The organism is Segatella copri, assembly GCF_026015465.1.
Classification (GTDB): domain Bacteria; phylum Bacteroidota; class Bacteroidia; order Bacteroidales; family Bacteroidaceae; genus Prevotella; species Prevotella copri_E.
On record NZ_JAPDUQ010000001.1, the window covers coordinates 173015 to 403700 of the forward strand.

Annotated in this window: 171 protein-coding genes, 5 tRNA genes, 1 pseudogene and 1 riboswitch (2 of these 178 cut by a window edge); of the genes and pseudogenes, 82 read left to right on the forward strand and 95 right to left on the reverse strand. The window is 44.9% G+C overall.

Annotated features, from left to right (window positions below; translation table 11 throughout):
- On the reverse strand, positions 1 to 47 hold the 5' end (the start) of the coding sequence (locus ONT08_RS00790; protein WP_264958764.1) for a LysM peptidoglycan-binding domain-containing protein. 1348 nt of this gene lie to the left of the window's left edge; 47 of the gene's 1395 nt are visible here — the first part of the coding sequence; its start codon is at positions 45 to 47; its stop codon lies beyond the left edge, outside the window.
- A gap of 239 nt (positions 48 to 286) precedes the next feature.
- Here ONT08_RS00790 and ONT08_RS00795 point away from each other — a divergent pair.
- The 4 genes and pseudogenes from ONT08_RS00795 to ONT08_RS00810 all read left to right on the forward strand — a co-directional run.
- A pseudogene (locus ONT08_RS00795) lies at positions 287 to 595 on the forward strand (T9SS C-terminal target domain-containing protein); the annotation flags it as partial.
- A gap of 27 nt (positions 596 to 622) precedes the next feature.
- Positions 623 to 3463 carry an excinuclease ABC subunit UvrA gene (gene uvrA, locus ONT08_RS00800; RefSeq protein WP_264958765.1) on the forward strand — a complete coding sequence of 947 codons (2841 nt, stop codon included), beginning with the start codon at positions 623 to 625 and terminating at the stop codon, positions 3461 to 3463.
- A gap of 112 nt (positions 3464 to 3575) precedes the next feature.
- Entirely contained in the window at positions 3576 to 3779 is a 204-nt protein-coding gene (locus ONT08_RS00805; RefSeq protein WP_153088411.1) for a hypothetical protein, read from the forward strand.
- Positions 3780 to 4001: 222 nt separating this feature from the next.
- Entirely contained in the window at positions 4002 to 4127 is a 126-nt protein-coding gene (locus ONT08_RS00810; protein ID WP_254973483.1) for a hypothetical protein, read from the forward strand.
- 101 nt (positions 4128 to 4228) lie between these two features.
- On the opposite strand, the gene ONT08_RS00815 is transcribed toward ONT08_RS00810, so the two are convergent.
- The 9 genes from ONT08_RS00815 to ONT08_RS00855 form a co-directional block, all read right to left on the reverse strand.
- Positions 4229 to 6481 carry a hypothetical protein gene (locus ONT08_RS00815; protein ID WP_264958768.1) on the reverse strand — a complete coding sequence of 751 codons (2253 nt, stop codon included), beginning with the start codon at positions 6479 to 6481 and terminating at the stop codon, positions 4229 to 4231.
- A 21-nt stretch (positions 6482 to 6502) separates the two neighbouring features.
- On the reverse strand, positions 6503 to 7102 hold the full coding sequence (locus ONT08_RS00820) for a glycoside hydrolase family 15 (RefSeq protein WP_264958771.1): 600 nt from the start codon (positions 7100 to 7102) through the stop codon (positions 6503 to 6505).
- 14 nt (positions 7103 to 7116) lie between these two features.
- Positions 7117 to 9246: an AAA family ATPase gene (locus ONT08_RS00825; protein WP_264958773.1), complete on the reverse strand. Its 2130-nt coding sequence runs from the start codon at positions 9244 to 9246 to the stop codon at positions 7117 to 7119.
- A complete protein-coding gene (locus ONT08_RS00830; RefSeq protein WP_022328753.1) occupies positions 9243 to 9479 on the reverse strand; it encodes a hypothetical protein in 237 nt (78 codons plus the stop codon). Before ONT08_RS00830 ends, ONT08_RS00825 begins: the two co-directional genes overlap by 4 nt.
- Entirely contained in the window at positions 9476 to 11716 is a 2241-nt protein-coding gene (locus ONT08_RS00835) for a DEAD/DEAH box helicase family protein (protein ID WP_264958777.1), read from the reverse strand. Before ONT08_RS00835 ends, ONT08_RS00830 begins: the two co-directional genes overlap by 4 nt.
- 35 nt (positions 11717 to 11751) lie before the next feature.
- Positions 11752 to 12852 (reverse strand): phosphoadenosine phosphosulfate reductase, encoded by a 1101-nt coding sequence (locus tag ONT08_RS00840; protein ID WP_117727068.1) that lies wholly within the window; start codon positions 12850 to 12852, stop codon positions 11752 to 11754.
- A gap of 28 nt (positions 12853 to 12880) precedes the next feature.
- The gene (locus tag ONT08_RS00845) at positions 12881 to 16102 is read right to left on the reverse strand and encodes a hypothetical protein (RefSeq protein WP_264958780.1); all 3222 of its coding nucleotides are present in this window, start codon (positions 16100 to 16102) and stop codon (positions 12881 to 12883) included.
- Positions 16089 to 16952, reverse strand: coding sequence for a DUF4007 family protein (locus ONT08_RS00850; protein WP_264958782.1), 864 nt, complete (start codon positions 16950 to 16952; stop codon positions 16089 to 16091). Before ONT08_RS00850 ends, ONT08_RS00845 begins: the two co-directional genes overlap by 14 nt.
- Before the next feature lie 412 nt (positions 16953 to 17364).
- Positions 17365 to 18921: an IS1182 family transposase gene (locus ONT08_RS00855; RefSeq protein ID WP_118200255.1), complete on the reverse strand. Its 1557-nt coding sequence runs from the start codon at positions 18919 to 18921 to the stop codon at positions 17365 to 17367.
- 457 nt (positions 18922 to 19378) lie between these two features.
- On the opposite strand from ONT08_RS00855, the gene ONT08_RS00860 reads away from it, so the two are divergent.
- The 3 genes from ONT08_RS00860 (at position 19379) to ONT08_RS00870 (ending at position 22518) form a co-directional block, all read left to right on the forward strand.
- Complete coding sequence (locus ONT08_RS00860; RefSeq protein WP_264958784.1) at positions 19379 to 19912, forward strand: hypothetical protein; 534 nt, start codon at positions 19379 to 19381, stop codon at positions 19910 to 19912.
- Positions 19913 to 20619: 707 nt separating this feature from the next.
- Entirely contained in the window at positions 20620 to 21903 is a 1284-nt protein-coding gene (locus tag ONT08_RS00865) for an AAA family ATPase (RefSeq protein ID WP_264958786.1), read from the forward strand.
- 3 nt (positions 21904 to 21906) lie between these two features.
- Complete coding sequence (locus ONT08_RS00870) at positions 21907 to 22518, forward strand: RloB family protein (protein ID WP_118199961.1); 612 nt, start codon at positions 21907 to 21909, stop codon at positions 22516 to 22518.
- Between the two features lie 216 nt (positions 22519 to 22734).
- Here the strand turns inward: ONT08_RS00870 and ONT08_RS00875 are convergent, their stop codons facing one another.
- The 19 genes from ONT08_RS00875 to ONT08_RS00965 all read right to left on the reverse strand — a co-directional run bounded on the left by ONT08_RS00875 (position 22735) and on the right by ONT08_RS00965 (position 43083).
- Positions 22735 to 23628, reverse strand: a complete 894-nt coding sequence (locus ONT08_RS00875) for a YitT family protein (RefSeq protein WP_117587070.1) — start codon at positions 23626 to 23628, stop codon at positions 22735 to 22737.
- 41 nt (positions 23629 to 23669) lie between these two features.
- Positions 23670 to 23855: a DUF4250 domain-containing protein gene (locus ONT08_RS00880; RefSeq protein ID WP_117587069.1), complete on the reverse strand. Its 186-nt coding sequence runs from the start codon at positions 23853 to 23855 to the stop codon at positions 23670 to 23672.
- A gap of 152 nt (positions 23856 to 24007) precedes the next feature.
- Positions 24008 to 25459 (reverse strand): NADH-quinone oxidoreductase subunit N, encoded by a 1452-nt coding sequence (locus tag ONT08_RS00885; RefSeq protein ID WP_118081960.1) that lies wholly within the window; start codon positions 25457 to 25459, stop codon positions 24008 to 24010.
- 15 nt (positions 25460 to 25474) lie between these two features.
- On the reverse strand, positions 25475 to 26974 hold the full coding sequence (locus ONT08_RS00890; RefSeq protein ID WP_153092130.1) for a complex I subunit 4 family protein: 1500 nt from the start codon (positions 26972 to 26974) through the stop codon (positions 25475 to 25477).
- 33 nt (positions 26975 to 27007) lie between these two features.
- The gene (gene nuoL, locus ONT08_RS00895; RefSeq protein ID WP_119250124.1) at positions 27008 to 28963 is read right to left on the reverse strand and encodes an NADH-quinone oxidoreductase subunit L; all 1956 of its coding nucleotides are present in this window, start codon (positions 28961 to 28963) and stop codon (positions 27008 to 27010) included.
- A 6-nt stretch (positions 28964 to 28969) separates the two neighbouring features.
- A complete protein-coding gene (gene nuoK / locus ONT08_RS00900; protein ID WP_006846356.1) occupies positions 28970 to 29278 on the reverse strand; it encodes an NADH-quinone oxidoreductase subunit NuoK in 309 nt (102 codons plus the stop codon).
- A complete protein-coding gene (locus tag ONT08_RS00905; protein WP_264958791.1) occupies positions 29275 to 29802 on the reverse strand; it encodes an NADH-quinone oxidoreductase subunit J family protein in 528 nt (175 codons plus the stop codon). The genes nuoK and ONT08_RS00905 overlap by 4 nt, the downstream gene beginning before the upstream one ends.
- Positions 29803 to 29817: 15 nt before the next feature.
- Positions 29818 to 30348: a NuoI/complex I 23 kDa subunit family protein gene (locus ONT08_RS00910; protein ID WP_006846358.1), complete on the reverse strand. Its 531-nt coding sequence runs from the start codon at positions 30346 to 30348 to the stop codon at positions 29818 to 29820.
- 34 nt (positions 30349 to 30382) lie between these two features.
- The gene (gene nuoH / locus ONT08_RS00915; RefSeq protein ID WP_118199957.1) at positions 30383 to 31468 is read right to left on the reverse strand and encodes an NADH-quinone oxidoreductase subunit NuoH; all 1086 of its coding nucleotides are present in this window, start codon (positions 31466 to 31468) and stop codon (positions 30383 to 30385) included.
- Positions 31469 to 31470: 2 nt separating this feature from the next.
- On the reverse strand, positions 31471 to 33042 hold the full coding sequence (locus ONT08_RS00920) for an NADH-quinone oxidoreductase subunit C (protein WP_264958793.1): 1572 nt from the start codon (positions 33040 to 33042) through the stop codon (positions 31471 to 31473).
- A gap of 19 nt (positions 33043 to 33061) precedes the next feature.
- Positions 33062 to 33787, reverse strand: coding sequence for an NADH-quinone oxidoreductase subunit B (locus tag ONT08_RS00925; protein WP_119236368.1), 726 nt, complete (start codon positions 33785 to 33787; stop codon positions 33062 to 33064).
- Positions 33778 to 34128: an NADH-quinone oxidoreductase subunit A gene (locus ONT08_RS00930; RefSeq protein ID WP_006846362.1), complete on the reverse strand. Its 351-nt coding sequence runs from the start codon at positions 34126 to 34128 to the stop codon at positions 33778 to 33780. The genes ONT08_RS00925 and ONT08_RS00930 overlap by 10 nt, the downstream gene beginning before the upstream one ends.
- A 1121-nt stretch (positions 34129 to 35249) precedes the next feature.
- Entirely contained in the window at positions 35250 to 35876 is a 627-nt protein-coding gene (locus ONT08_RS00935) for a deoxynucleoside kinase (protein ID WP_117587062.1), read from the reverse strand.
- A 26-nt stretch (positions 35877 to 35902) separates the two neighbouring features.
- Complete coding sequence (locus tag ONT08_RS00940) at positions 35903 to 36520, reverse strand: deoxynucleoside kinase (protein ID WP_118154008.1); 618 nt, start codon at positions 36518 to 36520, stop codon at positions 35903 to 35905.
- 162 nt (positions 36521 to 36682) lie between these two features.
- Positions 36683 to 37864, reverse strand: a complete 1182-nt coding sequence (locus ONT08_RS00945; protein ID WP_264958796.1) for an AGE family epimerase/isomerase — start codon at positions 37862 to 37864, stop codon at positions 36683 to 36685.
- Positions 37865 to 37905: 41 nt separating this feature from the next.
- Positions 37906 to 39249, reverse strand: a complete 1344-nt coding sequence (locus ONT08_RS00950) for an MFS transporter (protein WP_118139177.1) — start codon at positions 39247 to 39249, stop codon at positions 37906 to 37908.
- Between the two features lie 174 nt (positions 39250 to 39423).
- Positions 39424 to 40596, reverse strand: coding sequence for a glycoside hydrolase family 130 protein (locus tag ONT08_RS00955; protein WP_264958798.1), 1173 nt, complete (start codon positions 40594 to 40596; stop codon positions 39424 to 39426).
- Positions 40597 to 40625: 29 nt separating this feature from the next.
- Positions 40626 to 41789 (reverse strand): glycoside hydrolase family 26 protein, encoded by a 1164-nt coding sequence (locus tag ONT08_RS00960; protein ID WP_264958800.1) that lies wholly within the window; start codon positions 41787 to 41789, stop codon positions 40626 to 40628.
- 4 nt (positions 41790 to 41793) lie between these two features.
- Complete coding sequence (locus ONT08_RS00965) at positions 41794 to 43083, reverse strand: acetylxylan esterase (protein ID WP_264959552.1); 1290 nt, start codon at positions 43081 to 43083, stop codon at positions 41794 to 41796.
- A 416-nt stretch (positions 43084 to 43499) separates the two neighbouring features.
- On the opposite strand from ONT08_RS00965, the gene ONT08_RS00970 reads away from it, so the two are divergent.
- The 8 genes from ONT08_RS00970 to ONT08_RS01005 all read left to right on the forward strand — a co-directional run bounded on the left by ONT08_RS00970 (position 43500) and on the right by ONT08_RS01005 (position 57390).
- Positions 43500 to 44477, forward strand: coding sequence for an IS982 family transposase (locus ONT08_RS00970; RefSeq protein ID WP_118201933.1), 978 nt, complete (start codon positions 43500 to 43502; stop codon positions 44475 to 44477).
- Positions 44478 to 44899: 422 nt separating this feature from the next.
- Positions 44900 to 48187: a SusC/RagA family TonB-linked outer membrane protein gene (locus tag ONT08_RS00975; RefSeq protein WP_264958803.1), complete on the forward strand. Its 3288-nt coding sequence runs from the start codon at positions 44900 to 44902 to the stop codon at positions 48185 to 48187.
- A gap of 18 nt (positions 48188 to 48205) precedes the next feature.
- A complete protein-coding gene (locus ONT08_RS00980; RefSeq protein WP_264958805.1) occupies positions 48206 to 49966 on the forward strand; it encodes a RagB/SusD family nutrient uptake outer membrane protein in 1761 nt (586 codons plus the stop codon).
- Between the two features lie 20 nt (positions 49967 to 49986).
- The gene (locus tag ONT08_RS00985; RefSeq protein WP_264958807.1) at positions 49987 to 51360 is read left to right on the forward strand and encodes a glycan-binding surface protein; all 1374 of its coding nucleotides are present in this window, start codon (positions 49987 to 49989) and stop codon (positions 51358 to 51360) included.
- Between the two features lie 19 nt (positions 51361 to 51379).
- The gene (locus tag ONT08_RS00990; RefSeq protein ID WP_264958810.1) at positions 51380 to 53395 is read left to right on the forward strand and encodes an IPT/TIG domain-containing protein; all 2016 of its coding nucleotides are present in this window, start codon (positions 51380 to 51382) and stop codon (positions 53393 to 53395) included.
- A gap of 114 nt (positions 53396 to 53509) precedes the next feature.
- Positions 53510 to 53965, forward strand: a complete 456-nt coding sequence (locus tag ONT08_RS00995; RefSeq protein ID WP_264958812.1) for a T9SS C-terminal target domain-containing protein — start codon at positions 53510 to 53512, stop codon at positions 53963 to 53965.
- Positions 53962 to 56319 (forward strand): cellulase family glycosylhydrolase, encoded by a 2358-nt coding sequence (locus ONT08_RS01000; protein ID WP_264958814.1) that lies wholly within the window; start codon positions 53962 to 53964, stop codon positions 56317 to 56319. The genes ONT08_RS00995 and ONT08_RS01000 overlap by 4 nt, the downstream gene beginning before the upstream one ends.
- Positions 56320 to 56325: 6 nt before the next feature.
- Complete coding sequence (locus tag ONT08_RS01005) at positions 56326 to 57390, forward strand: hypothetical protein (RefSeq protein WP_264958816.1); 1065 nt, start codon at positions 56326 to 56328, stop codon at positions 57388 to 57390.
- An 88-nt stretch (positions 57391 to 57478) separates the two neighbouring features.
- Here the strand turns inward: ONT08_RS01005 and ONT08_RS01010 are convergent, their stop codons facing one another.
- From ONT08_RS01010 to ONT08_RS01075, 14 genes are all read right to left on the reverse strand, one after another.
- Positions 57479 to 57628 carry a hypothetical protein gene (locus ONT08_RS01010; RefSeq protein ID WP_264958818.1) on the reverse strand — a complete coding sequence of 50 codons (150 nt, stop codon included), beginning with the start codon at positions 57626 to 57628 and terminating at the stop codon, positions 57479 to 57481.
- A gap of 151 nt (positions 57629 to 57779) precedes the next feature.
- Positions 57780 to 57995 carry a hypothetical protein gene (locus ONT08_RS01015; protein WP_264958820.1) on the reverse strand — a complete coding sequence of 72 codons (216 nt, stop codon included), beginning with the start codon at positions 57993 to 57995 and terminating at the stop codon, positions 57780 to 57782.
- Positions 57996 to 58114: 119 nt separating this feature from the next.
- The gene (locus ONT08_RS01020) at positions 58115 to 58354 is read right to left on the reverse strand and encodes a hypothetical protein (RefSeq protein ID WP_264958822.1); all 240 of its coding nucleotides are present in this window, start codon (positions 58352 to 58354) and stop codon (positions 58115 to 58117) included.
- Between the two features lie 926 nt (positions 58355 to 59280).
- Positions 59281 to 60648 carry an ATP-binding protein gene (locus tag ONT08_RS01025; RefSeq protein ID WP_119236697.1) on the reverse strand — a complete coding sequence of 456 codons (1368 nt, stop codon included), beginning with the start codon at positions 60646 to 60648 and terminating at the stop codon, positions 59281 to 59283.
- Between the two features lie 387 nt (positions 60649 to 61035).
- Positions 61036 to 61989: an IS3 family transposase gene (locus ONT08_RS01030; protein WP_117695121.1), complete on the reverse strand. Its 954-nt coding sequence runs from the start codon at positions 61987 to 61989 to the stop codon at positions 61036 to 61038.
- Between the two features lie 5 nt (positions 61990 to 61994).
- Positions 61995 to 62342, reverse strand: coding sequence for a helix-turn-helix domain-containing protein (locus ONT08_RS01035; protein ID WP_117695123.1), 348 nt, complete (start codon positions 62340 to 62342; stop codon positions 61995 to 61997).
- 284 nt (positions 62343 to 62626) lie between these two features.
- Positions 62627 to 63913: a glycoside hydrolase 5 family protein gene (locus tag ONT08_RS01040; protein WP_264958825.1), complete on the reverse strand. Its 1287-nt coding sequence runs from the start codon at positions 63911 to 63913 to the stop codon at positions 62627 to 62629.
- 141 nt (positions 63914 to 64054) lie between these two features.
- Positions 64055 to 65368: a glycoside hydrolase family 5 protein gene (locus ONT08_RS01045; protein ID WP_264958827.1), complete on the reverse strand. Its 1314-nt coding sequence runs from the start codon at positions 65366 to 65368 to the stop codon at positions 64055 to 64057.
- A 198-nt stretch (positions 65369 to 65566) separates the two neighbouring features.
- A complete protein-coding gene (locus ONT08_RS01050) occupies positions 65567 to 67039 on the reverse strand; it encodes a cellulase family glycosylhydrolase (protein WP_264958829.1) in 1473 nt (490 codons plus the stop codon).
- A 97-nt stretch (positions 67040 to 67136) separates the two neighbouring features.
- Positions 67137 to 69800 carry a hypothetical protein gene (locus ONT08_RS01055; protein WP_264958831.1) on the reverse strand — a complete coding sequence of 888 codons (2664 nt, stop codon included), beginning with the start codon at positions 69798 to 69800 and terminating at the stop codon, positions 67137 to 67139.
- 18 nt (positions 69801 to 69818) lie between these two features.
- A complete protein-coding gene (locus ONT08_RS01060; RefSeq protein WP_264958833.1) occupies positions 69819 to 71852 on the reverse strand; it encodes a hypothetical protein in 2034 nt (677 codons plus the stop codon).
- A gap of 48 nt (positions 71853 to 71900) precedes the next feature.
- Positions 71901 to 73577, reverse strand: a complete 1677-nt coding sequence (locus ONT08_RS01065) for a RagB/SusD family nutrient uptake outer membrane protein (protein ID WP_264958835.1) — start codon at positions 73575 to 73577, stop codon at positions 71901 to 71903.
- Positions 73578 to 73596: 19 nt separating this feature from the next.
- Positions 73597 to 76761, reverse strand: coding sequence for a SusC/RagA family TonB-linked outer membrane protein (locus tag ONT08_RS01070; RefSeq protein ID WP_264958836.1), 3165 nt, complete (start codon positions 76759 to 76761; stop codon positions 73597 to 73599).
- Positions 76762 to 77051: 290 nt separating this feature from the next.
- A complete protein-coding gene (locus ONT08_RS01075) occupies positions 77052 to 78002 on the reverse strand; it encodes an ATPase (protein WP_118065655.1) in 951 nt (316 codons plus the stop codon).
- A 176-nt stretch (positions 78003 to 78178) separates the two neighbouring features.
- Between ONT08_RS01075 and ONT08_RS01080 the strand changes: the two genes are divergently transcribed.
- The 5 genes from ONT08_RS01080 to ONT08_RS01100 all read left to right on the forward strand — a co-directional run bounded on the left by ONT08_RS01080 (position 78179) and on the right by ONT08_RS01100 (position 84485).
- On the forward strand, positions 78179 to 80539 hold the full coding sequence (locus ONT08_RS01080) for a mechanosensitive ion channel family protein (protein WP_264958838.1): 2361 nt from the start codon (positions 78179 to 78181) through the stop codon (positions 80537 to 80539).
- A gap of 75 nt (positions 80540 to 80614) precedes the next feature.
- Complete coding sequence (gene kdsA, locus ONT08_RS01085; protein WP_117586126.1) at positions 80615 to 81367, forward strand: 3-deoxy-8-phosphooctulonate synthase; 753 nt, start codon at positions 80615 to 80617, stop codon at positions 81365 to 81367.
- Positions 81368 to 81503: 136 nt separating this feature from the next.
- Complete coding sequence (locus ONT08_RS01090) at positions 81504 to 82484, forward strand: KpsF/GutQ family sugar-phosphate isomerase (protein ID WP_118085624.1); 981 nt, start codon at positions 81504 to 81506, stop codon at positions 82482 to 82484.
- 51 nt (positions 82485 to 82535) lie between these two features.
- Positions 82536 to 83801 (forward strand): phospholipase D-like domain-containing protein, encoded by a 1266-nt coding sequence (locus ONT08_RS01095; protein ID WP_040552494.1) that lies wholly within the window; start codon positions 82536 to 82538, stop codon positions 83799 to 83801.
- A 54-nt stretch (positions 83802 to 83855) separates the two neighbouring features.
- Positions 83856 to 84485: a response regulator transcription factor gene (locus ONT08_RS01100; RefSeq protein ID WP_264958841.1), complete on the forward strand. Its 630-nt coding sequence runs from the start codon at positions 83856 to 83858 to the stop codon at positions 84483 to 84485.
- A gap of 132 nt (positions 84486 to 84617) precedes the next feature.
- On the opposite strand, the gene ONT08_RS01105 is transcribed toward ONT08_RS01100, so the two are convergent.
- A complete protein-coding gene (locus ONT08_RS01105; protein WP_264958843.1) occupies positions 84618 to 85574 on the reverse strand; it encodes a LuxR C-terminal-related transcriptional regulator in 957 nt (318 codons plus the stop codon).
- A gap of 357 nt (positions 85575 to 85931) precedes the next feature.
- On the opposite strand from ONT08_RS01105, the gene ONT08_RS01110 reads away from it, so the two are divergent.
- The 4 genes from ONT08_RS01110 (at position 85932) to ccsA (ending at position 92972) form a co-directional block, all read left to right on the forward strand.
- Positions 85932 to 87227 (forward strand): hypothetical protein, encoded by a 1296-nt coding sequence (locus tag ONT08_RS01110; protein WP_264958845.1) that lies wholly within the window; start codon positions 85932 to 85934, stop codon positions 87225 to 87227.
- A 66-nt stretch (positions 87228 to 87293) separates the two neighbouring features.
- Positions 87294 to 88622 (forward strand): imelysin family protein, encoded by a 1329-nt coding sequence (locus ONT08_RS01115; RefSeq protein ID WP_264958847.1) that lies wholly within the window; start codon positions 87294 to 87296, stop codon positions 88620 to 88622.
- A gap of 116 nt (positions 88623 to 88738) precedes the next feature.
- Positions 88739 to 90541 (forward strand): di-heme oxidoredictase family protein, encoded by a 1803-nt coding sequence (locus ONT08_RS01120; RefSeq protein ID WP_264958849.1) that lies wholly within the window; start codon positions 88739 to 88741, stop codon positions 90539 to 90541.
- A gap of 166 nt (positions 90542 to 90707) precedes the next feature.
- Positions 90708 to 92972, forward strand: a complete 2265-nt coding sequence (ccsA, locus tag ONT08_RS01125) for a cytochrome c biogenesis protein CcsA (RefSeq protein ID WP_254972897.1) — start codon at positions 90708 to 90710, stop codon at positions 92970 to 92972.
- Positions 92973 to 93083: 111 nt separating this feature from the next.
- Here ccsA and ONT08_RS01130 read toward each other — a convergent pair whose 3' ends face one another.
- From ONT08_RS01130 to ONT08_RS01150, 5 genes are all read right to left on the reverse strand, one after another.
- Positions 93084 to 93782 carry a tRNA 2-thiocytidine biosynthesis TtcA family protein gene (locus tag ONT08_RS01130; protein WP_264958852.1) on the reverse strand — a complete coding sequence of 233 codons (699 nt, stop codon included), beginning with the start codon at positions 93780 to 93782 and terminating at the stop codon, positions 93084 to 93086.
- Positions 93783 to 93899: 117 nt separating this feature from the next.
- Positions 93900 to 95435, reverse strand: a complete 1536-nt coding sequence (rny, locus tag ONT08_RS01135) for a ribonuclease Y (RefSeq protein WP_117586134.1) — start codon at positions 95433 to 95435, stop codon at positions 93900 to 93902.
- A 28-nt stretch (positions 95436 to 95463) separates the two neighbouring features.
- Positions 95464 to 95763 (reverse strand): cell division protein ZapA, encoded by a 300-nt coding sequence (locus ONT08_RS01140; protein WP_022120985.1) that lies wholly within the window; start codon positions 95761 to 95763, stop codon positions 95464 to 95466.
- An 11-nt stretch (positions 95764 to 95774) separates the two neighbouring features.
- The gene (locus ONT08_RS01145; RefSeq protein WP_118200124.1) at positions 95775 to 96068 is read right to left on the reverse strand and encodes a hypothetical protein; all 294 of its coding nucleotides are present in this window, start codon (positions 96066 to 96068) and stop codon (positions 95775 to 95777) included.
- 89 nt (positions 96069 to 96157) lie between these two features.
- Complete coding sequence (locus tag ONT08_RS01150; protein WP_006846432.1) at positions 96158 to 96808, reverse strand: hypothetical protein; 651 nt, start codon at positions 96806 to 96808, stop codon at positions 96158 to 96160.
- Between the two features lie 226 nt (positions 96809 to 97034).
- Between ONT08_RS01150 and rfbA the strand changes: the two genes are divergently transcribed.
- The 3 genes from rfbA (at position 97035) to ONT08_RS01165 (ending at position 101031) form a co-directional block, all read left to right on the forward strand.
- Positions 97035 to 97910, forward strand: a complete 876-nt coding sequence (rfbA, locus tag ONT08_RS01155) for a glucose-1-phosphate thymidylyltransferase RfbA (RefSeq protein ID WP_117586136.1) — start codon at positions 97035 to 97037, stop codon at positions 97908 to 97910.
- A 65-nt stretch (positions 97911 to 97975) separates the two neighbouring features.
- A complete protein-coding gene (locus ONT08_RS01160; protein ID WP_117586137.1) occupies positions 97976 to 100519 on the forward strand; it encodes a GumC family protein in 2544 nt (847 codons plus the stop codon).
- A gap of 83 nt (positions 100520 to 100602) precedes the next feature.
- Entirely contained in the window at positions 100603 to 101031 is a 429-nt protein-coding gene (locus ONT08_RS01165; protein WP_118065617.1) for a BT0820 family HAD-type phosphatase, read from the forward strand.
- Positions 101032 to 101163: 132 nt separating this feature from the next.
- Here ONT08_RS01165 and ONT08_RS01170 read toward each other — a convergent pair whose 3' ends face one another.
- The 4 genes from ONT08_RS01170 to ONT08_RS01185 all read right to left on the reverse strand — a co-directional run bounded on the left by ONT08_RS01170 (position 101164) and on the right by ONT08_RS01185 (position 106766).
- On the reverse strand, positions 101164 to 103314 hold the full coding sequence (locus ONT08_RS01170; RefSeq protein WP_264958855.1) for a peptidylprolyl isomerase: 2151 nt from the start codon (positions 103312 to 103314) through the stop codon (positions 101164 to 101166).
- Between the two features lie 173 nt (positions 103315 to 103487).
- The gene (locus tag ONT08_RS01175; RefSeq protein WP_264958857.1) at positions 103488 to 104759 is read right to left on the reverse strand and encodes a hemolysin family protein; all 1272 of its coding nucleotides are present in this window, start codon (positions 104757 to 104759) and stop codon (positions 103488 to 103490) included.
- Between the two features lie 19 nt (positions 104760 to 104778).
- A complete protein-coding gene (gene lptC, locus ONT08_RS01180; RefSeq protein WP_181985837.1) occupies positions 104779 to 105444 on the reverse strand; it encodes an LPS export ABC transporter periplasmic protein LptC in 666 nt (221 codons plus the stop codon).
- Positions 105445 to 105485: 41 nt separating this feature from the next.
- Positions 105486 to 106766, reverse strand: coding sequence for a hypothetical protein (locus ONT08_RS01185; protein ID WP_117727114.1), 1281 nt, complete (start codon positions 106764 to 106766; stop codon positions 105486 to 105488).
- Positions 106767 to 106931: 165 nt separating this feature from the next.
- Between ONT08_RS01185 and ONT08_RS01190 the strand changes: the two genes are divergently transcribed.
- The 4 genes from ONT08_RS01190 (at position 106932) to feoB (ending at position 114920) form a co-directional block, all read left to right on the forward strand.
- Complete coding sequence (locus ONT08_RS01190) at positions 106932 to 108209, forward strand: Lnb N-terminal periplasmic domain-containing protein (protein WP_254972889.1); 1278 nt, start codon at positions 106932 to 106934, stop codon at positions 108207 to 108209.
- Between the two features lie 67 nt (positions 108210 to 108276).
- On the forward strand, positions 108277 to 108636 hold the full coding sequence (locus ONT08_RS01195) for a hypothetical protein (protein WP_254972887.1): 360 nt from the start codon (positions 108277 to 108279) through the stop codon (positions 108634 to 108636).
- A gap of 169 nt (positions 108637 to 108805) precedes the next feature.
- The gene (gene secA, locus ONT08_RS01200; protein WP_264958861.1) at positions 108806 to 112144 is read left to right on the forward strand and encodes a preprotein translocase subunit SecA; all 3339 of its coding nucleotides are present in this window, start codon (positions 108806 to 108808) and stop codon (positions 112142 to 112144) included.
- A gap of 244 nt (positions 112145 to 112388) precedes the next feature.
- Positions 112389 to 114920, forward strand: a complete 2532-nt coding sequence (gene feoB, locus ONT08_RS01205) for a ferrous iron transport protein B (protein WP_264958863.1) — start codon at positions 112389 to 112391, stop codon at positions 114918 to 114920.
- A 276-nt stretch (positions 114921 to 115196) separates the two neighbouring features.
- On the opposite strand, the gene ONT08_RS01210 is transcribed toward feoB, so the two are convergent.
- The gene (locus ONT08_RS01210; protein WP_264958865.1) at positions 115197 to 116357 is read right to left on the reverse strand and encodes an MFS transporter; all 1161 of its coding nucleotides are present in this window, start codon (positions 116355 to 116357) and stop codon (positions 115197 to 115199) included.
- 171 nt (positions 116358 to 116528) lie between these two features.
- On the opposite strand from ONT08_RS01210, the gene ONT08_RS01215 reads away from it, so the two are divergent.
- Entirely contained in the window at positions 116529 to 117395 is an 867-nt protein-coding gene (locus ONT08_RS01215; RefSeq protein WP_264958867.1) for an SGNH/GDSL hydrolase family protein, read from the forward strand.
- Between the two features lie 168 nt (positions 117396 to 117563).
- On the opposite strand, the gene ONT08_RS01220 is transcribed toward ONT08_RS01215, so the two are convergent.
- The 6 genes from ONT08_RS01220 to ONT08_RS01245 form a co-directional block, all read right to left on the reverse strand.
- On the reverse strand, positions 117564 to 120809 hold the full coding sequence (locus ONT08_RS01220) for a type I restriction endonuclease subunit R (protein ID WP_264958869.1): 3246 nt from the start codon (positions 120807 to 120809) through the stop codon (positions 117564 to 117566).
- A gap of 81 nt (positions 120810 to 120890) precedes the next feature.
- On the reverse strand, positions 120891 to 122099 hold the full coding sequence (locus ONT08_RS01225; RefSeq protein WP_264958871.1) for a restriction endonuclease subunit S: 1209 nt from the start codon (positions 122097 to 122099) through the stop codon (positions 120891 to 120893).
- 3 nt (positions 122100 to 122102) lie between these two features.
- Positions 122103 to 123785: a type I restriction-modification system subunit M gene (locus tag ONT08_RS01230; protein ID WP_264958873.1), complete on the reverse strand. Its 1683-nt coding sequence runs from the start codon at positions 123783 to 123785 to the stop codon at positions 122103 to 122105.
- 647 nt (positions 123786 to 124432) lie between these two features.
- The gene (locus ONT08_RS01235; protein ID WP_301331950.1) at positions 124433 to 124867 is read right to left on the reverse strand and encodes a DUF3990 domain-containing protein; all 435 of its coding nucleotides are present in this window, start codon (positions 124865 to 124867) and stop codon (positions 124433 to 124435) included.
- Complete coding sequence (locus tag ONT08_RS01240) at positions 124864 to 125082, reverse strand: DUF3791 domain-containing protein (RefSeq protein ID WP_117586164.1); 219 nt, start codon at positions 125080 to 125082, stop codon at positions 124864 to 124866. The genes ONT08_RS01235 and ONT08_RS01240 overlap by 4 nt, the downstream gene beginning before the upstream one ends.
- 5 nt (positions 125083 to 125087) lie before the next feature.
- Positions 125088 to 125330 (reverse strand): hypothetical protein, encoded by a 243-nt coding sequence (locus ONT08_RS01245; RefSeq protein WP_117586144.1) that lies wholly within the window; start codon positions 125328 to 125330, stop codon positions 125088 to 125090.
- 155 nt (positions 125331 to 125485) lie between these two features.
- Between ONT08_RS01245 and ONT08_RS01250 the strand changes: the two genes are divergently transcribed.
- Positions 125486 to 126340 (forward strand): TIGR02452 family protein, encoded by an 855-nt coding sequence (locus ONT08_RS01250; protein ID WP_264958876.1) that lies wholly within the window; start codon positions 125486 to 125488, stop codon positions 126338 to 126340.
- 70 nt (positions 126341 to 126410) lie between these two features.
- On the opposite strand, the gene ONT08_RS01255 is transcribed toward ONT08_RS01250, so the two are convergent.
- Complete coding sequence (locus ONT08_RS01255) at positions 126411 to 126692, reverse strand: hypothetical protein (RefSeq protein ID WP_117586146.1); 282 nt, start codon at positions 126690 to 126692, stop codon at positions 126411 to 126413.
- Positions 126692 to 126803, reverse strand: a riboswitch (SAM-I-IV-variant riboswitch). Its footprint overlaps the gene before it by 1 nt.
- Positions 126804 to 127052: 249 nt before the next feature.
- Here ONT08_RS01255 and ONT08_RS01260 point away from each other — a divergent pair.
- A complete protein-coding gene (locus ONT08_RS01260) occupies positions 127053 to 127466 on the forward strand; it encodes a secondary thiamine-phosphate synthase enzyme YjbQ (RefSeq protein ID WP_006846346.1) in 414 nt (137 codons plus the stop codon).
- 52 nt (positions 127467 to 127518) lie between these two features.
- Here ONT08_RS01260 and ONT08_RS01265 read toward each other — a convergent pair whose 3' ends face one another.
- Positions 127519 to 128844 (reverse strand): MFS transporter, encoded by a 1326-nt coding sequence (locus tag ONT08_RS01265; protein ID WP_119228742.1) that lies wholly within the window; start codon positions 128842 to 128844, stop codon positions 127519 to 127521.
- Positions 128845 to 128853: 9 nt separating this feature from the next.
- On the reverse strand, positions 128854 to 132636 hold the full coding sequence (locus ONT08_RS01270; RefSeq protein WP_264958878.1) for a DUF4922 domain-containing protein: 3783 nt from the start codon (positions 132634 to 132636) through the stop codon (positions 128854 to 128856).
- 136 nt (positions 132637 to 132772) lie between these two features.
- On the opposite strand from ONT08_RS01270, the gene rlmN reads away from it, so the two are divergent.
- The 9 genes from rlmN to ONT08_RS01315 all read left to right on the forward strand — a co-directional run bounded on the left by rlmN (position 132773) and on the right by ONT08_RS01315 (position 139523).
- Entirely contained in the window at positions 132773 to 133840 is a 1068-nt protein-coding gene (gene rlmN, locus ONT08_RS01275) for a 23S rRNA (adenine(2503)-C(2))-methyltransferase RlmN (RefSeq protein ID WP_022121005.1), read from the forward strand.
- A 16-nt stretch (positions 133841 to 133856) separates the two neighbouring features.
- On the forward strand, positions 133857 to 134792 hold the full coding sequence (locus ONT08_RS01280; protein ID WP_264958880.1) for a DUF4837 family protein: 936 nt from the start codon (positions 133857 to 133859) through the stop codon (positions 134790 to 134792).
- A gap of 8 nt (positions 134793 to 134800) precedes the next feature.
- On the forward strand, positions 134801 to 135898 hold the full coding sequence (locus ONT08_RS01285) for a PdxA family dehydrogenase (protein ID WP_254972864.1): 1098 nt from the start codon (positions 134801 to 134803) through the stop codon (positions 135896 to 135898).
- Positions 135899 to 136059: 161 nt separating this feature from the next.
- The gene (locus ONT08_RS01290; protein WP_119236360.1) at positions 136060 to 137424 is read left to right on the forward strand and encodes a sigma-54 interaction domain-containing protein; all 1365 of its coding nucleotides are present in this window, start codon (positions 136060 to 136062) and stop codon (positions 137422 to 137424) included.
- Entirely contained in the window at positions 137421 to 137942 is a 522-nt protein-coding gene (locus ONT08_RS01295) for an LptE family protein (RefSeq protein ID WP_264958883.1), read from the forward strand. Before ONT08_RS01290 ends, ONT08_RS01295 begins: the two co-directional genes overlap by 4 nt.
- 105 nt (positions 137943 to 138047) lie before the next feature.
- Complete coding sequence (locus ONT08_RS01300) at positions 138048 to 138827, forward strand: hypothetical protein (protein WP_022121009.1); 780 nt, start codon at positions 138048 to 138050, stop codon at positions 138825 to 138827.
- 36 nt (positions 138828 to 138863) lie between these two features.
- A complete protein-coding gene (gene secG / locus ONT08_RS01305; protein WP_006846337.1) occupies positions 138864 to 139259 on the forward strand; it encodes a preprotein translocase subunit SecG in 396 nt (131 codons plus the stop codon).
- A 78-nt stretch (positions 139260 to 139337) separates the two neighbouring features.
- Positions 139338 to 139413: transfer RNA gene (locus ONT08_RS01310), tRNA-His, on the forward strand.
- A gap of 34 nt (positions 139414 to 139447) precedes the next feature.
- A tRNA-His gene (locus ONT08_RS01315) sits at positions 139448 to 139523 on the forward strand.
- A 186-nt stretch (positions 139524 to 139709) separates the two neighbouring features.
- Here ONT08_RS01315 and ONT08_RS01320 read toward each other — a convergent pair.
- The 6 genes from ONT08_RS01320 to ONT08_RS01345 all read right to left on the reverse strand — a co-directional run bounded on the left by ONT08_RS01320 (position 139710) and on the right by ONT08_RS01345 (position 146267).
- The gene (locus tag ONT08_RS01320; RefSeq protein WP_117586152.1) at positions 139710 to 140282 is read right to left on the reverse strand and encodes an L-threonylcarbamoyladenylate synthase; all 573 of its coding nucleotides are present in this window, start codon (positions 140280 to 140282) and stop codon (positions 139710 to 139712) included.
- Between the two features lie 37 nt (positions 140283 to 140319).
- Positions 140320 to 141414 carry a methionyl-tRNA formyltransferase gene (gene fmt, locus ONT08_RS01325; protein WP_264958886.1) on the reverse strand — a complete coding sequence of 365 codons (1095 nt, stop codon included), beginning with the start codon at positions 141412 to 141414 and terminating at the stop codon, positions 140320 to 140322.
- An 80-nt stretch (positions 141415 to 141494) separates the two neighbouring features.
- Positions 141495 to 143309, reverse strand: coding sequence for a chloride channel protein (locus ONT08_RS01330; RefSeq protein WP_418331769.1), 1815 nt, complete (start codon positions 143307 to 143309; stop codon positions 141495 to 141497).
- Positions 143310 to 143324: 15 nt separating this feature from the next.
- Positions 143325 to 144911: a peptide chain release factor 3 gene (locus ONT08_RS01335; protein WP_264958888.1), complete on the reverse strand. Its 1587-nt coding sequence runs from the start codon at positions 144909 to 144911 to the stop codon at positions 143325 to 143327.
- A gap of 58 nt (positions 144912 to 144969) precedes the next feature.
- Positions 144970 to 145524: a DUF4924 family protein gene (locus tag ONT08_RS01340; protein WP_117586154.1), complete on the reverse strand. Its 555-nt coding sequence runs from the start codon at positions 145522 to 145524 to the stop codon at positions 144970 to 144972.
- 65 nt (positions 145525 to 145589) lie between these two features.
- Positions 145590 to 146267, reverse strand: a complete 678-nt coding sequence (locus ONT08_RS01345) for a LysE family translocator (RefSeq protein WP_117586155.1) — start codon at positions 146265 to 146267, stop codon at positions 145590 to 145592.
- A 310-nt stretch (positions 146268 to 146577) separates the two neighbouring features.
- Between ONT08_RS01345 and ONT08_RS01350 the strand changes: the two genes are divergently transcribed.
- Complete coding sequence (locus ONT08_RS01350; RefSeq protein ID WP_006846330.1) at positions 146578 to 147558, forward strand: ROK family protein; 981 nt, start codon at positions 146578 to 146580, stop codon at positions 147556 to 147558.
- Positions 147559 to 147775: 217 nt separating this feature from the next.
- Here the strand turns inward: ONT08_RS01350 and ONT08_RS01355 are convergent, their stop codons facing one another.
- From ONT08_RS01355 to trpD, 7 genes are all read right to left on the reverse strand, one after another.
- Complete coding sequence (locus tag ONT08_RS01355; protein WP_118085613.1) at positions 147776 to 148342, reverse strand: anthranilate synthase component II; 567 nt, start codon at positions 148340 to 148342, stop codon at positions 147776 to 147778.
- Between the two features lie 81 nt (positions 148343 to 148423).
- Positions 148424 to 149860, reverse strand: a complete 1437-nt coding sequence (locus ONT08_RS01360; RefSeq protein WP_264958893.1) for an anthranilate synthase component I family protein — start codon at positions 149858 to 149860, stop codon at positions 148424 to 148426.
- Positions 149861 to 149977: 117 nt separating this feature from the next.
- On the reverse strand, positions 149978 to 151177 hold the full coding sequence (trpB, locus tag ONT08_RS01365) for a tryptophan synthase subunit beta (protein ID WP_006846327.1): 1200 nt from the start codon (positions 151175 to 151177) through the stop codon (positions 149978 to 149980).
- 77 nt (positions 151178 to 151254) lie between these two features.
- Positions 151255 to 152031, reverse strand: a complete 777-nt coding sequence (trpA, locus tag ONT08_RS01370; RefSeq protein ID WP_264958895.1) for a tryptophan synthase subunit alpha — start codon at positions 152029 to 152031, stop codon at positions 151255 to 151257.
- 35 nt (positions 152032 to 152066) lie between these two features.
- Positions 152067 to 152687, reverse strand: coding sequence for a phosphoribosylanthranilate isomerase (locus ONT08_RS01375; protein WP_264958897.1), 621 nt, complete (start codon positions 152685 to 152687; stop codon positions 152067 to 152069).
- An 8-nt stretch (positions 152688 to 152695) separates the two neighbouring features.
- Positions 152696 to 153505, reverse strand: coding sequence for an indole-3-glycerol phosphate synthase TrpC (trpC, locus tag ONT08_RS01380; RefSeq protein ID WP_264958899.1), 810 nt, complete (start codon positions 153503 to 153505; stop codon positions 152696 to 152698).
- Positions 153506 to 153643: 138 nt separating this feature from the next.
- Positions 153644 to 154648: an anthranilate phosphoribosyltransferase gene (trpD, locus tag ONT08_RS01385; protein WP_181985836.1), complete on the reverse strand. Its 1005-nt coding sequence runs from the start codon at positions 154646 to 154648 to the stop codon at positions 153644 to 153646.
- 605 nt (positions 154649 to 155253) lie between these two features.
- Here trpD and ONT08_RS01390 point away from each other — a divergent pair.
- Together ONT08_RS01390 and rpe are read left to right on the forward strand one after the other, a co-directional pair.
- Positions 155254 to 155382 (forward strand): hypothetical protein, encoded by a 129-nt coding sequence (locus ONT08_RS01390; RefSeq protein WP_022120798.1) that lies wholly within the window; start codon positions 155254 to 155256, stop codon positions 155380 to 155382.
- Positions 155383 to 155395: 13 nt separating this feature from the next.
- Positions 155396 to 156049 carry a ribulose-phosphate 3-epimerase gene (rpe, locus tag ONT08_RS01395; RefSeq protein ID WP_117588206.1) on the forward strand — a complete coding sequence of 218 codons (654 nt, stop codon included), beginning with the start codon at positions 155396 to 155398 and terminating at the stop codon, positions 156047 to 156049.
- Here the strand turns inward: rpe and ONT08_RS01400 are convergent.
- A complete protein-coding gene (locus ONT08_RS01400) occupies positions 156046 to 156642 on the reverse strand; it encodes a sigma-70 family RNA polymerase sigma factor (protein WP_118201429.1) in 597 nt (198 codons plus the stop codon). The genes rpe and ONT08_RS01400 overlap by 4 nt on opposite strands.
- A gap of 282 nt (positions 156643 to 156924) precedes the next feature.
- On the opposite strand from ONT08_RS01400, the gene ONT08_RS01405 reads away from it, so the two are divergent.
- Both ONT08_RS01405 and ONT08_RS01410 read left to right on the forward strand, forming a co-directional pair.
- Positions 156925 to 159549, forward strand: coding sequence for a glycoside hydrolase family 88 protein (locus ONT08_RS01405; RefSeq protein ID WP_264958903.1), 2625 nt, complete (start codon positions 156925 to 156927; stop codon positions 159547 to 159549).
- Between the two features lie 31 nt (positions 159550 to 159580).
- Positions 159581 to 161401 carry a pectate lyase family protein gene (locus ONT08_RS01410; protein WP_264958905.1) on the forward strand — a complete coding sequence of 607 codons (1821 nt, stop codon included), beginning with the start codon at positions 159581 to 159583 and terminating at the stop codon, positions 161399 to 161401.
- A gap of 73 nt (positions 161402 to 161474) precedes the next feature.
- On the opposite strand, the gene ONT08_RS01415 is transcribed toward ONT08_RS01410, so the two are convergent.
- Positions 161475 to 162176: a hypothetical protein gene (locus tag ONT08_RS01415; protein WP_264958906.1), complete on the reverse strand. Its 702-nt coding sequence runs from the start codon at positions 162174 to 162176 to the stop codon at positions 161475 to 161477.
- Positions 162177 to 162457: 281 nt separating this feature from the next.
- Complete coding sequence (locus ONT08_RS01420; RefSeq protein ID WP_264958908.1) at positions 162458 to 164023, reverse strand: ATP-binding protein; 1566 nt, start codon at positions 164021 to 164023, stop codon at positions 162458 to 162460.
- A gap of 453 nt (positions 164024 to 164476) precedes the next feature.
- On the opposite strand from ONT08_RS01420, the gene ONT08_RS01425 reads away from it, so the two are divergent.
- The 10 genes from ONT08_RS01425 (at position 164477) to ONT08_RS01470 (ending at position 186525) form a co-directional block, all read left to right on the forward strand.
- A complete protein-coding gene (locus ONT08_RS01425) occupies positions 164477 to 167668 on the forward strand; it encodes a pectinesterase family protein (RefSeq protein WP_264958910.1) in 3192 nt (1063 codons plus the stop codon).
- A 436-nt stretch (positions 167669 to 168104) separates the two neighbouring features.
- Positions 168105 to 171353 (forward strand): SusC/RagA family TonB-linked outer membrane protein, encoded by a 3249-nt coding sequence (locus ONT08_RS01430; protein ID WP_437183599.1) that lies wholly within the window; start codon positions 168105 to 168107, stop codon positions 171351 to 171353.
- 20 nt (positions 171354 to 171373) lie between these two features.
- The gene (locus ONT08_RS01435) at positions 171374 to 173317 is read left to right on the forward strand and encodes a RagB/SusD family nutrient uptake outer membrane protein (RefSeq protein ID WP_118201434.1); all 1944 of its coding nucleotides are present in this window, start codon (positions 171374 to 171376) and stop codon (positions 173315 to 173317) included.
- Between the two features lie 28 nt (positions 173318 to 173345).
- Positions 173346 to 175037, forward strand: a complete 1692-nt coding sequence (locus tag ONT08_RS01440) for a DUF5123 domain-containing protein (RefSeq protein WP_264958912.1) — start codon at positions 173346 to 173348, stop codon at positions 175035 to 175037.
- Positions 175038 to 175206: 169 nt separating this feature from the next.
- Positions 175207 to 176070 carry an Rpn family recombination-promoting nuclease/putative transposase gene (locus ONT08_RS01445; RefSeq protein ID WP_117587351.1) on the forward strand — a complete coding sequence of 288 codons (864 nt, stop codon included), beginning with the start codon at positions 175207 to 175209 and terminating at the stop codon, positions 176068 to 176070.
- 57 nt (positions 176071 to 176127) lie between these two features.
- On the forward strand, positions 176128 to 176445 hold the full coding sequence (locus ONT08_RS01450) for a hypothetical protein (protein ID WP_264958914.1): 318 nt from the start codon (positions 176128 to 176130) through the stop codon (positions 176443 to 176445).
- Between the two features lie 978 nt (positions 176446 to 177423).
- Complete coding sequence (locus ONT08_RS01455) at positions 177424 to 180699, forward strand: SusC/RagA family TonB-linked outer membrane protein (protein ID WP_264958916.1); 3276 nt, start codon at positions 177424 to 177426, stop codon at positions 180697 to 180699.
- 24 nt (positions 180700 to 180723) lie between these two features.
- Complete coding sequence (locus tag ONT08_RS01460) at positions 180724 to 182433, forward strand: RagB/SusD family nutrient uptake outer membrane protein (protein ID WP_264958918.1); 1710 nt, start codon at positions 180724 to 180726, stop codon at positions 182431 to 182433.
- Between the two features lie 243 nt (positions 182434 to 182676).
- On the forward strand, positions 182677 to 184713 hold the full coding sequence (locus tag ONT08_RS01465) for a glycoside hydrolase family 28 protein (RefSeq protein ID WP_264958920.1): 2037 nt from the start codon (positions 182677 to 182679) through the stop codon (positions 184711 to 184713).
- Positions 184714 to 184734: 21 nt separating this feature from the next.
- Entirely contained in the window at positions 184735 to 186525 is a 1791-nt protein-coding gene (locus ONT08_RS01470; RefSeq protein ID WP_264958922.1) for a glycoside hydrolase family 43 protein, read from the forward strand.
- A 112-nt stretch (positions 186526 to 186637) separates the two neighbouring features.
- Here ONT08_RS01470 and ONT08_RS01475 read toward each other — a convergent pair whose 3' ends face one another.
- The 3 genes from ONT08_RS01475 to ONT08_RS01485 form a co-directional block, all read right to left on the reverse strand.
- Positions 186638 to 188083 carry a glycoside hydrolase family 57 protein gene (locus ONT08_RS01475; RefSeq protein ID WP_264958924.1) on the reverse strand — a complete coding sequence of 482 codons (1446 nt, stop codon included), beginning with the start codon at positions 188081 to 188083 and terminating at the stop codon, positions 186638 to 186640.
- 85 nt (positions 188084 to 188168) lie between these two features.
- The gene (locus ONT08_RS01480; RefSeq protein WP_022121648.1) at positions 188169 to 189437 is read right to left on the reverse strand and encodes a glycosyltransferase family 4 protein; all 1269 of its coding nucleotides are present in this window, start codon (positions 189435 to 189437) and stop codon (positions 188169 to 188171) included.
- A gap of 18 nt (positions 189438 to 189455) precedes the next feature.
- Positions 189456 to 191399, reverse strand: coding sequence for an amylo-alpha-1,6-glucosidase (locus tag ONT08_RS01485; RefSeq protein WP_264958926.1), 1944 nt, complete (start codon positions 191397 to 191399; stop codon positions 189456 to 189458).
- A 212-nt stretch (positions 191400 to 191611) separates the two neighbouring features.
- On the opposite strand from ONT08_RS01485, the gene ONT08_RS01490 reads away from it, so the two are divergent.
- Positions 191612 to 192316 carry a Crp/Fnr family transcriptional regulator gene (locus ONT08_RS01490; RefSeq protein ID WP_118079039.1) on the forward strand — a complete coding sequence of 235 codons (705 nt, stop codon included), beginning with the start codon at positions 191612 to 191614 and terminating at the stop codon, positions 192314 to 192316.
- A 77-nt stretch (positions 192317 to 192393) separates the two neighbouring features.
- Here ONT08_RS01490 and ONT08_RS01495 read toward each other — a convergent pair whose 3' ends face one another.
- The 3 genes from ONT08_RS01495 to gap all read right to left on the reverse strand — a co-directional run bounded on the left by ONT08_RS01495 (position 192394) and on the right by gap (position 195566).
- Positions 192394 to 193323: a diacylglycerol/lipid kinase family protein gene (locus ONT08_RS01495; protein ID WP_022121645.1), complete on the reverse strand. Its 930-nt coding sequence runs from the start codon at positions 193321 to 193323 to the stop codon at positions 192394 to 192396.
- A gap of 109 nt (positions 193324 to 193432) precedes the next feature.
- The gene (gene miaA, locus ONT08_RS01500; protein WP_264958928.1) at positions 193433 to 194401 is read right to left on the reverse strand and encodes a tRNA (adenosine(37)-N6)-dimethylallyltransferase MiaA; all 969 of its coding nucleotides are present in this window, start codon (positions 194399 to 194401) and stop codon (positions 193433 to 193435) included.
- Between the two features lie 133 nt (positions 194402 to 194534).
- Positions 194535 to 195566 (reverse strand): type I glyceraldehyde-3-phosphate dehydrogenase, encoded by a 1032-nt coding sequence (gap, locus tag ONT08_RS01505; RefSeq protein ID WP_117662844.1) that lies wholly within the window; start codon positions 195564 to 195566, stop codon positions 194535 to 194537.
- 355 nt (positions 195567 to 195921) lie between these two features.
- Here gap and mscL point away from each other — a divergent pair, with 355 nt between their 5' ends.
- Positions 195922 to 196350, forward strand: a complete 429-nt coding sequence (mscL, locus tag ONT08_RS01510) for a large-conductance mechanosensitive channel protein MscL (protein ID WP_117588102.1) — start codon at positions 195922 to 195924, stop codon at positions 196348 to 196350.
- A gap of 44 nt (positions 196351 to 196394) precedes the next feature.
- Here the strand turns inward: mscL and guaA are convergent, their stop codons facing one another.
- The 8 genes from guaA to ONT08_RS01550 all read right to left on the reverse strand — a co-directional run bounded on the left by guaA (position 196395) and on the right by ONT08_RS01550 (position 206208).
- Positions 196395 to 198005 carry a glutamine-hydrolyzing GMP synthase gene (guaA, locus tag ONT08_RS01515; protein ID WP_264958930.1) on the reverse strand — a complete coding sequence of 537 codons (1611 nt, stop codon included), beginning with the start codon at positions 198003 to 198005 and terminating at the stop codon, positions 196395 to 196397.
- 74 nt (positions 198006 to 198079) lie between these two features.
- The gene (locus ONT08_RS01520; RefSeq protein WP_264958932.1) at positions 198080 to 198829 is read right to left on the reverse strand and encodes a nucleotidyltransferase family protein; all 750 of its coding nucleotides are present in this window, start codon (positions 198827 to 198829) and stop codon (positions 198080 to 198082) included.
- A gap of 76 nt (positions 198830 to 198905) precedes the next feature.
- Positions 198906 to 200450: a RapZ C-terminal domain-containing protein gene (locus ONT08_RS01525; RefSeq protein WP_118085972.1), complete on the reverse strand. Its 1545-nt coding sequence runs from the start codon at positions 200448 to 200450 to the stop codon at positions 198906 to 198908.
- A complete protein-coding gene (locus ONT08_RS01530; RefSeq protein ID WP_006846290.1) occupies positions 200434 to 200649 on the reverse strand; it encodes a hypothetical protein in 216 nt (71 codons plus the stop codon). The genes ONT08_RS01525 and ONT08_RS01530 overlap by 17 nt, the downstream gene beginning before the upstream one ends.
- A gap of 365 nt (positions 200650 to 201014) precedes the next feature.
- On the reverse strand, positions 201015 to 202643 hold the full coding sequence (gene groL / locus ONT08_RS01535; RefSeq protein ID WP_117692011.1) for a chaperonin GroEL: 1629 nt from the start codon (positions 202641 to 202643) through the stop codon (positions 201015 to 201017).
- 100 nt (positions 202644 to 202743) lie between these two features.
- Positions 202744 to 203016 carry a co-chaperone GroES gene (locus tag ONT08_RS01540; protein WP_006846288.1) on the reverse strand — a complete coding sequence of 91 codons (273 nt, stop codon included), beginning with the start codon at positions 203014 to 203016 and terminating at the stop codon, positions 202744 to 202746.
- Between the two features lie 150 nt (positions 203017 to 203166).
- Positions 203167 to 204510, reverse strand: coding sequence for a sugar phosphate nucleotidyltransferase (locus ONT08_RS01545; protein ID WP_117586678.1), 1344 nt, complete (start codon positions 204508 to 204510; stop codon positions 203167 to 203169).
- Positions 204511 to 204921: 411 nt separating this feature from the next.
- Positions 204922 to 206208 carry an IS1380 family transposase gene (locus tag ONT08_RS01550; RefSeq protein WP_264958933.1) on the reverse strand — a complete coding sequence of 429 codons (1287 nt, stop codon included), beginning with the start codon at positions 206206 to 206208 and terminating at the stop codon, positions 204922 to 204924.
- A 332-nt stretch (positions 206209 to 206540) separates the two neighbouring features.
- Between ONT08_RS01550 and ONT08_RS01555 the strand changes: the two genes are divergently transcribed.
- Both ONT08_RS01555 and ONT08_RS01560 read left to right on the forward strand, forming a co-directional pair.
- Positions 206541 to 207968 carry an undecaprenyl-phosphate glucose phosphotransferase gene (locus ONT08_RS01555; protein WP_264958934.1) on the forward strand — a complete coding sequence of 476 codons (1428 nt, stop codon included), beginning with the start codon at positions 206541 to 206543 and terminating at the stop codon, positions 207966 to 207968.
- A 408-nt stretch (positions 207969 to 208376) separates the two neighbouring features.
- A complete protein-coding gene (locus ONT08_RS01560; RefSeq protein ID WP_119250497.1) occupies positions 208377 to 209294 on the forward strand; it encodes an IS982 family transposase in 918 nt (305 codons plus the stop codon).
- A gap of 142 nt (positions 209295 to 209436) precedes the next feature.
- Here the strand turns inward: ONT08_RS01560 and ONT08_RS01565 are convergent, their stop codons facing one another.
- Positions 209437 to 210258, reverse strand: a complete 822-nt coding sequence (locus tag ONT08_RS01565; protein ID WP_264958936.1) for an alpha/beta hydrolase — start codon at positions 210256 to 210258, stop codon at positions 209437 to 209439.
- A gap of 253 nt (positions 210259 to 210511) precedes the next feature.
- Here ONT08_RS01565 and sppA point away from each other — a divergent pair, with 253 nt between their 5' ends.
- The 6 genes from sppA (at position 210512) to ONT08_RS01595 (ending at position 217089) form a co-directional block, all read left to right on the forward strand.
- A complete protein-coding gene (gene sppA / locus ONT08_RS01570; protein WP_117586680.1) occupies positions 210512 to 212296 on the forward strand; it encodes a signal peptide peptidase SppA in 1785 nt (594 codons plus the stop codon).
- A gap of 65 nt (positions 212297 to 212361) precedes the next feature.
- Positions 212362 to 213537 carry a tetraacyldisaccharide 4'-kinase gene (lpxK, locus tag ONT08_RS01575; protein WP_117586681.1) on the forward strand — a complete coding sequence of 392 codons (1176 nt, stop codon included), beginning with the start codon at positions 212362 to 212364 and terminating at the stop codon, positions 213535 to 213537.
- Positions 213422 to 214231 (forward strand): purine-nucleoside phosphorylase, encoded by an 810-nt coding sequence (locus tag ONT08_RS01580; RefSeq protein WP_082231209.1) that lies wholly within the window; start codon positions 213422 to 213424, stop codon positions 214229 to 214231. Before lpxK ends, ONT08_RS01580 begins: the two co-directional genes overlap by 116 nt.
- A 23-nt stretch (positions 214232 to 214254) precedes the next feature.
- Positions 214255 to 215367, forward strand: coding sequence for a thiamine-phosphate kinase (thiL, locus tag ONT08_RS01585; RefSeq protein ID WP_040552461.1), 1113 nt, complete (start codon positions 214255 to 214257; stop codon positions 215365 to 215367).
- Between the two features lie 111 nt (positions 215368 to 215478).
- Positions 215479 to 215551: transfer RNA gene (locus tag ONT08_RS01590), tRNA-Phe, on the forward strand.
- 134 nt (positions 215552 to 215685) lie between these two features.
- On the forward strand, positions 215686 to 217089 hold the full coding sequence (locus ONT08_RS01595) for a glycoside hydrolase family 28 protein (RefSeq protein ID WP_264958939.1): 1404 nt from the start codon (positions 215686 to 215688) through the stop codon (positions 217087 to 217089).
- 27 nt (positions 217090 to 217116) lie between these two features.
- Here the strand turns inward: ONT08_RS01595 and tsaA are convergent, their stop codons facing one another.
- Positions 217117 to 217797: a tRNA (N6-threonylcarbamoyladenosine(37)-N6)-methyltransferase TrmO gene (gene tsaA / locus ONT08_RS01600; protein WP_264958942.1), complete on the reverse strand. Its 681-nt coding sequence runs from the start codon at positions 217795 to 217797 to the stop codon at positions 217117 to 217119.
- 111 nt (positions 217798 to 217908) lie between these two features.
- On the opposite strand from tsaA, the gene ONT08_RS01605 reads away from it, so the two are divergent.
- The 14 genes from ONT08_RS01605 to ONT08_RS01670 all read left to right on the forward strand — a co-directional run.
- The gene (locus tag ONT08_RS01605) at positions 217909 to 218784 is read left to right on the forward strand and encodes an FAD-dependent thymidylate synthase (RefSeq protein ID WP_117586701.1); all 876 of its coding nucleotides are present in this window, start codon (positions 217909 to 217911) and stop codon (positions 218782 to 218784) included.
- 332 nt (positions 218785 to 219116) lie between these two features.
- Positions 219117 to 219201: transfer RNA gene (locus ONT08_RS01610), tRNA-Ser, on the forward strand.
- A gap of 182 nt (positions 219202 to 219383) precedes the next feature.
- Positions 219384 to 220286 carry a radical SAM/SPASM domain-containing protein gene (locus ONT08_RS01615; protein ID WP_254969566.1) on the forward strand — a complete coding sequence of 301 codons (903 nt, stop codon included), beginning with the start codon at positions 219384 to 219386 and terminating at the stop codon, positions 220284 to 220286.
- An 8-nt stretch (positions 220287 to 220294) separates the two neighbouring features.
- Positions 220295 to 221116, forward strand: a complete 822-nt coding sequence (gene thiD, locus ONT08_RS01620) for a bifunctional hydroxymethylpyrimidine kinase/phosphomethylpyrimidine kinase (protein WP_264958951.1) — start codon at positions 220295 to 220297, stop codon at positions 221114 to 221116.
- 41 nt (positions 221117 to 221157) lie between these two features.
- Positions 221158 to 221838: a thiamine phosphate synthase gene (locus tag ONT08_RS01625; RefSeq protein WP_264958953.1), complete on the forward strand. Its 681-nt coding sequence runs from the start codon at positions 221158 to 221160 to the stop codon at positions 221836 to 221838.
- Between the two features lie 106 nt (positions 221839 to 221944).
- Positions 221945 to 224518, forward strand: coding sequence for an endonuclease MutS2 (locus ONT08_RS01630; protein ID WP_118200467.1), 2574 nt, complete (start codon positions 221945 to 221947; stop codon positions 224516 to 224518).
- Between the two features lie 192 nt (positions 224519 to 224710).
- A tRNA-Thr gene (locus ONT08_RS01635) sits at positions 224711 to 224784 on the forward strand.
- Between the two features lie 208 nt (positions 224785 to 224992).
- Positions 224993 to 225616, forward strand: coding sequence for a DUF4199 domain-containing protein (locus ONT08_RS01640; RefSeq protein ID WP_264958956.1), 624 nt, complete (start codon positions 224993 to 224995; stop codon positions 225614 to 225616).
- Positions 225617 to 225638: 22 nt separating this feature from the next.
- Positions 225639 to 226610, forward strand: a complete 972-nt coding sequence (locus ONT08_RS01645; protein ID WP_118200466.1) for a glycosyltransferase family 2 protein — start codon at positions 225639 to 225641, stop codon at positions 226608 to 226610.
- Positions 226598 to 227077, forward strand: coding sequence for a DUF6452 family protein (locus ONT08_RS01650; protein WP_117586691.1), 480 nt, complete (start codon positions 226598 to 226600; stop codon positions 227075 to 227077). The genes ONT08_RS01645 and ONT08_RS01650 overlap by 13 nt, the downstream gene beginning before the upstream one ends.
- Complete coding sequence (locus ONT08_RS01655) at positions 227028 to 227723, forward strand: DUF6048 family protein (protein ID WP_367379856.1); 696 nt, start codon at positions 227028 to 227030, stop codon at positions 227721 to 227723. The genes ONT08_RS01650 and ONT08_RS01655 overlap by 50 nt, the downstream gene beginning before the upstream one ends.
- A gap of 21 nt (positions 227724 to 227744) precedes the next feature.
- The gene (locus ONT08_RS01660; protein ID WP_264958959.1) at positions 227745 to 228764 is read left to right on the forward strand and encodes an FAD:protein FMN transferase; all 1020 of its coding nucleotides are present in this window, start codon (positions 227745 to 227747) and stop codon (positions 228762 to 228764) included.
- Between the two features lie 6 nt (positions 228765 to 228770).
- Positions 228771 to 229445, forward strand: coding sequence for a Crp/Fnr family transcriptional regulator (locus ONT08_RS01665; RefSeq protein ID WP_119236282.1), 675 nt, complete (start codon positions 228771 to 228773; stop codon positions 229443 to 229445).
- A gap of 95 nt (positions 229446 to 229540) precedes the next feature.
- On the forward strand, positions 229541 to 230686 hold the 5' portion of the coding sequence (locus ONT08_RS01670; RefSeq protein WP_264958961.1) for a M3 family metallopeptidase. It continues 942 nt past the right edge of the window; the window shows 1146 of its 2088 coding nt (coding positions 1-1146); its start codon is at positions 229541 to 229543; its stop codon lies beyond the right edge, outside the window.

Here is a 230686-nt window from a genome sequence, read left to right on the forward strand (position 1 = left end):
AGCAGAAGCCCAACGAACAGCAGGAAATATCTCATTTTTTGTCTCATATCTCAAGATTTTTTTAACGATATCTTCAAATATTTCATGTTTTCATCTGCAAAAATACAAAAAATCTTGCATCTGACGCAATATCTCTCATCTTTTTATTATCTTTGCACAAATTATTTTAGAAATGAGACGAAAAATAGCATTACTTTGCATCATGTTGCCACTTTTAACGTGTCAATTACACGCTCAGGAAGTCAACGACGAGGAGGAGGACAACACTGAAGAGACAACCAAGGTCAGTTCTCTTCTCATGCCGAATGCCTTCTCTCCAAATGGCGATGGCATCAACGACATCTACAAGCCCAAGGATGGTTACCGGAATATCGAAGAGTTCCACGCCTATATATATAATAGGTGGGGACAGAAACTCTATGAATGGACCGACCCTGCCACGGGATGGGATGGCACCTACCGCGGAAAACCGGTCAAGGAGGGTGTCTACTTCTGTCTCGTCAAGGCGAAGGGGGCAGATGGCGTGGTGTATAACATCAAACGTGATGTCAACCTGCTCAGAGGTTATACCGAAGAACAGAACAGTAACTATTAGGCAAACAGCAATTAGCAGAATTGGAATATGAATTCAGAAGAAAAGATAAATGTATGGGGCGCACGGGTCCACAACCTCAAGAACATAGATGTGGAGATTCCGCGTGATTCCCTCACCGTGATTACCGGACTCTCGGGTTCGGGCAAGAGTTCACTGGCATTCGACACCATCTTTGCCGAAGGTCAGCGCAGATATATCGAAACATTCTCTGCCTATGCCCGCAACTTCCTGGGTAATATGGAACGCCCGGATGTTGATAAGATTACGGGATTGAGTCCGGTCATCAGCATCGAACAGAAAACCACCAACAAGAATCCCCGCTCTACCGTGGGCACTACCACCGAGATTTACGACTATCTCCGTCTGCTCTATGCCCGCGCCGGTACTGCCTACAGCTATCAGAGTGGCGAGGAGATGATGAAATATACCGAGGAACAGGTCATCGACATGATTCTCAGCGATTATAAGGGCAAGGCTATCTTCCTGCTCGCTCCCCTCGTACGCCAGCGCAAGGGTCATTACCGCGAGCTCTTCGAAAGTATGCGCAGAAAGGGGTATCTCTATGTGCGACTCGACGGCAACATCCTCGAAATCGTTCCCAATATGAAAACCGACCGCTACAAGAACCACAATATAGAAGCTGTGGTAGATAAACTGGTGGTGAAGGAAGAAGATGAGGAACGTATCCGCAAGAGTGTGGCAACGGCTATGAAACAGGGCGACGGCATGGTAATGGTTCTTGAGAAAGGTGCCAAGGAGGCCAAGACATACTCCAAGCGTCTCATGGCCCCTGTAACGGGTATCGCCTACCAGGATCCAGCTCCTAACATGTTCTCCTTCAACTCTCCCGAAGGTGCCTGTCCGCATTGCAAGGGTCTGGGAAAGGTGAACCAGATTGATATCAAGAAGGTAATTCCCGATGATAAACTCAGTATCCATGAAGGCGGCATCGCTCCGCTCGGCAAATACAAAAACCAGATGATTTTCTGGCAGATAGAATCATTGCTCAGCAAGTATGACCTCAACCTGAAGACACCTATCTGTGAGATTCCGGGCGATGCCATGCAGGAAATTCTCTATGGTTCGCTCGAAAACGTGAAGATTGAGAAGGAAAAGGTGCATACCTCTACCGACTATTTCTGCGCCTACGATGGCATCATCGACTACCTGCAGAAGGTGATGGAAGATGACGAAAGTGCGGCGGGCAAGAAATGGGCCGACCAGTTTATCTCTACCATCGAATGTCCTGAATGCCATGGCTTGCGACTCAAAAAGGAATCGCTCTCTTTCAAGATCTGGGATAAGAATATATCCGAAGTAGCCAGTCTTGACATCGATGAACTGCGCGATTGGCTCGAAGAAGTGGAACAGCATCTGCCTTCGATGAAAGCGAAGGTGGCTCACGAAATCATCAAGGAGTTGCGCTCACGCGTTACCTTCCTCCTCGATGTGGGACTCAATTATCTCTCGCTCAACCGCCAGTCGGCTTCTCTCTCGGGTGGCGAGAGCCAGCGCATCCGTCTGGCTACTCAGATTGGTAGCCAGCTGGTCAATGTACTCTATATCCTCGATGAGCCGAGCATCGGTCTGCACCAGCGCGACAACGAACGTCTGCTCAATAGTCTGAAGGAACTTCGCGACCTGGGCAATACCGTTATTGTGGTGGAGCACGATGAAGATATGATGCGGGCTGCCGACTGGATAGTAGATATCGGTCCGAAGGCGGGACGCAAGGGAGGTGAAGTTGTCTTCCAGGGCACACCTCAGGAGATGCTCAAGACCGATACCATCACCGCCCAGTATCTCAACGGCAAGATGGCTATTGAGGTGCCTGCCCTCCGCAGAGAAGGCAACGGCAAGCATATCACCATTCACGGAGCTACGGGCAACAACCTCAAGGGGGTGGATATTGATTTTCCACTCGGCAAACTCATTGTCGTAACGGGTGTCAGCGGCTCAGGCAAATCTACTCTCATCAACGAGACCCTCCAGCCTATCCTCTCGCAGCATTTCTACCGTTCGCTCAAGAAACCGATGCCATACGAGAGCATCGAAGGTATCGAGAATATCGACAAGGTAGTGAATGTAGACCAGAGTCCGATTGGCAGAACGCCTCGCAGCAATCCAGCTACCTACACAGGCGTGTTCAGCGATATACGCTCACTCTTCGTAGGACTTCCCGAGGCAAAGATCCGCGGTTACAAGCCGGGCAGATTCTCTTTCAATGTGAAAGGTGGAAGATGCGAGGAATGTAAGGGTAACGGATATAAGACCATCGAAATGAACTTCCTGCCGGATGTCTACGTACCTTGTGAGGTATGCCACGGCAAACGCTACAACCGCGAGACGCTGGAGGTAAGATACAAGGGAAAGAGCATCGCCGATGTTCTCGACATGACCATCAACCAGGCGGTAGATTTCTTCGAGAATGTTCCTCAGATACTGCAGAAGATCAAGGCTTTACAGAATGTAGGTCTCGGATACATCAGGTTAGGACAGAGTTCTACTACCCTCTCTGGCGGTGAAAGTCAGCGTGTAAAACTGGCTACCGAACTCTCGAAGCGTGATACGGGCAAGACGCTCTATATTCTCGATGAACCGACAACCGGTCTGCATTTCGAAGACATCCGCATCCTGATGGATGTACTCCAGAAACTGGTTGACCGTGGCAATACGGTCATCATCATCGAGCACAATCTCGATGTCATCAAACTCGCCGACTGGCTCATCGACATGGGTCCGGAAGGTGGACGAGGCGGCGGTCAGCTCCTCTTTGCCGGTACACCAGAAGAAATGGTGAAGCAGCAGAAGGGATATACCTACAAGTTCCTCGCCCCTTTACTGAAGAAATCAGGGAAACCTGAATAAATCAGGATAGGAACGAAGGCTGAGGCAGAAGAAAATAAAAAAAAACGCTCTAAAAGTTTGGATGTTACAAATATTAAGTTTATCTTTGCATAAGATATAAAACAAACAGCGTATGAAACAGGTAGAAGAACGATATGAAGCAAGCAAGATGGCATATCGGGATATCAAGAACTCTATTGATACGGCGAAAAGGGAAGGTAGAATAGAAGCTAACATAGAAACTGCTCAACGTTTGCTGGCTATGGGACTTCCAACAGAACAGGTAGCCAAAGCGACCCAGCTACCTTTGGATATGGTTCAAAATCTGAGCTACTGATAAAAGCGAAAACTAACGTTTTTCTTTTATGCTGGATACCATAACAAATAACCCCAACCTACTTTCTCAAGCGGGTTGGGGCAATTTGTTTCTGTTTAAAATGTAACGATAGCATGGTACCGATTACATCGCTACGCTTGGTAACGATACAGCGCTATCGATGACTGCTATCCATTTATCTTCACAAACATCAAAGGCCCAATCCTTGTAAAGGAGGAAGACATGGATACTTATATCAGAAACCATGAGGATGACTTCATCGGCCAAGCCGAGGAATCCTTGCCAATCAAATCCTGCAGAAGATTATTTGAATTATTCGACATAGATACCGACTGGCTGGAATTATAACATACCGCCAAAGTACATGATATATGAATGTACTTTGGCGGTACGGAATTTAAGGTTTACCCTTCGAATTAGTATCTATTCTGCGTTCTTCTTATCGGTAGTTATCGATTGAGAAAAGCAACTAAACTATCTTGCATAAAAGTTAACAAATTAGTTTGTTCAACCCTCAAATACTTTTTCCAAATAGGATTAACCTCTATAAAAGAATCAAATTTTTTGAGATGCAAAGAGTATAAGCATCTATTTACATAATTAGCAGAATGCAATACCAAATCTCGCTCATCCTTATCGTCCAACCATAATCTTAGAACATTAGCAGGAGATTCCTCAACAAGCTCATCTACTAAATCCTCAAAAATACCACTCATTGGATAGTCTTTGATAGAACTATACACTTCGAAACTTGGAGTAGTCCAACCTAGTTTTTGCTCCATATTATCCTCAGATTCATTGATCAAGAACTCAATACACTCTACCAAAGACTCGTTATTCATCTTAAGATGAGGATATTTGTCCAACAGCCTCCAAGCCTCAGCTATCATCATACATGCTATTTCATCGAAATCGAACACATAGGCATGTTGGTTAACATTCACCAAATCAACAATGGCCATCACCCAAAGATAATCGTAAGAACTGCATAACTTTGTGGTGATAAGTTCAAGTCCTCCTTTGGGCACAAAATCTTTTCCAGCATTTCGAACCTGGATTCCTTCACTGTCAACATTGCCCAATATATCAGGGAGTTGTTCTGTTGCTCTACCTATTAAATTACCATCAAAATCATACCATTTCCCATCGACACGAATTTGATTTTGCTGCATACAACTACCTTCTTTAATATCCTCAATTTGGTCCAAATAATGGGTTCTATCCAATAACGGGAACAAATCAGTTTGCATATAAGCAACTATCGTCTTCTCGCCTTTATCCCAAACTCCATTTGTACACACCATGTCCTTAACTGTGAAACAAATATCATCTTTGTAATTGAAACGATAGAGCTTACCATGCAGAATCTTTAATTTTCCATCTGTAGAATAGACACGTTCACCATTTCTGTTCAAAATAAAGCACAGCCTCTCCATGTTCTCGACATAATAATCAAGAGTTGACAAATCTAGATCAGTATTTTTAGAACCTTCAGTATTTTCACTATGTGTAAAATCATACTTTATCTTTCCTAAATTGGCGAGACGCAACTTAATTGAGTTCTGTGGTCTCCCTAGAATACTAGCAATATCCTCTATGCTTTTTCCCTTTTCATAACAAAGTAAAAGTAATTCTTCTTCATTCTCTGTCCATGGCAAATCCTTTCTTCTACAATTCACAGCAGAAGATTTGTCATCGTCAGATGATACAGAATCATCAGAAAGCGTTGAATCACCAGAAGAGTTTTCTTTTTTTACAGTATCATCTTCTATTCCATTATTCGACGAGATGAACACATTCTTTTGATGCTCATGAGCATGAAGTAGGTTGATAGCATTTTCAATACAATCTACCAAACTTAACGTAGCATCCACACCTAAAAGATTTACTTTTAAATCCAGTAAAAAGTTCTCATAAAGATACAGCAAAGAACTTGTTATATCTTCCTGCTTTACAGGATGAGCCGAGATTTTATCATATAAATCAAAGACCGTTGGACATAATGATCTAAACATTTCTCTCTCAGCCTTATGTTCCTTGAGGAAAGTATAGTATTCAATGTTTAATTGAATTTGTACATCTTCATCTAAAGCATAAAAAAGGTTCTGCTTTTCCTCATCACACGACTCTGCCACAAGATTATTTTTGGGTTCATTTTCAGATGACAAAATCTTTTTGTACTCAGCCAAAGCCTCTATAGACTTATCTATGGCATTGTCTTTACTAGTTGCCAATTCACCAATTTTCTCTTCTGTAAGAGCAGAATAGTTCTCCAATAAAGCACGCTTCAAAGAAGAACGTCCTGACGGTAAAGTCATAAGGAAAAACAGATCCTCATCAAGTTCCACGTAATCAACGCATTCCTTGATTTTACTCTCAGAAGGTCTAACTTGTCTTTCTTTCAGAAGAGTCAAGTTCTCTTCTTTGCCACGATAGGGAACAAGATGCCAAAAATCTTCATTTTGCATAGTCCAAAATGGGAAATACGCATCCACAAATAAAGAATCGTCATCAGGCAGGGTTCTTTTCCATACTTTATGAAAAGTATCTATCAGTTGCTGATTATATCTAATTTCATTAGAATAAATCTCATCCGATTCACACATTTCTATAATGGTAAGTAAAAGAACCGCCTTATGTGGAGTTTTACGGCCATATTTCTCATTCGGCTTTAAATTTTCAAAAGCCTCTACATAGTCCATATTTTCCCTTTCTATATTACTTTATAATTCTTCTGGCTCCTCTTCATCATGTTCATCATCAACCTTTTTGGAGGTTAATTGTAAAAACATATCCAAGAAGGAACGATGAGAAAAGAAATATCCCTTATCTTCCTTTAATTTATCTTCCATGACAGAGAAGCCGTAATTAGCATACTCTTCCATTGTAGTTATCAATTGAAAAACTACAGTATTTGCTTTTATATCACCTTTATCCAATGCAATCCAATCAATATCTGTCTTTGCCACGAGAGCCATAAATATATAAGAACGCAACGCAGGATAAGCTTTTCGAGTTTTCTTCGAATCTAGATTGCCCCAAAATTGCAAAGGCTGTCCCAAAACCTTCAAATCATCGGAATCTTCTGATAATGGAAGTTTCTTACCTGCATATAGACCGATAAAGAAAGCCATGATGTAAGGTTCATAACCTGCACCCAACACCTTTCCTTTTGCACCTGTATTCTCTGATGCTCCAACACCATAATCCGAGATTACTCTCATAACGGTTTGCTCATATTTCTTTTCAAATTTTGGAGTTCTACGCCCCCATATATCTATAAGTTTCTCATTTTTATCAACGAGTTCCTCTATATTATTCATATCCTCTGTCATAGTTACTTTATTTTTGTTATAACTGTTTGAATTGTTGCCAGATCCTTATCATCGAAAGGCTTTTTCTTTTCAATACGGAACACTCTACCAGAGACTTCATTTACTTTGTTCTGATCAAGAACCAAATTACCCTCATAACTTTCCTTTAAGAAGCTCTTAGTCACGATAACAACCTGCTTGTCCAAATTGCTAATCACATTGAAGAACTCCGTCTCCTTAGCATCAGTAAAGGAAGAAGTTGGAGCATCGAATATCAAAGGAAACTCCGTTTCACTTCTTTGAGTGGCTAACTTGCCTATAGCAAATAATACCGACATCAAGTAAGTTGTTCTTAAAGCGGTATTAGGATTGAAGATTCTTGTATTATCACTATTCATAAGAACAGCCTCTCCTTGTCCATTAGCCTTTTCCAAAATACGGATGGTACCCTTGAAATCATTGGTATTCAAGCTCTCTAGGAAGACATTCGCCTCATCTTCAATTGAATGAAGAAGACGTTTCTTGTTGGTTTCCTTTGCAGACTTGAATGCTTCCGATATTTGGCGAATAATGGATGCAGCCTTGGCAAATACTGCCGCAGAAGTACCTTCAGCCAACTTACCCAACGCATCCTGAGATTCCTCAAGAGTCTTACGATGTTTTGCTCTCTGTTCCTTCAGTTTTGCTATGCGATTCTCAGCACCAATCTTTTGATTCATCCAATTAGAAATATTCTCATAATTAGATAACAACTGCTCTTCAGACAAACCGTCAGTTTGAGCAAGAATACGTTTTTTCTGCTCAATCTCTACATTCAGATTTGCCTCAATCTTCTTTACCTCATCATGCAAACGATTGTTATAAGAAATAACCTCCTGAATCTTATGACGGAGTTTAGTAATCTCTGCAAGATTATCATTCAGAGAAGTATCTCTTTTTTGCAGCTCAACAATATAATTGTTCTTATAAAAAGGCTCAACTTCCTCATCTTCATTTACTTCCAAAGACTTTTGATACTCTTCTAAACGATGAAGCATAAAATTCCATGCATCACTATGCTTCTTTGCTGGACGACCACATATTTTACAAACTTCTTCATCCAACATTTCCTGCATAATTTTTTGTCCAGGAATATGAACCGGAAGTGGCACAAAGTCAGTTTGCATCTTCTTGATAGCTTTTTCTGCTCCCGCAGAAAGCAAATATGCCTTTTCCAGTTTTCTGCGTTTCAGATCCACATCATTAACCTTCTTTGAATATTCCTCTGCAATATCACCAAAGCCCATTAAAATCCACATGTCATCAAGAAGACTTGTCGTATATTCTTCCTTGATAAGAGCCTGAGTTTGAGCACGTTTTTTAGATAAAGTTTCAATTCTACGATTTACCATTATCAGCAATTTTGATGCTTCTTTACTCTGCTCGATACTCTTCAATAGATTAGAAAAATTAGAAGCTTCATCTTCTTTACGTCCAATTTCTTTCTCTATATCATCCAACATTCCCGTTTCCTGCTCAATGGTACGTCTCAATTGATTAATTTTCTCACTATTCTTACGATCTGACTTTTGGGCATTATCACGAGCCTGTTCTGCTTTTTTGGTAGCAAACTCCATAAACGAGAAATAAGCTTCAAAATCCTTAACGTCACTAAAAGTTTCTACTAACATTTTTAATGCATTTGAATTTTGAAAAACATCTAAATCACTTTCGCCTTTGAACATAGTGTATTTACGAATCTCCGAAGGCAAATCATAATCAAATTTAATGCCATCTCGAACCATTCGTTCCACTCCATTCTCCTCTATTAAAGAGAAAGAAAAATTAGACATGGTGATTTCTCCATCGAAAGATTTCGTAAAACGAAAACTCTTTTCCAAAGTCTTGACATAACCTTTATGTTCGTATGTCATTGAAACACGAACATCGTCAGACTCATCAGCCATTAGTTCCTCGCATCTTTTCTTTGAGATAAGCTTTGTGTCCATTTTACTTGTTCCGTCAGTTCGAAACAGCCACTCTAAAGCTTCAAAAAAAGTTGTCTTACCATCACCATTTGAGCCGATAATCAGATTCAATCCGTTATCAAGTTCAAAAACATTAAACTTGTAATAGCTACGGAAATTATTTATTTCAATCTTCTTTATTATCATATTATCAAGTTTTCATTTATGTAATTAAACACTGTCATGTACACTTTCTTCTGAACACTCTCATCAGTAGAACCATCAAGCTCCTTTATGATGCGAGCAACAGAAGCCACAACCACATTATCTGAATTCAAGGCTGTATATAAGTCCTCATATTCAGACTGGTCGTAATCATAGAGTTCTTGCAACTTTGTGTCATCGAGAACCATGTGAAGCATTCTTTCTTTATTTGTCATTGTATATTATCATTATTATATAAATTCAAACCATAATGTTCCATCACCTCTCTCAGTTCCAATTCTGAGTAAGAAGGATTCTCTGATAGCAATGCGAAGTTGTTCACTCTAATCAGTTCACTCTTCAGCATGGCACGCTCCATTCGATAACTACTACTATTTGGGTTAATCTCAGGAGCAACTACCAAATCATGCAACACCGCCATCTTCTTCTTAGGATGTGTTCTCAACACACGTCCTCGTCGCTGAATGAACTGACGTGGATTTCCTGTACTTGAACAAAAGATTGCCAATTCACTTCTTGGAACATCAACACCCTCATCCAAACATTTCATAGAAGTCAGCACTTGAAGTTTACCACTGGCAAATTCTTCAAGAATTTCCTCTCTATCCTTTTGCCCCGAGACAAACTTACGCACCGTTATTTTATCATCCAACTTCAATATCGACTTTGTATATAAATCTATAAGATGCTCAGAATCCTCATCTTGATTAAGCGTATCATCTTCAACTTCAAGATAATTAGGTTCATTTCCTTCAGGGACATATATCAGAGAATATTTCAAATTTCCTTTTTCTTGATACCGCTTCTTGATAATGTCCTCAAAAGCTTTAAGTTTGTTTGCAGCCTTATGAACAATTCGCTTTCTTGCCAACAAGAGCATTTTAAGTCCCTCATCCATTTTTGCAAAAGAGCAGGTATCATCATTGAAATACTTAGCTATTCTTTCAGATAACTCGACATAAGCTTCCAGTTCTTCCGTGGTCAGCCGTACTATATGTGGATAATACAGATACTTACAAAGCACACCTTTTCTGATAGCTTCTTCCATGCTATACTCATAAGTATAATGATTCTCTGCACCAAAGAATTTACGCAAGTTCCTGTTACCTTCATCATCGTATTGACGATCTGGTGTAGCCGACAAGCCTATTCTACGCAGATAAGGAATATAGGCTAATCGTTTCAACATACTACCCGAAGCCATATTATGGCATTCATCAGCAATCAACAACAACTGTTTTTTGCTGAAGCCATTCAATGTATTAAATACTTTTTCACGAGTATAAGATGCATAAGTAGATATAATCACATAAGAGGTCTCACGCTCATTTTTCAAACGATATTCCTCATTAAAATGAATCGACTCAACATCCTCTTTCCATAAAGGATTCTTAGAATAAACCTTTATGACATTCATAAAATTAAACTTATGACATTCTTGCTCCCACTGATTTACCAAAGCAATCGTTGGTACCAGAATTATCGCCTTATAGTATCCATTGCGCTTATAAATCTCCAACAAGCAATTCAGCGAGGTGATTGTCTTACCCGTTCCTGTGGCCATGGCAAACAGACCTTTCTGCTTATTATTTTTCCAGTTTTCAAAAGCCTGCTGCTGGTATTCTCTTGGACCTGATGGATATGGAAAACGTGGAGTTATCTCTTCCAGACAAATGTCCTCCCTAACCATATCTCCACCCATAATTGCCTTTTGAGCTTTTCGTTCCTGGCGAATTCTGTCCAACTTCTTTTCTACATCTAGCAGCTCTTCTATGGCCGTGTCTTGATAACATGACGATACTGCCGTCTCCAACTGGCTTGGAGACAGATACTCTATATCGCTTTCCTGCTCATTCATGATAAGCTCAAACTTTGCTCTTTGAGATTTGATTCTATTCTGAGTCATCTCATCAGGAGAATCGCTTCGGTCTATCTTGATTTCCTCTATGTTATAAAGCAAACCATTAATTGTAAAATTGGCTGAACCAGTGAACGAAGTAATGGTATCATCATCACGGAATTGCCCTGTCTTGGTATGAGCTATTCCCTTATGTTTCTTTGGCTTAATGATTTTGATTTGAATTCTATTTTGAGAAATCAGATACGCCAAGCATCTGAAAAACTGATTCTGATACTCATCAAATGTCTTTCGAAGAGACTCAAAATCAGACAGATCCATACAATCTACCACTTCACCAAAGACTCCTTTCTGGATAGCTTCCTTATCTTTTTCCGATACAATCTGGTTGATGATAAGACGCATAACCCCGCCATTTGCTATAAACGTAGCAAAGCCTTCTGCCAATACACTAATAGTGGCAGAACTGAAATAGCCAAGTTGCAGGTCGAAACTGCAACTGTTCTTCAATCCATCATTAAAGAACCTTTCTGGAGAAAACTCTTCTCCAGGTATATAGGTTCCATCCTTAGCCCATTCTACATCTTTCAACATAGACGTTCCTCCGATTATGTTCTAGTTATATAGTTCTAAATAAAACAGTTGGCACAAACATATTCATCACCGAAGAGTTCGGCAAGACTCGTGCCTTTGTTCTTATTTTTGTTTGTTTCCTGTCGCTTGATGATATCCAGTTTCACCTGGCGAATACGCTCTGGCTTGATCAAGTCTGCCAGACTTTCATTCTGAATCCAAGTATAACCATCCTTCTCAAACGACATTGCCTTTTCGTATAAGTCAGGATGCTGCTCATAGAGCCAGATCCATTCTATCTTCTGCTGGAAGAAGCAGAAATAACAGCCGCTTCGGCTTCTGCAATAGGTTCCCGTCTTACCATCCACCTCGAAAGGAATTTCCTCATAATAAGATGGTACTCCTACTCCACTATCCCTCAGCAACCTGAAGATATCTTCCTTCACAAGCACCTCGTCGTTATCTATCAAAGGGAATGAATCCAGATGACCAACAGGATAATCCGTAGTCTTCAAGTATTCAAAGACGGCATGGTTAAACATCTTCACGTCTATATCCAACAATGCATTCAGCTTTTTGGAATAGTAGAATTGCTTGGTAATCGGTTTCTTCAACACATCCATCAAGTCTTCCTTCATCAATCCCTCAGGGCACAACTTATCGTAGATGTCAATAATCTGCTCCTGGTTTTCTTTGTGCAAGAACTTATTGATGACATCCACGCTCCAGATATTTCTTCTGAAAGGGAAGACAGACTGAATATTAGGTTTAGAAGACACATAACCGTCACGGTCTTCATCACCTCGAATACCAACGTATGATACAGCATAGTCATCACCAACATATCTTTCAAACTCATCAAGTTTCATCTTCTTGGTACACCATCGAGCTTGTGGCGATGGCAGGAATCCACCTGCAGCCTTTAGGAAATGCTCAAAAGGCGTAGGCTCAGGACTGTCTTCAGCAGCCCTAAGTCTTTTGATGTTTCCCAGATAAGCACTCAATCTATCAATCAGCAATTCCGTCTCAGCCAATTCACAGCCAGTATCAGAATTATAATACTCAATCTTTAAGTTTGGGTATTTCTGCTTGAGATAGATGGCCAAAGCCGCACTGTCCTTTCCGCCAGATATTCCTAAAATATTTCTTACTTTCATTTTGCTCTATTCATTTTTAAGGAAGCGGCTACTTACCCAGCTTCTTATTCAATATTTTCAACAATGTACATACCGATACATTGTCATTTCCAATGCCATCAAGTAGCTTGTCGATGCTCTTTTCCAATTCCTCAGCCTTCTGCATCTCGCTTTCTGGCAATCTGAAAGTCTGGGAATAGATATTGCTGCCCTTCGTTGAAACCAAATCCAACGAATAAATCTCATCCGATTCATCTTCTGCCACCTTGGATATATCAGAATATTTCTCACATTCATGGAAGAGCATAAGCAAACTGTCAATCAGTTTTTCTTCTTGATCGTCGCGCAATCGCTCTAATGGCTGCTCCAATGCCGTATAGCAAATAGACTGGTACCACTCATTGCGGTGATCAAACTCAGCCATCACATGCTGATAGAATTCCTTCAGTCTATCTGTCAGGAGATATTCCTTAACATGAGCCAAACGCTTTCTGATCTCTACTACATATTCAGAATAATCGTATGACTCGATGCCCAATGTTTCCAACAAGCGACCTTCTACACGGTCTATCATATCAGAATAGCAAGAACGAAGTTCCTTGACAGCCCGATTGATGACATAACAGAACTCCTGTACCTTATCCGGATTCTGCAAAGTTTCCTTATCGTAGCCCAAAGCCTCTGGCAAATCCTCGAAGAAAGTCTTCTCCGGGTCCTTTGCCCTAGCCAGAGTATCACGGAATCTTACCGTCTGCTCATGATTGAACTTACGGGTATGCTTGGCATAATCATTCAATCTCTTGTTATAGAAGAAAAAGAATGGCTTGATGGTTTCTATGAAATCATCGCTCTTGATACTTCCCATAGCTTCAACATTCAGGAACTTACGATACTGGTTGAATATCTGCACCTTAACACCTGTCACGTCGAATGCCTTGACCAGATATTCTCCTGGATGCTTCTGCAACAACTCAAAGAACTCCATGTTGATATTTGGGATATATGCTCCATTGGTTCCATACAGAGAGAAATCCTGCTTCTTTATATATAAATAGGTGGGAATCCAGAAATCCAGGAATCCCTGCTTCAACTTATATGGTTTTGCTAACAACTTCTTAATCAGCTCAGAAATCTTACGAGGTTTGAAAGTCGTAGATTTCAGGAATTCCTCACATGCATCCCACAAAGGCATGATTCCTTCATTGGATGGCACATCAGTAAACTCTCCATTCACATGAAGCCCCGTACTCTTCAAGAGAGAATAATAAATGGTTTTCTCCGGTGGAAACTTGTCGCCAGGGAATCCTAAGTCCTGTTCATTGCTCTGATTCAGCAATGCAGCCAGGTACTTACCTTTCGCACTAGAGATAGAACCACTCAACTTATGCTTGTTGAACAATTCATTGTTCATCACTGGAGTCTGAGAATAAATCTCATCGCATACCACAGACAGCAACTGGTTGAAGTCTCTTAAGGAGCAAACCTCTCTTTCCTCGCCCTTGAAAATCCAAGTTACATCTCCATTATATGCAAACAAGCTATCACTGATAGATTTATTGAGAACCACTTTCTCATACTCCATCAGATTGTTGATTTCGTTGATAGCAACCTTATCAGATTTATCTACCAACACCTTGCTCAATATATATTTGTACTTTTCTATCAGATAGAGGTGAGACACCAACTCATCTGTATTTCTGAAACATACAAAGATGATGGCATTCTCACTCTTTTCACTTAGCTCGCAAATCTCCTCCAACACTTTCTTACGGGAAGAGAAAATCAACTGAATATATCCATCAGTATCACCGGTAGGAGTCTTATCTACTCCTTCACCCAGCACTTCATACTCAAAGTATCTTGGAGTACCTTTCTGGAAATAGCAAGCCTTGACAGGAGCCACCTTCTTAAAACAATAGTTTCTGATATCATCCACAAAGTTTACAGGACGGCTAACCACCAAACCAGCCTTGCGGATTTCATCTTCTATATTGATATCTGTGCCATCAAAAAGAATGTAGCGGAACTTATAGCTGGCATATCGGATAATCTTAAATTGCTCCAACTTCTTTAAAAGCCCCGTTGGGTTTTCTATATTCAAAGCAGTCTTGGCATACAGGGCAGTATCTTCACGGTTCATCTTAAATGAAGCATTGCCGAAAAGATTCAGTAATCCGATTGCTTTCACCAGTTTGATGGCATCTACAAGGTCTGTCTTGGTTTCCCATAGTTGACCTTCCACTCTCTCGATGGCAACCTGCATTGAACTCCATTGCATGGAGTCGGCATTCGCCTCCTTCAGGTAAGAGTAGAAATTATAGTAGATATAATCATAGCAGCACTGAAGCTGATATATCTTTCCCTCATATTCAGACAAAGAGTTACGTCCCCTTGCATTCAAGAACGAAAACAAAGAACGCTCATTCTGTCCATATCTCTGAATGGCCTGTGTAATGACGTATGCAGCAAATGGTTCCAGCGGAGCCAATGCCAGCGCAGTTGCTTCAGAAAAGATTTGAGAAACAAAGCCAGTTTTCTTTGCCAACGAAGCCAATGATTCAATCACAGAATCATCATTTTGCATGGTTCTACTGGCATCAATCTGCGTAGAAGCCAGATAGAGAAGTTGTTCTATCGGTTCTACGAATACCAACTCCTGAAAACGCCCCTTTACTTTCGTCCACTCTTCTTTCTGTACTTCATTCAACTTACGGGAGTAAGCGTTGAAATTCTGATGAAGCGTAGTCAGAAGAAGAATATTTCTGGATGGCACATTCACGAACTCAGCCAATTTCTGCATGAAGTAAAGTTCACGCTCCGGATTATTCTTGGCAGCATGCTCCAGTACCTTGCCAAACTCATCAATGAAGATAACCAGGAATTTTCCCTGGCTCTTCAGTTTGTTATACTTGGTTTTGAGTTCATCCAGAATGCTATCAGCAGTGCCATCAACAGAGAGTTTTTGACTCAATAAGACAGACAGTTCCTTATAGTCGCCAACAATTTTAAGAACTTCAAACTTCTTCTTCTCTGAAAGTTCAGAAGGATTCAACAATTCATATTGCTTACCTCCCATCAAGTCTCTTTCCAAAGCCAATAAGAAACTAGACTTACCTGTTCCATAAGAGCCAATGATGGTATAAGAATGAACTCCCGATCGGAATCCATTCACAATACCCTCTGCCACCTGACGAACATTAGGAGTTACGATATATTTGGCCTCACTAGCAAAGCCTTCCTCTATGTTTGCTGATAAACTAAACTGTCGCATTCTTATAATACTTATCTAAAACATCAATATCCTTCAAAGAAGAACCTTCCTTAAACAATAGCTGACGGATACCTGCATTATCACTATACTGGACATACTCTGAATAATGTTCACCGATAGACTGGGCCATATCGATGACCTCAGCATCTGTCATGCAGAACATCAAGCCTATTTCCTGCAATGTATCGTATGATACAGACTTATCCTTACCTTTTTCCTGAAGAATGGCATATAAGAAAATCTCCATCGGAACCCTGCGCTTACCTTCGATATTGAAGGCGAACGTCTTACCATTATCTTCAGTTCTTATCAGATCCAAATCAATCAAAAGAGAAGAATAATCCTCAAACGACTTGGCCTTATAAGGTTGGGCATAGTTCTGCAACAATACACCCACATCTTTCTTGGTGGTATTCACATTAAAGATTTTATCCTTTCCATCCTCTATCATCAGTCTTTTCACAAAGTTCACCAATTGTTCCCTCTCAAAGACCTTGCGTTCTTTTTGGAATTGCACAAAAGTAATATGATAAAGCGTTGCCTCTTTCAAACTTACCAGAAGGTAGTGAAGCAACCATAAAGTGCCCAAACTTTCAATGTACTTATCTACGCCTTCTGATTCATCGAATAAATAATCTGCTATTCTGCTTGGCTCATCCTGATTGGAAATTCCAAACACCTTGAGCCAATATCGGATAGAAGAAACCATGTTTTTTCCTACTCCCAAAGCTATTACAGCATCAGAAGCATTGAAGTTTCCTCCATCTATCATAAAGTTATATCCCTTGGTGAGCCATAAGGTTTTGCAAGGAAAAGATTCATGTCCAGAGAGTGTATATTTTTTGTACATCTATCTTCTTTAAAGCGATAGAATCCCGGTATCGTGAGTTGTGTTAGTATTCTGTTAGGCCTCTATAAAACGGAAACGTGGGATTCTCCTTGCCCATCCCACCACTCGAAGGCCTTCGCATTGCCCTAGTTGAAAGAGACGGACAATGCAGAAAGCCCACGTTATGGTATATAATGATTCCAAGTACGAACTATTAGTCATACACGATGAGGGTGTGTCATAAGTCTGTGACGCACCCTTTTTTTGTGTGTGTTTCTATATATTCTAGTTGAATCGTAGTCTTTCTTCACAAAGGGAATCTTATTATATTGTATAGAAACTTTACTTTTCTTGTTTTATCGATAACAAAACAGCCCCAAAGCCCACAAAAGGGCATAGTTATCCCTGACGATAAAACAACCAAAATTGAGTTTTATCGTTTTATACCCAAATATTTCTTCAAATTGAATCCCATTCCGAACAATCCTAGATCCATGTAAACCTTGTCCATTCCAAAATGCCTGAATCGCTTATAATGCATATCTGCCTTCATCTGCCCAAATACAGCTTCCGGCTCTATCGGTCGCTGGCTTCTGTGTTTCAAGCCCTCTTCAGACGTTAGTAGCAGGAAGGCTTCCTTTTTATATGCATTCAGTTTATGGTTGACATATATGGTTCTGTTGCCTTTGGATTTCTTGCAGAGACTTCCAAGCGGACATCCATCACATCGTTGTGCTCTATATAATGTAATGACAGACACATAGCCGGAGTCACTTTTCGTTTGCCGTTGTCCACAAGGTTCCATGTGTTGTCCCATGGGGCAGACATAATAGTCATCATCCCTGTTGTAGTAGAAGTTCGCTTGGTTGAAGGCATCCTCCTTGAAAGGCTTATGCTGTTCCTTGTGAAACCAGTTGTACTTTACATAACCCATCATTTCTTCCATCTCTAGGTACTCGTAGTTCTCCTCCGAGCCATACCCTGAGTCTGCGGTGACGCTCTTGGATTGCTTTCCATATCTTTTCTTGTACTTATCCAAAAAAGGCTTGAAGGTCAGGGTGTCTGTTGGATTGGGATAAAGGGCGAAATTCGTCCAATATTGATTCTCTGTCGCAATTTGAAGGTTATAGGCAGGCTTTGTCTGCCCATTGTTCATGGCATCTTCCTTGAGGCGCATGAAGGTCGCATCGGGATCAGTCTTGGAGTAACTGTTTCTCTCGCCCAGTATATCCAGTGATTTTTCATACTCGCACAGTTTGTCCGAGGCTTTGAACAAGTGATCTATCTGAGTATTTAGCTTTTGCTTCTCTCTTCCTGTAAGCTTTGCCTTAGGAAGGTTCTTAGCTTGCCTCTCACACAAACGTGCACTTCTCTCTACATCCTTGGCGGAAGTGGCTGGCTCGCTGTCTTCTTCCTTAATGTCACTCCCGCCATTCAGGCGAATTTGTTCTTTTATCTGAGCCAATGCAGCAGAGGTCTTTTCCAAGAGCTTAGCCCTGTTCTTTTCCACAGTCTTCTTCCATACAAACGTGTACTTGTTTGCTTTCGACTCTATCTTAGTGCCATCAACATATTGTTCCTCCAGACTAATCACGCCCTTTTCAACCAATATGGAGACGACTGCATCAAAATAAAAGTCGATGCATTTAATCATATGATTGGATCTAAAGCGGTTGATTGTTGCGAAAGATAATTGCTTACCTCCACAAATCCACATATAGCGAACATCGTATTTAAGTGCGTCCGCTATGCCACGACAGGAATAAACGCCATTGATATAGGCAAAAACAACTAAACTTAGAAGCATCTTCGGACTGTAAGGAGGAGCACCAATCCCATCATAGGTATCCATGAGAGGGTTGATGTCCATACTGCGAACAATACGATCCACCATACGAACTTTGCTGTCTTTTGGCACATAATCATCGAAAGAGTTAGGAAAAAAGCTCAATTCGTGCCGAGTTTCAGATTTTATTTGTATCTTTGCCATACTTAAAGAAGTTTTCTGCAAAGATACAAATCTTTTGCGGAAAGGCAAAGCCCGAGCTTGTGAAAGTTTGGGCTTTGTTGTAAATAAAAATGTTTTTTAAAGATTTCGTATCTGTGAAAAGGCAAAAAATAAAAAGGGGTGCGTCACAGACTTATGACACACCCTCATGTATACGACAATTCGCAGCAGGATACAATACACCCACCGTGAACATTCACCATTGTCACATCTACGTCCAACTAAAGGTAAAGTTGCGAAGTTTACGAGTAGTCGTAGACGAACGTTAGCAAACGCTCTATTTTACATAAGTCACACCCACCCGCTCAGCCCTTCGGGCTTTCTGCGGTAGAATGCAATTGCAAAAATAATAATTATTTCTGAAATACGTGCGCTAATCTTAGATTATTTTTGTATTTTTGCAGAAAATGACGTTAAACCCATAAAAATACAGTAGATTATGACTACATATCTCAGATTCTTCAATTATGATGAGGCCCTTGAATACTATTGCGGACTCATCGATAAAATGCTACAAGGCACCAACAGAAACAACCATACTCGTATCATCGCCAAACCAGCACTTATCCTATCTATCATCAAACTGATAGAAAACGGCAAGCTGGTCAACCAGTTCACTTATGAAGAGATTGCTCCTATATACCAAGGTGTTTTTGGGAAGTATTTCTTAAGGGCTCAACAGGAAAACCTTACTCCATTATTTTATCCTTATTACTTCTTGAAATCGGATAAGTTCTGGCATTTAGCTTGGACTAATGCTGAAGTAAAAACAGAATCTCCTTCAAGAGCATGGCTAGACAGAAATACCCAATATGCCTACATCGATCAAGAACTTTGGATATTACTCTCCCATCCTACTTATCGGAATAAATTTAAGAAGTATATCATAGAGAAGAAAGTTCTCAATGTTTTCAAAGAAGAAAAGAACAAGGGCGGCTTTAAGGCTTTGCTGCAATTATTGATGGTAATATAAAAACAACATGAAATGGATTATAAAGATGTCGCTAACTTAAGCTGACGACATTTTTTAATCTATTTCTTTATTTTAAAAAGCTAATCACAAGCTTACCATTTAAGTCACAAACAAACTTGAACAAGCCTGTTGAAACATGAGGGTGTGTCATAAGTTTATGATTCACCCTCTTCTTGTTATTGGATGAGATAGGATATGTTGTTAGATGAGATAGGATATGTTGTTGGATGAGATGGGATATGTTGTTGGAAGAGATAGGATATGTTGTTGGAAGAGATAGGATATGTTGTTGAGACAGTCAGTATCTTCGACCGCACAACAGCTGTTGTGCGCTTGCATAACAGCTGATATGCGCATGCACAACAGCTGTTGTGCATGCGTTGGTCAACTGTTATGCGCCAACTATTATCCAGACTTATGACACACCCTCACTTTTTCGGATTACTGGCATGTACTATCGTGCGGATATTGGTATTTTTGCAATATGAACCCTATATAACCTCCTAATAGTTGAATTGATTTGATGGCTATGGTAGCAGATTATTTTCCATCGATAATGGGATTAAGGCGATTATATGTAAACGTTTTCTCTCCTTTTCAAGCAAAATATCATATTAATCTAAAAAACTTCCGTATTTTATCCGATTTACGAAATATTTTCCGTATTTTTGTAGGCAAAATACGAAATTAGAAAAAATATTCAGAATATGATAAGAAATTTTTGGGTAAAGAATTACTTGTCGATTGGCGACAAACAGGAGCTGAACTTTGTTGCAAAGGGTTCTGCTTCCGAACTTGTGGCGGAGATGCCTGATGGTACATGCCTCTATAAATTAGGTGTGTTATATGGCTCGAATGCTTCTGGTAAATCTAACATGCTCTGGGCATTGGATGAGGTTTTCCATCTTTTGGCTTATCCAAAGGGAAACGCTAATATGAAGATTACAAGATGCATTCCTTTTGCATTGACAAAGAGTGAACCTACAGAAATGTTTGTTTCCTTTTATGCAGAGGGAATTCGTTATGACTATCAAGTGCAGTTTGACGTCAACTTGATTCTCCATGAAGAGCTTAATTATTATCCTAAAGGCTCCAAGGCTCTTTTTTACGAACGTACCTACAAGGGAGATAATCTACAGGCTGAAATCAAGTTTGGTTCAAGTCTTCGCTTGCTACAAAAAACCCAAGACAGTATTCGTGAGAATACGCTCAATAATCATAGTGTCCTGTCGGTTTGCCTTAAAAACACCTTTAAGGAAGACATAGAGCCATTGGCAAAGCTTCATTCGTACATCATGGTTCATTACCATAATGTGGATGGTGATACCGAAAGCAGAGGTGTCGTTGAGATTCTAAAGGCTGCGTATGAAGACAAAAACAAGCATCAGTTTTTCTGTCAGATGTTGAAAAAGGCTGATTTGAATATCACAGATTTTCACCCTGTGTTGGAAGACCGTTCGCTATCTCAGGATTTCCGTGAACATATTCAGCAAGAATCTATTCCGGCTTCAGTCAAGAACGAGCTGTTGCGTCCAATGGTTGAATCGGTAGTCTTTGAAAATCATTCCAAGAATGGTACTTTTGATGTCTCTCTTAAATTACAATCCAAGGGAACACTTAAGTTCATCCGTATTTTGGATTCACTATACGATTTGATAAGTGGCAACCACATCTATTACCTGGATGAGTTGGGAGAAGATTTGCATTATGATTTGCTGTTCTATTATCTCAACATTTTCCTGTTTAATTCGGACCAGTCGCAACTGTTGATTACAAGCCAAGAGACCACCTTGCTGTCGCAAGACATGATTAATGACAATCGTGGCGTGGTATGGTTCGTAGAGAAAAACAAGGAGACTGCTTCGTCGGAGTATAGTCGTGGTGATTCTTATGGCTTGCACAAGAATCTCTCTCTCTACAATTCATATCGAATTGGCAGATTAGGAGCAAAGCCTGAATTAGGTTCTATATTTGTAGATTTGGAGGGGTAAGTTATGGGCAAGCAAAGAAATACAATACTGATTTTGGGAGAAGGACCAACCGAGTTTTTCTATTTCAAGTCGCTATGTGATGAACTGAAAGGTTTAACTATCAAGCCCGACTATCCTAAGCACACCAGTCTCAAGGAGTTGGAACACAAGATTGAAGAAGGCGTTTCACTTGGTTATAACCATATCTTCTGCGTGATAGACATGGATACCAAGGATAGAGAGCCAGAACGTTCGCAATATGCTCGTTTGAAAAAGAAGTATGCTTCAACAATTGATAAGCCCCAGAAAGGAATCTTTTGCAAGGTAAAGTTCTTTGAAACTCATCTTTGCACCGAGTTGTTCTTTCTTTATTATTTCCATTATACATCAAAGATGTATACAGAACAAGAGCCTTTGTTGAGAGATTTAAACCAATGTTGCGATTATCGTAAAAAGATAGACTTCTTTATTAAAAGCAGAGGTCTCCATTCTTACTTTGAGAAGAAAGGTGGTAGTTTGTCTGTTGCTATTGACAATTCCAATCGTTCGGTTTCGGAAAAAAGTGAAGGCAATAGAGATTATACGTTCTCAGAATTGGGACGCATGATAGAAGAACTCCGAAAGCTAAGGCAATGATGTTAGCCTAGCCAACGATCACAGACCGAAGGGAATTGAAAATCGCTGGCCGAAGGGTAAAGCAAAGGTAAAAGACTAGGAGTTTCTGAACCTTCAGCCCGTACTTGAACCACATGCGGAAGTTCAGTAACAGAATATCATAACAAATATCCCCTAACCTACTATTTCTAGCAGGTTGGGGAAATTTTTCGTTATAACACAAAAAAGCACGGAATATTAAACTCCGTGCTCTTTTTTGCTTTTATATTTAATCTTGTCAAAACCTTCACCATACACACCGATAACGGCACTCTGACTGACAAAGGCATGGGGATCAATCTCGCTGATAAGACGGAAGATAGCAGGAGCCTGACGCTGCTTGGCTAACACGAAAAGCATCTTCACATCCTGACCGGAATAAAAACCGCTGGCATTCACCACCGTTACTCCCCTATCAGCATCTACATTGATGCGCTTGCCTATCTCCTCATACTTCTGGGAAATGATAAAGAACTGTACACTTCGTCTTCTGCTGTTTACCACCTGGTCGATGCAGAATGCCTGAACGCAAAGAACTACATAACCATATAACACCTTCTCCCAATCGTGAACCACCAGATAGCTGGAACTGATGATGAAAATGTCGCATATCATAATCACTCTACCTAAGGAAATGTCGCGATACTTGTTGACGATGGCTGCGATGATATCCGTACCACCCGTACTTCCACCAACCGAGAAACCGAGTCCGATTCCGCAGCCACAGAAAACGGCACCCAGGAAAGCAGCCCATAAAGGTTGGTTTTCCAAAAGATGAACATCACCTAAACGGCTGGAGAAGAAAGAGGTCAGGATAGTTACCACTATAACGGCATAAACAGTCTTGACACAGAACTTTGCTCCCAAAATCTTGAACGCACATATTAATAAGGTGGCGTTGACGATAAAATACGGAATTTGCACAGGGCAACCGGTTGCCCAATAGATAATACTGGAGATACCAGGAAGTCCGCTTGCTGTTACATTGGTTGGCAAGAGGAACACGTTCCATCCAATAGCGTAGGATATCATACCTATCGCAATCAAAACATAGTCTTGTACAGACTTCCACAAGGGTCGAGGAGGAGTCATAATTAATTTATAATTTATAGTTTATAGCTTATAGGGGGCTCTTACCAGAATTTTTTCTGCTGCTCTGACCACTCAAATCCTTGGGTAGCCATTTTTGCCTCTAAGGCAGCACGGTTCACATTGAAGTGATTACAAATCTCATCGAGTGTTTCAAACTCGTGGTCACGAAGCAGGAAGTTGATGGCGCTTACGAGCATCGGAACATCATTCATTGGTAACTTATCCATCCTTTTTATATTGATTAATTAATATTTATTATTGATTACTTGAGGCACCATGCCTCTTTCGGGGTGCAAAATTACTGCAAAATTCAGACAATACCAAAAAAATCCCAGCAATCTTTTACCGATTGCTGGGATTTTTATAAATTATTGATGATTTACGCATTCACTGCAACTGAAATCCAGTCGAAGACGAATGAGCAAATACCGAATGCTACGATACCTACGGTGCAGATTGCAAGCGCCAACTTGGTTGAGCATGCGCTCTGGAAAGTAGGAAGCGGATTATCGCTGTGCTTGATGAACATAGCCTTCACGATGAGCAGATAGTAGTACAAGCTGATAACTGTGTTTACCAACGCGATGAATACTACGCCGTATGCCCAGGCTCCCAATGTGGTGTGGATGTCGTGAGTTCCAACGGCTGCCATGAACACGAAGAACTTCGAGAACATACCGGCGAATGGAGGAATACCACCCAATGAGAACAATGCCAAGGTCATCAGGAATGCCAGACGTGGGTTGGTCTTGTACAAACCATTGTAGCTGTCCATCTGAACTGTACCGTTGTTGTGCTCCTCAATAGATGAGATGATGGTGAAGACGCTCAGGTTGGCTACTACGTAAATCAATACATAGTAAGTCAGGGCGCTCACGCTCATCGCTGAGTTACCTACCACAGCCAACATGATGTAACCTGCCTGAGAGATAGAAGAGAATGCCATGAAACGCTTCAGGTCGCTCTGACGGATGGCAAACAGGTTAGCGATAGTGATAGAAAGTACAATCACGATGTAAAGCAACACGGTCCAGTACTCTACCATTGGCTGGAACACCTTCATGAGGATAGCGCAGAGAGTAAACGCTGCAGCACCCTTAGATACTACTGACAGATAACCTGTAACGGTAGTTGGTGCACCCTGGTATGAATCGGCTGTCCAGAAGTGGAAAGGAACCAAGGAAATCTTGAAACCGAGACCACTGAAGAAGAATACCATACCGGCGATGGTCAATGGAGATGCTGAAATAACCTTTGCTACATCATCAAAGTACAAAGTACCACAAGCAGCATAAAGCAGAGAGATACCGTAGATCATCACGCCACTTGAGAAAGTAGCGGTAAGGATGAACTTAGCACCTGCCTCAGCAGAATTGTGACGGTACTTATCGAATGCTACCAAGCAAGCCATTGGCACAGATGCCATTTCGAGACCGAGGAAGAACAGGAGGAAGTGGTTGGCACTAACCATCATGTTCATACCGAGCAAGGTAGAGATAATCAGCATATAGAACTCACCCTCCTTGAAGGCTGTGTCCTTGCGGCTCAACCACTCCTTAGCCTGTACCATTACGATGAGGGTACCCAGCGCCAGGATAGTCTTCAGGACTCCGGCAGCAGGACCTGTTGTGTACATGCCACCAAATGCCTCTGTGGCTTCTGTTGGGAAGATATTGATGGCAATGTGAGCCACCATCAAGAGACATACCAGAGGATTGAACCACTTACGGTCTGCGCTCTTGGAACTGCAGAAGTCAGCAATGAAAGTGATCAACAGAACTACCATCAGGGTAGCTTCTGGAATCATATTTAAAAATTGACTGTAATTCATTTCTTCTGATATTTATTACATGATTACACTAAAGATAGGACCGACAGCGTCCATGATAATCTCCTCTGCCCAGAGTGGGAACATACCGAGACCTGCAACGCAGGCGATAAGACCTGCTACAGCGATACGCTCGTCCCAGGTTGCATCGTGGAGCTTCTCCAACTTTGGATTAGGAACCTTCTGATAAAGGATCTTACCAACACAACGCAGGATGTAAACCGCTGTTACTACGATTGATGTACATGCGATGATGGTACATACACGATGGAAGGTATCTGCATTCTGGAATGAACCTACGAAGATGGTCATCTCGGCTACGAAACCAGAGAAACCTGGCAAACCGAGGTTAGCCAAACCAGCTACTGCATAACCTACTGAAAGGAATGGAATAATCTTCATCAAACCACCCAGATAACGTACATCACGTGTACCAGCCTGATGGTAAATCATACCGATAACGGCGAAGAAGAGGGCGGTCATCAAACCGTGAGACAACATCTGGAGGATTGCACCAGTAGCAGCAGTCTCGGTCATCATACAGAGAGCGAAGAGCACCATACCACAGTGAGATACTGATGAGTAAGCGTTGATGTACTTCAAGTCGGTCTGTACACAAGCTGACAAAGCACCATATACGATAGAGATGGTAGTGAGCACGAGGAACACCTTGATCCAGAATCCGTGAGTAGCAGCTGGCAAGAGGAACATGGCGATACGGAAGCAACCGTAACCACCAAGTTTCATCAATACACCGGCATGCAACATAGATACAGCTGTAGGCGCACTTGCGTGACCGTCAGGAGACCATGTATGGAATGGGAACAGCGCACCGAGGATACCGAAACCGATAAAGAGCAATGGGAAGAACACGTTCTGTACGCTCTCAGGGATAGCGTGAGCACCATTGGTATGGTGAGCGATATCGAGGATTTCGAAGGTCTGAGCACCACTATAGAAGTAGATTCCCAGGATACCGATGATGAGGAGTGCAGAACCACCCATCAACATCAAGGTCAACTTCATGGCAGAATACTCCTTCGCACCACTACCCCATACCCCAATCAAGAGGTACATTGGGATAAGCGCTACCTCATAGAACATGAACATGGTGAACATGTCGATAGAGATGAAGAAGCCATATACACCGATGCTCAGGAGTGTGAACCAGAGGAAGTATTCCTTCTTCATTGGTTCCATCTGCCAAGAGGCAAATGTACCGGTGAACACGATGATGGAAGTCAGGAGAATCATCACTACAGAGATACCATCCACACCGAGTGAATAGTTGATGTGCAATGGTTCAAACCAAGGCACACAGTAGGTGAAGAGCATCGGAGCTTGGTCGGCTGGCATTGTCTCACGAGCTTCGAGAAATGCAAACACCAAATAGATGGAGAGACCGAGCAATACGCTGGCACCTGCTACCATCACACCACGAACCTGCTTGTCGTTGCGTGCCAACCAGAGGCCGAGCAACATCAGGAGTGGTACTATGACGAATATACTTAAATTCATTTCTTTTCTATTTACTTAATTGTGAGACATTCATTAAAGAAGAGCGAGCAGACACAGGGTCAATGCCACTGTACCGGTGAGGAACCAGATAGCATAGCTGCGTACATCGCCACTCTGCCATGGACGGATAGTCTCGCCTGCCTCCTGTGCACCCCAAGCCATGAAGTTGAAGGTACCATCGATGACACGACGGTCGAACCATGCGATTGGCTTTGAGAACAGACCGAAGACAATCTTGTGGGTGAAGAACTGCCAAGCATCGTCGATATAGAAACGGTTCAAGGCTGCCTTGTGCAACTTAGGCATCTTCTTAGCCAAAGCGTCTGCCAATGGAGTCTTCTTAGGTGCATACATGTAAGTAGCCAGACCGATACCGATGATAGCAACGATAACAGAGGTTGTTGCCACGCTCATGTCGATATGGATATCGTAGCTCTGACCTGTAGCAGATACGAAGTGACCGAATGGAATCAAACCGCAGAGGCAAGAGATGATGGCGAGGAATACCAATGGACCCCACATCACGAATGGAACCTCCTGTGGCTTGCGACGGTTCTCTGGATCCAGCTCATAGTAGCTCTGACCCCAGAAAATCACGTAGTAGAGACGGAACATGTAGAATGCTGTCATACCAGCTACCACGGTCATGAACCAGCCCATGAATGGAGAGAACTGGAAGCATGCTGAGATAATCTCATCCTTTGACCAGAAACCTGCGAATGGAGGAATACCTGCAATCGCCAAGCAACCGATGAGGAAGCAGATGTTGGTAATAGGCATATACTTGTGCAGACCGCCCATGTACTCCTTGAAGTTGCTGCCGATGATGACGATGATGGCACCAGAGCAGAGGAAGAGCAATGCCTTGAACATAGCGTGGGTAAACAGGTGGAAGATACCAGCCATGTAACCCAAACCACCGTGATGGTTATCTACTGCGAAGCAAACGCCGAGAGCTACGAGCATGTAGGCAATCTGAGAGATAGTAGAAAAAGCCAGACCACGCTTGATATCACGCTGGCAGCAAGCTACGGCTGCTGCATAGAATGCGGTGAAGGCTGCAATGTAAGCTACATAGTGCAAAGCCTCAGGAGCATACTGTACCCAGATTGGGAAGAGGCTGGCTACCTGATATACACCGGCTACAACCATGGTAGCGGCGTGGATCAACGCAGAAACAGGAGTTGGACCCTCCATCGCATCTGGCAACCAGATGTGCAATGGGAACATCGCACTCTTACCGGCACCACCGATGAACATGAGGAACAACGCTGTTGGCATTACCCAAGCTGCACCTGCCAAAGCAGAGTTGAGCTCTGGCTGAGCATTCAAGTCATAGTTGAAGGTTCCTACATAGAAGCTGTAGAACAGGATACCGATGAGGAAGAAGAGGTCAGCGAAACGGGTTACGATGAACGCCTTCTTGCTGGCATGAACTGCAGCATGCTTTGGATAGTAGAAACCGATGAGCAGGTATGAGCAAACACCCACCAACTCCCAGAACAGGTACATCTGGAAGATGTTGGTAGCTACTACCAAGCCCAACATAGACATGGTGAAGAGACTCAGGTAAGCGTAGAAACGCTGCATACCCTTCTCATATTCCTCAACCTTATAGTTCTCATCACGCTCTGCCATATAGCCGAAGCTGTAGATGTGAACCATGAAGCTGACGGTGGTAATCACGATGAGCATCAATACGGAGATTGGGCTCAGACGGAAACCGATGTTGAAGGTGAGCAACTCAGTAAACTTCAACCATGTGAAATTAAATACGGTAACAGTTGGGTACATACCTGTAGAGGCATCGCGACCCACTGCAAAGAAGTACTCGTATGCTGTATAGACAGACATGGCGAATACACAGCCCATCAATACGGTACCGATGAGTGCTGCTACCGGTCTTTTCATCTTCATACCCACAAGTCCCAGAACCAGGAAGCTCAGGAATGGCAGAAGAAGTATCAAAAATGCATAATTGTATTCCATTGTCTTTTAGAATTTCATGTTTTCAATACTGTTCACCTGGTCACTGTGATAGTTGCGGTAAACGTTGATAATAATAGCGAGTGCTACGGCTGTCTCGGCTGCTGCTACTCCGATAGAGAACAATGTGAAGAAGAAGCCTTCCAACTGTCCTGGGAAGAGGATGCGGTTGAACACAGCGAAGTTCAAATCGGCTGCATTCAATACAAGCTCGATGGAGATGAGCATGGCAACGAGGTTACGGCGTGTACAAAAGCCATAGACTCCGATGAAGAACAAGAGTGCTGAGAGCACGAAGAAATATTGTACTGGAATCATTTCTTATCCTCCTTTCTTGCGATTAAGATACCACCGATGATACATGCCAACAGGAATACAGAGATAAACTCGAATGGCAATACATAGCCATACTTGTCAGAACCTACCAGTGCAGAACCTACCTGATCCATTGGCACCTCGGTGTCGGCTACGGTTGCAGCCATATCAATAAAGTGATTCTTCAACACGATGACTGCCAAGATTACGAAACCAACGAGGCAGACGAGTGCGCGACCTACAATCTTGCTACCCTTAACATGCTCCAAAAGACCCTGGAGAGTACGCTTGGATACCAACTGGATAGCGAAGACATAAAGCATGGTGATACCACCGGCATATACAGAAATCTGAGCTGCACCCAGATAAGTATAGTCGAGCAGGAAGAACATGCCTGCTACACCGAAGAGTACGAACAACAGGAAGGTTGCCGCACGCATGATGCGCTTGGTAAACACGCACATGATGGCTGAGCCAAGGATGACTACTGCCAAGATGACGAACATAAATAAATTTGCTGTTATCATTGTCTAAAGTCCTCCTTACTTAGTCTTGGTGTTAAACTTACCGATTTCCAATGGGGCACCACCATCGATGAGGTTTGGAAGGCTGCCGCCCTTATATACCTCCTTATCAAGGTGCATTACCAACTTGTTGCGGTCGAAGACTGCATTCTCGAAATCGTTGACAAACTTGATTGCACCGAAGTTACATGCGTTGACACAGAGCTCGCAGAACATGCAGTCGCCCAAGTCGTACTGGTAATCCACCAACTTGCGCTTCTTCTTGCCTGTCTCTGGGTCCTCCACCATCTCGGTTACAATCTTGATGGTATCGTTAGGGCATGACTTCTCACACAATGTACAACCCACACACTTGTAAGCCTCGTTCTCATCACGAACAAAGACCAAGCGTCCACGGAAACGTGGAGATACGTGGAGTGTAGTCTTGCGGTTCTCAGGATACTGCTCTGTGCTCTTTGGTGTGAAGTACTCCTTCATAGTAGTCTTCATACCGATAGCGAGGGTTTTCAAACCCGCTGCAATACCGCCGAAATATGAATTGTTAGACATACTTTCTTATTATTATAATAATGTGTATTAAAGATTATCCGTGGAATCCGAATGCTACGCACACAGTCATCATGATCAAAATGATGAGTGACAATGGCATCAGATACTTCCACTCCAACTTCAGAATCTGGTCGATACGGAGACGTGGGAATGTCCAACGTACCCACATCAGGAGCCAAACCACAGCAAAGGTCTTACCGAAGAACCAGATGAAACCTGGGATGAGGTTCATCAGATTGTCGAAGCCCTCAATACCGATGTTCAATGGCGCCCAACCACCGAGGAATACGGTAGAAGCGATACCAGAAATCACGAAGAGGTTGAGGTACTCTGCCAGGTAGTAGAAACCGAAGCCCATACCAGAATACTCTGTGTGGTAACCGGCGGTCAACTCACTCTCAGCCTCAGCCAAGTCGAAAGGACCACGGTTAGCCTCTGCATTACCTGCTACGAGGAATACGAGGAAAGCCAGGATAGCTGGCACATGACCCTTGATAATCAACCAGTTCCAAGCACCTGTCTGTGCCTCTACGATACCGCTTACCTGCATGGTGCCGGTAAGAACGACTGCAGAAATCAGACAGAGACCGAGAGACATCTCGTAAGAAATCATCTGTACGGCACCACGCATGGCAGAAACCACAGAGTACTTGTTGTTAGATGCCCAACCAGCGAGGAACACACCCAGCACGCCGATAGAACTTACGGCTGTGATGAGGAATACACCTACGTTGAAGTCAAGGATATGTGCTCCCTTGTTCCATGGAAGGAATGAGAAAGTACCTACAGAGGCAATGATCACGAGGAATGGTGCCATGTAGTAGAGCAGCTTGTCGGCTCTATCAACGACGAAGATCTCCTTGATCAACATCTTGAGCACATCGGCGAATACCTGGAAGATACCCCAAGGACCTACACGCATAGGGCCGAGACGGCACTGGAAGTAGGCACACACCTTACGCTCCATGAAGATAAGTACGATAGCGATGAGGGCGTATGCTGTCAAAATGCAGATACCCACGAGCACGCACTCTATCAGAATCGACAGGAAGTCGCACAAACCCAAGGTCTGGCGAAGCAGATTGTCGATGAATGTTGTTACTATACTAAAATCAAACATAATTATCTATCAATATCAGGGATTACGAAATCGATTGCTGCACCTGTAGTGATGAGGTCGGCGATCTTCTGTCCACGAAGCATTGGGTCGAGCGCACCTGTCAAAGACAAGCCCATCGGACGCATCTTCATACGGTATGGACTCTTGTCCCCCTTTGAGTCGAGATATACACCAAACTCGCCGCTGGCACCCTCTACAGAGAAGTACCACTGTCCCTCTGGAACCTTGATGATTGGCTTCTGCTTGATGTAGTACTCACCCTCTGGAATGTTGTCAATCAACTGCTCGATGATGTCCAAGCTCTGATACAACTCCTGGATGTGTACATAGTAACGATCCATGGAATCGCAACCGGTAAGGGTGATTTCCTTCCACTCTACCTTGTCGTACATATCGTATGGATGACGCTTGCGGGTATCGTTCTTCCAACCTGATGCTCTGCCGGCAGGACCGGTTACGGCATAGTTGATACAATCCTCATAGTTCATTGGACCAACACCTTCGAGACGGTTGTGAGTAATCACGTTGTCACCGAATACGTCGAGGTATTCCTGAATCATCGGACGGAGATACTTGCAGAGGGTCTTCACGTTCTCTACGAAGTTAGGGTCGATATCTGCCTGCAGACCACCGATACGGTAGTAGTTCTGGATCAGACGGCCACCGGTTGTCTCCTCCATCACGTTCAATACGTGCTCACGGTCGCGCATGCAGTAGAGGAATGCAGTCAAGGCACCCAAGTCCTGTGCGGTACAGCCGAGATAGAGCAAGTGAGAGTCAATACGCTGCAACTCATCCATGATGGTGCGGATGTAGCGGATGCGGTCTGAGAGTTCAATACCCATAGCCTCCTCGATAACGCCAACCAGAGCGTGGCGGTGCATCATCGCAGAGAGATAGTTCAGACGGTCGGTCAATGCCAAAGTCTGAGGATAGGTCATGTTCTCCCACATCTTCTCGATACCACGGTGGATATAACCGAGGTGTGGATAGATACGCTTCACGGTCTCACCATCGATAACGGTCTGCAAGCGGAGCACACCGTGGGTAGATGGGTGGTTAGGACCGATGTTGACTACATACTCATCCTCATCGAAGCGACGCTTCTCTGTAGCAACGAGATGACCATCTTCGCTCAAGGAATACTCCATGGTGAAGTCATCCTCTGGCTCATCAGTACAAGGGAACTTGTTTGCCTCAGGACTCATATCGAAGTCCTTGCGCAATGGATAGCCCTGGAAATCGGTACGGAGGAAGAGACGACGCATGTCTGGGTGACCCAGGAACTTGATGCCCACGAAATCGAAGACTTCACGCTCCAGAAGGTCAGCAACCTTCCAAAGGTTAATAACTGTAGGAATCACATCACTGCCATCCACCTTCTTGGCGATGGTCTTTACCGAGCAGCGCTCGTTGGTCTGAGTATTCTCGAGAATATAGATACATCCGAGACCTTCCTCACCGAAGTCTTCACCGATGATGGTAACAAGGTAGTCGAAATGCTTCTCGTTCTTCAACTTCGCCATTTCAGAGGCGAAATTATCAAAACTCAATTCAATATTATTCAGTTTCATGTTCTTATACCTTATTATATTAATCAGTTAGACCTTTCTGAGGGTCGAAATCCTCAGGTACTTCAGTTACGATGATAGGCTCCTTGTGTCCGAGCTTCTCGCTGTCAGAGAGGTTTTCGTTGCTCAAGCCGCGAAGACCGCCCTTACTCATAGAGAGTTCCTTTTCATTCTGAGTCATCTTATGGTTAGCACCACCGAAGAATTTCTCAACCTTTACCTTACGCTGCAACTGCATCATACCGTAAAGGATAGCCTCAGGGCGTGGAGGACAGCCAGGGATATAGACATCCACAGGAACCAACTCGCTGATACCACGAACCACATTGTAGCTCTTCTTGAACGGACCGCCAGAGATGGCGCATCCACCTACAGCTACCACATACTTAGGCTCAGCCATTTCATCGTACAAACGTTTGAAAACAGGTGCCATCTTATTGGTAATAGTACCGGCACACATGATCAAGTCAGCCTGACGTGGAGAGTTACGGGTTACCTCGAAACCGAAACGGGAGAAGTCGTAACGTGCACAACCTACAGCCATGAACTCGATACCACAGCAAGAGGTACCGAAGGTCAAAGACCAGAGTGAGTTACTGCGTCCCCAGTTGATGGCTGCATCAAGGGAACCGACTACCACATTCGCACCACCCTCATTGAGCTCCTGCGCAATCTTTTCGAGGGTATCATTGTCCTTAAACTCGTCGTAAGGAATACTCTTGATAGAGGCTCTTTTGTTTACTTCCATTCCAATGCTCCTTTCCGCCAAGCGTATGCAAGGCCAAATACCAATACCAACAAGAAGAACCCGATGCTCACGAGAGCCATAGGTCCAAACTGCTTAACTACGACTGCCCATGGGTAAAGCAATACAGTCTCGATGTCAAACATCAGGAAAAGGATGGCGAAGAGATAGTAGCCGATATGTGATGGCAACCAGGAGCTGCCACGTGTCGGAATACCACACTCAAAAGGTTCACCCTTTACCGGATTGTATGAACGAGGACCGATCAACTTTGCGATGACATAAGCGGCCACCACCAGTGTTACAGCCGTCAGCAAAACGGTGATAAATAGTGTAAAGTTCATAAATTTGTTATAACGTTATTTTATATAAATGCTTCTAAGCGGTTGCAAAGGTAACACTTTTTTCTGAAAGAGCACATTTTTTTATGGTTTAATTTGCATCCAAAGTGAAAAAACACAAAAAACTGCCTATTTCATCAGTCAACAGACAGACTTAATGGAGGATCAGAAACAGAGAAAACGAGCATATTTTATAACAAAAAGGAACAGAATAGTAGGAATTTTTACCTAAAAAATCCATCCGTTTCTCCATTGTTTCCGGCACAACTACCATCGCCTCTCCTACCCTTCATAAGAAGGATGAGAAAGAGATTATCTATAATCTCAATGGCCAGCAAGTAGATAAGACTTCAGCCAGAGGCGGCATCTTTATCTCCCGCCAGAAAGGTAAGTTCTATAAAGCATCCGGTTCTTCCGGAGGAAGGAGATAGTTCTGCTGGCGAATTCAGATGTTTGAATAAGCAGAAGGAGATGATTGAATAAGCGTATTCAGATGTTTGAATAAGCGAAAGGATATGATTGAATAAGCGTATTCAGATGTTTGAATAAGCGAAAAGATATGATTGAATAAGCGAAAGGAGACGTTTCTTTGGGTTCAAAGAGACGTCTCTTTTAGTTTTAGAAGACTGCTTTTCAAGTTGAAAGAGACTACTTTTCGAGTTGAAGGAGACTGCTTCTCGAAGGTTGCCACTAGGCTCAGCAGACCTGCTGAGCCTAGTCAGCAGCTCTGCCGACTGCAGTCAGCAGGTCTGCCGAGCCTAGTGACAACACCTTTTAATCGTACAACTACAACCCTTATAGTCGTACAACCATACACCCTATAGTCGTACTACCATAAACCCTTTAGTTGTACAACCATAAACCTTTTAGCTGTACAACCATAAACCCTTTAGTTGTACAACCATAAACCTTTTAGTTGTACAACCATATACCTTTTAGCTGTACAACCATAAAACGCAACCCCGCCAGGCGTTCCTCCTTTGACACCTAGCGGGGTTGCGCTTTTTACCTTTATGATAAGGACTTGGGGGACTAGCGATGGAATCGCTAGGAACGGGGGGGGGCGAAAGGGGGTTAAGGTTCTTTTTACCTTTTTACCTTTTTACCTTTTTACCTTTTTACTTTTAAACCTCCTTTTCAGCAAACAGTCCGAAGAGCTCAGCATCTATCAGGTCAGTAACCTTTCGGAAGTCTTCCGGATTCTCTCCGAACTCCAGATTATCACCATCGATGATGATGAGGCGACCTTTATAATCCTTGATCCAATCCTCATAACGCTTGTTCAAACCCTGGAGGTAATCAATGCGGATGCTCTTCTCGAAATCGCGGCCACGCTTCTCGATATGCTTTACTAGCGTAGGAATGCTGCTCTTGATATATATCATCAGGTCAGGGAGTTTCACCAGACTGATCATCAGATCGAAGAGATCGGTATAGTTCTTGAAATCCCTATCGCTCATCATACCGATATCGTGAAGATTAGGCGCAAAGATACGCGCATCCTCGAAGATGGTTCTATCCTGTACGATGGTCTGCTCTGAACGTGAAATCTCCACAACATCATGGAATCGCTTGTTCAGGAAGTAAATCTGAAGATTAAACGACCAACGTTCCATATCCTTGTAATAATCAGCCAGATATGGATTATTATCTACCGGCTCGAAATTAGCTTTCCAGCCATATCTCTTGGCAAGCATCTTGGTTAATGTTGTCTTGCCGCTACCTATATTTCCTGCTATTGCTATATGCATTTTTTTACCTTTTTACTTTTTTACCTTTAAGAGAACAGCCCGAAGAGCTTGGCATCTATCTTATCTATGATTTCACCAAACTGCTTGGGATTGTGCTCAAAATCGAGATTATCAACTTCTACGATGAGCACCTTGCCTTTATACTTATTCATGATGAAATCTTCGTAAAGATTGTTGATACCTTCCAGATAATCCAGAGGCATCTTCTGCTCATAATCACGACCGCGCTTCTGGATATTCTTCACGAGGTGAGGAACGGAAGAACGGAGATATATCATCAGTTCAGGCATCTCTACCACTTCCATCATCGACTCGAAAAGCTCCATATAAGTCTCGTAGTCGCGCTGGTCCATATTGCCCATCTTCCGGTTGTTGGCCGCAAAGACATAGACACCCTCAAAGATGGTGCGGTCCTGGATAACCGTCTCTTTACTGTGTTGGATTTCCAGCAGATTCTTGAATCGCTGCTTCAGATAGAACACCTCCATATTGAGAGCCCATCGCGAGATATCCTTGTAATAGTCATCGATATAGGGGTTTTCAGCCACGGGCTCCAAGTACTGTTTCCATCCATAATGTTTAGAAAGCATCTTGGTGAGGGTTGTCTTGCCACTACCGATATTTCCTGCTATTGCTATATACATTTATTAATACGAATAATTTACAATTTATAATGAATAATGGGGCTGACGCCGCATTGGCTGCAAAAGTACAATAAAAAATCGGGATAAACAAAAAAATCCAAGCAAATATATGATTTGCTTGGATTTTTGTATTCTATTCCTGCCTTGCAGGGAATCTGTATGTTAATAGTCACGTTCGATGAGTTCGAGACACATACGGGAGTTGTGGTAAGGACATTTCCAGAAACCCGCCTTATCATCCTCCTTGTTCACCGTACCATCTTCCAGTATAGCCCAGTGCCACTCACCGTTCTTGTTATCCAGCAGATGCTTGGCTACATAGTTCCAGCAGGAGATGGCAACCAGAAGATTCTCTTCGGTACGGAAATACTGATAGAGGTCGATATGGCCGATGATGTTCTCGCACTGCACCCACCACTGGCGCTGGAGATCATACTTATCTCCATCTTTCCAATGCTCATAAACCATACTGCCATCCGGACGTAAGCCTTCATCTGCTGCATCGGCTATACGACGGATGATGCGCTCTATCTTATGCAGCAATATCTTATCGTCCAAAACCAGCGCGGTTTCGTGGAGCAGCCAGGACGCCTCAATATCATGACCATAGCTCTCGATGTTGCGCTTGCCCTCCCACTCGTCATTGAAGAAGAGATCGAGATGATAAGTCTCCTCGTTCAGAAGCTTATCGGTGAAGATATCGAGCAGATTGCGGATGCTCTTCTCCAGTTCCGGAGTCTTCCATACACGATAAAGATTGGTATATGGCTCGATGATATGCAGATGGGTATTCATCGTACGGGAACCATTCTCATCCTTATCAGAGAGACGCATGTCTGCAATCGGATTCCACTCACGGGTCAAAGCCTCGATATATCCGTTGTTCTCGACATCAAAGGCATGCTTCTCGATGTCATGATACAGAGAGATGGCGATATCCAACGCCTCCTTGTTACCTGTTGCACGGGCATACTCCGAGAAACCATAGATGGCAAAGCCGATGGCGTAAGTCTGCTTCTTGGTATCGAGCGGATTACCCTGATAGTCAACACTCCAGTAGATGCCGCCATATTCCCTGTCGAGGAAATAATCGCGCACATAATCCTTGGCACGGGTGGCAGCCTCAAGATACTCCGGCTTCTTCAAGACACGATAGGCTGCAGAAAACGCCCAGAGGATACGGGCATTCATCACTGCTCCCTTCTCGGCTACAGGATGTACCTGGTCGTTACCGTCTACACGTCCGTAAAAGCCACCATTTTCTTCATCTTTCACTTTCGTTAGCCAATAGCTGAGGATGTTGTTCTCCAGAACATCCCGCATCGTTTCTTTAAGATTTTCCATTTTTCCATTCTTTATAGTGATTATTAGTTATGTTAAAACAATTATTTGCGGATAGGGAACTTCCAGGCAAGCACCATCAGCAGGAAGGCGATGACTGCTGGGAAGAGTGAGAACAATGACCATACCATCGTAAGCACAGAGTCGGTGACACTGGCTGGGTCGATCATCGTATTACCCATCTTATCTGTTATCATGTTGGCACCTGCCCAGCCCAGGAAGAGGGCGATGAGAGAACCGGAAATGGCAGTACCAAACTTTTGGCTCATCGTACCGGAAGAGAAGATAAGACCTGTAGCAGATGTTCCGAAATGCTCGGTATGATAGTCGGCTACATCGGCATACATAGACCACATCAATGGCGAATAGATACCGATACCCATAGAGGTAAGGATAACGATGGCTATCATCACCCAGATATACGACGGATTCATCGGGATGAAGAAGAAGACAACCGAGAGAACCAGACAGAGAGTTGCAGCCCAGAAGAATGCCATGCGCTTGCTGCCTACCAGACGGGTGAACCAAGGAGATACACCACCGAAAATCATACAGGTTACTTCACCGAATGCCATGAAAACGGTATAGTTGATAATCAATCCCTCGATGGTTACATTGCCATGCAGACAGTAATCAAACATATAGCCAGCAACGGCATAGCGGAATCCGTTGAAGAAGTTGGTACACACGGCGATGGCTGTCATATAGAGCCAAGCCTTGTTGTGAACGAGGTCGGCAAACTGCTGGAAAGAGAACTTCTCAGCGCGCTTCGGCTTCAGACGTTCCTTGGTCAGGAGTCCGCAAGCCAATGTCATCACAGCTGCAATAATACCGAGCACGGCACCAATGACAGCATACTGATGAGCGGCAGAACCACCTACCATTTTCTGGAGATAAGGGAAAGAAAGCAGGGTAACGAATCCCATGGCATAAGCACCTACCATACGGAAAGAAGAGAACTGGTTCTTCTCATCATCATCCTCGGTCATCACACCGAGCAATGAGCCGTAAGGCACATTCACCATGGTATATACCGCCATCATCAGCAGATAGAGGGCGTAAGCATAGATTCGCTTGCCCACAGGACCGAAGTCTGGAGTATAGAGCAAGAGGGCGAATATCAATCCGAAAGGAATGGCACCATAGATGAGCCAAGGACGGTAGGTACCGAAACGACTCTGGGTACGGTCGGCAAGAGTACCCATCAGCGGGTCAGTAACCACATCGAACATGCGGGCTACGAGCATCAATACTGCCGCATCCGCAAACGAGAGTCCGAAGACATTTGTAAAAAACAGAGGAAAAGCGATAGACATCACCTTCCATACAATACCACCCGCAGCGGCATCACCCAATGCATAAGCTATTTTTTCTTTTAAACGAGCCATTGTTTTACTTTGAACTTTGAATTTTGAACTTTATGATTAGCAAAAACTATTGAATTCTTCATTCTTCGTTCTTCACTCTTCACTTATTAATATTAAAAAAGGGGATTCGCTCCCCATCTATATCTGATAATACGGATGAGGAGTACGAATCCCTACAATCTTAATACCTGAAACTTATTTACTTAAAGTCTGTTTATTTTTTGCTACCAAAGCCTTGATCTTCTCTACAGAGAACTGAGTACGATAATCATCCTTTGGTGTATTCATGCAGTAGTCTACCAATCGGTCGATGGTAGAAGTTGCCACATGCATGCGGGTATCAGAAGAAGCATAGTAGATGAATACCTTGCCATCCTCATCTGCAATCCAACCATTGGCAAAGACAACATTCATTACATCACCGATATACTCAGGACCCTCCGGTACGAGGAGATATCCGCCTGGTTCTGCAATCACCTTAGTAGGATCCTCAAGAGAAGTCATGTAAATATAGAGCACATAGCGGAGACCGCTGGCACAGCCACGAACACCATGAGCCAGATGCAACCAGCCCTTATCAGTCTTGATAGGATGAGGACCCTCACCGTTCTTCACCTCCTGGATGGTATGATAGTGACGGGCATTGATAATCTTCTCTTCCTTGATTTCGGCATGAGTGATATCATCAACAAGAGCCCAACCGATACCACCACCAGAACCTGTATCGATGAAACCATCCTGTGGACGGGTATAGAAAGCATACTTGCCATCAACGAATTCCGGATGGAGAACCACATTGCGCTGCTGGCTCTTGGTCTTCAAGTCAGGAAGGCGCTCCCAGTTTACCAGGTCCTTGGTACGGGCAATGGCTGCTGTAGCAGTAGCAGCACTGAGGTCGCCAGGCTGATCATCATCATGACGCTCAGCACAGAACACACCATAGATGTAGCCATCCTCATGAGCTGTGAGTCGCATATCATAGATGTTGGTAGCAGGAACCACATCCTCCGGCATGGTGATAGGCTCATCCCAGAAACGGAAGTTGTCAACACCATTAGGACTCTCGGCTACAGCAAAGAAACTCTTGCGGTCAGCACCCTCAACACGAACAACGAGAAGATACTTACCATTCCACTTGATGGCACCCGAATTGAGGGTAGCATTCATCATGATGCGCTGCATGAGATAAGGGTTGCTCTTCTCATCGAAGTCGTAACGCCACTCCAATGGTGTATGTTCTGCGGTGAGGATTGGGTTCTTATACTTTTCGTAGATACCATTTCCCCACTCTACGGGTTCATTCTTACGGCTCAGCAATTCCTCATGATGAGCACGAAGTGCTTTCACTTTGTCTTGAAATGTAGGCATAATATATCTTTTTTTACTTTTTTACCTTTTTACTTTTTTACCTTTAAAATGTCTTTGGCAAAGAGGACTTTCTTTTCCTTCTTGAATGCCTTGAAGTCCTCGACGATGGCTCCATCGCCTACTCCAGGAAGATAGGCCTCTTCCTGAGGCTTATCCCAGGCATTACGCCAGAAGAGAACATAACTCAACTGATACTTCTGAAGTACAGGCCAAAGGGTTTGGGTAAACCAATCCTTCTTGCTGGCGATACCCCTGCAACCCGTTTCGGTGAGGGCAGGAATCTTGCCAACCTTCTTGGCTGCCTCCATCAGCACATCGAGCGTAGCAGCAAGGTTCTGCTGATAGTTGGCATCGTTGTTGTCGAACTCGTAGACGTCAACACCCAGCATATCCACATACTTTTCTCCCGGGAATCGCTCCAGGAATTTTTCTACCGTCTTCTCGTCGCTGAGATTTGGTGACCAAGCCCAAACGATGTTATTGCACCCTGCTTTAGTAAGTATATTTAGGGTTTTTACGTATAATTGGTTATATTGTACAGGTGTGCAACTGCTAGCTCCCCACCAGAACCATCCGCCATTCATTTCATGCCATGGTCGGAAGATGACAGGAACCAGTTTACCATCGTTTGTCTTCAAAGAAAGGATAAAATCGGAAACCTTCTTGAGCCATCCGTCGAACTTCTGTTGCTGGGCGCCTCCATCCAGAATAGCAGCAACAGCATCACCTTTCGGATCCCAGGCATTCTCGCCAGTAACCGGATTCCAAGGATGCCAACTCAAAGTGACGATGCCTCCTCTCTCATTTTGGGCAATGATTTCTTTTCGCATACGATCGAAAGAAACACCATCGAGATTTTCCTTGCTGTCCAACTCTATTTTTCCGAGATCAAAGCCCATCACGGCAGGATAATCACCTGTAGTGAGTAATACATCGCTCTTTCCTTCATCCCATTTCCAAGTAGTACCATACACCGGATCATCCTGATGACCAAGCATGATTCCCTTGTTCAATAATTTTTGCAGTCTGACCTTCAGTTGCTCTGCCGGAGTATTGCAACATTGCTTTTTACCCTTGCAGCAGGAAGTATTGGCAGTCTGGACTGATGTGCCCGTAACGCCATCAACCTGTGCCATTGCTCCTTGCATCGCCATGAGGCAAGCTGCACCAATCAAAATTCTTTTTCCTATCATATATCTATTTCTTTAATTGCTGAATAATCCAAGCCTGCCATTCATCCCACTGCTCCTGATACCAGTAATGACCGGTCATCTGGTACAGACTCAAGGTCTTAGGCGCTTTTACCGAATTATAAAGTCCGTAAGACGATGTTGGGGGAACCACCTCATCATTATAACCGAAACTGTACCAGCCAGGAACAGTGATACGACGAGCGAAGTTGACGCCATCATAATAGCGTGCACCTTCGAGTCTTGCCTTTTCCAAATCCGTAAGTTTCTGCTCTTTCCATGCAGCCCCCAGTGCCTTGTCTTCCTTATAGAAATAGTGAGGCCAGCCGCCTGCAACTCCGTGAATCTCAGCCTCATAATCACACATGGCATCATGAACTGGAGCCAGGAATGTGATACGCTTATCGAGAGCTGCTACAGCGATGGAAAGGAATCCACCCTGTGATGAACCCGTTACGCCGATAGTCTTTCCGTTCCACTCAGGGAGCGAAGCGATATAATCCACGCCACGGACAGCACCGGTTACTACCCGTCTGTAAGCATTGCGATAAGGATTCTCGAGATTGGTATCCCAGTAACCATTCAGTTCGCCGTTGGCAAGATCATCATAAATCTTCTGCTGCATGGTAACAGGAACACCGTGAATACCGATTTCCAGTACGATGCACTCAGCAGGAGCCGTATAAGTATCGCCGGCATAAGGGCGTACACCCGCACCAGGTACACGGAGCAAAGCCGGATACTTACCTTCTTTTACCGGTACACTCAGGATGCCATACATCTTAGAGCCCCATCGGTTGTTGTTATAACTGATTTCATATACATTCTTATCCTTGGTACAACGCTCAGGCAGAAGCACCTTGGTAGGATTGAGGTCATTCTGTCTTGCCTCATCCAGTGCCTTCTTCCAGAAAGCATCGAAATCCTTAGGTTCCTGTGCGAAAGGCTGGATCTTCTCTGGAGAGAAACCTGCCGTGCAAAGTCCCTCGTAATCCTTGCCATCAACATGAGCGATAACCTTGAGGCGGTAGAAGCCCGGTCTGTTCAGACTGCCGCACCATTTCATGGTTCCGTCCTTGAGAGTGGTACTTTTCTTCACCTCCGGAAACATTGCCGGACCGGCTTCATAATCTACCTTCACCTGGTTGAGTAGCGTACCGCTCTTTCTCACATTCACCGTGAAGTTAGCCTTCTCGCCCACCCGGTAATTCCAGTCCTGATGATCAGGAGTTACCGTTACCACGATGTTGTTTCCTCTGATTTGTGCGCTGAGGCTTGAAGTCCCCAGCACACTCATCAGAACACCTATAATTATTAACCTAAAAACATTTGCTATACGATGATTCATATTGTCGTTGGTAATCTTGTTAGTTAAACATTCTGTTTTACGGTTGCAAAGTTAGGCATAATTTCCGATATATTCGTGTATTATTTTGCTGAATAAACATACTTTGTTGCAAAGGCAGAAAAATATTCGAAAATATCTGAAAAAAGAAATAAGAATTGATGCACATCAAGTCAGAAAAAGCAAAGAAAACGACAAAACACACACTCTATTTAACGCAAGAATTGACCGAAAACACCCAAAGATCAATTAATAAAGCACAAAAGGTTATGACAATTCATATAATAAATAATGTACGCGTACCTTATATATAATAGACATATAACTCATTGGCGGAATTAAAATTCGCCTAAAAATTAGTATCTTTTATGGAGAAAAAGTTGTGCATCTCGCTGATTTTTAGTAACTTTGTGGTGTCAAAACATAAAGTTATAATCTTTCACGCTATGCACAACTTGTATGCAAATTTCGTAAAAATTCTTGAGATATGCAAGAATTTCTCCATAAATTTAGTTAATGAGCTAGGAAATATTCCTCGCCCAGGAGTCGTCCCACGTTTTTCAGACCTCGAAGTTGTTGCTTTGAGCTTAACTGCTGAGCATCTAAGTATCGACAGTGAAAACAACTTGTTCGACAGACTGAAGGAGTATAAGACTGAAATGCCAAACCTGATTTCTCGACGTCAATTTAATGACCGCCGAAAATTCACAGCGGAATTATGCGAGACGATTCGTAAGCGCATTGCATCAAAGATGGATGGCGCAGAAGAATATTTCTGCATTGATTCCAAACCGATAGAGGTATGCCGTTTGTCCAGAGGATTGCGTTGCAAGATGAAAGGAACAGACGTGACAAACTCTCCAGCATTTGGCTATTGTGCCACTCAGAAGATATACTATTATGGATTTAAACTCCACGCAGTCTGTGGGTTAAGTGGAGTTATCCACTCGTATGATTTGAGTCCAGCTAATGTTCATGACATTCATTTTCTTAAAGATGTTAAGTTTCAATTTCATGACTGTTGCATCCTAGGTGATCGTGCTTACCTCAGTGCAGAACTACAGCAAGACCTGTTTTCTTCTGTAGGCATTAAGTTGGAAGTTCCATATCGTCTGAATATGAAGAATTGGAGACCAACATTCAAGCCTTATGCAAAGGCGAGAAAGAGAATCGAGACCAATTTCTCTCAACTTTGTGATCACTTCATGCTCTTCAGAAATTACGCAAAGCAAACACCAGGACTGTTTACCCGAATCATCGGGAAAATTAGCGCATTCACTGTCTTGCAATATATAAATTATGTAAACAATAGACCGATTGGCAGGGTTAAATATGCGCTAAACTAATTCCGCCAACAGGTAGACATATAATAGAATAACCAATATAAATCAACCATCAAGTAAATAAATTGTAACGCTAACACTTAATCTTTAATAAATATGACGAAAATTACATTTTATTTTCAATAAAGCAGAAAAGTATTAGTAATCAGCAAAATATGTACAAGCTATTTTGCAAAAAATAGCTATCTTTGCAGCAGATTTACAAAATAGCCTAAAGGTTTAGAATAAACAATATAAAACAAATAAATATAATCACAACAATGGAAAAAGCAAATGCAACCTAGAGCTAGCCTCTAGCCCTTTCTTCTCATCAGAAAAAGATGACGAAGGAATAATCAGAGAGCACTAATCCGTTTTGGATTCTTTCCCGTATCGATCATATAAGTGAAAGAGCCAAACTGTTTTAACCAACTAACAAAAATTGTATGAACTTTAAAAGTAGAGAAAAGTTGCTTGCTAGTGTAGCTGCCCTGAGTCTTCTCGGCATCTCCCCTCAGCAAACTTTCGCAGCCCAGATCACAACGAATCAGGCTGTGCAACAGACCAAGAAGATTACTGGTAACGTATCCGATGCAATGGGTCCTATCATCGGTGCAACAGTAAAAGTGAAAGGCACAAAAAATGCCGCAGTGACAGACTTTGATGGTAACTACACACTGAATGTAGGTGCCGGACAGACTGTAGAGGTAACTTACGTAGGCTATGTTACCAAAACTTTCAAAGTAGGAGGCCAGAGCAAGTACGACATCACTTTGGTAGAAGACAACAACAGTCTTGACGAGGTGGTAGTTGTAGGTTATGGTACCATGAAGAAGAGCGACCTCGCTGGTGCTTCTGCTTCCATGGATGAAAAGACATTGAAGCAGACTCCTATCACCAACGTAGACCAGGCATTCCAGGGTAAGATTTCCGGTGTGAACGCTGTCCAGACTTCCGGTCAGCCAGGTTCTGCCGTAGCCGTTAGCGTTCGTGGTATCGCTACCATCAACGCCAACTCAGAGCCATTGTACGTTGTAGATGGTGTCATCTTCAACTCCCAGAGCAACAGTGGTTCATCACTCGGTTTGGGTGACAAGCTCGGTAATGGTTCTCACTCTGCAGTATCTCCATTGTCTTTGATCAACCCTAGCGATATCGTCAGCATGGAAGTGTTGAAGGATGCTTCTGCTACCGCCATTTATGGTGCACAGGGTGCCAATGGTGTCGTTTTGATTACTACTAAGAAGGGTAAGGCAGGCGAAGCTAAGTTTACCTATACCGGTAGCGTAGCTGCAAGCCGACAGAGCAAGCGCCTGGATATCATGAACTTGCGCGAGTTTGCAGAATATTACAACGATCTGGCTAACCAGGGCGAAATCTCCAAGCCAGACCCAGTATATAGCGATCCATCAATCCTCGGTATCGGTACCAACTGGCAGGATGCTATTTTCCAGACAGCATGGCAGCAGTCTCACCAGATTGCCGCAGAGGGTGGTACAGATAAGGTAAACTACTATATTTCAGGCAACTGGACAGACCAGGATGGTACCATCATCGGATCTGAATTCCAGCGCTACTCTATGCGTGTGAACCTCTCTGCACAGTTGAAGAAGTGGTTCAAGCTCGGCTTGAACGCAACTTATTCAAAGACAGCAGAAAGCTTGAAGCTGGCAGACGGTGCAGAAGGTTTGATCAACTACTCATTGACTACACCTCCAGATATCCAGATTTACAATATTGATGGCGGCTACTCAAGCGTATCTAAGGAAGGATTCACCAATCCTAACCCTATCGCCATGGCTATGGAAGACGATATTCTGCTCGACCGCCAGAGCTTAAACGGTAGTGTCTTTGCAGATATCACCCTGATGAAGGGCTTAACCTGGCATAGCCAGTTGGGTTTCGATATCGGTGCATCCAAGGCAGAGACCTACAACCCGATGATTGACCTCGGTACCTGGAAGCGTCAGAGCAACCAAAGCCGTCTGCAGAAGAACAGCAATACCTTCTGGTCATTGAACAACTATCTGCAATATTCTACAACTATCGGCAAACATAGTATCACAGCTATGCTCGGACAGGAGTGCTGGGAATCAAAATATGACTATGTATCAGCATTCAACACCAATCTTCCTAACGATGTAGTTCACAACCCAGCATTGGGCCAGGGCGACCCACAGATTGGTTCAGGTTGGGGAAGTTCATCTATGGCTTCCTTCTTCACCCGTGAGACTTACAACTACGACGACCGTTACCTCGCTACCTATACTTATCGTTATGATGGTAGTTCCAACTTCGGTCCAAACAACCGTTGGGCAGGTTTCCATTCATTGGCTTTGGGTTGGCGTTTCACCAACGAGCAGTTCATGAAGAGCATCAAGTGGTTGAGCAATGGTAAGTTGCGTCTCGGTTGGGGTCAGACAGGTAACTCCAATATCGGTGGTTACAAGTGGGGTTCTGCGATGAGCACCATGGATACAGCCCTGGGTACCAGTTTCCGTCCTGCCAACCTGAAGAACCTTGACATCAAGTGGGAGACTCAGGAGCAGTGGAACGTAGGTCTCGACCTCAGTTTCTTCAACAGCCGTGTGAACCTGACCGTAGACTGGTACAAGAAGATAAGTAAGGACATGCTGATGCAGCTCAACCTGCCTTCCATCATGGGTACCAGCGGTAATGCATCTTCAGCCCTCGCTGCACCATACGGAAACTATGGCGACATCGAGAACACCGGTCTTGAGATTGCCCTCAACACCCACCCTATCGTCACCAAGGACTTCGACTGGAGTTCAGACGTCACCATCTCTATCAACAAGAACAAGTTGAAGAGTCTTTCCGGCAGTACCGCATTGCTCGGTAAGGGACAGTGGAGCGACGTTGTTTCCCGTTCTGCACCAGGCGAATCACTCTACAACTTCTACGGTTACGTAGTAGAGGGAGTATATAAGGATTACAACGATATCATCAGTTCTCCAGTACAGACCCTGCAGAAGAACAACCCAATCTCTGTAACAACAGATGCAGATGGCACCAAGCACTATGCATGGATTGACGACCCATCTAAGTTCAGCCGCAGCAACACCACCTATGTAGGTGACTTGAAGTACAAGGATATCAACGGCGATGGTATCATCGACGAGAATGATAAGACCAACATCGGTTCTCCACTGCCAAAGTGGACCTTCGGATGGAACAATACCTTCCGCTACAAGAACTTCGACCTGAATATCTTCATCAATGGTTCTGTAGGCGCCAAGGTAGCCAACTATCTGAACATGAAGATGACTCACATGAACTCTCCATGGAGCAACCAGTTGAAAGATGTCAACAAGCGAGTTCACCTCGTAGCCAAGGATGGTAACCAGACTGGTAACTGGTATGACAACATCTCTAATCTGACCGTTGACAATCCAAACTCGATGTACCCACGTGCATCCATCAACGACCCTAACGATAACGACGCATTCAGCGACCGTTATATCGAGGATGGTTCATACCTCCGCTTGAAGAGCATGGCTCTGGGATACACATTCGACCAGAAGCTCATCCAGAAGATTGGTCTGACCAATCTCCGACTGACTCTCACAGCATCTAACCTCTTCACCATCACCGGTTACAGCGGTTACGACCCAGAGGTAGGTCTCTCTACTCAGAGTGCGAATGTATATGGTCTGGATTTCGGTCGCTACCCTTCTCCAACCACCGTTACATTTGGTTTGAACTTATCATTCTAATATCCAAAACGAACAGTTATGAAATTTAAGAATATTAAATATACAGCATTTGTAATGCTCCTCGGTATGGGAATGACCTCTTGCGGAGACTTCCTTGACAAACCTGTAGAGGACAATTACAACACAGAGAACTATTACAACGGTGATGCTTCCTGCATCTCGGGCGTAAACTATCTCTCTAACTCACCTTGGTATGATTTCCAGCGTGGTTTCATCAAGGTTGGTGAGGTTATGTCGGGTAATATGTATTGGGGCTCAAGCCCTTACATGAACTTCAGTACCAATGGTACCGATGAGGACCTGGTAAACATGTCTTACTCACTCTGGGCAGAGATTGGTCACTGCAGTACCGTTTACGAATCATTGAAGAACGCCATCAACACCTCAGAAAAGGTAAAAAACCAGTGCATGGGCGAGTGTCTTGCCTGGAAGGCGATGGCATACTTTTATCTGGTACGTACCTTCGGCGATGTGCCTATCATCCACAGCAACTCAGAAAGTCTTGGTAAAGGTGACTACAATAGTGTTAGCAAGGTAGAGAAAGCTGATGTTTATGAATATATCATCATGACCCTGGAAAAGGCGATGGAGCTTCTTCCTAAGGAAAAGAGCACTTCGGGTCGCATCGACTACTACTGTGCAGAAGGTCTGCTCAGTAAGGTTTATCTGACCAAGGCTGGTGTTTCCGGCACCTTGAACCAGGAAGATTTGAAGAAAGCTGCCGAATATTCAAAGGATGTCATCGAGAACTCAGGCAGAGGACTGATGGAGCACTACGAGGACATCTTCCGTGGCTCTAACCAGTTCTGCGACGAAATTCTGATTGCATGGCGCTGGACAGTAGGTACTCAGTGGACTTCTCAGAACACCCTCCAGAGCGACTTGGCTCCAGAAGGTTTCGATGAGAATGGTGACTGCTGGGGCGGTTGGGGCGGTCCATCTATCGATTTGATGGAAGCCTTCGGTGTATCTCCTAAGGATGATCCAGCAAACCGTGTAGATCCTGACCACCGTCGTAAGGCAACCATCATGATGCCAGGCGATGTATATTCTTACTTCTGGAGAGACCACGACCTTCCTGCCAATGCACAGAAGGACGGTCTAAAGAAAGGATTCTCTTACCTGGATTTCTGGTATAACAAGGGTTACAATGCAGCTGCAACTGGTCAGTGCCAGGGTCCTTGCGGTGGTAGCAACGTGAAGCACCTCTATGGTGACAACTATGACCACAAGGAAGAATTGGGCATCACTCCAACCCGTATGTCTAATGCTCTCCCTACTCCACTCCTCCGTTTGTCAGACATTTATCTGATTTATGCAGAGGCACAGGTACAGATGGGTAACAATACCGATGCACTTGCCCTGGATTGCTTCAACAAGGTTCGTGGCCGTGCATACGAGTGGCAGGGATTCGTAAGAAAGACCTCTCTTACATTCGATGACATCTGGAAGGAGCGCCGCCTGGAGTTTGCTGGTGAGGGCGACCGCTGGTACGACTATGTACGCCGTGCATACTACGATGTAGATAGCTGCATCAAGGAATTGAAGGCACAGCACCGCAATGCTATGTGGAATTGCGATGCAGTTTACAAGGCATACTACAACAATGGCACATGGGACAGCTCTGAGATGCAGTATGATGAGAATACACCAGCACCTAACGTAACAGCCAACAGCTTTACATTGCCATTCCCAACAGAGGATGTAGCCCTGAACCCTAACCTGGGTAGCAATGCTACTCCAATCCATGTAGATGTACGTAACACATATAGTTATTAATCAATTAAGAGAATTTCATTATGAATATCAAGAATATAAATGGGGCTTTATTCGCCATGGCACTTGTTGCAGCCAGCGCAGGATTCACTTCTTGCGAGGACGAGCCAGACAAGTATGAAGTTGCAGGCGGAACTCCTACCATCGATTATGTTCGCCCTGTGGATGCTGCCAGCAAAGACTCACTGCTTACTGGTGCATCTCTCAACAATACCATCTGTATTGTGGGTAGAAACCTGAAAAGTGTGACCAAGATCAACTTCAACGACCAGGCAGCAGTCCTGAACACCAGTTACATGACGGACAACACCATCATCGTAACCGTGCCAAAGGCTATCCCTAACGAGGTAAGTGATAAGATCTACTTCATCACCAGCAAGCAGGACACCGTGGCTTACGATTTCAAGACCATCGTGCCAGCTCCAACCATCAACAGCATGAGCAACGAGTGGGCAGCTCCAGGCGAAGAAGTAACCATCAAGGGCGACTACTTCCTGGATTACGACAACAGTCATCTGACTATCAAGGTGGGTGATAACTACACCATTCCTTACGAGGACCTGAAGATCAGCCAGAACAGCATCCGCTTCAACATGCCAGAGGATATGCCTAAGCACGAGCCTATCACCATCACAACCATCAACGGTACTACCAAGGCTGGTTTCCGCTATATGGACAACCGCGGTATGCTCTTCGACTTCGATACTCCTTGGAAGGAAGGTGGAGATGTATTGGGCAACAATGGTTGGCACAATCGAACCATCACATCCGATGGCACATCACTCTCTGGCAACTACATGGTTCTCGGTGAGACAGCCATGGGCGCAGATGGTGGCTGGAACGACGGTAACTTCTCGTTCGAGTACTGGCCAGGAAGCTGGCAGGACCCAGAGACCTACTCCAGCCGTCCACGTATGCAGGATCTTGCAGACTTCAGCGATTGGAAGAACATGAGCCTGAAGTTTGAGATGTGCATACCAAAGGACAACGGTTGGTCGGCTGCACCTATGCAGATTTACTTTGGTAGCGTAAGCCAGGTTTCCAATGGTGGTGCAGGTGTACAGGATATCTATGGCAACGTATTGGCAGGAGCAAACAACACCTTCTTCCGCGAACAGGGTAAGTTGGCACGTGCCCTCTACATGCCATGGCAGAATACAGACGACAAGACATATAACACCGAAGGTAAGTGGGTAACCGTAACCATTCCATTGGCAGACTTCGTTTATGACTACGATGGCAACAAGGGATTGAGCTATACAGGTGTGAACGACTTCAGTGCCTTCAACATCTTTATTGTCAAGGGTGCTTACAACGATGCCAGCGTATTGCCTATCGGTGTGGATTGTAACCCAATCATCAAGATTGACAACATCCGTGTGGTTCCAAACAAATAAACTTATAATCTGAATTGATATGAAAAAGATAAGCAAAATATTCGCCATGTTGGTGGTAGCCCTCGTAGGGCTATCGCTGACAGCGTGCAGCGACGGAGATGATCTCTCTACCGATCAGTACGGCAACGACATCTCCCTCCAGTCATTCGGTCCATGCCCAGTGCTCCGTGGCGGTACCTTATATCTCTATGGTACCAATCTGGACCAGATTGAGTCTGTCAACCTTCCAGGTGCTGACCCTATCACCGCATACGAGACTCTCCAGAGCGGTAAGCAGAGTAAGATTTCCATCCAGGTTCCTGCCGAGAAATGCGAACCGGGTCAGATTGTCCTGAAGACCAAGAAGGGTGGCGAGATCACATCCGTATCTCCTATCACCTATCGTGAGGACATCGAAATCACCAAGTTCTTCGTAGGTAGCGAAGGTACTATGGTAGGTAATGTTGGCGACGTAGTAACCATCAAGGGTGATTACCTCAACCTGATGCATGGTGTGATTTTCGCAGGCAGCGATACCATCAAGGAAGCTGAATTTGAAAGCCACGACCGCTATACCATCCAGGTAAAGATTCCGGCAGAGGCTCGTACAGGTGTCATCACATTGACAGACGCCACCAAGGACGGTACTTCCCTGGAGACCAAGGAAGAGTTGACCATCAATACTCCAGAGGCTACTCCTATCAAGGACCGCAACATCAAGGCTGGCGAAATTCTCAGCATCAAGGGTACTTCATTCGACCAGATTGTCAGCGTGAAGTTTGAGGGCGCTACTGTAAATGCAGCCGACTTCAAGTCACAGAGCGTAGCAGAGATTACTGTTGCTGTTCCTGCCAAGGCTACAGACGGTACCTTCTATGTAGTAACCAAGAGCGGTATCGAGGTTCCTGTAGGCAACATCATTACCGTAGTTCCTACCCAGCTCGTTGCAACACCTAACCCAGTGAAGAATGGTGCAGAACTCACCATTACCGGTAAGGATATGGATCTGATTACAGGCATTGCATTCCCTAATGCTGCAGCATCTCAGCTCAACAAGGTAGAGACAACCAAGGTAACTGCCACTGTTCCAGAGGATGCACAGGAGAAAACCAAGGACGCCAATGGCATCATCCTGAGTCTCGCCAACGGCAAGACTGTAACAGTAGCCTATACTTTGGTGAAGCCAACCGTAGCTTCTTGCACACCAGCAGCTATCACAGCTGGCGATAAGACCATCATCAAGGGTACAGATCTCGACCTCGTAGCAAGCATCACCTTCCCTGGCGATGTAGAACAGACCGTTGAGAAATTTGCAGCTCAGAATGCCAATGCCATCGCAGTAACAGTTCCTGCAGCATGCGCCGGTACAGGCTTCAAGCTCAACCTGAAGAATGGTACAACCATAGAGGTGAAGAAGGATGCATTGAGCATCAAGGCAGCTACCGATCCAGCTATCGCTTCTATCACTCCTGGAGAAGCTACAGCAGGTTCAACCATCACCATCACTGGCAAGAACTTCCAAAACATCCAGAACCTCTATATCGGTTCTTACAAGGTAAACCGCTATACTTCTCGTACCAATACAGAGATTGTATGCCAGGTTCCTGCCAATGCAGAAGTTGATACCTACAAGATCGTGATGGAAGACCCAGACGGCAACAAGATTGAAGGTCCTGAGTTCAAGGTGGTTCCTGCAGAAAAGGATATCGCAGAACTTGTAACGAATATGGATAATGGGAAAATAACATATCCATTTGATTTCTCATGGTCAAGTGGCAGTGGAAAATTCTATTTGACCAAAGAAGTATTTGAAAAAGTAAAGGTAAAAGTTGGTTCTAAGTTGATTGTGTACAAAGACCCTACCGTCAAGGGACAAGTACAAATCAATAAGAATGAAAATGGTTGGCCAAATATAACAACTATTGCAGACTGGAATCCTTCAGAACGTAAACTTGAATATGTTTTTGATGAAACAGCTGTAGAAGTTGCTAACTCATGTGGCTTTGCTATTCAGGGCGACTTGACAGGAGTTACCAAGATTGTTATCCTCCCATAAGATAGATATATTTAACATAAAAAAAGCATTTATGTGAAATATAATTTGTAAATTTGTGGCGTAGTTATATTAACTGCGCCACATTTTTGATTTTAACCAAAACATTAACCCGATATGAAGAAAATAGCATTATCCTTACTGGTAGCTCTCAGCTGCATCTCAGCCAAAGCTGCCGATGGCAAGTCGCTGTTTGTTTCATTCAACGATGGAAGCAGGATAGAGTTTGCACTGAGCACTCTACCGGAAGTGACCTTCGGGAATGACAAGATGACCGTGACTTCAACTGCCACTACTGCCTGTTACGAACTGTGGAAGGTTTCTACCTTCACCTACGGTACCACTACGGGCATCCAGCAAATTGAAGCCAACAGTAAGTTTGCCTTCGAAGGTGACCGCCTCATCGTAGACGGCACCCGCAACCAGGTGAGTGCCTTTGCTCTCGACGGAAAGGCAGTAAATCTCTCTCCGGTCATCGCAGGCGACAAGACCATCATTTCTCTTGATGGTTTAACCCACGGCGTATACATCATCAAAATCAATAACAAATCCATCAAAGTAGCAAGACAATGAAAAAGATATTACTCTCACTTCTGGCAGTAATGATTTCATTCACTGCCTTAGCACAAACTGATGGTGACAAGATTACCATCAACAATTCGGAAGGAAAGCAAGCTGAATGGAATCTGACTGGCGAAAGCAATACCATCAGCAGCATGAAGCACAATGCCAACAACCAACTGGAAATTTATGTGAAAGGCTTTGAAGAATTCGGTGCTTTCGAAACCTACGACATCAACAAGATTAACAATGTTGTCTTCTCTATCTATCACGAAAGCGAAGTAGGCGATGTGAATCTCGCTGACCCTGCTGCTACAGAAAAGACCAAGCGTCTATACAAATATCTGCAGCTGAATTATGGCAGCAAGACCATCTCTTCGGTCATCGCCTACGTCAACTGGAACACCCAGGAAGCAGACAAAATCTATAAGGCAACAGGCAAATATCCTGCCATGAACTGCTATGATTTTATCCATATCTATGTTCCTAAGCAGGGTTCTAGCAGATGGATCAACTACAACGACATCACCCCTGTTACCAACTGGGCAGACCAGGGCGGACTGGTATCGCTGATGTGGCACTTCAACGTGCCTAAGACAGAAAACACCACTCCGGGAACAGATGGTAGCGGTGTGACCTGCACCCCATCCGAAACCACCTTTAAGGCAGCCAACGTATTGACGGCAGGCACTTGGGAGAACAAATGGTTCTATCAGGAGATGGACAAGGTGGTGGAAGTTCTGCAGAAGTTGCAGGATGCAGGCGTTGTTGCCGTTTGGCGTCCTTTCCATGAGGCTGCCGGTAATGCCTGTCTGAAATCTGGTGCCAGCTGGGGCAAATCCTGGTTCTGGTGGGGATATGATGGTGCTGAAACTTACAAAAAGCTTTGGCAAACCATGTTTGATTACTTCCAGAACAAGGGAATCCACAACCTGATTTGGGCTTGGACTACACAGAACTACAATGGCGATGCCAATACCTATGACAATGATGCCGACTGGTATCCCGGCGACAAGTATGTAGATATCATCGGTCGCGACCTCTACGGTTATGATGCTGCCAAGCAGGCTCAGGAGTTCAAGGAGATTCAGGCACGCTATCCTGGTAAACTCATCGCTCTGGCTGAGTGCGGAACTGATGCCAAAAACAATACAGCTACAGCAGGTATTGACGAAGCTTGGAACGCTGGCGCGAAATGGAGTTTCTTCATGCCTTGGTATGGAAGCAACATGCCATCCAACGACTGGTGGAAGGCAGCATTGAGCAGCAAGAACGTGATTACCCGTGACCAGGTGAACCTGAATGCCAACTACGTAGAGGAAAGCGCAGTAGATGCTGTGAAGAACATGGGCATCGGTACCAATTTCGGCAACTGCACAGATGTGGTAGCCATGTGGATGAACATGAACAGCAATTCTGTTACTGATTTCGAGAAAGCTTGGGGACAGGAGCCAACGACCAAACCGATGGTAGATTTCCTGAAGAAGAACGGTTTTAATTCCGTCCGCATCCCCGTTACCTGGTTCCAGCACATGAAGGCAGACGGAACCGTGGATGAAGCCTGGATGAACAGAATACAGGAAATCGTTGATTACGTGATTGATAACGGTATGTACTGCATCCTGAATGTTCACCATGATACAGGTGCAGACGATAAGGATGTGAAGCACTGGATCAAGGCTGATGAAGCCAACTATAAGGAGAACAAGGAGAAGTTTGAATATCTCTGGACCCAGATTGCCACCCGTTTCAAGAACTACGACCATCATCTGGTGTTCGAAGGTTACAACGAAATGCTTGATGCCGACAACACCTGGAATGCACCAAAGAATGCTAGCAGCTACGTAGGTTTGAACGGATATGCCCAGAGTTTCGTGAATGCAGTACGTGCTACCGGTGGCAACAACGAGACCCGCAACCTCATCGTCAATACCTATGCAGCAGCTAGCGGAGACGAGGTTTTGAACAACCTCACTATCCCTACCGACAAGGTAGAAGGTCACATCGCTGTAGAGGTTCACACCTATGCTCCATGGGACTGGTTTACCAAAGGCAAATGGGATGCTTCCTGTAGCAAGGAAATCGCAGATATGTTCACCCGTCTGAATAGCAAGTTCATCAGCAAGGGCATCCCTTGCATCATCGGTGAATACGGTACTCACGGAAGCAAGAGTGTCAGCAAAAACAGTTCTGCCAGCGAGATTCAGGCTGCTGCCGACCAGGCTGCCGACATCGTGAAGCAGGCAAAGGCATACGGCGTAGCGACCTTCTACTGGATGAGCATCTTCACTGAGAAAGACAGAACGGTTCCTCAGTGGACACTCCCTACAGTAGTGGAAGCTATGAAAAAGGCTTATAATGAATAACAAATTATGAGAATCAAATATATTATATTGATGTTCGCGGCCCTCCTGGCTTTCTCTTCATGCGGTGAGAAGAAAAAGAAAGCGTATGACGAGATTGCCATGAGCGGTCTCACAACCCGCACAGAGAATCTGAAAACCAACATCAAGGCGTATGCCAACAAAGGTACGCTGATAGGCCAGATGTATGGAACCTTAACCGGAATAGGCTGGAATCGCTGGCAATGTGACAGCGACCGATGCGACTTGAAAACTCTCTGCGGTTACCGTCCGGCAGCCAATGGCTATGAACTTGCCGGCATCGAGAGCGGAAAGCAGCAGAATGCAGATGGAGTTCCTTTCAAGGCTATCCGGGAAGATGTGCTGAAACACTTCCGTAAGGGAGGCTTACTCATCATGAACTGGACAATGCCTGATTATAACGGCAATGATGATATGCTGGAGGAATATACCAAACAGGTTGCCAAATATCTTGATACCCTGCAAGATGGTTATGGTATCAAAGCACCTGTAGTACTCAATCTTCTTCCTATAGATGGTAAGACATGGTACTGTAAACTCAGCAAAGACGACTATATCAGTCTTTACAAGAAGATACAGGATCTCTTGGATGACGAGGATGTAACGAATGTAGTTTATAGTTATTCTGAAACCTACCAGCCGGGCAAGCATCTGATGGATCGCTATCCGGACAACAAGATTGATGTGATCAACGTGACATATCTGCAAAGCAAAAATGCCATCGACCTCCCACTCTACCAGAAGAGCATCAAGGAGATTGTGAAGCAGGCTCTGCCTTTTGCCCAAGACCACAACAATGCCTTCGGACTGACAACAGGAGTAGAATCTATTGGTGATTCCAGTGTTTTTTCAGAGACATTGCTTACAGTACTCAAGCAGCATCACATAGCTTACCTGATGTTTGGAAGAAACCAGGGAGAACCGATTGAGGAGCATTACTATACTCCATATCCTGGTGTATCGAACAAGAAGACTCATGGGTTCATGGAAATGATAAATGATGAAGTTTGTGTTTTCCTGGAAAAGCTAAACGGACTATATCTTGAACATTAATCAATGTTCGAAACGGATAAAATCAAAAAGAGAGGGCATTCACATACCCTCTCTTTTCTTTTCAACAAACTAAAAATATAACTCTATACTATTTCTGAACGTACTTTTTACCGTTCTTGATTACTACACCCTTATAAGATGCATCAACCTGCTGACCAGCGAGGTTGTAAACCGGAGCATTCTTAGCAGCTGGAGCTACAAGCGCATTTGATATATTAGCTGGAGTATTGTCTACCAATAATACATAAGCGTGAACTAACTTGCATTCATTATAGATATTGAAAGTTACACCACCCTTATGAGATTCACCATCAACATAAGCATCTGTACCATTTTTGGCAGCCTTCTTGAAATCACCAACAGTAACAAAGATATCAAAATTCTTACCATCAAGCTGCTTTCAATTCATAGGTTGGACTCCAATTATCAGAATTGGCAAATCCACCAATATCCCAACCATTGCGAGACACATAAGGATCTGTCGTATTCTCGAAGCTTAGTTTCACCTTTGTATCATCAGCATATTTATCAAATTCTGAAGCCAAAATAGTATGACCTTCAACCAATGTCAATTCAACCTCAGTCTGCTTAAACAGTTTCACCATCCTTCACATTGTTGCTTGGCTCTCCAATATCAAGAGTAGCTGCGTTAGCAAACATAGCAAATAATACGCCACACACTAGAGTAAATAACTTTTTCATAAGCTTTATATATTTTATAGGTTTAAATATTGTTTTTAGAATCAACACGTTTATTGGTTCTTTTCGGTGGCAAATATATGACAAAAGTAGCGAAATACATGATATTATCTTGCTCATTATCAATACTATTCTTTCTACATGCCATTTCTTTTAGAATTTGATGCAATTTATCTAAACTAAACTTTCGCATGTGATTTAAGTACGGGCTGAAGGCCGTTTCTGTGTTGGCCTCATGTTTGCCTTCAACTCTGCCTTCTTCCATACTTCCGGGAAAAGTTGCTGAAAAAGTTTTATGGTTGCATGCAAGCACATGAAGAAGAATACTCAAGTGGTTCAATCAAGCAACTCAAGTAGTTCAGTTAGCGAGTTCAGACGTCTCTGTTAGCTGATGCAGACGTCTCGATAAGCTTACAGATACGTCTCCGTTAGCCTACGCAGCCATATTCTTAACCCGATGCAGCCATATTCGTAACCCAATGCTGCCATATCCGTAACCCGACGCTGCCATATTCGTAACCCTACGCAGCCATATTCGTAACCCTACGCAGCCGTATTTATAACCCGATGCAGCCGTATTCGTGAATAAGTTTTATGTAATCATCTATCATCCATCACGATTTGTACTCACAAGCTTCTTAACAGACTAATATACAGACGTTTAAATAGCGTGATGGATACTTCGAAAACGGAAATATCCATCACGCTATCCATCACGATTTGGGGTTATCCCTCACAATATTCTCACTACACATTACCAGATACTGCATATCATTGTTGAAACACTTGCGATAGTTCAAATGAGGCTCACTTGAATCTGGACAGGATGTATCCGAAATTACATCGCGACGTATCTGGCGCTGCGTCGTGACGCGTCTGTTATCACGTCGGGACGTACCAGATGCTACGTCGGGACGCAATTTCGGGAACAGCATTGGAGATTATACGGGAAAAATAGCATCAAAAACAATAGGCATTGAACCAAAAAAACGCCTTTTTGCTCAATGCCTCCTGCCTTTTGCCTCAAAAACACCGCTAAAAATCACCAAAAACACCTAAGTATCGCTATTTTTATGGCAATATATGGCAGATTATGGCAATTAAAAAGCTATTGCAATATCGGTATCAACTAACAATCAGGCTGTTACCAGCTTATATGGCAATATGGCAATTCTTTTACGAAAAAAAATCCTACAGAAGTCTTTCACCACAAAAAAACAAGTTAGAAATAGCATAAAGAGGATTGACTAATATCTTCTTCCCTTTTGGGCTGACAAACTCCCCAAAGTTCTCCAAAGAACAGCGAATGGCATACTTAATATGCTCTTTTTCCATAAAAACATAAAGACTCGCCATCGAACCTCGTAAACCAGACTTCACTTCCATCGGAACAATGTCAATGCCACGAGACAAGACATAATCAACCTCCGAAACGGTTCCACGAGTCAAGTTTTGCCAATAGTATAAGTCATGGCGCTCATTAGGCGACATATACTTTAGTAATTCCAATCCTGCCACCATCTCCGTCAAACTACCCTTATCAACTAAGTCTGCAGCATTGTCAACCAATAGTTCTTTCACTATAGAATTAGTAGAGTCTCCTATTCCTAACAGATTGAGGAGAAAGCCATGATCTATCAGATTATACTTCACAAACTTCGGATTAATCTCTGCACCAAGCGGAATGCCATTTGCCGCAGTATGCCATACAGGTATAATGATACCAGCATCTCTAAGCATCTCCAAAGCATTCTTGACTTGCGCAGTCGTATATCCCCCTTCTACTTGGCTAAACACGAATTTACTCCCCACTTGATGAGCCACACTAAACAATGTTTGACGCAGCAAAACAGGATTGACCTTGGCTTTATATTTCACGAAATCATCTATATAAGTTTGCTTCAACTCACTAAGCACAGAGTCTACTTCCAAATAACTATTCGTATCAACGTACTTAGCCACAGCAGCAGGCATACCACCTATAAGCAAGAATGAACGAAACCTCTCCACTAATCGCTCATAGAAGACATTCATCAATGGCTTTTGAGAGGTTGCATTCCGTTTCATACTTACCAATCCATCATCACCTAAAGCATAAAGGAATTCATCAAAAGACATCGGATATACAAACATCGAGCGGATACGCCCTACTCCATAAGCACCTAAATCCTTCAATGCAAATTCCAACAGCGATCCAGCTGCCACTACATGAAGTTCAGGATAATCTTCCTTGAAAAACCACAAGCTATGGATGGCATTAGGGCATGCCTGTATCTCATCTAAGAACAACAAGGTTTTGCCAGGAATAACGGGAACTTTGAAATATGCCGACAATTGCTCCGAAATAAACTTCACGTTTAAATCTCCATCAAAGAATTCCTTGACAGTCTTATCACGCTCAAAGTTCACTTCCAAGAAATAAGGAAAGGACTCTCCCAAGTGTCTAATGGCACTTGACTTACCTACCTGCCTTGCTCCTCTCACAAGCAATGGTTTATGCTCTACAGAACTTTTCCACGCTTCAAACTCTTTATCTATTTGTCTTTTCAGATACTTCATATCTCTATATTATTGATTTTCAATGCAAAGATAATGCAAACGAGCGCAATGAAAGCTTGCTTTCTGATTGCCGAGTGCAGCTTATCTTATGCAAAGATAGCACTTTTATCTGAATAAAAGCCAATCAATTAAGCTTTTTTATAAAAAAGTCAGAGGTTATTTGATGCTAAAATATAAAAAAGTCGGAGTTTTTTTGATGTTAAATTATAAAAAAGTCAGAGGTTTTTATCTTATACTTGTAGCAGTTCCCCAAAGTGGACACAAAAAATGATTATTAATTATTTATATTTTTAAAAGTACACATATCTATCAAATTTCGTTCCTTTTCATTTGCAAAAGTAGACAATCTCATCCATATTTGCAAGTTTTTCTTTATAAAAGTGAACATTATTCTTTATTTTTCTCATTTCCAGCCATTTTCTTCCGTTCTGTGACGAACTTCGGTGTTGCATTAGCCTCTCGCTTCCCAAAAGTGTCCTTTCTTGGAAGCTCCCCTTTATAAAACCTCTTCCTGTAATTATTTGGCGTATCATAGCCGATAGCATAACATGGTCTTTTCTCATTGTAATAATCCACGTATGCGTCCAAGGCCTCCTCGAACTCCTTTCTTGAATTACATGTCTCAATCTTGAAGTCTATGAACAATTCCTCTTTTATCCATCCGTTGAGGGATTCGTTCACAGGGTTGTCTGTAGGCTTTCCTGCCCTGGACATAGACCTCACAATCAACGTGTCCTTTATCAGCTCATTATAGGCGAGTGAAGCATACACGCTACCTTGGTCCGTATGAAGAACAGTTGGCTCATCTGTGCCCTTCAACAGGTTGATGACATCATTTAGCCCATCAATGTACTGGTCTCTATGTCCACGTCTCTCAGCCACATGCCACGTTAGGATTTCTTTCGTAAAGACATCGAAATACATGGTCAACTCAAAGAAGAACCAAGAGTATTTGATGACTGTCATGTCAGAGACGATAACTTGTCGAGGTCTGTCTACCGTGTCCCACGTGGAATAAATGAGGTTGGGGTACTTATCCTTTACTTTACGTGGTTTGTAATGTATCTTGTGTCTCGTTTGTGACTGAATACCAAGATATTGGAAGCATTTATAAGAGAAATTGTCGCTGATACTCAACTGTAAATTGATTCTTATGTACGCCGCCACCCACCTGTAGCCATGTGTAGGGTGTTCCGAGTGTATGTCCTCAACCACACCCACCATGAACTCACGATTGATCTCACGGGATGAAGGCTCTCTTCTAAGCCACTTGTAATACCCCGACCGACTTACTCCCATCATCTTGCAGATATCCTTGACAGGATACTCGTGCGATAGCATGTCCACTATTTTGAACTCTTCATTTTTAAACGAACATACTCCGTTTGCCCATCCTCGTTCTGCCTCACCAGATATTTTTTTTTGAGCCGTTCATTCTCAATACGCAAGCGTAGGATTTCTCGCTTATACCCCTCCTTGGTTTTGTCAATGCCCTCAGGAAGTATGTTCCCAATCTCAGCATCAGCACGAGCCAACCCCTCTATGCCTGCTTCTTCATATTGCTTCAGCCACTTCTTAAAAGAAGTTTCCGAGACATTGTTTGCCCTGCAGAAATCACTGAGCTTAACTTTGGAGTTTCCCTTGAACTTACGAATCAAGAACTCCTTTTCCAATGGATTTAAATGCTTTGCCATAAAAAGTTTCCTTTCTGGTGAATACTTGACGATAAGATAACCGTGCTTCGGCAAGTTGTGTGCCCTTACGTTCGGGCTACGCCCTCTCTACAGGGCACACAACTCTATCTGCTTGCAAAGGTAATCATTTTCCATCAGTTTTCCACCTTTCTGTGTCTACTTTTTGAGGGGCAGCAACTTGTAGCAGTTCCCCAAAGTGGTACAACACGAAAAAGCCAGAAAAAAGAGGGTGCACCATGAACTGATGGCACACCCTCCTAAAACAACTAACAATTTCACTAAACTTATAACTTACCAATCTTCTTCATTCTGTCTACCTGCGTCTTTACTACATCCAATGTAGATTTATCAGTAGAAAAAACGGAGTTCAGACCTTGCGCTTCCTGAGCAGGATCACCGGTGTAGTCATCACCTACCTGCCACTGCTCATGCTTAGGATTGGCAAAACCGCCCCATCCCCAGAAGTTACAACCGGCAAAGTAACCGCCGGATGCAGCATTGTCGCCAACAAGACTGAACACATACTTATAATATCCATCACGTGCTTCTGTTGTAGAAGAAGTTGAGAAAGAGAAACCATCACGAGGATAGCCGAACTCCTCCATCACCAATGGCTTCCTGATACGTCCGCATACCTCTAGATGTTCATCAATATACTCCTTTGTGTTCTGGCAGGAGATTTGCAAATCTTCCAGCAAATGGTCTTTTCTAGCCCAACTCCAGTTGTATGGCCAAAGATGAATGTTGCAATAATCTACATTCTTGTCGGCACAGATTCGTTCCCAACAGTTCAGTTCTCCTTCACATCCCCATTTGCCTTCGCTACCGATAGAAATCAGATGATTCTTATCGAGCGAACGGATCAGCTTGCTCGCTTCACCCAGCCACTTTTCGAAAGCAGGCAACTGCTCTTTGCTGAAAGCACGAGGCTCATTACCTATCTGCCATGACATGATGGCCGGGTCATCCTTATACTTCTTCTTTGTATATCTGTTGGTTCTCGTAAGTATGAATTTCACATAATCATAGAAAAGCTGATGCGCCTTTTCGCAGGATGCATATTTGGCAACGAAGTTCATGAAGGCAGGATATCCATCTTCGTTAGGACGGGGAGCCTGACCCAAACCAGCCTGCTCCAGGTAATAGCCATAACCGCCACTCCATTCCCAGGAGTTGTTCAGGTAGAGCACGGCCAGCATCTTGCGTTTGCCCATCTCCATCAGCAGATAGTCGAGACCGGCAAGAATCGTATCGTTATAAACGCCCGGAGCTTCCTGCAGCGTCGGCTCAACCTTGGTCTTCACTCCTCGCTTTCCATCAGAGCCCACCAGGATGCGGAGATTATCAATGCCCATCTCCTTCATCTTATCGAGTTCCCTACAGAGACGCTCACGGTTGCCGCCCTGTCCTTCTGAACCGAGGATGGCACCATACCAGAAATTGGTACCTACATAATAATAAGGTTTTCCGTCGCGAACGAAATGTCCGTCCTTCACCTGCACAAAGTTTGACTTCGCAGAGATATTGCATGTAGCCAATGCCATCATCAATAAAACAAATGTCTTCTTCATTTATTTATTAAGTTTACAGTTTAAAGATTCATTTTCGGTTGCAAAGATACTAAATAAGGGCAAAAAAACATGATACTTTTTTGCCCTTTCTACATATAAATCTAAACTATGCTTATTTATTATTGCTTTTTCTGCTTTTTTCTAAGGTTTCGGATAGATTCTCAGGTAATCTTCCATCCCTTCGGCTGCTCCCTGCATCACACCTTTAAATATATAGAAGTCGGAAACCACCTGCTTCTTTCTGTCGAAGATGGTCATGTGAGGAAGAGGCTGCACATTGATATCCCAGACGTATGGGATAAGTCCTGCCTTCATCATTTCGGCAGTCACAGCACCATACCATGCCATCATACTCTCATTATGCTTCTCCTGATTACCACCGAAGAGAGAGGCATCCTTACGGTTGGCACCATATTCACCGATGACAACAGGATAACCCTTGTCCACAAACTTCTTCTTCATCTTCATCACCTGGTTGATAATATGCTGGTAGGCATCCACATTCTTATTGTTATACCAGATGGTGTTGACGGTGCGTCCCTGATCGTCAGCAGGCGCATGTCCTTTCCAATAAAGAGCCACCTTGCCCCAATCGGCATCTTTGTCCATCAGGGTAAATATATAAGGATCGTAGAAATGAACCTCTGCCATCAGACGGTTCTTCACCTTATCCTTCAGACGGGTGATGTCGTAAGAATCCTTTGCAGCCAAATCAATCTCGGTCTTTGGAGTCTGTACGATGAGCACACGGCTGGCATTATTACCACCGGTAGCACGGACGGCATCGATAAACACTTGTTCGTATGCCAGGAGACGGTCGGCAAACTCCTTACTATCAGGAGCCAGCATGTCGCCTTGAACCTGCGGACTGGCACCTCCCACTCCCGGTTCGTTGAGGGCAGCAAAGAGAACCCGCTGGTCATACGTCTTGAATTCCTTTGCTATATTCGTCCACAGCTTGCGGAACATCTCCTTATGCTCTGCCACATTCGCCCCACTGGTAAAGGCATCATGCTCCATCCATCCGCCATCCCAGTGTTCGTTGATGATGACACAGAGACCGGCATTGAGACCATAGTTTACGATTTCCTTGATTCGTTTCATCCAGACAGAATCTATGGTCATATTCTCCTTATCCGTAAGATGTCCAGCCACCCAGGATATAGGGATGCGAAGACTGTTGAATCCCTGCTGTTTCAAACTCCGGATATAGCTCTCAGTAGTCTTATCATTCTGCCATGAAGTTTCTGACTTCAGTCCTGCCTGATTGGTAAAGACATCATTCCAGTCGCACGCCTCCATCGTATTACCCAGGTTGACTCCTGGAGCCATATAGTGAGCCAATTGAGTTGCAGTAAGTCCCATCTTAGCCATTTTAGGATTCTCAGGCTTTACCTGAGCACCAGCAAAGGCAAAATGAGCTACAGCCAATGCTATCATAAGTACTTTCTTCATTCTATTAATGTATTACCATGTGATTGTCTTTTTAGATTACTAGTGCAGTTAATCTATTGCAAAGTTAACACTTTTTCCGCTACAGGTATGTAACAATATGTTTCATTTATATACACAAAATGTTACAAGTGAAAAAAAGGCAAGAAAGTGCTAGTCTTTCTTGCCTTAAATATAAAATGACTGATAGGAATCTAACTATTACCAAGGATACTTACCTTCCTGAGCACCCTTCATCAAACCATCTACGACAGCCTGTTTCTTGACAGAACCATCCTTGCGGTTGATAACAGAACCTGTCTCCCAATAGAAAGGAACACAACCATTGTTCTTAGCCACCTTAGTAACATACTCACCATAGTAAGCTACAGACTTGTCATGAATATCCTGATTCTCAGACAAGTTGCGGAACATGGCAGAATACTCACCGATGATACAAGGAATGCCCTTGCTAACATACTTATCGTACATCTTCTTCATAGAAGCATCTACCCAAGCCTCAGCAAAAGCATCTGGTGTATTGCGGTCAGAACCAGCTACCTGGTTGTCCTTGCCCCAGAAGTAATAGCACTTGCCCCAAGAAGCATCTTCCTCCATCAAGGCAAACTGATATGGCTCATAGAAGTGAACCTCTACCATCAAGCGATCCTCCGCTGCATCAGTAGGGAGAGCTATCATATGATCATTGGTTTCTGCAATGCTTGTACCCAAGCCTTGAACTATCAAGGTACGCTTAGCATTGTTGCCACCAGTTGCACGAACAGCATCTATCATGGTCTGCTCATACTCTACTACACGAGCCACAGCCTCAGCATCAGTCCACTTCTTGCCCTTGCTAGAAGTCTCGTTCATACCTGGCTCATTGCAAGCTGCAAAGAGAAGATGCTCGTCATAGTCCTTAAACTTGTTGGCAATCTGAGTCCAGATGGCTTTCTGCTCTGCATTGATGGCATCCTTCTTAGAAGCATCGAAGATGTTGTCTTCCAACCATCCATTGTCCCAGTGAGAGTTGAGAACTACGTACATATCATTCTGAATACACCAAGAAACGACACGTGCCACACGGTCGAGCCACTTGGCATCGATTTCAAATGAAGTCTTGTCAGTGATGTAAGAATCCCAAGCGCAAGGAATACGAACGGCATTAAAGCCAGCAGCCTTCAAGCCCTTGATATACTCCTCGTTTACCTTATAGCCAGACCAAGCACCCTCATCAGCTGGACACTCCATAGTATTACCAATGTTGATACCAGCATACATCAAGGCAGCCAATTCCTTGGCACTATGAGTCATCTCTCCTGTAGGAACCTTAACCGGCTGTACATTCTGGGAGATTGCTACATCCTTACGACTGGTGCCTGCAACCACACGGATGCTAGCGGTACGAGACTCCTCACCTGGGTTGGCAGCTAAAGTGACATCATAGTTATAGACATCACCCTCTACACTAGCCTCTGCCAAAGTCAAGAAGTCAGAACCCTCAGTAATGGTAAGAGTTGGCTTCTCTGGAGATTGTACAGAGAGAGTCTGTGTGCCTCCCACTCCTTCAAAAGTAAGCTCAGGATTGAGCACTTTGAATCTGACAGGATCATCATCATCATCAGAACAAGCGGTGAAGGCAAAGCCTACTACCAGTCCCATCAACAATAGAAATAAATATTTAATATTCTTCATTGCAATAATTTTAGTTTAGAGTTGATAGTTGATAGTTTATAGCTAACTTGCTACACGGCGAAGCAGCTATGAACTATCAACTGTTAACTATCTTAATTTACCACTGAGGCTGAGCAAACAAGCTATGTACAGTAAACTTGGTGCGGATAGACTCATTGAAAGCAAGGCTCTTCATCACATCACCCTCTGGAGTACCGAATGCACAGCCTGCACTCTTAGTAGCACCAAAGCAGTTCCACAACTCCAAGCGATACTTAGGATTTTCATTGCTATCAATGACCTTAGACTTATCGTAAGATACAGCCTTGCCATCAAGATAGAATTCATCGAGAGTTGCATGAGTGCCTGGGAAGAAACCATAGAGGTCAGCAATCTCAATGAAGGTCATGATAGAACCATCCTTGTGAGCATCACTCTTATAAGTGATGTCAAACTGGTTGTTGCCCTTGATAGAGTACTTACCACCTTCGTTCACTACTTCCAAGGTCTGACCTTCGTTGTAACCCCATGTACCAACCCAAGATGGGTTAATGGTAATCAAGTTTGGAGTATATACGCCAGTACCATCACTTGTGTTAGATACTACGGTGAATGTTACCTCGAATGTGTGATTGAAAGCCAAAGCTGTCTCATTGGTTGTTTCACCACCACCCTTGTGGAATGGGGTATCCTTCAAACCGTTCCAGCTGTCATTGTGGCCGCAGCCCCAAATGTTAGCCATCTCCACACGGTAGTTGCCCTTGCCTTCCAAGTCACCATAGAAGAACTTGCTAGCATCATATTTCACCTCATTGCCATCAGCCTTGATACCGTCAATGCGAACGAAAGCCTTTGGATAAGCAGCAGAATATCCCTCAAGTTCGAGGAGATAAACCATACCTGCCTTACGAGGGTACTGGGTATTGAAGGTTACAGTATAAGTCTTCAAGCCTTTGGCACCACCCAGTACATTAACGATAGCTGAGTTCCAAGCATCAGGAGTATTTTCGTCATCACCACCATAGCAAGTCAACTTAGCGGTGAAGCCATTCTTCAACTCATCAGAAACATAGTTGACACTCTCAAACTGTCCATCGCTAGTACGATAAACCCCCAACTGCATCGTCTCGTCTGTCAAAGACAAGATACGCAAGTCAACATTCTTAGTCTCGTTGATGGCGCCAATGAAGTTAGCAGGAACCAATGGCTGGATGCTCAACTTCACGGTCTTGTTCTTTTCATCTATGGTATAGGTACCCTCTGTATCCTGGAAAGTGCCCTCTGCACCATCGGCACCAGCTAAATACTGATGAACCTTGACTGTACCATCCTCATTGAAGGTCATCGTACCCTGACAGTTCTTAGGATTTGATCCTACTACCCATCCCTGTCCAGCATAATCAGCAGCCCAGCACCAAACATCACCTACAACAGGCTGATTATTAGTAATGGTAGCCCAACTATCGTCCTTACCAAGGAAGTAAACAGGACCATCAAACTTATAGTGAGAGCCATCGAGACGCAAGTCGATTTCCCAAGTCTTACCAATCAACTTGCTCTTGTCGAACTTCACATTCTTAGCTACAGACACAGGACGGATAGCCAATGCCTGATATACAGGAGTAGTGGTACGACGGTTAGAATTCTGGTCGAAGCTATATGCCATGGCAAACTTGTTGTCAGTAACATTGATAGAACCAGAGAGATAATAACCATTCAAGCCTTCGCCAGAAACAGTACCCTGAGTACGAGAACCTGCAGCTGGCAAGAAGATAGAGTTTCCATTAGGACCAGTGAACTTATAACCAGCTACGCCGTCTTCCTCAACCCATTCCTTCTTACACTCTGTAAACAATTCCTCAAACTCATCGATAGTTGGCATAGTTACCCAAGAGCCATAAACCTTGTTAGCCACATCACGATCAGTTTTGTAAATATCAGCAGAAGCATAATTATCCAAATCAAGACTAGTTTGGAAACCAGTCATATCACCAAATCCGAAGAGACCACCCAAGTCGGTAGCCTTGGTAGCACCTACATTATACTTGCACCACTTAGTAGAAAGGCCCAAGTCTACAAGGTCCTCATCAGGATTGAACTCAGCATTAGGAGTAGTGAAGCTGCGCTCCTCACCATATACTGTACCATTACCCAAGTCGAGGTAAGCAGTATAATGATAAGTAGTGTTAGGGAGCAATCCCTCAGCCTTGATTTCATAATTGTCATTGATGCCAGAAGCCATGATACGTACACCAGCACGTACATTTTCCTGTCCCTCCTTACCAGAGATGACGATACCGCTAGCTGCCTCTGATGGAGCTAACTGAAGGCTACCCTGCAATACTGCAGAGTTAGCCGTCAAATCCTTCACCTCACCAGTAATAGCCTTAGCATCTGTCAATACAGCCTGCTGAACAGCGCCTTTGTAGGTCAATCTGCCCTGCAAAGTAACAAAGGCCTGATAGTAAACTACCTGTCCAGGCATACCTGTAATGGTAGCAGAGAACTCAGCATCGCTAGAAGCAGATGCCTTCTCACTCAGATTGGTCTCAGAATCACCATACATAAAACCAGTGGCGTACGCACTAGCAGCCTGATCTTCCAATCCTTTGACAGTACCATGGAATGTAGCAGATGTAGATGTTACATCAGCAGAACCTGTTACTACAGAACTATCGTCGAGCAACGGATTCTTGTTGACAGAATAGTCATCATCGCTACAGCCTGTCATGAAGATACCCATGACAAAGGCCATAATTCCGTATAATATTTTATTCTTCATAAGTTTACGCTATTAAAGTTATTGAATTGTAACAGATACAATCTCGATGTCGATGTTACCAGTGTCACCTCCATAGTCACCATAGCCATCCAGCTGGATAGAGAGGTCAAGACAGGTAGAGGTAAATGTCTGGGTAGAACCTGTAGTATTAGTCAAAGAGACAGTAGTCTCACCACCAGCAGTATTCACTTCGACAGCATCATCGAGGTCGAAACATCCAGGTTCCCATGTCTCCTTGATGTTATTATCAATCAAGGCACACTTAGGAGTCTTGCTCCAAGTTACACCACCCTTCACCTTGAAGGTAACAGTGATGGTCTGGTTCTTCTTCAACTTCACAGACTTTACATCCTTAAAGAGTCCCTTACCAGTCTCACCATAGTGATGGAAACCGATACGGAGGCAGCCATTCTCTATCCAAGAATAACCCTCCTCATGAATGAGTGAATTATCAAATGCAACCTTTGTAGGACCTACAGGACCTGTAGCAATCTTCTTATAAGCCAAGTTAGCAACGAGGTAAGAGTTAACCATACCATTCTCGTCCTTTGACTCAGGAATACCAATAGTCAAGCTCTGGTCATCAGCAGAATTACCAAGAATATAGAACTTCTTGCCCTTCAAATCGATGGTACGCTTATCGCTAGATACAGCAAATACTGTGATTTCCTTACTGAATGTCAGTGTATTCTCAGTGATTTCTACATCACCATCCACATCACCGCACTCGAATGCATAACCACCATCAGACTTCTTAGAGATAGTCAACTCGAAGCCATCGAGAGCCTTGTCGTCAAGAGCAGGAGCCCAAGTAGTATTATACTTGCCACCAATTACATTCTCCCAAGCCTTTACGTCAGGTGAACCATTCCACCACTTGAAGTCATAAGGATTTTCAGAATCCAAATTGAATGTCATCTTGCTACCTACATACTTGTCACCATTGATATCTGCTGTAAACAAGTCTGTATGAATGTTCTCAAAGGTTGGCAATTGTGGCTTAACCTTCTCTATCAAGCCTTGCTCTGACTTAGGGATGCACTCACCATGAGTCTTGATTACATCCTCAGAAACGAAGTTCCAGCAAATGTACCAGTTGCCCTCGCTATTGGTACGCTTGGTAACCAACTGGAGAACGTATGGAGTCAACTCTACAATCTGGATGTCCTGAGTATAGTTAGAGCAAACCTCATCAAAACCAGTATTGTGCATAGAGTAGCAATCTGTGAATGTGATGAGAGGCTTGGTCTTATCATTGAGGTTCATATTGAACTTACCAACCATATTGGAACCTGTGCTTGCGCCCTTGGCACCAGATTCACCACGATACATCGTAGCAACACAACCATTCTGAGCATCCATGCTGAAGGTCATATATGAATCCATGTATGGATCATCTTCAGGAACCAACCAGCTCTGGAAGCCAGGGTCCCAGTTTGGTTTCCAGTTACCAGTACCAAATACGATGTCCTTATAAACGGCATTAGCCTCATCATCTGCTGTATATCCCTTGCCATCACCATCAGGATCAAATGGAGAGACATACATCACAGGACCTGAGCACTGACCTACGCCATAGCTAGCATCACAAGGATACCACTTCTTACTGATACCCTTGGCAAGAGTCTCAGAGGATGGCAATGGATCACCTGTCTTATAATTCTTGTCAGCAAGATAGAACCACTTGTTGTCACTCAAGAGTGAGAAGTCATTCTGCGCCAAAGTAATCTTGTAAGGATCACCATACACGATTCCGCCAGGAGTCTCCACACCAAATGCCACCTCATACTCACCAGCAAAAGGAAGTTCTACGCTGAGAGACTGCTCCTGGGAACGGCCGATAGGAGTAACCCAGAGAGGAGTGGCATCAGATATCTTAGATTCCAGCTTCAACACGTTACCTTCTACGGTCACGGTATAAGCCTTACCCTCCACCAAGTCTTCTGGAGAGTAAGTCTTCTTGCCAAAGCCAAAGTCTTCAGGGGAGCAGGATGCTACCAAGAACATCACCATGGCTGCAAGAAGCGTCAATATATGATTATGTATTTTCATATCTTCTATTATTAAATATTTTTATTATGTTACCTAATCTACTCCTGTTTACCAACCTGGATTCTGTGTCAAGACACCACCAGAGAGAGTAATCTGGGTATTAGGTATCTGCATCAAGCCCTTCTTGGAAGTGAAGTTGTCGGTAGAGAACTTGGTAGTAGTCTCAACACCACCATTCTTTACCTTCACACCATTCTGAGCTTCCGTGATAGCCTTGGCTGCATAAGCACCATTCTTCTCATAGCGCATCAAATCCCAGAAGTGAACACCCTCGAAAGCCAATTCGATGGCACGCTCCTTGCGAATATTCTCAATGCTATAATCCTCTGGGTCCAAACCAACACGGGCACGAACCTTGTTCAATCCCCAATTGGTACCGTTCAACTCAGAGTGCATCAACAATACGTCGGCATAACGCATGATCGTATAATCTTGATAGTAAGTAATGTTCTGGTGCTGCTCACCCAACTTGAAACCAACTTCCTGACGTGTACCATCAGCGAAGCACATTGGAGCATACTTGCGAGTATAGTAACCCGTATATTCATAAGAGTCGGCCTCATCAGCTGCAAATCCAGCCTCATCACAACTCCAAACGCAAGCATTGAAACGAGGATCGTTCTTGTACTGCTCTACGAAATATGGAGTAACTGAGCAAGCACCCCAACCACTGGAAATACAAACATTGGTAGCACACTTGTTACGAGGACCAAGGTAAACAGAGAAGGTATTACCATCACCATTACCCCTGTAGTCATGAGTAGAGTTGAGTTTCAAGTTCAAGACAATCTCCTTTGACAAACTACCCTGACCTGCCTTCCAAGTCTTGCCGTCATACCACTTACCTGCATAAGTTGTCTCCCAAGCATAGGTGCCATTGGAAGAAGCATCCTTGGTACAAGAAGGCATCCAGAAGTCGGCATAATTCTTTTCCAACTCGTAACCACCATTGTCTACTACATCATTGATGGCTGCTGTTGCATCAGCCTTAGAACAAGCAGGATGCTCCTCGCCATAATAACCTGTATAATATAGGTACGCGCGAGCCATCAAAGCCTCAGCTGCATACTTGGTGATACGACCATCGTTAGAATCACGGTCCTTCAAAGGATAAGCATCAGCAGGAATATTCTCAGCTGCATACTTCAAGTCATCAAAGATAGCCTGATATACTTCCTTGGCAGGAGTACGTGGGATGTTCTCCTCTGATGGAGTCAACAACAAAGGCACATCGCCAAAGAGACGAACCAAGTCGAAATACAAGATGGCACGAAGGGCACGAGCCTCACCCATGATACGTCCCTGTGTCTTGGTATCACCATTCCAATTGATAGTAGCATCTGCCTGAATCAACTGGTTGCAGCGGAAGATAGCTGCATAATAGTTCTTCCAATCTGTATTGTAAAGGTCATTATAAGACGGAGCAATACCGAGATCGAACTGGTCGATGACGTTATTGTTCTTTGCATCAGAAAGACCTAAGCCACCAAAAGCCTCCTCAGAAGCAAACTCGGCGGTCAAATACATACCGACACCCTCGTCACTGAGTGTACGCTGCCATCCATCGTAGCAGCCTACGAGATCCATGTCAGCCGCAGCTGGAGTGCTGTAGGCGGTCTCGGTATTCATATTTGTCTTAGATGAAGTGTCCAAATAGTCGTCGCAAGATGTCAAAGACAAGGCTGACAACAATAAGGCACTCATCAATATATGTTTTCTTTTCATATTACTTCCCATTTAAAAATTAAAATGCAAGATTTAAACCTACGATGAATGTACGAGGATGTGGATAGTAACCCATATCAACACCAGATACCCAAGAGTCGCTGCTGTTACCATCTGTACCATTGTAAGAACCGATTTCTGGATCCATACCATCATACTTGGTCAAAGTAAAGAGATTCTGTACCTGGAAGTAGAGACGCAACTTAGAGAGTCCCTTCCAAGCGATGAGCTTCTTGAAATCATAACCCAAAGTGAGGTTCTGCAAACGGATATAGTCTCCATCCTGGAGATAAAGGTCTGAGAACAACCAGTTACCGACATCACCGTAAGTAACACGTGGAATCTCATTGCCAGTACCCTCACCTGTCCAACGGTTCAAGATGCGACGGCTATAATTGCCCTGAGATGAACTTGGGTCACGATAAGACTGAGCAATCTTGAAACCTGCTGCACCAGTGAAGTTAGCAGCCAAGTCGAAGCCCTTCCAACCCAGGTTGAAATTGAATCCGAAAGTATACTTAGGAAGACCATTACCCAGGTCTACCTTATCATTAGCATTGATAACGCCATCGTGATTGATATCTACGTACTTCACATCACCTGGCTGTACATTGCTCTGCATCACACCATTACCAGCTGCAATCCACTCATTGATTTCCTTCTGGTTCTGGAAGATACCTGCTGTCTTGTAACCCCAGAAGTAACCGATTGCATGACCATTCTCTGCACGATAGAACTCTTCTGCATTCTGATAAATCTGGTTGGTAGCACCATGGATGATACCATCCTCTGTAGGGATAGAACCAACCTCATTGTGGTTGTAAGCAAAGTTAGCACCTACACTGTAGATGAAATCCTTACCAATCTGGTCATTCCAAGAAAGACCAACCTCAATACCCTTGTTCTTTACATCACCACCATTGATGATAGGACCACCTGTACCGGCTGTAGCCAAGATAGGAGCCTGAACCAACCAATCCTTGGTATTCTTGATATAACCATCCAAGGTCAAAGACAAACGCTGACGGAGGAAACGAGCATCCAAACCAACATTGTACTGCTCAGAGGTCTCCCACTTTACATTCTCGTTGGCAAGACGGCTTGTATAAGCACCATTTACCCAAGCATCAGTACCACCTGTGGCACCGAAGTTGTAATTGGTATTAGTTGTAGTAACAGGTGCCAAGTACTGGTAGCACTTGATGTTGGCATTACCTACCTGACCCCAAGAGAGACGGAGTTTCAAGAAATCCAACCAAGAAGCTGTAGACTTCATGAAATCCTCTTCTGTCAAAGTCCAACCTGCACTGACTGATGGGAAGTAACCCCAACGATGACCCTTGGCAAACTTAGAAGAACCATCGGCACGCATAGTAGCATTGATCATATAACGATCCTTCCAAGACCAACCCAAACGAGCGAAGAAAGACTGACCACGAGATGGGTCGTAAGGACCACCATTTACCTTACGGTCAGTATGGCTCATATCAGTATTGGCAACATAAGCATGCTCCCAATCATCGAAACCTGCTGTAAGGTTTACTCCATAGCTACTGGTATAGCTACCATCATACTTAGTAGTCTCACTACCAATCAAAGCACTGAGGTGATGATCCTTGATATCAAAGTCGTATGTCAAAGTATTGGTCCATACCAAAGAGATACCACTACCGTCGCTCTGGTTAACCTTGGTTACACCATTACCACTCTGTGGAGTAAACTTATAAATAGGAGTAAATGAACGATAATCAGAACCACCATAGTTGATAGCAAATACAGTACGGAACTTCAAGTTCTTGATAGGCTCAATCTGTACATATACATTAGCGTCTACAGAAGTAGCCTTAGTCTGATTATAACGGTTCATCATCATAGTACCGTATGGGTTACTATCATTAGGGTTCCAATCAGAACCTTCTGTAGAGAAGTAATTACCATCAGCACCATAAACAGGAACAAGTGGAGATGTAGAGAATGCTCCATGAAGGTTGTTATTATAGATGTTACCAGTGTTCATGCCACGGCTATCCTTGTAAACGAAGCCTACATGCTCACCTACAGTAACCAAACCATTGAACATTTTATGCTCTGAATTGGCACGAAGGTTATACCTCTTATAATAAGAAACGTCAGAACCGCCAATAAGACCGTCCTGTCCTGTATAACCACCAGAAATAGAATATGTAGAAGTCTTGCTACCACCTGTGAATGCCAAACTATGGCTTGTGGTCAAGGCTCCGTTATCAACTGCCTTGTCAATCCAGTCTGTATCATATACATTACCATCAATATCACGAATAGAGTTGAGGGAAATCCAATCTACAGGAGACATACCTGAGTTGAGGCGAGCCTCATCCATAATCTGCATATACTCATTGCTATTGAGCATATTAAACTTGCGACCCAAGGTCTGCCAACCTACATATCCATCGTATGTAATCTTTGAAGGACCTTCCTTACCACTCTTGGTGGTAACGAGTACTACACCATTGGCAGCCTGTGCACCATAGATAGCGGCAGAAGCGGCATCCTTCAAGACGTCGATGCTCTCGATGTCGGCAGGATTCAAGGTTGTGATATCACCACCTACACCATCAATCAAATAAAGAGGCTGTGAATTACCTACAGTACCCAAACCACGGATGGTAACACTCATCGCTGCACCTGGCTGACCAGAGGTAGAAACGATGTTGACACCAGGAGTCTGGCCCTGCATGGCAGACAATGGATTAGTAGTGTTCAACTTGGCAATGTCGTCACCCTTCAACTGAACGGTAGCACCAGTCACCAACTTTTTCTTCTGAACACCATAACCTACTACGACGACCTCATCAAGAGACTGTTTGTCTTCATTTAAGGTTACATTCACTACAGAACCGGTTACCTTGATCTTCTGGGTGATGAAACCCAAATAAGACACTTCGAGTGTCTGTCCATTCTTTGCCTCGATAGCGAAGTTACCATCGAGATCGGTTACGGCACCAATCTTGGTTCCCTGTACCATGACACTTGCACCAATGAGAGGTTCATTGTCAGTACCGGAAATGACAGTACCCTTAACCGTCTGAGCATTGAGGACACCCGCACCGATTCCTAACATTGCCTGGAACACCAACATGATGGCTACCAGAGCAACTTTGCAGAGCATGTGGCTCTGCGAGAATTTCTGAGATGTTTTTCTCATAATTACTTTAGGTTTAAATTAATAATTGTTGCTTCTAGGTGTAATATAGGTCCTATGTAACATAGGTCGAATATTGCCTTTATATAAATAAGGTATAAGCCTCGGTTATGAGGATTGCCTCGATTTATCGTTGTTTGCATTTACTTTTTCGGGGACAAAGATAGATAAAAAACAGACAGGGGGGGGTATGTTTTGGTTAATCAATTACGTATAAAATGTTGCGCAACCTACATTTTTTAACGAAAAAGCACCAAAATGTAGCATAAAATACATTTTGGTGCAAAAATAGTTTAATTAATATGATATTTTATCAACCCCGGCATCGGAGCTTTCAAAATCTGGGAAATCTTGAGATGAAACTCATCCTCCATCACATTTCTCAAAGGTGATTCAAAGTAATGGGCAATGCTTCCAACAAAACCAAGCATCGGGATTTCTTCTTCCAAGGATGAATGCCATGCCTTCATGCCTGGCTCCAACTGACTTATATCCTCGGTGCTCGCCTTGACATATTTAATATAAGGTGTGAGATTCTTTGCGTAGAACTGATTAAAACTCTCCAGTATCATACGATAGAGAGCCATCGCTTCATTCAGTTCGTCAGTCCCGTTCTCGTGTTTCTCACCTTCTGCTATCTGTTCTGAGATAAAAGGACAGATGGAAGCCAGAAAGCGATTGGCAAGCGGCTGTCTGTACACCTTATTAATAATAGTAGGATAATCCAAACCCGACCAGGCAAGATATTTATTCTTTAGCGATACAGGCAAAGTGCCCTTGAAGATACCATTGAGGAAAAGTTTGCCGATTACTGCCCCACTACCCTCATCGCCCAGGATATATCCCAACGGAGGAGTATTCATCACAATCTTCTCTCCATCGTAAAGACAACTGTTGGCACCGGTTCCCAAAATACAGGCGATACCCGGTTTCTTGCCAAACAGGGCACGGGCTGCTCCCAGCATATCACCTTCTGCCTCAACCTTGGCTTCGGGGAAAGACTGCTGCAAGAGTGATTTCATGCGAGACTTCATCGCCTCGGTTACACCACTGCCATAAAAGAAAACCTCCTGAGGCTGCTCTGACAGAACAAGTTCCTTACACAACACATCCAAAATCTCGGCATCACTCTGATGAATCGGACTGATGCCCTGCGTCTTACAGGTAACCATCACGTTACCCTGTTCATCAACCAGAGCCCAATCGGTCTTGGTGCTGCCACTATCTGCTATGAGTATCTTCATATTCCAATCTGATTAATTAACGTATCCTTTGACGTTGCAAATGTAATCAATTTATATGAAAAATGCAAAGGATAAGCCTAAAAATCGAACGTAAAGGTGCTAATATTTCAAAAAAGGGGAATTTCTCTTTGCTTTTTCACGAATTATTAATAACTTTGCAGTCAAATTTACTAAATATGAAGAAGAGACTATACATCATAATTCTGCTGATGGTGGCATTGGCACTGCCAAGTAATGCTGTGCTCAAGGAAGCCAACCTGGACACAACACTCTATATGCTGCGCACAGAATTGACCAACTATCACATAGACTTGGAGAAACAGAACCAAGCTGCCAAGGCTCAACAGTTGGCGGTAATTCAGGAACTCATCAGTATTGTGAAACAGGCTGACCAGAACTCCATCATGCTCTATTCGCAACGCAACGGGTATATTTTCGACATGACGTATGCCTGTCATGAAGCTACAGAGCAGTTTAAGAAGTTTAAATCGAAGGCTGTTCCTTTCCGCCAGATGATCAAGAAGAACAATGTTGAGGTGGCGCGTTTCGATTCACTCATCAACTATCTCTACGGCATGAACACCATGTTTCTCAGCGAAGAAGCACAGGTGAACCGAAACGTAGACCTGACTCTGGCTGTCAATATCCGCCGCCAGCTGGTAGAGAAACAGAAACAGTTGCAAGCCTATGTGCAGGCTTACGACCGAACCGACCGTAAGTTACAGGCACTCAACGACTATGCCAACCGCAGATACGAAGATATCCAGAACAGCATCTTCAATAATGGAGGCGACAACTATCTGCGTATACTCCGCAACTTCAGCATGAACTATAAGGAGGCGAAGACGTCTGTAACCGAGAAATACAAGCCCGTACCGGGCATGATGTCGCAATGGGATGTTCGTATCATCTTCATCCTCTTCGGTATCATCATCTTCTGGGGTCTCATCTCCATCTTCCTCAATCTCTTTACCATCCGCATCGTAATTACCCAACTCATGAAGCATGGTATGTTCGAGAACAGAAAGGAAAGTTTTATGGCAAAACGACCATGCCTTATCATGGCTATGACAGTAGTAACCTTCGCAGTTATTCTCGGTATCGTAAGAATGGCGGTTACCCAGAACTTCGTGATTATGGCAAGCCAGCTGCTGGTAGAATATTCCTGGTTGGTTGGCGTCATCTTGGTATCTATCTTGCTACGCGTAGACAACGATAAGATCAAGAATACCTTCCGTATCTATTCGCCATTGATGCTGGTAGGTTTCATCGTTATCGTGTTCCGTATCATCCTGATACCAAACGACCTGGTAAACCTCATCTTTCCACCAGTCCTTCTGCTCTGCGCTCTCTGGCTGTGGAATGTGATTGGCAGAAAGCACAACCAGGTATTGCGTACCGACAAGACATACGCATTCATATCGCTTGCCGTATTCGGAGTAAGTACCATTTTTGCCTGGACAGGTTTCACACTGCTTGCCGTCCAGCTTATCATCTGGTGGACCATGCAGCTTACCTGCGTGCTTACCATTACCTGCTGCGAGGGATGGCTCAGCGTATATGCCAAGCGTAAAAAGCTGGCAGACAAGGCGATTACCGATAAATGGCTGTATCGCTTTATCTACAAGGTATTGCTCCCTATTTCAGGTGTACTTTCGTTCATCATCTCTATCTACTGGGCAGCAGATGTATTCAACATGAGTGATACGACTTGGGAGATATTCAACAAGGATTACATCAAGACCAGCAACTTCACTGCATCGCTTTTCAGTATTTCAGAGGTAGCTTGTCTGTACTTCCTGTTCAACTACATCAACATTACTTCTGTAGATTTCATGCGTCATCACTTCGAGAAAGCAGACCCGGCGTCGGCTGCTTCAAAGATTGTGATGTTCAAAAACGTGATGCAGGTGATTATCTGGGGTATCTGGCTGATGATAGCCCTGAACGTATTCCAGGTTGGTAAATCATGGCTGCTTGCTATCTTTGCCGGCTTATCAACCGGTCTGGGTTTTGCATCAAAGGATATTCTCGAAAACATCTACTACGGTATCTCTCTGATGATGGGCCGTGTGAAGGTGGGTGACTATATCATCTGTGACGGCACCCGTGGTAAGGTAAGCAGTATCAGTTATACCTCTACGATGCTGGAGGCTACCGACGGTTCGGTCATAGCCTTCCAGAACTCGCAGCTCTTCTCGAAGAACTACAAGAACATGACCAAGAATCATGGTTATGAGCTGGATATTCTGGAGGTAGGTATTGCTTATGGCAGCAATGTGAAGGAAGTGAAACAGATTCTGATTGATGCCCTCATGAAACTGGACTGTATCTATCAGGACAAAGGGGTGAAGGTATTATTGAAAAGTTTCGATGACAGCTGCATCACACTCAGAATTGTGGTATGGGTGAACGTGCTTACCCAAGCCATCGACGATGCCACCATCATGGAGTGCATCTACGATACGCTCAACGATCACAACATCGAGATTCCGTTCCCACAGCGTGAGATTACAATCAAACAAGTTAATAATTAACAGGTTATAGTTTACAGTTAATAGCAGGTTAGCCCCCTATTAACTATAAACTATTAACTATAAACTTTTAAACATATGGCAACATTCATAGCAGGTCCTTGTGTCATCGAGTCAATGGAACTATTGGAAACAGTAGCTCAGGAACTCGTCCGCATCAACGAAAAGTTAGGAACCCAAATCATATTCAAGGCTTCATTCGACAAAGCCAACCGTACCAGCATCCACTCTTTCCGTGGTCCAGGACTGGAGAAAGGACTCCAGATGCTGGGAAATATCAGAGAGAAATACAACCTTCAGGTTACAACAGATATTCATGAGAGTTATCAAGCTTCAGCAGCAGGCGAAGTATGTGATATTCTCCAGATTCCAGCCTTCCTCTGCCGACAGACCGACCTTCTGGTTTCTGCAGCCAAGACTGGTAAAACCGTCAACATCAAGAAGGCACAGTTCCTGAGCGGTAGAGATATGAAATATCCTGTAGAAAAAGCATTGGAGAGCGGTGCCAAGGAAGTTTGGCTCACAGAACGCGGCAACTGTTTCGGGTATAACAATCTCGTGGTAGATTTCAGAAACATCCCTGACATGAAGGAGATTGTGCCAAATGTCATCATGGACTGTACCCATAGCGTTCAGCGCCCTAGCGCCGGCGATGGCAAGACCGTGGGCGACCGCAAGTTCGTACCAGCCATGGCTATGGCAGCCAAGGCATTTGGTGCCACCGGTTACTTCTTTGAGGTACACCCAGATCCAGACAATGGAAAGAGTGACGCTGCCAATATGCTGGAATTAGACAAGCTGGAGGCTCTCATAGCAGATTTGCTCGCTTAACAAAGTATATTAATTAACTTGCCTAAGTATATTAATTAACTTGCCTAAGTATATTAATTAACTTGCCTAAGTATATTAATTAACTTGTCTAAGTATATTAGTTCCATTCAATAAAGAACATTTATTATAGAATATAATGAATCACAAGATAAACGATATTGACGACATGACAGTCCGCTCGTATGGAGAGCAAGCCCTTCGTGACGAAGCTCAAGCCATACTCGATCAAATTTCCTACATGGATAGTAATTTTGAGAAAGCAGTTGATATGATGTTCCACTGCCAAGGCAAAATCATCGTAACCGGTGTGGGCAAGAGCGGGCACGTGGGTGCCAAGATTGCAGCTACCCTGGCATCAACAGGTACACCTGCTTTCTACATCAATCCACTGGATGTCTATCATGGCGACCTCGGTGTGATGACCGACAAGGATGTGGTGCTGGCACTGAGCAACAGTGGTCAGACCGACGAATTGCTCCGTTTCATCCCGATGGTGCTCCACATGAATGTACCGATTATATCGATTACGGGAAATCCGAATTCCCTATTGGCAAAATATTCCAACCATCATATCACCGTAAAGGTAAAGAAGGAGGCCTGTCCGCTGAACCTTGCTCCAACCAGCAGTACTACAGCAGCTCTGGCGATGGGCGATGCATTGGCGATAGCCCTGATGCAGGTACGCCACTTCAAGCCTCGTGACTTTGCCCAGTTCCATCCGGGTGGAGAATTAGGCAAGCGCCTCCTCACCACAGCAGAAGATGTGATGCGCAGCGATGATATGCCTATCATCCCTAAAGAGATGCACCTGGGCGAGGCTATCATTCATGTGAGCAAGGGAAAACTGGGATTGGGTATTTCTCTGGATGAAGAGAAACGTGTCATAGGATTAATTACTGATGGCGATATCCGCCGTGCCATGGAGAAATGGCAGGCAGAGTTCTTCAACAAGACGGTGAGTGACATCATGACCACCACACCAAAGATGGTGACTCCGAAGACGAAGATTTCGGAGATTCAGCGCATCATGCACAAGTATAAGGTGCATACGGTACTGGTTGTAGACAAGGATAATCATTTAAAGGGCATTGTAGACCACTATGCCTGCATGGTATAATTTTTTAGGCACGGATTACACGGATTTATAGATAACACGGTTATAAATAAGATGAGATATTTTTTATTAATAGCGACATTATGGCTGTCTTGTTCGCTGTGCAGCGCACAGACCAGCGATTCACTGATCGTAAATCAGCTTCGTGGGAAAGGAGTCAGCTTTTCTCACGATAATTCAGTAACCCTACTGATGAATGGTCAGGAAAAGTTTGATGATATGTTCCAGGCAATCCGACAGGCTAAACATAGTGTACACCTGGAATACTTTAACTTTCGCAACGACAGCATCGCCTCCCTCCTCTTCGACCTGCTAGCTCAGAAAGTCAAGGAGGGTGTAAAGGTGAGAGCCTTATATGATGGTTTCGGAAACTCTTCCAACAATAAGCCTCTGCGAAAGAGACATCTCAAGAAAATCCGTGCCAACGGCATAGAGATTTATGAGTATAAGCCCCTGAAGTTTCCATGGGTACATGCAATCTTCAACCGTGATCACCGTAAAATCGTAATCATTGACGGACAGATTGCCTACACAGGCGGCATGAACGTTGCCGACTATTATATAAAAGGTACTGAGGTAGTAGGAGAATGGCACGATATGCACTGTCGCATCGACGGAAGCGAGGTGAATACCCTGCAGAAGATATTCCTCAAAATGTGGAATAAGGTGAGCGGACAGAATGTGCACAGCACTGAATTCTGGAGATATAAGAAGAAGGATTATCTGGTAGAGAATCTCAAGCCGGATACGACAGCAACTGCCTACAGAAAGATGGTCGGCATCATCAACCGCGAACCGCATATTACAAAGGATATCATCCGATATTTCTATGTGAATGCCATCAATGATGCACAGGATAGCATCAAGATTATCAGCCCCTACTTCACCTTGAGTCATAAACTCAAAAAGGCATTGAAGAATGCTGTGAAAAGAGGAGTGAAAGTAGAAATCATGCTCTCTACCAAGAGCGATATTCCGCTGACTCCTGACTGCGGTTTCTATAATGCCCACAAACTGATGAAGGCAGGATGCAATGTTTGGATGTACACACGGGGCTTCCACCATACCAAGATTATCATGGTAGACGGCAAGTTCTGTACCGTTGGCAGTGCCAATCTCAATGCCCGAAGCCTGCGCTGGGACTATGAAGAGAATGCAGTGATTGTGGATTCTTGCACTACCCAACAACTGGTACAGCTCTTTGATGGGGAAAAGAAAGACAGTTTCTTACTCAATGAGAAGAACTGGAGAGAGTGGCGTACGGGCTGGCAAAGATTCAAAGGATGGTTTGCCGCAAAGGTACTCACTCCATTCTTGTAAAAACAAGATATAAGTATAACCCAACTTTCACTAGCAGAAGTAAAATAAACAGAGATGAATAAAGAAATGATGAAAGCCATGGCTGGCAAACAGATGCCGGAAATGGCAATAGTAGAGAGCAATACACTCGCCGCAATGGGACTCAGACAACTGCTTGAGTCGGTGATGCCCATGATGAAAATCTCGACCTTCGGTTCGTTCCGTCAGTACGAGGCAAACAATCCTGACCACTTTGTTCATAGTTTTGTATCTATGCACATTGTACTGGAACACCGTTACTTCTTCACACAGGGCAACAGGAACCACCACGTGATCGTTCTAACACCCAGCAACGATCCCAATTCGCAACTTGCAGAATTTCATTGTCTCTGCGTCAATGTATCAGAAGGATACCTGATAAAAGAGTTTCTCAACCTGCAGCATTCCGGTCATCCTCATGGCGAACATATCCCTGCCATGCCCCCTGTCACTCAGGAAAAAGTTCTGTCGGATAGAGAAATAGAGGTATTATCTCTGGTAGCACAAGGGAAAATCAACAAAGAGATAGCCGACCAACTCTGTATCGGACTGACTACTGTGATTACCCATCGCAAGAAAATACAGGAAAAACTGGGATTAAAAAGTGTGTCATCACTCACCATTTATGCTGTGATGCATGGTTTTGTTGACATCAATATAATCTAGCCTTCACCATAAATAGTGATGCAGAATCATCACATACCTAAATATAATGATAGCGCCTTCCCCTCATGTGAGAGGAAGGCGCTATCATTTTAGGAAAAATAACATTATTTAAACAGATATTCCACAGATAAGCTACAGCTTTACAGAAGAAATATCAACCAAATTGTTCACGATGGCATAAATTGTAAGACCTGCTGGAGAATGAATCTGAAGCTTTCGGGCGATGTTTCTGCGATGCGTAATGACCGTATTGATAGAGATAAACAGGTGGTCAGCAATCTCCTTGTTGGTCATTCCCTGAACCAAAGCAACAATCACATCTTTCTCACGGTCGCTCAACTGTTCATCGCTCATCGAAGTCTGATTAATCATGCTCGAAATCTTGGCACTCACATCGTTCTGCTTCAGTTTACGCTCTGCATTTCTTACTGCAGGAATAAAGATTTCTTCCTCAACCTCAGAATGATGTTTCAGCCATTCCTCATTATTATATATATCATAAAGAGTGGCGCTGAGCTGATTATTATGCAAGCCATCAGAAGGCAAATACTTGATAATGATACTCTTGAGTTCCTTTAACTTCAAATCTACCTGAGCATGGTGCTTCGAGAAGGTTTCTATATCAAAGTTTGCATTGGCATTACCATCTATAAGTGCCTGAACATAAGGGAATACCATTCTTTCCTCATACTTCATGTGATTGGTGATGCTATGGGCATAGTCATCATAAAGCTTGAGGATAAGGCGCGCCAGATTATCCTTTTCATCCAGCGCTTCAACCAGTTCCTTACGGATAAACGGCAACTGGAAATCTATGTAATAGGCATGCGATGCTTTGAGATAATGCAATAGGGTCGGCAGCGACAGGCGGTCAGCATCGTCATACTCCTTGTAACCATTAATCGTCAAGTTAACCACGGACAGGAAAGTATAGGTATCCACCTGCTGTTCTTCGCAAACTTCGCACACAGTTTTATCACCAAAGCCCAGGTTGATACCGAAGCTGCCGAGGCTCTGTAAAATGTTATAATTGTCTCTAATGATGCTGATCATCTTGTCATCAGCTTCATACATCTTCTGATTTTTCATCTTTCTTTATCCTTAAATGAAAACATCCTTGTATCAAGAACATTCATAATGTTTCTATTTCGGTTGCAAATATACAAAAAAGTTTCGAAACTCGCAATACCTAAAAATGGGGATGCGACAGTTTACCGATTTTTAGGTATTGCAAGATATTTTAAAACTCTGTAACTTTGCACCCGAAATCGAGAAAGAGCGCGGTGATGATTGCCACTCCCGAGCGGCAGAGCTGCGTAATTCCTTATCATGCCTCATGGCTTTAAGGAGATACTAGGCCTCTAAAGTATCGAGACCGCAAGCAAACATCCGCGCTCTTTCCTTTATATAAAACTATACGATAACAATAATTTCAAAATATTAAAGATGAAGAGTTTAAGAATTGGATTGATGTCCGCTGCCCTCGTTGCCGGTTTGGCAACGGCAAGTGCACAAACTGTGGCTGCCGATAGTGTGATGCAGCATGTAAACGGCAAGCGCCTCAGCGTGGGTGGTTATGGCGAGGTTGTCATGAGCCGCAACTTCTATAGCGACGCAGGAAAACGCTACTCTAACGCCACCGCTTATAAAAACGCACCCGACCACGGACGCTTCGACATTCCTCATGCAGTAATCTACCTGGGTTACGACTTCGGAAAGGGATGGTCCATGGGTATTGAAATTGAGTTTGAACACGGAGGTACCGGACAGTCTATCGAATACGAGGCAGAGGAGGCCATCGAGTATGAACAAGAGGTAGAGAAAGGTGGCGAGGTGGAACTCGAACAGTTCTGGATTCAGAAATCATTCGGTCGATGGGCTAACATCAAGGCTGGACACATCGTTGTACCTGTAGGTCTTACCAATGCCTATCACGAACCATTGAATTTCTTTACTGTTTATCGTCCGGAAGGAGAAAACACCATTCTTCCTTGTACATGGCACCAGACTGGTATCAGTTTCTGGGGAAAGAGCGGTAAGTTCCGCTACGAGGCACAGTTTCTGGCAGGTTTGAACGCCTACCGTTTCAGTCGCAGCAACTGGATTCAAGGCGGTGCCAAGAGTCCATACGAGTTTGAGGTAGCCAACAAATATGCCGTTGCTGCCCGTGTAGATAACTACAGTATTCCTGGTCTGCGCATCGGACTGAGCGGTTACTACGGCAAGGCGATGGGCAACACCACCCCACAGGATACCCAACACAAAAACATCAAGGGAAACGTATATGTAGGTGCCTTCGACTTCACCTACAACAAGTACAACTGGAAGATTAGAGGCAACGTGGATTATGGCTATGTAAGCGATGCTACAGCCATTACCAGCATTGTATATCCTGGTACGGCTAACGTCAAGCCTAATGAATCAGGCAGCGGCAAATACTTCGGCAGTCATGCCATCGCTACCATGGTGGAAGCAGGCTATGATGTCTTCTCTCAGATTTCCAAGTTGCGTGAAAACAACCAGAAGCTGTATGTGTTCGGTCATTTCGAGTATTACGATTCATCCGTTCACAATACCACCGCCAAGTGGACCAACCGCAAAATTGTGGCAGCAGGTATCAACTACTTCCCTCTCCCACAAATCTGTGTGAAAGCTGAATACAACCAGCGCATCTTCCACTCTAAGTACAACAATGAGCCAGCCGTGAACATCGGCATCGCTTATCAGGGCTTCTTCCTCTAATCCAGGGGAAAAGAGCCGTTTCATAGAAAAATAATTATCATATTCAAACATAAAAAACAAAGAAACATGAAAAAGATTTTTCAGAAGGCATTCTTGTTCGTAGCAACAATGACCTTATCTTTGGGTTTCGCTTCTTGTAGCGATGATGATGGCCCAGTAACAGAGGGTAACGTAGTTCCAGCAACAGAATTATCAGCAGTTGCCAACACTTATGTAAACGACATTATCAATCCTACCTACAAAGATTTGAGAGACAACGCTAAGGTTCTGAAGGATGCATGCGACAAGGCATACGCCAACGCCAAGGCTGGCAACTTGAGCGATGCAGATATCACCGATGCCTGCGAGGCTTTCAAGAACGCTCGTCGTGAATGGGAGCGCAGTGAGGCATTCCTCTATGGTGCAGCAGCCAACAACGAGATTGACCCACACATCGACTCATGGCCACTCGACCACGACCAGATGGTAGAGGCACTCAACAACCAGAACATCATCGCCGGAATCCAGGGTTCAAACCCAGCTCAGTTTATCTATACCGAGAACAAGAACTTCGACTCTGTAATAGGTTTCCACGGATTGGAGTTCGTACTCTTCCGTAATGGAGCCGCACGTACTGCAGCCATGCTGAACAACAACGAGACAGAAGAGGGCATGACCACCGTAAAGGGTATCGACGAGTTGGCATTTGCTGCCGCTGTAGCTGGCGACATCTACAACATGACTTCACTCCTCCAGTATGGTTGGAATGGTGATGCAACCCTCGGTTCTTGGTTGACAACCAATTGCAAGTGGGTGGTTGATGGTCTTGCTGGTCTGGAGGAGAGTGCTGGTGCCCTTTCTACTGCAGGTATCGGTTACGGTCAGTTCTTCCTCAATGCCACAGGCGACAAGGCTTGGTTCCCTACATGGCAGGAGACCTTGGAGAATGTATTCGTAGGCGGTTGCTCAAGCATCTGCCAGGAGGTTTACACCCAGAAGCTGGGTCAGGCTTACCGTGTAGCTACCGGTCATGGCGGTACAACTGAGGATGGCGAAGCTGAATCTCGCGACTACATTGAGTCACCATACAGCAAGCGTTCATTCATCGACTATCAGGACAACATCTACTCTATCAAGAACTCTCTCTATGGTACACGTCATGTAACTGCTACAACTCCTGTTGCTAATTCATTGATGACTATCATGAAGAAGTACAACTACAGTGGCTACAACGCATTGAATACAGCTCTTGATGAGGCTATCGCAGCATTGGAGTCTGCCAAGAAGAGCGGTATCGCCTTCGTGGATGATCCAGCCAATGCTCAGGTAAAGACTTGCATCGACAAGATCAACACCCTGGACGACGAGTTGAACAATGCGGGTGCCTGGTTCCGCGCCTTGAAGGTTTCCAAGTAATTTATCCATTACAGCAGAAACAACAGGAATAAAGGATTACGTAGCTTTGCTTTCTTCAATAGAAGCGAAGCTACGTCATTTGGGTTAAATATAATATATCACAAAGAAAATACATTATGAATAAGAATTTTAAGAATTACGCCTACATGTCGTTCGCCCTGGCTTTGGCTACGACAATGGCTAGCTGTTCTGACGATGACAACAAAGTTGAAATTCAGGAAACAGATGCCGCATACGTAGGTAAGGAAGTGGGTAACTTTACTGCAGATGAGTGGTATCCAGGTGGTAAACTGGGTACAACAGAGAACACAGGTTCCAGCAGCTACTCAGACCAGACACCTGCTGTAGATAACGACCCAGAACTCTTCAAGCAGTTCTTTATCGGCGAGCAGATGTTCGAGCGCCAGTATTCATGGAATACAGGTGCATTCAAGGGCTTAGGTCCTGCTTCAGTCCGCTCATCTTGCTTTGATTGCCATCCAGAGTATGGCCATGGCAAGCGCAAGGCACAGTATGAAACCCGCTATGGTAATGGTAACGGCTATCTGCTCGTAGTATATCATCCTGTAGATGGTGCCAACAGCAATGATGGTGGCTATGTAACTGAGGTTACAGGTATGCCTCAGACACAAGCACAGTCTCCATTCTTGCCACCTATCGATGAGAGCAAAATCAATATGAGTTGGGAGCACGTCAACAAGATGGAAACAGAAGAGATACCATCCATGCAGTTCCCTGATGGCGAAAAGTTTGATTTGATTTATCCTGAGATTTCTATCCCTAAGAGTGCCTTCAACACCAGTCCTACTCCATACGAAACCAGCAATGGTGCAGTAGCTGTAAGATTGGAATCTACCATCGGTATTGGTGGTACAGGACTGGTAGATGCCATTCCTAACGAAGCTATCAAGGCACAGTATGCATCAGAGGCATCTTACTTCAAGAAAGCTGGACTTGACGTAAAAGAATACATCAATCCATCATTTTGGGATGCCGACAAGAATGACTTTACCGACGGAGCATACTATACAACATTTGGTAGAGATAGCAAATACGCTATTGGTGGCGTGCATGCAGATGGCAGCACATTCGATCCAAACACCTCTGAATTGAACAAAAAGATTGTCAAGCGCTTCACTTATGCCTTGACCCGTGGTAGTTTACAGGATGGTCCTGGTGCTAACGCTATCTGGAACATCACCAATGTTACCCGTCAGGATCGTCCTTGCCTCTATACCACGACCCCTTGGGCAAAGGCAATGTCAGAGAATACGGATGTGATTGCAGCCATCCAGAAGGATCCTACCTCTCCATATTATGCAGATGGTACTGACGAGGGAATCAAGGAAGCAGTAGTAAACCTGTTGGATCCAAAAACCAATCAGTTTGACAACCAATGGCACAACTTCAAGCCTGAGCAGAACATGGACGATTTCTATGCCTTCATGGTATGGCATCGTGGACTTGCAGTACCTCGTGCCCGCAACTTGAATGATTCACAGGTACAGCAAGGTAAAAAACTCTTCATGGAATGGGGCTGCGCCAACTGTCACAAGCCATCATGGAAGACCGGTGACGATAACTACGTAACATCCAAGTACATCGCCGACAAGAAGTTGCCTCGTTATCAGAATCAGACCATTTATCCATATTCTGACTTCATTCAGCACAAGCTCTATATGATGAACGACATCCATGGATCATGGTGCCGCACCACTCCACTTTGGGGTCGTGGCTTGAGCTATCTGAACACAGGTGCAGAAGATCGCCTGCACGACTGTCGTGCCCGCAACGAGGTGGAAGCCATCATGTGGCACTGCTACAGCAAGAAGAGTCATGCCTATAGTTCAGCCATGAACTTCTACAAAGCATCGAAGAGCGATCGTGATGCAGTGGTTAAGTTCCTGCGTTCTATCTAATGATAAGATATTACAAGAAGAAACAAAAATAAGAAAAGCTGCCAGGCTATCAAAAGCATTTGGCAGCTTTTTTATCAGAACCTCTAAATATACGTATAAAATCTTGCTTGTCTCCGAATAATATCGTAATTTTGCAGCGGAAATTCTATCAAGATTCCAACTAAGTATGGTTAAAAAGATTATATTCATTCTTTACATTCTTGTGCTCGTATGCATGGCTGCCGCCACCATCGTGGAAAAAAGCCAGGGCACGGATTATGCCCATGCCCACTACTATGGGGCATGGTGGTTCATTCTTATCTGGGCAGTACTTGCTGCCCTCGGTGCTTTCTACATCATCAAAAGAAAAGTGAAGTGCGCTTCTACATTGGCACTCCATCTCTCCTTCATCATCATCCTTGCCGGGGCATTGCTCACACATATATCGGCTAAACGGGGCATGATTCATCTGCGCATCGGTCAGCCTACAGATACTTATATGGCTCAGGATGAAGAGCTGGGTATGCAGGAAGAGAAACTCCCTTTCTCGCTCTGCCTGCAGAAGTTTGAAGCGAAGATGCACGATGGAACCAACGCCGTGGCTGACTATTCTTCAAAATTCACCGTAATAGACGGAGATGATAAGAGCGAAGGCGAAGTTTCGATGAATAACATCTATTCCCACCGGTCTTACCGTCTTTATCAGTCATCTTACGATGAAGACGGCAAGGGAAGCGTGCTCGCTATCAATGCCGATCCATACGGCATACCAGTCACCTATACTGGCTATGCACTGCTCTTCATCTCCCTCGTATGGATGCTCTTCGACCCTAAGGGCGGTTATCGCAAACTACTGAAGAGTCCTTTGCTCAAGAAGGGAGCCTTGATGACAGCACTCATCCTCAGCATGGGCAATATACAGACACTGCATGCAGAATCAGCAACAGGCAATCTCCAAAATGCTGTATTGCCAAAGGAAACTGCAGAGAAGTTTGGCGAGCTTCATATTCTCTACAACGACCGCATCTGTCCGGTACAGACCTTTGCCCTCGATTTCTGCAAGAAGATATATGGAGCCAGGAGCTATCTGGGATTGACTGCAGAACAGGTACTCTCTGGTTGGGTATTCTATGGAAATACTTGGGCAAACGAGCCTTTCATCAAGATCAAGAGCGGAGAAATGAAAACAGCGATGAATCTGCCTGACTATGCTTCGCTCAATACTTTCTTCAATCGTGAAATGGGTGGCTATACCATCGGACAGTATGTTCAGGAATACTACAATGGGCAGCAGGACAAGTTCCATCAGCAAGCCGCCGATATTGATGGCAAGATACAAATCATCATGGAGTTGCGAGAAGGTATCTCATTGAAAGTTCTTCCTTACACCTTCACCAAGAATGTGAAGGCTACCAAGGATCATTCATTCATCAAGGCTGGCACTACCACGTGGTTTTCACCTGTAGATAAGTTGCCACAGGCCGTGGAGCACCAGCATGCGCTCTATATCAAGAATGTATTCTCTCTGCTGAATGGTGATGTAAAGGCAGGCAATACGCGCCGTGTAAACGAGTTCTTCGTCAAGATGAAGAAATATCAGGAGGTTAGTAGCGGTAATTCGCTGCCAACAGCTACACAGTATAAGGCAGAACGCATCAATAATGCCTTTCCTTTTGCAACCATTCTCTTCATGGCAAACCTCACACTGGGCTTCATTGCCCTCTTCTACACCATCTATCGCATGACGAAGAAGAGAGAAATCAAGGCATTGAACATCGCTTTGCCTATCTTGCTTGGCGTTTCCTTCCTTGCCTTAACCTTCGGATTGGCATTGAGATGGATTATCAGCGGCAACATACCTATGTCTAACGGATATGAAAGTATGCTAACTGTAGCCTGGTTCGTGATGCTTATCAGTATTCTGATGCAGTTGCGCATCCGCATCGTCATGGTATTCGGCTTCCTGATTTCAGGATTTTTCCTTCTGGTAAGCCATATCAACCAGATGGATCCTGCTATCGGACAGATGATGCCGGTATTGAACAGTCCATTACTCAGCATCCATGTCAGCATCATCATGATGAGCTATGCCCTCCTATCGCTCACCTTTATCTGTGGCATCATGGGTATCTGCCTTCGCTCTCATGGCGAAGAGCTTCAGGCACTGAGCCGCATCTTCCTCTACCCTGCCCTCACCACGATGGGGTACGGCATCTTCATCGGAGCCATCTGGGCTAACGTGAGCTGGGGTAATTACTGGAGTTGGGATAGCAAGGAGACGTGGGCGCTCATCACCTTTATGATTTATGCCGTAGTAGTGCATACGCAGAGTCTACCAGTCTTCCGCAAGCCACTGGTATATCACATTTACATCACCCTGGCATTCATGAGCATTGCCATGACATATTTCGGAGTAAATTACTTCCTTACCGGAATGCACTCGTATGCATAAAAAAATAAAATAGGCTTCAATGGCAAATGAAGCCTATTTCATTGTCCAACGAAAGTACTTTCATGAGCTCATGAAAGCACTTTCGTTTTTTATTGCTTTTTCTACTATATTTTATTCCATAAAGACGGAGCGCCAAAGACTGTAGCGCACCTCTGGGTTCAACTGTTCCAAATGCAGGAAGACGGCTTGCATATCCGCACGGCGGGTAGTCTCTTCGTAAGGGCACAACGCCTTCTGCTTAGTGAAATGCAACTCTTCTGCTACCTGCCGAATATCCGCCTCATGTACGAGACAGAGCGGACGGATAATGGTGAGCGGATAATGTTTTAAAGGAAGACTGGGCTGCATAGTGGAATGCGAACCCTCGAAGGTGATGTTCATCAGCAGGGTAACGAGGATATCATCCATGTGATGTCCCAGAGCTATCTTATTGAACCCGTGGCTTACAGCAAACTCGAAGAGCGTCTTGCGGCGGTTCCAGGCACAGAGGAAGCAACGGGTCTTACGGGAATCGGTAGATTCATCAAACGAACTATGAAGGATATGGAGCTTGATGCCATTCTCGGCACAGAAATCCTGCAGATAAGAACGGTCGGTCTCGTAAGGAATGTTATCCATAATGATATGAGCCGCCTCCACTTCGATATGAGGTTTATAGATACGGGCACGCTGAGCCAGCAAACGAATCAGTTCCAGAGAATCCTTTCCACCACTCAAGGCTATAAGAATATGGTCACCATCCTCCAAAAGGTGATAATCCACACATCCTTTATTGAATCGCTTTAATACTTTCTGTTCTGCTTTCATCATATTCTGAAAAGGGAAAAGAAAAGCCGCACCCTTTTTTCAGAGTACGGCTTTATCAAGATACATCTCTCTACCTTGCAGAAGAGAAACGACAATTTAAACTTCAAATATAATTCTATCTTACTTAGCGTAAGCTACACTACGAGTCTCACGAATCACAGTAATCTTAACCTGACCAGGATAAGTCATCTCATTCTGAATCTTGGTTGCGATTTCATCAGAAAGTTTGATGCTCTCTTCATCGTTCATCTTATCCGCACCAACGATGACACGGAGTTCACGACCTGCCTGGATAGCGTAAGTCTTGGTTACGCCAGGATAACTCATTGCGATAGCTTCGAGATCATTCAAACGCTTGATATAAGCCTCTACAATCTCACGACGGGCACCAGGACGAGCACCAGAGATAGCATCACAAACCTGTACGATGGGAGCCAATAATGTGTTCATCTCCATCTCATCATGGTGAGCACCGATGGCATTGCAGATATCAGGTTTTTCCTTATACTTCTCAGCAATCTTGGCACCATACAATGCGTGTGGCAATTCACTCTCCTCATCAGGCACCTTACCAATATCGTGCAAAAGACCGGCACGCTTAGCCTTCTTAGGATTCAATCCCAATTCAGAAGCCATAACCGCACAGAGGTTAGCGGTTTCACGGGCATGCTGCAAGAGGTTCTGACCGTAAGAAGAACGGTACTTCATCTTACCGATGATACGAATCAACTCTGGGTGCAGACCATGAATACCGAGGTCGATAGCTGTACGCTTACCAGTTTCGATAATTTCATTATCCAACTGTTTCTTCACCTTGGCTACCACCTCCTCAATACGGGCTGGGTGGATACGTCCGTCAGCAACCAACTGATGGAGAGCCAGACGGCAAACCTCACGACGAACAGGGTCGAAGGCTGAAATAACGATTGCCTCTGGAGTATCATCTACTACGATTTCTACACCAGTTGCAGCTTCCAAGGCACGGATGTTGCGGCCTTCACGACCGATAATACGTCCCTTCACCTCATCATTATCGATATGGAAAACGCTAACAGAGTTCTCAATGGCTGTTTCTGTAGCAACACGCTGGATTGTCTGAATCACAATCTTCTTAGCCTGCTGGTTAGCATTGAGTTTGGCATCATCCATAATTTCGTTCACATAGCTTGCAGCATCGAGTTTAGCCTGATCTTTCAGACTCTCAATCAATCTCTGCTTAGCCTCTTCAGCACTCAGACCAGAAAGTTCTTCCAGTTTAGCCTGCTCCTGTTTCTGCATCTTATCAAGTTCCTGCTGCTTGACAGACAAGAGTTTCTTCTCGTTGTCAACACGCTGCTGATACTGATCAATCTCCATCTTGCGTCGACCGAGGTCTTCCTGACGCTGATTGAGAGAAATCTCGCGCTGCTTCAACTTATTCTCATTCTGCTGGATGCGAGAATTACGCTGCTGCACTTCTTTTTCGAGTTCCGCCTTCTTGTTGAGGAATTTCTCCTTCACTTCCAAAAGCTTCTTCTCTTTTACTACTTCTGCCTCTTTGTTGGCAGCTTCTATCATTTCATTATATTTTCCCTTAATGACATAACGGAAAATGAAATACCCAGCAGCACCGCCGATAACAAGCGCCACCAAGGCTGCTATAATAGTTACTATCATTATATTATATATATGTTTATTAATATTCTTATTTCAAAGCGTCTTCAATCTCGGAGGTAAGCTTCTCAAGAATATCATCATAAGGTTTCGTATCATTCCGATCCGATTCCTTCTCATATCTCAATGCCACATCAATGAGCGCCATATACAGGATTTCCTTATCGCTCTTTCTGCCTTTGAAAATCTTGGTATATGAGTTTACAATATCATCTATCAGCTTAGCTGATTTACGATAATACTCCTCGTCTTCCCTAGGTATTCTTACCGAAAGATCTGTATCATAGACGTGTAATCGTATGAGTAATTTATCTTGTTCTTGTTCTGCCATCGTTCCGATTTTTACTTTTCACCCAATAGTGTGATACACTTATTGACATCTCTTATGAGCTTGGCGATGCGCTTCTGAGTAGCTTCCATATCATTGTCAGAAATCGTCATCATCTTCGCCATCTTCAAGCTGTCGTAATCACTCTGCGCTTGAGCCAACTTTTCCTCCAATGCCTTGATTTTGGCATCGCGCTCATCCACCTTCGCATAGAGTTCAGCATTCTCCTGCTTGACCTCGTCAAACTTGAGAATCATCTGCCTTACTCTTGTGGCAAACGTATTGATTGTTTTCTCATTTGCACTCATGACTATTATTTTTTGGCTACAAATTTAAGAGAATTATTTGAATAAAACAAATATTCTGCTATTTTTTTTCATTTTGGGTGCAACATTTGTTACTTTCCCATCTTCTGCTTTGCCTTTTCTACGTCTTCATCTGATGGACGTGGCTCTTTTTTGGCAAGCATCAATACCTGGAAGGTAAAGTCGGTTACCCATTGCTGGCTGAACGCCAAGCGCTTGTTGAACTGGCGTAACTGGAGCACGGTTTTCAGCACACTGGCATCAGAGAAATCGTTCTTAGTGAAGATATCTTCTACAGTTTTAGCAGTCAGCTTGTAAAGTGAATTCTTCATGAAGCTAGGCAAACGGAGCTTAAACTTCATCAAGTTGCCCATCAGCATCATCAGATCCTGCGTAAAGTTCTGGAACTGGATGAGATATACGTTTACATCCTGCAGTTTGTGGCAGTTCTTACGGATACTGGAATCTATTTCCTTGAAGAAGGCATCATCCGTATCATAGATATTCTTCATCATTTTCTTCACCTGTGCCTTTTCGCCAATACCCAGACGGTTGTTGACCGTCGGAACATGCAGACTTGTCTTGAAGACACGCAAGTCTGGCAACATGGCCAAATTGGTAATACCTAACTGAGAAGCAAGTGCTGCCTGAAAGTATACACGGACCAAGGTCATGTAATCTTCCATTCCACCTACCTTTTTATCGTCGTCCTTACGACCGAATAGTTTAGCAAAAATTCCCATTCCTTTATTATTTTATTATCTATATCTATTTAAATTGTTCTGCAAAAATACAATAAAATCAGTAAATACCCAAATCAAAGCGACGTTTTTTATATAAAAAGGTGCTTTTTTATCAAAAAATGCATTTTTATGGCTTATGATTTCACTCATTCAACTTTTTTTAGTAACTTTGCCGCGTTTTTAAGATAAGACTATTCAACTTTATTATATTAGAAATAGAGAAGATATGAAAGGAATCGTATTAGCGGGAGGTTCGGGTACAAGACTTTACCCTATTACCAAAGGTATCAGTAAGCAATTGATACCAATTTTTGATAAGCCAATGATATACTACCCTGTTTCCGTGCTAATGTTGGCAGGAATCAAGGAGATTTTGATTATATCTACCCCATTCGACTTGCCTGGTTTCAAACGTCTGTTAGGCGACGGCAGCGAATTGGGTGTACACTTCGAATATGCAGAACAGCCATCACCCGATGGTCTGGCTCAAGCCTTCATCATTGGCGAGAAGTTTATCGGTAATGATACAGTCTGTCTGGTTTTGGGTGACAACATTTTCTATGGAGCCGGTTTTACGGGTTTACTCAAGGAAAGCGTAAAAGCTGCAGAAGAAGGACTGGCAAGCGTATTTGGCTATTATGTCAACGATCCGGAAAGATATGGTGTGGCAGAGTTTGATGAAAACGGCAACTGCCTGAGCATAGAAGAAAAACCGGAAATGCCTAAGAGCAACTATGCGGTTGTAGGACTCTATTTCTATCCAAACAGCGTGGTGCATGTGGCTAAAAGCATCAAGCCTAGCGCAAGAGGTGAGCTGGAAATAACAACTGTAAACCAGCACTATCTGACAGAAAAGACTCTGAAGGTAAGAACCTTACAGCGCGGTTTCGCCTGGCTAGACACCGGTACCCACGATAGCCTTTCGGAAGCCAGTACCTTTATAGAAGTCATCGAAAAGAGACAGGGTCTGAAAGTGGCATGTCTGGAAGAAATCGCATTCAAACAAGGATGGATAGACAAAGAACAGTTGCTGAAACTTGCCCAACCGATGCTCAAAAACGGTTATGGACAGTATCTGAAAGAACTAGCGGCAAGCAGATAGCACAGATTCTATCATTTATCTTATACGAATATAAAAAAGGTGTAAACACAATAGAATATAAAATAATGGAAGAAACAAAGAACTTTGATTTGGGACGTGATCAAGAGCAGGAAGAGAAGTCATCTATTGACTTCCAGCTGATTTATTCTACTCTTATCCTCAACTGGAAATGGTTCGTTCTATCACTCATTGTATGTTTGGGATTGGGATATCTCTACATACGCCATGCAAGACCGCAATACCAGGCAACCGCTAAGGTACTGATAAAGGATGACGACCAGAGAAAGAACAGAGGAATGGGTAACAGCATGATTCAAAATGCTGCAAACCTCGGTTTTATTTCAAACTCAAACGGTATAGACAATGAGATTGAAATTCTTTCGGCTCAAGACTTGGCTAACCAGGCTGTAGTAGACATGAAATGCTACGTGAACTATTACCATAAAGGAACCTTCAGGGATCAGTTAGTCTACAAAGAGCAGGAGGTCAGCGTTGACTTAGACCTGGCTCATCTCAAGAAGCTGAATGCTCCTATCAAGCTTCTTATAGAGAAAACTGGCAGCCAGTATCAGGTTACAGGTTCATACTACATACCTGTAGATGCCTTTTCCTATCAGAAGGATCCTGTAAAGATTGAAAAGACTTTAGCTGGTCTGCCAGCAAGCATCAATACACGTGTAGGAACCCTCCACTTCACTCAGAACGGCAAATACGTATTAAAAGACGGTGAGAGCCTGAAGGTGATTATCGTGTCACCAGAAATGGCGGCTAAGGGCTATACAAAAGCACTGACTGTCAGCCAGACTTCAAAGACTACAACCATAGCCGAACTGGTGATGAAAGATGAAGATCCTCAGCGCAGCATCGACTATCTGAGAACTCTGGTAAATGTTTATAACCGCCAGGCCAACGAGGACAAGAATGAAATTTCTTTCCGCACAGAACAGTTCATCAACCAGCGTCTGGAGAAGATCAACAACGAACTGGGCAATACAGAAGGCCAGCTCGAAAGCTACAAGAAGCGTAACAATGTTGTAGAGATGAAGCTCAACGCAACAGCTGCCATCGCTAACTCAGACACATACGCCCAGAAACTCCAGGAGGCTAACACACAGGTTGAACTTCTGAATGAACTTGGCAAATACATGAACGAACCTGGCAACAGATATCAGCCTATCCCATCAAACGTAGGTCTGACTGATGAAAGTTCAACAGAGTTGATTAACGAATACAACAAGATAGCTCTGAACCGCAACCAGATGTTGCATTCTGCCAGTGAGAATTCTCCAACCGTTACACCATTATCAGCCCAGTTGGATGACCTTACAAAATCTATCAAGCGTGCCATGCGCCAGGCTAAGCTGGGTATGGAAATCCAGCGTAACAGCATTGCCAAACAAGCTGCCATGTATGCCAGCCAGATAGGTAACTCGCCAGAGCAAGAGCGAGTTCTCACACAGATTGGTCGCCAGCAGGAAGTAAAATCTGGTCTTTACCTGATGCTTCTTCAGAAACGTGAGGAAAACTCCATTTCGTTAGCAGCAACGGCAGACAAGGGTAAAGTTATCGATGCTCCTTCATTGGAAGGAAAGGTTAGTCCTAAGAATCCTATCATTATGCTGATAGCACTGGTACTGGGTATTGCAATCCCTGCCGGCATCCTCTTCCTGAGAGAATTCTTCAAGTACAAGATTGAGGGACATGAAGACGTGATGAAACTCACTCAGATACCTGTCATTGCCGATATTCCTGTAGCAAGCGACGCTGCCAAGAAGGAAGGAAAGGCTGACATTGTGGTTCACCAGAATGTAAACAACCTGATGGAGGAGATTTTCCGTGGCCTGCGTACCAATATTCAGTTTATGCTGAAAGAAGATGAGAAGGTTATGATGTTTACCTCTTCTACATCAGGTGAAGGTAAAACATTCGTGGCATCCAATATAGGTATCTCGCTCGCCTTGCTGGGCAAGAAGGTTATCATGGTAGGTCTGGATATCCGCAAGCCACGTCTGGCAGAGCTCTTCGAGATTGACAACCACCATAATGGTATCACCAATCTGATTGTACACGACCATAATACATGGGATGACATTCAGAAACAGATTCTCTCTTCGGGTGTCAACAGTAAACTCGATCTCCTTATGGCTGGTCCTGTTCCTCCTAACCCAGGAGAGTTAGTTACCAGAGCAAGCCTTGACGACATTATCAGTCAGTTGAAGGAACATTACGACTATGTTATCCTCGATACGGCTCCTGTAGGTCTTGTAAACGACAGTTTGCAGCTTGGACGTCTGGCTAATCTCTGTGTATACGTCTGCCGCGCAGATTATACTCCAAAGGCTAGTTTCGGCATGATCAATGGTTTGAAAGCCGAGAATAAATTGCCTAACATGTGCTTAGTACTCAATGGTGTCGACCTCTCTAAGAAGAAGCACAGCTTCTATTATGGTGTTGGTAAGTACGGCAAATATGGAAAATATGGCAACTATGGGTCATATGGGTCATATGGCAAATATGGCAAATATGGAACTTACGGCCAGTATGGCAGCTATGGCAACTATAGCAACAGCCACTATGGCAATGCCAACGACAACAGTATCAAAAAGTAATCAAGAACATACATACAACAAAGAAAAGAGTCTTTCTATGCAGATAGGAAGACTCTTTTAGATTTTAAAAACATTAAGACTATATGGCAACAATTGCAGTAGATTTTGATGGTACAATCGTAACCCACGAGTACCCGAAGATTGGTACAGAGCTACCTTTCGCCACAGAAACATTAAAGATGTTGATTAGAGACCACCACAAGCTTATTCTATGGAGCGTACGCGAAGGAAAGCTCCTGGACGAGGCAGTAGAATGGTGTAGAGAAAGAGGAGTTGAATTCTGGGCTGTAAACAAGGATTATCCTGAAGAGAGTCTGGAGAACAACAATCACTTCTCCCGCAAGCTCAAAGCCGACTGGTTCATTGACGACCGAGGTATCGGCGGTTTGCCTGATTGGGGGGAGATTTATCAGATTATCACCAACCATACCAGTTATCGCAGAGTACTGAAACAGAAGTTCGGTGAACAGCAGGAAGCTCCTAAAAAGAAACATTGGTGGAGCCGCAGATAACAGATAAAGAAGATATTTCTCCAAAAGATATCATAATAGATACAATAAAAGATATCCCAATAAATAAAAAAGGTGTATTGCTCATTGGCAATACACCTTTTTTATTTATTGGAATGAATTTACTATTCTGAATTAGAAGAACAAGTAGCGGTTATCAACTACATGAGCGTTCAGATAAAGCTCGTTCATGAAGTTACCTGCATACTGCATAGCCTTCTGGCGGCACTTCTGCTCGTATGTCTTGTCATCGAACTTAACAGGACGGTTAGTCTTGTTAGTAACCTGGAAGAGATAAACACCAGCGTTACCCTTCACAACATGAGCAGAGAAAGCACCCTTCTTAGTACCTGCAACAGCACCAGAGAGAGCTGGCTCGCTAGCGCCAGTAGCTGCGATGAATACAGGAGCAGCGAAAGTAATCTGGTTTACAGAAGAAACCTTACCACCCTTAGCCTTAGCAGCTGCGATGTTCTTAACACCATTCAACTTAGCCTCAATCATCTCAGCCTTCTTATCCTTGAGCACCTCTGCCTTAACAGTCTCCCTGACAACTGCATCATTCAAATCACGATAACCGATATGATGAATCTTATCAAGAACCACAACCAACAGGTGGTTGTTGTCACCACACTCATAGAGAGGTGAAATCTCACCCTCCTTACTATCGAAGATCCACTTCAAAGCCTCGCGAGTAGAATGGATGTTTGCTACATAGTGAACAGAAGTTGTAATATCCTTCAAGTCCTGAACCTTGTAACCTTCCTTAGCTGCATTCTTCAAGAGATCCTCTGACTTAGGATTAGCACTTACGAAACTAGAGAACTTGTTGTAAGCTGTACGGTAAGTACCCTGAGAGAAGTCGATAGGCTTCTTGATAACGGCAGCAGTATACTTGCTGACCATTGCCTTGCGGTCAAGAACCTGAAGAACTACATATCCCTGACCCAACTGAAGCTGGTTCAAAGAGTTAACTGCTGCAGTATTCAATGTATTGATGAATGTCTTGTTGTCCTTATCCATAGACTGGGCATACTCATACTGCTTAGTAGTCATCCAAGCCTTGTCACCAGTCTGGCCATACTTCTTAGCAATAGCCTCGAAATCAGCACCACCGGCAATAGCGCCCTGAATAGAATCTGCCTTAGTCTTAGCCTCAGCTACTGAGTTAGCAGCAACCTGAATAACACGATACTGTACTGAATCAGGCAATTCCTGCTTAGCTACCAACTTAACGATGTTCAATGTATTGTCACCGGCATTAGCCTTTACAGCAGAAGTAGAACCTACAGCCATAGAATCAAGCTGAGCAGAGATATCACGTGGGAAAGCATCCTTTGAAACAGGAATACCAAGATATGCTACAGTAGAAGCTGACTTACGTACAACCTCTGTAGGATCTGCAGCAGCAGCCAACTGTGAGTGATAACCTGCAAATTCCTTGTTAAGAGCAGCACGGTCTGCATTTGAAGCCTGAACCTCGATATCAACGAACTTGATGTCACGGCTCTCAACAGGCTGCTTGAAGCGTGCCTTGATCTCATCATACTTAGCCTTCAAATCGCTTTCAGAAATCTTTACCTTATCATCCTGGATGTCAGAGTAAGGGAAAGCAGCCAACTGAATCTGGCTCTCTTCATTCTCCTCCTTGAAAGCCATCTTAGCCTCTACAGGATTTGACAGGAAGCAACCGGCGAGAAGAGCCTGATACTTCTGAGCCAAAGTCTGCTGGCGGAGAGTCTTCTCGATGAATGACCAGTAGTTGTAAATCTTGGTATACTGATCCATCATCTGTGCGTTAGCAGATGGGTTAGCCTTCTGTGCCTTGTAGTCTGCCAAGAACTTCTGGAGAGAAGATGCATCGAAACGACCTGTCTGCTGATTAACGAAAGGAGTCTGCTGAAGCATAGGGTTAGTACCTGTCTTCAAGATGTCCTGAAGTTCAGCGTCGGTTACTGTAAGACCCAACTTGCTAGCTTCCTTAGCGATAATCTGGTTCTGGATGTAGGTATTCCATACCATATCCTTCACCTGATTCATCTGCTCTTCAGGAAGATTTTCCTGACCCTGTTGCATTTTAATAACTTCTGAATACTCATCAACGAGCTTCTGGAAATCCTGCACGCTGATTTTTTCGCCCAAAACCTCACCAATCTGCTGGCGCTCATTATTCTTTGCTGAATCGCAAGAGCGGAAAGCTTCCTCGGCAATAAAGGCGAAAAGGCCGAAACTGATGATACAAACCAGTATCACGCCTCTTTTTCTAATTGTTCCTAATGCTGCCATTACGTTTTAATAATTATTATTATTATTTTTTCCTAAGTTTAGATTGAACCACTTTTAATGCTAGTAGCCAATTGTCTGCAAAAATACAAAAATAATACGAGAAAAGGGAATTTTTTGCTATTTTTTTTGACTATTACCTCAAAAAAAGCAAAAAAATCCCTTTTCCCGCTCAGCTATTTGATGATGTGGAGTTTAACAAGCTCTATTTTACGTGATGTTGACTTGATAATTTTGAACTCAAAGTTATCAAACTTAATCACTTCGTTATGTTTAGGAAAACTCTGATATTCATGTAATATCAAACCGCCTACAGTCATATATTCATCACTTTCCGGCAGTTCAAGACCAAACATATCGTTCACCTTGTCAATCTCCAATCGTGCAGAAAGGAGATAGTCACCATCATCGGTTTTCTTAGCTACATATTTGGCTGAATCGTGCTCATCTTCTATGTCACCGAAGATTTCCTCCACGATATCTTCCAGACTGACCAAACCGCTGGTACCGCCAAACTCATCAACAACGATACCTAAAGACTTCTTCTGCTGCAAAAAAGTCTGCATCAGTTTCTGCGCCTGCATCGTTTCCGGCACAAAAGGAAGTGTACGGATATGATCCTGCCAACGTGAAGGATGGTGGAAGAGTTCGGAACTGTGAATATATCCCGCAATATGGTCTATATCCTCTTCATATACAATGATTTTCGAATTACCGCTCTCGATGAATTTCTGCTGCAGTTCTTCGAGAGAAGTATCCATTTCAACTGCCTGAATCTCCGTACGGGGCACCATACAGTCGCGTACTTTAGTATCAGAGAAATCAAGGGCATTCTGAAAAATCTTCACCTCGTCATTAATTTCATCTTCATTGGTAGCATTATCGATACTTGACTGCACAAGATAATCAAGGTCTACCTTAGAAAAGCCTTCATCTGTCCCCTCTGCATCCATCTTCATACCCACCAGACGCAACAGACACCTACTCAAGAAAGTACTGAATTTACTGATAGGCCACAATATCACATAGCACAGATAAGCTATCGGACTGAAGATAGAAAGCAAGCGGTTCGGGTTAGACTTGAAAAACGTCTTTGGCAGAAACTCACCTGTAAAGAGTACTATCAACGTAGACAGAATGGTATCTGCAGGCACCGTAAAGGCAGCATCAAAACCTGCGAAAATCGTATTGTCGAAAAGACGAGCTATCAGGATACCATAAACTACAAGGGCTATATTGTTGCCCACGAGCATGGTACTGACAAAGCCATTCGGATAATTATAAAACAAAGATAACAGTCGTTGCGTAAGGCCGTTTTTCTCCTTATCCATCTCCGCCAACATACGGTTGGAAGAGACGAAGGCAATCTCCATTCCGCTGAAGAATGCTGAGAAGACCATAGTAATGAGAATGCCTACGACTAAACTCATATCCACCTGTTCATTCATTATATCTTTTTCTTTTTAATTAGTGCAGGATAGGAATCGTAGTGGCTCTGACAGGTGTAGCCGGCTGACGGAAGTTATTCTTGACAGAATCAGGCTGGCTGCTCAAAGTATCGGCAGCACCACCACCTCCTGTCAGGTCTCCCTTTTCAAAGCTACCCTTCGAATTGCTCACATAATAGCGTGTCATCTTTTCATCACTCCAGAAATGAGAACCCTGAAGCGTTCTTTCCGGAGTAACAAGTTTGCTGAACACGTTACTTGACAATTCGTGCTTATTCTGGTCCCAGGTAAGTTGCTCACTATTGAAGCGCAAACCATCTTTGGTCAGGATGCTCACCCTACCATAAAGCTTCCATATCTTCTGCTGATCATAATAATAAGCTGTATCACACTGGATATAACTATTAATATGGAATTTCTCATCAAACTGCTCCAGCAAAAGTCCCTTATCAAAGATCCACAAAGATGGATTCTTGCTGGTATTCACCTCCCACCGTTCTGTTACGATGCGATATTTCATAACTCCCGAGTCGCTTACCAATGTATTTACACCATACGACGTCATCATCGCCACCGAGTCTTGCGGACGGATGGCGGGCGCAGTATGTTCTACCTGGTTCTGGCAACCAGCCAAAATCAGGAACATCAGGATACCGACAACATAAGAGCCTTTTATTCTATACATTATTATATAGAGATTCTATACATTATTATATAAGCGGAAGATTAATCCATCTTCCACTTCTTAAACCAATCCTCGTTGAATGTGAATCCGATATTGATACGGAAAGAATTTTCCTTAATCAGATCCTTAGCTGAACTCTTCACCCACTGACCGCTGATATTCAGCATAGAGCGGTTGTTGTAAGCGTTCATGATAGGAATACCGAAACCAGCACTCACGGAGATTTCCTTCGGACCATCAACACCATTCATCTTAAAATAAGGTGTGGCATAGCTGGCACCTACACGATACTGAACACGCTTGAAGAAAGCACGGCTACGCTCTCCATAGCAATACTGGGCACCAAGATTAAACTTGCTTCTATCTTTGTAGATGCCATCCTGCAAAGTGTAATTGGTACCATCAAAACTAGGATAACCCAAGCTACCCCACTTCTGCAGACTGTAATCAAAGCCTACCTTCCACTGGTTGTTATGATTCCACATCACACCCGCACCAATCATGGTAGGCAACTTATAAGCCTTGTCAATAGAGTAAGCAGTGGTATCGGTAACACCATTCTGAGTATCATTAGAAATGATATTCATATCAGCAGAAGCCCCCAGACCATGTCCTGGCGAGAAGGTGACACCCACGGTAGCCCAATCTTTCTTTGAGAACTGATGGGTATACTGTACACCGAAATCAACCTTATAGCTGTTCACCTGCATAGAATAGTAACGGGTGAGGGTCTTGTAATAAGAATTGCTGTAGCTGTTTGATACACTTCTGTCTATACTACCCCAGAGATATGAGAAGTTGGCACCTACGGACAAGCCCTTGAGCGGTTCCCAACCCGCACCGATATATGCCTGATGCAAACCACCATCGCCGGAATAAGTATTAGTATAGTAAGCTTCCTTGTCAGCATTCACCCATTCTGATGCAGAATAATTATAGCCAACATTGGTAAAAGGAATGATACCGAAGCTCATACCTACATGTGGCAGCAAGCGGAAGCCTGCAACAACATACTCAAAATTTGAGTTGTTGGCATTCTTCTTCACACCATTCTCTTCAAAATTTGTCACCTGACCAGAGATACCGGCATCAAGGATGAAAGTCATCGAATCAATCGAAGCATAAGATGCAGGGTTGAGATAGTTCACCTGATTATGCTCATGAAAGCCAAGACCGACTCCATTCATACCGCGATTAAAACCAGAAGTCTGGTCCGACAAGATGCCAAGACCATACTGGCTGTATGGCGAATTAGTACCACTTTGGGCATTAACCATAAGGGCTGACCCCAACAATAGGGTTGCTAAAAAAAGCTTTCTCATTCTTTAATAATCATTCAAAATTATATTCAGAGTGCAAAAGTATTAAAAAAAATCTAGAAAAAAGAAGGATAATTGAAAATAATAAGGTATTTTTGCATCGTGAAACGTTTTAAGCATATTTTTAGTGCCATTTTAGCAGTAATTTTAATCAATTTAACTACTGAAGTGGCTGCGCAGGATTTTTCAAGAGACAAGGACTCTGATATTTCTGTGCAGAATAGTCGTGTCAACGAAGAAGCTACAGCGTGGCTCGATTCTGTTGACATCTCTCTCCTGACTTGCGGACCAGGTCAGGAGGTGTGGTCGTATTATGGACATACCGCTCTACGCATCCAGAACAAAGCTATGGGAACGGATGTTGCCGTAAACTGGGGTATGTTCAGTTTTAACCAAAGTTGCTTTGTACTCCGTTTTATTTTCGGACTTACCGATTATCAGATTGGTATCTACCCGATGAGCGACTTCATTGCCGAATATGCACATGAAGGCAGATGGGTAAGACAGCAGCGCCTCTGTCTCTCCCGTACAGAGAAACTGGGAATTCTGAGAAGCATCGACAAGAATGCACAGCCGGAGAACCGCGTATACCGCTACAATTTCTTCTATGACAATTGTACGACCCGGGCACGCGAGATGATTCTCTCCAACATTGGAAACCAGAGTACCAACTTTAAAGATACCCCTACTACTTCTACCTACAGGGAAGAGATTCACAAACTCAACGGACAGTACCGCTGGGCAAGATTCGGTAATGACCTTCTTTTGGGGTGTCAAGCAGACCGTCCTATCACACAAAGAGAATGGGAATTCTTGCCAGACAATCTGAGCAAAGACTTTGCCACAGAAGGAAGAACCGACTTTATTGATGCATCTCAGACTGCAGACGGCAAGACCAATGCAACAAGTGCCAGCGGCTATATCACTCTGGTAGATGAAACATCCGATATTATCCCTGCCCAGGCACAAATAACAGACGATGCTCCTGTCACACCACAAATGATAGCCATAGCCCTGGCAATCATCATCATAGGAACAACGGTAAGAGAATGTATAAAAAAGAAAAACTACTGGTGGTTTGATGCCATCCTGCTTGTTCTAACAGGATTACCGGGACTGATTCTCTTTGCCATGATCTTCTCGCAGCATCCTACCGTACAGGTAAATTTCCAGATTCTGATACTGAATCCGCTCAACCTCATCTTCGCCTGGAAGACGGTCAAGAGGATGAAAGCAGGTCATCTGTATTGGTATTACGAACTCCTGGGATGGCTTCTGCTCATAGCCCTGTTCTTACAGATATGGCAGAACTATGCTGAGGGTATGAGTATTTTGGCACTTTCTTTGCTAGCGAGATACTGCATCAAGTCGACCATGATGGATTTAAGTCCAAACAATTATGGTTTGCAGAAGCATATCGTAAAGAAATTCAGAAAGAATAAATAGACATTAAAATATACGTAAGGAAACGATTGGCACAACATCGTTTCCGAACAGAAGAAGATAAACAACAATGATGGTAAACAGATATATCACAGCCCTTTTGGTTGTCCTGGCGGCAACCGGCATGGAGGCGCAGACTTATCAGCAGGCGCTGAAGTTTGCGCTTACGGATATATCCTACGATGAATTCATCCAGCAACCGGAGGCGAAGGCATTGGAGGAGGACATTCTCTGCGTGCTCAAAGCCATCAAAGCGGCTTCAGAAGATGAAAGCCTCGCAGCGCATCATCCTACTTTGTCGACAATACTAGCCTCCACTTCTTCTGACATTCTGACAGACATTCATTCACATATTTATTATGAATCCCCTACGGAGCACAGACACAAAGTTCCGTATGGGAGTATCGTTATTCGAGGTCCAGACTGCTGATTTTGTGCTTTCCGTAAGCTAAACTCAGAAGATTTGCTATAAAAACAGGTAATAATTGGCAATTCCTTGCAGATTTACGGATATTTTTAGTAAATTTGCAAGCTAGTAATAAACAACAGGAGATTTTACTCCAAAACATCATCGAATAATAATAAAAAATAAATATACAATGAACTTTAACAAAATTCTCCAGTCATTGTTTGGCAACAAGTCAACACGAGATATGAAGTTGATTCAGCCAATCGTAGAAAAGATCAAGGCAGAGTATCCTAAGATGCAGGCCTTAAGCAATGACGAACTTCGTGCAAAAACAAAAGAACTTCAGAAGTACGTACAGGAGTACGCCAAGGAAGAGAAGGCTAAGATTGCTGAACTCAAGGCTAAAATCGAAGATACTCCTATTGATGAGCGTGAAGGTATCTTCAATCAGATTGATAAATTGGAGCAGGAAGCACTCGATAAGTATGAGGTAGCCCTCAACGAGGTTTTGCCTCAGGTTTTCGCTATCGTTAAGGATACTGCTCGCCGTTTCGCTGAGAACGAGGAAACAATAGTTACTGCTACCGACTTCGACCGCGAGTTGGCTTCTAATCCAGCTAACGACTTCGTTACCATCGATGGCGACAAGGCTATCTATCACAACCACTGGACAGCCGGCGGTAATGATATGAAGTGGGAAATGATCCACTATGATGTACAGCTCTTCGGTGGTGTTGTTCTCCATCAGGGTAAGATTGCCGAGATGGCTACCGGTGAGGGTAAGACCCTTGTAGGTACAACTCCTATCTTCCTGAACGCCCTCACAGGCAATGGTGTTCACGTCGTAACCGTGAACGACTACTTGGCTAAGCGTGACTCTGAGTGGATGGGACCTCTCTATATGTTCCATGGTCTCTCTGTAGATTGTATCGACAAGCACCGTCCTAATTCCGACGAGCGTCGCAAGGCATACCTGGCAGATATCACCTTCGGTACCAACAACGAGTTTGGTTTCGATTATCTTCGTGATAACATGGCTACCAACCCAGCCGACCTGGTACAGCGCCAGCACAACTACGCCATCGTCGATGAGGTCGACTCTGTGTTGATTGATGACGCCCGTACCCCATTGATAATCTCCGGTCCTATTCCAAAGGGCGATGACCAGATGTTCGAGCAGTATCAGCCATTGGTTGAGAAACTTTACGAGGTACAGCGCAAGCAGGCTACAGAATTGCTCGCCGAGGCTAAGCAGAAGATTACCGAAGGTACAAAGGCAAAGAATCAGGAACTCCTTGACGAAGGTTTCCTCGCACTCTTCCGTTCTTACAAGGCATTGCCTAAGAACAAGCCATTGATCAAGTACCTTTCTGAGGAAGGTATCAAGGCAGGTCTGCTGAAGACTGAGGAGTACTACATGGCAAACAACAACCGTGAGATGCCTAAGGCTACAGAGCCATTGTACTTCGTAGTAGACGAGAAACTGAATTCTGCCGACCTTACCGATAAGGGTACAGACTGGTTGGCTAAGCAGGTAAACGACAAGGAACTCTTCGTATTGCCTGATATCACAACTGAGATGAGCGGACTCGAGGCTCGTACAGACCTTTCAGACCAGGAGCGTCTTGACAAGAAAGACGAGATGTTGGCTCACTATGGTGTACAGAGCGAGCGAGTACACACCTTGCAGCAGCTCTTGAAAGCATACACCATGTTTAATAACAACGACGAGTATGTCGTGATGGACGGACAGGTGAAGATTGTGGATGAGCAGACAGGACGTATCATGGAAGGCCGTCGCTGGAGCGATGGTTTGCACCAGGCTATTGAGGCTAAGGAGCATGTAAAGGTAGAGGCTGCTACACAGACCTTTGCTACCATCACACTCCAGAACTACTTCCGTATGTACCACAAACTCGCAGGTATGACCGGTACTGCAAGTACAGAATCAGGTGAGTTCTGGGATATCTACAAACTCGATGTTGTTGAGATTCCAACCAACCGCCCTATCCAGCGTAAGGACTTGGATGACCGTGTATACAAGACAGCCCGCGAGAAGTATCGTGCAGTTATCGACGAAATCGAGGAAACACGTAATGCTGGCCGCCCAGTCTTGGTAGGTACTACATCTGTCGAGATTTCTGAGTTGTTGAGCAAGATGTTGAAGATGCGCAACATTCCTCATAATGTATTGAACGCTAAGTTGCACCAGCAGGAGGCTCAGATTGTAGCCGAGGCAGGTCGCTCAGTTAACGGTAAGGGTGCCGTAACCATCGCTACCAACATGGCAGGTCGTGGTACCGATATCAAGCTGACTCCAGAGGTAAAGGCTGCAGGTGGTCTTGCCATCATCGGTACAGAACGTCATGAGAGCCGTCGTGTAGACCGTCAGCTCCGTGGTCGTGCCGGTCGTCAGGGTGACCCAGGTTCTTCTGTATTCTATGTATCATTGGAGGATAAGCTGATGCGTCTGTTCGCTTCAGAGCGTATCGCCAAGGTAATGGACCGTCTCGGTTTCGAGGATGGCGAGCGTATCGAGAGCCCAATGATCAGCAAGAGCATCGAGCGTGCTCAGCGCAAGGTTGAGGAAAACAACTTCGGTATCCGTAAACACCTCTTGGAGTATGATGACGTGATGAATCGTCAGCGTACCGTTATCTACGAGAAGCGTCGCCACGCCCTCATGGGTGAGCGTATCGGTATGGATATTGCCAATATCATCTGGGACCGCGTATTGAACATCGTTAACAACAACGACTTCTTCGGTGCCAAGGAAGAGTTCCTGAAAGTTCTCGCTATGGAGATTCCATTCAACGAGGATGAGTATGAGAACGGCAGACGTGAGGATTTGGCAGAGCGTGCTTTCCAGGAGGCTATGGCTACATTCAAGCGTAAGACAGACCGCATCCAGGCTACAGCTATGCCTATCATCAAGCAGGTATACGAAAACCAGGGTGCTATGTACGAGCGCATCATGGTGCCTATCACAGACGGCAAGCGCATGTACAATATTCCTTGCAACCTCAAGGAGGCATACGAGAGCGAGGCTAAGAACGTAGTGAAGGAATTTGAGAAGAACGTTGTTCTCCAGATTATCGATGACGACTGGAAGGAGAACCTCCGCAAGCTCGACGAACTGAAGCACTCTGTACAGAATGCAAGCTACGAGCAGAAGGATCCTCTCCTCATCTTCAAGTTGGAGAGTGCCAAGGTTTGGGATGCCATGATCAATGACATGTACGACCGTATTGCAAGTATACTGATGCGAGGTCAGATTCCAGTAATGGAGCAAGAGCAGCCAGTCCAGGAGGCAGCTCCTGAGCAGCGCACTCAGCAGAACTATGTTGAGAGCAAGGTTGATTTGGATGCAGAGCGTGAGGCCCAGGAGGCAGCTGCTAACCAGGATACCCGAGAGGGCGCACAGGTAAACCGCACTCCTTACCGTGCAGAACACATGCCACGTCCTAACGACCCATGTCCATGCGGAAGCGGCAAGAAGTTTAAGAACTGCCACGGCAGAAACCTGTAATCACAGGAAATGATGATGTTCTTATATATATAATAAGGTATAAGAACATCAATCATCAGAAATAATGACAAGAATACCTAGATTTGATGATACTCTCATCATTTCTAGGTATTTTTTGTTATAAATAACATCATTGCTACCGAGTTGCAAATAATTATTAGTATTTTTGCAGTCGAAAAGAAAAAGAGCTGACCATGAGGTCATGCCCCAAAGAAAAGAACAAGATTAAAACAAGGAAAGATATATGAAATTATCAGAACTTAAAACAGGTGAAAGCGGAGTCATCGTCAAGGTTTCCGGTCACGGTGGATTCCGCAAGAGAGTCATCGAGATGGGATTCATCAAGGGCAAGAAGGTAGATGTGCTCCTGAACGCCCCACTCCAGGACCCTGTGAAATACAAGATTATGGGTTACGAGGTGTCACTCCGCCACAGCGAAGCCGACCATATCGAGGTGGTTTCCATCGAAGAAGCCAAGCATGATGCAAAACTCTGCAAGGCGGATGAAGAAGACCGCCAGCAGGTAATTGACTCAAAAGTAATAGATTCCAACGATAGCGACGAGCAGGCGCTCGGCGACAAGATGCTCGTAGCTGAAAGAAAAGACAATGCCAGCAACGAGGCTTTGGCTGAGCAGGAAGCTGAACGACTCCACCGCGTCATCAATGTGGCACTGGTAGGTAACCCAAATTGCGGAAAGACTTCCCTCTTCAACTTCGCATCGGGTGCTCACGAACGTGTTGGAAATTATAGTGGTGTAACCGTGGATGCAAAGGTGGGCGAAGCCGATTTCAACGGCTATCACTTCAATCTGGTAGATTTACCGGGCACCTATTCGCTTTCAGCCTATTCTCCAGAAGAACTCTATGTGCGCAAGCAGCTCATCGAGCATACGCCGGATATCGTCATCAACGTCATCGACACCAGCAACCTGGAGCGCAATCTCTATCTCACCACACAATTGATAGATATGCACATCCGCATGGTCTGCGCCCTCAATATGTTTGATGAAACCGAGAAGCGTGGCGATAACATCGACTACGACAAACTGGGCGAACTCTTCGGTATCTCGATGATTCCTACCGTCTTCACCAATGGCCGAGGCGTGGACAAGCTCTTCGAGACCATCATCGAACTCTACGAAGGCAAGGAAGATTCCAACGCTCACTATCGCCATATCCACATCAACCACGGACATGAGATAGAACATGGTATCGAGCATATCCAGAAGTATCTGAAGGCAGATGATTCCATCCGCCAGCGCTACTCTACCCGATATCTTTCTATCAAGTTGTTGGAGAATGATAAGCACGCCGAGGAATACGTAAGTCATCTGAAATCGGCCAAGGAAATTTTCGCAGCCCGTGACGAGGCAGCCAAGCGTGTGAAGGAAGAGACCCAGGAGGATAGCGAAACCGCCATCATGGATGCCAAATACGGTTTCATTCATGGCGCATTGCAGGAAGCGGGCTATGAACCGGGCAAGGCAAAGGATACCTATCAGGTAACCCACCTCATCGACAGAATCCTGACCAATAAATATGTAGGATTCCCTATCTTCATCCTCCTGCTGTTCATCATGTTCTCAGCCACCTTCGTTCTGGGCGAGATTCCTAAGGGATGGATTGAGGACGGCGTGGCATGGCTGGGCGAGTTCATCAGCAATACGATGCCGGACGGACCAGTGAAGGATATGCTGGTAGATGGTGTGATTGGTGGTGTAGGTGCCGTGATCGTGTTCCTGCCACAGATTCTGATTCTCTATTTCTTCATCTCTTATATGGAGGATTCGGGATATATGGCTCGTGCAGCCTTCATCATGGATAAGCTGATGCACAAGATGGGACTGCATGGCAAATCATTCATCCCGCTGATTATGGGATTCGGATGTAACGTACCTGCCGTAATGGCAACAAGAACCATCGAGAGTCACCGTTCCCGTCTGATTACGATGCTGATATTGCCATTGATGAGCTGTTCTGCTCGTCTGCCAATCTACATCATGGTCATCGGAACGTTCTTTGCCATCCAATACCGTTCGCTCATCATGGTATCGCTCTATCTCATCGGCATCTTCCTTGCCGTGATATTGAGCCGCATCTTTGCCAGTTTCGTGGTGAAGGGCGAAGATACCCCGTTCGTAATGGAGTTGCCTCCTTACCGCTTCCCTACCTGGAAGGCGATAGGCCGCCATACCTGGGAAAAGGGTAAGCAGTACTTAAAGAAGATGGGTGGTATCATCCTCGTGGCAAGTATCATCGTCTGGGCATTGGGCTACTTCCCTCACAATGAGGAACTTGATAACCAGGCTCAGCAGGAACAGAGCTATATCGGCAGAATCGGTAAGACCATCGAGCCTATCTTCACCCCACAGGGTTTCGACTGGAAACTGGATGTGGGCTTGGTTTCCGGTGTGGGTGCCAAGGAGATTGTAGCCTCAACAATGGGCGTGCTCTACAGCAACAACGACAGTTTCTCTGATGATCAGGATTACAACGATGAAGACGGAAAATACGAAGTCTTGAAGAAGCAGATGACTTCAGACCTGAAGAAGACCTACGGTTACAGCGATGCCGAGGCAGCAGCGAAGGCAACGCTCACCGCCTACTGTTTCCTCCTCTTTGTATTGCTCTACTTCCCTTGCATAGCCACCATCGCTGCCATCAAGGGCGAGACGGGCAGTTGGAAATGGGCAGGCTTCGCTGCCGGCTACACCACGCTTCTGGCATGGGTAGTATCAGCCCTGGTCTTCCAGATAGGAAGTTTGTTTATCTAATCAAGGTGTCTGCTTTAAGAAAACAAACAAAGAGAGCGCACAACACCTGAACGACAGCCGCACAACAGCTGAGCGACGCTCGCACAACACCTGTTGTGCAAGCGCACATCAGCTGTTGTGCGGCTCACTATTTAATATATCCTGAAGACTTATTCAATATATCTGAAAGACTTCAAGTAACTGTTCGGAAGACTTATGTCATATCCTTGAACGCCATCAATCATATCCTTAAACGACATCAACCATATCATTAGAAGACATCAACCGTTTCCTTATTCAGGATAATCTCTTTCCTACCTTTGCGGCAACAAACGCTATCATCAGACCCAGGCAGGCAGCAATGCTGATGGCAATGCGGAGACCGGTAGCCTCAGCAAGCCATCCGATAACCGGAGGTCCTACCAGGAAACCGAAGAAGCTGATGCTCGAAACGATGGTAATAGCAATGCTCGCCTTGATGGTTCCCAGTTTTCCGGCGATACTGTAACAGATAGGAACCGACGAAGAGATGCCGAAACCTACCAGCAGGAAACCCAAGGTGGCAGGAATGAGATAAGGCAAGGCAGCAGCCAGCCAAAAGCCGCCCAATATCAAACCACCACAAACCTTCAATACTCTGGCTGGGCCGTATTTCGTAACAAACCCATCGGCCATGAATCTACCCAACGTCATCGCACCCATACCAGCCACATAGCCCGCACGGATAAAAGCCTCATCGGGTTTTACTACTGATGAAAAATATACGCTACTCCAATCGTAAACGGTACCTTCACAGAACATGCCTGCAAATCCCATCAGTCCCAAAAGGAACAGAATCGGGTCGATGTTTTTGAAAGAGAACTTCGGAACATCCTCCTCTTCTGCTTTCGCCATGGCATCATTAATCAGAAAACGGAAACCGACAGCAACGATGAGAATACTCAGAGCCAGGATAGTTCCAAAGTGGACATCTATCGGGAGCAAAGTGTTGGCAAAGATGGCACCAATGATACCACCGGAGAATCCACCCAGACTCCACAGACCATGAAATGACGACATGATGTTGCGCCCATACATCTTCTCTACCAGACATGCCTGCGTATTGGTGGCAATGTTCATCAGATTCGCCATCATTCCGAAAGCAATAAGACTCAAAATCAGATGAAAAACCGTAGTACTGCTACCGATGCAGAAAAGAACCAGAACATAGAGCAACTCAGAGAGAACCAGCATCTTCTTGCTGCCAAATCTACTCACCAGGATACCCGAGAAAGCCATCATCAGAAGTTGGCCGATAGGAATGGCGAAAAGCACCGTTCCCAACTGGCCGTTGCTCAGATGCAACATCTGTTTTACATCAGGAATACGGCTTGCCCAACTGGCAAACACTACTCCCGGAACAAAATAATAAGCCGCAACCGCCACTCGCTTGCGCGCCAAATCACTTAAATTACTCAAACTGACTGTCATCCTTAATAATATACCTATTATAAATACTCATTTCTATTAGCGGCTGCAAAATTACAAAAAAAAACAGAAAAAGACTGATATTTGAACAATAAATGTTGCGCCGTTTGAGATTTTTGCCGTACCTTTGCACTCAGAAAAAGAATTAAAAACAAACTAGCAATGAAGAAACAAATAATGATTACCCTGGCACTCGCCTTGACTTTGGCGATGCCAACCCTACCCGCCTTCGCCCAGAAGGCGATGAGCAAGAAAGAAATTGCCGAAAAAGAAAAGGCATTCAAGAACCTTCAGCATCCCTGGAAGGGAAAGAAAGTGGCTTACTTCGGCGACTCCATCACAGACCCTAACATCAAGGCATCAAAAGTAAAATACTGGGGATTCCTGCAGGATTGGCTCGGCATCACCCCTTACGTTTATGGTGTGAGCGGCAGACAGTGGAACGATATTCCCCGTCAGGCAGACCAACTGCAGAAGGAACATGGTGATGATTTCGATGCCATTCTCATCTTTATGGGTACCAACGATTACAATAACGGTGTGCCTGTAGGCGAATGGTACACGGAGACTTTCGACAGCGTGAGAGTTGCCCGCCACAAGCCAAGCGAAATGGTACAGCGCCGCCACCGCCACTTCTGCATGGACAAGAATACATTAAAAGGTCGCATCAACATCGCCATGTCGAAGTTGAAGCAGATGTATCCTACCAAGCAAATCGTGGTGATGACTCCTGTGCATCGTGCTCTCTTTGCCAGTGGTGACAAGAACATCCAGCCAGATGAGATGTACGAGAATGCGCGTGGCATCTTCTTCGATGAATACGTGAAAGCTATCAAGGAAACAGGCAATGTCTGGGCAGTTCCGGTCATCGACCTCAACTCCCTTTCCGGTCTCTTCCCTCTTTACTATGCTGGTGCGCAGATGTTTAACAAGCCGGATACCGACCGTCTTCATCCTAATGATGCCGGCCACTCCCGCATGGCAAAGACCATCATGCAGCAGCTATCTGCATTGCCTTGCGTCTTCTAGAAATCCGTGGCAATAGGTGGCAATAGGTGACAATAAGAATACGTCTTATTGCCACCCATTTCTTTCTGTGTATCAATTACTTACAATCTGCGTGGCAGATGTGACAATAAAATAGAAAAACTTTTTCTATATACGCGATGAAACATAACCATCAATAATAGCTATTTATCACGCCACCCAACCATATCCTTGTACTGCCATATCCACAAAATGTTCAAATAGCAGATGAGTTTTGTCATTGAACGACATACGATCATAGCTCATCGGCAAATCTTCATTGAGCGAGGTCTGTATCAAGGCTAACACTTGATGTCTTGGTTGTTCATCCTTATACCAATCCACCACCATCACCTTGTCCTTCTCCTCCAATAACTTTTTATAGAGGTTCTTGGAGGCAAGAATCACTTTTTGCTCCTCAGCCTTTGTAAGTTTTCTGCCAGAAGTCAACATATCGTAGATTTCCAACTCTTCTTCCTTCAATCCTATATCCGTGGAGCGAGATTGCTCCTTCTTCAGTTCTTCCACCAACTGGAGCAATTTTTCATAGTAATCCTCATTCTCACTTCCACCGGCATTATACTTGTCGATGATGTTCTTGTATCGCTCAGAGAACTTTACACGAGTACAGTTTCTGTTAATCATCTGCACCAAAGTTTGCTCGATGAAACTACGCAGGTCTTCAACCTCCAAAGCCTTGTAAGGAGTGGCGTTGAGTTCCTTTCGAAGAGCCTCAACGTCTATCTTGCTCAGGTCGATGACTTTGCCTTGATGAATCATGTATCCCGGACGAGGATGGAGTTCATCCGCCGCCATAGAACCATCAGCCAAAGAGCCTGGCATTCCCACCATTACAGATGAAACGCTCTGATCTAGCGTCTCAGCCATACGCTGCTTTGCCCTGCGCAACTTCTCATCGTCTATCTGGTTACAGAACAAGCCGTTCAAGTATGCTAACGGCGCAAACTTTTCATTGTACCAAGCACGTTCAAATATCTCAGGCTTCGCTGCATCATATAGATTCATCAGGAGATTGGTGAGAACCTTGAATCGGTCTTTCCATTCGTCTTTCTCTAAGATGCGGTTGTATGCCTTACGGAACATTTCCAGCTGGTCGAGGGTATTACCTTCGGCAATAATGCCATCAATCTTGACACCAAGCGACAGCAAGAACCCATCGCATTCCACGATTGTTCGGTCGATGTTCGCTATCAACAGCCCGATATCCTTAGCAGGATAATCCATATCATCACCAGTGGATGCATAATCAGAAAGAGCTTGCTGCATATACTTAAACACGTTGACGTAATCGACGATGATGCCGCAGGACTTGCCTGGGAACACACGATTGGCTCGAGCAATAGCCTGCATCAAGGTGTGTCCTTTCATCGGTTTGTCAAGATAGAGCGTAGAGAGTGACGGAACATCAAAACCTGTGAGCCACATGGCACAGACGAAGACCAAGCTTAATGGGTCATCCTTGTCCTTGAACCTATCCTCAATATCTTTGCCATCGGCAGTTATGGCCTCCAACTTTTTGCGATGAAGAGTAATGTCAAGCCCTTGGGCTGCAAACTTTCCTTCCTCGCCGTCCTCCTTACTGATAACTACAGCCATTTCCACCTTGTTCATATAGGCAAGCATCGCGTTTATCTTCTCTCGCTCCTCCTGTGTCTTAGCTTCGTTGCGTTCCTTCACCAGCGCCTTCTTCTCCTCTGCCCAATATTTCTGCACCTTGTCGTACATTCTTACGGCGGTGTACTTATCCACACTTACAACCATACCTTTCCCCATGAATCCACGACGAGGGAAATGGTGGGCAATGTCCTTGGCTATGCGGTCTAAGCGTTCCTCACGCTTGATTACTTCCAAGATGCGAGAGGAAGAATTCTCTAAAAGCTCCTTCTCCCGACCATTGAGGTTTTCTTCTTCGCATATCTGGTCGATATCAGTATCAAGCCAGTTGTTGGTCAATCCCACCTCCGGCACTCTTCTGCTATAAAAAAGCGGCACGGTACTACCATCCTTGATGGCTTGGGCGAAGTTGTATTCTGACACATAGTCACCAAACCACTGATTGGTGAGTCTCTTACTTCCCAAGAGCGGTGTACCTGTAAAGGCGATGTAGTTGGCATTCGGCAGTCCCGTATGCATATTCTCGGCAAGCTGCTTGTACTGGGTGCGATGCGCCTCGTCCACCAAGACAAAGATGTCATTGCGGTCGGAAAGGAGAGGGTATTTTTTGGTCTTGTCGTACTGGAATTTATGTATCAGCGTAAAGACTATCGGCTTATTAGTTCTGAGAAAATCCCTCAGCTGAGTGGAGTTCTTAGGTTGGCACTCTTCCTTGTTGCCAATTACCTCTGTACGCACGAAAGTCTTGTGAATCTGATCATCCAAGTCTTCACGGTCGGTAATCACAAGGAAGGTAAAGTTACCATGCAACTTGCGTTTTACCTTTCTCACGAACATCACCATTGAATAACTCTTGCCCGAGCCTTGGGTGTGCCAGAACACACCAAGCTTACCATTCAGTTTCTCTCGATTCCTGACGCTCTTCATCAGATTGTTCACACCAAGATACTGGTGGTTCTTCGCTATGATTTTTATTCTCTTGTTATCGAAGAAAACGAAATTCTCAATATAATCCAAGAGACGTTTCTTTCGGAACAGACCATCAATCAAATTAGTTACACTCAGTCCATGTTCTTCTATCTGCTCTCGGTTGAGTTTCTCCTTCTCGTCATCAACACGTAGCCATTCGAAAAAGAACTCAAACTTACTTCCCCACGCCCCTATCTTGGTTTGCAACCCATTACTCAACACACAAATCTGGTTGAAAGCAAAGATGTTCGGAATGTCCTGGCGATAGCTCGTCAGGTTCTTATTGTAGGCTTCCTCTATCTTGACTGTAGAATTTTTCAGTTCGATAAAGACCACAGGCAACCCATTCACAAAGAGAAGCACATCGGGACGGCGATAACGATAATGTCCCTTAATCCACATCTGATTGACGCAATGGAAATCATTGAGCAAAACGGCATCAAAATCTATCAACTTCACAATATCAAAGTCTTCCTTGCCGTTCTTGCGAATCGGTACTTTGATGCCATTTCTTATCTTCTGATAGAGACTATAGTTGGTATCTACCATATCCGTTCCTGTAAAGTCTTTCCTCAGGTCATGCACGATGTTCTGCAAAACAGTTTCTTCTATTTGCGGATTAATACGTTTCAAGGAAGCCAACAGAATATCAGGAAGGATGCACTCTGAAGAATTGGCACGACCTGTGGTTGAGACTTCATTCTGAGCCTCAACATGCGCATCACATTCTATTCGCTTCCACCCATACTCGGGTTGAGAAAGGCGGTTGCATATCGCCTGCTCTATATCGTCTTCACTGATAAATGACTTCATATTGTTATCTTGTTTTATCGGTTAAACTATGTTTGTTATTTCCTTTGACTAGCTATCGAAAAAATCGATAGGTTATAGAAACTATACCTCAAGTTTGCCAGACATCAGGCGAGGAAGAAGAAGGTCTCGCTGGCGAGCAAGGAGGGAGTTCTGCTTGGCAAGTAGATTCATTTCCTGATGCAACACCATCACTTTCTTTCCAAAAGCCTCCATTATTTCTTTTGCAGGTAACATCACATCACCTTTTCGCAAAAATGGTTCAAACTTAAAGTTGATAATCCCAGTAGACTGCAGCTGGAATCTATCAATGATTCTTGTATCATACAAGAACTTCATCCAATAATAGAAATAATATGGAGATACCTTTTCCTTATTCAACCTAATCAACTTACAAAAACTTGCACAAATAACTCTTCCACCTTCAAATCGTTCAACCAATTCTTTAGTAACGAGAACAGTTCTGCCAACAGGTTGTTCTGATGTTCCACCCGATATTTCCATTATTATATCGCCAGCTTCCAACCGACGCGCTTTGTAATTTCTAGTTTTGTGGAATCGTCGTGGACAAGAATCTACATCATAGTGCCATACATTAGGAAAGTCTGCACCTCTAATAACACTTGCTACTTCAGGAAACTCATCAGATTCATTTTCTTCTCCCCAACCACCACCTATATAATATCCAAAGACATCTTTCATCCGCACTATTTCAAAAGTATTTGGCAGTTTACCATATTTTGAATCCGCAAATTCTACCTTTTCATACCCAGGAAAGCGGAAACGAACGAACCATTCTTTATATAGGTTCTCCGCCATTTTCTCCAAAATACGAATACGCTTAGTATTGTTCTCTATGAGAGAATCGTAAGTGGAAAGAATAGAGGCAACTCTGTCTTGATACTGTCTTGATGGCATTTCAAACTTTAACCTTAATAATTTTGTTACAGAAAGCCCAGGTTGAGCTGCTTGCCCAGAAAAACGACCTAATTTAGCCAAAGATAACTTATAGGCGAAATATCTATTGTTGTGATTTGGATTGGTCACTGCAACAATAGCATGTTCACTCATATAAGATTTACCTAAAACATATTTCACATTACCACAATATGCCCCTTGGCGACCAATAATGGCACATTCTCCATCATAATTGTAAGAGTTTGTAAAACCTCGCAATCCATTACCACCATAGACAGGATACAAGCCAAATTCGTGTATATTCGCAGCCGTGATATTTTTACCACTACTAAAACGAGAACAGATTTGCCCAATACTAAGTACTTCCATTTTCATATCCTATTCCTCCCCAAACAGTTCAACCATATTCTTCCCAATCACTTTCTCCAATTCTCCTGCCTCAGCGCTAAGCTGCGAGAACTCATCATTAAGTGACAACATTTCCTGGCGGAATTCCTCTTCGGTCATTCCATCGTCCTCTATTACTACTCCTACATATCTTCCAGCATTAAGACTCCAATCATTGTCCTCAATTCCGTCTTCACCAACAATCTTCGCCACCTTGCACAAGCCGATGACATCACGATACTTTCCATCAGGCCAACGTTCAAGAAGCCAATCTACCTCCTCTTGCTTACCAGCTCTCTTGTACTCATCAATCAAAGCCCAGAAAGCCTCGCTGTCTCCCTCGTAGAGACGAGTGATGATGCCGAGGTTCTTGATTTGCTCTTCGCTGAACTTACGGTGGGCACGATCCACTTGCGTAAAAATGTTGCGAGCATCAATAAAGAGAATTTCATCCTTCTTGATACGCTTTTTATTGAAAAACCAAAGAGTAGCAGGAAGGGTAACAGTGGAGAACATGTTGCTTGGAAGAGTAACCATTTGAGAGATGATACCATCCTGTATCATCTTCTTGCGGATTTCAAGTTCACTGCCACCAGCATCGCTAGCAGAGTTCGCCATAACGAGAGCAGCCTTGCCATTCTCATTGAGAGCCGTGGCAAAATAACCTATCCACAGATAGTTAGCATTAGGCACAGTCTCCTTCTTGTCGCTTGCCTTTTTAGCAGATTTCGTCTTATTACGCGGCACGCCGTAAGTGTTGAATCGGGCATCTTCAGCCACCTTTTCAAACACCACCTCATCTACATTGAAAGGAGGATTAGCCATCACATAGTCGAAATGTCCGAAGGCATTGTACGGATCACTATAGAAGGAGTTGGCTTCCGTTATCTCACCTCGAACATTGTTAAGTAGGAGATTCATCTTCGCCAACTTCACGGTATCAGGTTCCTTCTCCACACCATAGCAACGGAAACTCATAATATCCTGGTTGGTAGCATTGTGACGATGCATGTATCGAGCAGCTTGCACAAACATACCGCCCGAACCACAAGCAGGATCGAGAAATTTCTTATCGCCTGTAACAGGACGAAGTACCTCCACCATATACTGCACCACAGAGGGTGGTGTATAAAAGGCTCCACCACCCTGTCCCTCAGCCAAAGCGAAGTTGCCAAGGAAGTACTCGTAAATCTGACCGAATATGTCAATACTGATGTTTTCAGGAATATCCTTGAAAACCCTAACGATGTTACTTAGCAACTCAGGCTCTTCCTCTGGCACCAACTGCCCATATACTTCTTTGGGCAGTACGTCCACCATAGAAGCATTTTCGCATTCGATAGCTTCCATCGCCTTTTTCACGAGTACAGCCTTTTTGGCATCATCAGGCGCATCATTGATAGTATCGAAATAAGCACATTCAGGAAGATAGAATCCGCACTTCTGCACAGCAATGTCCTTATAGCTGCGCTCCATGCGAGTACCTTTGAGAGTTTCATATTCCTTGTCTATTTCCGCTTTATGCTGTTTGAAAAGCACATCAGCATAACGGAGAAAGATAAGCCCAAGGATAGGTTGCCCATATTTGTTTGGTGCCAAATGGGCACCCGCACGCAGCATATCAGCCGAGTGCCAAAGATTATCTTTTAGATTTTTCAGTTCAATGTCTGTCATAAAGTTTGCTTTTAATTCCATATACGACAATAGAGACAAGGAATTAAAAGCATTAATTCTTCGCCGCTATAAGGAAACTATGAGCGTAAACTTTATCGGATGTTGCAGGCCACAAATGTAAATACCTTATTGGGAAGAGAGCACAAGAAAGGCGTAAGCCTCACTTATCAGTCTCTAAGGTATTTGGCGTGACCTCTCTGCATAGATAAGTTTAGCTCACGCCTTATGAGCGTGAGCATTCACTTTTTACCTATTATACAGATGTCTATTTCAATCGCCAAATTTCAAGAGACTCCAAATAATCGTAAACGCTTTGTATATTAATATGTTATATGTCTAAAGTTTATTCTTTCTGTTTCTTATTATTCTATTTTATTTGTTCAACTTATGTTACAAGGGAGCAGCCGCCTGAGGGCAACCTTCACCTTTTCGAGGGCAAAGGTACAAAAAATAAATGAAAGATGCAACTTAATACCTCAAAATATCTTTTATCGAGTAAATTTTACTTGAAGCATCAAAGGAGAAATACTGGTCATCCATAATCATATAATCCTCTCTCTCTGCTTCTTGCTCAGACTCTTAATGAATCTATACGACACATATCAAATCAGCTGAAGATAACTTATAGCCTTCTCTGTACCGAAAAATTACTGGCGATTCAGCTTTCTGTAGGTCAACTCTTTTGCAAGTTGCTCTAAAGTCATTCCTCCATACAAATATCTTTCCAACTGAAAAGCGACACCATCATCAGCAACGGGACCTACCACTATATCATAGTCATGAACAAATTTTTCCTTACCTCTTTTACGGTTAGCTAAGATAAATTTTGCCCATTCTATTGATGGACTATCAAAAGTCAACACTTTCAGACTTCCATCAATCAACAGTTTCTCGTCAAACAAGAATTTTGTTACGACAGGAGAACCTGAGCCAACAATACGAGTTCGCTTGATTGCCATCTCCATTGCCTGCGGAAAAATATCCGTCAGATAAAAACCTTGTCCAAAATCCTTATAAGGCTTACACTTAGTAAAATCAATCTTGTCTATAAACAGATTGGATCCATGATACAACTCTATCATACCAATGCCCCTCCATGCCTATGGCAAATGACTGCCAAATCATCCACTGCATCATCTAAAGAAAGAAGATGCTCCGCTCCATAACATTCATACAAAAAATCCAATCCCTTATGCCTTTTCAGATAAGCATAGGATTGCTTCAAAGATATGCCAAACCGCTGTGCAAATTGGCTCACACAATATATAATGTAATAAGTCTTACTTTCTAATTCCATAATTCTCAACCTACCTTTCCATATTTAATTTCCTCCTTCAGCAACTCATAGTTGTAGCCAGAACTCTGATAATATAGCCCTGTCTCTAAATCCTGAAGTTTCTCGAATAACTCTGAATTATAAACACAATCTAAAGCTTCTTCAAGAGAATACTTGAAGTCTTCCATCAGCCACATTGCCATATCTTTGATACGGGCATTAATCAATATGCCTATCTGTCCGGCTGAAAGTTTTGTTTGTCCTTCCATAATTATATATTTTTCTTTTGTGGGCAAATTTACAAAGAAATATCGAGAATACCACATATTTTATATATAAAAGTTTGGAGAATACAAAGAAAACTTGTAATTTTGCCTGAAAGAATGGATTTTTAGTGACACGAACAAAATAAACAGAAGAAATCATGATAAACGACAGAAGACAACTGGCTGACGTGTATCAGCAAACTATAGATATTGTACTGGAAGGACATTACACCTCTGAGAATGGGGAGGAAGTGAAACTGCTCGACAACACGAAGATGCTGAAGGGAAGCAGATTCTATACCAACCCACTGGATGCTTCAAACATACCTACCCTTGCAGATGGTTCCACCAAAATCATCGTGAAGAATGACGACAGCATCCATTGCGGTCATCAGTTGCAACAGGAAGGATACAATCCCGTGGTTCTCAACCTGGCAAGCCGGCGCAACCCGGGCGGTGGAGTGAAGAACGGAAGCCGGGCACAGGAGGAGAGCCTCTTCCGTAGCACCAACCTCTTTCTCTCTATGTATCGTTATGCGGAATATGCCGAGGATTACGGTCTGGAGAAAAGCAAGTTCCAATATCCGATGCCTGTGAGATTCGGAGGCATCTATGTGCCAGACGCTACCGTATTCAGGGCTGGAGCCAAGGATAACTTTGCCTTGCTCGATACTCCTTACTATATGTCGTTCGTGGCAGTAGCCGCCATCAATCATCCTGATTTAGATAGAGATGGGAACATCTGTGAAGAAGATGCCGCATTGACAAAGAACAAAATGAGGACGATGCTGCGTATCGGTCTGCTGAACGGACACGACAGCATCGTGCTCGGTGCATTCGGTTGCGGTGCCTTTCACAATCCTCCGAAACATATCGCAAGACTGTTTCACGAAGTCATCGACGAGAAGGAGTTCAAGGACAAGTACAAGCTCATCGCCTTCGCCATCCTTGAAGACCATAACTCGCTAAGAGGTGGAAACCTGCAACCCTTCATCGAGGAATTCAAGTCATAAACTCCCACAGATTTGGCTTTCCCTTCGGCCGCCGATTTTCAATTCACAGATTCACACAGATGGGGCTTGATTAGCAGTAATCAATGCCTCGCTTCTCGCACTCACCTCGCAGGGCGGCAAGGAAGTAGCTGCGCTCGCTGCCCCAACCACGAACCTTGCGCTCGTGATCCACGGTCTGCTTCAAACGCTCATCGCTGTATGCAGCAAAGCGGGCTGCATACTCTGAAATTCTTGACTCGGCATAACCTGCACCAACAGTTGATGACTCAGCATTAGCTGCCTTAATTGTTGATGACTCGGCATTAGCTGCCATTACATTCTCATTGTTCTTTAAATCTGAATTTGGATTCATAAAGATAATTATTTTAAGTTGTTAAACACTTACACATTCTTTTACCACCGTGGTTATCTCTATGCGAAACTCGGTTGGTGTGCCGCAACTGGGCAACTCTTAATGCTTGATTTCGGGTGCAAAAGTACATCATTATTCTGAAACCACCAAATTTTTTCAGGATTATTTTTCTTGTTTTTTTCCTTCTTCTAAAGAAGAAGATTCTTCGGGGTTGCAGATAGTAAGGAAGAGAAATCCTTTAATGGTTAAACTTTCCTATATTTGCATTATAATAGTATTATAATAATAAAATTATAATTACCTTTGTAAATTGACAATCAGAAAGATACAAACAATTGAAATATAAAAACAAAGAATGATATGATACAGCAAGTAGAATTTTCATTGCGTCCGCTTCCTCGCGGCTTTCACCTCGTAACCAACGAGGTGATGAGGAACCTGCCAGCGCTGCCTAAGACAGGGATTCTGAATCTCTTCGTAAGACATACCAGTTGCGGATTGTCACTGAACGAGAACTTCGACCCAGATGTGAGACATGACTTGAAGGGTATCTTCGAAAGACTGGTTCCGGATGGCGACCCAAGATACCTGCACCAGGATGAAGGACCGACGGATATGTCGGCTCATGCCAAATCGAGCATGGTGGGTGTATCACTCACCATTCCCATTACCAACGGCAGATTAAACCTCGGAACATGGCAGGGGATCTACCTCTGTGAATTCAGAGAGGGAGGCGGAAGCCGACACCTCATCGCAACGATTATCGGGGAATAAAGATAAAAACGAGGATGTTCGCACATCCTCGTTTTTACGTAAACATAATCATTTATTCTATCGCATCCAATTCCGCTTCATCCTCTTCCTTCTCCTCTTTCTTTCCGAAATTAGGATCAATCTTCAGGAAAGCAGTAACCAGGAAGGTGATGGCGCAACATGCCATCACGATGATGAAGAACATGCGGTAACCTACCATATCCTTCAGATATCCAGAAACCATGCCCGGCAGCATCAATCCGAGATAGGAGATGCCTGTACAGATGGAATAATGGGAGGTCTTGAACTTTCCCTGACTGTAGAACAGCATGTAGAGGGTAAGAACCGTGAAGCCCAGACCATAACCCAACTGCTCGACAAAAAGACAGCTGGAAACCACGATGAGGTTGCTGTTGAGCGAATAACTCAGATAGATGTAAACCACATCAGGCAAGGTGATGGCGCAAACCAGAGGCCAGAGCCATTTCTTCATTCCATCCCTGCTCACCAGAATACCACCAAGAATTCCACCCAGCAGCAAACCTATCAATCCCACAGTACCATTGGCAAAGCCATATTCCTGAGGTGACAGTCCCAGTCCACCCTGCGAATTAGGACGGAGGATGAAGGTCTTGGTCATGGTGTTCAGAAGCGCTTCCGGGAATCGGTAGAGCAAGAGAAAGAGCATCACACAGACGGTTTCACCCAATCCGAACTTCACGAAGAAGGTGCGGAACATATTCTTCAGTTCATGAGCCACTTCGCCCACCGTTCTGTCGGTCTGCACATCATCCTTCGGGCGAGGCATGAAGCGGCTGTGGTAGAGCCACAAACCGATGAAGATACCTGCCAGTCCGTAAAAGATAAGCGCCCATGAGAAGCGAATCTGGTTGCGGAAGAGAACCTGAAGCACACCTGCCAGCATCACCAGAAAACCATTCACAAAGATGATGGCGAGGCGGTAGAAGGTATTTCGCAAGCCTACAAACTTAGTCTGCGTATGTTCATCCAGCTCAATCATGTAGAAACCATCTGCCGAAATGTCGTGGGTAGCACTACAGAAGGCGATGAGGAAGAAGAAGCACATCGTTGCCTGAAACCAGAAGGCGGTAGGCAGCGAGAAGGCGATGCCGGCAAGGGCTGCTCCGATGAGAGCCTGCATGGTGAGCACCCACCAGCGCTTAGTCTTCAGCAAATCTATGAACGGACTCCACAAGGGCTTGATGACCCAGGGAAGGGCGAGCCATCCGGTATAGAGACCCACCTCAGCATCGGTCAGCCCCAACTGCATGTACATCACCACAGAGAGGGCGGTTACGATGACGTTGGGGAGTCCCTCGGCAAAATAGAGGGTCGGAATCCATGCCCATGGACTCCGACTGTTTTTCTTTGTTACCATTTTACATCACTATTTATAAAGTTTCTTGATTTCAGCACCCTGATAGTAGTGCAACAGGATGGCATCATAATGATAACCCTGCTCGCCCATCACGGCAGCACCAATCTGGCAGAGGCCTACTCCATGCCCCCAACCGGCTCCGATGAGTTCGAAACGCTGAGGCACTCCCTGTTCATCCATATCATACTTATCCACCACAAAGGCTGAACTCAGCAGATGACTGTCGCTCAGCGTACGACGGATTTCGAGTTCCTTACCGATGGTAAAGGTCTTCTCGGTTCCGATAATCTGGAGCTTGCTGATTCTTCCACTCTTGCCGCGCTCCACGGCCTTCATGTCTAGGATGGCACCCAGGTCCATCTTCAGTTTGTCAGCGATGAGCTGCTGCAACTTCTCCTGGCTGAGCGTTTCCTTCCAGCGGTAGAAATTGACGGTTTCCTGATCATAGTCGTTGAGCACTTCTGACAGGATTTTCTTGTCCTGCGTGTTGCAGAAAGCTGGCGGATTGAAGCGGATCCATTTCTCAGCCTCTTCCTCATTGGTCAGATTAGGCAGTGTATGTTCCACGCCCAGGGCGATGTCGCGAACCGCCGTGAGATAAGTCTTCGGCGTGTCCTCCCAGCAATACTGGAATTCCTCGGTTATTCCGCCGCAGCATTTCGAGAATCTTGCATCGCAGATTTCTTCGCCGTCCATCAGAATCTGTCCATTGGTCTGGCGGATGACTTCAGCTACATGGGGCGATGTTTCCTTGGTGATGCCCTGGTAGCGCTGGCAGTGGTCGTCGGCACATACATCAAAGAGGGTGTGGTCTTCGCGGTCGTACCAGCGGATGAGCGTATCTTCCTTCTTGGTGAAGGAGAAGAAGTTGTTGCCGCTCTCAGCCACCTCTCGGCGCTTCTTCATCTGTGCCAGGAGCCATGAACGGGAGATGACGGCGTGCGCCTTCAGGAGTTCGAGACTCGAAGTGGCACTCATCTCACTGCTAATGACGCTCTCCAGATATTTCTCTACAGGCAACTCATTGATTGCCACAATCTTATCTGATTCTACCACAAAGCGGAGCGTGCCCAGGAAGGTTTGGGTTTCCTTGCGCTCCCAGTGGAAGTTGACACCGATGGTTACGTTGCTCAGCGAAAACGAGGCGTCGGCACTCTGCGGATGGAAGGTGAGCTGGCTGTACTGGTTGCCGTTCCAGAGCACACCGCCCTCTGAGAATTCTACCACCTGTTCGCCCAGCACCTTTTCGCCCTTGGCAAGATAAGGTTTGTTGAGCGAGAAATGAATCTTCTGCGCACTCACGATGCCCACCGTTACGTCGGGCTGCTTACCTTTATTATATAAGGTGGAAGAGGCTTCGGCTGCATCCTCGGCATCCTTAGATGCCTTCAGTTTAGCGATGATGGCATTCATCTTTTCTTCCGAAACGCCACATTCCTGCAGCAGCGAGAGTGCTTTCTCCTCGGTCAACTTTCGGAAATCTTCCTCACGAGGGGTGATGATGAGTCCGCTCATATCCAGTGCTCCCGGCGAAACCACAAACTGGGCGTCGCCTTCGGCAAAATAGGCTTCCGGACGATGCTTTTCTCTCGGAATGACCACGCTGATGAATTCCTCGCCCTTGCGCCAGGAGATGATGTTCATCATCGGTTCGGTTTCGTCGCCACGCTGAGGCATTGCCTTGTAGAGACGGCGGAAGAGGGCCTCATCGCTCTCAGCACTCTTCGAGATGATGACGAAGGCGGGAACGATGAAGTCGCGAACCACAGAGATTTTCTCCTCATCATTGAGAGAGATGATGTCGGTCAGGTTGCGGGAGAGACGCTGCCAGTTGGTCTGAAGAGGAAGGATGCCGTTGGTTCCTGCCTGGAAATGAAGATGGTCTGGAGCCGATGCACCACACTTCGGACCGTTGTAGAACACCATCAGGTCGCTATGCAGACTGATGAAGCGGTGCATCTCGCCGTAGTTTTTGTAGATGAGCTGAGGCTGATGCTTGCGTGCCGGAATGGTGAAGTGGACTGGTAGAATCGGGAACGGATTCACCAGAAGATGGAATTTCTCGTCTATCTGCTTCGACATCTGTTCCTTAGGACGGTTCTTGTCGCAAAGGAAACAAGGGCGCTCGCCCAGGGTTTTCTTATCTATCTTGGCGCCCGTACTTACGATGCGGGCTGGGTTCCACTGCAGTTTCAGCTGGTCGGAGAACTGGCGGGTTTCTACATGCTTGAGGTCGCGGAAGCGGTGGCGCGCATCGGTCCAAACCTCCAGCTGACGGTTGAAGAAACGCGAGATGCTGCTGTCTTCCATAATGTCGGCCTTGCCCTGCAGCAGGTGCTGGCGTGCCTTCAGTTCCATGGTGCGCAGGCGGTCCTTATACAGGTTGTTGGCGTTCACCTTCTCTACGCTGAGGGCTGCATCGCTGTTACCTCCCCAGCGGCGGCAGAGGTAGAGTTCGTCGTAGATTCTGCCGATGCGGTAACGGCGCGAAAATGCCAAGCCGAGCGCATAATCCTCACCATACGAGGTGTTAGGAAACTGGATCTGTCTGACCAGCGGAGTGAAGAAGGCGCGCGGAGCACCCAATCCGTTAATACGCAGCGCATTGTTGCATCCGTTTTCATTGGTCCATTCCTTGTGGTCTATCAGTCCCGGTGGCAGGGTGTTGAGGTCGAAGTCGCACATGCGGTACGAACCGATAATCATGGCTGCCTTCTGCTTGTAGAAGGCATCTACTATCTTCTGGAGTGTCTTTGGTGAAGAATAGAGGTCATCGCTGTCAAGCTGTACGGCAAACTTTCCGCAGAAACTGCTGTTGATGGCTTCGTTCCAGCATCCGCCTATTCCCAGGTCGGTTCTCTCCGGCACAATCTGTATCAGGTTGTCGGCTTTAAGTTCATCCAGTATTTCGCCGGTGCGGTCGGTAGAATGGTTGTTTACCACGATGACGTTAAATTTGAAGTTAGCCTTCTGTCCCAGCGCACTCTTCACGGCATCAGCCACCGTCTTTTCGCGGTTGAAGACGGGGATGATGACAGATGCCTCGTATTCAAAATCCTGCTCACCGAAGTCGGGCTGGCGGTAGAAGGTGGTGTCTATCAGGGCGCCCACCTTGCCCAGATGCTGGGTGCATGCCTTTTCCATCTCAATCTGCACCTCGCGGTTGCGCGGGTTTACATAGTCAAACTGCTTCTCGCCGCTCTTACGGGTGTCAAGTTCGGCTTCTGAATAGAGGAATTCGTTGAGATGGAAAATTTCGCCCACACGGCTCAGATAGAGACGGAGGTCGTAGAGGGCGGCAAACTGATACTCTTCGCGGTCGGGTTGGGCGATGTAGTCGGCCAGCGCCTGTGCCTTGATGCACCAGAGGCTTCCAAAGTCGAAGTCATCTCGCAAAGAACCTGACTGGTAGTCAATTACCGGATGTTTCTCCATTTTGCCTTCCACCATCTTGTAGTGGTCGGCGTAAACCATGACGGCATCCGTATCATCTGCCACTCTGAGGAATCGCTCCAGCGTGTTGTTTCCCCATCCTATGGTGGTGTGGCGGGTACAGATCATCACGTAGTCGGCATCTGTATTTTCAGCGATGCTGACAATGGTGTTACTGCTTTCCAGGCGGTCGGTGATGACAAACGTACATCCTTCGGGTACCTGATGATGAGCGGCAAAATCAGCACTCACCAGGAAGTGGATATGCTGTACAGTCTTGTACTCATGAAGCACCGACAAGGCATTCTGCGCATCGTCGATGTATTCGCAAGGCAAGAAAAGGTCTATTTTTTCTCTCATTTTCTTACGTTATTTTTGTTCATTTCAGCCCTTTTCGGGGGGCTAAATCTGTGTTTTTTATCTTTATTTTATCTTATTATATTAAAATATGTGGCAAAGATACTAATTTTTCGGCAAAAAACACTATCTTTGCAGTATGAATAATGAAAAAAAATATCTTTTGGGCCTTACACTTGCCGAATTGAAGCAGGTGGCAAAGGACTTAGGCATGCCCGCCTTCACCGGTGGGCAGATGGCGAAGTGGCTCTATGAGCAGCATGTGAAGAGCATTGATGAGATGACCAACATCTCGAAGGCGAACCGTGCCAAACTCGCTGCCGAATACGAAATAGGATGCTTCGGATATTCCGATGCGCAACATTCGGTGGATGGTACCATCAAGTACCTCTTCCCTACCCGAAGCGGCAAATTTGTCGAGACGGTTTACATCCCCGACAAAGACCGCGCCACGCTGTGCGTTTCTTCGCAGGTGGGATGCAAGATGAACTGCCTGTTCTGCCAGACCGGCAAGCAGGGGTTTGAGGGCAGCTTGCCTGCAGGCGACATTCTGAACCAGATTTACTCGCTGCCGGAGGTGGACAAGCTTACCAACATCGTGTTCATGGGTCAGGGCGAGCCGATGGATAATCTCGACAATGTGCTGCGCGCCACAGAGATTCTCACCGCCGACTACGGCTGGGCATGGAGCCCGAAGCGCATCACGGTAAGTTCGGTGGGCGTGAAGAACAAACTGAAGCGGTTCCTGGAAGAGAGCGACTGCCATGTGGCCATCAGCATGCACGACCCTATCCCTTCTGAACGCGCTGAACTGATGCCTGCCGAAAGGGGCATGGGCATTGAGCAAGTAGTAGAACTGCTGAGGAACTATGATTTCTCTCATCAACGCCGCCTGAGTTTCGAATACATCGTCTTTAAGGGCGTAAACGACAGTATGCAGCATGCCAAGGCCATCATCAAACTGGTGAAGGGACTTGACTGCCGCTTCAACCTGATCCGTTTCCACCAAATTCCAGACATTCCTCTGCAAGGTGTGGATGATGAGAAGATGGAGCAGTTCCGTGATTACCTCACCCAGCATGGTGTCTTCACCACCATCCGTGCCAGCCGCGGCCAGGACATCTACGCCGCCTGCGGTCTGCTCAGCACCTCGAAGAAAATCGGAGAAATCCGTGAGCACGAGGATGAAGAGAAGATGAATAAGTAAGGAAAGGTGGGGAAAAATGGTTAGAGAATCTTTAAAGATCCTACTTGCCGGCTGTCTTTTGTTCCTTTTTCTGGCAAGTTGCAGCCCGGGAGGAGGAAGAAACAGAAAACTGCCCAAGAGTACAGGACAGCCTTACGAGGTGGTGCTCGAGGGAGATACCGACAGCATCGTTACGAAGATACTGACGGAAGAGGTGCCTGCCCTGCCCCAACCCGAACCGCTCTGCCGGCTCATCCAGGTTAAGAAGGGCAAGATCCACGGCAGCTACCTGCTCGTAAGAACTCGCATCGTAGTGAACATCCCGGCAGCGGAATTCTCTGTCAGACTGAGCCGCAACGAGAATGCTTCACCGCAGACCGTCATCCGCATCTCAGCCCGCTCGCCGCAGCAACTCAGAGAGAAACTCAACCCCGAGAAACTGCGCCAGCTCGTAGATGAGACTGAACTGGAGCACCTCGTCTCCATCATCTCCACCAACCCGAGCAAGCAGAACCGCGAGATGCAGCAGCTGGTAAAGAAGAACTTCGGCATCAGCATGAACATCCCTGCCGAAATGCAGGCAAGCAAGAAGGCCGGGAACTTCATTTGGATTTCAAACAACGCCAGTTCGGGCATGAAGAACCTCATCCTCATGAAAGTGAAGAGGGAAGAACGAAGAGGGAAAGCCAATTCTGATGCTTTTCCTGCTCAAGAGAAGCAGCAGATTGACAGCATGCTCCGCACAAACATGCCCGGCGAAACCGACAGCATGTACATGATAATCCCGGTCCTTTCAGAAAAAGGACTCTGGGAGATGAAGGGCGACGCCATGGGAGGCCCCTACGTGATGAGGCGCATCCGCCTGAGAAAAACGGGGGATGAAATCTTCATCATCGGCTTCGTCTATGCACCCGAAATGAAAAAGAAAATATTAATCAAGCAGCTAGAAGCTGCGATTTCTACTATAAAATAAAACGATAAATGGACAGCAAAAAGATTAGAGTGGCCATCACTCACGGAGATACCAACGGTATCGGATACGAACTCATTTTTAAGGCATTCAGTGAGCCAGAGATGTTGGAGTATTGTACCCCTATCATCTACGGTTCGCCTAAAGTGGCAGCTTATTACCGCAAGGCGATGAATCTGCCTGCCCAGTTCTCCATCATCCAGAAAGCAGAAGATGCTGAAGACGGAAGAATCAACCTCCTGCCAGCCGTAGACGAGGAGGTAAAGGTTGACATGGGCATGCCTACTCAGGAATCGGGTACGGCAGCCATCAAGGCACTTGACCGAGCCATGACCGACTACCGCGACGAGCTCTTCGACGTGCTCGTTACCGCACCGGTAAACAACCAGAACGCACAATTTGAGGGCTTCCAGTTCAAGGGCCACAAGGAATACATTGAAACTTGCCTGGGCGAAGGTGCCAAGGGCCTTTCCATCCTCTGCGGCGGCGACCTTCGCATCGCATCCGTAACCGGAAAGACTCCGCTCAAGGACGTGCCGGCAACAATCACCCAGGAGCTCATCATCGAGAAGGTGAAGCAGATGCACACATCACTGAAGCGAGACTTCATGATTACCAACCCGCGCATCGCCGTGCTCGCCCTGAATCCTAGCAACAACGGTGAGGAGAGCTGCGGACCAGAGGAAGCCAGCATCATCATCCCAGCCATTGACCAGCTTGCCGAGCAGAAAATACAAGCTTTTGGTCCTTACCCTGCTGACGAGTTCTTCGGCAACGGCCATTTCGTAGAGTTCGACGGTATCATGGCCATGTATCATGATCAGGCTACTACCCCGTTCCATTCTCTCTACACCGAGGATGGCGTACTCTTTACTGCCGGTCTGCCACTCGTGCACACCGCCGCCAACACCACTCCTAGCTACAGCATCACGGGATGCAACGAAGCCGATGCAATCTCCTTCCGCCACGCCATCTACTTGGCGCTGGATGCCTTCTGCAACCGCGAAGACTATGATGAGGCCTACGAGAATCCACTGCCTAAACTCTACCACGAGAAGCGTGACGAGAGCGAGAAGGTAAGATTCTCCATCCCTAAGAAAAAGGGATAAGAGAAAGATTCCCTATTTCCGAGAAAAAGCGGAATAAAGAAAGATTCGGGAGGGCAGATGACGCAAAAAAGGCAAATCTGCCCTGTAATCAGACCTCCCGAACGTTAAAATTTAAAAAAAATGCAGATAATTCAGAAAAAATGAGTAATTTTGGCAGCTAAATGGATACTTCCGAACTACAAAAGATAAAACAACGCTACAATATCGTCGGTAATAGCGACGGATTGAACCATGCGCTCGACGTAGCCCTACAGGTAGCGCCGACCGATCTCTCCGTGCTCATCATCGGCGAGAGCGGTGTGGGTAAGGAAATCATTCCAAGGGTGATTCACGACAATTCGCCACGCCGCAGAGAGAAATATTTCGCCATCAACTGTGGAAGCATTCCGGAAGGAACCATTGACAGCGAACTATTCGGACATGAGAAGGGTTCCTTCACTGGAGCCATAGGCGAAAGCGAAGGATACTTCGGTATTGCCAACAAGGGTACCATCTTCCTCGACGAGGTGGGTGAACTCCCGATACAGACGCAGGCAAGACTGCTACGCGTGCTCGAAACGGGAGAATACATCCGCGTGGGTGGAACTGAGATAAGGAAAACGGATGTCCGCATCGTGGCAGCCACCAACGTAAACATGCGCAAGGCTGTGAGCGAAGGCCGCTTTCGCGAGGACCTCTACTACCGCCTCAACACCATCCCGATACAGATGCCTGCATTGAGAGAGCGGGGCGATGACATCCTCCTGCTCTTCCGCCTCTTCGCCATGCAGATGGCCGAAAAATACCGTCTGCCTAAGATTTCACTCTCAGATGAGGCCAAGCAGATTATGCTGAAATACAAGTGGCCGGGAAATGTGAGACAGCTCAAGAACATTACCGAACAGATGTCAGTGCTGAGCCGAGAAAGAGAAATCGATGCACAGACCCTCACCCAGTTTATTCCGAGAGATGAGGAGTCTACACAGCTCGCCACCATACAGAAGGATGGCAAGGACGACCATAGCTACGCCAGCGAGCGCGAACTGCTATACAAGATTCTCTACGAACTGAGGGGCAACGTGAGCGACCTGAGACGTGAGATGAACAGCCTGCGCAAGCAACTCGATGAGGCACGCCAGTTGGGCAGTACAGGCGGATATGTTTCTCCGGTTCAGCCGAATACCCAGGTAGCTCCAGTATCATCCGTATCTCCGGTTTCATCGGTTTCTCCGGTTCCGTCCGTATCATCCGTTCCATCGGTTTCTCCGGTATCTTCCGTACCTCCGATTACCGATCTCGACGAGCTACAACACATCCGTCAGGAAATAGCTACAGGTGGCATTAGGGGCACTTACAAACCCGAAACCGAGGATGCTGAGATTGAGGAGATCAAGGAAGAAAACGAGAATCTGAACCTCAGCGACCTTAGCAAGCAGATGATAGAAAAGGCACTGGAGAGAAACAACGGAAACCGCAAGAAAGCGGCAGAAGAACTGGGAATCTCCGACAGAACTCTGTACAGAAAGATTAACAAATATAAGTTATGAAGCATATACGCGCGTACCTATATATAATAGGAGTCACACTGATGTTGGCGGTCATGGCAGCATGCTCCGTGAGCTACAAGTTCAACGGTGCCAGCATCGACTACACCAAAACCAAGACCATACAGATAGCCGACTTCCCTATCAGAAGTTCGTATGTGTGGGGTCCGATGGGTCCGATGTTCAACAACGAACTCAAGGATAAGTTTGCCAGCAACACCCAGCTCATACAGGTGTCACGCAACGGAGATCTGAAGATAGAGGGCGAAATCACCCAATATTCTCAGCGCAACAAGTCGGTTAGTTCTGAGGGATACTCAGCACAGACCGAGCTCAGTATCACCGTAAACGTACGTTTCACCAACACCAAGAACCATGCCGAGGACTTCGAAAAGCAGTTTACATCTGCCAAGACCTACGACACCACTCAGAGCCTTGCCTCGGTGCAGGAAGAACTGGTAACCCAGATTATCAAAGACCTAGTAGACCAGATATTCAACGCTACGGTAGCTAACTGGTAAAGTAAGTGAAGAACGAAAAGTGAAGAGTAAAGAATTCAACGGCTTTACTAATCATAAAGTTCAAAACTCAATGTTCAAAGTAAAATAAAGTAAAGTAAAAATATCGTGGAATTAAGCAGATTGATACAACACCCGGAGGAAATGAACCGAGAGACGCTCTACGACTTGCGCGCCCTCTTGGCCTTATATCCGTATTATCAGACGGCACGCCTGCTAATGTTGAAGAATCTGTACCTGCTCCACGACCCGAGTTTCGACGAAGAACTGCGCCGTGCAGCCATCTACATCACCGACCGTAAGATTATCTTCGAGATGGTAGAGGCAGCCCACTATCAGATAAAAAACGCCCCTGAAGAGGCTGAATCCAACAAGCAGCAAGGCGTAAGAGGAATAGGAGCAGAAAAACACGGAGACCGTACTAGCGACCTCATCGACCACTTCCTGGGATCCATTCCTATGGAAGAAGACGAAGAAGAGAAGAAGGAGAAACGTAAGCCTACACCTGCTGACGCGGCTGTAGACTATGTGGCTTATCTCATGGAGACCGAAGATCAGCAGGAGCCAGAAGATACTTCGCGCACCATGAGTCTCATCGACGACTTTATGGAGGATGGCGGTTTCAAACTGCCTAAAATCCAGCAGGACGAAGATTACAAACCAGAATTTACTCCAGAACTTCAGACCGATTCCGGCAAGGATGGCGAAGAGGAAAACAGCGGTGTATTCACCGAAACCCTCGCCCGCATCTACATCAAGCAGGGCAAGTATCAGAGAGCTTACGAAATCATCAGCCGCCTGCATCAGCAGCATCCTGACAAGAACGGATATTATGTTGACCAGCTCAGATTCCTTGAGAAACTGATGCTGAACAGCAAGAAGAAATAAAGAAGAATAATAAATAAATAAAACTAGTTTTAAAAAATGGCTTACACATTATTAGTAGTATTAATCGTCCTGGTAGCTATCCTGATGATTTTCATCGTGCTCATCCAGGAATCAAAGGGAGGTGGACTTGCAAGTAACTTCTCTTCAACCAACTCAATCATGGGTGTTCGCAAGACCACTGACATTGTTGAGAAATTAACATGGGGCCTCGCTGCAGCCTTGGTTGTCATCAGCGTGGCATGTGCTTATGTAGCCCCTCAGGCAGCTGGCGAAAGCAGTGTTTTGGAGGGAGCCACTCAGGAGCAGACCGCTCTTCCTGCTATGCCAGGTGCTAGCAAGGATGCAGCAGCAGGTGCTCAGAAGGCTGTTCCTGCAGCTGGTGCAGATGCCCAGAAGGCAGCTCCAGTTGTTCCAACAAGCCCTGCAAAATAAAAAATAAGAAAAAAGGTACGAAAAAATTTGGTAGAACCATTTTTTTTTCGTACCTTTGCACCCGCTTAACAAGAATATGGTGGACGTAGTTCAGTTGGTTAGAGCGTCAGATTGTGGTTCTGAATGTCGTGGGTTCGAGTCCCACCTTCCACCCAACTATTTTAGAAAAAGCAAAACATAACCAATATGGTGGACGTAGTTCAGTTGGTTAGAGCGTCAGATTGTGGTTCTGAATGTCGTGGGTTCGAGTCCCACCTTCCACCCAAGATAAACCCTGCAAGATTCATTTCTTGCAGGGTTTCTTGTTATATATCCGTATTGAGCGGAATTCTTTTTTGTCATATAAACGAATTGCAATAGTATATTATAGACTGAAAACATACAAAAAAGCCTGCTAAGGGAAGAAAATATCCCTCTAGCAGGCATTTCATATAAGGATGAATTGAAAACTTATCTGATTACTTTCACTTCACCATCCTTAGCAATCTTAACGATGCTGGAAGGCTGATGAGGTTTATGCTCCTGACGGCGGCTCCAGCAAACATAATCTACAGCATTGAGGATTTCCTCGGAGATGTCGCAATAATTCTGTGCAGCAGGCTCACCACTCACATTAGCACTTGTACTTACAATAGGCTTCTGAAAACGGTAACAGAGTTGTTTGGAGAAAGGCTCATAGGTTATACGCATCGCCAGACTTCCATCCTCTGCTACCAGATTATTAGCCACACCACTCGCATCATCAAGAATAACCGTAGTAGGCTTTACAGGCATGGCAGCATCGATGAAATCCCATGCTACCTGTGGCACATTGCGGAAATAACGCGCCATGCGATCAGCAGAATCTATCAGGCAGATAAGCGCCTTAGAATCGTCACGTTTCTTTATTTCATAAACTTTCTTTACCGCTTCAGGGTTGGTGGCGTCGCATCCTATGCCCCATACGGTATCTGTAGGATAGAGTATCACTCCACCCTTTCGCATGCACTCTACAGCACGCTTGATGTCTTCTTCTACAGTCATAATACTATAAAACTAAAAATCAAAAAACTTTTGAATCTTAAAAATCGTCACTAACATCTTTCTTCAAACACTCATAATAAGCTATGTCCTTCATACCATTGAGAAAAGCAGAAGCATCCATGCGTTTCTTGCCACTGAGCTGCAACTCCTGAATAATGAGCCATTCATCAAGGCAGGCAACTTGCAACGACTTCCCCTCAACGCGGAGCGATCCCACAGGCGCATCACCACGCTTCATACATGAAAGACGGGTAGAAAATATCTTAAGTACCTGAATTTTCTGTGTACTCTGCTTATGGGATGGATGAGTAGTAGGCTCAGGGAACCTCACGTAATCATCATCTCCCTTAGAATCGTCAAAGAATACTACTGTCTCCTTCTTCTTAATTTCAGTCCATGCACCAGGGTATGGAGAAAGACCGCGGATGAAATCATACACCTGTTTGGCAGGCTTGTGGAAGTCGATGCGGCAGGTATCCTTGAAGATTTTCGGAGCCGGCTTGAGTTCGGCACCCTGTCCTATCATTTCGCTCTGAGGAATGGAACCGATATTGCCATCGGCAGCGATAAGCGCATCAATGGTTTCCAGCGCCAATTCAGCACCAAGATGCATCAACCCGTCGTAAACATACTCCACATTTGCCGTCTCCGGAATAGGAAAACGTTTCTGCAGGATGATGCGACCGGTATCAATATCGTGGTCGAGGAAGAAGGTGGTAACACCCGTCTCCTTCTCGCCATTAATCACTGCCCAGTTGATAGGCGCCGCACCGCGATACTGCGGAAGGAGGGCTGCATGTACATTAAAAGTACCATATTTCGGCATCGACCAAACCACCTCTGGCAGCATGCGGAAAGCAACTACCACCTGCAAGTCAGCCTGATAAGAACGCAACTGCTCCACAAAGTCAGGGTCCTTCATCTTTACAGGCTGCAGCACCGGTAAACCATGCTCTACGGCATACTGCTTAACCTGCGAAGGTTGCAGCGTATCCTGATGTCTGCCCACCGGTTTATCAGGCTGGGTAACCACAGCCACCACGTTATAACCGCCCTCTACCAGGCACTTGAGGGATTCTACCGCAAACTCCGGTGTTCCCATGAAAACAATTCTCAAATCCTTCTTCTCCATAAAACACTAATATTTTAAAATAAAACCAGCAAAGCCGTTGAATGCTTCACTCATCGTTCTTCACTCCTCACTTAAAACTCCTACTCTGCCGACATATCCGCTACAATCTGCCTGTACATGGAATAGATTCTAGTACGGCTGATGTAACCCTTCAGTACGCCTGCCACATCAACCACTGGCAGTTGGGCGGCATCGGTTTTATCAAATTTCTGCATCACCTCGTCCATACTGTCATGTTCGGTAAGAACGGCAGAAGGCTGCATCATCAGCTGACGCACGGTGAAATGTTGATACAGTTCTGTGCGGAAGATGATGTGGCGAATCTTCGTAATATCTATTACTCCCAACAGCACACCCGCCTGATCCAAAACAGGCAGAAAGTTGTTGTTACTGCGACTTATCTCACTCACCAACTTGCTCATCGGCAGATCCGGACCTACCGGATGATAATCTTTCTCTATGACATCCTGCATGCCCAGCAGGGTGAGCGCAGCCTTGTCAATATGGTGGGTGAGCAGCTTGCCCTCTCTAGCCAGACGCAGGGCGTAGATGCTGTGACTCTCGAAGATGCTGATGGTGAGCAGCGAAGAGATACACACTATCATCAGCGGCATGAAGAGCTGGTAGCCGCCCGTGAGTTCGGCAATGAGGAAGATGCCCGTAAGCGGTGCATGCATCACGCCCGTAATGAGGCCCGCCATCCCCATCAGTGTAAAGTTCTGCTCAGGAACATAAACACCTACCTGATTCACATTCCAAAGGCGCGCAAAGAGGAAACCGGCAAAACCTCCGATAATGAGCGAAGGAGCAAAGGTACCACCGCATCCGCCACTACCATTGGTGGCCGAGGTGGCAAAAACCTTGGTAAAGGTTACCAAGGCGATGTAGAGGATGAGCAGCTGGTTGTGCCCGTAGAAGAGCGAACGGCTCATCACCTGCCCCCAGTCTTCCACATTCTGTCCCTTCAGCAGCACGTTGACAGCCGAATATCCCTCGCCATAGAGCGAAGGGAAGAGGAAGATGAGCGAACTCAGAATCAGTCCACCAAAGAGCAGCTTTACGTATGGATAAGGCGAAAGCTTGGCAAAGAAACCCTCGCATGCCGACATGGTGCGCATGAAATAAAGGCTCACCAAACCGCAAAAGATGCCCAATAACAAGCAGGCAGGCACGCGGTCGAGCGCCCACGGATTGGTAAGCGTAAAATCGAAAAGGCTCTTGGAGCCCATCAGGATGTAGGTAAAGCAAGTAGCTGTTACACAACTGATAAGGATAGGCAGCAAGGAAGCCATGCTCAAGTCTACCATCAGCACCTCAAGCGTAAACACGAGTCCGGCAATAGGCGCCTTAAAGATTCCAGCAATGGCTGCAGAGGCGCCACAGCCCACCAGCAGAATCATGGTTTTCTTGTCCATGCGGAAGATTTGTCCCAAGTTTGAGCCGATGGCCGAACCCGTGAGCACAATAGGAGCCTCGGCTCCCACGGAACCACCAAAACCGATGGTGACACCTGATGCCACCACCGATGACCAGCAGTTGTGGGCCTTGAGCTTGGAATTTTTGGTAGAGATGGCGTAAAGCACACGGGTGATACCATGGGAAATATTATCTCTGACCACATATTTAATAAAGAGCATGGTGAGGTAAATGCCCACAATCGGGAAGAGCAGGAAGAGCAGGTTATAGGTGCCCTTGTTAAATCCCGAAGTGAGCAGCAACTGTATTTCGTGCACAATGCCGTGCAGGAAATATCCTGCCACCGACGCCAGAAGGCCGATGATAAAAGCCAGGATAAGGGTCATCTGGCGGTCAGAAATATGTTTTTTCTGCCAATCCACCATCTTACTGACCCATCCCTCTTTCTGCTCGTTGTAATCTAGAATTTCTTCATCCATCTTTTTTACATTGATTTAGAATTCCGATGTGAAATGGAACTTGATGTGTTCAAAATCTTGCTGCGCCATGCTCAACACGTAGCCCGAATCGGCAAGAAAGACATCGCGCCCCTCAATATCCTTGGCCATGTACTGGTACTTGCGCTTCTTGAAGTTCTCGAGTTCCTTCTCGTCATCTGCCTCTATCCAGCAAGCCTTGTGAAGATGCACGGGCTCCCAGCGGCACTTGGCGTTGTACTCGTTCTCCAGGCGGTACTGGATAACCTCGAACTGCAACTGACCAACCGTGCCCACGATGCGGCGGCCGTTGAACTGGTTGACGAAGAGCTGCGCCACACCCTCGTTCATGAGCTGCTCCAATCCCTTCTGGAACTGCTTGCTCTTCATCGGGTCATCATTCTCGATGTACTTGAAAAGGAGTGGAGAGAAGCTTGGCAAACCGCGAAAATGCATCTTCTCTCCCTCCGTCAACGTATCTCCTATCTTGAAAATACCGTTGTCTGGCAAACCTACAATGTCACCCGGATAAGCCTCGTCAATGGTACTCTTGCGCTGTGCCATGAACTGGGTAGGCGAAGAGAAACGCACGTTCTTATCCAAGCGCACGTGGTAATATGGCTGATTTCTCACAAACTTGCCCGAGCATATCTTACAGAAAGCGATGCAGGAGCGGTGGTTTGGATCAATATTGGCTGTAATCTTGAAGATGAAACCACTGAACTTAGGTTCTTCAGGCTTCACCAGTCGCTCCTCTGCCTGGGTGGTTCTAGGAGATGGAGCAATATGAACAAAACAGTCGAGGAGTTCCTGAACACCAAAATTGTTCAGTGCCGAACCGAAGAACACAGGTGCTACTTCGGCCGAACGATAGGTTTCTTCCTCAAACTTAGGGTAAACACCATCTACCAGTTCCAGTTCCTCACGCAGTTGTGCAGCCTCACGTTCACCAACCCGCTCGTCGAGTTCTGAACTTTGGATGTCTACCTCTACCTTCTCGGTAACTCGCTGTTTGTTAGGGGTAAAGAGGTTCAGCTGATGCTCGTAGATATTGTAAACGCCCTTGAAACGGGCGCCCTGACCGATAGGCCAACTCAGCGGGCGAACCTTGATTTTGAGCTCTTCTTCCAACTCGTCAAGCACATCAAACGGGTCGCGTCCCTCACGGTCCATCTTGTTGATGAAGATGATTACCGGGGTATTTCTCATACGGCACACCTCCATGAGTTTGCGGGTCTGTGCCTCCACACCCTTGGCAGAGTCAACCACGATGATGGCTGAATCTACGGCTGTAAGTGTGCGGTAGGTATCCTCGCAGAAATCCTGGTGACCTGGAGTATCCAGGATATTCACCTTATAAGGTTCTCCCTCCTGTCCGGCAGGGAGATAATCAAATTCCATTACAGATGTAGATACCGAGATACCACGCTGTTTCTCAATATCCATCCAGTCAGAAGTCGCAGTTTTGCGAATCTTGTTATTCTTTACGGCACCTGCCACCTGAATCTGTCCACCGAAAAGCAGAAACTTCTCAGTCAATGTTGTCTTACCAGCATCCGGGTGAGAGATAATGGCAAATGTTCTTCTTCTTTCTATTTCGTTCATCCTGTTGTATATATATAATAATGTATATTCTTAAAAAGTAATCACTAATAACTAATCACTACATGTCGTCATCATCAAACTTGAGTCCCTCGGTTCGGTCTTTGATGTAATAATCGCTGAGCAGACCTATGAAGACGGTAATCTCCTTAATGGCCCTTTCAGTTTCGGGCGTGATATTCTTCTTCTGCAGGCGCAGCATCATCACGCCGTAGAGGGCGTCAAGGCAGGTTTCAATCTCGTTGAGGTCCTTGTCGCCCCGCTGGCGCAGCTCTACTATGAAAGGCAGCACCTTGTAATATTCGGCATTGTAGATAGGAAACTTGGTGCTCTGCAGCAGCATGCCGTGCAGGTCAATGACGTCCTTCAGTATCACCTTATTAATATTAAGGTGTCCTCCCTCGCGCTTTCCCTCCTCGTTCATCATGCGAATCAGATTGCCAAACCAGTCGAGTTCTTCCTCACGCTGCTCGGATGTAAAGTCGAACCGGTCTACATAATTTTTCTTGATGACAGGCAGCGAGCATCCGTAAGCTCGGATGATGTCCTCAATCTGCCACATATACAATAAGTATTCTGCGATACTTTTCTTTCTTAATTCTTGTGCTACAAACATAAACTTAGAACTATTAACTTTTGAACTTTATGCTTTGCCTTCTTCTGATTGAAGGGGAAGGACTTTTAAAATTCTGGCAGATGATACAGATTGAAAATCGTGCCGAAGAGAGCGATGATGGAGAAGATGATGACCACGCTGCCTATTACCTTATTGATGATGACGATGCCGTTGGTATCAAACTTGTTTCTGATTGTATCGATGAGCCAGGTGAGGCCGAACCACCACAGCAGGGCTCCGAAGACGATGCTGAGGTAACCCACGCCCATTTCTACCGGCATATCAGGCACCACGAAGGCAAACTGTGCGAAAGTGGCCATGAAGAGGAACACGATGAGCGGATTGGAGAGCGTTACGAGAAACGCCGTTATACCGTTGTGCATCAGCGTGCCCTGCTTGTTGCTCGGCTTGTGCATGTTCTTCATCGGGTCACTCTTGAAGCAGTAGATTCCAAACACGAGGAGCATCAGGCTTCCGAAAATCTGAAGATAGAACTTGTTCTCGGAGTTGCTCACAAAATCCATCACAAAACTCATGCCCAAGCCTGTGAATAAGGCATATACGATGTCGCTGCATGCGGCACCCACACCTGTTACAAAACCATACCAGCGGCCCTTGTTGAGCGTGCGCTGGATGCAAAGGATGCCTACCGGACCCATAGGGGCTGAGGCAAGAACACCGATGACGATTCCTTTAAAAATGAAGTCAAGGATGTTTATCTCAATTGGAAATGCTAAATTCATCTTAGTATCATTACAATTTCTAACAGTCGGCAAAGTTACAAAATTTCGAGCACAAAGCACAATTTTTTCGCCTAAAAGTTCATTTTATATCCGTTTTTTATATTTTCGGGCACGGATTACACGGATTACGCGGATGTTCTGCATGAATATAAACAGGATTTAGGGCAACAGAGAAACTTCGGACAGCAAATCATCTGGCAGAAAAAAAAGAAAATTAAAATTTTTTATATTTAAAAATAAACGAGATTCAAAAGTTTTCAGTATCTTTGCCGAGAAATAAAATAATTCTAACTAATTTTAAATAATTAACATGACAGATAATACACTTAAACCGTACGTAATAGGCCTTGACCTCGGCGGTACAAATTCAGTTTTTGGCATCGTAGATGCTCGCGGAGAGATCAAAGCAACAACTGCCATCAAAACAGGCGGTTACGAAAAAGTTGAAGACTATGTGAAGGCAGCCGTAGAAGCTCTCCAGCCTATCATTGATACGGTAGGCGGCATTGACAAGATTAAGGCAATGGGTATCGGTGCGCCAAACGCAAACTATTATAATGGAACCATTGAATTCGCTCCAAATCTTCCTTGGGCTCACGACGGAGTGGTACCATTGGCCGACTTGTTCAGCAAAGCCCTCGGCGGCTTGCCTGTAGGTATGACCAATGATGCCAACGCTGCTGCGCTCGGCGAGATGACATACGGTGTAGCAAGAGGCATGAAAAACTTCATCGACGTTACGCTCGGTACAGGCGTTGGCTCTGGTATCGTCATCAACGGACAGATGGTTTACGGCTGCGACGGATTCGCAGGCGAATTGGGTCACGTTACCATGGTACGTGGCAAAGAGGGTCGTATCTGCGGATGCGGCCGTACAGGATGTCTCGAAGCTTACTGCTCTGCCACTGGTGTGGCTCGCACAGCACGCGAGTTCCTCGAGAAGAGCGATGAGCCTTCATTGCTCCGCGAGATGAACCCTGAGGATATTACATCTTATGATGTGAGCGTTGCTGCAGGCAAGGGCGACAAGTTGGCGCTGCGTGTATACGAGTTTACCGGCAAGATGCTCGGTGAGGCTTGTGCTGATTTCGCAGCCTTCTCTTCACCAGAGGCTTTCGTCTTCTTCGGTGGTCTGACCAAGGCTGGCGACCTCATCATGAAACCTATCCAGAAGGCTTATGATGAGCACGTGCTCCGCACCTTCAAGGGTAAGGCTAAATTCCTTGTTTCTACCCTTGATGGCAGTTCTGCTGCCGTACTCGGTGCGAGTGCAGTGGCTTGGGATATGTAAAGGGTTGTAAAAACAAAAAGGTTTAATTTTCCATTTTTGGAAAAATCAGTTTAGGTAATATGCTTCGCGAAACTCGTGAGAGGATTGTAGCGAGGATTAAGATTGTTAGGAAAAGCCTGGCACTCGAGAGAGCGTCAGGCTTTGCTTTTTCTTATCATAAAACAAAAAACCTCAACAACCACCATGCGGTCATGGTGGTCATTAAGGTCATTGGTCATTAAGCTTTTTCCAACCAGTTTCTCACCATCTTCTTGCCGTCTGGCGTCAGCACGCTTTCCGGATGAAACTGGATACCATGAATATCATAGCTCTTATGCTTCAGACCCATGATGCAACCATCATCGCTTACTGCCGTAACGTCCAGGCAGTCAGGGAATCCCGAGCGGTCTACCACCCAAGAGTGGTATCTGCCAATCTCTATGCGCTTGTCCAACCCGTCGAAAATAACATCGTTGCCAAACTGGGTGCAAGGGGTTGCCACTCCATGATACACCTCAGAAAGATTGGTAAGCTTGGCTCCAAACGCCTCACCTATTGCCTGATGCCCCAGGCATACGCCCAGCATCGGCTTGCGGCCTGCATACTTGCGGATAACATCCATCAGCAGTCCCGCCTCCGACGGAATGCCCGGACCCGGACTCAGAATGATCTTGTCGAAGCGTTCCAGCTCCGGCAACTGGAACTGGTCGTTGCGGAACACCGTAACGTCAGCTCCCAACTCCTTTACCAGATGGGCTAGATTATAGGTAAAGGAATCGTAATTATCTATGATTACTACTTTCATCTTTTGTTATTTATTATTGATTAGTGAGTAGTGAGTACAATCAGCGAGAAATAATCACTAATCACTAATAATTAATCACTATTACAACTCTTCAGCAATGTGAATCGCCTTGGTCAGCGCACCGAGCTTGTTGTTACACTCTTCTAGCTCATACTCATCATTGCTCTTTGCCACTACTCCACTACCCGCCTGGAACCAGAGTTCGCCGTTTCGGCTAATGAAGGTACGTATCACGATGGCCTGATTCAGGTCGCCGTTCAGACCGATAAAACCGATACAGCCTCCGTAGGCACCGCGGTTGTGAGGCTCCAGCTCTGATATAATCTGCATCGCTCTCACCTTAGGCGCACCGCTCAGCGTGCCGGCAGGGAAGGTATCTATAAACTCTTTGATGTGGTCGGCATGCTCATCCAACTCTCCGCTCACACGGCTCACGAGATGGATAACATGACTGTAGAACTGCATGTCCTTGTAGAAATCTACTTTCACCCCATGACAGTTGCGGCTCAGATCATTGCGCGCCAGGTCTACCAGCATCACGTGCTCGGCATTCTCCTTCGGGTCGTTGCGCAGGAATTCGGCAGCCTTGCGGTCCTGCTCCATATCTCCTGTGCGTCGGGTGGTTCCGGCAATAGGGTCGATGAACGCCTTGTTGCCCACGATGCGGTTATGGGTTTCAGGCGAAGAACCGAAGATGCGGAAACCGCCGAAGTCGAAATAGAAGAGGTAAGGCGAAGGGTTGATGCTTCGCAGCGCACGGTAGAGTTTGAAATCATCGCCCTCATATTTCTGTACGAAGCGGCGGCTCACCACAATTTGGAATACGTCTCCGCGCAGGCAGTGCTGTATGCATCGGCGTATGTTTGCCTTGTGCTCCTCATCGGTGAGCGTAGAGGTGGTTTCGCCCACCGGGTGGAAATCATAAGGTTTCACATTTGTTTTGTTCACCGCCTTGAGCAGTTCGTCGAGCTCTGGAAGTGAAGAGTGAGGATCTTCACTTTCCTGGAGCGCAATGAGCTCCATGGTGTTGTTGAAATGGTCGAAGACGATGATGTCCTTATACATGATGTAATAGATGTCGGGCGCATCATTCTTCTCCATGGTGGTATCCTTGACAGGGATGTTCTCAAAATATCTCACCGCATTGAAGGTGGTGAATCCATAGAGTCCGCAGAACTCCTTGCTCTCGCCCTCTACATGGAAGGAAGAGATGAAGTCGTTGATACTCTTTGAGATGGCGAGTTTGCACTCCTCGCCCTGATCGGCACCGAAGGCAGGAAGATGCTCTTTCTCTACTCTTCCGTCGGGATAGGTCTTGATGACCTCACCATGACTCACGGCGATGCTTGCCAGCGGATGCACACCGATGAAGGAGCGCGAATTCTCGGAACCATGATAGTCGGAACTCTCCATCAGAGCCGACTGCGGATAAATATCTCTCAGTCGCATGTAGACTCCCACCGGCGTATAGAGGTCGGCGAGAATCTTGCGGGTAACTGTCTTGTAATTAAACTTCATTTAATTTATAATTTACTGTATATAGTTTACAACTTACAGTTTATAGCATGAACCGCTTTGACAATCGTGCTCAACGGCGCAGCCTCTGTTAACTATTAACTATAAACTATTAACTATTTAAAAATTGCCGTATTCTCCCGCCATTTCCTTGTGCGCGAGATAGGTTTCTACATCCTTGTCGCCACGGCCTGATACGGTGAGCACCACCACATCATCCTTCTTGAACTTCATCTTCTTCAGGGCTGCCACGGCGTGCGCACTCTCAATAGCCGGAATGATGCCCTCCATGCGGGTGAGCTCGTAACCGGCGTAGATGGCCTCATCGTCCTTGATGGCGAGTACATGGCTCCTGCCCGATGTGGCAAGGTCGGCGTGCATAGGGCCGATGCCCGGATAGTCGAGACCGGCACTGATGGTAAAGGCTTCCTCTATCTGTCCGTCCTCGGTCTGCATCACGAGGGTGCGTGCTCCGTGGATGATGCCCTCTGTACCGCAGTGCATGGTGGCAGCGGTATAATCGGTATCTATTCCGTGTCCGGCAGCCTCAGCCAGATATATCTTCACGCGGTCATCATCAATGTAGTGGTAGATGGTTCCGGCAGCGTTGCTTCCGCCACCCACGCAGGCGATGAGGTAATCAGGATAGTTGCGGCCTATCTTCTCCTCAAGCTGCCATTTCAGTTCTTCAGAGATTACGCTCTGCATCTTGGCAACAATGTCTGGATAAGGGTGCGGACCCATGGTAGAACCTACAATGTAGAAGGTATCCTGTGGGTGGCAGCACCAGTCGCGTATGGCCTCAGAGCAGGCATCGCTCAGCGTCATGTTGCCGGTGCGCACAGGGTTCACCTTGGCTCCCAGCATCTTCATACGCTCTACGTTGGTATGCTGGCGTTCCACATCGGTGGCACCCATGAAAATCTCACACTTCATGTTCATTAGGGCGCATACCGTAGCTGTAGCCACACCGTGCTGTCCGGCTCCGGTTTCGGCAATGATGCGGGTCTTGCCCATCTTCTTGGCCATGAGAATCTGACCGATGGTGTTGTTAATTTTGTGTGCACCTGTATGGTTCAGGTCCTCGCGCTTCAGATAGAGCTGGCATCCGTACTTCTCGCTCATGCGCTTAGCATAATAAAGAGGTGAAGGGCGGCCCACATAATCTTTGAGCAGCGCACGGTATTCCTTCTTGAACTCCTCGCTCTCAATGATTGGCTTGTAAGCCTGCTGCAACTCGGTTACACATTTATATAATATCTCAGGAACATACGCTCCTCCGAATTTTCCAAAAAATCCTTTTTCGTCAACTTGATACATAATACTTAGTTTATAATTTATTATTTATAGTTTATAGAGCAAGCCTGCTATACAGCGAAGCCGCTGTTAACTATCAACTACTTTTCGAGGCACTCAAAAAGCCCATCTAAAGCCTTATCCGGATCACCGGTTTCGTTGAGCAGGGTTACAAACTTGCTGCCGATGATGGCTCCCGCCGCATTATCCTGAGCACTGGTAAGGGTCTGCTTGTTGCTGATGCCAAAACCTATCATGCGTGGGTTGCGCAGATTCATGCCGTTGATGTGGTTGAAATAAGCCAGCTTGGCATCGCCGAAACTGCTCTGGGCGCCCGTGATGCTCGCGGAGCTGACCATATAGATGAAACCATCGGTATGCTCATCGATGAAACGGATGCGCTCCTCGCTGGTTTCTGGCGTAATCATCATGATGACACGGTTGTCATACTTGTCGGCTATGGGTTTTACCACCTTCAGATAATCATCAAAGGGAAGGTCTGGGATGATGGTGCCGCTCACTCCGCTCTCTACGCAGCTCTTGAAGAAAGCCTCAATGCCGTAGTGCATGATTGGGTTCAGGTATCCCATCAGCACGAGTGGAAGCTGCACTTCATCCTTGATTTCCTTCAACTGAGCGAAGAGTTTCTTCACCGTCATTCCGTTCTTCAGAGCCACGGTTCCGGCACTCTGGATAACAGGACCATCAGCCAACGGATCACTGAAAGGGATTCCTACCTCAATCATATCTATCCCCTTGCGCTCCATCGCCTTAATTACATCACCGGTACCTTCCAAAGTTGGGCATCCGGCGCAGAAATACAAGCTCAAAAGCTTGCGGTCTTTATTGTGTGCAAATAATGCATTTATCTTATTCATTTTTTTACTTTTTTATTTTTTACCTTTTTACTTTTTTACCTTTTTACCTTTAAAAGGAATTCCTTGAGTTTCTCTACATCCTTCAGTCCCGGTTCTATCTCAAACCTGGAGTTGAGGTCGATTCCTACGCATCGGGGATGATGGAAAGACAGGATACGGGAAGCATCTTCCGAACCGATGCCGCCACTCAACAGGAATGGAACATCGCCATCATATTCATCCAGTACCTGCCAGTCAAACTGCTGACCACTTCCGCCCACCGTCTTACATTTGGTGTCGAAAAGGAAGTAGTCAACAGCGCCTACATACTCCTTATATTTCTGAATGTCCCCGGCAGTGGAAACACTAATGGCTTTGATTATCTTCATATTCCCCTTTGCTGCACGCAGCTGCTCACACAGTTCCCTGCTCTCGCTTCCATGCATCTGCACCGCATTCAGAGAGAATGAATGAATCTTATCCAACATATTGGAAATGGAATCATTTACGAAGACTCCCACTCGGCACACATTGCGGTCAGCACCAGAGCGAGCCACCACATGACTGGCATACCGTGGAGACTTAGGATAGAAGATAAATCCCATCATATCAACGCCGAGTTGCGCAACCTGCTTTACATTACCAGGTTCACGCATTCCACAAACCTTTACAAACATTTTCTTTATTATTTCAACTGCTTAATAAACTCTTGAAGCGCCACGCCCGGGTCAGCCTGTTTCATGAACTGTTCGCCCATCAGGAAACCTCTGAAGCCGCCTTTTTCTCTCAACCGGAGAACCGTCTGCGGGGTGGAGATGCCACTCTCGCTCACCCTGCACACATCCTTCGGAAGTTTCTCTGCCAATCTGAAGCTGTTCTCCACATCCGTAAAGAAGGTTCCGAGATTTCGGTTGTTGATGCCGTACATATCCGGTTCCAGTTCAGCATACTCGAAGTCGCGCTCATTATGCATCTCGAGCAGTACCTCCATGCCCAGCTGGTGTGCCATGTTCATGAGTTGCTTACACTCCTCCTTGGTCAGGCAGGCCGCAATGAGCAGCACGGCAGAAGCTCCGCAATATCTCGCCTGCAGCAGCTGGTATTCCTCTACCACGAAGTTCTTATATAAGATAGGTAGGGTAACGCCCACATGGCGCGCCTCCTGAATATACTCATCATATCCTCCGAAGTAATCAATGTCGGTGAGGATGCTGAGCGCCGAGGCTCCGTTCTGCTGGTAGGCGAGCGGGATGATGCTCGGCTTACCTTCCTGTTTGATCCAGCCCTTGGAAGGCGATTTGCGCTTGAACTCAGCGATGATTCCCGTCTCCGAGTTCATCAGCGCCTCCTTCATGCTTCCGCCCGGCACCTTTCCCCCATCTTCCTGCATTTTCTGCTCGGTGAGGGTTATCATCTGCCGTGGCTGGATAAAGCGCTTGCGCTGCTCAATCTCGATTCTTTTATGAGCCACAATTTCCTCTAAAATATCAGCCATTTTTTTCGTTTTTTTATTTAAGATAAAGACTGGGGAACCAGCGATGGAATCGCTGGAAACGGGGGCGCAAAGGGGGACAAAGGGGTTAAGGCTCCTTTTACCTTTTTACCCTTTTACCTTTTTACCTTTAAAGCCCCTTTAACTGTTGATCTCTACGAATTTCTTGAAGGTAGCGAGTGCCTTACCCGAGTCAATGCTCTCTCTTGCTATCTCCACACATTCCTCTATGCTCTTCTGTCCCTTCTCCATTACCTGGATGCCGAAGGCTGCATTGGCGAGAACGATGTTCTTCTGGGCTGGGAGGGCACGGTTTTCAAGCACTGCATCAAAGATGTCCTTAGCCTCTTCCTCGGTTGCTCCGCCTCGCACCTCTTCCGGTTTGGCTATCTCGAAACCGAGATCCTGAGGCTTGAAGATCTTCTCATAGTTGTTGGTGGTTACCTTGAAGTCGCTGGTGAGTGAAATTTCATCATATCCGTCGATGCTGTTCACAATGCCGTAGTCGATGCCCAACTTCTGGTAAACCTGGTTGTAGAGGCGCATCTGGTCGAGATTGGCTACACCCAGCAACTGGCACTTAGGCTGACTAGGATTTACAAGAGGACCTAACAGGTTGAACACGGTAGGAAACTGCAAAGCCTTGCGGATAGGACCCACAAACTTCATTGCCTTGGCGAAGAGCTGGGCATGAAGATAAACGATGCCTGCCTCGTTGATGCTGCGGTTCAGCTTGTCTATATCATCGGTAAACTGGACACCGTGGTTCCTGATGACGTTGCTGGCACCGCTCACCGAAGTAGCCGCATAGTTGCCGTGCTTTGCCACCTTGTAACCCGCACCCGCAATGACGAAGCAGGAAGTAGTAGAAATGTTAAAGGTGTTCTTGCGGTCACCACCGGTTCCCACCACGTCAATGTAGCGGTCGCAATCCAGGATGGCTGGCACGTCTGTGGCAAGAATTCCATCACGGAAACCGAGCAGTTCATCTACCGTTACGCCTCTCATCTGCAAACCGGTGAGCAGGGCTGTAATCTGTTCCTCAGGAAATTCACTCTTGGTGATTCCTACAATGATGTCTCGGGTTTCCTCACGAGAAAGTTCCTCGTGGTTCAACATTCTGTTCAAAATGTCCTTCATTTCCATAGTTAATATCTCCTATATTTTTTGTTTTTATTTTTCGTTGTAAAAGAAAAGGGGCCTGTCGTAAGTTACGGCAGACCCCTAGTATATTATGTTGTTCACATCCACATACAGCGTCTCGACTCACGACTTCTGGAATCTTGAGTTACGCCACCACCATGATGTAGATACGAATGTATTCATATTGCTTTTTCTTTTAATTGTTTGTTACTACCAAAAACGAGGCGTTTCTTTCTTTTTAACGAAAAGATTCTCCTTCGTTCTTCATTTCTACTGCAAAAGTACAGTTTTTCTTTTAAACTACAAACTTTTTGTCGAGAAATTTTAAGATTTAACACTATTTTATCATCTAAATCACCATTTCGCCCACTTTTTCTTCCCCTTCTCTCCCCTACACCTTTTTATATATACGGAGAAAAGAAAAAAATATTTCATTATATTTAGGGAGAAAAGAAAAAAATATTTCGCCGAAATGTAATAATCTGCCAGACGTGCCGTTATTTATCTAGAGGACAGGTAACAGGCGGAGGAAAACTCCACAGAAAGAAATGTCCGTTCTTGAAAGCAACAGATAAAAGTAGTATTCATTCAAAAAAAGATTCACGCCTATGAAGCAAGTATTTACACCAAAGAAAATGAGACCTTCGGCTCAGACCATCTACTTCATCAAGCAGATAGCCTACTCCTATCATACCATGGTGCAAAATGGGAAGCTAAAGGTGTGCTATCCTAACTAAAAGAAGAAGAAAGATGAAAACAATGGTATCCCCTTCATTGCTCTCAGCCAACTTCATTGACTTGAAGAGTGATATAGAGATGATTAACAAGAGTGAGGCCGACTGGCTCCACCTCGATGTGATGGATGGTGTCTTCGTGCCCAACATCTCGTTCGGCTTCCCTGTAATAGAAGCCGTGAGCAAGGTGTGCACCAAGCCCCTCGACGTCCACTTTATGATACAGCACCCGGAAAATTACATTGAGCAGACTGCCAAGCTCGGTGCCATGATGATGAACGTGCACTACGAGGCCTGCACCCATCTGCACCGCACCATCCAGCAGATTCATGCAGCAGGCATGAAGGCAGGAGTTACCCTCAACCCTTCTACCCCGGTATGTGTGCTGGAAGACATCATCTGCGCTGTAGACATGGTACTTTTGATGAGCGTTAACCCAGGCTTCGGCGGACAGAAATTCATCGAGAACACCATCAAGAAGATAGGCCGTCTGCGCCAGCTCATCAAAGAGAGCGGAAGCCAGGCACTCATCGAGGTAGATGGCGGCGTGCAGGCAGAAACTGCTCCAAGACTGGTAAAAGCCGGAGTAGACGTGCTGGTAAGCGGAAGTTATGTATTCAAGAGCACAGACCCTTATGCTACCATCCATGCCTTGAAAGAACTCCACTAATCAAGATTCAGATAGATATTGTGCTCCTTAGCCATCTTGCGGAGGTTAAGGAGCGCATAACGCATTCTTCCTAGACTCGTATTGATGCTCACATTGGTACATTCGGCTATGTCCTTGAAAGACATCTGCTGATAAAAACGCATATAAACTACTTCGCGTTGTGGAGCCGGCAGAAAGTCTACCAGTTTCTTCACATCACGGAGCACCTGTTTGCGTACCATCTCCTGCTCAGCACAGTCTGCCTGAAAATCTTCGCCTCGCAGACAGGAAAGATCATTACCGTTCCCCTGTTCTACCATGCGGAACACACACTGACTGCGATAACCATCGATGATGACATTATGCGCTATGCGCATTAACCACGAAATAAATTTGCCCGAACTGGAATACTGGCCAGCATGCAAACGACTGATTGCCTTCACGAATGTCTCCTGGAAGATATCATTCGCCAGATCCTCATCGTGAACCACGAAAAGGATATAAGAGAACAGTTTTACCTCGTTGCGGGAAAGCAACAGGTCAAAGGCTCTGTTGTCACCCCCGACATAAGCCAGGGCCAACTCTTCGTCTGTCATTTCATTGAGTTTACTCATTTTCTTAATCTTATTTTATTCATTAAGTAAATGTCTATCTAATAGGCTACCCAGTATTTATTGCGTTAATAATGTTAAATATCGTTGCAAAGGTAATATTTTATTTTGAAAACGCCAAACTTTTTGGCAAAAACATTTATTTTTAACATTACCCGTACTTGTTTTCCAAATAAAATTCGTAACTTTGCACCGATGTGTTAAGCATCAAACCCAACAAACGAATAAACTGATTCATACAAACGAATAAATACATTTAAAAATCATAAAACTAGAACAAAGACAATGAAGAAATTCTTTAAGACCCTACTCGTTGCTCTGCTCCTCATCCCTACCTGCGCTTGGGCAGATAATGGATGGAACGATGCTGAATATCAGCGCATTGAACAGAGCATACAGTTGCCTAACATCAAGCAGGCAACCAAGAAGTATGTAATTTCTGCCTATGGAGCCAAGCAGAACGCTTCGGCTGCACAGAACCAGAAGGCAATCAACAAACTCATCGCCCTCGTTTCTAAGAAAGGTGGCGGTACCATAGCCATACCGAAGGGTACCTGGCGCACAGGAGCCATTGAGATGAAGAGCTTCGTAGAACTGAATCTCGAAGAAGGTGCCGTACTGCAGTTTGCCTTTGAGCCAAAACTCTATCCGCTGGTTCGCACCGCATGGGAAGGACTGGCATGCTGGAACTACTCTCCATGCATCTATGCCTACAAGGTTTCCGACATCGCCATTACCGGTAGAGGTACCATCGACGGAGGCGGCAACAATGATACATGGTGGCAGTGGAACGGCAACCCTCACTTCGGATACAAGGAGGGCGTAACCAAGGAACACCAGAAGATGGGCTCCCGCGCCAGACTGCAGAAAATGGCAGAAGACGGCGTGCCTTTTGATGAGCGTAAGTTCGGTATGGGACAGGGTCTCCGCCCTCAGCTCGTCAACTTCGTACGCTCTGAGCGCATCCTCATCAAGGATGTAAAGATGATCAACTCGCCTTTCTGGGTGATGCACCCTCTGCTCTGCAAGGACATCACGGTAGACGGCGTAACTGTTTGGAACGAAGGACCTAACGGAGACGGATGCGACCCTGAGGCATGCGAGAATGTACTCATCCAGAACTGTATCTTCCACACCGGCGACGACTGCATCGCCATCAAGAGCGGACGAAACAACGACGGTCGTCTCTGGAACAAACCATCCAAGAATATCATCATCCGCAACTGCCGCATGGAAGACGGACATGGTGGCGTAGTCATCGGTTCTGAGATTTCAGGCGGATGCGAGAATGTATACGCCGAGAACTGCGAGATGGATTCTCCTCACCTGGAGCGCATCCTCCGCATCAAGACCAACAACTGCCGCGGCGGACTCATCCAGAACATCCACATGCGCAAGGTTACCGTAGGACAGTGTAAGGAAGCCGTGCTCAAAATCAACCTCGACTATGAGCCAAGAGAGGCTTGCTACCGCGGATTTGAACCTACCGTGCGCAACGTGAGCATGGAAGATGTTACCTGCCAGAAGAGTAACTACGGTGTGCTCATCATCGGTGGAAACAAGGTAGAAAACGTATACGACATCCATGTAAAGAACTGTAAGTTCGACGGTGTCATCAAGCAGCCTACCAAGGTTACCGGCAAGACAAGAAACGTGAAGTTTGACAACCTCATCATCAACGGCTCCCTGGTTCTCAACAAGGAAGACCGTCCTTACCAGACCTACTCAGAGTGGCTCACTCACAGCGAGATGCAGCGCGTACCTCAGTCTTACCTGCTCGACTTCAGCAAGAAGCCAAAGTGGAGCTACGTAATGGGCATTGAGATGGAAGGTATGCTCGACACCTACCTCCATTACAAAGGCGGAAAGAGCACCTTCAAGGGAGCTGATGCCGAAGCCAACAACGAGGCAATCATCAACTATCTGAAAGAATATCCAGCCAAGATGATTGACGAAAAGGGAAACATCACAGGCTACAAATATGAGGATTTCAACCTCGACAATGTGCGCACTGCGAAGTTCATCCTCCGCATGCACAACCTCTTCCCTAGCAAGAGCAGCGAACTGGCACTGAAGACGCTCTTCAAGCAGTTGCAGAACCAGCCTCGCACCAAGGAAGGCGTTTACTGGCACAAGGCAATCTACGCCAACCAGGTTTGGCTCGACGGCATCTTCATGGGACTGCCTTTCTACTGCAACTACGCCGTTCAGAACCTCAAGCCTAAGAAGGCGAAGAAGATTCTCGACGATGCGGTAGACCAGATTGTGAAGACCGACCTGCGTACCTACGACGAGAAGACCCAACTCTGGAAGCATGCATGGGACGAAACCCACAGCCAGTTCTGGGCAAACAAGGAAGACGGAAAGAGCCAGCATACCTGGGCAAGAGCCCTCGGATGGTACGTCATGGCAATGACCGAATGCCTCGACGCCATGCCAGAAGATTATGCCCGCCGCGGTGAAATCATCACCTTATTAAATAAGGCAATGAAGAGCGTGGTAAAATACCAGGATAAGAAGACGGGCGTATGGTACGACGTAATGGATGTAAAGGATCCTCGCAACTACCTGGAGAGCACCGCTTCAAGCATGTTTGCCTATGTTCTCCTCAAGGGTTACCGCAAGGGATACCTCGGAAAGGAATATCAGGAAGCAGGTATCAAGGCTTATGAGGGTATCCTGAACAACTTCATCAAGGTAAACCCAGACAAGACCATCAGCCTTACACGCTGCTGTGCTGTCAGCGGACTCGGCCCTGGACCTGGCCCATACGTAAAGAAGCCAAACTACAAGCGCGACGGCAGCTTCAACTATTACATGAGCGAGCCTATCCGCGACAATGATGCCAAGGGCGTAGGTCCTTTCATCTGGGCTAGTCTGGAAATGGAAATGCAGGGGTTGAACAAATAAACTGCAAAGGTTTGAAAAATATCAAATTCAAATGAATAACAAGAAGATATTAACAAGTATGGCAGCAGCACTGGTAAGTGCTGCTGCTTTGGCACAAACTCCAGCCTTTCCGGGCGCAGAAGGTCACGGAAGATACGTAACCGGCGGAAGAGGCGGAAAAGTAGTACACGTAACCAACCTCAACGACAGCGGAACGGGTTCTTTCAGAGAGGCTGTCAAGTCGGGTAATAGAATCATCGTCTTCGATGTGGCTGGCGTCATCGCCCTGAAGTCTGATCTCAAGATAGGTGACAACATCACCATCCTCGGACAGACTGCCCCATCTCCGGGCATCACCCTCAGATATTACACCGTTCTACCGGGCAACAACAACATCATCCGTTTCCTCCGCATACGCCGCGGAGAGGAAAAGAACATCAATGACGGTGCAGATGCTACCTGGCAGCGCAACAAGACCGGCATCATCTTCGACCACTGTTCCTTCAGTTGGAGCATCGATGAGGTGGCTTCATTCTACGACAACAACAATTTCACCATGCAGTGGTGTACCGTTGCCGAGAGTCTTACCAATCCGGGCCACTCTAAGGGAGCACATGGTTACGGTGGCATCTGGGGAGGTAAGCTTGCCAGCTTCCACCACAACTTCGTAGGCCATCTCATGAACCGCGGTCCGCGTTTTAATGGTGCACGATACGGATGGACAGGCTACACCAGCAACAAGGATTACGCTACCTACCAGTGGAAGAATACCGTGCAGGCTGAAAACGTAGACTTCCGCAACTGCGTGATGTATAATGCACAAGGAACCTGCTATGGCGGTCCGGGCGGCGGACAGATCAACATCGTGAACAACTACTACAAGGCTGGTCCCAGCCATAGTTTGAAAGGTAAAACTTTGAATGGACTCAAGGTAGATGTAAGCACAGGAAGCGTACGGGAAAATCAGGACCGTATCACCCTTGTCACACATTCTACACAGAGCAACTCCGACAAGAATCATCCTGAGTTATACGACATGACCAGCCGTTACTTCATCAACGGAAACACCACAGAAACCACCAAGGGTTCTGTTACCAAGAATCAGGATTGGAAAGGTATCAGCTACGACAAAGGCATTCCAAGCCTGAACGGAGAATACTACAGTCCGGATGCCAAAAACTTTTATGGTGACAATGTTGCCCATGTAACCATCAGCGGCAAGTCTTGTGTCAAGATCAAGATGGACGCTCCTGCTCCAACAGGAGAAGTTACCACCCACTCTGCTGCCGAATCATTCAGCAAGGTACTGGCATACAGCGGAGCCTCACTCTACCGCGACGAGATTGATGCGCGCTACATGGAAGAAGCAAAGACAGGTACAGCCAAGTACAAGGGAAGTATTACCAAATCACCTGGCATCATCGACAAGGTATCAGATGTAAACGGTTACACCGAGGCAAACTTCGGCACCGCTTCTCGCCCTGCCGACTTCGACACTGATAAGGACGGAATTCCAGATGCATGGGAGATTGCCAACGGCTTAGATTCAAACGACGCCTCAGATGCTCTCACCTACTCGCTTGACAGCAAGGAGTACTACACCAACCTTGAGGTTTACGCCAATTCGCTGGTTGAGGACATCATGAAGCAGGGCAATGCCGATGCAGAGAACAAGGTAGATGAATACTATCCTGCATGGAAGAATCCTACAGGCATCTTGCAAATCACCGGTTCCAATCCCAGTGAGTTGGTCAAAGTAACGTATTACAGCCTCAACGGCACCCTCCTTTCTGCTCCTCAAAAAGGCATCAATATCCGCAAGATGCTGTTTCAGAACGGACAGACCGTAGTGGATAAGGTAATAAAGGAATAAAACTTCTTATAAAACAAAAAGGGCATCCCCATGTTTGGGAATGCCCTTTTGTTTTATATGTATATACAATCTGTTACTTTACATACTTCTTACCGTTCTTGATAACAATACCCTTGGCAGAAGAAGAAACCTCCTGACCAGCCATATTATAGGTCTTACCATTCTTCTTGGCTGCAGCAGCGTTTACAGAAGAGATGCCGGTGCTAGTGCCTATCGTATACTTAAAGCCAAAGAAGCCCATTTTAGTACCTGCAGCAAGCACATAGTATGTACCACCCTCAGCAACGCTGAATGTTACAGTACCATTAGACTTCACTGCAATAATGTTCTCGCCCTTCTCGTTCTGTGTGAACTCCTGAGAAGCACCATCCTTAGCAGCAGGCAAATTATAAGAAGCAGGAGCTACCTCTGCAAAATCTGCATCCAAGATATGGAAGCCCTTGGTTGCATTCAATTGAACTGCTACTGTTAAAGAACCTGCTTTTGTGGTCTCGAACTTGTAAGCGCAGCCAGTAGGCTCAGCACCAGAAACCAACTTACCGCTGTTCTTACCACATACGTAAGCAGTAAAATCACCATCAGCCCAATTATCGGTAGCCTTACCATCTGCAAAAGCAGTACCAGCATTCTCCATATAAGTCAAAGTGACATTTTTTACTGACGTAATCTTATCACCAGCATTTACCTTGTCACCTACCTGCACAGCATAAGTTCCCTGAGCATTAACACTTGCAGCCAAAGCTACGGCTGCGATAAGAGTAAAGAATTTCTTCATAATCGTTTTATTTTAAGTTTATATATTATTAATTAGTTGCTGAATAACTTTATTTTAGTTTGATTCATTTACTAGTTGGTTTCGTTGGCAAAATTAGCAAATCATTTTGAGAATCTCAGAAAAATGTAAACCAAAATGAACTAAAACTACGAAAACGATTACGTAAATTCAAACGTCAAGTACCAGAATATAAGAGAGTTTTAGCTAGCAGACACAAAACGGGCTGAAGAGACAGCAGCCCCTTCAGCCCGTTGCAGAACTATATACTAAATTACAGTATTTTATCCTTCCTTTATCTTCCAATCACTAATTGTCCGCTGATTACTATCGTAATTAACACCAATTTTGAACAAGCGTTTACCATCAGCAGAATATGGAATCAGATATCCCTTTTCATCTATCTGTTTGAAAGCTTCTTCGGCAGAACCATCATACTTCAATTCGAAAACAAATACAGCATCAGGCATATATACCACTGCATCAGCCCTGCCTATTGCACTATCCTCCTCTACCCTCATATGGGCGCCCATCAGGTTGAAGATAAGATAGAACACCATCTGGAAATCCCGTTCGTTCTTATTGCTCAAACGGTTGGAGATGCTGGCAAGATACGCTTTCAATCGAATCATTGCTCCCTCTACATCTCCATCATAAAGCATTTCCAGGAAATCACCCACCAGGCTGTTATTATCCAAAGATATTGGTGAAAGATAGTTAGGTGCAAGACTCTTGAGCATACCAATCTTTACCTCCCTGTTAGGATATTCCAAAGTATAACGATGCAGCATCGGATTATACTTCTTGATAGTGAGATAACCGCTCTGATAGAGCAACGGAAGCGCAGAAGTCATCATTTCCGGCGAAACATCAAAGTCATCCACATCACATGATTTCTTCTCAATATCCATCACATTGACGTGATACTTCTGCAATGTCTTAATAAGATAAGACGGAGTACCCGAGCCAAACCAGTAAGGAGCAATATCCCGTGCATTCAGTGCCTTTACCAGGCTGAACGGATTGAAAACATCTTCAGATTTCTTACTGAAATGATAGCCGTCGTAGAATCTTGTCAGCTCTGCCAGGCACTCCTCATACGTCATACCCAGGTCTTCTCCCAAAGCCTCAATATCCGGTTTCATCTGCGTGATAAGCTCCGTCTTGCTGATACCGCAGATGGCGGAGTACTGGTCGAACATGCTGATATTGTCGAGGTTATTCAGCTCGCTGAAGATGCTGAGCTGCGAGAACTTGGTGATACCTGTGATGAAGGTAAACTCCAGGTATGGGTCGAGCTTTTTCAGAGGACTGTAGAAGTTCTGCATGATGCGGCGGAGGGGCTGCAGGTTCTCCTTCTCATGTACCACATCCAGCAATGGGGCATCATATTCATCGATGATGACAACCGTCTTTTCGCCCGTTTGCTCATAAGCACGCTTTACGATACCATCCAGTCTTTCATTAGGATATTTTTCACCTTCTCCCTTACCGTATAGCTTTTCATAGGGCAAAAGCTGCAGATTCAGATAACTGTTCAAGGCATCAGCATCAAAGTGCTTGGCACCGCTCATATCAAAATGAAGCACAGGATGCTTCACCCAATCCTTCTCATAATCAGCTATTGCCAATCCCTCGAAGAGTTCCTTTCTACCCTCGAAATAAGCTTGGAGAGTAGAGGCAAAGAGCGACTTTCCGAATCGTCTTGGACGACTCAGAAAGACATACGACATCTGCTTTTCTCTGAAATCCACGATATATTGGGTCTTATCTACATAGAGATAACCTTTCTCACGGAGTTTTTCGAATGTCTGTATCCCCACAGGGTATTTATTTACTATTTTTGCCATAATCTTACAAACTTTACGTTTTGCGCGGCTAAATTACAAAGAAAATCTGAATTAACCAAAGAAAAAATCAAATAACTTAACTTTCACTTATCAAGAAATGAAAGGAGATAAGGAAGTACTGTAAAGATAGCAAGTATTGCCCCACACGCCATGGGCTAGGAGCTTTTGGACCTTCAGCCCGTTCTTGAACCACTTGCGAAAGTTCTGTGATTTATTATTATAATTTGGTTTAAAATTCGTTTGTTTACGCCTGCAAAAGTACGACTTAATTCTCATTTGGCAAAAAGAGATAAAAAGGCGGAAATGTACGAAAACGATTGCGTAGCTTTTACAACAAAATTGAAACAAAAAGTTCTCAAATAGAAATAATAAGTGTATTTTTGCACCAACAAACTTAAAAAATAAATCGAAAATAAAAATTATAATAAGTATAACAACCTAAAAGGCAAACAAATGAAAAGAAATCTACTAAGATTGGGGCTTCTCAGCCTGTTGCTTGTCTTTGCTTTCATCGCAAAGGCACAAAATGTCACTGCTGTTTGGGACTTTCAGAACAATCTTCCTGAAGGTATCAACACTGCAGCTAACTTCCAAGGTAACGAGGGCGACCTCGCTTCTACCGTAGAAGGCATCACTATGCACGTAAACGCTACACAAGGTAAGTTGAAGGGCAGAACATCTGATGTACAGTTTAACGCAAGAACCATCCTGCAGATTCCAGTAAAATCAGCAAATGATGTTGTAACCGTAACAAGTTACCCAAACTACCACAACCTCACCGTAGGCGGAAAGGCTGCTACTGAAGACGTAACAGAATACAACGCAACATCAGCCGAAGTGGCTAAGGGATATGTAGAAGTTGTTGCAACAGGTCAAAGCTACCTTTATCAGATTAAGGTGGTACACGTAAGCGCCATCCAGGAGAAGGCACTCTACACTACCGACTTCACCGAGTGGAAGAAGGTAGATGGCAAAACAGCCAACAACACTTTGGTAGACCTCAAAACTCTCTATAGTAAAGAGGCATTTACCATGACTCTCAATGGCGTTGAGATAAATCCAACAGGAACAAACGCTAAGTTCGCTGACCGTACCGGTTATATGAAGACCCTAAAGTACACCGGCGAATACTCAACAGCAAAACCAAGCGCAGTAACCTCTCCATTGGCAAGCATCACCAAGATTACCCTCCACCAGGCTGCTACAGGTGGCACACGTGGTATCAAGGTATCCGTAAAGGGCGACGGCGATGCTGACTGGGTAACCATCCACAACGTATCAATTGTAACCACAAGCGGTGAAGATCTGACACTCGACGTAAACCGCACCAACTGCCAGATCAAGTTCGAGGGCTTTAAATTGAGCCAGAACGCTTACGTTACCGACCTCGCTATCTACGGAAACGTAGATATGAGCAAGACTCCAATGCTGGGCACTTTCAGCCTCAACGGCACCAAATATTCAGCCGTTGACATCTTCAAGGAAGACGCATCAGGCAAGCAGCTCGCTACCCTCCTCGTTTCAAAGAAGACAAACCTCATCAGCGAGACCAATCCGCTGAAAGACCTCGTTGCTGCAAACGGAACCATCAAGAGTACAACATACACTACCACCGGCGAAGGTGCAGACCAGAAGACTGTGGTAACCATCGTTGTAGAATCTAACGGAGATGAGGTAACTTACGAACTCACCGTAGCCTTCAAACCAGACTTCACCCTCACCTATTATAATATAGACGGCACAACAGCTATCGGAACCCAGAAGGTGGAGCTGGATGCCAACATTGCGAATTTCAAGGAAGGCATAGAAGACAAGGTAACCGTAGCCGAAGGAAAGAAATTCCGTGGCTGGGCTACCGACCTGAAGAAAGACAGCAAGAAGTTCACCACCTCTTCTGTCATCACAGCAGATACCAAACTCTATGCACTCGTTACAGATATTGAGACCGCAAGTGAAACAGCCCGTTACGATTACGACCTCCAAAAGGAAGGTTTCGACATCAACGACCACGAGGCAATCTCGGTAGAAGGCAACGGCAAATGGCATGATGCCACACACGGCTGGAGCTTCGAAGCTACCGACAAGCTCAAGGTTAAGATGGGCGGCAAGGGTTACATCAAGATGAACCTCTGCCAATATTCTAAGACAGGTAAGATTATCCTTCTCGATCCTAAGGGAAATGAAGTAAGTTCTATTGATGCAAAGCCAACAAAGGACGGCAACCTCGGTATTCTCCAGAACGAATCTACCGAGAGCGGAGAATATACCCTCACTTTCGATGCAGATACTTACATCCACAGCCTCAGCATCGTAAACATGACAACTCCTGCTTACACACAGAACGGCAACTGGATGGAGGTAAAGGCTGGCGACGCACAGGGCTTCATCACAGCCCTCGAAATAGCAAACGGCAACAATATTGAAACCAACGCTGCCCGCACATACATCTTCTTGCCTAACGGCACATACGATCTCGGAGACAAGTGTCTTACCCCAATCAGCGGTAACAACATCTCGATCATCGGCGAGAGCATGGACAACACCATCATCGTGAACAAGCCAGAGGTAGAGGGAATCGGTGTTACGGCAACATTGTTCAACACCAGCACAGATCTCTACATGCAGGATCTCACCCTGAAGAATGCTTATCCATTCGACAAGAGCACCGGCCGTGCCGTCTGCCTCCAGGACAAGGGTACACAGACCATCTGCAAGAATGTGAAGATGCTTTCTTACCAGGACACTTACTACAGCAACAACAATAAGGGCCAGTACTACTTCGAAGGTTCAGATATCCACGGAATCGTAGACTTCATCTGCGGTGGTGGCGATGTATTCTTTAACAAGTGTACCTTGACATTGGAACCTGGTAAGGGTTCATACATCACAGCTCCTTACACAGACGGAACTGATTATGGTTATGTATTTGACGGATGTAAGATTGTAGGTTCAGCTACTGACAGCTTCACCTTCGGTCGCTCTTGGGGTGGAACAGCCAAGTGTGCATTCCTCAACACCATCCTCGACAAGAACGCAGCAGCCAACATTGCTTCAACCCGCTGGACAACAGATGGTATGAACGTGGTTGCCAAGAACTTCTTCGAGTACAACACTGTTGATGAGAACGGCAAGGTAATTTCTCCTGCTGAGAACATCGTGAAGTTTACAAAGGATAAGGAAGTTAGCGAGTACAACACTATCATCACTGCTGAGAAGGCAGCAGAGTTCAACCTCAACAAGGTATTTACCAACTGGAAGCCAGCCGACCTCGCTTCTCAGACCACAGCCACAGCGGCTACATTGGGCAACGACAAGCTTTCATGGACAGGTGATGCCCAGATGTATCTCGTAGCAAAAGACGGCAAGTTCTTCGCCCTGACCACAGAGAAGTCAGTAAACCTCAACGGCGAGAAGGGAACATTCACCGTACGTGCAGCCAACCAGATGGGAGGTTTCGGTGCAACAACCAATTCAGTAAGCACCGGCATCCGCAACATCGTCGCAGCTACAGATGCAGCAGTCATCAAGACCGCCATCTATGCAGCCGACGGTACCCAGCTCTCAAATCTTCAGAAGGGTATCAACATCATTGTGAAGATCCTGGCAGATGGCAGCAAGAAGACAAGCAAGGTCATCGTAAAGTAAAGAAGCTGAGACCATAAGTAATTAGATTGACAGATAACATTCGGAGTGCAATATCCCCATCCTCTTTCAGAAGGGTGCCGGATATTGCACTTTTTTTTGTTCCCTCAACTCCCGAAACAGCAGAAACGGGAACTGAGAAAACAGACCGTCGAAATGAAAAAAACAGAGTATTTACGAAAAAATCTGTAAACGTTTACGTTATTTTTTACCCCCAATATACCTATATTCTCATATTTTTTATATACTTTTGCAACAAGAAAACCAAGACTTAGCTATTGCTACGCATCTAGGTTGCCCCCACCGGAGCCTTCGGGTTCCAAGAGGAACATCCCTTCAGCAAGCATCTGCTCAGAACTGGAATTCTACTTAAAAACATTAAATAAAAAACATTAGAATATTAGTAATTTAGAATAAGTTTTATCTAAACCTAAAGTGTATGTCTGGTAATTATAGAAAAAAGAAAATTGCTTTGGCAGGCGCACTGATGTTCGTAGTAACAAGTGTATCTGCACAAACAGTAAAAGGCGTTGTTACTGACAATACGGGCGAGCCAATCATCGGCGCATCTGTCATGGAGGTAGGTGTAGCGGGCAATGGTGGCGTGACCGACATTGACGGTAACTTCACAGTAAACTTAAAAGGCAAAAGCAAGAAACTGAAGATTTCATACATCGGTATGAAAGCAAAGGAAGTAAGCGTTGCAGGTAAAGAAACTATCGACGTCAAGCTTGAGGATGACAACACCACCCTCAACGACGTGGTTGTAATCGGCTATGGTACTGTTAGAAAGAAAGACCTCACAGGTTCTGTATCTTCTATCAGCGACAAGCAGATTGCCAACATTCCTGTTTCTAACGTAAGCGAGGCGATGACCGGTAAGATGGCTGGTGTAAACATCACTACCACTGAAGGTTCACCAGATGCTGACGTGAAGATTCGTGTGCGTGGTGGTGGTTCTCTTTCACAGGACAACTCTCCTCTCTACATCGTAGACGGTTTCCCAGTTAGCTCAATCAGCGACATCGCTCCAAGCGAGATTCAGAGTATTGACGTATTGAAGGATGCTTCTTCTACAGCCATCTATGGTGCCCGTGGTGCCAACGGTGTTATCATCGTTACAACCAAGAGCGGTTCTGAGGGTAAGACTCAGGTAAACTTCAATGCTTCTCTCGGCTACAAGAAGGTTTCTAAGTTGGTGAAGACTATGTCTCCATACGACTATGCATACTATCAGTATGAGTTGGGTAGCACTGACTATGGTAACTACAACGATCTCGATATCTGGAAGTCTATCGAAGGACGTGACTATCAGGATGAGGTATTCGGCCGTACAGGTAACCAGAAACAGTATAACGTGAACGTAAGCGGTGGTACCAAGGACCTGAAATACAACATCGGTTTCTCTCACAACGACGAGAAGAGCATCATGCAGGGTTCTGGCTATGCCAAGAACAATGTAAACGCCAAGATTAATGCCAACCTGAACAAGTGGTTGTCTCTCGACTTCAATGGACGTATGGCATTCACCAAGCTGGATGGCTTGAATGGTGGTGCAGATACCAACGAGTCGAGTGCAGCAAACTCAGTTGTTGCCAACACCGTAAGATGGAACCCGGTAGAGCCTCTCTCTGGTACATCAGACGATGATGAGGAGAACAGCACATCTACACGCCGTAACCCAACAGAGCGTATCACCGATACCTATAAGTATCAGGAGCGTTTCCAGCAAAACTACAACGTTGGCTTAAACTGGAAGCCATTCAAAAACATCACATTCCGTTCTGAGTTCGGCTATGGCTGGAAGTACAACAATACCGAACAGGTTTGGGGTTCTAATGCAACTACCAACTCTAAGTATGGTTACAACGGTCAGCCACAGGCACAGTTCGTACGCTTGGAGAACAAGAACTGGCGTAACGCAAATACATTGACTTACGACAACAAGAAGCTTTTCCATGGTCGTGACCACATCAATGTATTGGTAGGTCAGGAGTGGAGCAGCAGTCAGGACGTAACCCGCACCAACACTTCTGTAGCCTTCCCTACTTCATTCACATTGAACGAGGTATTGGCAAACACAGCAGCAGGTAAAGCACTTCCAAACGAAGGTAATATCAAGGCAGAGGAGAACATTCTCTCTTACTTCGGCCGTATCAACTATACACTCAACGACAAGTATCTGGCTACCATTACCGTTCGTGCCGATGGTTCCAGTAAGTTTGGCAAGGACAACCGTTGGGGTATCTTCCCATCAGCAGCCTTGGCTTGGCGTATGTCTGACGAGGAGTTCCTGAAGGGTGCTTCCAGCTGGCTTTCTAACTTGAAGGCCCGTCTGAGCTTCGGTACAGCAGGTAACAACCGTATCAACTCTGGTTTGTTGACTACCACCTACTCTATGGCAGACAACACATCAAAGGCTCCATTCTTCGATGAGAACAGAGCTTCGATGCTTGAGCATGGTAAATTTCTCTATAATCCAGACTTGAAGTGGGAAACCACAGTGACCCGTAACTTCGGTATCGACTACGGTTTCTTCAATGGTCGCCTCAGCGGTACATTGGACTTCTACTGGAATACCACCAAGGACCTCTTGATGCAAAGTATCGTTCCAGCCAACACAGGTTACTCTTACCAGTTCCAAAACTTCGGTAAGACCTCTAACAAGGGTGTTGAGTTGGCACTCAATGCAGTAATTGTAGACAAGAAGAACTTCGGCTTGAACTTCAACTTCAACGTATCTTATAACAAGAACAAGATTGATGAGTTGAACATGGAGAACCCATGGCAGAGTTCTAACTGGAGTGGTTCTACCATCGCCAAGTATGAAGACTTCCGCGTAGAGCAAGGCGGCCGCCTCGGTGAACTTTGGGGCTACAAGAGCAATGGTTTCTACACCGTATTTGATGCCGCAACAGGCAAGGGTGACTTGGTATTGAAAGAAAACGGCACCTGGGCACTGGCAGAAGGCGTAAAGGACAACAGCTACAAGCTCTTCGGCGGTAACCTCTATCCAGGCGTTGCCAAGGTAGAAGTTGACGAGAATGGTGAAGCAGTGAAGCAGCGCCTGGGTAACACCGTACCTACCACAACTGGTGGTTTCGGTTTCGACGGTCACGTTGGTAACTTCGACTTCAACCTGTTCTTCAACTACTCACTGGGCAACAAGCTGGTGAACGGTACCAAGCTTGCCAACTCATTCTACGCAGGTTCAGCCAAGAACTACAACCTAGTGGATGACTTCAACGTAGGCAACCGCTATACCTGGATTGACCCAGCCAACGGAAACAACATCGGCCGCCCATCAGCTAGCCTCATCACAGAATATGGTGGTGTAGAAAAGGTGATGAACCGCTTGAACGAGATTAATGCCAACGCCAATATCTACAATCCAGCAGGCGTATCAACCATGCAGCTCATCAGCTATGCTGTAGAAGATGCATCCTTCTTGCGTCTGCAGAACGTAACAGTGGGTTACACCTTGCCAAAGAAGTGGGTAAACAAGTGCTATATGCAGAACGTACGCATCTACTTCACAGGTTACAACCTGCTTTGCTTCACCAACTACTCAGGCTACGATCCAGAGGTTGATACAAGTTCTAAGAAGAACCCAATGACCCCAGGTATCGATTATGCAGCTTATCCAAAGAGCCGCACCTTCGTAGGTGGTATTAACGTTACATTCTAAAACTTTATAAGATAATAACAATGAACAAGATATTATATGCATTTGCATTGGCAGGCGTATTAGGATTGTCTTCATGCTCCGACTTCCTGGATCAGACCTCTCCATCAGAGATGACTGCTGAGAATACCTACGCCTCACCTTATTATACCAATCTTCGCGTCAATAAGCTCTATGGCGGAATGGCTCAGGACCGTACCTACGCACAGGACCTGTCTATTGTATGGAACCTGAACAGCGACTGCGAATTGATTGACGGTCTTGGCAGCAATGCTACCAACACCTCAAGTGAACGTGGTAACATGAACTATAACATGGACCCGGGATGGAGCAAGATCAGCGGCGTATGGGATGCTGAGTATGGTATCATCGAGGATGCCAACCAGATTATCGAGGGTATCCGCAGCAGCGCAACTCTCACTGCCGGTGGTGCTAACCAGAAGTCTATGGAACGTAGCCTCGGCGAGGCACTCACCATCCGCGCCATGGTTTACTTTGACCTGGTTCGTATTTTCGGTGATATTCCTTTCAAGGTTGAAGCATCAAAGTCTGACTTGAGCAACGCTTATCTGGAGAAGACCGACCGCGACGTGATTATGGAATCCCTGATGAACGACCTGGATGAGGCTATCGAATACTTGCCATGGGCAGACCAGGCAACAGGCTATACCACAGAGCGCACAACCAAGGGTTATGCTCACGCTCTCCTGGCACAGATTGCCATGACACGCGCCGGCTACGCCATCCGTGAGAAGTCAAAGGACGGATATGAGACAGCATCTTACAGCGATGCTACTTATCCAACACAGCGCCCTGGTGCAGCAGACCGCAAGGCTCTCTACGAGCGCGCCCTGAAACACTGGTCAGCTATCATCAACGACAATACACACAACCTCAACCCATCTTTCGAGAACGAGTGGTACTTGATTAACCAGCTCTCTCTCGACAAGACTTACCACGAGAACCTCTTCGAGATTCCTTTCGGTGAGAACGTAACTGGTGAGTTGGGTTACACTGTAGGTGTCCGCCTGAGTGGTGTTACAACAGAATATGGCTATGGCAACTCATCTGGTAAAATGAAGGTTACTGCACCTCTGCTCTATTCTTACGACAAGAAGGATACACGCCGTGACATCACTTGCGCCAACTTTGAAATCAAGCAGGATGGCAGCAACACCATAGAGAGCATGCTCAAGAATGCTCCTTTCGGTATATATGTAGGAAAGTGGGATGCCCGCAAAATGAACAACACCTGGTTGCAGAACAACCTGAAGGCTACAGCTAAGCACACTACAGGTATCAACCCTGTAAAGATGCGCTATGCTCAGGTATTGCTCTACTATGCAGAGTGCATGAACGAGTTGGCTGGCAATCCAGATGCCAACTACGAAGGTTCAGCAAACGGCATGACAGCCCGCCAGGCTCTGGAAGCAGTTCACACTCGTGCCTTCAATAAGGATGACAAGAACGATGCCAAGGCTTACGTCAACAACATTGCCTCTGACAAAGATGCATTCTTTAATGCTCTCGTTCAGGAGAACATGTGGGAGTTTGCAGGTGAAGGTATCCGTAAATACGACCTGATTCGCTGGAACCTCCTCGTAGAGAAGATCAATGAGTTCAAGCAGACTTACCTGGCTGAGCTTGCAGATGGTACTTACCAGAAGACCATCTACTTCAACTACCTGGATGAGAAGAAAACCAAGATTGACTTCTCTAGCGTAACATGGTATGGTATTCCTGACGGAAAAACATCTGCTGACTACGATGGCAGCATCGACTCATTCGGTGCAGCTAAGTTGGATTCTGGTTCTGATACACAGGTTGACGTAAACCTGCCATCTATCAGCAGCGGTTTGGTTGGCGATAACGTAGCAGTGAAGAACCGCTATCTCATGCCAATCGCTTCTACAACCATCTCTGCAACCAACGGTAAGATTCACAACTCTTATGGTTATGCAGACTAATTCATCTTTAATCAAAAAAGACAAGAAAATGAAGAGCATTAAAAACATATTGGGCACAGCATCTATGATGGCATTGACTCTGTCGGCTACTTCTTGTACCGATGGCAATGACTGGGACGTAGATGGCAGCCTGTCAAGATTATTCGGCCTCAACGGTGACAAAATCACCGTTGAAACTGCCGAAACATCAGCTACTGTTACATTCTCTGCCTTCACATCAAAAGCAGTTCCTTCACCAGAGTACTATGTATTCGAGGTAAGCAAGGACTCTCTTTACGAGGGTGTTGAGAATGCTAACATCATCAAGTTCGGTGAAGATAAGTCGTTGACTTCATCTCCAGTAGTTCTCTCTGGTCTCGATGGCGACAGCAAGTACTACATGCGTGTAAAGGCTATGTCTTCAACAAGCAATGAATCTAAGTGGGTTTACTACAAGGATGGTTCATCTTTCAAGACCAAGGCTGAACAGTTATTCAACGAACTTACTACAGCCGACCTCTTTGAAGACCACGTTAATTTCTCTTGGACTCCAGGTGCGACAGTTACCCATATCACAATTGTCAACGCAGCAGATCCAGAGGATAAGAGCAAGCATGAACTTACCGCAGACCAAATTGCTGCTGGTAAAGTTACTTACTCTAACGTGAAGCCAACAACTACTTACATCGCCACATTATATAACAATGAGGCAAAACGTGGTCAGTTGCAGTTCACCACACCTGCTGCAATGCCATCTGCAAACTATAAGTACACGCTCCCAAGTGACGTGAATGTTATCTCTCAGACTCTCATTGAAGAGATTGCAGAGCAGGCCAAAGCTGCAGCAGGAAACGAGACTAACTATAGTGCAACCATCGGTATTCCTGCAGGTGCCACAGTTTCTCTCTACGGCACAAATGATTCAGATGGTGGCAAGACCAACGTAACCATCCCAGACGGAATGTCTGTTACATTCTTCGGTTTGGCTGGTGGCGAGACTCCAACCATCACCCTCGACAAGAACTTCGATATTGCAGGTTCTCATGCATTCATCAAGTTCCAGAACGTGAAATTGGAAGAGAATGGTGCTGGCTACTTCATCAACCAGAGCAAGGCTTGTACCGTTAGCGAGTTCACTTTGGAGGATTGCGAGGTTAGCAATGTCAAAACATCATTCTTCCGCCTTCAGAATGCTGATGAAGCCAAGTCTATCGGCAAGCTGACATTGAAGAACAGCATCTTCACTAACCTCTGCGCAGGTTATGGTTTCATCCACGTTGACGCTGGTAATGGTGTTGGTCACCTCGACAATGTAGAGATTGACGGCTGTACATTCAACAGCATCTGTGTAACCGGTAAGGTATTTATCTACAGCAAGAAGACAGATATGCAGGACATCACCATCAAGAACAGCACATTCTACAACTGTAATGGTAACGGCCAGTACTTCGTAGACTTCAACGTTGACACATTCGGACCAAGCACCTTCACTATTGAGAACTGTATCTTCGGTAAGAGTGCTGATGAAGCTACCAACAAGAACATCAGAAGCAAGACTCCAGCAACTGTAGCAAACAGTTTCAGAACAACAGACTTCTTCAAGGTGATTAAGGGCGTGAATGATACAGAGTTCAGCTCTACCCAGTTGTTCAAGGACCCAGCCAATGGCGACTTTACCATCAAGGCCGGAACTTTGAAGGAAAAGGCTGGTGACCCACGCTGGTATGTAGTAGAGGATTAATCCACAAGGATTAACATCTCATATAAATTTAAGAAAAAGTGCAATGCTTATATGGAGCATTGCACTTTTTTTATTTTCTATTATTCTCTATCTCATTTTTACAATTAATTTCTTGGAAGTTACGAATAAAAAGCGTATCTTTGCAACGAGAACATAAAATCGCAAAGATATGGCAAGATACATCAACCCATTCTCAGACTGGTCGTTCAAAAGAATCTTCGGCCAGGAATACAGCAAAGACTTGCTGATTGAGTTCTTGAACCAGCTGCTCCTGGGAGAACAGCACATCACGGATGTGAAGTTTAAGGACAAGGAGATGTTGCCAGAAACAAAAGACCAGAGAGGTATCATCTACGACGTCTTTTGCGAAACTGACACAGGTGAGCACATTATCGTTGAAATGCAAAACAGGAGCCAGTCCTATTTCATCGACCGGTCTCTCTACTATGCATCGAAAACGATAGTAGACCAAGGCATAAAAGGACAATGGGATTATCATCTCACACCTGTTTATGTTATCTGTTTCATGAACTTTGATGTAGATGAAAATACACCTAAGAAGTTCAGAACAGACGTTGTGCTGGCAGACATGGATAGCGGAGAGGTTTATTCTAACAAAATCCGCTTCATCTACTTGGTAATGCCTCTTTTCAAGAAGAAAGAGGAAGAGTGTAGTACGTTTTTAGATTGTTGGATTTATAATTTGAAGCATATGGAGACTTTAGAAAAAATGCCTTTCGAGGCTCAGCATAAGATATTCAAGAGACTGGCAGAAATCGCCGACTCCAAGAGCCTGACCAAAGAGGAACAGGAGAAATACGACAACAGCATGATGGTCATGTGGGACAATTATGCAGTATATAAGCATGCTGAGGAGAAAGGTAGGAAAGAAGCTAAAGAAGAAGATAGGAAAGAAGCAAAAAAGAAAAGCAAAAAGATTGCTTTGAAGTTGTTGGCGCACAACTTTCCATTAGATGAAATTGCTGATCTCACCGACTTATCTATCGATGAGATTAAGAAATTGGAACAATAAAATGAGTTCTAAACGTGTACTACGTTTTTAGATTGTTGGATTTATAAATTGAAATATATGGAGATAGTAGAACAATTCCCTTGCGAAGCTCTTGATAAGATATTCAAGAAATTGGCTGAATACGCTGACTCCAAGCCCTTGACCAAAGAGGAACAGGAGAAATACGATAACAGCATGATGGTCATGTGGGACAATTATGCGGTATATAAGTATGCCGTGGAGAAAGCCTATAAAAAAGGATACGAAGAAGGGAGGAAAAGGGTAAGCAAAAAGATTGCTTTGAAATTGTTGGCATACAATACTCCAATAGACGTCATTGCAAAATCCACCGGCTTATCTTTCGATGAAATCAAGAATTTGGAACAATATAATTAACTGAACTTTCGCAAATTTTGCCCCACACGCCCTGGGCTAGGAGCTTTTGGGTCTTCACCCCGTACTTAAACCACTTGCGAAAGTTCAGTAGAATAATAGAGGGCGTGTCATAAGTGCGATAACATTCCCTCTTTTTGGAGAACTTCAGCCATTTCATTCAACTAACTCAGGCACTTCAGTCAACTAACGCAGCCACTTCATTCAGCGAACTCAGCCGTTACATTCTATCAAATAAAGTGCCTCATTCGAGCTACGAATACACCTCTTCAAGCCAACGCAGTCGAATCTACAAGCCAACGCAGTCGAATCTACAAGCCAGCGCAGCCATATTTGGGTGCCAGCACAGCGGTATGTAGCGACTCTATGAAACGTAAGAACTCATGCTATGAAGTGCATGGTTTCATCAGCTTACTTCAAAGCCCGAATTTATTGAACCGTTTTTCTTCGATTCTGTTGTCACATCTGCCACTCGTACTATAACACTCTGATTATAAATGAATAACGGGTGGAAATAAGCGGTATTTTTATTATCACCTATTGTCACCTATTGCCACGCCCCATGGTAAGCGGCTCCGCTTACCATGGGCTGCTGAAATTACGTCACGACGTAGCATTTGCTGCGTCCCGACGTAATAACCAGTGCGTCGCGACGCAGCAACAGATACGTCGTGACGTAATTCCGGCTACCTCCTGCCCCATCAAATAAGCCTCACTTGCAAGCCAGAATCAACACCATTAAAGGCTATATTGTAAAAACAACACTTCCGAAAACGTTTACGTTAGATTTTTCATTTATTTTATTCAACATTTAAAAATTTTAATTACCTTTGTAGCAGAAATCTAAGATTATAACCAAAAATCGAAGATTCCTTATGATCTATTGAGAATCAAACACGACAACAACTAATCGCTAGTAAGTTCAATTAGACCAGAGAAACTTAACAAGATATAATAATAACCTACAAAACAAACATCGTTATGTATCAACAACTGAAACGTGCCAGCATGGCACTGACCTTGAGTTCGGTTTGTTTCCTCGCTTTTGCGCAGAAAACAATCCAAGGTACCGTTAAGGATGCTAATGGCGACCCAATGATTGGTGTAACCATTACTGACCAGAATGGTAAAGCAGGTGGCATCACCGACCTTGACGGTAAGTTTACCATTCAGAACGCAGACCCTAATGCGGTCTTGACTTTCAGCTACATCGGCTGCAAGCCTAAGAAAGTAAAAGTAGGAAGTCAGAAAACATGGAACATCGTACTTGAAGATGACAATGCAGCTCTTGACGAGGTCGTTGTCGTTGGTTATGGTACTATGCGTAAACGCGACGTAACTGGTTCTATCGCATCTGTCAACTCAGAAAAGATAGCCGCTCGTGGTACTACCAATCTTGCAGAGTCTCTGCAGGGTTCTGTTCCTGGTGTCAACATCACCCAGTCTGGTAGCCGCGCAGGTGCAGGCTTCAATATTCAGGTTCGTGGACAGGCTTCTATCAACAAGCAGGCACAGCCATTGTATGTTATCGATGGTGTAGTTTGCGACAACATGGACTTCCTCAATCCTGATGATATCGACCGCATCGACGTATTGAAAGATGCATCTTCTACCGCCATCTATGGTTCCCGTGCCTCTGCCGGTGTCATCATGATTACCACCAAGGGCAGCAAGGGTGCAGACAAGGCACAGAAGGCTACCATCTCTTATGACGGATATTATGGTATCAAGAAGTTGGCGCGCATGCCTGAGTTTATGGATGCCAACGAGTTTATGGATTACCGTTTTGCCAGATATACAATGCTTGACGGACAGAGCTATGAAGGTTCTAGCCGCAAGGGTGTGGATGCTGAAGGACATCCACACTACATCATCAAGGATACTGACTTGAATTCAGCCTTCCTGACCCGCAAGGGAGGAACCAGCTACAAGGATTCAAAGCTTTACGAGTTGATGATGGATCCAAGCTTCGACGGTTACGACTGGAAGAAGATGGTAACCCGCACTGCCGCCCAGCAGAACCACTTTATCAGTGCTGCCGGTGCTACAGACAAGATCAACTACCGTGTAGGTATGGGTTATCAGGGAGAAGAGAACGTATTCAAAGGCAACGACTATGAGCGTTTCAACTTCAAGGGAGCAATGGATGCCAAGCTCTCCAAGATATTCGAGGCAGGTTTCTCTACCAACATGTCAATGAGCCGCACCCAGGATGTATGTACTGATGGTACTTATTCTCCATACGTGAATGCATTCTATTTTAACCCATTCGTATCTCCAACTGATACAGATGGCAACCTGATTCCTAACCCGGGAGCAAAGGCAGCCTTTGATTCAGATGCACAGTTTACATCTACATATAACCCGCTCATCGATTTGAATGACGGCAACTACACCAATGAGACCAAGATGTACCGACTGATGGGTAACTTCTACCTGCGTGCCAACATCATCAAGGGATTGAAGTTTACAACCACCTTCTCTCCTAACTACTCTCACAAGCGCCAGGGCATCTTCTATGCAACAGGTCTGAACGAGGGTAACGACCAAGGTTCAACTTACTACCAGAAGAACAAGACAAACTTCGGATCCGTTGCCAATACAACCCGTGTAGACTGGACGTGGGACAACCAGTTTGACTACAATCGCACATTTGGCGACCACACCATTGGTGCCATGGCACTGTTCTCACTCTACAAGAGCAATACAGAATACCAGTATGAAGAAGGCAAGGGTATCGCCAGCGACCATACTACATTCCACAACCTGGGAACAGCCAGCGGCGACAAGACGCTCTCCTCTTCTTATACTGAGTCATCATTGGAGTCATTTGCCTTCCGTGCCAACTATTCTTACAAGGGCCGTTACATGGCTACAGCTACACTCCGTACCGATGGCAGTTCACGCTTCGCAGACGGCAACCGATGGGGCTGGTTCCCTTCTGTAGCTGCAGCATGGCGTATCTCTGATGAAGCTTGGATGAAGCAGTTCAACAACTGGCTTGATAATGCTAAACTCCGTCTTTCATACGGTGTTACCGGTAACAACAATGTGGGTGACTATGTAACTATCGCTTCTGCTACAGGTCCTACCTATGTCACCATCGATGGCAAAGAGGTACAGGGTTATCATCCTAACGGATTGGTTAACACCGCCCTTATCTGGGAGAAAGTGAAGGAGTTTGACCTCGGTCTCGACCTGAGTTTCCTGAAAAACCGCATCAATGTAACAGCCGACTTCTATAACCGTCTTTCTGATGGTCAGATTATGTCACGTTCAGTGCCTTTGGAAACTGGTGAGAAGACTTCTACCTTCAATGTTGGTTCTGTTCAGAACAGAGGTATCGAGTTGGGCTTGCAGTTCAACATTATTAACAAGAAGGACTTCTCTTGGAGTGCCAACGTGAACTTTGCCCGCAACTGGAACAAGATTAAGGAGTTGAGTAACGGTAAGGTAGATGAGGTAGCCAACAATTGGTTCATCGGCGAACCACTGAATGTACTCCGTGACTATACCCATACCGATGTCATCACCGACAAGGGTGTAACCATGCACACGATGAATGGTGACAAGCACTATACCCTGAAGGAATTCTACGAGAAGTATGGCAGTAAGTATAAGTGGTATGAAGGTCAGGTAGCCGTAAACGACTGGAACGACGATGGCAAGATTGACGATAGCGATAAGCAGATTTATGGCTGCACCGATCCACGCTGGACAGGTAGTTTCTCTACCAATGTTTACTTCAAGGGGTTCGACTTCTCTATCATGTTCTATACAAAGAGCGGATTCTGGTCACGCAGCTACTTCCATGAGAAGTATATGAAGTATAGCGACCGTGGTAATGCCCACATGCAGCTGGATTACTACATACCAAAGGGAGCACCAATCATCGATCATGCAACAGGTGAGATTACAACCGCTACAGAGACGCACTACGGAAAGTATCCTTATCCTAACAACAGCGATACTTCGATGGGTGGTTACTTCGGTGACAAGGGTTCAGCCAAGGGAGAAGGCTTCCAGTATCAGAAGACCTCTTTCACCAAGGTTAAGAACATCACTCTGGGTTACACATTGCCTAAGAGCGTAGTAAACAAGGCAGGTATCAGAAATCTCCGTGTTTATGTAAACGTTCTGAACCCATTCTGCTTCACCAACTACAAGGGCTTCGACCCAGAGTGGGCATCACAGAATCTGCAGAATGGCGGTCCAGCATCTGTAACCTACCAGTTTGGTGTAAATCTTAAGTTCTAATCTCATTAAATGAAGTAAACAATTATGAAAAAGATATTATATAGCGTAGCATTGGCGGCCTGCTGCATGGGAACCATGACAAGTTGCAGCGACTTCCTGGATGCTAGCAACAAGTCGAATGTAACTGATAAACAGACTTTTGCGACAAAAGAGGGATTTAACAACCTCGTCAATGATGCCTATCAGCGTCTGCAAGACATCTATGCGGCACCTCTGTTCACCAGCTGTTTCTCAGCAGGTACAGATATGTATGCTGATGCCCGCAACAAGATGAACGAGCCATTGAATACTTACGAGACCTTGACTCCTGAGAATAGTGATATCAAGAATCTCTATACTTACCTCTATTCAGGTATCCGTGCTGCCAACTCTGTGTCATATTATGCACAGACAGCCCAAGTTGATGAAAAGACTAAGGGGCAGCTTGTAGGCGAAGCCCGTGTATTGGCAGCCTACGAGTATTATCTCCTGGTAAACAACTTCGGTGGTGTCCCTATCATGAAGGACTTCCTCACCACAGCAGACACAGGATATCCTAAGTCTTCTGCTGCAGATGTATATGCCTATATCATCAGCGAACTCGAAGATGTTATCAGCAAGAATGTGCTCCAAGCTTCTACAGCTACCAAGGGGGGCGGCAGAATCAGCCAGGAAACAGCCAAGGCTATCCTTGCCAAAACCTACCTTTCTGCAGCATGGGACCTCAACAAACAAGACTACTTCTCCAAGGCAGCAGCTCTTGCCGATGAGGTGATTGCAGGCAGAAAACTGACTACCCCATTTGCCGAGCTCTGGAAGGCAGACGGATCGGGCGATGACAACGAAGAGTTCCTTTGGGATGTAGAATATGATTTGGCTACAGCCAACAATACAACATCAGGTGGTACAGAATGGAGCGACTACTACTGCAACTATCTGGGTGGTGCCGAGGATCCTATCAAGGCTACCACTTCCAGTTATGTACCAACTCTCTATGCCTTGCATTGTTTCAAGAAGGGAGACCAGCGTTACGATGCTACCTTCATGAAGGAATTGCCAGATATGAACAATGGAAATGCTGCAGGTACCGGCTACTGGACATGGTATAAGAATGGTGAGAGCCTAAAGGGTTATCCTGTGGTTCGTTACTATTCTGCATGGTATGAAACAGATGCCGACTTTGAAGCATGGAAGGCAATAGATCCTGCAAACAGAGCAAACACCTATCGCATTCCGATGGATTCACAAACCAAGGAGGCACAGAATATGGATGGCAAGGATATGGAATATTACGACAACCAGCAGTTGGTATATGCTTCAAGTCCTTGCAAGAAGTTTGATGACAGCCATACTGCTTCTAACCAGAAGAACACCTGCTATCGCGACATCCATATCATCACTTTGCCAGAGATGTATCTCGTAGCAGCTGAAGCTTATCTGAAGGCTGGTGATAATCCTAAGGCATTGGCACGACTCAATGAGGTTCACCAGCGCGCTGGTCTTTCTGCACTTACAGGAACTATCACTATCGATGACATCCTTGATGAGAATGCATGCGAGAACTTCGGTAATGAGGCACGCTGGATGGATCTTCGCAGAACCCAGACCCTGGTAACACGTTGCACCAAGTATAACCATGAGATGGGAGACAAGGCTGCCCAGTATATCGGCAAGAAGCTTCTTCGCCCTATCCCACAGGCTGCAATTGATGCCAATGACCAACTGACATTAGCCGACCAGAATCCTGGTTACTAATCAAAGTCATTATGTTGATAAGAAAACTTATCAGGACATACGTTAATCATTAGGTTTAAGACCGTATTCTAGGGAGATAATTCCTGATGGATACGGTCTTTCTTTTGGTTCTATCGGCAAGGTATACGTAATCGTTTTCGTAGTTTTTCGCCCACTATCTGCATGCGGTAAGCAAAAATATCGTAACTTTGCAGAAAATCTTATAGAATACAATAATAATAAAATAAATAAACCTAAGAAGAAATGAAGAAATCAATCATTAAGACAGCCGTGCTGGCTGCGCTCATGGCTCTGCCAATGTTCGCTAAAGCACAAACTTTCGCAGGTATCACAGCCGAGCAGAACGCACAGAACACTCCAGAAGGATGGACTACCGTAGAACTGCCACAGTTGCCAACCATCACTTCGGAAAACACGTTCAACATCAAGGATTATGGTGCTTCCACTACGGCAGAAGACAACACCAAGGCTATCCAGAAAGCACTTGATGCTGTGCCTACAACAGGTGGTATGGTCGTGATTCCTGCCGGTACCTGGATGTTTGGTAGTACAGATCAGATGACAAGCAAGACCGAGGTACTCAGCATCAAGTCAAAGACTGTGCTCCACCTTTGCGCAGGAGCGACATTGAAGCTCGTGGAATACGGCAAGGCTCCTAACAATAAGACTGTCTTCATCGGCGGAAAGAACAAGGATAAGAACGTTACCGACATTGTTATCGAGGGTGAAGGTGAAACTTCAGTCATCGACGGTCAGGGTGCACGTTGGTGGCTTGCAAGAGAGAATGGCGAAACCTTCAATCCTGGTGCAATGATCCGCTTCGAGCAGGGCAAGCGCTTCCTGCTCCGCAACTTCAAAATTCAGAATACTCCTGGTGTGAACATCACCATCAGCAACAGCGGTAAGGCTAGCCATGCTACCATCCATGATCTGATTATCAGCGAACCTTCATCTGAAGCAGGCAAGGGAAAGGCATCGCATAACACCGATGGAATCTCTATCTGGGGTCCATACGTTAATATCTACAACTGTAACATCAGCAACGGCGATGACAATATCGTTTGTGACAATGATGCACAGTACATCCATATCTGGAACTGCGACTTCGGTACAGGACATGGTGCTTCTATCGGTAGTTTCACCAAAAACATCAAGCATGTATGGTTCGACAACATCACCATGAATGGTACAACTGCCGGTATCCGCATGAAGACGGGTATCAACAGCAATGGTACACTGCGTGGCGGTGGCGAGGAGGACTGGAAGTTCACCAACTTCACCATGACCAAGGTGAAGAACCCATTCTCTATCGACTGCTTCTACGACAAGAACTACAACAGTGACCCTGCCGTAGATAAGGCAAACGCAAGAACTTTGGATAGCACAACCCCTACATACAATGGCATCCTGCTCCAGAACGTGAAGACAACAGATGTTTGCGATGGCAAAGCCATCTTCCTGATTGGGCGTCCTGAGAGTCATATCAAGAATGTAACACTCGACAATGTGCAGATTTCGGCAAAGACGGGTATCGATATCCGCTTCGTAGATAATCTCGTGTTCAAGAACAACTCTAAGATTACATGCCAGTCTGGCAAACTCTGGATTCGCCAGTACGATTCTACAGTAGACGACCAGTGTGATGCTACAGGGGCAGGTACAAATCCAAATCCCACTCCCAATCCAGGTGAGACAACAGAAGTAAGCTATATTCTGGATGCGTCAACCAGCACTTCTTCAGACACAGATCCATCTCCATGGAAATTCAATAACGGTTGCAGCATAGAGAGCAGCAAAGGTTACGCTACAGCTAAAAACAATACCATCAAGTATAGCAAGGGCATACAGTTTACCATCAACCTGCCTGAGAATATTAACATTACATCGGCTAGATTTGCAGGATATGCCAATGAAGACAACAAGACTTGCTATCTCGGCGAGCTGAACGGAACAACCTTTGCCAGCGACAAATACGTATTCCCTAGCCGTTCAACCCAAACGGATACGAGCACAAAGTTTGATATTACACTTGACACTCCTGCTACTGGCGTTCTTACCTTCACACCACAAGATGCACAAGCCGCTTGGGTTATCACACTGAAAGGTGTAAAGGTAACAAGTTCAGGTATCAACAATGTTGTTTTAACCGCCAAGGTAAACAATAACAACATTTACGACCTCAGCGGTCGCATGGTAAAGCTCAATGCCAAGGCAGAAGACCTGCAAGGTCTCAAAAAAGGCATCTATATCTACAACAACAAGAAATACGTAGCTAAATAATTCATTTAAACATCGGTAACAATGAAAATAAAATCGCATTCACTCCTGTGCCTTCTCGCAACCATCGCTTTGAGTTCTCCGCTCTCTGCGGTGAGCGTGAATGCCCAGAAAGCGGTATCCAAGACATGGAATCCGAACCTGAAGAACGGAATGTACCGCAACCCGGTTATTGACGCCGACTACTCAGACCCAGACGTATGCCGTGTGGGCAATGACTACTATATGACCTCCTCTTCCTTCCAGTGTTTCCCAGGCCTTCAGATTCTGCACAGCACCGACCTGGTAAACTGGGAGATTATAGGCGCTGCCCTACTCGATGACTATCCTGTTTTGCCTGAATATCAGGGCACCGAACTGGACTGGCGCAAGAAAGTTCAGCATGGTAACTATGTGTGGGCACCCTCTATCCGCTATCATGACGGATGGTTCTATATCTACTGTGGCGATCCTGACCAGGGACTCTTCATGACCAAGACACAAGATCCTCGTGGTCCTTGGGAGCCTATCACCTGGGTGATGAAGGGAAAAGGTCTTATTGACTGCTGCCCTCTTTGGGATGAAGACGGCAAGGCTTATCTTTCGCATGGATGCGCCGGTTCAAGAGCCGGTATCAAGTCTGTGCTCTTCGTTGCTCCTATGTCACCAGATGGAACCAAGGTGATTGGTCCTTCACGCATCGTATATGATGGGCATGAAGACCAGCCTACTATCGAAGGTACCAAGTTCTACAAGCGCAACGGCTACTATTACATCATGAGTCCTGCGGGCGGCGTGAAGTATGGCTGGCAGGTAGAGCTGCGTTCCAAGAATCCATACGGTCCTTACGAGGAATATGTAGGTATGGCACAGGGAAAAAACAAGAAGGTGAATGGTCCTCACCAGGGTGCGTGGGTAGATACCCAGAATGGAGAAGACTGGTTCCTCCACTTCCAGGATAAGCACGCCTATGGTCGTGTGGTGCATCTGCAACCAGCCAAATGGGTGAACGACTGGCTTGTCATCGGAGACGACAAGGATGGTGACGGCTGCGGAGATCCTGTTCTGCAATGGAAAAAGCCCAACCTGCCATCAAGCGGAAACTTCCAGCCTAAGGAATCGGATGATTTCAGCAGCGTAGATTTAGGTCTGCAATGGCAGTGGAACGGTCCTTACAGTCAGTACTGGTACTTCTGCGATGCCAAGAACTCCAAGCTGCGCCTCTATGGCGTGCAGCAGGCTGAAGATGTAAAGAACCTGTATGATTTGCCAAACCTCCTGCTCCAGAAACTCCCTACTGAGAACTTTACTGCTACTGCCAAGGTGAAGTTCATACCTAACCGCACCGAGGCTTACAAGGAGAAAGATAAGATATTGGGCGAAAGCGCCGGCATGATTATGCAAGGCATGGACTATGCGGCACTCAAGTTTGTTGATACCAAGGAAGAGGGGGTTGTATTGCAATATGTAACCTGCGAGAAGGCTGAGAAGGGAAAGGCAGAGAAGATGGTAAAGCAAGTGGCCATCAAGACTAGCAAGCAGCCTCAACCTTACACCGTGAAGTATGCCGTAGATGATATTCCTTCTTCCCGCATCGCTACCCAGGATGTATGGCTTCGCGTGAAGGTTCATAGCGAAGGTATCGCCAACCAGATACAGGCTATCGCTGAATGGAGCTACAGTCTGGATGGTAAGAAATTCACCAAGATAGGCAATCCCTTCACTGTGCGTGAAGGCAAGTGGATTGGTGCCAAGCTCGGTTTCTTCAACACCCGCACAGCCAAAAAGAACGATGCAGCCTTCTTCGACGTAGACTGGATTCATTTCGAAAAATAACGCTTTCCAGCTAACACGTTATTTCAGAGAATATTTTGGGAAACAAAAAAATCCCCCTCATTGCAAATCAATGCAGCGAGGGGGATTAATCTTTATGAGTAATCTAAAAATTCTAATCTTTCTTTTCTTCTGTAGGCTCTGCCTTTGTTGCTTTCTTTGCAGGTGCCTTCTTGGCAGGAGTCTTCTTGGCTGCAGACTTAGCTGCGGCCTTCTTGGCAGGAGCCTTAGTAGCCTTTTCACCACGCAGTTTATCAGTTTCCTTCTCTATCTTTTCAATCTTAGCCTGAAGACGGACAATCTCCTTGTCCTTCATCTCAAGCTCTTCATCCTGATTCTTGATGGTAGTAAGCAGGCCCTCAAGCTGATCGTTATCAACATCAGCAGGATAGAGGTCGTTTACTCGGGTGATGAAGTCGCCAAGAATGTTCATATAGTTAGTGAAAGCATCGAAAGGACTTGAATAGATACCTCTGTCAAGACCCACATTGCTTGGCTTGGTAGTCATGAAACGGAAGTTGTTACTTGCCTGCAGGTAATCCCAGTCCTGATTGATACGTGGATCGTTGGCGATACGTACACGGTCTGCCACACTGTAAAGCTTGTTGAAAGCCTCACGCTGCATCGGGTTACCCAACCACGAACTTACATCACGCTCCTCGTCTACCCAACTCAAGGTATCAGGCACATTCACCTCGCCTACCGACTTGATCTTCTTGCAGATTTCTGAAGGTGTTGAGAAGGTGATGCCACGGTCCTTGGCACACTGAGGCAGTGCCTTCATAAACTCGAGGATGTTGCTTGACAGAGGCTGGGCAATACCAAGAGCAGAAAGCTCCATGAAGATATTGATAACCTGCTCCTCCTCTGGGAAGGCAGCAATCTGGTTCATATAGTTGTCGGCAAAGAGTGGATAACCGTCCCAATCGCTGTTGCTGAAGCGCAGAGAGATATCATCGCTCAGGTTCACATCGCGCAAAAGGAGCTTCAACTTAGGGTTCAGGGCGCAATGGTAAACATAGTGAGGAGACTTCCAGCCGAGCACGTGCTTGGCACCCTCGGTGAGCATACCAATGAATCCCATGTTGGCAACATCGTTACCGATATCATCGCTGTAGATGAGCGAAGAGTTGCGCAATACGGTAGGCTTTTTACCAAAATATTCCTCTATCTTGGTGCACTGGCGCATCACCTCGTCCTTGAAACTTGCCTCATTAACCAGAGAAGCAAGTCCGTGAGAGTAAGGCTCAGCCAGGAACTCTACACAACCCGTATTGTTGAGCTGCTGAAGCTTCTCCAGTACCTGAGGAGCATGAAGTTCCAACTGCTCCATACCCACACCCGAAAGCGAGAAAGCTACCTTGAAATACTTGCCGTTCTTTTCAATCATCTCCTGAAGGGCATTCAAGGCTGGCATATAAGAGCGCTCAGCAATCTCGTTGATGCTACGGTCGTTCTCGTAGTCATCATAGTAATAATGGTCGGTACCGATGTCGAAGAAGCGGTAGCGTTTCAGATGGGTAATCTGATGTATCTCGAAATATAAACAAATTGTTTTCATAAAAATTTGAAATTTGAACGTTTAACTTGTAAGATGAGTAAAGCCTCAAAATTATTCATTCTTCGTTCTTCACTCTTCACTTAACCTACTTCCACCCCAGGGTCTTGAGGTACAGGTCTTTGATGCGGGCTCCCACTTTCTCCCAGGTAATCTGGTCTACTTCTTTCTTGCCTTCCTCTGAGAGATAATCGAAAAGACTCTCGTTGTGACAGATGCTGTAGATGGCATCGGCAAGGGCATGGATATCCCAGTAGTCTACCTTGATACAGTTGGACAGGATTTCTCCACATCCACTCTGCTTGGAGATAATGGTTGGTGTGCCGCACTGCATAGCTTCCAAAGGTGAGATACCGAACGGCTCGCTCACAGATGGCATCACGTAGACATCACTGTCTTTCAGACATTCATAAACCTGTTTGCCGCGCATAAAGCCAGGGAAGTGGAACCGGTCGGCAATGCCTCTTTCAGCAGCGAGATAAATCATCTGATCCATCATATCGCCCGAACCTGCCATACAGAAACGCACATTGCGGGTACGGTGCAATACCATGTTGGCAGCCTCTACGAAATATTCAGGTCCCTTCTGCATGGTAAGACGTCCCAGGAAGGTTACGACCTTCTCCTTGCCCTTATGATTTGGGCGTGGAATATCCTGCCACTCCTGCTTCAATGGGTATACGGCATTGTGCATGGCGAAACACTTGCGTGGATCTTGGTGATACTGGTGAATCACTGTCTGGCGGGTCAGTTCGGATACACACATGATGCAGTCGGCATTATCCATACCGTCTTTCTCGATAGCGTAAACGGTAGGGTTCACCTTTCCACGGCTACGGTCGAAATCAGTAGCATGAACGTGGATGCACAATGGCTTGCCGCTCACTCGCTTGGCATGAATTCCGGCAGGGAATGTCAGCCAGTCGTGAGCATGGATAATATCAAATTCCTCAGAACGGGCTACAACTCCGGCAATGATGCTATAGTTGTTAATCTCGTCATGAAGATTTGACGGATAACCACCGGCAAAGTCCATACAGCCGAGGTCATTTACATGCATATAGTTAAAATCGGCATAGATGTGGTCACGGTAACGGAAATAATCGTCCGGATTCATGATATTGCCTACGCGCTGCTGCACATAGTCGTGATTTACATCTCGCCAGGCGATAGGCACACTGTTCATTGCCACAATCTTGCAGGCACTGCGGTCCTCATCACCGAAAGGATGAGGCAGACACAATGTGATATCAACATCGCCCTGGGCATGAAGTCCCTGGGAGATACCAAAGTTGGCAGTTGCCAAACCACCAAATACGTGAGGAGGATACTCCCATCCAAACATTAAAACTTTCATATAGCAGTCCTCCTATTATTAATATTGATATTTTTCAAGTAACTCGAGCGCACGCAGAATCTCAGCCACATTCATGGCGAAAGAGATGGCACCACGACCTGCGAATGGAGGGTTTCCATCGAAGAGTTCGCTGATGGTACCGAGACAGTGGGAAGACATTTCGTCCTCATAACCTACCATCTGGCGTTCGATAAAGCTCAAACGGGTACGCTTATAGAGTTTCAGACTTGCCTCCATATAGAAGCCACCGAGCCATGGCCATGCCGTACCCTGATGATAAGCATAGTCGCGCTGGGTCTGCGGACCTACATAAACAGGATTATATCCGCCGCTCTTTGGCGAAAGTGAACGCAATCCCTTAGGAGTAAGGAGTTCGCGTGTACAGATATCAAGAACCTGCTTCTTCTGGTCTTGCGACAATGGAGAATAGTCGAAAGCCACTGCAAATATCATGTTCGGGCGAACGCTCCAGTCCATCATATTTCCATCAACATAATCATAGAGATAGCCATATTCATTGAGGAAGGTATCGAGGAACGCCTGCTTGGTTTTCTCAGCCTGAGCCAGGAGTTTCTGCTGGCTGTCTTCTTCACCTACTGTTGCAGCAAGAGAAGCACAGAAACACAAAGCGTTATACCACAAAGCATTGAACTCTACGATATATCCGGTACGTGGAACCACTGGTCTGCCGTTGGCAGTAGAGTTCATCCAGGTAACAGCCTTGTCCTTACCATCAGTATAAAGCAATCCGTTCTCTTCGAGCTTCAGGTTCGGATGCTTGTTATCCTGGATAAAGCTGATAACATCCTTGATAAACTGTCCATACTTCTTGAAGCAGTCTTCCTTGCTGGTTTCCTTAGCATACTGCTGCAAAGCCCAGACAGCCCACAATGGTACGTCAGGCTGTTCAATCTCGGCAATATGCACACTGACCGGTTTACCTTCCATAAACTCGTAGTAACCTTTCATCGCAGTCTTCATCACCAGTTCGAAGTAGTCATCCTCCTCGATAGAGAGGGTGAGACCAGGAAGAGCGATAAATGTATCGCGGGCTCTACACTTAAACCAAGGGTAACCAGCCAGGATATAACGGTCATCGTTCTTTTCACGACGATGGAACTGATGTGCCGCATTGACCAGACAGTGGAAGAAATTGTCACGAGGCGAACGCTCATCCACTTCCTTGTCGAAGAGCTTCTTCAGGCTGATCGCCTTGATTTCTGATGTAGAAGCAGCAAAGACGATGGTTTCGCCTTTCTTGATATCCATTTCAAAATAGCCAGGAACATAGAGGTCTTCGTTAGAAGCATAACCTCTCTCCTGCTCCTTTGGATATTCCACGCCACGATACCAATCTGGACAGAATTTAAACTCGTTCTTCTTGGAGAACTGCATATAGAGATCAGGATAACCTGCATACATACAGGTCTTGATGCCATGATCTACCTCAGAATAATCACGAGATGCGGTAGCATTCTCATGAGTAAACTGACGGACACTGCGGAAAGCCAAGAATGGACGGAAACGAAGGGTTGTAGCCGAATGGCCGTCTACCAGCGTATAGCGAATCAGAATGCGATTCTCATAATGCTGGAATACAACTTCCTTTTTCAAGATAACACCACCTACGCGATAAAGGGTAGTTGGCACTTTATCACAATCAAACTCACGAATGTACTTGTGGCCCATCGGACTGTAGTTGTTGCCCTGGTACTTGTGCAAGCCGAGGTTAAACTCTGCTCCATGCTGAATCACCGTAACATCCAGCGAACTCAAGAGCACATGATTCTCATCGTCCAGTTCTGGAACCGGCACGACAAGTAATCCGTGATACTTGCGGGTATTACAGTCTACAATCGTTGAGCACGAATATGCACCCGAGCGATTTGTCCTCAACAACTCCTTAGGCAACGACTCTTGAAGATTCGTCATAAGGGCCTTTTCGAATTTTAGATAACTCATAGATCTATATTAAGGTTCTATATTTTTGTTGACTAAATTAATTGCTTTCAAAGGTAACACTTTTTTGTGGTATAACAAAGTTTTTTGTATGCCATTTTTAGAAAAAATTGCCTTTTTATGTTTTAAAACATATTTTTAGACAAAAATGCTTGATTATTTCGAGAAAAAGCATTACTTTTGCACTCAGTTTTCAGTTTAAAAGATTTGTACACATGGCAGCTAGAGGAAAATACGATAAAGAAAATATAGCAATGCTGATTGCTAAGCTATGGGGAGGCATCACTGATGACCAGTTCGATTTACTGAAAGAACATCTGGAAATCAAGAAGTATAAGAAGAACGAAATCATCTACAAGAACGAGGGTACTCCTGAATATGCACTATGTCTCATAGCGGGAAAAGTGAAGATATACAAAGAAGGTATCGGTGGCAAGAGCCAGATTATCCGTGTTATCAAACCGATTGAATTTTTTGGTTTCAGAGCCTATTTTGCAGATGAGATATACAAGACGGCAGCCATGTCGCTGGAAAACTGCGTCGTTGCCCAGTTCCCGCTGGCAGTTCTCATGAAACTGATCTCCAAGAGTTTCAACATCGGCTTCTTCTTTATCAAATATCTCAGTGTGGAAATAGGTAAATCGGACGACCGTACCGTGAACCTCACCCAGAAACATATCCGTGCCCGACTTGCAGAAGGACTGATATTTCTGAAAGACTCTTATGGGTTAGAAAAAGACGGTAAAACTCTTGACATCCGATTGAGTCGTGAAGATCTGGCAAATCTCTGTAATATGACAACGAGCAATGCCATCCGTACGCTCTCAGCCTTTACGGCAGAAGAACTCATCAATACAGAAGGAAGGAAAATCAAAATCTTACAGGAAGAAGAAATCATAAAAATAGCAGAACTCGGATAAAGTTCTGCTATTTTTTATTTATATGTTTTACATTATACGTTTTTCTTGATACATTTCACTTATTACGGACATACTGGTTATACGGGTATCAGGAAGTTGATAACCTCCTGAATTACAGTAATCTGGAATGGGCCTACCGGTGTATTCATCAATCTGCCATCAATACCTATCAGGGCATGCTGGGCATCGAGCACCTCTACCTCTCGGGTACGGTAAGGATGCACACTCTTATGGTTGAGGAACTTACCTTTCACAAAAAGATAGATTCCCTCGAAGAGCTGGGTTGTCTTAGGATGAGATACCACCGACACATCGAGCAGTCCGTTATATGGCACAGCATTCGGAGTCTGTCCATATCCTGTTCCATTGCCTATACACATCGTCATCACTCTACGCTTGATAACATCCGAATTGATTTTCACATGCATCTTATAGTCCAGACGCTGGAATATCATCAGGATGAAGGAACAGAGAAACGACAGGGTACGTGAACCGAAGATATGATGGGTTTTTCGTCTCAGGTTCATGATGGCGGCGATGAGTCCGATATTGATACAGTTGAGGAAATAGCGACGGCATTTCTCCCCCTTCTTGTTCACATAGCGGATACAACCGAGGTCAATCTTTCTGATACGACGTTTTTTCAGCGACGCAACCGTCTTCTCGATATCGCTGTCGCTGAATCCCCAGAAGTGGGCAAAGTCGTTCATCAGTCCGTTAGGAATAACACCCAGTGCCACCTCTTCTCTTTCTTTCGGATCTATCTGCATCAGACAGTTTACGGCATCATTGAGCGCAGAATCTCCACCAACGATGACAATGGTCTTATAACCATTGTTGATAAACATTCTGATGAGCCGTTCTACGCTCTTCTGATTCTCGCTCTGCACAAAGTCGTAATCCACGCCTTGCTGCTTGAGCACCTTCTCTATTTTTTCCCAGCGCTTGTTACTTCGCCAGCCTCCTCTAGGGCAATAAAGCAGCCCCCATTTATTCTCGTTTACCATTGTCTCTTCTTTGTAATTTGAAAGTTGTATAAAATATCACTTCCGCCCAGCCACCGTTGCATCCGATTCCATCGGATGCCAGCACCCTAGCCAGATTCCAGGCCGCAGCCTAGCTTCTCATCAGTTCCAAAACCGTCTCCACCTTTTTCTCCATTGGCTGCAATGCATCTACCCAATGGATAGTAAAGCCTCTGCGCTCCATACCTCTGAACCACGTCATCTGCCTTTTGGCAAACTGATGGATTGCTATTTCCAGACCGCGATACATCTCATCGTATGAAGTCTTACCGATCACATATTCTGTAATAAACTTATATTCCAAACCATAATAGATGAGATTTTCGGCAGGAATACCACGATCTAGCAGTCCCTTGATTTCATCTACCATTCCCTCATCCAATCGCTGTTTCAGTCTCCGTGAAATTTTCTCCCTTCTTGCGTCCCGGTCTATGCTGACACCGATAATCAGCGAATCAACCGCAGGGAGTTCACGTTCGGGCATCGGATGCTCCAGATTATAGCTTTCAATCTCTATCGCCCGGATAGCTCGCTGTGCTGTATCCACGTCTGTGCGATTGTGCATATTAGAACCCGTTTTCGCCTTCAGCTCTTTCAGTATCAGCGTAAGTTCCTCTAAACTCTTATGAGCCAATAATTCACGGAGTTCCGGGTTCTGCGGAACAGGTGAAAGATGATAACCTTTCAGCACCGACTCAATATAGAGTCCTGTACCTCCACATAATATCGGAAATGCCCCTCTCTTCTGAATATCCTGATAGGCATCATAAAAATCCTGCTGATATTCAAAGAGATTATATTTCGTACCAGGCTCACAGATATCAATGAGGTGATAAGGTATCTGCTTGCCATGGATGGTATAGTCAGCCAGATCCTTACCCGTACCTATATCCATGCCGCGATATACCTGCCGGCTGTCAGCACTTATGATTTCAGCGCCCTTGGCAGGGGTACCCGACAAATGGGCACCCAGGCTATTGATCCTGGCTGCAAGAGCGGCAGCAAGACTCGTCTTACCACTCGCCGTAGGTCCCAATATGGTTATCATCGAATATTTCATGCCGCAAAGTTAAATGAAATTATTGAGAAAACAAAATAAAATGAAAAGAAATTCTCACTTATAAAAACAAAAAGCCGTCCAGCATTGAAAAAATGCTGGACGGCCATATACTTAATCGTTAAGAGGCAACGAATTAACCGTTGTGCTTCTTCATGATCTTAATCAACTCAACAACCTTGTGTGAGTAACCAATCTCGTTGTCATACCAAGAAACAACCTTAACGAAGTTGTCTGTCAAATAAACACCTGCGTTAGCGTCGAAGATAGATGTCAAAGCGCAACCCAAGAAGTCAGAAGAAACAACAGCATCCTCTGTGTAACCGAGTACACCCTTCAACTCACCCTCAGAAGCAGCCTTCATAGCAGCGCAGATAGCCTCCTTAGAAGCAGCCTTCTTCAAGTTAACTGTCAAGTCAACAACAGATACGTCCAAAGTAGGAACACGCATAGAGATACCTGTCAACTTACCGTTCAACTCAGGGATAACCTTACCTACAGCCTTAGCAGCACCTGTAGAAGAAGGGATGATGTTGCCAGCAGCTGCACGGCCACCACGCCAGTCCTTCATAGATGGACCATCAACAGTCTTCTGTGTAGCAGTTGTAGAGTGAACAGTTGTCATCAAACCTGTCTCGATACCGAAGTTATCGTTCAATACCTTAGCGATAGGAGCCAAGCAGTTTGTTGTACAAGAAGCGTTAGAAACGATCTTCTGACCATTGTACTTGTCAGTGTTAACACCGCAAACGAACATATCAGCCTGGTTACCGTTAGCGTCAGCCTTAGAAGGAGCAGAAAGTACTACGTACTTAGCACCAGCCTTCAAGTGCTTCTCAGCCTTGTCATAAGCGAGGAAGAGACCTGTAGACTCAACTACGTACTCAGCACCAACCTCATCCCACTTCAAGTTCTCTGGATCACGCTCAGCAGTAACACGGATGTGGTTACCGTTAACGATCAACTCGTTCTTCTCAACGTCAGCCTCGATAGTACCGTCGAACTGACCGTGCATTGTATCATACTTCAACATGTAAGCCATGTAATCTACTGGGCACAAGTCATTGATAGCTACTACCTGTACTTCCTTTGCGTTCTCAGCCTCAACTGTAGAACGGAATACGAAACGACCGATACGGCCAAATCCGTTAATACCAATCTTAATCATTGTTCTTAATATTTAAATTAAAAGTTTAATAAAAATTACTTTTTTAACTGCTTTCGAGCGTTCATCCGATGCTGAAACATTCAAAATTTTACGCCTTAGAGCATTTTTTCTTCTTTTCGAGCGCAAAGTTACTAATTTTTTTCTAACTTTGCAACCAGAATTAGTATTAAATAAGTTAAAAAAGAATATTAGAGTTTTAATATTGGCATTATTTTCACTCATTACATGCCATACTGACAACTCCATATTGCAAAAAGCAAAGAAAAAAACTCTGCATTCTACACCTTATTATATATATAAGAAAAGAGAAAAAGAAGAACTATCAAACTATAGTTATAATTAAAAAGATAAAAGTATGAGTAAATTTTTGAATGAATTCAAGGAATTCGCCATGCGTGGCAATGTGCTCGACATGGCTGTCGGTGTCATCATCGGTGGTGCCTTTGGCAAAATCGTAAGCTCTGTTGTTGATGACGTCATCATGCCTCCTATAGGATGGCTGATTGGCGGCGTGAATTTCGCCGACCTCAAATTCACCCTACCTACCGTCAATGTAGCGGGTGAGGAACTGAAGGCGGCTACCATCAACTACGGTAACTTCCTCCAGACCTGTTTCGACTTCCTCATCGTTGCCTTCTGTATCTTCATGCTCATCAAGGTGGTGAACAAGATTTCCAAGAAGAAGGAAGAGGAAAAACCGGCAGAAGCTCCTAAGGCTCCGGAGCCAAGCAATGAAGAAAAACTTCTCATGGAAATACGTGATCTCCTGAAGAACCAGAAATAAGAATAAAAAAAGTCGCCCTCTTTGAAGGCGACTTTTTATTCTGTTTATTCCCACTCAATTGTCGAAGGTGGTTTTGAAGAGATGTCATAACATACACGGTTTACACCCTTCACCTTATTAATAATCTCATTACTTACCTTAGCCATGAAATCATAAGGAAGATGTGCCCAGTCAGCAGTCATCGCATCAGTACTGGTTACAGCACGCAAGGCAACCGGGTGCTCGTATGTACGCTCATCCCCCATCACACCTACTGAACGGACAGTAGAAAGCAATACGGTACCAGCCTGCCAGATCTGATCGTAGAGAGAAACCTCGATCTCGCCATTCTGCATGTCAGCAGGAACACCGGCAGCCAGGACGCGACGAGCTTCCTCACCACTCAACTTCACTTTATACTCACGCAAGCCACGGATATAGATATCGTCAGCATCCTGAAGGATACGTACCTTCTCAGGAGTGATGTCGCCCAAGATACGGACAGCCAAACCAGGACCTGGGAATGGGTGACGAGTAATCAGGTGCTCTGGCATACCCATAGAGCGACCTACACGGCGAACCTCATCCTTGAACAGCCACTTCAAAGGCTCACACAACTGAAGGTTCATCTCCTTAGGAAGACCACCTACGTTGTGATGACTCTTGATCACCTTACCGGTGATATTCAAGCTCTCGATACGGTCAGGATAGATGGTACCCTGAGCCAACCACTTGGCACCAGTCTGCTTTTTAGCCTCAGCATTGAAAACCTCCACGAAGTCGCGGCCGATAATCTTACGTTTCTCCTCAGGGTCAGTAACACCAGCCAGGTCAGCAAAGAACTTCTCTGATGCATCCACGCCGATTACATTCAAGCCCAAACACTTGTAGTCTTCCATCACGTCACGGAACTCATTCTTGCGCAACATACCATGATCTACGAAGATACAGGTAAGGTTCTTACCGATAGCCTTGTTCAGGAGAACGGCAGCCACACTGGAGTCAACACCGCCAGAAAGACCGAGGATAACCTTATCGTCGCCCAACTGTTCCTTCAACTCAGCAACTGTTGTCTCAACAAAAGAGTCAGCACTCCAGTCCTGCTTACTTCCGCAGATATCAACCACGAAGTTCTTCAAGAGCTGTGTACCCTGCAAAGAGTGGAACACTTCTGGGTGGAACTGTACTGCCCATACAGGCTGTTTGGTAGAAGCATAAGCAGCATACTTCACATTAGCAGTAGAAGCGATGCACTTGTAATCATCAGGGATAGCAGTGATGGTATCACCATGGCTCATCCAAACCTGAGAGCTCTCGATGAATCCCTTGAACAAAGGATTCTCCTTATCGAAATGCTCCAAGTTGGCACGACCATACTCACGGCTGTCAGCAGCCTCCACCTTACCGCCCTGGGCGTAAGAGAGGAACTGAGCACCGTAGCAGATGCCGAGTACAGGAATGCGACCGATAAACTGGCTCAGATCTACCTTGAAAGCTTCCGGATCATGAACGGAATAAGGGCTACCGCTCAAGATGACACCAATGACTGATGGGTCATCCTTTGGAAACTTGTTGTAAGGCATGATCTCGCAGAAGGTATCGAGTTCACGGACACGACGGCCGATGAGCTGTGTGGTCTGTGAACCGAAATCCAAAATAATAATCTTCTGTTGCATAATATCTAATTTTAATTTACAGTTTACAATTTATAGTTTATAGTAATCTTGCTATACGGCATAACCGCTATTAACTATAAACTACTAACTAACGATTTCAGAAATGCTTCCGCCTCTTTCAGCGTCTCCTGCTTTCCCACATCCATCAGCTTGAGGTCGTTCTTTACATATCCCTCTATGCGCACCTTGTCGCAATGCTTCAGATAGAAGTCCATGATAGGGAACTTGTCCGGTTCCTCCTCCATCAATGGAAAGAGCGATGGAGCAACCATGTGGATGCCCGAGAAAGCATACATCTTATAATCTTTGGGATTGAGATCAGGATAAGGACTCTTCACCTCGCCCGTTTCTATATTCGTCCATCCCACCAGTTGCATACTGTCATCAAAGAGCAGATAGCGCTTGGTCTTGCGTTCGCTCACCATCAGGCGGGCAGCAATCATATCCCTGCTCTCCATCTGGTAGAATTTCTTCAGATCTACATTACTCAGAATATCCACGTTGTGGATAAGAATAGGCTCTGACTGGTTGAAGAGCGGCCATGCCTTCCGGATACCTCCACCCGTTTCGAGCAGCTTTTCACTCTCATCACTGATACGGATGTCCATACCGAAGTTGTCATGTGCTCTGAGATAATCGATAATTTGTTGGGAGAAATGATGCACGTTCACTACAATGCGAGTGAAACCGGCATCCTTCAACTGAAAGATGACACGTTTGAGCAAAGGTTCTCCCCCGACACTTACCAGAGCCTTCGGAATGCGGTCGGTAAGTGGCTTAAGGCGAGTGCCCAAACCTGCTGCGAATATCATTGCTTGCATCATTGCTAAATAGCTATTTTAAAATGTGCGTGCAAATTTACTAACTTTTTGCGAGATAGCCAAATTTGCACGCTATTTTCTATTGTTTTGCCGGCAAAACCTGTTCAATATGCTGTTCACGATGACAAATCTGCACTTCTACACCAAACTTCCGGTGAATATGTTCGGCAAGATGCTGCGCAGAATATACACTGCGATGCTGACCGCCTGTACATCCGAAACAGAACATCAGAGAGGTGAAACCACGCTGCATGTAGCGGTTTACATGATGGTCGGCAAGTGCATAAACATGATCCAGGAACTTCAATATCTCACCATCATCCTCCAGGAATCGGATAACAGGCTCATCCAGACCCGTCAACTTCTTATAAGGCTCGTATCTGCCAGGGTTATGGGTACTTCTGCAGTCGAAGACATAACCTCCACCATTGCCCGACGGATCTTCTGGAATGCCCTTACGGAAAGAAAAACTATATACTCTTACCACCAGCGGTCCCTTACCATCATATTTAGAATAGGTGGCAGGTCCGTCCTGCGGATGCGCACGATAGATATTATTGTCGGTAGTCTTATAGCCGTCTGCACGACTCAGCGCCACACTCTCTATCACCTTGAACTGTGGCAATTCGGTCAGCCTTCTCAACATATCCATCATATAAGGATAAGGGAATACCTTGTCACCCATCTTCAGAAGATCTCGCAGATTCTGGATAGCTGGCGGAATACTGTCGATGAAATGCTTCTTGCGTTCGAAATAGCCACGGAATCCGTAGGCGCCCAAAACCTGCAAGGTACGGAAGAGCACAAAAAGACTCAACCGGTTTACAAAATGGCGCACCGATGGTACCTCGGTATAATGCTTCAATGACTGGTAGTATTCCCAAACCAGTTCTCTGCGCAGTTTGAACGGATACTTAGCAGATGCCTGCCAGAGGAATGAGGCGAGGTCATAATAGAACGGTCCTTTTCTACCGCCCTGAAAATCAATAAAGTATGGATTCCCCTTATCATCCAGCATGATGTTGCGCGCCTGAAAATCGCGATAAAGGAAACAATCCATCGGTTCTGATGTCAGATCCTTGGCAAAAAGCCGGAAGTTGGCTTCGAGCTTTAGTTCGTGAAAATCCAAATCGGTAGGCTTCAGAAAACAATACTTGAAGTAGTTGAGGTCGAAGAGCACACTGTCTACATCGAATTCTGGCTGCGGATAGCAGTTCTGCCAATCCAATCCTCTTGCACCGCGAATCTGGATATTCGGAAGTTCACGAATGGTTTTCTTAAGGAGTTCCTTCTCTTTCTGATTGTAACGTCCGCCCGCATCTCGTCCGCCCTTGATGGCATCGAAAAGCGAAGTACCACCAAGGTCTGTCTGAAGATAGCAGAGTTCATCATCGCTCACCGCCAGAATCTGGGGAACAGGCAACTGTCTGAGCTGGAAATGCTGAGCCAGATATACAAAGGCATGATCCTCATCACGACTGGTTCCTATCACACCAATTACCGTATCACCATCATGCCCAATGATACGGAAATACTGCCGGTTACTCCCCTGCCCTGCCAATTTTATGACATCAGCCGGTTCTTCACCCGCCCATTTCTTATATAGATCAATCAGCTTTTCCATCATTATTCAGTTTACGTCGTTTCCGATCATCATCAATCTTCTGTGCGAAGTTATCTCCGATAAAGAGAAGCAATAAGATACCCAGCGTAGTAAGGAACGAGTTTGTAGTAGTCATTCCCAACTCTGCCTTTGTAATATAAATGAGTCCTCCGATAACAATCAGAAAGACCACTGCTTTTTTCCAATCAATATTGTTCATGCTATGAATTTTCTATTATGCTGCAAAATTACACAATTAAATTGAGAAAACAAAATAAAAACAAAAAAAATCGGATGTCTCACGACAACCGATTTCCAAAAACAAACTACTTAAAAACTAATCTACTAAAACAAATCAAAAAAATATCTTTGCCATCCCTTCGGATGATACTTTCTTTTATTTACGATGCAAAGTTACAAAAAAAGATTATTCGAACCAAATAATTTTGCTATTTTTTGCATCTTTATGACTAAAAAAACAAAAAAAATAGGGATAATTCTCTGAGAATCACCCCTATTTGATATTTTCGCTTTGCAAACTCGCAGTCTTACGATGTGCTTTGTTTGCGCAAATTATTCATCTAATTACATCATGCCACCCATACCTGGTGCTGCAGCTGGTGCAACTGGTGCAGGCTCTGGTTTGTCAACCAACACACACTCTGTTGTCAGGAACAAGCCTGCAATAGAAGCAGCATTCTCCAAAGCTACACGCTCTACCTTGGCAGGATCTACGATACCAGCCTGACGCATATCTTCGTAAACGTCCTTGCGGGCATTGTAACCGAAGTCACCCTCGCCCTCGCGTACCTTATTTACTACTACAGAACCCTCGCCACCGGCATTGGCAACAATCTGACGGAGAGGCTCCTCAATAGCACGCTCTACGATACGGATACCTGTTGTCTCGTCAGCGTTATCACCCTTCATATCCTTCAATGCTTCGAGAGCACGGATATAAGTAGTTCCACCACCAGCAACGATACCTTCCTCGATAGCGGCACGGGTAGCGCAGAGTGCATCATCAACACGATCCTTCTTCTCCTTCATCTCAACCTCAGAGTTGGCACCTACATAAAGGACAGCTACACCACCGGCGAGCTTAGCCAGACGCTCCTGAAGTTTCTCCTTATCATATGAAGACTTGGTATTCTCAATTTCGTTCTTGATCTGAGCTACGCGATCCTGGATATTAGCCTTCTCGCCATGACCATTAACGATAGTTGTATTGTCCTTGTTGACGGTAACCTTGTCTGCTGAACCCAGCATATCCAAAGTTGCCTGCTCCAACTTCAAGCCCTTCTCCTCAGAGATAACAACACCGCCTGTCAATACTGCGATATCCTCCAACATGGCCTTGCGACGGTCACCGAAGCCTGGAGCCTTCACAGCGCAAATTTTCAAACCGCCACGCAAACGGTTAACTACCAAAGTAGTCAAAGCCTCAGAATCAACATCCTCAGCGATAACCAACAAAGGACGACCACTCTCAGCAGCAGGCTGGAGAATTGGCAAGAACTCCTTCAAGTTAGAAATCTTCTTATCATAAAGAAGGATGTATGGGTTATCCATTACACACTCCATCTTGTCTGCATCTGTCATGAAGTAACCGCTCAAGTAACCACGGTCAAACTGCATACCCTCAACAACACCGATGTTGGTATCACGGCTCTTGCTCTCCTCGATAGTGATGACACCATCCTTAGAAACCTTGCGCATTGCGTCAGCCAAGAGCTTACCAATCTCAGCATCATTATTGGCAGAAACAGTAGCCACCTGCTCAATCTTATCGTAGTTGTCGTCTACCTGTTCAGCATGTTCCTTGATGAAGGCAACAACAGCAGCTACAGCCTTGTCAATACCACGCTTCAAGTCCATTGGGTTTGCGCCTGCAGTAACGTTCTTCAAGCCCTCTGTTACGATAGCCTGAGTCAGGATAGTAGCAGTTGTTGTACCATCACCGGCATCATCACCAGTCTTACTAGCAACGCTCTTAACAAGCTGAGCACCAGTATTTTCGAATTTATTTTCTAACTCTACTTCCTTAGCCACGGTAACACCATCCTTAGTAATTTGAGGAGCACCAAACTTCTTTTCGATTACCACGTTGCGGCCCTTAGGACCGAGAGTTACCTTTACTGCATTTGCCAACTGATCAACACCCTTCTTCAAGAGGTCGCGGGCATCCATATTATATTTAATATCTTTAGCCATTTTCTTTTATCTTTTTAATGTTGAATGTTAAATGTTGAATGTTGAGTTAAAACAAAGCAATTGAATCCTTCACTCTTCGTTCTTCACTCTTCACTTATTCTTACTCTTCTACTACAGCGAGTACATCGCTCTGACGCATCATGATATATTTAGTACCATCGAATTCGAGTTCTGTGCCAGCATACTTACCATAGAGTACGGTATCACCTTCTTTGAGAATCATCTCTTCGTCTTTCGTACCCTTACCTGTAGCAACGACCTTACCACGCTGTGGTTTCTCTTTTGCTGTATCAGGGATAATAATTCCACCTACTTTTTCTTCAGCTGGTGCGGGAAGTACCAGCACTCTGTCTGCTAATGGTTTAATGTTCATGATTCTATAATATTTTAATTGTTATACATTTATTTTGCCAACAGGTATTGCTACCCGTCACCCCGCCAGTATACGAAAAACGTGCCAAAGCATCCATACTGACACTTTGACACGTTTAAATACTGACATTATATCACAAAAGCTTGTGTTTTATTTCATTTTCCATTGATAATCGAATCTTTCAATATCCTCCTCAACCAGTGGATTACCATTCTGAACTTCGATGAAAGTCAGCTGTGTAATCGCCTTGATGGCATGATAATGCTCCAGAGGAATCACCACGGTATCACCAGCCTTCACATGTTTCTCCTCACCATCAAGTACAAAGATGCCATCACCTTCTACGAATGTCCACACCTCTGAGCGATGGTGATGAAGCTGATAACTGATATTCTTACCTGGCTTCAAGGTAATACTCTTGGTGAGCGAATGATTGCCGTCAGCATACTCAGAATCGTCAATCACCCGATAAGTACCCCACCTTCTTTCCTCATACATCGGACGCGGAGTAAGATGTTCTACCGCCTTCTTGATGTCCTCGGAATATTTCTTTGCACAGACGAAGATGCCATCAGGACTCGCTGCAACAACAGCATCCTTCAAGCCATCCACATACAGAGGCAACTGGAGTTCGTTGATGACATGCGTATTCTCGCAATGACTTCCCATCACCGCATTACCGATACTGGCATGGTGCAGCTCATCAGTGAGTGTATTCCAGGTACCCAGGTCCTTCCATTCACCATTAAACGGTACTACCGCTACCGATTCAGCCTTCTCCGCCACCTCGTAGTCGAAAGAGATTTTTGGAAATTCGCTATATCTTGCACGAGTATCTTCAAAGTTCTCACTCTGCATATACTTACGTACAATCTGCATCATATAGCCCAAACGGAAAGCGAAGACACCACCATTCCAGTAAGCACCCTCCTCCAGGAGTTTCTCTGCTGTAGGCACATCCGGTTTCTCGGTAAATCTCTTCACTATCTGATACTTCTCTCCTTCAGCAAAAGGAACCACATAACCATATTTTGCACTTGGATAAGTAGGTTTGATACCCATCAGCACGAGGTCGGCGACGTTTTTCTCCACACATTCCACCATACGGGCTATAGTATGGAAATATTCCAACTCGGTATAAGGATCACAAGGCATAATAACCACAACCTCGTCATCCTCACATTTCTTCTTCAGTTTCAGATAACTTGCAGCTAAAGCGATAGCAGGGAAAGTATCACGCCTCTCCGGTTCGGTAACCACAGAAACCCGCTCTCCCAGCTGGTTCTGGATGATATCCAGCTGACTGGCGTTTGTAGCAAGCGTAATATCGTTGGTCAGATTTGCTTCCTGAGCTTGACGTACCACGCGCTGAACCATACTTTCCATCTCCCCGTTCTCCTTTTCGAGCAATGGCAAGAACTGTTTGCTTCTAGCATTATTGCTAAGTGGCCATAGCCTTTTACCCGAGCCACCCGATAATAAAATTAATTGCATATTATTACTATTTAAATCGTTTATTGTTCATACTTAAGATTTCACAAATTAACAATGAGAGACAGCATCACATCAGGAGTTTACCCCCAGTACCAACAGGTCTCAAAGAAGAATCATCCGTGATAATCCGGCTGCAAAAGTACGTTTTTCTTTTGAGACCACCAAGCAATTTCTAAAAAAACTACCTATTCATATAAAAATATCTAGATATGCGCAAGAAAGTAAAAAGGAAGAAAAAATATCCCTCAAATCCGCAACCTATAGGGTTTAGTGGGATTTTGCTTGTAAAACGACAAAATTCATTTTATTGTACATATTTCTTGCATAACAGAAATGTCGCAGACACAAAATCCCCTTACCCCATAAAGCGACTTGAGGTAATACGCTGGTTTAACCAGAAAAGCATGGTCTTTAACCAAAGTCTGTCTTGAACAGGTTGGCATAAGCATTGTTGTCTGAGTAAATGTTCAATACATGCCTACGTGATGTCTTAATCCATTTCGCAGGAACAGAGATGAACTTGAAAACAAAGGTCTTGATTCTGCTGGTGGCACGCAATCCAAATTCATGGGTTTTCAATCTCTGCATAATAGCTTTGTAGAAGTTTCTGATGAGAGCTGTCATAAGCAGGAATACAGTATTCTGTGCCATGAACGATTTTGGCAATCGATTCCAGCCAAAGTCATTGTTCATGTCATCGAAGATGCGTTCCTTGCCACCACGAAGATTGTAGAATTCCACGATGTCTCTTGCACTCGACTTGTAATCGTTAGTCAGTATACATCTGTAGGTATATTCGCCTTCCCAAATGTCAAGGTCTCCATCTATTCGCCTTTGTCTCTGTATGACAAGACGATACGGTTTTCCTTTCCATTTCTCAACAAGGATAGAATTCAACTCAAACTCAATACCGTTGATTTCAACAGTTTTCCATCCAGTTAAGGCAAACATGGAATCGTAGAAAGAAGAGCATCTGTTGGCACGAATATAAAAATACCTGCAATGAGCCTCTACCATATCTACGATTTCCTCCGAACATGAGCCGCAATCCATGCGGGCACGAGAAATATATATTTCCGAAGCCTCCAATCGCTTGAAGATTCTTTCCAAAGTTTCTTTTTGGTTGAAGCGCACGTTTGTGTTGCCGTCTCTATTTTCAATACCAACAATCATGTCGTTAATGACAGCTACACCTGGACTATAGCCCAAGAACTTCTTGTAGGTTGGTTTTGCATCATACTTCTCTGTTTCAATGAACTGATGGTCAAAGTCAAAATCATACTCTTGACCGGATTTCAATTGACCAGTAGCAAGCAGGGCATTGACCAGTAAGCAGTTCATCTTGTCTGCAGTATTGAAATCATAGGATTTGCCAGAAGCAGACTTATAGGTGATGCTCTTAAAGGTCAGTTCTTCGATAGCACGTAATATGGTGTCTGCGCTGCAAGTGCGAAGAGTTGGATGAAGAGATAAATGTTTCATCAGGTGAGTTGTAACATCCTCAATACATGAGCCACCACAAAGATATACGCACATCAGAGAACGTAGAATCTCGCTATATTGATAACCAAACAATGTGCATCTCAATCCCAAGGTAGAATCTATTGTTTGAGCTAAAAGAGAATCAAATTGCTCCATAATAGAAAAAATTCCTCCAAAAGGAGTGAGTTTCTCAGATTTTATTTGTACTTTTGCCATGTCATTCAGAATTTTGTTTGTTTTTATTTTGCAACACTAAGATAAGTGAAATTTCTGACATGGCAAAATCCTGAGCAACTTTTTGTTGCTCAGGTGCTTATAAAAAATATTAAATTATAGTGTTGCGGAAATTAGAATATCATTTAAACAGATAAAAAACAAGAAAAGCTGGTTCAAGTTGGTTCAAGTTGGTTTATTTCGATATTTTTTTGCTGATTTATTTCCGATTTTCAACAATTATTATTACCTTTGCGACCAAATATCAGTTTAAGCATACCTCAAATAACTTAAAAAGATATATAAATAATTAGGAGCATAATAAACATAAGCAAATGACGAACAAGCATTATAAAGGAAATGAAATGATAAGGAGACTGGTGATAGGTGCCGATTTCGTTATTCTCAACATCGTACTGTTGTTCTATACCCAATATGGTCAAGAACTCATACCCGCGTATTTCGACAAAGCAACAAAGATTACCTTTTTTGTTGCCAATGCAGCCTTGTTCCTAGGCGAATACTTCTATTCCACCATCATTCATGTCAGAAAGATCGGGTTCCTGCAGGTTACAAGGCGTACTTTATATCTGTCTGCAGCAACAACATTCTGTTTCTTTACCTTCTCAAGACTACTCGGTCACGGGGAAAAGATGTTCTCCTTCAGCATTATCTTCGGCATAACATTCTATCTGTCTCTCATCATAAGCCGACTCTGCGAGCTCAAATTACTAAAGTATTTCCGTTCTAAGGGCCTCAACTCACGCACCGTCATCTTTGTAGGTAACGATCCTGCCGTGAGCGAGATGTACAAGACGATGACAGAAGATCCCTCGGCAGGTTATATCGTAAAAGGATATTATGCAGATGAAGACATCACTGATAATCCGGAAGGGTTGAAAAGAATAGGAAACATGAAACAGCTCAAAGAGATTATCTCTTCTACCATGAATGATACCATCAATGGTGAACCTTCCAATATTGACGAGGTTTTCTGCTGCCTGTCGCATAAAGATCCTGAGATCATCAATATCATACACTTCTGTGATAAGAATGTGATACACTTCTACTACCTGCCACGTGTGTTTGGTGAGTACAAATTGCATCTTGATGCCCAGAATTTCATGGGAAGGACGGTATATTCAAACCGCATAGAACCCCTAACAAGCACGTCAAACCGCATTATCAAGCGTAGCTTCGACATCGTGGTGAGCGGGCTTGTATGTTTGTGCGTTCTACCATTCATTCCATTCATAGCTCTCATCATCAAGATTCAGAGTCCTGGTCCAATTTTCTTCAAACAGGCAAGAACGGGTCTGAATGGTGATACCTTCTACTGTCTTAAATTCCGTTCCATGCATGTGAACAAGGATGCAGACAAGGCACAGGCAACAAAGAACGACCCACGTAAATTTGCTTTCGGCAACTTTATGAGAAAGACGAACATAGATGAGTTTCCTCAATTCTTCAATGTTCTTAAGGGAGACATGAGTATTGTGGGTCCGCGCCCTCACATGCTGCATCATACAGAGGTGTATGGAAGCCTGATAGATAAGTATATGGTTCGCCACTTCTCCAAGCCTGGTATCACAGGTTGGGCTCAGGTTACCGGGTTCCGTGGTGAGACCAAGGAGCTCTGGCAGATGGAGGAACGTATCCGCCGTGATATCTGGTATATAGAGAACTGGTCGTTCTGGCTTGATATCAAGATTATCTTCATGACAGCCAAGAGCATTATCTGCCCTGACAAGAATGCTTATTAGGAGTCTAGAAAAAGAGGATGTTCCATAAGCTTGGAAAATAATTGGCGCACAACAGTTGGTCACCGCATGCACATCAGCTGTTGTGCGACCGGAGATACTAACTGTCCCAACAACATATACTAGCTCTTTCAACAACATATACTAGATATACTAGCTCTTCCAACAACATATCCTAGCTTTTCCAACAACATAACCTAGCTCTTCCAGCAACATATACTAGCTCTTTCAACAACAAGAAGAGGGTGTATCATTAACTTATGACACACCCTCTTTTTAGGTATTCTCTTTACTTATTACTTACCTCAGTTCGGGATAAGAAATAGTGCCTAAAAAAGTTGGTAATCTCCGATATTTTTTGTATCTTTGTAGTTGAAATCCAATTAGTTACAAACATAAAAAGATATCATTATGGAGATTACCAAGGACAAAGTTACAGAATTATTTTGTATTATTGATGAATTTTACAAAGTTTTTGATGCTGAAAATGCAGGAAAATTGCTTTTGGGTGAAGATGGAGTAAAGCGCAGACGACGTAAAGCCTCTTTATCTGATAGTGAAATCATGACGATTTTGCTGTATTTCCATTTCGGCTCGTTCCGAAACTTCAAGCATTATTACCTATTCTTTATTAGAGGAACTTTGAAGTCATATTTTCCAAATGCGGTGTCTTATAACCGTTTTGTAGAACTTGAAAGTCGCGTATTCTTCCCTCTCATGTTCTTCCTGAATCTCCGTGCTTTTGGCAGATGTACAGGTATAACCTTTGTTGATTCAACCATGATACCAATATGCCACAATCTCAGGCGTTATGCCAACAAAGTGTTCAAAGGCATTGCCACAGACGGAAAGGGAACAATGGGATGGTGTCATGGGTTCAAGCTACATCTGGCTTGTAATGATAGAGGTGAGATAATTGCTTTTGTTCTCACTGGTGCAAACGTCAGCGACAAAGATCCAGCGGTATTCGATGTGTTGGCTAAACGTCTGTATGGCAAGCTGTTTGCTGACAAAGGCTATATCTCGCAAAAACTCTTCGATTCGCTTTTTGAGGAAGGCATCCAGTTGGTAACAGGACTGAGAGTGAACATGAAGAACAAACTAATGCCGTTCTATGACAAGATGATGCTACGCAAAAGATACATCATTGAAACGATTAATGACCTGTTGAAAAATACGGCTCAGATAGTACATTCACGTCACAGGTCTGTTGCGAATTTCATCATAAATATTATTTCTGCATTAGGGGCATACTGTTTCTTTGACAACAAGCCCAAGGCACTTACTGGATACGTTATCGAAGATACGAAACAGCTTAGTCTTTTCTAACATTGCATATTTTACAGGAGGATTTTGTCTCAGCAACCATCCAAGATATATAGATGGTTGCCAAGCCTCTGTATCCCTTATATAAAAACATTATAAAGCCTTTAGATAGAGTTCGTTATCCCGAACTGAGGTATTACTTAGATTACTTAGACGGAAGCCTGTTGAGCCAACAGGTAAGGTCATTCAGCATTTGGTCGTGATATGGGAAACCATGGGCGGCATCGCGGAATCCCCATCCATGTCCGGCAGTCGGATAGATATGCATGGTACACTCGTTGCCCGCCTTGCTCATGGCAGAATAATAGGCTACGCCATTGGTTACAGGAGGAACAACCTTATCATCAAAAGACATCAGTATGATGGCACGAGGGGTAAGATTAGGACGAACAGCCTTGTCGTTAGACCACTCTTCTACCAGTTTCTTATTGGTATTACGCTCTTCACCCAAGAAATTCACACATGATCCCTTATGAGAGATACGCTCATCCATTGAAATCACCGGATAGAAAAGAATCGAGAAATCAGGTCGCACAGCCGCCTCAGCATGAGTACTGACGGAAGAAGCTAAATGTCCACCGGCAGAAAAGCCCATGATACCAACATCTTCCTTATTTATTCTCCATACGGCAGAACTATCACGTACGGTACGCATCGCCTGATAAGCATCACTCAACGGAATATTACGATTTCCATAAGGCATTCTGTACTTCAGAACAAAGAAGGCGATACCCTGTTTATTGAAATACTCGGCCCACTGATGCCCCTCATGATCCATCGCAAGATGGGAATACCCACCTCCAGGACAATCTACTACAGCTCTTCCTGAAGGATTCTTAGGAAGATAACAGGTAAGTTCACTCTGGCCATCGCTGCTGTTCTTAAATACGAACTTGCGAGCTGTGGATTGCGCTGATGCTGATATTGCTGTCAGCATCAGAAGAAAAGAAATCATGGTCTTTTTCATTTTTCTTTTTTTGTTATGTTGTTTATATCTTTATTCTGTTTTGCTAAGATAATGCAAAGATAGGCATTTTTTCGTTAACCCTATGTTATTTTTTCTTCTTTTTTTGGTGTTTTTGTTCCAATCGCTTTGATTATTGGTTCTTTTTTGCTATATTTGCAGAAAAATTGCTGTAAACGGCAATCGGAGAAAACATCTCTCTTCTGCCGCTGGCATTTATTTAGAAGTCTCACTTATAAAATATTGACATAGAATAATGAAGGATTTTTTCAAGAACGTGGCAGCCACTATCGTAGGACTGTTTGCCTTCGGGCTGATCATGACCATCCTGGGATTCATCTGTATCATCGGAATGGTGGCATCGAGCAACAGTAAACCGGCACTGAAAGACAATGCGGTGATGGTGATGAAACTACAAGGACAGATTGAAGACCGTACTGAAGACAACTGGCTCGGCGAACTGACAGGCGAGCAGTTTAACAACATAGGCATGAACAGGATTCTCTCTTCTATCCGCAAGGCAAAAAATGAGGATAAAGTGAAGGGCATCTATCTGGAAACAGGTATTTTGGAGACAGATTATGCCACTTTGCAGGAAATAAGAAATGCACTTGCCGATTTCAAGAAGAGCGGCAAATGGATTATCGCATATGGTGATGCTCTCTCACAGGGTGGATATTATCTGGCTTCGGTTGCCAACAAGGTATATGTAAACCCAGAAGGCAATGTGGACTGGCATGGTATTGCATCGCAGCCACAATATATCAAAGATGTAGCAGCCAAGTTTGGCGTTCACTTTACGGTAGTGAAGGTAGGCAAATACAAAAGCTATACTGAAACATACACCGAAGACAAAATGTCGGATGCCAACAGAGAGCAGGTTTCACGCTATATTAGTGGACTCTGGCTACAGATGTTGGGAGATGTGAGCAAAAGCAGAAACATCAGCAAGGATTCACTGAACCGCTATGCTGACGGGCTGATGGTGTTTGATGATACCAAACTCCTGAAATCTCGAAAGATGGTAGATGGATTCTGCTATTATGATGAAATAAGAGACGTGGTGAAGAAACAGTTAGGACTGAAGGCAGACGATACCATCAATCAGGTTGACTATAACGACGTAGATATGACTATAGACGACTCGAATCTGATGGGCGAAGAGATTGCCGTATACTACTGTCAGGGGTCCATTGTCAGGATGGAGACTCCTAGCATCTATGATTCTGAGCAACAGATAGTAAGTACAAAGGTCATCAAGGACCTTCAGGAACTTGCAGATAACAGTCAGGTAAAGGCCGTAGTTCTGCGTATCAATTCGGGCGGTGGCGATGCCTATGCTTCGGAACAGATCTGGAGAGCAGTTAAAGAATTAAATAAAAAGAAGCCGGTAGTGGTTTCGATGGGTGGTATGGCAGCATCGGGTGCTTATTATATGAGTATGGGTGCCCAATATATCATGGCACAACCTACAACATTGACCGGCAGCATCGGTATCTTTGGAGCCCTGCCAGATTTCAGTGACCTGATGACAAAGAAGTTAGGCTTCAAGTATGATGAAGTGAAGACCAACCGCAACAGTACCTATGCCTCTGCAGGCATGTCACGCCCATGGAGTGCAGAAGAGATTGCCAGCATGCAAAACTATGTAAACCGTGGATATAGCCTCTTCCGCAATCGTGTGGCTGAGGGCAGAAAAATGAGTACCGAACAGGTTGAGAAGATTGCTCAAGGAAGAGTATGGCTGGGTACAGACGCCAAGAAGATCAAGTTAATTGATGGATTCGGCGGCTTGAGCGACGCCATCGACAAGGCTGCAGAATTGGCTCATCTCAGCAGTTATCAGGCGGTAGAATATCCGGCATTGGCTGGATGGATGGAACAGTTGCTGGATATGGCGGGCGGAAACAAGGGAACATATCTCGACGAACAGTTGCGTCTGGCATTGGGTGATCTCTACCAGCCATTCATCATGATACGCAATATGAAGGAGAAAGAGCCTATACAGGCTGCACTTCCTTACGTACTGAACATACAATAACATTTATAATAAGGTATGCGTACATTAATATATAGACATACCGAATTAAGAGAAAGGAAACAGACATGAGAACAGAAGGCGATCTTATCAAGATCAACGACTGGCTGCTACCACTGAGTTGGATTTATGGCGGCATGGTCAGATTTCGCAATTGGCTCTTCGATATCGGACTGAAAAAGAGTCAGTCATTCTCAATCCCGATCATTTCTGTGGGTAACATCACGGTGGGCGGATCGGGCAAGACTCCCCATGTGGAGTATCTGATACGCTTGTTGCACGACAAGGTTAAGATAGCTGTGCTATCACGTGGTTACAAAAGAAAGACCAGTGGCTATGTGCTGGCAGATAAAGATACGACAATGTCAGAGATTGGCGATGAACCCTTCCAGATGCACAGCAAGTTTGACGATATCTATGTAGCCGTAGACGCTAAGCGTGTGAGAGGAATCGAAAAGTTGCAGAATGAAGAACCGACCAAGGATGTAGATGTAGTATTACTGGATGATGCCTTTCAGCATCGCTATGTGAAGCCAGGTATCAACATTCTGCTGGTAGATTACCACCGTCTGATCATCTATGACAAGATGTTGCCAGCAGGAAGACTGAGAGAACCTCTAAGCGGTAAGAACCGTGCAGACATTGTGATTATCACTAAATGTCCAAAGGACCTGAAGCCAATGGAATTTCGAGTACTCACCAAGGCTATGGACCTTTATCCTTTCCAGAAGCTCTACTTCACCTGCATCAACTATGATACGCCAAAGGGAGTTTTCGAAGACCAGCAGATAGCGAAGGAGGAGTTGAAAAACTACCATGCTCTGCTGGTTACTGGTATCGCATCGCCTAAGCAGATGGAACACGACCTGAAGCCAATGGTCAAGAGTATGCAGTCGCTGAGTTTCGGTGATCACCATCGCTTCAAGAATAAAGACATCACACGCATCAACGAGGCGTTTGAACAGATGCAAGAACCCCGTCTGATTATCACGACAGAGAAAGATGCCGTGAGACTAAAAGAGACAGAGGGACTCTATGAAATAGTTAAGAAAAGCATATACGAACTGCCTATCAAGGTAAGTTTCATGCTGGAACAAGAAGATAATTTTAACGACAAAATCATTAGCTATGTACGAAAAAATTCAAGAAACAGCATCCTGGCTAAAAGAAAGGATGACAACAAGTCCGAAGACAGCAATCATACTGGGAACCGGTCTCGGACAATTAGCTTCAGAAATAACTGACAGTTATGAATTTCCATATAGTGAAATACCAAACTTCCCAGTATCTACCGTTCAAGGTCATGCAGGCAAACTGATTTTCGGTAAGTTAGGAGGTAAAGATATCATGGCTATGGAAGGAAGATTCCATTACTATGAAGGATATGACATGAAGGCTGTAACCTTCCCAGAACGTGTGATGTACGAGTTGGGCATTGAAACCCTCTTTGTAAGCAACGCTTCGGGCGGTATGAATCCGGAATTCCAGATTGGAGACCTGATGATTATCGATGATCACATCAACTTCTTCCCAGAACATCCATTGCGCGGAAAGAACTTCCCTACCGGTCCACGTTTCCCGGATATGCACGAAGCATACGACAAGAAACTCCGCGACCTTGCCGACGATATCGCTAAGGAGAAGGGAATTGATGCAAAGCATGGCGTATATGTTGGCGTTCAGGGACCTACCTTCGAGACACCGGCAGAGTATCGCATGTATCGTGTATTGGGTGGTGACGCTGTAGGTATGAGTACTGTACCTGAAGTGATTGTTGCCCGCCATTGTGGAATCAAGGTTTTCGGCATCAGCATCATCACCGATCTTGGCGGTTTCGATGTACCTGTAGAAGTCAGTCATGAGGAAGTGCAGATTGCAGCCAATGCCGCACAGCCTAAGATGACAGAGATTATGCGAGAAATCATCCGCAGATCTTAAGTATAAATTATAAACTATTATTTATTTTGGATATCTCAAAGTTAGGTGAATTCGGTCTTATAAACCATCTCACCAAAGGTTATGAAAAGAAAAACGAGTCTACAGTTTATGGTGTAGGCGACGATTGTGCCGTGATGCATTATCCAGACAAGGAGGTGCTCATGACTACAGATATGCTGATGGAGGGCGTACATTTCGACCTTACCTATATTGACATGGTTCACTTGGGTTACAAGAGTGCAATGGTAAACATCAGTGATATCTTTGCTATGAACGGAACCCCACGTCAGATGGTAGTAAGCATAGCATTGAGTAAACGATTCAAAGTAGAAGACATTGATGAATTCTATAAGGGTCTTCGAATGGCATGCGACAAATGGGGAGTAGATATCGTGGGAGGTGATACTACCTCTTCTCTCACCGGTTTAGCCATCAGTATTACTTGTATCGGAGAAGCAGCAAAAGAAGAAATCGTATATCGCAACGGAGCCAAGGAAACAGACCTGATCTGTGTGTCGGGCGACTTGGGCGGTGCCTATATGGGACTTCAACTGCTGGAACGCGAAAAGGCAGTATACTACGGACAGATAGAAGATATCCGAAAGAAGATGGCTGAGGCTAAAGCAAATGGTGATAACGAGAAACTGGCTCTTCTGAACAGAGACTTAGAGAATATGCGCAACTTCCAGCCAGATTTCGCCGGCAAGGAATATCTCTTGGAAAGACAACTGCAGCCTGAGGCACGCGGAGATGTGATAGCACAACTGCGTGAGGCAGGTATCCGTCCTACCGCCATGATGGATGTGAGCGATGGTCTGAGCAGTGAATTGATGCATATCTGCGAACAGAGTCATTGCGGATGCAGAGTATATGAGAAGAACATACCTATCGACTACCAGACAGCCGTGCAGGCAGAAGAATTCAATATGAACCTTACCACCTGTGCTATGAATGGTGGCGAAGATTATGAACTTCTCTTTACCGTACCTATCGGTGACCACGAGAAGATTGAGACTATGGAGGGTGTAAGGCAGATTGGCTACATCACCAAAGAAAATCTGGGCAAGTTCCTCATTACCAGAGACGGACAGGAATTTGAACTGAAAGCACAAGGTTGGAATCCGCTGAAAGATTAATTTCAAGCAAGGGGATATTTAGTTAATAAACATTAAGCAAGAGAAAATATTTCGTTTTCTCTTGCTCAATTAAAATATTTATTGTACCTTTGCAACCGCAAAAAGCAAGATGGTGCCATAGCTCAGTTGGTAGAGCAAAGGACTGAAAATCCTTGTGTCCCCGGTTCGATTCCTGGTGGTACCACTCCTCCTTTCATAAAAGGCGGTTACTAACTGTGGTTAGGGCCGTCTTTTTTTTATATCCACACCTTAAGGTAACAGATATTACAAACAAGACAAAGTATAGAATTTATTAAACAAACTAAACTTAAAAAGCTTATGAAGAAGATTTTAATAGCTTTATTGGTCTGTTTCTCATTTGTGACAGCCAATGCTAAAGATTACAGTAAGTATTATCAGAACTTACCAGTTCAGATGCAGCAACCAACATTGCCTAGCATCCCAGACAATCATGTCAGTATCTTAGAATGTGGCGGTAATGGTGACGGACTCACCATGAATACCCAGGCATTTGCCAAAGCCATCAGCAAACTGAACAAGATGGGCGGCGGTCATCTTAATGTGCCTGCAGGTATCTACCTCACCGGTCTCATCTCACTGAAGGACAATATTGACCTGCATCTGGAAAAAAATGCCATCATCGTTCTTTCTGAAGACAAGAACGACCATTTCAAGATAGACAAGACCACAGGTAAAAAAGAAAGCCGTGCTACTCCAGCCATCAATGCCAGCAAGAGAAAAAATATCTCCATCACAGGCGAGGGCACCATTGACGGAAACGGAGAATGGTGGAGACCGGTAAAGCGCAGTAAGGTTAGTGACGTAGAATGGAAAGAATTCCAGGCTATGGGCGGAACACTGAATGAGAAGGGTAACATCTGGTATCCTTTCAACCTGAAGCACGAACCTAATGTGGCTGAGAATATGGACGAACAGGAGAAAACCCGAACACACATGATCAGATTCACCAGTTGCGAGAATGTGCTCGTACAGGGTGTTACACTTCTGAATAGTCCTAAATTCCATATCATCCCTACCCGATGCAAGAATGTGACTATCGACGGAATCACCGTAAAATGTCCTTGGAATGCCCAGAACGGTGATGCGATTGACATCTCAAGCTGTAAGGATGTACTCATCGTAAACAATGTGATTGATGCAGGTGATGATGGTATCTGCATGAAGGGTGGCGCAGGCGCAGCAGGTGTGGCAGCAGGTCCTTGTGAAAACATCAATATCCAGGACAACACCGTATACCATGCCCATGGAGGTTTTGTTATCGGCAGCGAGTTCTCTGGCGGCATGAAGAGTATTATTGTTCGCAACAATACTTTCCAGGGAACAGATACCGGTTTACGCTTTAAAAGTGCAGTGAAGAGAGGTGGAACATCAGAGAACATCTATATCGACCATATCTACATGACCGATATCAAGGATGCAGCCATCACCTTTGAGACCACTTATTTTGACAACCACGTAGGTGCCCAGAAGCAGACAACTCCCGTAAAGCAGGAATTCCTGCCAAACTTTCAGGATATCCACATGAGCAACATCTACGTACGAGGTTGCAAAACAGGTATTGAAGCACATGGTGCAGAAGGTATGGTACACGATATCACCATCAAGAACTCCAATATCTTTTACACCAAGGAAGCCAAGAATATTGATGCAACCTGCAAGATTCAGTTGGAAAACGTACGTTTTGAAAGTTTCGCAAAGTAAATTTTCTACTCAACATATTCAAGAAGTCTACTTGACAATAGTAAGCGTATGATCGCAAACCGTGAAATGAATATCAAGACCCTCATAAGGCATTCCATAGACCTTATGAGGGTCTTTCTGGTAATGCGGACGGGGATCTTGGGCAAGTACCTCTTTCAATATTTCAATCTTTTCTGCATTCAATCCCTGCAGACGCAGATGCCTGTCTACATCTTCAGAAATCTCTACATCAAGTTTCTGCCATTTACGGTCATCAACAAAACCGCTCCTTGCCCCAGGATGAGAATCGGCATACACCACATACGGCTTGATGTCAAATATCGGCGTCTTGTCCATAAGATCAGCTCCCTTAACATGAATGACAGGACCATGAGGAGTCTCCCATTCGATATGAGAGATTTTTACCGATGAAAGACCTATATTATTGGGACGGAAAGGACTTCGAGTAGCAAAGACACCCACTTTCTCATTGCCTCCCAACACAGGAGGACGCACAACCGGACTGTGCGCTTTGTGCCTATTGGCAGAAAATTCCCAAATCAGCCAAAGATAATCAAAGCCCTCCATGCCACGCAGCGCATCAGAGTTACGAAATTCGGGTTCAAAAACAATCTGTCCTTCCAGTTCTGCTACCAATCCAGCCTGTTTGGGTATGCCAAACTTGCTACTGAAGGGAGAACGAAAATATGCTATTGGTTTTATCTCCATATTTACTAATTATTACACCTTAATTATATATAAGACGAAAAAAGCCATGAATTATTTTGCCGTATGCACAAAATAATGTACCTTTGCAGACAGAACAAAAAACAAAAAGAAATGAAAATACAAAGACCATCGTATGAAATCTGGTTACAGAAACCAGGTGAGCTCGGTATCTACCAGCAGATAGAACGAGCAGGAAGAGTATGCTATAAAAGTGAGAATAATACCACTGTGAATTCTGCCAAACCTTTCGTGGATCGGATGGTGCAGAGTGAACACTTTGCCATGCTGGAACATGGAACCGTGTATCTGGTATGCAAACATGGAGAGTTGCCGCTTTATACCCACAACAAGTTCTCACGTCTGAACACTTTAGACGGCAAAGACTATATTACAACCAATCTCCGAGTATTGGCAGAAAACAAGGCGATGGATGATTTGAAATACCTCAGCAACTATGAAGAAGGTAAGCACGAACTCCGTATTACCGTTCATTTTACTACTCAGATTTCCATAACCCGAGAATATAACCGTCATCGTGCCAACTCTATGGCAGAGCAGAGTACCCGATACTGCAACTATTCGAAGAATAAGTTTGATAACGAGATTACCATCAACCTGCCTACATGGGTAGAAGCAGAAGGCTTCGATGGTTCACAAGATCCCAGCGACTACCGAATAGAAGATATGTGTGCTGACATTGCAGAAGGAAGAACTGCAGAATGGAGTAAACTCACAACTTGGATATTCGCCAATCAGGCTGCCGAATATGCCTACATGAAACTGATAGAGGCAGGTTGCAAACCACAGGAAGCACGAGCCATCCTACCATTGGACTGCAACACAGAACTGGTTCATACCGCTTTCGTGAGTGACTGGAAACATTTCTTCGACCTTCGCGCATTAGGTACTACCGGTGCGCCACATCCTGATGCCAAGATTTTAGCCTTGCCACTGATGGAAGAGTTTAAGCAGAAAGGTTACCTATAAGGTTTAAAAAATATTAAAGCACCCTTTCAAAATACAGATTTTCTATTCTTTTGACATAACGAATAGATATATTTTGTATTTTTGCAGTGTGTTTTTCATAGTATTAGATTTAAGGTTATCAAGATTGGGGCTACGGCGGTAGCCCTTTTTTATTGTCTTTTTCAGCCTTACCTCTCTATTTTTTGCCGATTTTGCCACTTATTAGCCCCCAAAACGCATTTTTTTGAAGAAAAACAAAAAAAGTTGGCAAAAAATTTGGTGGAACCAGAAATTAGTAGTACCTTTGCAACCGCTTAAGAAAACCAAGCTATAGTCATCCAGACTAAAACAATGGAGAGATGGTAGAGTGGTCGATTACAACGGTCTTGAAAACCGTCGTACCGAGAGGTACCGGGGGTTCGAATCCCTCTCTCTCCGCAAGAGCCTTCTGAAATTTCTTTCAGAAGGCTTTTTTTTATTTCCGTATTTGTATATTTCCTTCATATTCATTCACTATCCATGGCAAGAAGACTTCAAATGCAAAATTATGCTATATTATTTGGTCATATCAAAGAAAACATGTAACTTTGCTAAAAAGTAAGCTATATGCAAGAAAAGACATGACAATGATAGATCGCTGTTACATAGAAATCACTAATACATGTAATCTCAACTGCCACTTCTGTCCAAAACATACAAGGAAGAAAAGACAGTTGAGTGCTGAGGAATTCGACCTGCTCACCGACAAGATACGCGGGAAGGTCTGTTTCCTATATTTCCACATTATGGGCGAACCCCTACTACACCCTCTTCTACCCGAGTTTATCAATATGGCAAGAGAGAAAGGTTTCAAAACCGTACTTACATCCAACGGCACTCTGCTACCCAAAGCTATGGATCTCCTTGACACACTTCCCCACAAAATACAGCTCTCGCTCCACTCACACGAGAGTAATGCCAAGGGAGAGCTTGCCAGTTACATGAACGAGGTGATGACTTTTTCAACCCAAGCAGCAGAGAAAGGAACCTGCATAGTTCTCAGACTTTGGAACCAAGGAGGAAAAGACCGGGAAAATGAAGAAGTAATGGAGCACATCGAAAAATTTGTTCCCAAACCCTGGAAAGAACGACCTGACGGTTACAGACTTGCCAATAATCTCTATCTGGAGTTTGACAGGAAATTCGAATGGCCCAACTTTGATAACCATATCGAAGAAAAGAAAATGATAAAAGAAAATCAGAAGTCAGGTATCAGAGAAGAAAAAAGAGAAGTTTTCTGTAAAGCCCTACTCAAACAGATAGGCGTATTGGCAGACGGAACATTGGTACCCTGCTGTTTGGACCACAACGGAGATGTTGCACTTGGGAACCTGCTTGAACAATCGCTGGAAGAAATTCTGGCTTCACCCCGTGCCCAAGCCATGATAGAAGGTTTCAAGCACCATCAAGCCACAGAACATCTCTGTGAGACCTGTGAATCAGCCCTGGTAAGAAACAGTTTTAGAGGAAAAGCAAGAAGTTAATAGGAATTATGAAATATTATACAGCAATGACAATAGCTGGCTCAGACAGTTGCGGAGGAGCCGGCGTACAAGCCGACATCAAGACAATGTCAGCACTAGGCGTATATGCCGCATCGGCCATTACAGCCATTACCGTACAGAACACCCTGGGAGTTTATGCCATCCAAGACATCAACCCCGAAATAGTAAAGGGCCAGATAGAAGCTGTGATGAACGACATCCACCCAGATGCCATCAAAGTAGGTATGGTTAACAACCGTGCCACCATCCAAGCAATCGCAGAAACCCTGAAGAGATACCAAGGAGAATATCAGCATCTCATCATTGACCCCGTGATGGTTTCCACCAGTGGTTGCAGACTCATGCAGGAGGACGCTCTCAGCATTTTCATACAGGAGTTATTACCACTAGCTACCCTGCTAACACCTAACATCCCGGAAGCAGAGATACTGGCAGGTATGAAGATACAGAATAAGGAAGACATCCAGAACGCAGCTTTAGCCATCAGTAAGTTAGGCTGTAAATATGTACTCATCAAAGGCGGCCATTTCCAGGGAGCAGAAAAGATTGATTACCTCTTCGAAGACGGAAAACCTATTACCAGTTATCGAGGCATTAGCGTAAACACACGCAATACCCATGGTACAGGTTGTACCCTATCCTCAGCCATCACTTCTTATCTGGCAAGAGAAATGGATATGAATACAGCTATCACCATGGCAAAGACCTATCTTTCAGGCGCAATTCTGGCAGGAAAAGATGTACAGATAGGAAAAGGTCATGGTCCGGTGAATCATTTCTATGAACCCAAGGCACTGTTTATCAAATAACAGCCAACACCTTTATATAAATAAATAAAGTCACAACGAATATGAAATGGATAGTAATCACTCTGCCCGATTTTATAGAGAATGAACCAACCTATATCAACCAACTCTTTAAAGCAGGTATAGACCTGCTACATCTGCGCAAACCAGAATCAAATATAGAGGAATGTAAGCGACTGATACAGGAAATCGACAAGAAATGGCATAAAAAGATCGTAGTACACGATCACTTCGAACTTTGTCAGGAATTTCATCTTCATGGTATTCATCTTAACAGCAGAAACCACGAGATTCCAGAAGGCTTTCAAGGAAGCATCTCACAATCCTGCCATAGTTTTAAGGAAGTAGAACAAGCTCTCCAGCCTATATCACCCAAGAGCAAAGACGAAAAGAGCGCGATTCTCAAACCTGCCTGCCATTATGTTTTCCTCAGTCCAATCTTTGACAGCATTTCAAAGAAAGGCTACAAACATTCCTTCTCTAACAAAGACTTAGAGGAAGCAGGCATCAATGGAATCATCAATGAGCGAGTAGTTGCATTGGGAGGTGTCACCCCTGAATATATTCCACAATTGAGAGCATGGAACTTTGGCGGAGCTGCTTTTTTAGGCGACGTCTGGAACAGAAGAACTGATGCAAAATGGACGGAATATCTTGCCGTAATTAAGCAGAAACTTGCCCCCGGAAATGCCAAGAATACGCTTAACAGTTCAAATATTTGGTAGAGAGAAATACACTACTTTCTAATAAGACAGGCCGAATCTCAACAATAAAAATAAAAAAATGCTTTTTTATTTTGTATTGTCTTCGATTTGCACTACCTTTGCACCCATGATATATCCAGATAATTTTGAAAATAAGATAGGATTCAATGAAATCCGCAAGATGCTGCGCGAAAGATGCCTCTCTCCACTCGGAAAGGAACAGGTAGACAAGATGGCATTCAGCAGCGATGCAGAACAAGTTAACGAATGGCTCATGCAGGTGCGTGAGTTCCGCAGACTGATGGAGGAAGTAGAAGACTTTCCCCTACAATATTTCTATGATGTAAGGGAGAGCATCCTCCGTATCCGTGTAGAAAACAGTCACCTGGAGGAGGACGAGCTGTTTGACTTGCGACGTTCACTGTCTACCATAGCAGATATGGTGAAAATATTGAATCACAGCGATGACGATGACGAGCCGGAAGACGGATGGAAAAGAGAGAAAAAGTATCCCTACCCAGCCCTACATCGCCTTTCACAGGATGTAGTTACTTTTCCACAGCTGATTCAGCGCATCGACCAGATACTTGACAAATTCGGCAAGATAAGAGATAACGCAACCCCTGAACTTCTTCAGATTCGCAGAGAACTGGCAAAGACAGAGGGCAGCATCTCACGTACCTTATATAGTATATTGCGCTCGGCACAAAGTGAAGGCATCGTAGAAAAAGATGTTACCCCTACCCTGCGTGATGGCAGACTGGTTATTCCCGTCATCCCTACTCTGAAGCGTAAAATCAAAGGTATCGTACACGATGAGAGTGCCACAGGTAAAACTGTCTTTATAGAACCAACCGAGGTGGTAGAGGCGAACAACCGTGTACGTGAACTGGAGGGTGAAGAGAGAAAGGAAATCATTCGCATCCTCACCGACTTTACCAACAAGGTACGCCCATACTCCAAGGAAATTCTGGACAGTTACCGTTTCCTTGCCATAATTGACCTGATACAAGCCAAGCAAAAACTGGCTGATATCTTCAAAGCCATAGAACCCGAGGTAGAAGGCCACCCACACATAGATTGGACCCGTGCGATACACCCATTATTGCAGCTATCTCTACAGAAAAAAAACGAGAAAGTAGTTCCGTTGGATATAATGCTTACACAGGACAAACGCATTCTTATCATCTCCGGTCCAAATGCAGGCGGCAAATCTGTCTGTCTGAAAACCGTCGGATTATTACAGTACATGCTGCAATGCGGTTTGAGCATCCCTGTAAGTGAGCGTTCAAAGACAGGTGTTTTCCAAAACATCATGATTGATATCGGTGACGAACAGAGTCTGGAGAATGACTTGAGTACCTACTCATCTCATCTTCTGAACATGAAGAATATGATGAAGGCAGCCAATGGCGAGACCATCATTCTGATAGATGAGTTTGGTACAGGTACAGAGCCAGGAATCGGAGGTGCTATCGCCGAAGCAGTACTCGACAAGTTCTGCAAGCAGCAAGCTTATGGTGTGATTACCACCCATTATCAGAACCTGAAGCATTTTGCCGACAGCCATGAAGGAGTGGTTAACGGCGCCATGCTCTACGACCGCCATGAGATGAAAGCCCTCTTCCAATTAGCTATAGGCAGACCAGGTTCTTCTTTCGCCATCGAAATTGCAAGAAAGATAGGATTACCCGAAGAAGTAATCAAGGAAGCATCAGATATCGTTGGTTCTGAATACATTCAAAGCGACAAGTATCTGCAGGATATAGTTCGTGACAAGCGATATTGGGAAAACAAACGCCAGAATATCCATCAGCGTGAAAAAGACATGGAGAAAACAATCTCCAAGTACGAAAACGACATAGAGGATATTGAGCGAAGCAGAAAGGCTATTCTCAAAAAGGCAAAAGAAGAAGCCGCAGAACTTCTGAAAGAAAGTAACAAGAGAATCGAAAACGCCATCCGGGAAATCAAAGAAAGCCAGGCTGAAAAAGAAGAAACCCGCCGTATCCGTCAGGAACTTGATACCTTCAAGCAAGAGGTTCAAGAAATTGATACCAAGGAGACCGATGACAAAATTGCCCGCAAGATAGCCCAGATTCAACAACGCAAAGAGCGCCATGCCAAGCGCCAGGCTGAAAAGAAAGAGAATCAGGAAAAGGCTGCAGCAGCACTGAGGAATGCACAGAACAAGACTCAAGCAGATAGTAAACGTGATATTCAGATTGGCGATACGGTGCGCATCAAGGGACTGACTACAATCGGAAAGATAGAAAACATTACTGGAGATACAGCAACTGCCGTATTTGGAGGAATGAGAACCAAGATGCGCCTGAACCGTCTGGAGCATGCCACAACTCCTGTTGAAAATGCAGACAAGACAGAAGAGCGCAAGGAAAATCTGGCTTCATACGGTATCAGTAAGGAAACCAGAAAGACCATTGACTCACATAAATCCAACTTTCACCAGGATCTGGACGTTCGCGGAATGCGAGGCGATGAAGCACTTAATGCGGTACAATACTTCATCGATGATGCTATCCTGGTAGGAATGCCAAGAGTCAGAATCCTTCACGGAAAGGGAAATGGCATTCTAAGACAGCTCATTCGCCAATATCTGAGTAGTGTGCCTAATGTGACCCATTATGCAGATGAACACGTACAATTTGGCGGATCAGGCATTACGGTAGTTGATTTTTAGCAAACAAACGTTAAACAACTGAAGTTTTTCGGCAAAACATTTGGCGGGTTCAAAGAAAAACCGTACCTTTGCACCCGCTTAAAAATTGAGACGGACAAGTCTCATACGACCAGCTCCCTCGGAATCCCCCAGGATGGGAACATAGCAAGGGTACTTGGTTGTAGCGGTGCGATATGAATCGCTTGTCCACCCGCCTCTTTAGCTCAGTTGGCCAGAGCACGTGATTTGTAATCTCGGGGTCGTTGGTTCGAATCCGACAAGAGGCTCAAAAAGGAATCTTCTTTTAGAAGGTTCCTTTTTTTATTTACATACATTTTACTTCTATATTTCATAACATTACAGTTGAAACCTCTATTTCACGAGGATTTATCTTTAATTATATATAAATATTTCCACCCTTTACACCTTATATAATAAAAAAGTTGTATTTTTGCAAATTGATATGTTACATCCGTAGAAATACAATAAAAAAAAATGAATACAGAAAATAACGAGAATCAGGAAGAAAAGAAAACAAGCCAGCAAATGCATAAGGTTAAAACGATTATCATCGACACAGGCAAGATAAGACAAACCAAAGCATTTGCCCGGCAAGATGGTGCCATCCTCGGAACTGTCTGGATTGTCAGTTTCGTATGTATCATGCTGGCAGTAGACCCGCAATACCAGATGCTGGGATTCATTTCCAACATTCTCATCATAGCAACCCCATTTGTTGTGGCCAAGCGACTGAAGGCATTCCGTGACTATGCAAGAGACGGACATATCTCTTTCCGTCATGCATTCTACTATTGCATCCAGACATTCTTCAATGCAACCCTTCTGCTTACCCTTGTGCAATATCTTTGGTTCCGTTTTATGGATACGGGTCTATTCATGAACCAACTGCAAACCAACTATCAGATTGTAGCACAAGCGTATCAGTTAACTGCAGAGGAATCTAAAACCCTTCTTGACGCCGTTAGTATGATGAAACCGATAGCCTGGGCTTCCATGTTTATGATTACCGACCTGGTAGTAGGTGCTGTACTCAGTCCGATTATTGCTGCTGTAATGGCAAAGAAGAACAAACAACAGCATACAAATAACAATAAATAAGAAACAAACAGATAAATAGATAATGGATATTTCAGTAATAATTCCTCTTTTCAATGAGGAAGAGTCGTTACCAGAGCTCTTCGCCTGGATAAAGCGAGTAATGGACTCAAACGATTTTACTTATGAAGTCATCTTTGTGAACGATGGTTCTACCGATCGTTCATGGAACGTCATAGAAGAACTTGCTGAGAAGAACGAGCAAGTGAAGGGTATCAAATTCCGCAGAAACTATGGAAAGAGCCCAGCACTCTTCTGTGGTTTCAAAGAAGCGCAGGGCGATGTTGTCATCACCATGGATGCCGATCTACAGGATTCTCCAGACGAGATTCCGGGACTCTACCAGATGATTATGAAAGAGGGATACGACCTCGTGTCAGGTTACAAGCAGAACCGTAAAGAAGGAGATCCTCTGAGCAAGACCATCCCTACCAAACTCTTCAATGCTACTGCACGCAAAGTAAGCGGCATACACAATCTGCACGACTTCAACTGCGGTCTGAAAGCTTATCGCCTCGACGTAGTTAAGAATATCGAGGTATATGGTGAGATGCATCGTTATATCCCATATCTAGCCAAGAATGCAGGTTTTGCCAAGATAGGCGAAAAGCCTGTTCATCATCAGGCAAGAAAGTTCGGCAAATCAAAGTTCATGGGTTGGAACCGCTTTGTAAATGGTTATCTTGACCTGATGACTCTCTGGTTCCTGAGCAATTTTGGCAAAAAGCCAATGCACGTATTCGGCTTCCTGGGCAGCGTCGTATTCTTCATTGCCTTCCTATCGCTCATCGGCTTAGGTATAGACAAGGCCATCGATCTGCACAACGGCATCTACGGACATCTCATTACCGATTCACCTTACTTTTTCATTGCTCTTGTAGCGATGGTTTTGGGTAGTCAGTTGTTCCTTGCCGGATTCCTGGGCGACCTTATCAGCCGCCAGAACCCAAACCGTAACGATTATCAAATAGAAAAAGAAATAAGATGCGGAAAATAATACCTTTCGTTGTTTTCATGGTTCTAGCCATGATGGGATGTACATCTCTCGACTGCCCACTCAACAATACTGTATATACCAAATACAAGTTGATGGGCGACAATAAAACGCTAAAAGACACGCTAACGATTTCTACGAAAAAGATAGAAGGAACAGATAGTGTGCTGATTAATAAGGATGTAAACGTAGACAGTTTCAGTCTGCCTATGAGTTACAGCCTGAATGAAGACGTATTGTTTTTCGAGATACATACCCTATCGAAGCAAGTATTCAAGGACACCGTGACTGTATCAAAGGAAAACCGCTCTCATTTTGAGTCGGTAGACTGCAGTCCATCGTTCTTCCATACGATAACCGATGTTAAGACTACTCACAATTATATTGACTCAATAGTCATCAATCAAAAAGAGGTAAATTATGATGCATACAAAGCACATTTCTACATATATTTTGGCAGCCGCAACTAGTATGCTATCCCTATTTGCTGTTCTCCCCTGTCAGGCCCAAAGCAAGAAGAAGATCATAGAGCAGCAGCCTGATACCATACCTTTTTTTAGAGGTATGGCTGTGGGAGTTGACCTGATAGGTCCCGTACAGTTGATGGTTAGCGACTATGGGCAGTTCGAAGCATCTCTCCGTATCAACCTGAAAGACAAGTATTATCCTGTTTTCGAATTGGGTTATGGAAAGGCAGATGCCAGCGATGAGGCAACCCAAATCTCCTACAAGACCAGCGCTCCCTATTTCAGATTAGGTGTAGACTGGAATCTTCTGAAGAACAAACACGACGACTACCGTCTGTTTGGCGGTTTCCGTTATGCCTGCACCTATTATGAATATGATCTGAGCGCCCCACCCGTTACAGACCCAGTATGGGGCGGCGAAACGTCCTATGGAGGTAATGGCATTTCCTGCAACTATCATTGGCTGGAAGGCGTAATAGGTATTGATGCCAAAATCTGGGGTCCCGTCCGTATGGGTTGGAGTTTCAGATACAAACGCCGCCTCTTCAAGAACGATGGAGAATTAGGCAACACCTGGTATGTGCCAGGCTACGGTAAGCAGGGAGGTTCACGCCTTGGCGGAACATTCAATGTAACCCTAGAGATTTAAAGACTTCATAATGTGTAAAGAATGAAAAAAAAGAAACTTATCTGGCAAATTCCATTTCTGTTGATACTTATCATTGGTACCATCATTATCATACGTCAGCAGCATAATACGCCCTATCAGAAAGATACCGGCTTTATCTTTGGAACCATCTATCACATTACCTATCAGAGTGATACCAACTACCAGCAAGAGATAGAAACAGAACTCAAGAAGGTAGACCAATCCTTGTCTCCTTTCAATAAGACCTCTGTCATCACACAGGTAAACCAAGGTAAAGATATTGAGGTAGACGAAATGTTTACCGAAGTATTCCGCATGGCAGAAAGCATCTCAAAAGAAACCAATGGAGCCTTTGATATCACGGTTGCCCCAATGGTAAACCTCTGGGGCTTTGGATTCAAGCAGGGGGTACCTCCTACGAAAGCCAAGATAGACAGTATCAAAACGCTGGTTGGTTATGAGAAAGTAGCCTTGGAAAAGGGACGCATCATCAAGCAAAATCCTAAGATCATGCTTGACTGTTCTGCTATCGCCAAAGGATATGGCAGCGACATTGTTGCCAGATTCCTGAAAAAGAAAGGTATCAGCAACTTTATGGTTGAGATTGGTGGAGAAATTGTAGTAAACGGTGTTAGCGAGAAACAAGTGCCTTGGCATATTGGTATCAACAAGCCAACTGACGATTCTACCAATACGAGTCAGGAAATTCAGGATGTACTTGATATTACCGACATAGCCATGGCTACGAGTGGTAACTACAGAAACTTCTATTATAAAAACGGCAAGAAGTATGCACATACCATAGACCCCAAAACAGGCTATCCTGTACAGCATAACATCTTATCTGCAACGGTTTTAGCCAAGAACTGTGCCACAGCCGATGCCTATGCTACCTCGTTTATGGTAATGGGAATGGAGGGCGCAAAACAGATTCTGAAAAAGCATCCGGACCTCTGTGCATATCTCATCTATGCTGACGAGAAAGGACAAAACAAGATATGGTATTCACCATCTCTCAAAAACAAGATATTAAATAAATAAACTTACATGTCAACCAATAGACTATACGACAGTTTATTATCACTCCCATTATTCTTGGGAATGACTCGCTATGACTTCCAAAATGTAGCTGGTAAAACCCGTTTTGACTTTCAAAAACTGGAAGCGGGTGAAACTATAGTTGAAGAAGGCACCAGTTGTACACGTCTATATTATTTAATCAGTGGAGATATTAAGGTGATAACCCAGGCAGATGACTACGGCTATCAGGTAGAAGAAGACATTTCGGCACCGGAATCATTCCAGTTGGAACGACTTTTCGGTCTTACCCAGCGCTTCACTCACACTTATGTGGCAAAGAACAGCTGCAGCATCATGTCAGTCAGCAAGCAAGAGATCATGAAGTTATCCGATGAATATGAAATATTCCGCATCAATCTTCTGAACTTGGTCTGCACCCAATCCCAGAAGAACAACCGCAGACTGTTCAGAGTTCCTGCCAAGACACTGAGTGAGCGCCTGATCCGTTTCTTCGAGAGCCACAGCGTCCGCCCGGCAGGCAAGAAAATCTTTCATATCAAGATGGCCCGTTTAGCAGAAGAGATGAATGTAAAGCGCATCTATGTATCCAAAGCCCTCAACGAATTACAGTCAGAAGGACTTATCCAGCTAGAACGAGGCAGAATCTATATCCCTGCACTGGAAAATCTCATCAAACGCTAAAGAAAATATAACGACCGATAAATATAAGTTAAAAACGTTTATTATCAAGGCAATAAAGCATTTTTTTGCTAACTTTGCAGCTAAAAAGTAACAATATGCAAGACAATACAATACAAAATAGAACCAACCCATTCTTCGTGCCTTACAATACACCGCACGATACAGTACCATTCGAACGAATCCGTCTCGAAGATTATGAGCCAGCATTCATGGAGGGAATCCGCCGTGATGACGAGGCTACAGACAAGATTGTAAACGATCCGGAAGAGCCAACCTTTGAGAATACCATTGCAAGAGTTGATACCGATAAGGGCGAACACTATTACGACCTCTTGAGCCGTGTATCTAACGTTTTCTCTTGCATGATGAGTGCTGAAACCTGTGATGAGATGGAAGAGATTGCGCAGAAGATGAGTCCGATTCTCACCAAGCACGCAAATGACATCACGCTGAACAAGAAACTCTTCGAACGCATCAAGTTCGTTCACGATCATCCAAACAGAGAACTGACTCCTGAAGAGAAGATGCTTCTGGACACCAGCTATGACGGATTCGTACGCAGCGGTGCACTCTTAGATGAAGAAGGTAAAGAGAAACTTCGCGAACTTACAGAAGAAGCCAGTATGCTCACTCTGCAGTTCTCACAGAATCTCTTAAAAGAAAACAAGGCATTTACGCTCCATATCACAGACGAAGCTCAGCTCGACGGACTTCCAGAAACAGCAAAAGCTGCCGCTGCGCATACCGCCAAAGAGCAGGAAAAAGAAGGCTGGATCTTTACACTCGATTATCCAAGTTATTCTCCTTTCATGACCTACTCTACCCAGCGTGAGCTCCGCAAACAGATGTATATGGCACGCAATACGGTATGTACCCATGATAATGAGCAGAACAACCTGGAAATCTGCAAACGACTGGTAAACCTGCGCAGAGAACTCGCCCAGTTGCTCGGTTTCGAAACCTATGCCGACTATGTTCTTCGCCATCGTATGGCAAGCAATACAGAACATGTATATAAACTTCTCAACGACCTGATAGAGGCTTATAAGCCAACGGCAGAAAAGGAAGTGAAAGAAGTGGAAGCCCTTGCCAAGAAGCTGGAGGGTAAAGATTTCGAAATGAAACCATGGGATTTCGGCTTCTATTCTCATAAACTCCAGATGGAGAAATATAATCTCGATGCAGAAATGCTTCGCCCTTATTTCCAGCTGGACAAAGTGATAGACGGTGTGTTTGGCCTC

Coding starts and splice junctions, on each gene's coding strand:
- ONT08_RS00920 (WP_264958793.1), bottom strand. CDS start 33,042: ATGAAACTGAATAATATTGAATTGAGTTTTGATAATTTCGCCTCTGAA.
- ONT08_RS01220 (WP_264958869.1), bottom strand. CDS start 120,809: ATGAAGTCATTTATCAGTGAAGACGATATAGAGCAGGCGATATGCAAC.
- ONT08_RS00930 (WP_006846362.1), bottom strand. CDS start 34,128: ATGAACTTTACACTATTTATCACCGTTTTGCTGACGGCTGTAACACTG.
- ONT08_RS01550 (WP_264958933.1), bottom strand. CDS start 206,208: ATGGCAAAAGTACAAATAAAATCTGAGAAACTCACTCCTTTTGGAGGA.
- ONT08_RS00885 (WP_118081960.1), bottom strand. CDS start 25,459: ATGAATTACAGTCAATTTTTAAATATGATTCCAGAAGCTACCCTGATG.
- ONT08_RS00990 (WP_264958810.1), top strand. CDS start 51,380: ATGAAAAAGATAAGCAAAATATTCGCCATGTTGGTGGTAGCCCTCGTA.
- ONT08_RS01095 (WP_040552494.1), top strand. CDS start 82,536: ATGAGATATTTTTTATTAATAGCGACATTATGGCTGTCTTGTTCGCTG.
- trpB (WP_006846327.1), bottom strand. CDS start 151,177: ATGTATCAAGTTGACGAAAAAGGATTTTTTGGAAAATTCGGAGGAGCG.
- ONT08_RS01015 (WP_264958820.1), bottom strand. CDS start 57,995: ATGGTGAAACTGTTTAAGCAGACTGAGGTTGAATTGACATTGGTTGAA.
- ONT08_RS01445 (WP_117587351.1), top strand. CDS start 175,207: ATGGCAAGATACATCAACCCATTCTCAGACTGGTCGTTCAAAAGAATC.
- ONT08_RS01465 (WP_264958920.1), top strand. CDS start 182,677: ATGAAGAAATCAATCATTAAGACAGCCGTGCTGGCTGCGCTCATGGCT.
- ONT08_RS01605 (WP_117586701.1), top strand. CDS start 217,909: ATGAAAATACAAAGACCATCGTATGAAATCTGGTTACAGAAACCAGGT.
- ONT08_RS01430 (WP_437183599.1), top strand. CDS start 168,105: ATGTCTGGTAATTATAGAAAAAAGAAAATTGCTTTGGCAGGCGCACTG.
- ONT08_RS01655 (WP_367379856.1), top strand. CDS start 227,028: ATGATGCATACAAAGCACATTTCTACATATATTTTGGCAGCCGCAACT.
- ONT08_RS01565 (WP_264958936.1), bottom strand. CDS start 210,258: ATGAAAAAGACCATGATTTCTTTTCTTCTGATGCTGACAGCAATATCA.
- ONT08_RS01225 (WP_264958871.1), bottom strand. CDS start 122,099: ATGAAAATGGAAGTACTTAGTATTGGGCAAATCTGTTCTCGTTTTAGT.
- rny (WP_117586134.1), bottom strand. CDS start 95,435: ATGATAGTAACTATTATAGCAGCCTTGGTGGCGCTTGTTATCGGCGGT.
- ONT08_RS01630 (WP_118200467.1), top strand. CDS start 221,945: ATGATATATCCAGATAATTTTGAAAATAAGATAGGATTCAATGAAATC.
- ONT08_RS01045 (WP_264958827.1), bottom strand. CDS start 65,368: ATGAAGAAAGTACTTATGATAGCATTGGCTGTAGCTCATTTTGCCTTT.
- ONT08_RS01320 (WP_117586152.1), bottom strand. CDS start 140,282: ATGACTGTAGAAGAAGACATCAAGCGTGCTGTAGAGTGCATGCGAAAG.
- ONT08_RS01545 (WP_117586678.1), bottom strand. CDS start 204,510: ATGCAATTAATTTTATTATCGGGTGGCTCGGGTAAAAGGCTATGGCCA.
- nuoH (WP_118199957.1), bottom strand. CDS start 31,468: ATGTTTGATTTTAGTATAGTAACAACATTCATCGACAATCTGCTTCGC.
- ONT08_RS00935 (WP_117587062.1), bottom strand. CDS start 35,876: ATGCATATAGCAATAGCAGGAAATATAGGTAGCGGCAAGACAACATTA.
- uvrA (WP_264958765.1), top strand. CDS start 623: ATGAATTCAGAAGAAAAGATAAATGTATGGGGCGCACGGGTCCACAAC.
- ONT08_RS00810 (WP_254973483.1), top strand. CDS start 4,002: ATGGATACTTATATCAGAAACCATGAGGATGACTTCATCGGCCAAGCC.
- ONT08_RS01645 (WP_118200466.1), top strand. CDS start 225,639: ATGGATATTTCAGTAATAATTCCTCTTTTCAATGAGGAAGAGTCGTTA.
- ONT08_RS01080 (WP_264958838.1), top strand. CDS start 78,179: ATGAAGAAGAGACTATACATCATAATTCTGCTGATGGTGGCATTGGCA.
- ONT08_RS01400 (WP_118201429.1), bottom strand. CDS start 156,642: ATGAGTAAACTCAATGAAATGACAGACGAAGAGTTGGCCCTGGCTTAT.
- ONT08_RS01070 (WP_264958836.1), bottom strand. CDS start 76,761: ATGAGAAAAACATCTCAGAAATTCTCGCAGAGCCACATGCTCTGCAAA.
- ONT08_RS01350 (WP_006846330.1), top strand. CDS start 146,578: ATGACAGATAATACACTTAAACCGTACGTAATAGGCCTTGACCTCGGC.
- ONT08_RS01450 (WP_264958914.1), top strand. CDS start 176,128: ATGGAGATAGTAGAACAATTCCCTTGCGAAGCTCTTGATAAGATATTC.
- ONT08_RS01065 (WP_264958835.1), bottom strand. CDS start 73,577: ATGAAAAGAAAACATATATTGATGAGTGCCTTATTGTTGTCAGCCTTG.
- secA (WP_264958861.1), top strand. CDS start 108,806: ATGAACTTTAACAAAATTCTCCAGTCATTGTTTGGCAACAAGTCAACA.
- ONT08_RS01060 (WP_264958833.1), bottom strand. CDS start 71,852: ATGAAAATACATAATCATATATTGACGCTTCTTGCAGCCATGGTGATG.
- rfbA (WP_117586136.1), top strand. CDS start 97,035: ATGAAAGGAATCGTATTAGCGGGAGGTTCGGGTACAAGACTTTACCCT.
- ONT08_RS01090 (WP_118085624.1), top strand. CDS start 81,504: ATGAATCACAAGATAAACGATATTGACGACATGACAGTCCGCTCGTAT.
- ONT08_RS01250 (WP_264958876.1), top strand. CDS start 125,486: ATGATAAACGACAGAAGACAACTGGCTGACGTGTATCAGCAAACTATA.
- ONT08_RS00940 (WP_118154008.1), bottom strand. CDS start 36,520: ATGTATATAGCAATAGCAGGAAATATCGGTAGTGGCAAGACAACCCTC.
- nuoL (WP_119250124.1), bottom strand. CDS start 28,963: ATGGAATACAATTATGCATTTTTGATACTTCTTCTGCCATTCCTGAGC.
- ONT08_RS01355 (WP_118085613.1), bottom strand. CDS start 148,342: ATGAAAGTAGTAATCATAGATAATTACGATTCCTTTACCTATAATCTA.
- ONT08_RS01290 (WP_119236360.1), top strand. CDS start 136,060: ATGGATACTTCCGAACTACAAAAGATAAAACAACGCTACAATATCGTC.
- ONT08_RS01050 (WP_264958829.1), bottom strand. CDS start 67,039: ATGAAGAATATTAAATATTTATTTCTATTGTTGATGGGACTGGTAGTA.
- ONT08_RS01260 (WP_006846346.1), top strand. CDS start 127,053: ATGATACAGCAAGTAGAATTTTCATTGCGTCCGCTTCCTCGCGGCTTT.
- ONT08_RS01040 (WP_264958825.1), bottom strand. CDS start 63,913: ATGAAGAAGACATTTGTTTTATTGATGATGGCATTGGCTACATGCAAT.
- nuoK (WP_006846356.1), bottom strand. CDS start 29,278: ATGATTCCAGTACAATATTTCTTCGTGCTCTCAGCACTCTTGTTCTTC.
- ONT08_RS01340 (WP_117586154.1), bottom strand. CDS start 145,524: ATGTTTGTAGCACAAGAATTAAGAAAGAAAAGTATCGCAGAATACTTA.
- ONT08_RS01140 (WP_022120985.1), bottom strand. CDS start 95,763: ATGGCAGAACAAGAACAAGATAAATTACTCATACGATTACACGTCTAT.
- ONT08_RS01420 (WP_264958908.1), bottom strand. CDS start 164,023: ATGGCAAAAATAGTAAATAAATACCCTGTGGGGATACAGACATTCGAA.
- ONT08_RS00820 (WP_264958771.1), bottom strand. CDS start 7,102: ATGAATAATATAGAGGAACTCGTTGATAAAAATGAGAAACTTATAGAT.
- ONT08_RS00805 (WP_153088411.1), top strand. CDS start 3,576: ATGAAACAGGTAGAAGAACGATATGAAGCAAGCAAGATGGCATATCGG.
- miaA (WP_264958928.1), bottom strand. CDS start 194,401: ATGAAATATTCGATGATAACCATATTGGGACCTACGGCGAGTGGTAAG.
- ONT08_RS01490 (WP_118079039.1), top strand. CDS start 191,612: ATGGCAGCTAGAGGAAAATACGATAAAGAAAATATAGCAATGCTGATT.
- rpe (WP_117588206.1), top strand. CDS start 155,396: ATGAAAACAATGGTATCCCCTTCATTGCTCTCAGCCAACTTCATTGAC.
- trpA (WP_264958895.1), bottom strand. CDS start 152,031: ATGAATAAGATAAATGCATTATTTGCACACAATAAAGACCGCAAGCTT.
- rlmN (WP_022121005.1), top strand. CDS start 132,773: ATGAATAATGAAAAAAAATATCTTTTGGGCCTTACACTTGCCGAATTG.
- ONT08_RS01170 (WP_264958855.1), bottom strand. CDS start 103,314: ATGGCAGCATTAGGAACAATTAGAAAAAGAGGCGTGATACTGGTTTGT.
- ONT08_RS00975 (WP_264958803.1), top strand. CDS start 44,900: ATGAACTTTAAAAGTAGAGAAAAGTTGCTTGCTAGTGTAGCTGCCCTG.
- ONT08_RS00830 (WP_022328753.1), bottom strand. CDS start 9,479: ATGACAAATAAAGAAAGAATGCTTCACATGGTTCTCGATGACACAAAG.
- ONT08_RS01105 (WP_264958843.1), bottom strand. CDS start 85,574: ATGAAAAATCAGAAGATGTATGAAGCTGATGACAAGATGATCAGCATC.
- ONT08_RS00925 (WP_119236368.1), bottom strand. CDS start 33,787: ATGGAAGTAAACAAAAGAGCCTCTATCAAGAGTATTCCTTACGACGAG.
- ONT08_RS01460 (WP_264958918.1), top strand. CDS start 180,724: ATGAAAAAGATATTATATAGCGTAGCATTGGCGGCCTGCTGCATGGGA.
- ONT08_RS01160 (WP_117586137.1), top strand. CDS start 97,976: ATGGAAGAAACAAAGAACTTTGATTTGGGACGTGATCAAGAGCAGGAA.
- ONT08_RS00840 (WP_117727068.1), bottom strand. CDS start 12,852: ATGAAAGTAAGAAATATTTTAGGAATATCTGGCGGAAAGGACAGTGCG.
- guaA (WP_264958930.1), bottom strand. CDS start 198,005: ATGCAACAGAAGATTATTATTTTGGATTTCGGTTCACAGACCACACAG.
- ONT08_RS00985 (WP_264958807.1), top strand. CDS start 49,987: ATGAATATCAAGAATATAAATGGGGCTTTATTCGCCATGGCACTTGTT.
- ONT08_RS01285 (WP_254972864.1), top strand. CDS start 134,801: ATGGACAGCAAAAAGATTAGAGTGGCCATCACTCACGGAGATACCAAC.
- ONT08_RS01175 (WP_264958857.1), bottom strand. CDS start 104,759: ATGAATGAACAGGTGGATATGAGTTTAGTCGTAGGCATTCTCATTACT.
- ONT08_RS01495 (WP_022121645.1), bottom strand. CDS start 193,323: ATGGTAAACGAGAATAAATGGGGGCTGCTTTATTGCCCTAGAGGAGGC.
- ONT08_RS01255 (WP_117586146.1), bottom strand. CDS start 126,692: ATGAATCCAAATTCAGATTTAAAGAACAATGAGAATGTAATGGCAGCT.
- ONT08_RS01640 (WP_264958956.1), top strand. CDS start 224,993: ATGAATACAGAAAATAACGAGAATCAGGAAGAAAAGAAAACAAGCCAG.
- ONT08_RS00950 (WP_118139177.1), bottom strand. CDS start 39,249: ATGGCTCGTTTAAAAGAAAAAATAGCTTATGCATTGGGTGATGCCGCT.
- ONT08_RS01455 (WP_264958916.1), top strand. CDS start 177,424: ATGTATCAACAACTGAAACGTGCCAGCATGGCACTGACCTTGAGTTCG.
- ONT08_RS00910 (WP_006846358.1), bottom strand. CDS start 30,348: ATGTCTAACAATTCATATTTCGGCGGTATTGCAGCGGGTTTGAAAACC.
- thiD (WP_264958951.1), top strand. CDS start 220,295: ATGAAATATTATACAGCAATGACAATAGCTGGCTCAGACAGTTGCGGA.
- sppA (WP_117586680.1), top strand. CDS start 210,512: ATGAAGGATTTTTTCAAGAACGTGGCAGCCACTATCGTAGGACTGTTT.
- ONT08_RS01165 (WP_118065617.1), top strand. CDS start 100,603: ATGGCAACAATTGCAGTAGATTTTGATGGTACAATCGTAACCCACGAG.
- ONT08_RS00815 (WP_264958768.1), bottom strand. CDS start 6,481: ATGGACTATGTAGAGGCTTTTGAAAATTTAAAGCCGAATGAGAAATAT.
- tsaA (WP_264958942.1), bottom strand. CDS start 217,797: ATGGAGATAAAACCAATAGCATATTTTCGTTCTCCCTTCAGTAGCAAG.
- ONT08_RS01030 (WP_117695121.1), bottom strand. CDS start 61,989: ATGCTATCGCACGAGTATCCTGTCAAGGATATCTGCAAGATGATGGGA.
- ONT08_RS01410 (WP_264958905.1), top strand. CDS start 159,581: ATGAATAACAAGAAGATATTAACAAGTATGGCAGCAGCACTGGTAAGT.
- ONT08_RS01075 (WP_118065655.1), bottom strand. CDS start 78,002: ATGAAGATACTCATAGCAGATAGTGGCAGCACCAAGACCGATTGGGCT.
- ONT08_RS01520 (WP_264958932.1), bottom strand. CDS start 198,829: ATGATGCAAGCAATGATATTCGCAGCAGGTTTGGGCACTCGCCTTAAG.
- ONT08_RS01130 (WP_264958852.1), bottom strand. CDS start 93,782: ATGATGAAAGCAGAACAGAAAGTATTAAAGCGATTCAATAAAGGATGT.
- gap (WP_117662844.1), bottom strand. CDS start 195,566: ATGATTAAGATTGGTATTAACGGATTTGGCCGTATCGGTCGTTTCGTA.
- ONT08_RS01115 (WP_264958847.1), top strand. CDS start 87,294: ATGAAAAAGATTTTTCAGAAGGCATTCTTGTTCGTAGCAACAATGACC.
- ONT08_RS00870 (WP_118199961.1), top strand. CDS start 21,907: ATGGGCAAGCAAAGAAATACAATACTGATTTTGGGAGAAGGACCAACC.
- ONT08_RS00860 (WP_264958784.1), top strand. CDS start 19,379: ATGACTACATATCTCAGATTCTTCAATTATGATGAGGCCCTTGAATAC.
- ONT08_RS01110 (WP_264958845.1), top strand. CDS start 85,932: ATGAAGAGTTTAAGAATTGGATTGATGTCCGCTGCCCTCGTTGCCGGT.
- ONT08_RS01425 (WP_264958910.1), top strand. CDS start 164,477: ATGAAAAGAAATCTACTAAGATTGGGGCTTCTCAGCCTGTTGCTTGTC.
- ONT08_RS01270 (WP_264958878.1), bottom strand. CDS start 132,636: ATGAGAGAAAAAATAGACCTTTTCTTGCCTTGCGAATACATCGACGAT.
- ONT08_RS01540 (WP_006846288.1), bottom strand. CDS start 203,016: ATGAACATTAAACCATTAGCAGACAGAGTGCTGGTACTTCCCGCACCA.
- ONT08_RS00995 (WP_264958812.1), top strand. CDS start 53,510: ATGAAGAAAATAGCATTATCCTTACTGGTAGCTCTCAGCTGCATCTCA.
- ONT08_RS00835 (WP_264958777.1), bottom strand. CDS start 11,716: ATGTTGAAAGATGTAGAATGGGCTAAGGATGGAACCTATATACCTGGA.
- ONT08_RS01415 (WP_264958906.1), bottom strand. CDS start 162,176: ATGAAGAAATTCTTTACTCTTATCGCAGCCGTAGCTTTGGCTGCAAGT.
- ccsA (WP_254972897.1), top strand. CDS start 90,708: ATGGTTAAAAAGATTATATTCATTCTTTACATTCTTGTGCTCGTATGC.
- ONT08_RS01000 (WP_264958814.1), top strand. CDS start 53,962: ATGAAAAAGATATTACTCTCACTTCTGGCAGTAATGATTTCATTCACT.
- ONT08_RS01435 (WP_118201434.1), top strand. CDS start 171,374: ATGAACAAGATATTATATGCATTTGCATTGGCAGGCGTATTAGGATTG.
- ONT08_RS00855 (WP_118200255.1), bottom strand. CDS start 18,921: ATGGCAAAGATACAAATAAAATCTGAAACTCGGCACGAATTGAGCTTT.
- ONT08_RS01475 (WP_264958924.1), bottom strand. CDS start 188,083: ATGAAAACAATTTGTTTATATTTCGAGATACATCAGATTACCCATCTG.
- ONT08_RS00970 (WP_118201933.1), top strand. CDS start 43,500: ATGGAGAAAAAGTTGTGCATCTCGCTGATTTTTAGTAACTTTGTGGTG.
- ONT08_RS00960 (WP_264958800.1), bottom strand. CDS start 41,789: ATGATAGGAAAAAGAATTTTGATTGGTGCAGCTTGCCTCATGGCGATG.
- ONT08_RS01375 (WP_264958897.1), bottom strand. CDS start 152,687: ATGTTTGTAAAGGTTTGTGGAATGCGTGAACCTGGTAATGTAAAGCAG.
- ONT08_RS01345 (WP_117586155.1), bottom strand. CDS start 146,267: ATGAATTTAGCATTTCCAATTGAGATAAACATCCTTGACTTCATTTTT.
- ONT08_RS01150 (WP_006846432.1), bottom strand. CDS start 96,808: ATGGGAATTTTTGCTAAACTATTCGGTCGTAAGGACGACGATAAAAAG.
- ONT08_RS01035 (WP_117695123.1), bottom strand. CDS start 62,342: ATGGCAAAGCATTTAAATCCATTGGAAAAGGAGTTCTTGATTCGTAAG.
- ONT08_RS00875 (WP_117587070.1), bottom strand. CDS start 23,628: ATGACTCCTCCTCGACCCTTGTGGAAGTCTGTACAAGACTATGTTTTG.
- trpD (WP_181985836.1), bottom strand. CDS start 154,648: ATGGAAATGAAGGACATTTTGAACAGAATGTTGAACCACGAGGAACTT.
- ONT08_RS01330 (WP_418331769.1), bottom strand. CDS start 143,309: ATGGATGAAGAAATTCTAGATTACAACGAGCAGAAAGAGGGATGGGTC.
- ONT08_RS01195 (WP_254972887.1), top strand. CDS start 108,277: ATGATGGTAAACAGATATATCACAGCCCTTTTGGTTGTCCTGGCGGCA.
- ONT08_RS01625 (WP_264958953.1), top strand. CDS start 221,158: ATGAAATGGATAGTAATCACTCTGCCCGATTTTATAGAGAATGAACCA.
- ONT08_RS01660 (WP_264958959.1), top strand. CDS start 227,745: ATGAAAAAAAAGAAACTTATCTGGCAAATTCCATTTCTGTTGATACTT.
- ONT08_RS01525 (WP_118085972.1), bottom strand. CDS start 200,450: ATGGAAAAGCTGATTGATCTATATAAGAAATGGGCGGGTGAAGAACCG.
- ONT08_RS01280 (WP_264958880.1), top strand. CDS start 133,857: ATGGTTAGAGAATCTTTAAAGATCCTACTTGCCGGCTGTCTTTTGTTC.
- ONT08_RS01120 (WP_264958849.1), top strand. CDS start 88,739: ATGAATAAGAATTTTAAGAATTACGCCTACATGTCGTTCGCCCTGGCT.
- ONT08_RS01295 (WP_264958883.1), top strand. CDS start 137,421: ATGAAGCATATACGCGCGTACCTATATATAATAGGAGTCACACTGATG.
- ONT08_RS01335 (WP_264958888.1), bottom strand. CDS start 144,911: ATGAACGAAATAGAAAGAAGAAGAACATTTGCCATTATCTCTCACCCG.
- ONT08_RS01055 (WP_264958831.1), bottom strand. CDS start 69,800: ATGAAGAATAAAATATTATACGGAATTATGGCCTTTGTCATGGGTATC.
- ONT08_RS01020 (WP_264958822.1), bottom strand. CDS start 58,354: ATGGAAGAAGGCAGAGTTGAAGGCAAACATGAGGCCAACACAGAAACG.
- ONT08_RS01185 (WP_117727114.1), bottom strand. CDS start 106,766: ATGAGAAAGCTTTTTTTAGCAACCCTATTGTTGGGGTCAGCCCTTATG.
- ONT08_RS01555 (WP_264958934.1), top strand. CDS start 206,541: ATGACGAACAAGCATTATAAAGGAAATGAAATGATAAGGAGACTGGTG.
- ONT08_RS00955 (WP_264958798.1), bottom strand. CDS start 40,596: ATGCCTACATTTCAAGACAAAGTGAAAGCACTTCGTGCTCATCATGAG.
- fmt (WP_264958886.1), bottom strand. CDS start 141,414: ATGGAGAAGAAGGATTTGAGAATTGTTTTCATGGGAACACCGGAGTTT.
- ONT08_RS01025 (WP_119236697.1), bottom strand. CDS start 60,648: ATGAAGTATCTGAAAAGACAAATAGATAAAGAGTTTGAAGCGTGGAAA.
- ONT08_RS01440 (WP_264958912.1), top strand. CDS start 173,346: ATGAAGAGCATTAAAAACATATTGGGCACAGCATCTATGATGGCATTG.
- feoB (WP_264958863.1), top strand. CDS start 112,389: ATGAAATTATCAGAACTTAAAACAGGTGAAAGCGGAGTCATCGTCAAG.
- ONT08_RS01235 (WP_301331950.1), bottom strand. CDS start 124,867: ATGATAGAGTTGTATCATGGATCCAATCTGTTTATAGACAAGATTGAT.
- ONT08_RS01265 (WP_119228742.1), bottom strand. CDS start 128,844: ATGGTAACAAAGAAAAACAGTCGGAGTCCATGGGCATGGATTCCGACC.
- ONT08_RS01145 (WP_118200124.1), bottom strand. CDS start 96,068: ATGAGTGCAAATGAGAAAACAATCAATACGTTTGCCACAAGAGTAAGG.
- ONT08_RS00825 (WP_264958773.1), bottom strand. CDS start 9,246: ATGATAATAAAGAAGATTGAAATAAATAATTTCCGTAGCTATTACAAG.
- lpxK (WP_117586681.1), top strand. CDS start 212,362: ATGAGAACAGAAGGCGATCTTATCAAGATCAACGACTGGCTGCTACCA.
- ONT08_RS00980 (WP_264958805.1), top strand. CDS start 48,206: ATGAAATTTAAGAATATTAAATATACAGCATTTGTAATGCTCCTCGGT.
- ONT08_RS00965 (WP_264959552.1), bottom strand. CDS start 43,083: ATGAGTGTGCTGGGGACTTCAAGCCTCAGCGCACAAATCAGAGGAAAC.
- groL (WP_117692011.1), bottom strand. CDS start 202,643: ATGGCTAAAGATATTAAATATAATATGGATGCCCGCGACCTCTTGAAG.
- ONT08_RS01360 (WP_264958893.1), bottom strand. CDS start 149,860: ATGAAGTTTAATTACAAGACAGTTACCCGCAAGATTCTCGCCGACCTC.
- mscL (WP_117588102.1), top strand. CDS start 195,922: ATGAGTAAATTTTTGAATGAATTCAAGGAATTCGCCATGCGTGGCAAT.
- kdsA (WP_117586126.1), top strand. CDS start 80,615: ATGGCAACATTCATAGCAGGTCCTTGTGTCATCGAGTCAATGGAACTA.
- ONT08_RS01530 (WP_006846290.1), bottom strand. CDS start 200,649: ATGAACAATATTGATTGGAAAAAAGCAGTGGTCTTTCTGATTGTTATC.
- ONT08_RS00890 (WP_153092130.1), bottom strand. CDS start 26,974: ATGAATTTAAGTATATTCGTCATAGTACCACTCCTGATGTTGCTCGGC.
- ONT08_RS01005 (WP_264958816.1), top strand. CDS start 56,326: ATGAGAATCAAATATATTATATTGATGTTCGCGGCCCTCCTGGCTTTC.
- ONT08_RS01405 (WP_264958903.1), top strand. CDS start 156,925: ATGAAGAAATTCTTTAAGACCCTACTCGTTGCTCTGCTCCTCATCCCT.
- ONT08_RS01390 (WP_022120798.1), top strand. CDS start 155,254: ATGAAGCAAGTATTTACACCAAAGAAAATGAGACCTTCGGCTCAGACC.
- ONT08_RS00905 (WP_264958791.1), bottom strand. CDS start 29,802: ATGATAACAGCAAATTTATTTATGTTCGTCATCTTGGCAGTAGTCATC.
- ONT08_RS01580 (WP_082231209.1), top strand. CDS start 213,422: ATGTACGAAAAAATTCAAGAAACAGCATCCTGGCTAAAAGAAAGGATG.
- ONT08_RS01230 (WP_264958873.1), bottom strand. CDS start 123,785: ATGACAGACATTGAACTGAAAAATCTAAAAGATAATCTTTGGCACTCG.
- ONT08_RS00845 (WP_264958780.1), bottom strand. CDS start 16,102: ATGCGACAGTTTAGTTTATCAGCAAACATAGAGGAAGGCTTTGCTAGT.
- ONT08_RS01240 (WP_117586164.1), bottom strand. CDS start 125,082: ATGGAATTAGAAAGTAAGACTTATTACATTATATATTGTGTGAGCCAA.
- ONT08_RS01595 (WP_264958939.1), top strand. CDS start 215,686: ATGAAGAAGATTTTAATAGCTTTATTGGTCTGTTTCTCATTTGTGACA.
- ONT08_RS00850 (WP_264958782.1), bottom strand. CDS start 16,952: ATGTACAAAAAATATACACTCTCTGGACATGAATCTTTTCCTTGCAAA.
- trpC (WP_264958899.1), bottom strand. CDS start 153,505: ATGGCTGATATTTTAGAGGAAATTGTGGCTCATAAAAGAATCGAGATT.
- ONT08_RS01480 (WP_022121648.1), bottom strand. CDS start 189,437: ATGAAAGTTTTAATGTTTGGATGGGAGTATCCTCCTCACGTATTTGGT.
- ONT08_RS01665 (WP_119236282.1), top strand. CDS start 228,771: ATGTCAACCAATAGACTATACGACAGTTTATTATCACTCCCATTATTC.
- ONT08_RS00880 (WP_117587069.1), bottom strand. CDS start 23,855: ATGGATAAGTTACCAATGAATGATGTTCCGATGCTCGTAAGCGCCATC.
- ONT08_RS01650 (WP_117586691.1), top strand. CDS start 226,598: ATGCGGAAAATAATACCTTTCGTTGTTTTCATGGTTCTAGCCATGATG.
- ONT08_RS00945 (WP_264958796.1), bottom strand. CDS start 37,864: ATGGAAAATCTTAAAGAAACGATGCGGGATGTTCTGGAGAACAACATC.
- secG (WP_006846337.1), top strand. CDS start 138,864: ATGGCTTACACATTATTAGTAGTATTAATCGTCCTGGTAGCTATCCTG.
- ONT08_RS01245 (WP_117586144.1), bottom strand. CDS start 125,330: ATGGAAGGACAAACAAAACTTTCAGCCGGACAGATAGGCATATTGATT.
- ONT08_RS01470 (WP_264958922.1), top strand. CDS start 184,735: ATGAAAATAAAATCGCATTCACTCCTGTGCCTTCTCGCAACCATCGCT.
- ONT08_RS01100 (WP_264958841.1), top strand. CDS start 83,856: ATGAATAAAGAAATGATGAAAGCCATGGCTGGCAAACAGATGCCGGAA.
- ONT08_RS01485 (WP_264958926.1), bottom strand. CDS start 191,399: ATGAGTTATCTAAAATTCGAAAAGGCCCTTATGACGAATCTTCAAGAG.
- ONT08_RS01560 (WP_119250497.1), top strand. CDS start 208,377: ATGGAGATTACCAAGGACAAAGTTACAGAATTATTTTGTATTATTGAT.
- ONT08_RS01615 (WP_254969566.1), top strand. CDS start 219,384: ATGACAATGATAGATCGCTGTTACATAGAAATCACTAATACATGTAAT.
- lptC (WP_181985837.1), bottom strand. CDS start 105,444: ATGTATAGAATAAAAGGCTCTTATGTTGTCGGTATCCTGATGTTCCTG.
- ONT08_RS00865 (WP_264958786.1), top strand. CDS start 20,620: ATGATAAGAAATTTTTGGGTAAAGAATTACTTGTCGATTGGCGACAAA.
- ONT08_RS01215 (WP_264958867.1), top strand. CDS start 116,529: ATGAAGAAACAAATAATGATTACCCTGGCACTCGCCTTGACTTTGGCG.